The organism is Stutzerimonas stutzeri (assembly GCF_002909485.1).
GTDB classification, from domain to species: Bacteria; Pseudomonadota; Gammaproteobacteria; order Pseudomonadales; family Pseudomonadaceae; genus Stutzerimonas; species Stutzerimonas stutzeri_AH.
On the sequence record NZ_PPXG01000008.1, the window covers coordinates 1 to 227499 of the forward strand.

Sequence of the window (227499 nt, forward strand, 5' to 3'; positions counted from 1 at the left end):
ACGAGTACGGCCGCGTGCGCGTTCAATTCCACTGGGACCGCGAAGGCCAGGCCGACGACAAGACCAGCTGCTGGCTACGCGTCAGCTCGAGCTGGGCCGGCGACCGCTATGGCGGCATCGCCATCCCCCGCGTTGGGATGGAAGTGCTGGTCACCTTCCTCGAAGGCGATCCCGATCAGCCACTGGTGACCGGCTGCCTGTACCACAAGGAACACCAGGTCCCTTACGACCTTCCGGCGAACAAGAGCCGCACAGTGTTCAAGACCCTGAGCAGCCCTGGCGGTGGCGGCTACAACGAGCTACGCATCGAAGACCGCAAGGGCGCCGAGCAAATCTACATTCACGCCCAGCGCGACTGGGACGAGAACATCGAGCACGACCAGAAGATCCGCGTCGGCCACGAGCGCCACGACACCGTCGAAGCCAACAGCTACGCCGAATTCCGCGCCGAAGAGCACCGCACCACCCACGCCGACCGCAAGGCCGAAGTCCGCGCCAACGACCACCTCACCGTCGGCAACAGCCAGCACCTGAAGATCGGCACCGGGCAGTTCGTCGAAGCCGGCAACGAAATCCACTACTACGCCGGCAACAAAGTGGTCATCGACGCCGGCATGGAACTCACCGCCAACGGCGGCGGCAGCTTCCTCAAGCTCGACCCCAGCGGCGTGACCCTGAGTGGGGCGAACATCAAGATCAACTCTGGCGGCTCGGCTGGCACAGGTTCAGGCGTGAACGTCATCTCTCCTCGGATTCCTTGGGCAGCCGACCAAGACAAGGCCGGCGCCAAGCCCAAGCTCGCGCTGGCCAATACCCAACTGCAGCTGGCGCGCAAGGCCCGACAAATTGCCGCCAGCCGTTGCCCGATCTGCGAAGCGTGCCGGGCGGGGATGTGTGAAGTTGGAGGCGGCCGATGAACGACAGGGTCGAACACTGGCTCAGCGAGCAACAAATCCAGAGCCGACAGCTGCTGCTCGTTATCGACAGCCTTGCAGAACCGACTCCGCTGCTTAGCCTGTTCTCAACGGATCTGGTGCACAGCTACGCCAATCTATATCAGGGCACCGAGGTCGAGGAGATGGCTGGCGTCGGCCCCTGGCTGATATTGCTGAACGAGCGGAATCTCACGCAGCTACGTTCGCTGACCGATGCACCGGAGCAGAACTGGGGCTGGCTCGCCAGCGTCGACCCCGCCGACATGGCTGCGCTCACTCAGCACTGGCAAGCTCGCATCTTTGCCGACGAACAAGGGCAGCGTTCGCTTTATCGTTTCCAAGACAACCGCATCATCGCGCGTCACCTCGGCGAACTGAACGCGTCACAACGTCCGCTGCTGCTTGGCCCAATGACCAGCGCGCTCTGCTGGGATGGTCAGGACTGGCAATGGTTCGATAACGAGCTGCCAGGGGAGTACCGCGAGCCCTTCGAAAAACCTTGGTTGTCCATCCCAGAGCCAGAGCAGGTACAACGTGCTGTGGCACACCACAACCTCGAGTTGTGGCTATGGCAGAACCACACGGAGGCGACCACGCGGCTCGCCGAAACCCAAGTGGTAAGTGACTGGCTCGACCATCAACTCGACAAAGCGAAGGAATGGCACTGGCACAGCGAGCCGCAACTGCACTTCCTGCTCCGCTACCAGCTCGACCCCGAACTGGCCGATCACCCGGCCTGGCGACCGACCGCGAAGGAAACACCGGAAGCCCACTATTCGCGAGTCAGTTCAGCGCTGACTTCAAGCCTTTCCGCACGAGATCGAACAGATGACTGCTCACACCTTTTTCCGTAGCCGCTTCCCGCGCGCTCACGCATGGCCTGCGCTGTTGGGCCTACTGCTCAGCGGTTGCAGCACGGTTGGCTCGGTCGGCGCCGACACCTTCACATTGCAAGGCGAGCTACCTGCCGATTTCGCACTGAAGGCCCAGGCGCATTACGGCGGGTCCGAGAGTTGTAGTGGCCGCGGTCATGTGGAGACCTTCAAGGAGGACTATGAAAAGGCGCCGCATGGGTATCGGTTCGAAATTCCGGTTAATTATCGCGACGGTCTGTGTGATCTGCAGCTGGTTAGGGTCGGGCTTTTTATTCATGCAAAGTACGGAGAGGCAGATTGGCAAAAAAGTTACGACAATGGGGGGTTGGTGGTTGTTGATGAGCTTCCGCCGAACACTACACCCTATCAAGCAGATGGAACTTTATCTAAAACGGCTCGATGTTCATGGCTATTCCAAATCAGCAAGCTGGAGCTAGGAATAGCCAAAATGTTGGACTGCAAAGACGCGGGTTCTTATTTGTTACGCAGCGCTCTTTCTCAAAGCAATATAAAGCTCAGCTTTGAATTAGGCGGCGATGACAGGCCCTACATGAGGAATTATTGGACAAAAACAGCTACAGGCTGGAAGCCATGTACGGGCCGCTGGGGAACAAAATTCGAAGAGCTTTGTACAGCCCCGCCACAATTTCGTACATTCACAATGGATGGCCGTACTTGCACGGTCTATCCGAACTGCACAGAGTGACTAACGGATGAGTAACTCGACCTCGCAGACCTTATTACAATGCCCGATTCGCCAGGCATGGATAAGCTTTCGTTTGGTAGACGAGCACGGAAATGGCAAGCCCTACGCGGGACTGCCCTACAAGGTAACTGACAGTCATGGATTTGATTACACCGCAATGCTAGATGGAGACGGCTATGCACATGTTGATAATGTCCATGGCGGGCCCTTGGTTCTGTCTTTTCCAAACGATTATGTCGGCAACGACCAATGGTATACGGGTTTACTCAACAGAGAGCATTTCCCGATCCCTCTTTCGGCCCTTCAAGTTGCGGCTGAACTTTCACCAACAGGCCATCGATGCACTGATGGGGGGCTCGCCGAAAGCCAAGTGGTGAGTGACTGGCTGGCTGGCTGGCTGGACCATCAACTCGACAAAGCGAAGGAATGGTACTGCCACAGTGAGCCGCAACTGCACTTTCTGCTCCGCTACCAGCTCGACCCTACACTTGCCAAGCATCCTGCCTGGCTGCCAACCGACCAGGAAACACCGGAAGCTCATTATTCGCGAGTCAGCTCAGCGCTGGCTTCAAACTCTTCTGCACAGGATTGATGAGATGACGTCTCACTCCTTTTTCCGTAGCCGCTACCTACGTGCTCACCTATGGCCTGCGATGTTGGGCCTACTGCTCAGCGGCTGCAGCACGCTCGGCTCGGTCGGCGCCGACACCTTTACATTGCAAGGCGAGCTGCCGGCCGATTTCGCGTTAGAGGCTCAGGCGCACTATGGTGTCGCCAACGGCTGCAACGGCCGCGCCCGCACGCGCTCCTTTGAGAGTGACTTCGAAGACAGCCCTCACGCGTATCGATTCAGGATACCGGTCAACTACCGCGACGGTCTTTGCGAGATGCGCCTGGCTCGCGTAGGCCTGTTCATTAATGGCCGCTACGGCGACAAGGATTGGCAACGCACCTACGACAATGGAGGGCTGGAGCTGGTCGACGCGCTGCCGGAAGGCGCGCCGCGATTCGATGGCAACGGAAGATTGAGCAAGACAGCTGAATGTATATGGCTGTTTCAGCTTAGCAAAGCATATTCCCGTAAAGGTGAGGTCAGTAGGCTGCTGAGCTGTAACGGGGCTGGAGCTCACCTTGCAATTAGCGAACTAATAAATAAAACCGTAGAACTTGATATCAGTATCAGTACCGCATACAAACCATACCTACGAGGGTATTGGTTAAAAACACAACATGGTTGGAAACCTTGCACAGGGCGGTGGGGCACTGATTACGAAGAACACTGCACAGAACCACCTCAATTTCGCACCTTTAAGATGAACGGCCGCGTGTGCTCAGTTTTCCCAAATTGCACGGAGTAATAACGGATGGACTTTACGCCAAGCACCGTCAGTCTAAAATGCCCTAACCGTCAAAAAGGAATTAGTTTTCGGTTGGTAGATGAGCACGGAACTGGGAAACCATATGCTGGGCTTGCTTATCAGCTGCACGATAGCCAAGGGCAAACATACGTAGGCCACCTAGATGAGGATGGATACGCTGAAGTATCACAGCTCTATCTTGGGGTGTCGGTACTCCAGCTATCGGAGGGCTACTCAGGAAACGATGCATGGTACACGGCGATATCAAGCCGCGAAGACTTCAGGCTCCCTTTAACGGCACTGCAAATAGCGGCAGAACAGACGCCTTCCGGCCCGCGTCGCTCCGATGGGAAAACTTTCTTAGCGGAAGCTCGGGCTAAAAGGGAATGCGCTCGATTCCTCAGGGTGGAGGTCAGCGATTTTGCCGAAGCCACGGGCCATCTGCCGGAGCGCGACTTCACCTGGGAGCCTCGCCCAACGGCCCAGCTCAAGTGCAACGCCGGCATTGCACAATGCCACCCAGGGATCGCTCTGGCACCGGATACTCACCACTTGCTGGAAGTCAAAGCACTTCGCGCATACAGTCCGCTGCTCTCGAGAGACAAAACATTCTGCGCCTTGAACGCCTATCATCTGGCGGTGATGGGTGCCTTCGCTTACGCCCCGTTCAGTACGCATCAGGAACCAGGAAGACCTTACGTTTCAAACCCACCTCCTTACTCCAATCCGGGCTCGATAGGGCATGTCTTGCGCGAACAGCTGGCCCGCCTAGAAAAGTCCCAGCTCTTTGGTGAAGCGAGCTATCACCTTCTGTACGAGGAAGTACCTTATTCCAAGCGTTTGGAAGTAATGCCGTACGACCCGGAGCGTTATCAAAAAGAAGCCTCGAAGGGGTGGCGCAATCCGGAAGATGTGCACTTTCTGCATCACGAGCAATCCGACACTCAGGCTTTCATCACCCATAACGATAAGATCATGTTGATTTCCGTGCGTGGCACCCTTGGGCTAAAGGATTTTCTGCTAGACGCCGACGCACGACAGGTTCCGTTCAAAGAAGGTACTGGCCAAGCGCATCGAGGCTTCTACAACGCTTTCAGCGCAGCCAAAAAGTTCGTCGAGCGCTATATGGAAGCCTTTTACATAGGGCAGACTATTATCGTCTGCGGACACAGTCTAGGCGGTGCGGTCGCGCTGCTTCTGTCTGCATGGATAAACTCGAACTGGTCTAAAGATACACAGCTTTATACGTATGGTGCCCCCCGCGCTGCCGATCAAGCGTTCGTCCAGAGCGCCAACGAACTTACACATCATCGCCTGGTAAACCACAACGATCCAATTCCCGGGGTTCCGTTTATATGGATGGACGCAGAATGGAAGCTCGCCGCGGCAGGAGTCGTCGCGTTATTTAACTCCCCAGCGATAGGCATTTCTTTACTTCTGGGGGGCTTGCTCAACCTGCAAGGCGACCCTTATCAACATCATGGCGAACAACGCCATTTCGCGACACGAAAACCGGGCAGTGGCAGTGCAAGTGCCGTTATGTGGCAACCCAACTGCGCGCTGATCGACGAACAAGCCTGCGCCCGTTATGCAGGTGCTCTGAACCTGAAAGACGATATGCCTGAGCGCACCGCGTTCATTAGTCAGCTAGCCTCGTTTTCCGAGCACTCAAGCGACAGCGGCTATAGTCGGGCCATGCTGACCACCATGTTGCGCTGGTATAGCAGCGTTACGGAGCGCGGTGGTGCACTGTTCACGCGTGCGGAAATTACGGACATCGATGGGCTTATACGAAACGCCGAAGAGGAGCTGGCAAGCTGGCGGCCACGCAGTTTTGTCGAATTCCGACACGTGATCAGATTGCGCCACGATAGCCGCTTCTACAACAAAACAGACTCTGAGCTGATGCAACTCTACAGCGATGGAATTACTGCCGTTCGCCAGCTAAGTGCCCAGCAACGCGATGCGCTGAACCGTGCCCGACAACGGCTGTTGAACGAAGCAGATCGGAAGCTGATCGCTCAAGATATTTTTGGCGATCTCTGGCAGCGGGACGATATCTCGAGTCTGATTGAGCAGTGGCTGGCCATGGATTTAAATCGCAAGGCAGCACAGCTAGCGCAACTCCAGAGCTCGCCTAAGCCTACGTTCGCTTAAATGTCGGCTGACTCGCCGCCTTGGAGACTGATACTCGGTGAGCGTTCTGCTGCTTTAGCGTCGCACGGTAGCTGATCTAGGATCCTGTTGAAAACAAAACAGCATAAACATATATGGCCAAAATCAAGGTAGGCGACCTTATGTGGCCTGCCTGCACGCCGCTCGGCCTGCTCGGCCTTTTACGCTCGAAGGCGCATTGCCCGCCGACTTTGACAAAACCCCACAGCAGTACCGTTTCAAAATTCACCTCGCACACAGCAGCGCCTGCTTGCCCAGGCGGAGCGGGTGGTGTCACTGCGCAGCGTCTTTGGCGAACACGCAGAGCGGCCGGACCTGCCAGAGCTGGTCGCAGAATGGCGTGCCATCGAGGACAACCAGAATGCGGAACGGCTGGCGGCCAGCACACCACGAAGCGCCGGTGCCATTGCCTAACGCAAGGCACCGAGTGTGCTAACCCAGCTCTGGCTTTCCAGCCAGGCGACCAAACCGTTCGGCAGGCAAAACCGCTCGGGCGATGAACGGACAGGGATTAAGTCGCGTGAAGTGACAAAATGACATCACAGCTGAGCCCGCAGCATTCCGATGAATCAGAGTCACTTACATGTCCGCCAATCGACGCTATTCCATCATTCTCGACCACACCGGCCAGGTCCTGCTCGAGCATGCCTCACTTGAGCAGATCGAGGCGTTCTGGGACGCCAACGACGAGCTCTACTTCGGCCTGCGCATCGAAGACGCGCAAGGCGATCACGCCCGGGTGTTCGTCACCGACGTGATTCCGGAAGACGAGGAAGCGATCTTCTCCTGAGTCGGCAAAACCCGCGCCTTTCCCGCCCGACCCGCTGTGAGTTCGGCATAATCGTCGACCCGCCCGCGGAGCCAAAGCCATGCAGATCGACGAAGAACTGACCCTGAAGAAGCTGGAAGTGTTTCTGGCCTTCATGCGCAGCGGCAATCTGGGCAAGGCCGCGGTGGAGCTGAACACCAGCAACGTCAGTGTGCATCGTGCCATCCATTCGCTGGAAAGCGCCCTGCGCTGCCCGCTGTTCAAGCACGAGGGGCGCAACCTGATCCCGCTGGAAAGCGCCTACGTGCTGGAAGAGCGCGCCCAGCAGCTGGTCAAGGATGTGCTCGAGACAGTGCGCCAGACCCGCGAGGCCGCTGGCTTTTCGGCCGAGCGCTTCAAGCTCGGCGCGCTGTATTCGCTGACGGTGAAAACCGTGCCACAGCTGATCATGGGTCTGAAACTGCGCCGCAGCGAACTCAACATCGACCTCATCCTCGGCTCCAACGTCGACCTGCTCTACAAGCTGAAGAACATGGAGCTGGACGCGATCCTGGTGTCGCTCAACGAGAGCGTCGCCGACGCAGACTGTGCCCAGGTGCAGCTGTTTTCCGACGACATCTTCCTCGCCGCACCTGCCGACTCTCCCTTCGCCAATCAGCCAGAGGTGGATCTGAAGGAGCTGCGTGATGCCACCTTCATCACGCTGTCGCAAGGCTTCGCCACCCATCAGGATGGCAATCGAGTGTTTCAGCAAGCAGGCTTCGAGCCGAAGGTGGCGATGCAGGTGAACGACATCTTCACCCTGCTCAGCATGGTCAATTCCGGCGTCGGTTACGCGCTGCTGCCAGGGCGTGTGGGGATGGTTTACGAATCGCGGGTGCGGCTGATCCCACTAGAGGCGCGCTATCGCCTGCAGCAGCATATCGGCGTGGTGTTCCTCAAGGCGAAGGAGCGTGATCCCAACCTGCTAGCGCTCCTGGCCGAATGCAGGATGTATAGCCTGAAACACCCGAGCTGAAGCAGCTCAGGGCGCAAACCCCGGGAAGCGGTTTTCCATGTATCGGCATATAGCCAGTCAGAGCGGGATGCTCGTCGCAGCAGTGGTGGAAGAGGCTTCGCCGTCTTCCACCCTACGACCACTGTGTTTGGCGCAACGTAGGGTGGATAACGCGAAGCTTATCCACACAGTCTTTTTCCACGCCGCAGAATCGCGATACGCCGGAGCCTCACGCGGACACTCAACGGCACGCCGGAACACAGATGCCTGCGCCTCGCGTGAAGCCGGCCATGGCACAGCGCCGATCTGGCACGCAGCGGTGGAAGAGGCTTCGCCGTCTTCCACCCTACGGCCGACTGCGTCAAGCGACGGCTGTCTGCTCGGACGCGACCGGAGCCGCCCGGCCCAGGCTCTGCGCCACCACGTCACCGACCATGTCCGCGGTGATCGCGCTCAGCGTCCAGCCCAGGTGCCCGTGGCCGGTGTTGTAGAACACGCACGGCGAGCTGCCGCGGCCGACCTTGGGCATCATGTTCGGCATCATCGGGCGCAGACCGGCCCAGGGCACCACGCTGCGGGTGTTCACACCGGGGAAGCACTGGTTTACCCAGTCCACCAGCGGTCGGATGCGATCGGCACGGATGTCTCGGTTGTAGCCGTTGAATTCGGCGGTGCCGGCGACACGGAAGCGATCGTCGCCCAAGCGGCTGCTGACCAGCTTGGTCTCGTCGTCGAGCAGGCTGACGATGGGTGCCGAGGCGCGACTGATCTCGTCGGTCAGGTTGACCGTGATCGAGTAGCCCTTGACCGGATAGATGTTCACCCGGTCGCCGAGCTGCGCTGCCAGGGCGCGGCTAGCGGTGCCGGCGCAGATCACCAGTCCATCGAACTCCAGGCGCTCGCCACCGGCAACGCCACCTAGCGTCACGGTCGCGCGTTTGCCATCGGTGGCCACCGCCTGCACGTCCTCGCCATAGAGGCAGCGCACGCCGAGTCGCTCGATCGCGGTGGCCAGGCCATGGGTGAACTTGTGGATGTCGCCAGTGGAGTCGCACTCGGTGAAATAGCCGCCGTAGTAGGTGCCGGCCAGAGTCGGCTCAATGGCGCGCATCTCTTCTGGCGTCACGCTACGCCGCGGCAGACCGCCTTCGGCAAGCAGACGCGAGACCAGCCCGGCATGCTCGAAGCCAGCCTTGTCACGGTAGATGTGCAGGATGCCTTTCTTTTTCAGGTCGAAGTCGATGCCTTCCTCGTCAGCCCAGGCGAACAGATGCTCGCGCGCAGCCATGGCCAAGCGTGCGGTCTCAACGGTGTTCTGCCGGTAGTTGGGAATCGAGCCGATGAACTCGGCAAACCAGGACAGCTTGTGCCAGCTAGGCTTGGGATTGACCAGCAGCGGCGCGTCGCTCTTGAGCATCCACTTGATGCCCTTGACGATGGTCGACCAGTGGTTCCAGACCTCGGCATTGGAGGCCGATAGTTGGCCACCGTTGGCGAACGAGGTTTCCATCGCCGCGTAGCGATGCTTTTCCAGCAAGGTAACCGAGAAGCCGCGCTTGGCCAGGGCATAGGCGGTGGTGACGCCGGTGATGCCGCCACCGATGACTGCGATTGTTTTCATTGTTGTCGCTCCAGAACGTCAGGGGGGTTATAGCCCGTGCGCCCAACGCGCGGCGGGCGCCCCCTCTGTTCTGGACCTGAGAGATTCACGAGCGCGTGACGGCTCGCTTGCTCCTTCGGTGCGCCCGGCGACGAAAACCGGGCGGCTCTTCAGAGTGTCAGCAGTGATAGCGGTCCTTTTGCCTGAGAGTTTCCGGGGCGGTTGCTCCTTCGGCGCTGCCATGTGGCAGTCTCTCCCGCAATCACATTGATTCGCGTCGATTGCCAGCTGTGGCAAATCGTCACGCAATCGCAGAAACACCCTGCCAGAAAATTACGCCGCTGTAACCCCCGACCTTGTGCCAACGGACGAGAGGCCACGCCCGCTTTCAGCCACCCCGCAGCCGCAGGGAGAGAGAAAACCGCATGCCGCTCCATGCTGCTGAACAAGTGACCTCAGATCCGGAAGCGTCCGGCCAAGGTCTGCAATTCGTTGCCCAGCCTTGCCAACTGGACCGTCGAAGCGGCGGTCTGCTCCGCAGCGAACGCCGACTGGTCAGCCACGTCACGAACGTTGAGCACGCTGCGGTTGATATCTTCAGCCACTGAACTCTGCTCTTCCGAAGCCGTGGCGATCTGCAGATTCATCGCCTGGATGGTCGATATCATGCGGGTGATCGCCTGCAGCTCATCGCCGACATCACGCGCCAAGCTGACCGTCTCGTCGGCCAGACCACGGCTACTGTCCATCAGCGACGAGGCATGCAGCGCGCCCTTCTGCAGATTGCCGATCAACTCCTCTATCTGCGCCGTCGATTGCTGCGTGCGTTGCGCCAGGCCACGCACCTCATCGGCGACGACGGCAAAGCCACGGCCAGCTTCGCCGGCGCGGGCCGCCTCGATAGCTGCATTAAGTGCCAGCAGATTGGTCTGTTCAGCGATGCCGTTGATCACGGTAAGCACCGTACTGATACCGGCCGCTTCCCGGTTGAGCTGATCCATGGCTTCGGCAGAAAGGCCAACTTGCGAGGAAAGACGGTCGATCTGGGTCAGTGCGCGCTGCACCACGGTATTGCCCTGCGCAGCTTGGCGATCAGCCTGCTGGGCGGCGCCCGAGGCCTCATCGGCGTTGCGCGCCACCTCTTGCACGGTTGCCGCCATCTCGTGCATGGCCGTGGCGACCTGGTCGGTTTCCAGACGCTGGCTCTGGATGCCGGCACTGGCCTGCTCGGACACCGCAGAAAGCTCCTGGGCGGCAGCGGCCAGCCGGCTGGTAATGCCGCTCATTTGTCCCAGCAAGTCACGCAGGTTGCCGCGCGTAAGGTCCAGTGCATCGAGCAACTGGCCAAATTCGTCGCTACGCCGCTGGCGCGGTTGGTCGGTCATATCGCCCGCACCGATGCGCTCGGCAATCATTACCGCCTGGGCCAGCGGTTGGGTGAGCTGTCTTACGATAAGCCAGCTGATCACCAAACCGAGCATCACTGCCAGCAAGGTAATGCCTAGCAACAGCGCCTTTTTCTCGTCTGCTTCGACGCTGCGCTTGTCGGTCTGCGCCTGCACGATTTCATTCGTATTGCGGTAGATGCTGTCGAAGATGGCCTGCATCTCGGCGCGCGCCTGCACCTGGGCCGCGACGATGGGCGGCAGCTGGCCGAACTGGCGAATGTAGGTTGCCACCGACTCCCGCAATGGCTGCAGGTCCGCCCCCGGAACTCCAGCTAGTTGCGTATCAAGCCTGTCCACCGCAGCCTGCAGGGTTTCGAACTGCTGCTGCAATTGCTGCAGGGACTGCTCGGTTTCGGTCATCAGATAACCACGCACCATGAAGCGCACCATTCGGTTGTGCTTGGACACTTCACCGGCCTGCAGGCCGATGGCCGCGGTGCGCGGGCCCTCGTGCATGACCGGATTATCCGGGGTACCGGCCCAGCGCGATTCAAGCTCGGCGATCAGGGCGTCGGAGGTATTGCCGGCGTCCACCCAACTGCTACGCGTCTTCACCTTTCGTTCCCAGAGCGCAGCCAGCTCAAGAAATCGTTCGCGGTAATGCTGTGCATCACTGGCGATCGTTTCCAGACGCTGCAGGTCCTGCGGATCGCTAAACTCGGCCCTTTGCTGCTGCACGAGTTCGGTAATGCGAGCTACCGACTGCTCGACCGCTTCCACATGACGGGGATCGCCGCGTGTTTCGAAGCTGACCTGCGCATAGCGAATCCGATTGGCTTCATCGAGCAATCGGGCTGCGCTCTGCGCTTTCTCGCTGCGTGACACCAGTGCATCCATGCCGTAGATGCCAATCAGGGCAACGGCCAGGGTTAGCGCCAGCACGGCAGCAAAGCCAAGAATCAGCTTATGACTGACCTTAAGAGTGCTCATCTTTCTACCTTCCTTGTTGAACGCAAGCGCGCTCCGAAGAGCGCGTTGCGGGTGACGATGGGGTGAGTATCGGCGCGCTAGCCAAGCAACCCGCGCATGACGAAGAACAGCAGCGACGGGCCAAGCAGGCAGCCCAGTGCGGTATAGAACGCGGCCGTCAGGCAGCCGTAGGGCACCAACTTCGGGTCGGTTGCAGCCAGGCCACCGGCGACGCCGCTGGAGGTGCCGATCAGGCCGCCGAAGATCACCGCCGAGCGCGGGTTGTTCAGCCCGATGTAGGGCGCGACAAAGGGCGTCGCGACCATCACCACGATCGCCTTGACCAGGCCAGCAGCGATGGACAGCGCCATCACTTCAGAGCTGGCACCGATGGCCGCGCCGGTGACGGGGCCGACGATGTAGGTCACAGCGCCCGTGCCGATGGTGGTCAGGCTGACCGCATCGGTGTAGCCGAACGCGAACGCAACTGCCACGCCAGCGACAAAGGAGGCGAGCACACCGATGAACAGCGCCAGCACGCCGACCATGCCAGCCCGCTTGAGCTCGTCGACGCTGACGCCAAAACCGGTGGCGACGATGGCGAAGTCACGCAGCATGGCCCCGCCGAGCAGGCCGATGCCGGAGAACAGCGCGATATCCACCAAACCCTTCTGTCCACCGGTGACGACGCCACCGATGTACGACAGCAGCAGACCGATGAGGATGGCCACCGCCGAGCCATGCAGGCGGCCCTTGGTGAGCTTGTCCGACAGCCAGTAGGAGATCCACATGGTTGCGCCGATAATGGCGAAGCCGCTGATCAGGCCGTAGCCAGTGATCACTTTCATGAGAGATTCGTACATGGCCGTTACCCCCGTCCACTGCTGGTGAGCGGCTTGACTGGATCAGCCGGCAGTGTCGGGTCGGCCTCAAGCTTTTTTCGACCGATCCGATCGAGCACCGGGACCAGCATGAAGGCCAGCGCGACCGCAGCGACGCCGGCAAGAATCGCCATTGGTCCGCCGGCAAGTGCGCCGTAAACGTTCTGTTGCGCGGCCATGGCGACCACGATCGGGATGTACACGGCGCTCCAGAACTTGATGCCCTGTTCCGACTCCGGATTGAACAGGCCGCGTTTCTTCAGATAGCTGCCGATGAGGATCAGCAGCACCATGGCGATGCCCACGCCGCCGACATTGGCCGGCACGCCGATCGCCTTGCCGAGCAGCTCACCGACAAAGATGCCGGTGAGGGTACACAAGGCCAGAAAGGCCACACCAAAGATGATCATTGTTCTTGTCCTTTTGGTTGCGCTGCAGCTTGCAGAGGGCTGAGCGCGTGTTGTCGAGGTAGTTGTTTTTATCCATCGATCAGTCGGCGAGTTAAGGCTGGCTCGCGCTGAATGTGCACGCGGTCTATCGGCTCTGGCTGCCCTCCTGACGCAGCAAGGCGTCCAGTGTGTCGAGCCGGGCGCCGTCGAATGCGATCAGCGTACCCTGTTCAAAAACCCGCCGCGCCAGCCCGGTCAGTACCGAGCCGGGGGGCAGTTCGATATGCAAGCGCACGCCGCGCTCGTAGGCGGTGCGCAGGGTGCCGTGCCAGTCGACGACGCGGCACATGTTGAAGGCCAGGTCGTCGCGCAGGCGCTCGGTATCGAATATCGGGCGCGCAGACGAGCTGCTCAGATAGCGAATTTGCGGAGCGCGCAGGCTGACGTTGGCGAAGGCCTCGGCGAGCTGCGTTGCCGGCGCTTGTAGCAACGCGCAATGCGACGGCACGCTCATCGCCAGGCGCCGCGCGCAGGATGCACCGAGCGCTTTGGCCTGGGCAGCGACTGCAGTCATGGCGGCATCGCTGCCGGCGATGACGAGCTGGTTGTCGGCGTTGATATTGGCCAGGTAGGCGGGCTCCTTGGCTTCCGCCAGCAGGCCTTCGACCGCGCTCAACGATAGCCCGAGGATCGCGGTCATACCGAAGCCTTCGGGATAGGCTTGCTGCATCAGCTCGCCGCGCAGCGCGACCAGACGCAGTGCATCGGCGTAATCCAGCGACTCGGCGACCACCGCCGCGGCATAGGCGCCAATGGACAGCCCGGCGACGTAATCCGGCCGCTGGTCACCACGCATCAGCAGCCGCGCGCCGGCGACCCCGGCGATCAGCAGGCAGAGCTGCACGGCACGGGTCGAACGCAGCGCCTCGGCCGAATCGAGCAGCAGCGCATCCTCGCCGAGCACGGCACCGGCCTCGGCCAGAGTAGCGGCGACTTCCGGCGCCTCGGGCAGCCGCTGCAACATTCCGGGCTTCTGCGCGCCCTGCCCGGGAAAAGCGAATAGGCTGCTCATGCTGCCAACTCCGCTTGATCCCAAGGATCGCCGACCAGCCGCGGGCCATCTGTTGTCTTGACCAGAACCCGTGATGCGCTGCTCGCCCACTCGCGCAGCGCGATGCCACCTAATGGGGCTTCAAGCTGCAGGTCAACGCGGCAGGCGTGGCCTTCGAGCAGCTGCAGCAACATACGTGCTTCGCTACGCGGCAGCGGATGATCGGTTCTGAGCAGCAGATCGAGATCGCTGTCCGGATGCGCCGTCGGGAGTCCGGTGGCGAGCTGAAAGCCCGCCGAGCCGGTGACGCCCCAGACATACCCCAGCGCATCGAGCAACGGGCGGATCTCGGCCAGCACACGGAACACCGGCAGATCCTCGCTGGCCTGACGAGCGAGCAGTGCTTCCGGCGCGAGCCGATGACTGATCGCCTCGATCGGCATCAGCGCGGCCAGGCGTTGATCGCGCGTCGCACCCCGCAGACCGACCGCGACCAGACCGGCGGCCACACGCGCACGCCGCACCACCACCGGCTGGCCAGCCGCGAGCACGGCGACCGCCCAGACGGGCGCATCGTCCGGCAGCTGCTCGGGACGCATGCCCCAGAGCAGGTCGTGGGGGCGTGGTGTGTCGTGCATCTACAGCCTCCTCGCGATTGTTGTTGTCGAGTCGCTGACGGGTTCGGCGGATACGCCGCTCAGGTGTTCGCTACCACTGCGCGCGCAACAGCTCGCGCACCCGTGACGACGCCTCGCGATTCGGCGCGCCAAGACGGCCGCGCAGATCGCTGCTGCCGCCGATGTCCGCGACGGCCTTGGCGAGACAGTCGCGCACACGCTGCAGGTCGTCCGCCGAGGGCTGCTCGATGCTGTCCACCGAGAGGGTTTCCCAGAGCAGGCCGAGGGTCGCGTAGTTGTCGATGTCGTAGGCCATCGGCGGCACCGATTCGGCCAGGGCTTCCAGCTCCTCGACGCTGCGCAGGGTGATGCGCGCCGCGGCGGCCTTGCCCATGGCATGCACCATCACGCCCGGATCGCGCAGGGCGATGATCCGCTGGGCCTGATAGCCATGAGCGAGAAAGGCGCCGGACATGGCCTTGCCCACCAGCAGCGCGATCACCGGGTGCCCGGCCAGCCGCGCACGGGCATAGCCGTCCACCGCACCGGCCAGCGCCTGGTGAATGCCCAGCGCCTCCTCGCGGCGGCCATAGGCCTGGCTCGGCACGTCGACCACGGCGACCACCACACGCTTGTCGGCCTTGTCGCGATCGGCTTCGATGACTTCATCCAGCGCCTGGCCCAGCGCCCAGCCTTCGAGCAGGCCGACCTCGCCATTGCGCGCGCGCGGGAATGGATTCTCGGCGTCTGGCACCACGGCGATATAGCGGGCGGCGCGCTCACCCAGGGTGCCGTCGACCACCTTCACCGAGGCCGGATAGCCCGCCAGTACCTGACCGCCGGCCAGGGCTTGCAACCAGTTCAGTCCACGGCTCATTGGGCATCTCCTTCGTAGAGGGCACGCACGGCGGCGGCATCGAGCTGCGTGCGGGTGTCGACGTCGGCCAAGCGCTGGAGGAACCAGGCGTGGCGGCGGCTGCGCGGCTGCAGCGGCTTGCCGAGGGCGAACAGTTCGTGCAGTTGCGCGCGGATGGCGTCGGTGTCGTCGGCCACGTAGGCGTCCACCAGACCCGAGGCGTAGCGCTGCTCGCCGCCGGTCAGGCTCCAGATGAACGGGCGGTCACGTGAGTCGTACTCGTCGAGACCGGCTTCCTGCTCGATCACCTGCGGGCCGTTGAGGCCGACGCGCGCTTCACGGGTGACGACCAGATAGCTGCACAGCCCGGCGGCGATGGACATGCCGCCGAAGCAGCCGACGGAGCCGGCGACCACACCGATCACCGGCTGGTATTGGCGCAGCTCGACGATCGACGCCTGAATTTCGGCGATGGCGGCGAGGCCCAGGTTGGCTTCCTGCAGGCGCACGCCGCCGGTTTCCAGCAAGAGCACGGCGCGGGTCGGGATACCGTTGCGGTTGTCCTCGGCAGCGAGTTCCAGCGCGCCGGCAATCTTTGCGCCGCCGACTTCGCCCATACTGCCGCCCTGGAAGGCGCCTTCGATGGCGGCGATCACCGCCGGCTGGCCGTCAATGGTGCCCTTGGCGACCACCACGCCGTCGTCGGCCTGGGTGACGATGCCCTGCTTCGGCAGCCAGGGCGAGGTGACGCGATCGAACGGATCGAGCAATTCGCGGAAGCTGCCGTCGTCCAGCAGCGCACGTGCTCGCTGGCGGGCACCGAGTTCGACGAAGCTGCGCGACTCGAGTAAACGGGCCACGGTGTTAGCGGACACATCAGTCATGGCCGACCTCCTCCAGTCCCTGCTCCAGGCGCAGACGCACTACGCCGGGTGTGGCCCCAAAATCGTGAATATCGATGTTCAATGCCGGTGGCGTCTGCTCGCGGAACATCCGCTCGAACAGGCTCTTCCAGCGTTGCTCGGCACCATTGACCGAGGTGACTACCTGGATCGCCAGCTTGCCGGCCTGGCCGGGCTCCAGCAGCACTTCCAGATCGCCCGAGCCGACCACGCCGACCAGGGCCTTCCCACGGGCGGGTTGCCCGGCGGCGAATTCGAAAGACAGGGTTTCCATGTTCAGTTGCTCCCAGTCGGCGCCGGCGCATGCGGCGCCAGACGGTCGAGGAAAAGGGTGGCGGCCAGGAGGTCGGCGGCGCCGCCCGGCGAGGCGTTGAGGGCGAGCATGTCGCGATCGAGCAGGCGCAGCTGGCGACGACCGGCGAGGCTGGCGGCACCACCGGCTTCGAGCACGGCGCGGGCTCCGGCCTGCATGCGGGTGAGCCCTTCCAGACCGGCGCGATGCAGCACGCAGGTGTCGGTCAGGCTGCTCATGATCGCCAGCAGTGCATCGAGCCTGGCGTTCTGCTCGCCGGCGCCGGCGCGGCGACTGGCCAGCAGCTGCGGCAAGCCGTGCTCGATGACTGCGGGAAAGCCGTATTGGGCCTGTTCGCGGGCGCCGAGCACGCCGTAGCGGCGGCAGACCCGCGCGCCATGGCTGTCCGGGTTATGCGGCGCAGCCGGATCGTTCAGCCGCGCCAGGGCGGCCGCGCCGGCGGCAATCTCGCCAGCCGAAGCGCCGCTTTCCAGCATCGCCGCCGCGCTGAGCAGCCCCAGCGCCCAGATCGCGCCGCGATGGGTATTGACCCCGGCGGTGACGCGCAGCATCTCCGCTTCACCGTCGCGGCCCAGTTGGCCGAGGGTTTCACGCAGCGCCTGGCTGACCCGACCTTCGATCCGCGCCGCATCGGCCATAGCGGCGAAGGCCGGCCACAGCGACTGCGCCGAGGCGTGCATCAGCCCCAGATGCAGGTCCTGATGGGCGCCACTGCCGCGCCGGTCGACCAGCCCCGGCTTGGGCGACAGATCGGCCTCGTCGACCAGTGCCTGCACCGCCAGATCGGCCAGGCGCTCGGCCGCGGACGGCGCCTGTCGTGCAATGAGTGCGCTCATCACCAGCTCCTGAACTTGGCAGGCGGGTTGTAGAGGCCGCCGGACCAGTCGACCAGTTCGGCGATGCTCTTGGCAGCGAGCAATTCACGAGACGCGTCGTTTCGACGGATGCCGAGGTCTTCCGGCAGCGCAATCAGCCCTTCGCGGCGCATGCGCTCGGTGTCTTTCGGGTTGTGCCGCAGGCCGATGCTGGTGACGCCGGCCACCGCGGCGATCATCGCCTGGCGTTCCTCCAGCGAGCGCGCCTTGTACAGGTAGGCGATGCCTTCCTCGGTGAGCAGATGGGTGACGTCGTCGCCGTAGATCATGATCGGCGCCAGCGGCATGCCGCTCTTCTTCGCCACCTCGACCGCATCGAGCTGCTCGACGAAGGTGGGTTTGCCGCCCTCCTGGAAGGTCTCGACCATCTGCACCACGAGCTTCTTGCCGCGTTCGAGCATGGTCACCGGGGCTTCGCCGCCGGGCATGGCCATATCAAGCCAGGCCGGCGTGGGATGGCGACGACCGCGCGGATCGTGGCCCATGTTCGGCGCGCCGCCGAAACCGGCCAGGCGCCCGCGGGTGACGGTGGAGGAATGGCCGTCGCCATCCACCTGCAGGGTCGCGCCGATGAACAGGTCCACCGCGTACTGCCCGGCCAGCTGGCACATCATGCGATTCGAACGCATGGAGCCGTCGCGGCCGGTGAAGAACACGTCCGGGCGCTGGGCGATGTAATTCTCCATGCCTAGCTCCGTGCCGAAGCAGTGCACGCTCTGGACCCAGCCGGTCTCGATCGCAGGAATCAGCGTCGGGTGCGGGTTGAGCGTCCAGTTGCGGCAGATCTTGCCTTTCAGGCCGAGGGATTCGCCATAGCTCGGCAGGATCAGCTCGATGGCGGCGGTGTTGAAACCGATGCCGTGGTTGAGCGACTGCACGTTGTGTTTTTCGTAGATGCCGCGGATCGCCATCATCGCCATCAAGACGTGCACTGGCTTGATATGGCGAGGGTCGCGGGTGAACAACGGCTCGATATAGAACGGCTTGTCGGCCACCACGACGAAGTCGACCCAGCTGGCCGGGATATCTACCCGCGGCAGCTCGTCGACGATCTCGTTGACCTGGAAGATGACGATGCCGTCGCTGAAGGCGGTCGGCTCGACCAGCGCCGGGGTGTCCTCGGTGCTCGGCCCGGTGTAGATATTGCCGTGGCGGTCGGCCTGAAAGCCGGCCACCAGCGCGACATTGGGGATCAGGTCCACCAAGAGGCGCGAATAGAGTTCGATGTAGGTGTGGATGGCGCCGACTTCCAGCAGGCCGTCTTCGAGCAGCTGGCTGATGCGCAGGCTTTGCGGGCCGGCGAAGGAGAAGTCGAGCTTGCGCGCGATCTGCCGCTCGAACAGATCCAGGTGCTCGGCGCGGCTGACGCTGGGCATGATCATGTGCAGGTCGTGCAGCTTGCCGGGGTCGACCTGGGCCAGGGAGCGAGAGAGAAAATCCGCCTGCTTCTGGTTGTTGCCCTCGAGCACCACCCGATCACCGGGGGCGATCAGCGCTTCGAGCGCCGCGACGATCTTGTCGCTCGGCAACACCACGCCATTGGCGAGGTTGCGCACCTGATCGAGACGCCGGGCTTTTTCAGCGCGACGACGCGACCACTGCGGCGGTGGGGATATTGTTGTTGTCATGCTGACTCCACAGTTTTCCGCTTTGTGGAGCGCACAGTAGGGACGTGACCGAAGAGTCATCAATCAAGCAGCGGGCACAATCGTTACGCCTAGGTTAACGATGCGTCTGAACGGCCGGTTTGCGGGGATGCAGCAGGCGCGGCGCGTTGCACGCCGCGCCTCTTGGAGCCGATTACTTGTCGCGATTGATGTTGAACGGCGACCAGGCCTGACGGGTGGGCATCACTTCCAGGCGGTTGATGTTGATGTGATCCGGCAAGGTGGCGACGTAGAAGATCTGCTCGGCGATGTCCTCGGCGGTCAGCGGCGTGGTGCCGCGGTACAGCCGGTCGCTGGCGTCCTGATCGCCCTTGGTGCGGACCAGGGTGAATTCGGTTTCGGCCATACCCGGGGCGATGTCGGTGACGCGCACGCCGGTGCCGAGCAGATCGCAGCGCAGGTTGTAACCGAACTGCTCGACGAAGGCCTTGGTCGCGCCATAGACGTGGCCGCCCGGATAAGGCCAATGGCCGGCCACCGAGCCGATATTGACGATGCTGGCGCCCTTGCCCGTTTCGATCAGCGTCGGCAGCAGCGTGTGGGTGACGTTGACCAGGCCGGTAATGTTGGTATCGATCATGGTGTGCCAATCGGCGAGATCGACCTGCTGCGCAGGCTGTGGCGCCAGGGCCAGGCCGGCATTGTTGACCAGGCAATCGATCTGGCGGAATTCGGCGGGCAGCTGTTCAACCACATCCTTGACCGCGCCGGCGTGGCGCACGTCGAGGGTAGCGATGTGCACCGGCACCTTGCTCGACAGCTCGGCCTGCAGCTCTTCCAGGCGCTCGCTGCGACGGCCAGTGAGCACCAGTGCCCAGCCAGCCTCGGCGAAACGGCGGGCGGTGGCGCGGCCAAAGCCGGAGGTGGCGCCGGTGATGAATACGATCTTCTGTTTCATGCTCTTCCTCTTTCTCTTCAATGCCTGGCCGTCGTGTAGGCGACGCGGCAGCACGGGGCGCGGTAATGCCGTCAGCTTAGGGGCCCGATCCGTCGGGGCAAAGAGCCGCGTGCATGGATCGATGCTGAATGTTCCGCCATACGGGCACCCGTTACGACACCGGACATCCCAGGCTCGCCTTATACTGGCAGCCCCTCGCTACCTACCAAAACTCTGGAGCCCCCATGCAAGGCCGCTTGATCTATCTGATCGGGCCATCCGGCGCCGGCAAAGACAGCCTGCTCGACGCCGCACGCCCGGCTTTAGCCGAGCGCCGCGTCCGCGTTGCGCGACGGGTGATCACCCGTTCTGCAGAGGCCACCGGCGAAGCCGCACAGGCGGTCACGCCGGCGGAGTTCGAACGTCTCGAAGCGCAACACGCCTTTGCCCTCAGCTGGCGCGCCAACGGTCTGGCCTATGGCATACCAGTGCAGATCGACGACTGGCTGGCGGCCGGCGAGCATGTGCTGGTCAACGGCTCGCGCGGTTATCTACCACAGGCGCGGCAGCGTTACCCGGACCTGCTCGCGGTATTGCTCAGCGTCGAGCAGGACGTGCTGCGCCGGCGCCTGCAAGCGCGCGGGCGGGAAACCGACCAACAGATCGAATCGCGACTGGCGCGCAACGCACTGTTCGCTGGCGAGCTGGACGACTACATCCGCCTGGATAACTCCACACCGATCGAGGAGAGCGTGGGGCACCTGCTGGCCTTGATCGATGAACACCTGCGATCACGCTGAGCTGGCGCACATTGGTGGGCTGAAGCCCACCCTACGGGCGGAAGCGCGCAGCGCCGCCCGGCCAGCCTGGAAGACGATGGTGGGTGCGTTGTAGGGTGGGCTTCAGCCCGCCGATTTACAGTGCCAAGGACGCAATCGCCGGCAGACATCTATGTGAGGCGGCTTCAGCGTTCGATATGCAGGCCCGGAAAATGTCGGCCAACTCACCGCCCCGGCTGCGGACGGAACCCCGGCACGCTACTTGGGCGTTCGACCCGAGCGGCAGGCATGGTGCAATTGAGGTCGCGGAAGGGGCGGCCATCCAGTTGCTCCCAGCCGTCACCCGGGGAGGTCTGGCGGCAGATGATGGTGCCGTCGAGCTTGCTCTGCCACTGATAATAGGGTGCCGGCGCGGCGCTGGCCGCGATGGGCAGGAACAGGCTGAGAACGAGCAGAAAGATGCGCATGGCGGACTTCGACGTAGCGATGGCGTCACTGTAACCGTTCGGTTGGCCATGGCAAGCGCCGTCCGGCGCGCTCAGTACCAGACCTTCACCGCCTCGCGCATGAAGATTTCCACGGTCTTCGGCCCGACACCTTCGAACGATTGCAGGCGCTTTTCCACGTCGACGCGTGTCTCGCCAAGTTCACGCAGGCGGCCCAGCCTGCCGTCGTACTCCGTTTCGAGCTTCTCGCAGAGCTTGAGCAGACGCGCAGCGGTGGATTCGTCATAGCGCACGTAGCGGGCCTGGCCAAGCAGTTGTACCAGCCGGCGCTGGCCGGCACCTCCGAGCCTGCGCGGCGTATCAAGGCCATGGCGCTCGACCAGCATCCGGTAAGCCTCAGCAGCAATGTCGCGCTGGATGCGCTTGCCGAACAGAAAGCTAGCAATGAGCCACTTGAACAGCTCACCCTCGCCCCGCGCCACATCGATGCCCAAGTCCTTCGCGCTTATCGGCTCAGCCATCCAGCTCTCCTCTTTCTGCCTGCTCATTCGAAGGCTGCCATCACCCAAGGTTCGCGCCGGCATGAGCGAGATACCGCCGATTATCTTGAGGCGATAGGCGGATTATTGCCGATCAGCGTTTTCAGGACGCCATAGAGGCCTGATATAGAGCCTCCGCACGGCATGGCACGGCTTCTGCTAATGGCAATGTGCTCGATGCCATTCCAACGACAAGAAGAGCTGCCAGCGATATCCACCTGCCGGGATGCCTTTCCCGCCGTCATCGCCCCTCCGCTTGTTCGTTTGGCGCGTTCCTCGAACGCGGCATCGTCTATCGTCATCCATGCTGCGTAAGCCAATAACAACGAAACGGAGATCCACCCATGAGACTGACCAAACGCCTGGGCCTGCTTGCTGCCGCTGCGGCTTTCACCGCCAGCACTGCAGCCGTCGCTGCGCCGACCTTCATCAATATCCTCACCGGCGGCACCAGCGGTGTGTACTACCCGATCGGCGTCGCCCTGTCGCAGCAGTACAACAAGATCGACGGCGCCAAGACCTCGGTACAGGCGACCAAGGCTTCGGTGGAAAACCTCAACCTGCTGCAGGCCGGTCGTGGTGAGCTGGCCTTCTCGCTGGGTGACTCGGTGGAAGATGCCTGGAACGGTGTCGAGGACGCCGGTTTCAAAGCCCCGCTCAAGCGCCTGCGCGCCATTGCCGGCACCTACAACAACTACATTCAGATCGTCGCCAGCCAGGAATCGGGCATCAAGACCCTGGAAGACCTGAAGGGCAAGCGCATCTCCGTCGGCGCGCCGAAATCCGGCACCGAGCTGAACGCCCGCGCGATCTTCAAGGCCGCCGGTCTGGACTACAAGGACATGGGCCGCGTCGAGTTCCTGCCCTACGCCGAGTCGGTCGAGCTGATCAAGAACCGTCAGCTGGACGCCACCCTACAGTCCTCGGGCCTGGGCATGGCCGCTATCCGCGACCTGGCCAGCACCATGCCGGTGACCTTCGTCGAGATCCCGGCCGAAGTGGTCGAGAAGATCGCCAGTGACGCCTACCTGGCTGGCGTGATTCCGGCCGGCACCTACGACGGCCAGGACGCCGACGTACCGACCGTGGCCATCACCAACATCCTGGTGACCCACGAGAAGGTCTCCGATGAAGTGGCTTACCAGATGACCAAGCTGATGTTCGACAACCTGTCGGCTCTGGGCAACGCTCACTCCGCGGCCAAGGACATCAAGCTGGAAAACGCCACCCAGAACCTGCCGATTCCGCTGCACCCGGGTGCAGAGCGCTTCTACAAGGAAGCCGGGGTTATCAAGTAACCCAGCGCTGACCGACGAGCTGGATCAGGCCCTGGCGCCTGCTCCAGCCCGCTCCTTGTACAAGCAGGCTTGCCTGCGCTGCCTCGTCGGCAAGCCTGCTTCTACAGGCATCCCCTTGCAGTGAGAGAGTGATTCCCATGAGCGAAAGCCAAGGGCTGCACGCCAGCCCCAGCGAATGGCCGAGGGCGCTGTTCTACGTCGCCCTGCTGTTCTCCATCTACCAGATCGTCACCGCCGCCTTTCACCCGGTATCCAGCCAGGTGCTGCGGGCCGGTCACGTCGGCTTCCTGTTGCTGCTGGTGTTCCTCTGCTACCCGGCGCGTGGCAACGGCAAGCCGTTTCAGCCAGTGGCCTGGGTGCTCGGCCTGGCCGGTTTCGCCACCTTCTTCTACCAGTGGTATTTCGAAGCCGATCTGATCCAGCGCTCCGGCGACATGACCACTGCCGACATGGTGGTGGGCCTGACGCTGATCGTGCTGGTGTTCGAGGCGGCACGCAGGGTCATGGGCATCGCCCTGCCGATCATCTGCGGACTGTTCCTGGCCTACGGACTGTTCGGCGAGTACCTGCCGGGCGAGCTGGCGCACCGCGGCTACTACCTGGACCAGATCGTCAACCAGCTGTCGTTCGGTACCGAAGGCCTGTACGGCACGCCAACCTATGTCTCGGCGACCTACATCTTCCTGTTCATCCTGTTCGGCTCGTTCCTTGAGCAGGCGGGGATGATCAAGCTGTTCACCGACTTCGCCATGGGCCTGTTTGGCCACAAGCTCGGCGGCCCGGCCAAGGTGTCGGTGGTGTCCTCGGCATTGATGGGCACCATCACCGGCTCCGGCGTGGCCAACGTGGTCACCACCGGCCAGTTCACCATTCCGCTGATGAAGCGCTTCGGCTATCGCCCGGCCTTCGCCGGCGGCGTCGAGGCCACGTCCTCGATGGGCAGCCAGATCATGCCGCCGGTGATGGGCGCGGTGGCCTTTATCATGGCCGAGACCATCAACGTGCCCTTCGTCGAGATCGCCAAGGCCGCGCTGATTCCGGCGCTGCTCTACTTCGGCTCGGTGTTCTGGATGGTCCATCTTGAAGCCAAGCGGGCCGGTCTCAGGGGGCTGCCAAAGGACGAATGTCCGAGTGCCTGGGCCGCAGTGAAGGAGCGCTGGTACCTGCTGATCCCGCTGGTGGTGCTGGTCTGGCTGCTGTTCTCCGGGCGCACGCCAATGTTCGCCGGTACCATTGGTCTGGCGCTGACGGCAATCGTCATCCTCGGTTCGGCGATCATCCTCAAGGTCTCCAGCTTCGCCTTGCGCATAGCCTTCTGGATCGCGCTCGGACTGCTCTGCGCCGGTTTCTTCCAGCTCGGTATCGGGGTGATCTTCGCGGTCATCGCGGCGCTGGTAGCGGTGTGCTGGTTCATCAAGGGCGGGCGCGACACCCTGGTCATTTGCCTGCATGCGCTGGTCGAAGGCGCACGCCATGCGGTGCCGGTGGGTATCGCCTGCGCCCTGGTCGGCGTGATCATCGGCGTGGTCTCGCTGACCGGCGTGGCCTCAACCTTTGCCGGCTACATCCTGGCCGTCGGCGAGAACAACCTGTTCCTCTCGCTGATCCTGACCATGCTGACCTGCCTGATACTAGGCATGGGCATCCCGACCATCCCCAACTACATCATCACCAGCTCGATCGCCGCACCAGCGCTGCTGGACCTGGGCGTGCCGCTGATCGTCTCGCACATGTTCGTCTTCTACTTCGGCATCATGGCCGACCTCACGCCGCCGGTGGCGCTGGCCTGCTTTGCTGCCGCACCGATCGCCAAGGAAAAGGGCCTGAAGATCAGCATGTGGGCCATCCGTATCGCCATTGCCGGATTCATCGTGCCGTTCATGGCGGTGTACAACCCGGCGCTGATGATGCAGGGCGGCGACTGGGGCGCAACGCTGTACATGCTGTTCAAGGCAGCCTTCGCCGTCGGCCTGTGGGGCGCGGTGTTCACCGGTTATCTGCAGCGACCCATGGCCCTGTGGGAGAAGGTACTGGCCTTCGCCGCGGCCGCCTCGATGGTACTGGCGATGCCGATCAGCGATGAAATCGGCTTCGGGCTGGGCGCGCTGTTTCTTATCCAGCATTTCTGGCGCGCCCGTCGTGCCGAGCCGGCGGCGGCGTGATCGGTCTGTGCCTGGGGCTGGCCGGCGTGGTGTGGGCCGAAGTGCCCACGCCCGCCTTCACCCTGGCGTGGAACCACACCATCGAGAAGATCCGCTGGGAAGAGGATTACCGCGTGACGCCGGACGGGCTGCTGCTCGGCGAAGCGCGGGTCAAGGGTTCTGGTGCCGGGATGGAAATCCCGGATGACGCCGAACTGCGCGACGGGGCCTGGCACTACCAGCGCCAGATGCCTGCGTTGCCACTCCTGCGCCTGGGGCGAACCCCCGAAGCAGGAGATTACCAACTGTGTTTTGACCAGCGTTGCCACGCGATGAGCGAATGGCTCGGCCCGCCAAAAGCGGACCAGCCGGCGCTGGAAGTCTGGGGCTGTACCGTGCAAACGGCGAGTGTCGGCAACGATTGACCGGCTCACCGGTGTTCGTTGAAGAGGGGTGTTCGCGCAGGCGGCACCCCTTTTTCTTTGGTCCTTCGATTGGTTCGAGGAAGTAACTGCAGCGATGGCTGGACTGGATGGATGCACGCTCAGATCGCATAACTATTTCCGAGCTGCTTGGAAGCTTAGTTTCGCCCTGCTGGGCGACCCACTTTTTCCAGTCGCGGAAAAAGTAGGCAAAAACGCTTGCCCCTCCATGCGGGTCTCGCTGCGCTCGACTTCCCTCATTCCATCGCCGCTCCGGGGGCCGGCGTACAAGGGCCATCCATGGCCCTTTACGCCTCTCGCGGCATCCATGCCGCTCACTCCCCTACGCAACGATTGCACTCGGCCTCCTGAAAGGGGCGAATGGTGTCGCCTGATGACTTGTGCGCAATAAAGCAAAGCAGATGATCGTACCGACTGTGCTGTGCGGGCGCGCCGTAGGGATTTTTCATGCCCGCAATGGAGAGCGCGAGGGTAAGCCCACGCGCAGAACTTGGAGCTTTGAAGCCATCAGCAACCGCCTAAACGCCGAACATCTGTTCTGTTTGTACGATCCACCAGGCGACTCCAAACGCCCCTTCAGGAGGGTGAACGAAGCCGTCGTGGAGAGGGGCGAGCCGCAGGGATGCGGCGAGAGCCGTAAAGGGCCATGGATGGCCCTTGTACGGCGACCCTCGGAGCGGCGGCGTAGTGAACGAACCCGGAGCGAAGCGCAGGGCCGGATGCAGGGGCAAGCGTTTTTGCTTACTTTTTTCGCGACTGAAAAAAGTGAGTCGCCCAGCAGGGCGAAACCATGTTTCCAGGCGACTCGCTAAGCGCCATGAAGCAAAGCCTGCCAGTCCGCCGCCAATATATTCGCCTTCACAAGACGACGAGGTAGCCATTCCCACCCATAAAAAAGACGCACCCCCCTTTCGGAATGTGCGCCAAAGCTACCCGCTTGCACGCGATTACTTGGTCTGCATGATCAGATCCCGTCGCATCAACGTCTTGATCTTCACCAGATGGTCATCTTCCTGGGTCTTCGCCTTGACGAAGCTGTCGGCGATGTTCGGATGGCCCGCCGCCTGCGCCAGCTCGATCAGCAACTCCCAGGCGGCGTTATCCGCCAGCTCCACCGTCAACAGTGCGTTGAGGCATTGATCGACATTGGTTCGCGGATCGGTCAGTACGTTGACGATGCCCAGCGCCATGGCCCCAACCACATCGGCGCAAGGCGTCTGCGACGTCGGGTCGGCGCCGAGGGTTTCGATGGCCTGATGCACCAGCATCATGTGCTCGTGCTCCTCGTCGCGGATATGCATCAGCATGTCGATCAGCGCCGAATCCGGCGTATCGAGGCCCTTGACCTTGGCGATCATCGCCTCATACAACCGCACGCCATTACGTTCGTAGGCCAGGCGCTCGCCGAGCTTGTCGAGGAACACCTCAGGGCTCTTGCCTCGCATCATATCGAAGCCGGTCTTGAGCATGCCCTTCGCCGAACCTGGTACCGGCACCGAGCCGATACGGTCGGCCTCGGCGGCGCGCTCGGCGCGTTCGACCAACATGCCGCGCTCATCGCCCGGCACATCCGGATGAATCTCATTGACGGCATCGAGCAGGCGTTTGGTGTCCTTCGGGGACATCTGTACGCCAGTAAAATTGGTACCCACTTTCGCTGCAGTAGCCATGGTCGTCTCCTCAGGAAGCCTTGCGCATCAGTTCGCCACCCGGCGCCCACTGGTAACCCGCCGAAACGATGTCCGAGGCGAGCCCTTCCGAGGCGAGGTGGTTGCGGTAATCAAGGGAAGATTGCGGTTCCTTGGCCTTGTCCACGTAGACCGGCCCGGCCGTACGCAGGTTGACCTCGGCGGCCAGCACCTGGCGAACGAACTCACGCTGGCTCTTGAACTCGACCATTTTTGGCAGCGGCCCGGCGAGAATCTCCGCCGGGTCGCGGCCTTCAAGCTTCTTGAACCATTCGCAGGCGACGTTGAGGTGGCCCAGTTCGTAATCGAGGAAGCGCTCCCAGATCGCCTTGATCCGCGGGTTGGTTTCCTGCTCGGCGCAGCTGGCGTACATGTAGACCTCCATCGCCTCATGCACCAGCCACTTCTCGATGTGGCTCTCGCTGGGATCGGAGAGTGAGCCGTACTGGGTCACGTGCTGCTCTTCCACCGAGGCGATCTCGGCATACAGCTGACGCGCCAGCGGGTCGGCGAACAGCGGGCCGATGTTCATGTAGTAGTCATGGGTCTGGTATTCCGCGCCGGTGATCAGCGCCGCGTGGATCTTGGTGATCAGCGCAGCGCTGTCCTTTTCGTAGTTGTCGCGGATGTCGTTTTCCGGGTGCCGGTGATGCTCGGATGTCTTGCGACCCGGGACGATGTCGGTATAGCCCTGCAGGATGTTGTTGGCATCCTTGCCCTCGAGGCGGTCGAGCATCGCCGAGTAGCGGTAAAGGTGGTCGAAATCCTCCAGCAGGCCGAAACGATAAGTCTGCGCCTGATAGGGATCGGGCTCGTTCTGTGCGACGGCGGCGGTCACCTCGATAGCGACCTGCTCGTAGGCCACAGTGGTTTCCAGGGGCGAGTGGTCGGCGCCGATCAGCCAGTTGATCATGGTGGCCTGGTGCTGCTCTGTGCGACGAATCTGAGCCAGCGGCAGACGCAGGTCCTTGTTGAAACGGGCGATGCCGTGGCTCAGACGAAGGGCGTCGGTCTCGACACCGTTCATGAGGATGATGCGCACACGGGTAAACGCATCGTCATCGAGCTTGCTGATCGGCTTGCCGGCCATCTCCTTCCATGTGAACTTCTGCTTCTCCAGTGGCGTGCCTTTGTTGTCGAAAATTCCGGAAATGGTCTCCATGGAGCCTCCGTTGTTATGCGTGGGTATCAGGCATAGGGGATCGCCGCCGGTTAAATCGGCGACCTGGTAAAAATGACCGGAGAGCTCAAAAAACGATTCGCACCGTTCAGCGGACAGGCGTATCGCTGCCGATGAACGGTATATCGGTGATTTTCGGCGCAAGAGCCATAACGGCGCGTAACGCCCACGGCAACAGGGCGCGCCGTTTCGCTTGTTCAGTCAGCCAGTTTCGAAAGCCTGGCTTCCCGCTCGTCGGCAGGCAGTTCCGAGAGTGTCGCGACCGCTTGGTGAAAGCGCACCCAGTCCCCCTCGCACTGCTCGAACAGCGCGGCGAAAGCCGGCACCCAGCGGTCGTACAGGCCGAACGGCAGCAGCGTGGCGTTGTTCAGCGGCTGGGCGAACCAGCGATCAAAGCGCGCATCGCCACCCCACTGCTCGTCACGCAGCGCCCGATAGCGCTGGCGCAGCGCGGTGAGCTCAGCCTGTTTGAGTGCACGCAACTCGGGTGCTGGCCGACTCGAGCCATACAGTCTGTCCAGGCGCTCGCGCGTGTCGAGCAGCAGCTGCACCAATTGCCGGTAGCGCGTCCGGCCCTGCTCATCCTGTTCCGGCAGCCCCTGGCTGGCACGCCACTGCCGCAGCCCCTCGCGCTCGACGAAGGTGGCGTAAGACTCGTTGAAGGCCGTGTCGCCGGGCAGATAAAGCTGCTGATGGGCCAGCTCGTGGAAGATCAATGCCGCCAGCTGCTCGTCGTTGCGCCGCAACATGGAGCTGAGCAGTGGATCGGCGAACCAGCCGAGGGTGGAATAGGCCTCGACCCCGGCGACGTGGGTATCCAGCCCGGCCTTGCGCAGCCGCGCCGCCTCGCCGCGTGCTGCACCCTGGCGAAAGTAGCCGCGATAGGCGACGCAGCCGGCGATGGGGAAGCAGTGCTCCAGCGGCTTTACCGAAAACTCCTCGGTGGCGAACAGATTCCACACAACATACGGCCGACCAAGCTCGGCGTAGAACCGATAGCTGCGATTGTCCGGCAGCCCCAGCGCCTGGCTGGCGAAGCTCCGAGCGGCGAGCACTCCGACCAGCCGCTCGCGCAGCACGGCATCACGCGACTCATCGGAGAGCAGCGCCTCGATCGGCTCACGCTGGCGTAACAGCTCGAACTGGCCCGCGGCGAGTTGGCCATAGTAGCTGCACCCATTCAGACAAACGGCAAGCAGCAAGGGAACCCAGCGCAAGTAGCGGTTGTCGATCAAGGCGGCGTTGGGCTTGGGCATCGGATGAACCGGTCAGTGGTCGGAGCTGGCGTCAGCGCGCGTAGCGCACCCTACAAAGGCCGTGCTGCCGATTGCAACCTGCGGCAGCCAATGGCTTCCTGAATCGATCCCTCGCCGGGCCCTGTGGTCGCCGGCTGGAGCTTTGTACATGCGCGGTCTCCTTCTTGTCCCCCTCCTCGCCAGCCTGACCGGCTGCGCGGCCATGATGCCTAAACCCGACCCCGAGCAGGCCTGGATCGACCTCAATCCGAACGGCGAAACCGAGCTGCAGGCCGTAGCCGTCGACGGTCGGACGCTGGAGGATCCACGCTATTTCCAGGTAACGCCCGGCAGTCGCAAGCTGGAGATGCGCTACCGCTTCGACGTCGACGGCGCCAACATCGGGCCGGGCAGCAACGCCCTCGCGCGAGACTGCAAACTGACCCTGGAATACGACAAGTTCACCGCTGGCGCGCGCTACCGCCTGGTGGCCGGCGGCTATGGCTTCCGCCCGTGGGCCAAGCTCTACGACCAGCATCAGTACGTCCTGGCGCGTGCCGAGGAAAAGGGCTGCGGCGACCTCGCCGGACGCTGAACCTGCGTTGAAATGCGCCGTCATTCGGCGCACCCTCGGTTGCATCGGTGAGGCGCCAGCGTGCCTCACCCAGCCATTCGCCGAGGATTCAATCATGCTTCATCGACTCACCCTCGCCCTGTTGGTCCTGGTGCTGGCCGGCTGTGCGGGGCCACTGCCGCAACCCGACCCAGCCATGGCCTGGGTCGACATGACCGCGCAGACCAGCGACATCTTCATGTCCGATCGCTTGGACAAGAAACGTACGCCCGACGGTCGCTACTTCCAGGTGCCGCCAGGCGCCCATGAACTCGAAGCGCGCTATGAATTCGAAGTCACAGGGGGCGCCTTTGGCCTGTTCGGCGAAACCCATACCATTCGCTGCACCCTGGTGATCCGCTACGACGATTTCCAGCCCGGCCAGCGCTACCTGTTCCAGGCCCGCTCGCTGGGCTTCACACCGCAAGGCTGGCTGCGCGATGAACAGCGCCACGTAGTGGCTGAGGCCCAGGCCGAACACTGCCGCTGAGCCCGCTCGCGCATAGCCGCTTTACGCCATGAGGTAAACGATGTCCCGCATTGCAAACACCCGTTTTTCCGCCCTCGACCTGGCCCCTATCCGCGATGACGGCACGCCCGCGGAGGCGCTGCACAACGCCCTGGCCCTGGCCCGGCACGTGGAAGCGCTCGATTTCGAGCGCTTCTGGGTCGCCGAACACCACAATATGGACGGCATCGCCAGCGCCGCCACCGCCGTGCTGATCGGCTACCTGGCCGCCAACACCACGCGCATCCGCCTCGGCGCCGGCGGCGTGATGCTGCCCAATCACGCACCGCTGGTCATCGCCGAACAGTTCGGCACGCTGGAAGCGCTCTACCCCGGCCGCATCGACCTCGGTCTTGGCCGTGCACCCGGTGCCGATCAGTTCACCGCCCACGCCCTGCGCCGCGACCGCATGGGCAGCGCCGACGACTTTCCCAAAGACGTCGAAGAGCTGGAGCTGCTCCTCGGCCCGCGCCAGCCCAATCAGCGCGTCATCGCCATGCCCGGTGTCGACAGCAACCTGCCGATCTGGCTGCTCGGCTCCAGCCTGTTCAGCGCCCAGCTGGCCGCGGCCAAGGGTTTGCCTTATGCCTTCGCCTCGCATTTCGCGCCGCGCTACATGCATCAGGCGATCAAGCTCTACCGCGATAACTTCAAGCCATCGGCGGTGCTCGACAAACCCTACGTGATGCTCGGCGTACCGCTGATCGCCGCGGACAGCGACGAGCGCGCCGAACATCTGGTGACCAGCGTCTACCTGCGCATCCTCTCACTGATCCGCGGCCAGAGCCTGGTGCTACGCCCACCCGTGGAGAGCATGCAGGGCCTGTGGTTGCCGCACGAACAGCAGGCGGTGGGAGACTTCCTCGGGCTGGCGCTGATTGGCGGGCCGGAAAAAGTTCGCGCACGCCTCGACGTGCTGCTGGAACAGACCCAAGCCGACGAGCTGATCTTCACCTGCGACCTGTACGAAACCGCCGACCGCCACCGCGCCTTCGAGATCGTCGCTGGGCTGCGTCAGTGATGCCCATGCCGCCACTCTGACCGGTGGCGGCCTTCCTCGGCCCCGGCGGCGAACCCTGCCGCCGGCTGCCGATCCAATGGCGCAACCCAAGGGTGCACCCCGCGCCTCGCCATCGGACAACCTGATGAATTTTCTCGAATGGATGGCCGTTCTCGGCGTCCTGTTGCTCATTCTCGCCCTGGCCTCGGCCTACCTGCGCTGGCTGCCGGTGACCACCTCGCTGATCTACCTCGGCTTCGGTCTGCTCATCGGTCAGCTCGGCGTGGGCCTGTGGGAGATGGAGTTCCTCCACATCGCCGGCTGGATGGAACACCTCACGGAGATCGCCGTGCTGGTGTCGCTGTTCGTCAGTGGGCTGAAACTGCGCATGCCGATGCGCCACCCGGCCTGGAAAAGCGCCTACATTCTCGCTGGCCCGGTGATGCTCGCCTGTATCGCGGGCGTGGCAGCGTTCTGTCATTACGCATTGGGGTTGCATTGGGGTATCGCCGTGTTGATCGGCGCGATCCTCGCCCCTACCGACCCGGTGCTGGCCAGCCTGGTGCAGGTCAACAACTCACGGGACAGCGATCACGTGCGCTACGGGCTGTCCGGCGAAGCCGGCTTTAACGACGGCACGGCCTTCCCTTTCGTGGTGTTCGGCCTGCTGCTGATCGAACAAGGCAGCATTACCTCCGGCTGGGTCGGCGAGTGGGCCTTACACCGTGTGCTCTGGGCCATACCGGCCGGGCTGGCACTGGGTTATCTGCTGGGACGGTTGATCGGCAAGCTGGCGATTTTCCTGCGGGCGCGGCATGCCGATACGTCCATGTCGCCCAACGACTCACTGGCGCTGGCGCTGATTGCGCTGGCCTATGTCGGCGCTGAACTGATCGGCGCCTGGGGCTTTCTTGCGGTGTTCGCCGCCGGGCTCGGCCTGCGCCATGCGGAAAAGGACGCCGCCAACGAATCGGAAACGCCCTCCGAAGAGCTGATCGCCCATGCTGTCCCGCACCTGGCCGAAGGCGGGCTGACGCCACGGGATTTGCCGCTGCAGGGGCAGAAGGTCGGCGAACCGAAAGTCGCCGCCGGCGTGATGATGGGCGACATCCTGACCTTTGGCGGCCAGCTGGAGCGCAGCCTGGAAGTGCTGCTGGTGACCATGCTCGGCGTGTTGGTCTCGGTGCACTGGGATTGGCGTGCAGTGCCATTGGCGCTGGCGCTGTTCGTGGTTATCCGGCCGCTCAGCGTATGGCTGCTGATGCCACGGCGCTATCTGGATCGCACCCAGTGCCTGACGGTGGGCTGGTTCGGCATTCGCGGCATCGGCAGCCTCTACTACCTGAGCTACGCGGTGACCCACGGCCTGCTGCCTTCCGAGACGGAAGCGCTTATTTCCCTGGTGATATCGGTGGTGGTGTTGAGCATCGTTGTGCACGGCCTAAGTACTCAGCCGCTGTTGCGACGCTACGAACGCAGCCGTGGCCATGCGCCCACCAGCCACCTTTGAAGCGGGCATCCCGGGCAGCCGACCAAACAGTCGCTGCCGGGTGACCTGAAACGCAGATCAGCTATTGGTAAGGCGGAAGCCGACCTTCATGGTGACCTGGAAATGCCCGACCTTGCCGTCTTCGACATGGCCGCGGATCTCGCCGACTTCGAACCACTCGACGTTCTGCAGTGAACTGCTGGCTTCGGCGATGCCGTTCTGAATCGCCTCGTCGACGCTGTTGCGCGAGGAACCGACGATTTCAACCTTCTTGTAGGTGTGATGATCCGACATTGAAACAATCCCCTTCTGGTCTGGAGAGCCTCCGCTCGGTGATGACGCATCCTGTTCATTGAGGCCCGCAGATCGCCCCGGAAGTTCAGCGCAACGGTCGATCCAACGATGGCGGGCAGCCGATCGCCCCGGTGGAAAATGCTGCGCAGTTTTCCACCCTACGCATCTACGTTGTGGTCCGTAGGGTGGATGTCGCTTTTTTACATCCACCGCACTCCGCTCGGTGGATGGCCCGCCCCGTGGATCGGTGGATCGGGATCCACCCTACGGCCGCAGCGGCACACGTAGGGTGGATAACGCGCAGCTTATCCACTCGGTTCCCGGCGCGATCACTCCACGCGCCGATAACGGTAATGCTGCGGCTTGAACACCTGATTGAAATGCCGGCCCAGGGAGTCGGCCTCCAGCAGGGCCTGCACCTCTTCGGGTGGCACCTGTTCATAGCGGTACAGCGCACCGCTATTGAATTCCACCTCTAGCACCTGCTGGTCCGGGTCATAGCCTAGCGAGCGCAGGCTGCGCGAATTCACCGCGGCGCGTTTCATGCTGCTGGGTCGGGTTCCTGATTGAAGCCTTCGGCCTGCATCCGCCACAGCGCGTCAAACTCACCGCCACGGCGGCGCAGTTCCTGGGGCGGGCCATCTTCGACGATGCGCCCGGCACGCAGCACGATGATGCGGTCGAAGCTCGCCAGCGTCGACAGCCGATGCGCCACCGCCACCACGGTGCGGTTATGCACCAGGTTGTTCAGCGCCGCCTGGATTTCACCTTCGGACTGGGTATCCAGCGCCGAGGTGGCCTCGTCGAGAATCAGAATCGGCGCATCCTTGAGGAACGCGCGGGCGATCCCCAGGCGCTGGCGCTGGCCGCCGGAGAGCATCACGCCACGCTCGCCGACCAGGGTGTCGTAACCCTGAGGCAGCTCGCGGATGAAACCGTCGCAGAAGGCCCTGCGCGCCGCCTCGACCACCTCCTCATCGCTGGCATCCGGGCGGCCGTAGCGAATGTTCTCGAGGATGCTGCGGTTGAACAGCGCGGTCTCCTGCGGCACCACCGCGATCTTCTCGCGCAGGCTGTCCTGGCTGACACTGCGAATGTCCTGCCCATCGACCAGAACACGGCCACTCTGCACATCATCGAGGCGTTGGATCAGGTTGATCAGCGTCGACTTGCCGGCGCCGGACGAACCCACCACACCAACCTTCTGCCCCGCCGGAATGTGCAGGTCGAGGCCCTCGAACACCGCACCACGGTCCGGGTAGCTGAAGCTGATCCGCTCGAAGGTGATGTCGCCCTCGGCGATCATCAGCCGATTGTCGGTGTCATCCAGCCCATGAGGCTGGACGATGATGCGCAGCGTGTCGTCGATGGCGCCGATCTGCTGGGTAGCATCCACCAGCGCCAGCGCCAGATCCCGTGAGCCATGCAGGATGCGGAAGGTCAGCGCGCTGACCAGCACCACGTCGCCTGCCGTTACCTCGCCGCCTACCCACAATTGGATCGCCCAGATCAGCATGCCGCCGGCCATCACCGACAGGCAGATATCGTGCATTACCCGGGCCTTTTCCAGGTACATCCAGCTGCGCCGCTGAGCGCGGGCCTCGAAGCCAATCTCGTGGGCCAGGCGCTCGGCCTCGCGGTCACGGGCCGAAAAGGCCTTGATGGTCCAGACGTTGGAGACGGCATCCACCAGTTCGCCGCCAACCCGCGCCGACTGCGCGGCGAAGCGCTGGTGCTTGTAGCGGCCGCGGATACCGAAACCGGTGATCAGCGCCGCAACGATGGCGACGAAGATGATCAGCGCTACGGCCATGCGCACGTCCACGGTGAACAGCACTATCACCGCACCAATGAAGTCGACGATGGGCGGCACGATCTTCCACGCCAAGCCGCCGTAGATGGCGCCAGCCGCCTGCCCCACGGCGGAAATCCGATTGCCCAGCGATCCGGCGAAATGCTCGGTGAAGTAGCGCATCGGGTGGCCGGTCAGATGCTTGAACAGGTCGACGCGGATGTCCACCACACTGGCCACCACCGTGCGGCAACCGAGCCAGCCGCCCAAACGCCAGAACACGTTTTCAGTGACGATCAGCCCGATGAACAGGCCTAGCGGCCACCAGACATTGGCCGAGCCGCGATCGGCGGTGTCCTCTGCCATCGCATCGACCAGCAGCTTCATGCCGTACTGCACGGCCACCGCGCAGCTGGCCGCGCCGATGATCAGCGCCAGCAGCCCACCGAAGTGCCAGGGCCGTGCGCAGATGTAATGCCAGAGAAATGCGACCGGGCGGGTCGGCAACGGCAACTCGTCCGGCTTCGCCTGGGGCGCTCCGGCCGCCTGGTTCATGACATGGCTGCAGCGAGTTGCGGCGCGGAGCTGCAATGCCCGAAGCGGGTCTGCTGCAGGCGCAACTCATCGGCCAGCCCTTCATGCACGCAGCGCTTGCCGTTTTCGTCGGGGAAGCCGAGCAACCCGACCGGGCAATGGCGCTCGTCAGCCCAGCCTGGGTAATCGAGCACCGGATACAGACAGATCCCCTCTACCGGCACCCCGGTCTGCATGGCCAGGCCCGCCTGCTCGCTGACATAACGCAGCCAGTCCCCGCGCACATCACCTTCGGCACCTGTCTCGGCGATCAGCAGTGGACGTTGGTAGCGCTGCCAGATCTCCCGGAGGATGCCCTTGAAAGGCCGGTAGTCCGGGTTGTCCCGCTCGATGGTACGGCCGTCGCCGTGGTACCACTGGTTATCGGAGTAGTAGTTGACGCCAATGATGTCGAGGAACTCCGGGGCACCACCCAGGCCCGGCCATTGCTCGCCGCAGAGCATGTCCCAGGCCTCGAATTGCGACTGACGAAAACGTTCGGCATCACGCTGTGGCCCGGGCCGATCATTGGCAGCCATTACATGAATCGCCGGATCGACCTGGACGAAGCGCGCCCGTGGCTCGACAGCGCGGATTGCCTGCATCGCGGCGATGGTGGCGCGCACCAGCTGGTGCTTGAGTTCGAAACCGCGGCCGCGTGCCATCGGATTGAAATAGGCCTCGTCGCCACCGGCCCAGGCCCAGAAGGAAATCTCGTTGAGCGGCGCATAGAACGGTACCTCGCCGGTCTCGTCCTTGATCAGCTGCGCTGCCGCCGCGGCGTAGCGGGCGAAGCGCTCGACGAACTGCGGGCGCCAGATGTCAATGTCGTCCGGCCAGCCGTAATGGCACAGATCCCAGATTACCTGGGTGCCCTGGCGCTGCGCCGCCTGCAGCATGGGCAGGAAGCTGGACCAGTCGTACTGCCCCGGCGCGCGCTCGATCAGGTGCCAGCGCAAGCCATCGCGCACGCTGTGCAGGCCGTAGCGGTGCAGCTCGGCGTAGTCGTGGGCCGCCCAGCGGTCGTGCCCCGTCGCGGCAATCAGATCGAGACGTCGGCCGTCGCTGCGCCGGTGGTTCGAACACTCGAAACCACCAAGGAAGAAACTCTTGAACAGACTGGGGTGGTGCATCGTTTACCTCATGGATGACTCGCTACGGCCGGGCAGCAACCGAGCGGCACGGGCCTGCCGCGTGGCGACAGGCTCATGCATAACGACCGTCTAGTTTCAGCCGAGTTGCTCGGGCACCGCTTGCGGCTGCGTTGCCAGCTCGGCTTCCTCGATGCGCTTGTACAGCGCCAGCGCCTGGCCGACCACCTGATCCATGTTGTAGTACTTGTAGGTGCCGAGGCGGCCGACGAAGGTCACACCCGGCGTCTCGTCCGCCAGCTGCTGGTAGCGCTTGTACAGCTCAGCGTTTTCGGGACGCGGGATCGGATAGTAGGGGTCGCCCTCGGCCGAGGGGTACTCGTAAGTGATGCTGGTTTTCGGATGGACCTGCCCGGTGAGATGCTTGTACTCGCTGATGCGCGTGTAGGGCACATCCTCGCTCGGGTAGTTGACCGTGCCCACGGCCTGGAACTGCTCCCGATCGAGCTGCTTGTGCTCGAACTTCAGCGACCGATACGGCAGCTTGCCGAAGCGATAGTCGAAGTACTCGTCGATGGGCCCGCAGAAGATCAGGTGGTCGTACTGCACCTCGTCGCAGATTTCGCGGTAATCGGTGTTGATCATCACCTTGATGTTCGGGTGCGCGAGCATCTTCTCGAACATCTTGGTGTAGCCGTACTTGGGCATCTGCTGGAAGGTATCGGTGAAGTAGCGGTCGTCGGTATTGGTGCGCGTCGGGATGCGCGAGGTCACCGACTTGTCCAGCTGCGACGGGTCCAGGCCCCACTGCTTGCGGGTGTAGCCGCGGAAGAACTTCTGGTACAGCTCGCGGCCGATGCCGTTGATCACCACGTCTTCGCTGGTCTGGATGTCTTCCACCGGCTCGGCGCGGCTGGCGAGAAAATCCGCCGTTTCCTCTTCGCTGGTCATGTTCAAACCGTAGAGCTTGTTCAGCGTGGTCATGTTGATCGGGATCGGCACTTCCTGCCCGTCTACCTGTGCCAGCACGCGATGCTCGTAAGGCCGCCACTCAGTGAACTGCGAGAGGTAGTCGACGATGCGCTGGGCATTGGTGTGGAAGATGTGCGGACCATAGCGATGGATCAGCACTCCCGCTTCATCGTAATGGTCATAGGCGTTGCCGCCGATATGCGGCCGGCGGTCGACCACCAGCACGCGCTTGTTCAAGCCGGCTGCCAGGCGCTCGGCCAGCACGCTGCCGGCAAAACCGGCGCCGACGATGAGGTAGTCGAAGCCACGCCTGCGCGCCTGCGGCTCTTCACCGGCACCACCGCCGAGACGTTCCGGGTTGCTGTCCTGCGGGGTCATATCGCGCATTGCATCTTCTCCTTCATCAGGCTCCAGGTGTGATCCCAGGACATGTCGCCAAGGATCTCGTCGGCCTTGGCCAGCAGCGCATCGCGGTCCTCGGCATCCGCCAGCGCCGCTTCGGTAGCGGCGACGAGCGCCTCGGCACTGTCGGCGATGCGCACGATGCCGGTGTCGCCATAGGTGCGCACCACATCGGTGATTGGCGTGGACACCACCGGGCAACCGCCGGCGAGGTATTCGGGGGTCTTCGTCGGGCTGATGAAACGGGTCGACTCGTTCAGCGCGAACGGCATGATCGCCACGTCCCAGCCCGACAGGTATTGCGGCAGCTCGTCGTAGGTCTTACCGCCGAGGTAATGGATGTTGTCACGCTGCGGCAGGTCGGCTGGGTCGATCTTGGCCACCGGGCCAATCAGCACGATTTGCCAGTCCGGCTTCATCCGCGCGACCTGCTCGATCAACTCGAGGTCCAGGCGCTCATCGATCACGCCGTAGAAGCCCAGGCGCGGATGCGCGATCTCAGCCTGGTCGTCCGGGTCGTGCTGCGGCCGGCGCGCAGCAGCGAAGTGCTCGACATCGACGCTGCTGGGGAACGGATGGGCGTTGTCGTGACGCTGGCGCTTGGCCTCGTAGAGGCTGTAGCCACCGGTAAAGACCAGATTGGCGCGGCACATTAGCTCCACCTCGCGCTCGATCAGCTGCGGTGGCGCGCCGCGGAATGCCGAGAGCTCGTCCATGCAGTCGTAGACGATCAGGCTCGGTGCCAGATGATCCGAAAACGTCAGGCTCATCGGCGTGTAGTACCAGAGCAGCAGATCGCTGACCCCGAGCTTGGCCAGGTAGCCATCGAGCAACTGACGCTGCACGCGGTTCGCATCCTCACCCTCGCAGCCCGCCGGCAGCCGCGGAATCAGCACCTGCACGCCGTTTTCCTCGGGGCGTACTTCCAGCCAGGGCTGGGCGTCCTCTGTGGGAATCGGCTCTTCATGAAAGAGCACGTTGTAGTCGCGGGCAAAGCGCGACATCAGGTGTTGCGGTCGCTGATAGACGAAGCTCCAGCGCAGGTGCGACAGGCACAACAGGGTTGGGACCTGATCGTCGAAGACAACCTCGGCCGGTGCCTGCTGCGCGTTGCGGGATTTACCGATGTCGTATTGGAACGGGCCGGCCCAACTCATTTAGCACCTCATTTCGGTAGCGGTGCCCAAGCGTTCCTGCTTGCTCACGTTGCCACTTCGATGCCAGCGCTGCCCTGCGTAAGGCGTGTCATCTCGCGGTAGCGGCGGGCCGTTGTCACGTCCTGCAGCCCGCGCCACCTGCCGGTAGTGGACGGCAATCAGCGGTACGGGTTCCCGCCAATCATCCGATAGCGCAGCCCGTCGACCGGCCAGCGGGTAGATGGAACTCGCTCGGACCTCGTCCCGTCCCTATCTGCAGGACGCCTGATTTAAACCGGCATCGGAACCCCCCGCGCGCAGCTTGTCGTCGCCGTCCCGTTCCGCTTCGCCGACCCCAATTACGGAGACTCATGCAGCGCCAGCTATGGCCAGCCGCAGTGTCGCGAGCGTGTCGAAAAGACAGCGAATTCGGAGGTAGACAGATGATTCTGGTGACAGGAGGAGCTGGATACATTGGCTCACACGCGGTACTCGAACTGCTACAGGCCGGCCACGACGTGCTGGTGCTCGACAACCTGTGCAACAGCTCGAAGCTGGCCCTGGACCGAGTCGAGCAATTGGCTGATCGGCCGCTGCACTTCGTCAAAGGGGACGTGCGCAACCGCTCGCTGCTCAAGGCGCTGTTCGCTGCCTATCCAATCAGTGCGGTGATGCACTTCGCCGGTCTCAAGGCGGTTGGCGAAAGCGTGCGCGAGCCGCTGCGTTACTACGAAACCAACGTTGGCGGCAGCATCGCGCTGTGCCAGGCGATGGCTGAAGCTGGCATCTTCAAGCTGGTATTCAGCTCATCGGCCACCGTCTATGGCGAGTCGCCGGTGATGCCCATCACCGAGGCCCGCCCGACTGGCGTGCCGACCAACCCCTACGGCCAGTCGAAGCTGATGGCCGAAAATGTGCTCAAGGGCCTGGCCGATTCCGATCCGCGCTGGTCGATCGGCTTGCTGCGCTACTTCAACCCTATCGGCGCGCATGAATCCGGGCTGATCGGCGAAGATCCCAACGGAGTGCCGAACAATTTGCTGCCCTATATGCTGCAGGTGGCGGTTGGTCGTCGAAAGCAGCTGAGCGTGTACGGCAACGACTACCCGACACCGGACGGCACGGGTGTTCGCGACTACATCCATGTGGTCGATCTGGCCAAAGGTCACCTGAAAGCACTGGAACGGCTGCAGCTGATTCATGGTGTTTCCACGTGGAACCTCGGCACCGGCAAGGGCCATTCGGTACGCGAGATGATCACCGCCTTCGAGGAAGTCACTGGGCGCCCCCTGGCTCACGTAATCAAGCCGCGCCGCAGCGGCGACATTGCCCAGTGCTGGTCGGACCCGACCAAGGCAGAGTTGGAACTCGGCTGGCGCGCCGAGAAAGACCTGACCACCATGCTCGCCGATGCCTGGCGCTGGCAGAGCCGCAATCCGCGCGGTTATGCGGTGGACAAGGTCGCCGCTGCGGAGTCAGTTTCGCCGCAGACCGCACTGGCCAGCTGAGGCCGCTCGCACGGGCGAGTCGGGTCCCACAACCACGGGACCAAAGGCGACCGCAGCAGGTCTGCGTTTCCTTCCGCGCGTCGACGATGCTGCGAGCCGCCAGCTGCGCCACAGCGGCGCGTGGCACAAGTGTTACTGACGGTCGATCCGATGGCCGATGCCAGAGGACGACATCGCCGGCTCGTCACCGCTCCACTTCAAGCGGTTGTCGATGCCGTCCAGGATAAGCTGCGCCGGGCCGTCGAACACCAGCTCCAGCTCATGCTCGCCACCCGACACTTCGACGATCGCCGTCTGGCCGCGACCTAGGATGGCGGTACGTACATGGTTCTTGCTGGTGTCCACGGTCAGACGATCAACGGATTTGGCCGACACGGTGTTCTCGATGCCCGACACCTCAAGCGCGGACGCCGTTTCCAGGCTGACCTCATGATCCGTCCCGTAGACCTGCACCACGCCGCATTCGCCGGTGAGGTTGATCTTGTTGGCATTGCCAGAGATGTTCACGTCCTTGCCGAGACAGGGCACGTCCCGCGACAGTTCGATGCCGTCAATTTCGATCGGTTGAGCATGGGCAGCACCCGCCAGCAGCAAGCCGGCCACGAGCACCGCAACAGAAGCGCAAGCATTCATTCGCAAAGTCCTTTCGAGGCAGAAGAAGGCATCGGAAAAGCCGCTGCGATACGCCGATCGCTCCGTTGCCGTGCGGCGTAGGACTCGATGGCCTCATGCGAGTTCAAGCCGCCACAGCGCTTACGTGAATGACTCAGCATTGCACGACGGAGAAGTCGCAGCCGGGACTCGGCGCCCCCAGCCCGCCTAAAAAGGCCTGCTTGACCGACCTTGTGCGAGTTGCGGTCGCGAACGAGCTCTGGTGGTCCAGCATTCCATTCCCCTACTGCTTCATTTCGGCGCCACCCAACTCGACACGCAGCCAGTCGGCCAGGCGCTCGGCGCGGCGATCAAGCCGCCGCGCCGGCACCCACAACGCCAGCCGGGCGCTGGTTTCGACGAAGCCCCAGGGCGCGAGCAGCCGCCCCGATTTCAGATCGTCGGCGACCAGCTGCTGCGGCGCGATGGCCACCCCAAGCCCGGCCAGCGCCGCCTCGAGCAGGAAGTACAGGTGCTCGAAACTCTGGCCCGGACGCAACTGCGCCGGGTCCAACTGTTGCTGACGCGCCCAGGTGGGCCAGGCTTGCGGGCGCGAGGCAGTGTGTAGCAGCGCTTCGTCGAGCAACGCCGCGGGAGGTGCGCTGCGCAGCTCGGCACAGCGCGGATGGTAGGGGCTGAGCACCGGGCCGATGCGCTCGGCGGCCAGCTCGAAGACCTGCATGTCCGCCGGCCATGGCGGTTCGGCGTACCAAAGCGTGGCATCCATTCCCGGCTTGCGCGGGTCTAGATCGCCTTCACTGGCGGACAGCTGCAGGCGCAGCTCCGGCAGATCACGATTGAGCCGATCCAGCCGCGGAATGAACCAGCGCGCCAGCAGACTGCCGGGGCAACCAAGGACGAACGGCGCTTCAGCAGTCTGCCGCTTCAGCTCGGCACAGGTGCTGCGCAGGCGTTCGAAGGCCTCGCTGGCAGCATCACGCAGGCGTACCCCGGCATCCGTGAGTTTTACGCCACGACCGTCCTTGACGAAGAGGCCGATGCCCAGCTGCTCCTCGAGCTGCTTGACCTGCCGGCTGACGGCCCCGTGGGTGACATGCAGCTCGCGCGCCGCTTCGCTGACGCTACCCAGACGGGCGGTCGATTCGAAGGCACGCAGGGCATTGAGAGGGGGGAGATCCTGAGCCATAAGCGTGAGTTTTCCTGACAGGTCGTGGCGATCTTATCGCTTTTAACCCGGCGCCCATAGCCGTACCCTGAATCCATCGCATCATCCGATCGCCTGCGGGAGCGGCCTTGACCGCGAATGCGCCAGCCGCGTTCAAGACAAGCACCCAGGCCCGGCAACCGTTACAGGAGCCTCACATGACTTCATACCGCACCGGTCCTGACGACCGCGGCCTGTTCGGCCGCTTCGGCGGCCAGTTCGTCGCCGAAACCCTGATGCCGCTGATCAACCAGCTGGCTGCCGAGTACGAAAAGGCCAAGACCGATCCGGCCTTCCTTGAGGAGCTGGCCTATTTCCAGCGTGACTATATCGGCCGCGCCAGCCCGCTGTACTACGCCGAGCGCCTGACCGAGCAGTTCGGCGGAGCGAAGATCTACCTCAAGCGCGAAGACCTGAACCACACCGGCGCGCACAAGATCAACAACTGCATCGGCCAGATCCTGCTGGCCAAGCGCATGGGCAAGCAGCGCATCATCGCCGAGACCGGCGCCGGCATGCACGGCGTGGCTACCGCCACCGTGGCCGCGCGCTTCGGCATGCAGTGCGTGGTCTACATGGGCACCACCGACATCGAGCGTCAGCAGGCCAACGTCTTCCGCATGAAGCTCCTGGGCGCCGAAGTGATCCCGGTCATCGCCGGCACCGGCACGCTGAAGGACGCGATGAACGAGGCCCTGCGCGACTGGGTGACCAACGTCCACAACACCTTCTACCTGATCGGCACCGCCGCCGGCCCGCACCCCTACCCGGCCATGGTGCGCGACTTCCAGTCGGTGATCGGCAACGAAGTACGCGAGCAGATCATGCAGAAGGAAGGCCGCCTGCCCGACTCGCTGGTCGCCTGCATCGGTGGCGGTTCCAACGCCATCGGCCTATTCCACCCGTTCCTCGATGATGAGGGCGTGCAGATCGTCGGCGTCGAAGCGGCCGGTCACGGTATCGATACAGGCAAGCACGCTGCCAGTATGGCCGGCGGTGCGCCGGGCGTGCTGCACGGCAACCGCACCTTCCTCTTGCAGGATGCCGACGGCCAGATCACCGATGCGCATTCCATCTCTGCCGGCCTCGACTACCCAGGCGTCGGCCCTGAGCACGCCTGGTTGCATGAGATCAAGCGCGTCGAATACGTACCTTGCACCGATGACGAAGCCCTGGCCGCGTTCCACCAGTGCTGCCGCCTGGAAGGCATCATCCCCGCGCTGGAATCGGCCCACGCCCTGGCCGAAGCCTTCAAGCGTGCGGCGAAGCTGCCCAAGGAGCACCTGATGGTGGTCAACCTCTCCGGCCGCGGCGACAAGGACATGCAAACCGTCATGCACCACTACGACGAACAGGAAGAACACATATGAGCTCGGTGAACACCCGTTTGCAGTCGCGCTTCGCACAGCTGAAGCAGGAAAACCGCGCCGCGCTGGTGACCTTCGTGACCGCCGGTGACCCGGACTACGCCACCTCGCTCGCCATCCTCAAGGGCCTGCCGGATGCCGGCGCCGACGTCATCGAGCTGGGCATGCCGTTCACCGACCCGATGGCCGACGGCCCGGCGATCCAGCTGGCCAACATCCGCGCCCTGGCGGCTAAGCAGAACCTGCCGAAGACGCTGCAGATGGTCCGCGAATTCCGCGAAACCAACAGCAGCACCCCGTTGGTATTGATGGGCTACTACAACCCGATCTTCGCCTATGGCGTCGAGCGCTTCGTCAGCGATGCGAAAGAAGCCGGGGTCGATGGCCTGATCGTCGTCGACCTGCCGCCGGAGCATAACGACGAGCTCTGCGACCCGGCTCAGAACGCTGGTATCGACTTTATCCGTCTGACCACTCCGACCACCGACGATCAGCGCCTGCCCACCGTTCTCAACGGCAGCTCGGGCTTCGTCTACTACGTCTCGGTGGCCGGCGTGACCGGTGCAGGTTCCGCCACCCTGGAACACCTCGAGGAGGCGGTGGCGCGTCTCAAGCGCCACACCGACCTGCCGGTGTGCGTTGGCTTCGGCATCCGCACGCCGGAACAGGCCGCCGCCATCGCACGACTGACCGAAGGCGTGGTGGTGGGCTCGGCACTGATCGATCAGATCGCCAGTGCCAAGAGCCCGGAAGACGCGGTGGAAGGTGTGCTCGGCCTGTGCCGCGAGCTCAGCGCCGGAGTGCGTGGCGCCCGCGGCTGAGGCCTGGTTGTTGTAACCGAAAAGCCGCTGCACCTGTGAGAGGGCAGCGGCTTTTTCGTTCGTGTACCGGCGTACGCTGCCTCAGAGTGGCGTTTCTGGTGGGCTGAAGCCCACCCTACGGAAAGCGCCGGCTCTGGGCTTTGTAGGGTGGGCTTCAGCCCACTGCCCCCTTTCCCACGACTTTCCAAAGATCACCCACTTCTTACCGACAGGAGTCACCCATGGACATAACCGACGTTCCCTTCGGCACCACCGATTGGGCAACCATCGAACCCACCCTACATCCCGGCGACACCGGCAGCGCTTACTGGCGCACCCGCCAGTTCGGCCCCATCCGCGTGCGCATGGTCGAGTACACCCCGGGTTACCTGGCCGACCATTGGTGCAGCAAGGGCCATATCCTGCTGTGCCTGGAAGGTGAACTGCACACCGAACTTCCTGATGGTCGCCGCTTCATCCTCACACCGGGTATGAGCTATCAGGTTGCAGATGGCGCCGAACCACATCGCTCATTTACCGAGATCGGGGCGAAGCTGTTCGTGGTGGATTGATTGCGTCGCCTCTGCAACCTGAGGCGCACGACGCGGGATCAGCGCCTGCGATGCAGATGCGCGGCTATGCTCACGTCGCCATCGGCAGCGGATAAGCCCCATCGCTCAGCCATCACTTCTTTTTCTTCTTTTTCAGTGCCTTCATCCGCTGCGCCGCGCGCTCTACCGTGGCCTTCTTGTCCGGGCGCTTCATGCGCTTCCATTTGCGGATCTCGTCCTTGGTGCGACCACAGCTGGTACACAGCTCGTCACTGAGCTTGCAGACGGAAATGCACGGATTCTCGACGTCCTTGCTCACAGTCAGTGCCGTGTCGTGGCGTTGCGGGCCAGGCGACGTTGCCAGTCACCGCCATCGCTGCGCGTGCAGGCTTCCTCACTGTCGAAGCGCACCGGTGCAATCAGGGCGCTCATGTCGATACCCGCCTCAGCGAGCGCCGCTTGGGTGAGCGCCTGCATGCGTGCGGCCTGCCCTTCTTCAATCGCTTGAGCCTTCTGCGCCTCTGTGACGAATATCCAGGTGACCTGCAGGCTCTCGGGGAAGCGCGCGTAATCGACCTCATGGGTGAGCCAGCTGAATCCGACGATCTCCGCCTTGGCCGCCTCGCAGGCCTCCCGCAGGCAGCTGGAAAGTTGTCGCTCCATGCGGGTCTGGTCGCGTTTGCTGAGGGGCATCGGGTCGCCTGCTGATTGATCCCGAATCGATGGGACGGTACGGCGGAGTCTAACGCGACCGAGTGGCCGGGCTGCTCCGCTTTCCGATGCGGTGCGGTGAAACCGCTAAACGGCGCTCGAAGCGCTGATTGAAACCATCGATTAAATGAGAATTATTGCTAATATCTCCGATCCGCTGTTCGGCTGGACCCTCCTTTGCCTGCCCGCCACACAAGCCAAATCCGATATTCGCTTGAAGACTTCCACCAACTGGGGCAGCGCTATGCCGTGCGCTATAGCCTGACCAGCGCGCAGCAGGACGATAACCCCTGCCTGGTGCAGGGTCGCATCGACGAGCATGAGGTCGGTCGCGGAATAACCCTGATCAGTTCCAATCTACAGACCTTTCATGGCTACCAGGCGCAGTCGCTGACCCCGCCCTGCCTGTCCATTGTGGTGCTGCTGCAGGGCCAGGCTCAGCTCAACGGCCATCGCTCGATAGCCCTGAGCAGCGGCGACAGCGCCCTGCTGCTCTGCCAGAACGGGCGCAGCCAATCAGCTTTGCATGAGGCGCAGCCCCACTTGCGTGGCGTGAACCTCTCGATCAGCGACCCCAACTGCCTGGCAGACGAACACTTGGCCGAACAGCTCCGCCAGACACTAAGCACCCAAGGTTCAAAAACGCAGCGCTGGACGGCACCCGATCACCTGCTGCATGGCCTGGAAGCGATGGTTTCCGGCGCGTGGCAAGGCAGCTTGCAGCGATTGCTATGCGAAGGCCTGGCCCTGCAGTTGCTGGCCTACGGCCTGGGTACGCTGGAGACCCCGGAGCCTCGCTCCGGCACGCTGACCCCGCGCGACCGAGCACTGCTGGCCCGCGTACGCGATCAACTGCACCAACAGCCCGGCGCCGATCACAGCCTGCAGCAACTGGCGCAACTGGCCTGCATGAGCACCAGCGCACTGCGCCATAAATTCCAGCAAACCTACGGTGTCAGCGTTATGGGCTTTCTGCGCCAGCGGCGCATGGCGGTGGCCAAGCAGTGCCTGGAGCAGGGCTGGCGCGTGCAGGACGCCGCTCACTACGTCGGCTATCGCCATGCCAGCAATTTCGCCACGGCCTACCGACAGCACTTCGGCGTATCACCGCGCGGCGACGCCTGAGCGGGTAAGACCAGAACCGGTGCGATCGCCTCGTCACCACGCATAGATTTCCCGGCATTGGGCAAAGGTCCTGCCAGCAGCAAACAGGAATAATTCTCGACTGATAATTATTCTCTGGAGCAACACCCCATGCCGCTTGCATCATCAGCATCCCTTAAACCCCTGGCCTGGATGATGCGCGCTGCGCTGATGGGCAGTGCATTGGTTCCGCTGACGGCCAGTGCCGAAGCTGAGCCTGGAGTGGCCGGCGATGCCGTCGACACCAGCCTGACGCTGCCGGTCATGGACGTGGTCGGGCAACGCGCGCCGCACTCGACCACCGAGGGCACGGGCAGCTACACCACCGGCGCGATGTCCACCGCCATCGGCCTACCGCTGTCGATTCGCGAGACACCGCAATCGGTCAGCGTAATCACCCGCCAGCAGATCGAGGACCGTGGCCTGAGCGACACCGCCGCCATTCTCAATACCGCGCCAGGCGTATCCATGACCCGCAACGACAGCAACCGCCTGTCCTTCTCCGCGCGCGGCTTCACCATCGACAACTTTCAGTTCGATGGCCTGCTGTCGCCGATCAGCACCTTCTGGAACTTCGGTGCTACCGATTTCGACTCGGCGATCTACGACCGCGTCGAAGTGGTTCGCGGCTCCACCGGCTTGCTGACCGGCGCCGGCAACCCATCGGCAGCGGTCAACTTCGTGCGCAAACGCCCCCTGCCGGAATTCGCCATCGGCGGCTCGATAGGTGCCGGGCGCTGGAACAAATACCGCGGCGACATCGACATTTCCACGCCGCTGAGCGCCGATGGCCGCGTTGCCGCCCGCGTGGTGGCGGCCTACTCCGAACGCGACAGCTTCATGGACAACCTGAGCCGCGACAGCGAAACCCTGTACGGCGTGATCAGTGCCGAACTGACCCCCAGGACACAAATGACCGTGAGCCTGGAGCACCAGAAGAACAACACCGATGGCATGGGCTCCGGCATCCCCATGTTCTACGCCGATGGCTCACGCACGGACTTCGGCCGCTCCACCTCCAACAACACCAAGTGGGCGTACTTCGGCACAGAGTCGAATACCGCCTTCGTCGATCTCGAGCACCGCCTGGATAACGACTGGAAGTTGCGCGCCGCCTACAGCCGTACCGAAGCCGACTACGCCATGCGCTACCTGTACCGCGGCGGCTATCCGGATCGTAACAATGCCGGCATGAGCGCCGGCTTTTTCAAGTACGAAGGCGAGCGCACGCGTGACGCCTGGCACCTGACCGCCAGCGGCCCGTTCCAGTTGCTGGGGCGCACCCACGAACTCGCGTTCGGCGGCATGAGTGTCGAAGATGAATTCAACGTCGATCAGTACCTGCCGATTGCCGGCACAGCCCCGACAGCCGAATCCAGGCTCGACTGGACCAACGCCGCCATCGCCGAGCCGCGTTGGTCGAGCACCCGTGCCACCGGTGACGCCGCCGATATCCGCCAGACCGGCGGCTATGCGGTAACACGCCTATCGCTGGCCGACCCGCTGCACCTGATCCTCGGCGCACGCATCAGCACCTGGGAGATGCAGCAGAACTACTACGGTACCCAGCGCGACTATCGCTATAGCGACGAGATCACCCCTTATGCCGGGCTGGTCTACGACCTCGACGACATCTACAGCCTGTATACGAGCTACACCAGCATCTTCAACAACCAGACGCAAAGGGCGCCAGACGGCAGCTTCCTCGATCCGGTGACGGGCGACAGCTACGAGGCGGGGATAAAAGCGAGCTATCTGCAAGGTCAACTCAACGCTGCGCTGGCGGTGTACCGCACCAAGCAGGAAGGCCTGGCCGAAGCGATACCTGGCGCTTCCGTCGAAGGCACACCTGACCAGCAGGCTTACAAGGCGGGTAAGGGCGCGGTGGTGGATGGCTTCGACCTCGAGCTGAGCGGCGCTTTGAGCGACGCTTGGAATCTCTCGACCAGCTATACCCACTTCATCGCCCGCAACGCACAGAATCAGGCGATCAACACAACCCACCCACGCAGCCAGTTCAAGCTGTTCACCACCTACCGTCTCAGCGGCGCGCTGAACGACCTGACCCTGGGCGGTGGCGCCACCTGGCGCAGCGGCATCTCACGCGACAACACACCAAGCCCCAACGGCCCTGTCAACGTACAGGAGGGCAGCTACACCCTGGTCGACATGATGGCCCGCTACCAGATCAGCGAAAACCTCTCGGCCACCGCCAACCTGAACAACGTTTTCGACAAGAAGTACCTGGAGCAGATCGGCTTCTACAGCCAGCTCTGGTACGGCGAACCACGCAACCTGAACCTGACCCTCACCGCCAGGTTCTGACTTGACCGCTTGCGGGACCGTTAGGGCCCACCCGACAAGGGCGGTGCGGTAGCAGGCGCATCGGCGCCTGATCTACCCTCGCTCCCGAGTAAAAACACCCCACCCAACCCCCGCACCCCAATCCAAAGGTGGGCTTCAGCCCACCGTTCAGACTCCGCAACCACCGCTCGTTTCGCGCGCGCCCGAACGAACCATGAGCGGTCGATGACCAATATCGACAGGCTTGATTTCGACAGCGCCGGCGCGGCGCGTAGCATGTCCCGCTCATCCCCAGTACCCACTCGAGGAGCCCCCATGTCTGATACCCCCTACATCCCGCCGAAGGTCTGGACCCACGACGCGCCTTCGGGCGGAAAATTCGCCAGTATCAATGCCCCCACCGCCGGTGCACGGGAGGAGAAGGCGTTGCCGGTGGGCAAGCATCCGTTGCAGCTCTATTCGCTGGCCACACCCAACGGTGTGAAGGTGAGCATCATGCTCGAAGAACTGCTCGCCGCCGGCCACGCGGGCGCCGAATACGACGCCTGGCTGATCAACATTGGTGAGGGCGACCAGTTCGGCAGCGGCTTCGTCAAAATCAACCCGAACTCCAAGATTCCTGCGCTGGCCGATCACAGCATCGCGGGCGAGCCGCTGCGGGTGTTCGAATCCGGTTCGATCCTGGTTTACCTGGCGGAGAAATTCGGCGCCTTCCTGCCCACGGAAATCCGCGCACGCGCCGAAACGCTGAACTGGTTGTTCTGGCAGATGGGCTCGGCACCCTTCCTCGGTGGCGGCTTCGGGCATTTCTATGCCTACGCGCCGGAGAAATTCGAATACCCGATCAACCGCTACGCAATGGAGGTCAAACGCCAGCTCGACGTGCTCGACCGCCAGCTGGCCGACAACCGCTTCGTCGCTGGCAACGAATACACCATCGCCGACATGGCCATTTGGCCCTGGTATGGCGGACTGGTGCTCGGCGAGCTTTACGATGCGGCGGAATTCCTTTCGGTGCAGGACTACAAACACGTGCAGCGCTGGGCCGCGGCAGTGGCCGAACGCCCCGGCGTGATTCGCGGACGCAAGGTCAACCGCACCTGGGGCGAAGAATCCGAACAGGCCCCCGAGCGCCACAGCGCGGCGGATCTGGACTGAGTCATCCGGCAGGGTGGAAAACGGCGAAGCCTTTTCCACCAACTGCCAGCATCCCTCCTGCGTTGCACTCGTCTCGCCTCAAGACCTTTTCGCCTCCCGCTGCGCCTGGGAGAACCGCGCAGTGGATGCGCTGCGTCCCGATATTCACGAGATTGCCATACCGCAGAAGCTGCAGTGCCCAGGTGGATAACGGTCGGTTTGACCGTCTCCACTCCCGTCCTTCGCGTAGGCCCAGCTCAGCAACCCGCCTTCAGCAACACCCAAGGGCTCAACTTCAAAGGCGCCGCCGACCGCTATCTCAACCACCGCACTGACCGCTGATCCTCCACGCTGAACTATGCCGGTGCGCTCCGACCCAATACTTCATGAGCGCCGCTTTATCCGCGGCAGGCGCACCCAGCGTCGGTCCCAAGAACGGCCGCCATCCGGGCATGCGCAGCGCTCGGCAACCCAGTTGTTCAACGCAACGTGAGGTGAACCATGAGACATACACTGGTAGCAGCGTTCGCAACGCTGACCGACGCCAACCGCACCCGCGGCGATCTGATGGCGCGGGGCATTCCGCGGGAACAAATTCACGCCGTGGGCGCCGAGAGCGCCGACATCCACGCCTATGACGCGCCCTACACCACCACCCCCGATACACCCGTGGACCGCACGCACCACGAGTCCAAGATCGCGCATTTCTTCAAGTCTCTGTTCGGCCATGAGACCCATGAGCAGCACCGTTCCTACGCCCACGCTTATCCGGATGCGGTACGCCGAGGTGCTCTGGTGATCGCCGTGGATGTCGACGACGAAGATCAGCTGGCCCAGGCACGCGATGCGCTTGAGTACAACGGCGCCATCGACATCGATGAGCGTGGCGGCACCGGCACCGCCGACGGTTATCCCGGCCCTACCAGCCCGTACGCCGGTGCGACCGGCGGTGATAGCCACCTCGACAAACACTTCACTGCACCGGCAACGGGCACGGCTGGGGCCGGGATGCAATCGGCTAACGAGCGTTTCGGTGAAGGCGCCGGAACCAGCGCAATACCCGGCACAGGCCATACTACCGACCCTACCGACTACAACGACCGAAGCTCGGCCGATACCGGTCGCTACGACATTGGCAGCGCGGCCAAACGGGCCGGTACCGACTACCCGGACACCACAGCCACCACCGTCCCGACCGGTGCCGGCACGACCGGCCACGGCGCCAGCACCGAAGCGCCCGAAGTGATACCTGGTGTCGAAGCCCCCGACGCGAACCCACCGCGCGACCGTATCTATGTGATCCAGCGACCGAGCTGACTTCGACCCTGCAATGACCCACGGGCCGCACAATGCGGCCCGTTTTTTTGCACAGCCGCGAACCAGGGCCAGGCTGGGACGGCACCCGCCGGGTGGACTTCAACCCAGCAAAACGCGCCGAAAACCTCTGGTGGGCTGAAGCCGACCCTACGGATACGCGCTGCACCAGAGATCCGCGGCGCAGCGCCAGCTCTGCGGCGATTGGCGCAGGACCGAAGTGGTGAGCCTTGGAGGCGCCTGGCGTATTCTGGCGTTCCGGGCGGCCTGAACGCTGCCAAGTACGCCGAGGGCCACGCCATGGCAATCCTGAGAACCGCCTCGTCCTGCCTGACGCTTTGTCTTGTTGCTTCGAACGCCTGGGCGGCACAACCCGCCATGGAGCAGACAGAGGGCGCATCGAAGAGCGCCTTCGTCCTGCATGAAGGCGGCAATATGCACACCGATCAGGCAGCGCTGCGTGAACGTCGCGCCAGGGCCTATGAAATGGAGCTACGCGAAGCCGAAGACGAACTGATGGCGACCAAATACGCGATCACCCAGAAATACCTGGCCAAGCTGCCCGCCCATGACCGCGAGGCCATGCAGGCCGAGGTCGGCGCACAACACGCGACCTTCGCCTACCGTTACCCCGAAGCCCATGCGCGGCTGCTCCTCAGTAATCCGCACAAAAGCAAAACCAACGGGCAGGGCGCAATCCCGTAAGCGCCACCAACCAGTTGGCCTGTCGGTGGGCTAAAGCCCACCCTACAGCGGCCCCACGCGAGCCCCGGGGCAGCCTGGAAGCCAAGCAAACCAGCGCGTGCTCCAAGCCACACACGTAGGGTGGGCTTCAGCCCACCATCAATCCGCGAACCGCGAGCCTTGCGCTAGCCCGCCCTAAGTCCTTACCGCCGGCCGCGATCCGAAGCCAGTGCCCGCCGCAACCCCGCTCGACCAACCGTCAATGCCAGCCCCTCCTCGACCGCACCCAGCGCCGCATTGACCATCGGCCTCGGCTGATACGGTTTGCGTAAGCTCAGCCCGATCTTGGATGCGATCAGCGCCGCCGTCGCGCCGAGTAACGCCGGCACCAGCATCGGCTCGCGCCGCACACCCGCCAGCGCCGCTGCACTCACACCGCCGGACAGGGCACGGAACATCATCGACGGCACGATGGTGCGATCCGGTGCGAAGGGCATTTTGTCGCCGATCATCTCGCTGGCCGCGAGCACGGGCAGAAAGGTCTGCGCCGTATCCGACGTCAGCAGCTGCGCCGCCTCGCCCGCGCCGTCCAGATCATTCCGTTCACTCAACGCCCGGCTGACCAGCGCCGGCGCCAGCATGCTGCGCATGCCGGTCACGGCTCCGATTGCCAGGGCAGCCCAAAACAGATTGCTCGAAGTCGTCATCGTCAAATCCCCCTGTGGTTGCTAATACCGACCGAGCTCCTGCCGTAAGCGTTCGACGCTGCCGCGCAGTCGTCGACGGCTGACACGCTTGCAGCACGGACGTGGCGTTTTGCTACGCAACCGCACGTCGGCTCTCACCAGATCACCAACAGGCGGTCATCAACCTGCCACCTGCGCTTCCTAGTTTCGGAGCGACCCCACCGCCCCCGAGGAAAACAACAATGCGTAAGCGCGCACTGGATTGGCTGATCGCTGCTGGCCTGATCGGCCTCGCCACCCCCGCCCTGGCACAGGCTCAGCAACCGCTTCAGAAGCAGCCCGAGCACGGCTCCATCGAGCAGGACTACCGGGAAGAACGGCTCGAAGGTCTGCAGGCCAGGCAGCAGGCCAGTGAACGGCGCAGCTGGCGCGCTCCGGACTGGCGCCCCGAGCCGGTGGTGTCGGTAAACATCCTCGGCATCAACGATTTCCACGGCCAGCTGTCCCCGCGCACCGTCGCCGGGCGCCCCGCAGGCGGCGCGGCAGTGCTGGCGTCTTACCTGAAGTCGGCCAGTCGCGAATACACGCTCATCGTCCATGACGGCGACCAGGTCGGCGCATCGCCGCCCAATTCCGCGCTGTTGCGCGACGAACCGGCGATCAGCCTGCTCAACCTGCTGGCCAATCAATTCTGCCGTCCGTTCAGCTGGCAGATGGAACTATCCCGTCGTGCGCAGACCCTCGCCCAGCAGCGCTGCAACGTCATCGGCACGCTCGGCAACCACGAGTTCGACTACGGCAAGCAGGAGCTGCTGCGCCAACTCACCGGTGGCAACCACGCCAACGGGCCGTACCTCGAAGACATCTGGCAAGGTGCGCGCTACCCCACCGTGTCGAGCAACGTCATCGACCAAAGCACCGGCCAATCCCTGCTGCCGCCCTACTCCATCTACAACGCCGGCGGCGTGCGCATTGGCGTGATCGGTGCGGCGCTAAAGGAAACCCCCTCCATCGTCTCGCCCAGCGGCGTCGCCGGGCTGAGCTTCATCGACGAAGCGGCGGCGATCAACCGGTCGGTAGCCGAACTGCGCAGCCAAGGCGTGCGCGCTATCGTCGTCGCGTTGCACCAGGGCGGCCAACAGACCAGCTACAACGGCCCGACCAATGCCGAGGCGGACACCGTGGTCGGCCCGGTGGTCGACATCATCGAGCATCTGGATGACGAGGTGGACGTGGTTCTCTCCGGCCATGCCCATGGCTTCACCAATGCACTGCTGCCCAATGCCAATGGCAAGCCGATCCTGGTGACCCAGGCCTTCTCGGCCGGCACCGCCTATGCCGACATCGAACTGCTGGTCAGCCGCCGTAGCCGCGACATCGTCGAGAAATCCGCGGCCATCCTCACCACCTGGGGCGACCAGGGCGCCGGGCTCACGCCGGACCCGCAAGTCGCCGCGCTGGTGGCCCAGGCAGACGCACGGGTCGAGCCGCTGGTGGCGCGGGTGGTTGGCCTGGCGCAAACCGCCCTCACCCGCAGCGAAACGCCGGCCGGCGAATCCGCGCTGGGTAATCTGATCGCCGATGCCCAGCGCGTCGCCACCGAAGCGCAGATCAGCTTCATGAACCCGGGCGGTATCCGCGCCGATCTCGACAGCGGTGAAGTGACCTGGGGCGAGCTGTTCGCCATCCAGCCGTTCGCCAACGACCTGGTGTCCATGGACCTCACCGGCGCGCAGATAAAAACCATGCTGGAACAGCAGTGGATCGGCCAGAGCTATCCGCGCCTGCTCAAGCCATCCGGCATCCAATACAGCTGGTCCGCGAGCCGCCCCGAAGGCAATCGCGTGATCGAAATGCGTGACGCCAGCGGAGCGCCGATCAACCCGGCGGCGACCTACCGCGTCACGGTCAACTCCTTCCTGGCCGGTGGTGGCGACAACTTCAGCGTTCTCACCGAAGGCCAGAACCGCGTCGTCGGCCCGGTCGATCTGGACGCGCTAGTGGGCTACATCGAAACGCTGCCGCAGCCGTTCACTGCAAACATCGAGGGGCGTATTCAACGGGCGGACTGATTGAACTAGCCGCGGACATAGGGGCCAGATAGTTCTATCTGCCCCTTTTTTGTACCCCTTTTTGCTCGCAGCGGCAGGATCAGCCGCTGCGAAGCAGACTACGCGCAGAGCCTGAAACCGGCGGGTGCACATTGGGACGTTTACAGGCCATCGCCTTGGCCGCAGCTGCAACGGCGCTGAGATGCAAGAAGGCTCTCAGGTATTGGTTACGTTGACGCGGCACCCAACCTTTTGCGGAGCAGCCTCATGCGCCTAGCGGACTTCATCCTCGACAACCTCGAGCCCATTCTCCAGTCGTGGGAAGATTTCGCCAGAACCATCCCCGGCGCCTCTCGCACGATGGACGTGGATGCCCTGCGAGATCATGCCGAGCAGATGCTGCGGACCATTGCCGATGACTTGCGCACCAGCCAGTCGACAACCGAACAGATCGATAAGTCCATCGGTAAGGCAGACGGAAGCGCTGACGAAACGGCGGCGGAAACCCACGCGATACTGCGTCATGACGCCGGCTTCAGCATCAACGAGGTGGTTTCTGAGTACCGCGCCCTGCGCTCCAGCGTGCTTCGTAAGTGGCTGCAGGAAATAAAGAGCGGCACGGATTTCGAGGTCGAGGACATGACGCGTTTCAACGAGGCCATCGACCAGGCGCTCGCCGAATCCGTCAACAGCTACTCCCGAACCGTGACCAGCACGCGCAACATCTTCCTCGGCATTCTCGGACACGATCTGCGTACCCCGTTGGGCGCCATTCAGCTCGGCGCCGAGGTGCTGCTCCTGGATGACAATCTAGCGGCCAAACCGACCATGCTCGCCTCGCGCATCTACACCAGCGCCAAACGAGCCAACAAGATCGTCACCGACCTGCTCGACTTCACGCGCTCACAGAGCGGCTCGGGTATTCCGGTGCACCGCATAGAGATCAACCTGGCGGAGGTGTGCGAGGGCATGGTGGAGGAAGTACGGGCGTACAACCCCGAACGCCAGATCATCTACGAGACCAGCGGACGGCTGATCGGCCGGTTCGACGCACCGCGCATGGAGCAGGTGTTTTCCAACATGATCAGCAACGCCGTGCAGCATGGCAGCAAGACCGCACCCGTCAGAGTAGGCATGCATGTCGACCAGGCGCATGCCGTGTTCACGGTGCACAACCAGGGGGAACCGATCGCCAAAGACGCATTGGCGGACATCTTCAACCCCATGAGCCGCCACTCCCAGTACGCCGAAGGTGAGCACGGTCCGCACTCCGGGCTGGGCCTGGGACTCTACATCGCCAGCGAGATCATATCGGCCCACAAGGGCACCATCGGCGTTAAATCAAGCGCCGAGGCGGGCACCACCTTTACCGTAAGGCTGCCACTGGCGGAGCATGCGTCGAGGCGCGCGACAGACCACGAATGACCACCGCCCGGTTACTGATACGGTCATGCGTAAGCAGTAAAAGGCCGGAGGAACTCATCCCCGGGCTATTGCAATCAACTACCGGCCGTTTGCGTTTCGACATGGCTGCCCGTTATCGCGATCGCCTGATTATTGCTGAATGGGCGGAGGTCTAGAGTGTCTCCGTATTCACGCAGAACCTGCTCGACAGCATCGGCAAATGGCGCGTTTGTGTAATGGGGAAGCGGGTAGAAATCGACCAATCCCAGGGCAGTAAAGGAATCGAGATCAGGCGCCGCCGCGGCGTCATCCAGCGCCTGTAGATACTCAATGCCAGGGGCAAGCACAGCAGATCCGGCGGATTCGCCTACATAGCACTTGCCTGCCTTAACGTGTTCAACGATCAGACTGTCGGCGCCTGTCCGCTTGAGTTCCTGCAGCAAAAAGAACGTGTTCCCGCCTGACACATAGATGTAATCGCCACATTCAAGTTTGCGGACGACCTCTTCCTGGCTTGCGGTCGAAACTTCCAGCTCGTCAATGACCAGCCCGGCTTTGACGAGCGCGTCCTTGGCCGCAATAAGATAAGAATTCACTTCCTCGGCAAGGCTCGCCGTAGGGATTAACGTAACCGTCTTACCTTTGCATTCGCCCCGGGTAAAGGAGACGAATAAATCCACGACCTCGGCAAATGATGATGTTAGGAAAATATTCATCTCTACTTCTCCGCTCAATTGGATTAGCGCTGACCAAAGCTGTTTAGGCATAGAGAACCGTGCCGGCAAGGCCGCAGCGCTACCTGCTCGTAATCAGAACCGTGTTGGCAGGCGCGCTGAGGCCGTCCGTGACATTCACGCCCTGCAGCCTGGCCAAGCAGGTCGGTTGCGCAGCGCGGCCGACGTAACCGCTGCGCCTCCTCAATCAACACCAACGAAACCGCCCGTCTGGTGCTGCCACAGCCGCGCATAGAGGCCGCCGCGCTCGATCAGCTCGGCATGGGTGCCAGTCTCGATCACCTGGCCTTCATCGATCACCACCAGCCGATCCATACGGGCGATGGTCGACAGTCGGTGGGCGATGGCGATCACCGTCTTGCCTTCCATCAGGGTATCCAGACTCTCCTGAATGGCTGCCTCGACCTCCGAATCCAGGGCCGAGGTGGCTTCATCGAGCACCAGAATCGGTGCGTCCTTGAGCAGCACTCGCGCGATGGCGATGCGCTGGCGCTGCCCGCCGGACAGCTTGACCCCACGCTCACCGACCATGGCCTCGAAGCCAAGCCCGCCCTGGCCGTCGTCCAGCGTGGCGACGAAGCCATCCGCGCGGGCCTTGCGCGCCGCAGCCCACAGTTGTTCATCGCTGGCGTCAGGCTTGCCGTAGCGCAGGTTGTCGCGAATCGAACGGTGCAGCAGCGAGGTGTCCTGCGTGACCACGCCGATATTGGCGCGCAGGCTTTCCTGGCTGACCTCGGCGACGTTCTGCCCATCGATCAGGATGCGACCGCTTTCCAGGTCATAAAGGCGCAGCAGCAGATTGACCAGTGTCGATTTGCCCGCGCCCGACGGCCCGACCAGACCAATCTTCTCGCCCGGGCGGATGTCGATGCTCAGGCCACTGATCACGCCGCCCTTCTTGCCGTAGTGGAAATGCACGTCGTCGAAGCGCACGCCGCCCTGCTCCACCTGCAGCGGCTTGGCGTCCTCGGGGTCGAGCACATCGCGGGGTCGGACGATACTTTTCATGCCGTCCTGCACGGTGCCAACGTTCTCGAAAATGCCGTTGACCACCCACATGATCCACTCGGCCATGTTGTTGATGCGGATCACCAGGCCCAGCGCCAGGGCGATGGCGCCGGTGCTTATCAGCGCTTCGCTCCACAGCCACAGCGCTAGCGCGCCGGTGCCGACGATCAACAGGCCGTTCATGCAGGTGATCAGGAAGTCCAGGCTGGTGATGACGCGCGACTGCAGGCGGAATTTATCCAGCAGCTCCTGCATCGCCTCACGGGCGTAGCTTTCCTCTTCCTTCGAATGGGCGAACAGCTTGAGCGTGGCGACGTTGCTGTAGCCGTCGACCACGCGCCCCATGACCTTGGAGCGCGCCGAAGACGCGGCCGCCGAGCGCGCCCGAATACGCGGCACGAAATACCAGAGCGCCGCGCTATAGCCAATGATCCACAGCACCAACGGCACGATCAGGCGCACATCGGCAGCGGCGAACAGGTACAGCGCGCTGCCCGCGTAAACCACCACATGCCACAGCGCATCGATCACCTGCATCGCCGAATCGCGCAACGACGGCCCGGTCTGCATCACGCGCTGGGCGATGCGCCCGGCGAAGTCGTTCTGGAAGAAGTTCAGGCTCTGCTTGAGCACGTAGCGGTGGTTCTGCCAGCGGATCAGGTTGGTCAGCCCGGGGGTGATCGCCTGGTGCGTCAGCAGGTTTTGCAGACCCCACACTAGAGGCCGGATGATCAGCGCCACCAACGCCATCCACAGCAGATCGTTGCGGTGTTCAGTGAAGAAGGTGCGCGCATCACTGGTCGCCTGCGCCATATCGATCAACTGGCCGAGAAAGCTGAACAGCGCCACTTCGATCAACGCCGCGAAAAAGCCGATCACCAGCACGGCAGTCATCAATGGCCAGACCTGCTTCAGGTAATGCACATAGAACCGCAACATGCCGGCGGGCGGCGCAACGTCGGGGCTGGGTTTGAAGACATCGATCAGGTTTTCGAAACGGCTGAACAACATGGGGAACGGTCTGCTCTGGCGAGTGGGCGGGCGTTTGGCGTGTAGCGGTCGACGGACGAAGCCCGCCGATGAAATAGCGCCCTGTGGGGCAGTTGCTGTGCTCGAAGGCGAACCCACATGCTCTGGCATGCGGGTTACAGGATGAGGTTAGCAGTATGAGAGGCACTTGGCGCCCTTAACAACCTTGCCGAACGCTGTAACCGCAAGGGCTGCAGTCGTTGAGGCCCAGGGTAAAAAGGTCTAAACAGCGCACCGATGAACCCCGTGGCGAGAGACACGGGCATGTTTAGCTTGATAGCGTATTGCCCTGTGATGATCTCTGCCGCCTGCGCCGGCGAGGCGACTGTCTCTTGTTCAGTAACCTGTTGGTCATTGTTCTTGTGAGCAAAGCTCTACCGAAAACCTCGAATTGGAATCGACGATGACCGAGGACGCTGTAAAAAGCCCAGCTACCACAGGGCTCATCCTCTCGGGCGGGGGCGCGAGAGGGGCCTATCAGGTTGGCGTGCTGGCGGCCATTGCCGATCTGCTACCCGATTCTTCAGGCAATCCGTTCCCGGTGATCGTCGGTACCTCGGCGGGCGCGATCAATGCCGTCAGCCTCGCGTGCGGCGCCCTGCATTTTCACGAGGCAGTGCAGCGGCTAAGCAACGTTTGGCGCAGCTTCCATACCGATCAGGTGTACCGCAGTGACTGGCCTGGCGTATTGCGCCAAGCCAGTCGATTTCTCGGCCACAGCGTGCTCGGTATCGGCAAGCAGCTGCCCGTTGCGCTGCTCGACAGTTCGCCGCTGGCCAAGCTGCTCGAGCGCGAGCTGGACTTTTCCGGCATCGCCGCGGCAATACGCCATCGGCGTTTACGCGCGGTAGCCGTGACGGCATTCGGCTATGAGTCGGCCCAAGCGGTGACCTTCTACCAGGGACATGCTGCCATTGACCCATGGCTGCGCCATCGTCGGGTGGGCGTGCCGACCCGCCTGGCAATACCCCATTTGCTGGCCAGCACTGCCATTCCGCTGATCTTCGAGCCGGTAAAGATCAACCGCGAGTATTTTGGCGATGGCGCGGTACGCCAGACCGCACCGATCAGCCCCGCGCTGCACCTGGGCGCCACGCGAGTGCTGGTGGTCGGGGTCAGTGGCAACCCGGTGGATGACCAGAGCAAGACCGCTCCAACACCAAGGCCGACAGGCGCTATCCCGAGCCTGGCGCAAATCTCCGGGCACATGCTCAACAGCACCTTCATCGACAACGTCGAGACAGATATCGAGCTGCTGGAGCGCCTCAACCTGCTGGGGCAACTGGTGCCTGTCGAACAGCGCAAGCGCGCCTACGGCTTGACGCCCGTCGAAGTGCTGGTGATTTCCCCCAGCCAACCGCTGGACAAGATCGCCGCCCGCCACCGGCAAGAGTTGCCTGCGGCGATGCGGCTGTTCCTGCGCGGCCCTGGCGGCACGCGCGAAGGCGGCGGTGGGCTGCTGAGCTATCTGTTGTTCGAACCCGGCTACTGCAGTGACCTGATCGAACTCGGTTACCAGGATGCCATGGCCAAGCAAGCCGAGCTCAAGGCATTCCTGAGGCTCGACTGCCCAGAACACGCGTAGCCCCGCTGTTTCCGCCAAGTGATTGCAGAGCTTTAGCGGTGAGTGAGTTGCGGATCTCACGTGGACAAACGAAGCGTTGTCCTCCCTACATAGTTGCACTGCCTGCACCTCAGCACTTGCGTAGGGTTGAAAACGGCAGAGCCTTTTCCGCGCGCCAGGCCCAGCCGTCCTAGCAGATAGATCAAGCATGGAGATGGCAATGCGGTTTCGGCGCGCCGGTCAGGCCGGGTCGACCAGGTCCTGCCACTCCTCGTGCCGCTCGATGTACTTGGCGATAAATTCGCACTGCGGCACCACCCGTTTGCTGCGCCGCCGCGCATCCTCCAACGCGCCCTTGGCCAGCACACTACCCAACCCCTGCCCGGACAGGCTGGGGTCGACCTCGGTATGGGTGAAGACCATTTGCTCGCCCTGCTCGCTGTACTCGGCAACGCCGAGCGGCTTGTCATCTACAAGCAACTCGTAGCGGTGTTGCTCAGCATCGTGGCGGACGGTGGCTTGTCTATCGGTCATGGTGACTCTCCCCTGCTGGATGGATGACTGCAGCTAGAGGTACGAGTGGGCGCGGCGTACGAGGGTTCATGTGGCCTGACGCTTGGCCCGCCGCGCGAACTACAGAATGGGCAGGACGATGCCCATTAGAGACCGGAATACGAATTCAACCTGCGCTGACGACAGGATTGAAAAGCTATTCCACGCTGCTTATGGAGCAAGGACATACACAATCGTTATGCGGAATTTTTCAATCTACAAATCATTGGCTGAGCCATGAGCGCTGAGCCCACCCTTAGGTCTTCAGGCTGCCCAGCAGCGACAAAACCGAATGATCTGTAAAAACTAACTGCCGCCTCGTTGCTTGTTGTGACCGCAAGCGCCATAAGCCCACACCCTCTGCTGATAGCCCATGCTTCAATTTCACCTAGAAGTGACTTCGCTATACCTTTTCCCCTCAGCTCGGGCGGAACCCACATCTGATAAATGTGTGCGGTTCGCAGATCTTCTTTATCTATCAAGCCCCAGGGCGACGCCTGCGGGCTGGCCATCCAGCTCTGCGACTAGTGGCAGAGCATCAATATCCCGAAGTTTAAGATCCAATCGTGACTGCCATTGGGCGTCCGATAAGCCAACTTCGTGATCGTAAGTTGAGCCAAAAGAGTCAGGTGAATCCCTAAGCGAATTCAATCTGACAAATTTATATAACCTCCATTTTTCCGGGGTTAATACTTTTATTTCGAATTCACTCATGAGCAGGGTCCCTGTAGCGTGACTCTTTAGCGGTCGCAGGGCGGACTATCGGGACTCTCATCGACCCACGGCCTGGGCGCCGCCGATGCTCGGAGCCGCGGCATGCTGACGTGGGGTCAAATCTCCCTACTGCACAGCCTTGTGGCAAACAGCTTCGATGTTGTGCCCGTCAGGACCGACGATGAAGGCTCCGTAGTAATTCGGATGATAGTGGGGCCTCAAGCCAGGAGCGCCGTTATCTTTGCCACCCGCGGCGAGCGCGGCCTTATAGAACGCATCAACCTCGGCGCGCGAGTCGGCGGCTATGGCGATATGGAGGTGGGCCGGCACGTCCTTCGTTTCATACAGCCACATTGACGGCTTACCGTTGCGTCCTAACCCAATGCCGTTTGGTCCTTCCATAGCTGCCGTTACACCGAGCGGCGCAAGCGAGCTGAGATAGAACGCCTTGCTCTCCGCGAGGTTAGTGACTCCGAAACCGACGTGGTCAAACATTATTTATCTCCGATGATGGAACGCCGCAAACAAGTGATAAGAATGGCTACGAACCTAATGCCGCCATCACCAGCTACTTACCATAGCGAAGTATAGTTTTGGCAGCAGGCAGATGAAATTATTACGATCTTTCCTTTTTCATCAACCACTTACTTAATAGCACGATGAATGCAGGCCAGAACACCGTGTTAATCAAATCATGAAAGCTTGCTGACCAGCGCATATAGCCTAACGATTTCAAATCATCTCGCAGGTCCAAAACCTCCATCCCTCCTGCGATCAGGAACACCGGAAACAAAGCCAAAATATCAATTTTCCCACGACGCCAAATGAATACCGCCAAGAAGAAGACCAGCAAACCTATATGTATATGAATCGCATCTTTGGAAAGCGTCAAAACGTCCAGAATAATTAGCTTAAAACTCTGATATCCGGAACTTTCCATAATTTTCATCTACTTGTAGGTGGCAATGGACTCTCCCTGCTCCACGTTTCTTCTATAACACCGTGGTAACTGTTCGCTTGGAGAGGTGCGATGACGCGCATAGCGGTTGATTTGGCCAAGTCCGTTTATCAGGTAGTCTGGATACGGCCAAACCACGTCAAACTCCCCTAGAAAACGTGATCTGTCCCCTATTACACCTATTACACCTATTACACCTATTACATTACAACTCGTATAGGTTGGGGCGAGGACCATTGTTAGCTGCATAGTTCTAGCCTTGTGGAGGGCTACGCCGGAGAAAGTGACAGGGGGGGAGCTATGTAGCTAGCCACCTTAAAATAAATCTGTCCGCTGTCCGATTAGCGCTAGGGAAATGTTTCCATACGAGTATTCATAATGCTATTTGCGAAAACTCTGATTAGAAGCGCTTCGACTCGATTAATCATGTCATCATGAGCTTCGTAGGCCGAAAAATAGGCCGCTAAGTCGGACAACCGAAGATGCATCCATTCAATTTTTCGTGGCGATTCATACGCAGGACTAAAACCAGTTCCAGTATATGGATGCGAGACGGTCCGAATCTTCTGAGTCTGTCGATCTCGATTGAACGCGCTTTTCATTTCATCCCACAGACTCTGGTCTTTCGCCTTTCCTACGTAAAGAGGAGTACCGCGTGAGTCATAAAAAATGTAAACGCCATTGGAGGACCGGAGTAATTCCTTTAGCTTTTCTTGCCGCCTGTTTCCTGACTGCTTCGAGTCAAAAAGCTCCCATGCTACACCCTGCTTGGATTCGCTAGCCTCGATTGGATAATACTCCACAATCGGTCTAATGGACGTGGCGTGAGCATCTCGTATTCCGGCCCGCTTAGCTTTATCCAACAAATTGCAAACCTGCTTAGCTGTTAACTCTACAGGTGAGCTATGCCACTTATTTAAGGTTTCGTACGATATCCCTAAATGCTCTGACAAGAGGCGATTGTTGGGGTCACCATTGCGCCGCCTAAGCTCATTTACTAGATCCCTAGAATTCAAATCAATATCTACTCATAGCTTTTTATAACGATCATTTATATGCGGAAGCGATCGGCTATATGACTGGTAAAGGCTCGGCATCTACTCCAGCAATAGATACAGCAAAACCCCGCTGAGACAGACTCTCATACGCTTTGGATAAGTTAACCTTACTAAAAAAAGGTAAATTCTCTTTTACGGTTGTCGAGTCTTCGCCCAAGATTAAAAAAACTATTTCGATCTCATCGCTTTGAAGTTGCTAAGAGAGATTGACTTCTCTAAGCCTAATTTTACTTTTTTTAATACTGCACGAGCTTTTTTTCTAAAATCCCCATCCCCTAGCAAAATTTCTGCCGCTACAGTTCCCTGAGCAAACAAATGACTTAAGCCAGCCGAACCTCCTTTTCTGTGCTTTACATGCACCAACTTATTATCATCAGTCATTAAATCGCACAGCTCTATCGGACTGGTCGTTCTATTGCTCTTTATCAATTTTTTATCAAGCAGATTGTAATTAAAAGTTTTGGATGCTCTTTCGTTATAGTCACCCTCGGCCTCAATTCTCGGCTTGCTTTTTCCATTTTTAGTTTCGAGCCAAGTGTATACCTTTGGGAACTTTAAAGAAGAAATTCTGATCCCGCTAAGAATTGTATTAATCCGAGATATAAAACTATTATCTATCTCATACCAGACTCCAGAAAATAAAATAGACGTCTTATCGTCTTCTTTATGCTCGAAATAAATACACTTATAAACGTGATACTCTGTCTCTCCCTCATATACATCATGAACAAACAACCGATCCCTTTTTAAACCTTCTATACTCGCCGAGCCAACATCAAAATTATCGAGATATTCTTTTGCATCTATAGTAGGCTTTACATTGCCTTTGGCTCTGGTAAAACTAAAACCCCAAACTTTGTCCCACTGTACAATTTCTGGAAGTGTTATCATAACCTCGGTGCTTTTAACCTTAATTTTCTCTAGTAATTTTTCATCCAAATCATCGATCTCTGACCGCTCCTTAACTTTTCTAATATTATCGACCCACGAGAAGTCCGACTTGTAAGAATCATTATCATAATACTTCGACAGCATTACTACTAAACCTGCTAGCTCCTCGACGTCGAGATAGACACCGAACGAAAAAACTGAGTCACCACCAGATATATTGTGCAATTCTACTCCGTCTTTAGGTGACCCCGTAACGGCACGCAGCACATCTTTAGATATGTCGATACCAAAAACTCCAACTCCTGAATTTCTTGATGCTTGAGACTTCTTTTGCACTGCTTGGTCATCTAAGGTAAATAGATCAACACTACGTAAACTATCGTGATCTAAAGTATTTAAAGCAGTTTTTATGCCAAAGTCCGGCACGAAATAAGCTGTATCAATCAAAAATCTGCCATATTCCAAAAGTGAATGCCATAGTTTTGTTGCTAGCTTTCAGGATAAGCACGGCAGAACTTGACCGATTAGAAAGCTCTTCCAAAGAAGAGCCTGTAAGCGTTTCAGTAAAAGCACTCCATTTTGGTTTCTTTTCGGTTGGGGTCTTAACGTATAACTTACCTTCAAGTTCGTATTTTCCTTCTAAATCATATGCCTTAACCTGCGCCGGGTTTTTGATGAACGCTATAGGCTCTTGAGTCGCATAGTGCTCTTTCGCCAAGAACGCATTCAAATAAAGATACGGTTTAGTGTTTTCCATAAGAACTCGCTTCGTCCGTTGATAAAAACTACCTGTCCTTCGCTTGCTGACGCCGAAGCTGAACCGCGATAAAGCGCGCAATTGCGGGACGTGATGGCACATTAGCCACTGCTTCCGTATGGGTAAAGCAGACGATGGATTAATCCCTGCTTCTCACGCCCGCTCCGGATGCGCGGTCATTCGCGCTGGCTGCACTTCCCCCCACCTACCCTGTCCACCCCTGCATGGCTCAGTTATGGAGGTGTGAGCGTGGAAGGCATGTTTTTCAGTAGCGGAACGACGCTGATACGCACACTGGTTGTGGGCGTGCTGGCCTATATCAGCTTGGTGCTGCTGTTGCGCCTTTCGGGGCGGCGGACGTTGTCGAAGATGAATGCCTTCGATCTGGTGGTAACGGTGGCCCTGGGCTCGACCTTCGCGACGATTCTGCTGAATCGCGATGTGTCATTGGCCGAGGGGGTGTTGGCGCTTGCGCTGTTGATCGGGCTGCAGTACGCGGTCACTTGGTCCAGCGTGCGCGCCGCCTGGATTCGCAAGCTGGTCACCGGCGAGCCGGCGTTGCTGTTCTATCGCGGACGCTTTCTCGATGACGCGCTGCGTGCAGCGCGGGTGACCGAGGATGAAGTGCGCGCCGCCGTGCGCAGCCAGGGCCTGGCCGCGCTGGATGACATCGAGGCAGTGGTGCTGGAAACCGATGGCAGTTTCAGCGTGATCACCGATGGCGCAGGCGACAGCCGTTCCACGCTGGCCGTGGTGCACGTGCCGGAGGCAGGCGAAAGCGGCGTCTGAGCGTGCCGCGCAGCGGCGCCGGTTGGCAGCGTGGCTGTGCGCGTCCGGTTGATGATTTGCGGCTTCCCCGCCAGACTCATGCGCAGCACCACCGTATCCGCCGAAGAGCAGCGCGGCTGATTTCGGGCAGGCCTGCGGCCTGCAATCGCCGCGAGGGCGCGCCTCCCACGGGTCCGGCGTGCACCTGCTTTCGTGGGCGCGCACCCACCTTTGATGCGATTCAACAATGAAAACCAACCTCGACGAAATGCTCGCCTTTGTCAGCGTGGTCGACAGTGGCTCGATCAGCGCTGCCGCCGTGCAGCTGGAACAGACGGCATCGGGCGTCAGCCGAGCGTTGAGTCGCCTGGAAGACAAGCTGGCGGTGACGCTGTTGCGGCGCACCACGCGACGCCTTGAGCTAACCGAGGAGGGAGAGGTGTTCCTGGCGCAGGCGCGGCGCATTCTGGCTAGCGTCGAGGAGGCCGAGGAGCAGATGACGCTGCGGCGCCAGACACCGGCCGGTCGCCTGCGGGTCAACACGGCCTCGCCGTTCATGCTGCACGTGATCGCCCCGCTGATCGGTGAGTTTCGCGCGCGCTACCCGCAGATCGAGCTGGAGCTGCACAGCGACGACCGCATCATCGATCTGCTGGAGCGGCGCATCGATCTGGCCATCCGCATCGGCCCGCTGCCCGACTCCAGCCTGCATGCGCGGCCGCTCTGCCACACCATGCGCCGGGTGCTGGCGAGCCCGGCTTATTTGCAACGGAATGGCGTGCCGGAGAGCGTCGAAGCGCTGGCCGGGCATAGTCTGATCGGCTTTACCGAGCCGGACCGCCTCAACGACTGGCCGCTGCGCCATGCGCTCGGTGAAAGCTGGCGGATCACCCCGGCGCTGCGTGCCTCCAGCGGTGATACGGTGCGTGAGCTGGCGCTGGCCGGCGAGGGGCTGGTGTGCCTGTCCGATTTCATGACTGACAGGGATCGCCAGCGCGGCGATCTGATGGAGGTGCTGAGCGCTCAGCGCGTCGACGTGCGCCAGCCAATCAACGCGGTGTATTACCGCAACACAGCGCTGGCCTCGCGTATCGCCTGCTTTATCGACTTTCTTAGCGAGCGGCTGAGCGTACATTGATCAAGCCAACACCTGCTCAGCCACGCTTCGTGCCGAGCATTTCCCCAACCTTCATGGCAAATGCGTCGATGGCGAACGGCTTGGTGATCACACCCATGTCCGGACCGAGAAAGTCATTGGCGGCGAAGCTCTCGGCATAGCCGGTAGCGAATAGCACCTTCAGGCCCGGACGCTGCTGGCGAGCGATGTCCGCCATCTGTCGACCGTTCATGCCCGGCAGACCGACATCGGAGATCAGCAGGTCGATTCGCCGATCGCTTTCGGTGATGGCAAGCGCTTCGCTGGCCTCACCCGCTTCCAGGGTTTCGTAACCGAGCTCGTTGAGCACTTCGACCACCAGCGAGCGAACCACTGGCTCGTCTTCGACCACCAGGATGGTTTCGCCAGCCCCAACCGGCGCGCGCTCTTGCTCATGCGCGACAACGGTATTCTCGCCTTGGTGAACCGGCAGGTAGAGACGCACACTGGTGCCGGCACCGGGTGCGGATTCGATCTGGATGTAGCCCTTGGCCTGCTTGATATAGCCATACACCATCGACAGCCCGAGCCCGGTGCCCTGGCCGATGGGTTTGGTGGTGAAGAACGGCTCGAACGCGCGCGCCATGACATTCGGCTCCATGCCGGTGCCGGTGTCGCTAACGCTGAGCAGTACGTACTCCCCTTCGGTCAAGCCGCGGCGCTTCGGATCGGGCGTCTTGCCCATGGTGAAGCTAGCCGTGGACAGGGTGATCCGCCCGCCATAGGGCATGGCATCGCGCGCATTGATGACGAGGTTGACCAGCGCGCTCTCGAGCTGGTTTACGTCCATGCAGGCGGGCAACAGCCCGGCACTGAGGCGCGTCTCGATCCGGACGTTCTCACCTGTGGTGCGATGGAACAGATCCTCCAGCGAGGCCACCAGCTGATTGACGTCGACCGGCTTGAGGTTGAGCGTTTGCCGCCGCGAGAAGGCCAGCAGGCGCTGCGTCAGCGCGGCGGCGCGTTGCGCAGAGGTGACGGCGGCGCCGATGTAGCGCTCCAGCTCCAGCGGCTCGCCACGCTGATGGCGACGCTGCATCAGGTCGAGGCTGCCGATGATGCCGGTCAGCAGGTTGTTGAAGTCATGGGCGATGCCACCGGTGAGCTGGCCCACGGCTTCCATCTTCTGCGCCTGACGCAGTGCTTCTTCGGCGCGGCTGCGTTCGGCGACCTCGGTGGCCACCCGCGCCTCGAGCGTCTCGTTGAGCTGGCGGAGACGGTTCTCGCTGATGCGCAGTGCATCTTCGGCATGCCGGCGTGCGCTGATGTCGGTGCAGGCGCCAGCGACATACGCGAGCCTGCCATTGGCATCGCGAAACGCTTTGGCCTTGCAGGCCAGCCAGCACTCCGCGCCGGCACGCACCAGGCGAAACTCCACGGTGAAATCTTCCCCCCTGGCGTAGTGATCGAAGGCCAGACGCACGTCGGCCCGGTCTTCGGGATGAACCTGCCCGACGAAGGCATCGACGCTGGTTACCTTCAGCCCGAGCGGCAGGCGGAAGATCTGCTCCAGCGCACTGTCCAGGGTGAGGCTGCCATCGCTGAAGAGCCAGGTGAAAGTGCCAATACCAGAGCCAAGCTGCGCAGCGCGAAAGCGCTCCTCGAAGTGACTGAGACTGGCGCCGTCCTGACGCAGGACGTCCTCGGTCACGTCTTCTACCTGATGGATGATGTAGAGCACCGCGCCGTGCTCATCGAGCACCGGGACATTCAGCGGCCGCCAGTAGCGCAACTCGAAACCGCCACCCGCTGCCGCAGGCCGCGGGATGTCATAGCGGGTGATCGCCATTCGATCCGGCATGCGGGTCCGCAGCACGCGCTCGAGCGAGTCGCGCAATACGCTGGTGCCAAACTCGGTCGGGTCGTCCGGGTTCTTGCGGAACACCTCGAATACCGGTCTGCCGACGCTTTCTTCCCTGCGCGTGTGGGTGGCGCACAATTGCGCATCGCTCGCGGCGAGGATGGTGAAATCCTGATCAGGCGCGAGGATTAGATGCAGGTTCGGAACGGCTTCGAATATCGCCTGATAATTAAGCGTCTGCGTCATCGGACAAACAAAACCTTTCAATGGGACTCTGGCAGGGCGGCAACCCACCCGACAGAGGCCGCATGGTGTAAATGAGCGTGTGCGTTTCCTCGGTGCGACAGGCCGGAACCAGCGACGTCCTGGTTCAACCTGACGCATTTGTCATATTCAGCAGAGACGGCGGAGACGACGATGGTTCCAGCAACCGGACGGAGCGCAGGCGAATACCGGAATAGACCGACGCGCGGGCACTGGCAGGCACAGCGAGCGGCTGTGAGAGGATCTGGGTCAGCGGCGGCGCAGCTGGCACCGGTTTGGCGGGGATGAGGCAGGTTTCGACGTAGCGAGGCGCGACCGGAAGGGCCGACACCAGCCCGAGTTGATGCGGACCTGACCAGGGTAGTACTGGCGCAGGTCCGTTATAGCGGATGCAGCGGCAGGCTGAGGGTTACTGCCCGAGCAGCCCGGCGTTCTGCACCGAGCCGAAGGCGAAGCCCATGAACTCCTGCACGCTCATTTCGCGGCCGTTGAAGGTCACCCGGTTGTCGGCGTAATGCAGCGAGCTGACCAGACGTTCACCTTCCAGGCGCGACCAGCCGGTGTCCAGCGCCATGCCGCTGAACAGCTCGGTGGCGGCTTCGGTTTCCTGCTGCAGTGCCGCCGGGTCGAGCTGACCGTCGCGCGATTCGTTCTGCGCAACCAGCCCGGCAATGTCACGCACCAGGCCCTTGTCGACAGCGGCTTCGGCTTTGAGCGAGGCGAGCATGCTGGTGATCATCGCATCCGGGGTGAAAGCCTCTGCGCTCGGGGACTGCAGGTCGAGCACGATGGACAGGCTGGCGGCGCCGTGGGCGGTTTCGAAGCCGAACTCGTCAAGGGCCAGGGTGGGTTTGTGTTCGAGCAGCTCCAAGGCATGCGCCTGCAGTTCCTGCTGCTGGGCGTCGGTCATGCCGGCGAAGGATTCCTGCGGGGTGGCGCTGCTGTCGAGGATTTCCTTGTAGCTCGCGACCAGCGCGTTGAGGCTGCTTTCCTCGAGGTTGCGCAGGCTGAAAGCGAGGGCAAGGTTGCGGAACGTCTGGCCTTTGGCGCTGACCTCGCCGATGCGGTAGGCGATGGACTGGTCAAGACCACGGCTGCCGCGGCTCAGCACTTCGTCGACGGAGGCGTTCTGGATGACCACGGCCGGATCGTCGCCAATGCGAATTTCCATGCGTTCGAGGGTGAGCGCGGAGGGACCAAAGCCGATGCCATTGGCATAGTCATGCTTGTCGGCGGTCAGGCCGATGCCGCTCAGTTTCGTGCGCACTGGCCTGCCGTCGCGTTGCAGGTCGAAATCAATTTCCGGCACCTGGCCGTCCATCCGTACGGCAGTGGCATCCTTATCCGCCTCGAAATTGACCGTGCCGGCCGCCGTCGTAGCCAATGGTGACGTCACCCACCAGCGGCGTCTCACCAGCGGCGGCATCGAACAGCTTCTGCGTCAGCGGTGTGCGTTCGAGCTCGAAGCGGCTCTGCGCGGCGACCGGCATCAATTGGCCGCGAGCCAGACGCGAGATGGGAAACGGGCCATGTTCGAGGTGATCGTTAAACAGCAGCGTGTACTGGCGGTCGTTGCCTTCGTCATCCGGCACGTTGATGTCGACTTGGTAGCGCGCAGCGCTGGACAGCAGGCCGCGCTCGAAGCTGAGCAGGGTGACGCTGGTGTCGGCACCGGCGCCGATCCCCATCTCGCGCAACTTGAGGTTGGCCTGATCGACGGCATCACGGGCGGTCGATTCGACCTGGGTGCTGGTGTAGAAGGTGGCGGCCCCGAAAATGGCCAGGGGTACGGCAACGGCGAGTGCGAGCTTTTTCATTGAAGCATCCTGTGCGGCGGCTGGGCAGACGTCCTGTCAGCCGGTGGTTGGCAAGCGGCGGCACTCTAACAGCGAGCACTGGCGGGCTCCAGTGCGCCCGGCAACGGAATAGGAAGGGTGAGAACGTGGCAACAGAATCGGGCGGGACGACGCGTGCTGCGCCTTCGCCGCCCTGCCTGCATTGTTACTGCGCGCTATTCGACTTGGGCATGGGCATGGCCACGCTGCTTTCTACGCTGCCGGCCTCGGCATTGCCTTCCTTGTAGAAAGGCTCCATTTCCTCCCGGGCCTGTTGCCAGTGTTCGGTTTCCTTGCCTTCCGGCTGGCCTTCAGCTTCCCAGATCTCATACGCGCGCTGGCGAATTCGTTCGTCGACGTTCATGTGTCAACCTCCTGGTGAGGGGCTCGCGGACGCGGGCCGCTAGGCAGTGGAAAGGGTGGCGCAGAGGAGGTTCCGGCGCGGCGACGAGTGCCCTAGGGTAAAACGTCGCAGGGTAGAAAAAGCCATCCATGGAACCGCCGCCGCTGAAGCGGTCGAAGCTCTGGATAAATGGCGCCGACTGGCGTTTCATTCGCTTCGCGCTGCGCCCGGCTGGGCCGGCGTACCGCCTTCTCGCACAGGACTGACCGATGAGTATCGCCGCCAACGCAGGACGCCTGCCCGACCCGCACACCCTGACCCACCTGCCGCGCCTGGTGGCGCGCTACTACAGCGACCGGCCGGACCCATCCGACCCGGCGCAGCAGGTGGCGTTCGGCACCTCCGGGCACCGCGGCTCCTCGCTAAAGGGCAGCTTCAACGAATGGCACATCCTCGCCACCACCCAGGCGATCTGCGATTACCGCCGCCAGGAAGGCATCGACGGCCCGCTGTTCATGGGCATGGATACCCACGCCCTGTCCGAGCCGGCATTCATCTCGGCGTTGGAAGTGCTGGCGGCCAATGGCATCGAGACGCGCATCGACGCCGGCTGCCCGGAAACCAGCGGCGAGCCGGGCTACACGCCAACCCCGGCGATCTCCAACGCGATCCTCAGCTACAACCGCGGCCGCAGTAGCGGGCTGGCCGATGGCATCGTCATCACGCCGTCGCACAACCCGCCAGGTGATGGCGGCTTCAAGTACAACCCCACCAATGGCGGCCCGGCCGATACCGGCGTGACCAAGTGGATTCAGGAACGCGCCAACGCGCTGCTGGTTGCCGGGCTCGATGGCGTCAAGCGCATGGATTACCGCCAGGCGCTGAAGGCCTCGACCACCCAGCGCTTCGATTTCATCGACGCCTATGTCGGCGGGCTGGAGCGGGTGATCGACCTCGACGCCATCCGCGGCTCGGGCCTGAAGTTCGCCGTCGACCCGCTGGGCGGCGCCGGTGTGCACTACTGGCCGCGCATCGCCGAACGCTTCGGCCTGCCGCTGGAGGTGCTGTCCACGGTGGTCGACCCAACCTTCCGCTTCATGCGCCTGGACTGGGACGGCAAGATCCGCATGGACTGCAGCTCGCCGCATGCCATGGCCGGGCTGATCGAAAACAAGGACCGCTTCGACGTGGCCATCGCCTGCGACACCGACCACGACCGCCATGGCATCGTCACCCGCTCCGGCGGACTGATGAACCCCAACCATTACCTGGCGGTGGCCATCGAATACCTGTTCACCCATCGTCCGGGCTGGAGCGCCGAGGCCGGCATCGGCAAAACGCTGGTGTCCTCCTCGATGATCGACCGCGTCGCCGCCGGCATCGACCGCCGCCTGGTGGAAGTACCGGTGGGCTTCAAGTGGTTCGTCGACGGCCTGATGGATGGCAGCCTGGGCTTCGGCGGCGAGGAATCAGCCGGCGCTTCGTTCCTCGACAAGCAGGGCGGCGCCTGGTCCACCGACAAGGACGGGCTGATCCTCGGCCTGCTCGCCGCGGAGATCACGGCGGTGACAGGCAAGGACCCGAGCGAGCGCTACAAGGCACTGACCGACCGCTTCGGCGCGCCGGTGTACCAGCGCATCGACGCCGCGGCCACCCGAGAGCAGAAGGCGCGTCTGGGCAAGCTCTCCGCGTCGCAGGTCAGCGCCAAGGAGCTGGCCGGCCAGCCGATCACGCGCATCCTCACCGAAGCACCGGGCAACGGCGCGGCCATCGGCGGACTGAAGGTGGAGACCGAAAACGGCTGGTTCGCCGCACGGCCGTCCGGCACCGAGGACGTCTACAAGATCTACGCCGAAAGCTTCGAAGGCGAGGCGCACCTGGCGCGCATCCAGGCCGAGGCGAAGGCGCTGGTGGATTCGGTGCTGGCGGGCTGAAGGCAAGCCAATCCGCGTCCGCATTATTGGTGGGCTAAAGCCCACCCTACGGGTCGGTGCGGCGCTGTAGGGTGGGCTTCAGCCCACCGCTAAAAACTCGCAAGAGGTGAAATCCGCCACTTACCACGTAAGCGCAATTCGGTACGGTTTCGTATGTGACCGTTACAACAAGGCAAGGAGGCCTTATGCCCAACTACCGACGCAGCCGGGCGGCAGGTGGTACCTGGTTTTTTACCGTGACGTTGGCCGATAGGCGCTCGACCCTGCTGGTCGATGAGATCGACCGATTGCGCGCTGTTTATCGCGAGGCGCAGGTGCGACGGCCGTTTCGTACCGTCGCCATTTGCGTGCTTCCGGATCATGTGCATGCGATCTGGACACTGCCGGACGGCGACATCGATTACGCCGGGCGCTGGAGCCTGATCAAAAGCCAATTTTCCCGCCAAATGCCAAGCAGCACTCCACGGCCGAGCCAGTCGCGCAAGCGCGAAAAAGGCATCTGGCAAAGGCGCTATTGGGAGCACCAGATCCGCGACGAGGTGGACCTGCAACGGCATGTCGATTACCTGCACTACAACCCAGTCAAACACGGCTTGAGCACCAGCGTCGCGGGCTGGCCGTATTCGAGCTTCCACCGTTTCGTTCGCGGGGGTCTGTTGCCAGTGAATTGGGAAGCGACCACCCAGATCGGCTGGGCATGCTTGCTGGCGAGCGAAACTGAGACTGGTGCTGTGCTGGTGGGCTAAAGCCCACCCTACGGGTCCCGATGCATCGCCTAGCCACGCGGGTTAGCACGACCTTGTAGGGTGGGCTTCAGCCCACCGATGACGCTACCAGGCCGGACCTCTGGAAAACGCTCTACACTCGAAGCGTCCTGTCATTCCGGAGTAAAGCCGTGACACTTGCGCCCTTTCATCTCGCCATTCCCGTTTACGATCTGGCCGCCGCCCGCGCCTTCTATGGCGAGCTGTTCGGTTGCCCTGAGGGGCGCAGCAGCGAGCATTGGGTGGATTTCGATTTCTTCGGCCATCAGCTGGTGATCCACGAAGCACCGAAGATGGCGCATCAGGAAGCGGCACACAGCAACCCGGTGGACGGCCATGACGTACCGGTACCCCATTTCGGCGTGATCCTCGGTTGGGATACCTGGGAGGCGCTGGCCGAACGGCTTAAGGCGCGCAATACGCGTTTCGTCATCGAGCCATACGTGCGCTTTCAGGGCCAGGTCGGCGAGCAGGCCACGATGTTCCTGCTCGACCCCTGCGGCAACGCGCTGGAGTTCAAGGCGTTCAAGGACATCGGCCAGCTGTTCGCCAAGTGAGCGGGATCAGCCGCGCTCGGCGATGTGCTGATCCTTGAGCTTCACGTAGTTGCCGGCGGTGTAGCTGAAGAAGCTGAGCTCCTTGTCGGTCAGTGGCCGGGCCTGCTTTACCGGGCTGCCAACGTAGAGATAGCCGCTTTCCAACGTCTTGCCCGGCGGCACCAGGCTGCCGGCGCCGATAATCACTTCATCCTCGACCACCGCGCCGTCCATCACGATCGAGCCCATGCCGACCAGGATGCGGCTGCCCAGGGTGCAGCCGTGCAGCGTGACCTTGTGCCCGACGGTGACTTCGTCGCCGATGGTCAGCGGGAAGCCGTCGGGGTTGTAAGGGCCAGCGTGGGTGATGTGCAGGACGCTGCCGTCCTGGATGCTGCTGCGCGCACCGATGCGGATGCGGTGCATGTCGCCGCGGATCACGGTGAGCGGCCACACCGAGCTGTCTTCACCAATCTCGATATCGCCAATCAGAACGGCGCTGGGATCGACGAATACGCGCTGGCCGAGCCTTGGGGTGTGGTTCTGGTAGGTACGGATGCTCATCGGGTCTCCTGACGTGGTGGTGAATGGTGGTTCGCTTTGGCCGCCCCTATGGATTGTCCATGCCTGGCGAGCCCGAGCGGAAGAACTCGCCCGGCGTTGCGCCAAACTGTTCGCGGAAGGCCGCAATAAAAGCTGAAAGTGATTCGTAACCGCAGCCCAGCGCCACGTCAGTAACGCGCTCGCCGCGCTCCAATGCCGGCAAGGCGCTGAGCAGGCGCAGGCGTTGCCGCCAGGCGCGGAAGGTCAGCCCGGTTTCGCGCATGAACAGCCGGCTCAGGGTGCGTTCGGAAAGCCCCAGCGTCTGGCTCCAGTCCACCAGTCGCTCGCGTGAATCGGGACGCGCCTGCAGCCTGCGGCACAACTGGCGCAGGCGTGGCTCGGCCGGCAATGGCAGCACCAGTTCGACCTCCGGTGCGCTGCCGAGCTGATCCAGCAGAACCTGCACCAGGCGGCCTTCCGGGCCTCTCTCCGCGTAGGCTTCGGGCAGTGTACTGAATTGCTGGATCAATTCGCGCAGCAGCGGGCTGACCTGCAGCACGCGGCAGCGCTCGGGTGCATCGCCAGCCACGCTGCGGTCGATGTACAGGCTGCGGATGCAGGTATCCGGGGCGCAGAACACCTGATGGGTAATTCCCGCGGGAATCCACACGGCGCGCAGCGGCGGCGCAATGAAACGCCCGCGGTCGGTACGCACCTCGAGTACACCTGCCACAGCGTGGGACAGCTGTATCCAGGGATGACTGTGGCGATAGCCGAGCTTGAGATTGGGCGGCGAGTCGAGCTGGCCATAGACGGGCCTTGGCAGCTGCCGGAGCTCGTTGAGGCGCGCAAGCAATACAGCTTCTTGTCCGGTTGGCGACATTTCATGCCTGCTTGGCGTTAGTCGGAAGATGCTGGTCACGATAAGGTCGCCGCCTGTTGCCCGCAAGTACAAGGATTTCCCGCCATGGCCCATCTGCGCCTGTTGTTCGATAACTTTACTCTCGCCCTGCTGGCGGTCATCGCCATTGCCACTTTCCTGCCCTGCGAAGGTCAGGGCGCGGTGATCTTCGGCTGGGCCACGACGCTGGCCATCGCCCTGCTGTTCTTCATGCACGGCGCCAAGCTGTCGCGCGAAGCCATCCTGACCGGAGCCGGCCACTGGCGCCTGCATCTGCTGGTGTTCGGCTGCACCTTCGTGATGTTTCCGCTGCTGGGGCTGGCACTCAAGCCGCTGCTGACACCCATGGTGGGTAACGAGCTTTACCTGGGCATTCTCTACCTTTGTGCCCTGCCCGCCACTGTGCAGTCGGCCATCGCCTTCACCTCGCTGGCGCGTGGCAACATCCCGGCTGCGATCTGCAGTGCGGCGGCGTCCAGCCTGCTCGGCATCTTCCTCACGCCGGTACTGGTGATGTTGCTGCTGGGTGTGGAAGGTGAAGCCGGATCGACGCTGGATTCCATCGGCAAGATCGTGCTGCAACTGCTGGTGCCCTTCATCGCCGGGCAGTTTGCGCGGCGATGGATCGGCGCCTGGGTGACGCGCAACAAGGGCTGGCTGAAATCCGTCGACCAAGGTTCCATCCTGCTGGTGGTCTATACCGCCTTCAGCGACGCGGTGGTCGAGGGGCTGTGGCAGCTCATCCCACTGTCGCGACTGGTTGCACTGACGCTGGTCTGCTGTGCCCTGCTGGCACTCGTGCTCTGGCTGACGCACTGGCTTGCCAGCCGGCTGGGCTTCAACCTCGAAGACCGCATCACCATTCTCTTCGCCGGCTCGAAGAAGAGCCTGGCCACCGGCGTGCCTATGGCCCAGGTGCTTTTCGCCAGCAGTGCCGTGGGGATGATCATCCTGCCGCTGATGATCTTCCACCAGATTCAGCTGATGGTCTGCGCGGTGCTCGCCCAGCGTTATGCACAGCGTGATGAGGAACCGAAGCAGGTTTCCGAAGCCGCTGCGTCATAGGTATAGGGAAGCGCTATCGGTCCGATTCCAAGCTGCGCGGTCAGGCATTTGTCTTTAACATGCCGGGGGTATCCATCAGAAAGGGCCAATGCCGTGACCGCCAACAATCCGCTGCTTCGCGATTTCGACCTGCCGCCCTATTCCGAGATCCGCCCGGAGCATGTCGAGCCGGCCATCGATACCATCCTCGGTGATAACCGCGTGGCGATCCAGGAGCTGCTCAGCCGCCCGGCCGAGAGCCTCGATTGGCAGACTCTGGTGGTTGGTCTGGATGAGCTGAACGATCGCCTGGGCCGCGCCTGGGGCCCGGTCGGCCATCTGAACTCGGTGTGCAACAGCCCGGAGCTGCGTACCGCCTATGAGGCCTGCCTGCCCAAGCTGTCGGCGTACTACACCGAACTGGGGCAGAACCGCGCGCTGTTCGAGGCCTATCAAGCGCTGGCCAATAACCCGCAGGCAGGCACCTACGAGGTCGCGCAGAAGACCATCCTCGAGCATTCGCTGCGTGACTTCCGCCTGTCCGGCATCGACTTGCCGCCGGTCGAGCAGCAGCGCTTCGGTGCCATCCAGATGAAGCTCGCCGAACTCGGCAGCAAGTTCTCCAACCAGCTGCTGGATGCCACCCAGGGCTGGACCCGTCACGTCACTGACGAAGCGGTATTGGCCGGCATCACCGATTCAGCCAAGGCCCAGATGGCTGAGGCGGCCAAGGCCAAAGGCCTCGACGGTTGGCTGATCACCCTGGAATTCCCCAGCTACTACGCAGTGATGACCTATGCCGACAACCGCGACCTGCGCGAGGATGTCTACACCGCCTACTGCACCCGCGCGTCGGACCAGGGCCCGAATGCCGGACAGTTCGACAACGGCCCGGTGATGGCCGAGATCCTCGATCTGCGCCACGAGCTGGCCGCGCTGCTCGGCTACGGCAACTTCGCCGAGCTGTCGCTGGCGACCAAGATGGCCGAATCCACCGAGCAGGTGCTGAGCTTCCTGCGCGACCTGGCCGTGCGCAGCAAACCGTTCGCCGAGCGCGATCTGGCCGAGCTGCGCGCGTTCGCTGCGGAGCAGGGCCTGAACGATCTGCAGAGCTGGGACCTCGGCTACTACGCCGAGAAGCTACGCCAGCAGCGCTACAGCCTGAACCAGGAAGAGCTGCGCGCCTACTTCCCGATCGACAAGGTGCTGTCCGGGCTGTTCAGCATCGTCCAGCGCCTGTACGGCATCGAGATTCACGAGCTGGAAGGCTTCGATGGCTGGCATCCTGAGGTACGCCTGTTCGAGATCACCGAGAACGGTCAGCACGTCGGGCGCTTCTTCTTCGATCTCTATGCGCGGCCGAACAAGCGTGGCGGCGCGTGGATGGACGGCGCCCGCGACAAGCGCCGCACTGCCCTCGGCACGCTGCAGACGCCGGTGGCCAACCTGGTCTGCAACTTCACCCCGCCGGTGGGCGAGCGCCCGGCACTGCTGACTCACGATGAAGTCACCACGCTGTTCCACGAGTTCGGCCATGGCCTGCATCACCTGCTGACCCAGGTCGAGCACGCCGGTGCCTCGGGCATCAATGGCGTGGCCTGGGACGCGGTGGAGCTGCCGAGCCAGTTCATGGAAAACTGGTGCTGGGACCCCGAGGGCCTGGCGCTGATCTCCGGCCACTACCAGACCGGCGAGCGCCTGCCGCAGGACAAGCTGGACATGATGCTGGCGGCGAAGAACTTCCAGTCCGGCATGGTGATGGCGCGCCAACTGGAGTTCTCGCTGTTCGACTTCGAACTGCACGCCACCCACGGCGATGGCCGCGGCGTACTGGAAGTACTCGAACACATTCGCGACGAGGTTTCGGTTATGCGGCCGCCGGCCTACAACCGCTTCCCCAACAGTTTTGCGCACATCTTCTCTGGCGGGTACGCAGCCGGTTACTACAGCTACAAGTGGGCCGAGGTGCTGTCGTCCGACGCCTTCTCGCGCTTCGAGGAAGAAGGCGTGTTCAACTCCGAGACCGGTCGTGCCTTCCGCAACGCCATCCTGGCCCGTGGCGGCTCCCAGGAGCCGATGGTACTGTTTGTCGATTTTCGAGGCCGCGAGCCGTCCATTGACGCCCTGCTGCGCCACCTCGGACTGGTAGCGGAGGCCGCGGCATGAACGACGAAGTAACCCCTGTCATCACCAAACGCTTCATTGCCGGGGCCGTGTGCCCCGCGTGCAGTGGCACGGACTGCATCAAGATGTGGGACGTCGACGGCGTGCCGCATCGCGAGTGCATCGACTGCGGCTACGCCGACACCCTCAATGCTCAGGGCCAGTCGGTGCCGATGGAGTTGGGCACGCGGGTCAACAAGGTCCAGCCCAAACCGGCCAATCCACAGGTGCAGTCGGTGCAATTCTTCCCCAACCCCAAGCTGAAAAAGCCGGAGTAACCGCCGTGCTGCACCTGACCTGCGGCGACCTGGCTGGCGACAGTGTCCGAGCGCTGCTGGCCGAGCATGAGCACCATGCGCAGGTGCGGGTGTTACGCGATGACCTGGCCGTGGGACTGCTGATTGACGTGGACCATGCGCCTTGCGCTGCTCGCGCAGCGTTCTGGGCGCAGGTCTGGCCGGACGAGGTGACGCCGCGCCCGGCGTTCGCCAGTGATCTGGCGGCTGATGCACTCTGGCTGGCCGAGCTATCCAACCACGTCCAGGCCGTGACCGTCTGGCACGGCGACAGCGCATCCGAGCAGCTACTGCTGGCACGGCTTGCGGCAGCGCTGCAGGGCTCAAGCTGCACGTTATACGAAGTTGTCTGCGGTACCGGTGATAGTAGCGTACGGCGGCGCAAGGCGGTGTCCATGCATTCGCCTGAAGCGTTGGCCGCGCTGTACAGGCCGCAGGACGTTTCAGCATCGCGCCAAACCGAGCTCACCGCGGCCTGGCATCAGCAATGCGCCGACCCACATGTCATTCGCCGCTGGCACGATGGGATCTTTCAGGGTGAAGACTATCGGAAAATTGATGCGGCGCTCGTCGCTGCCAGCCCCGCCGATTTCGGTCCGCTGGCGCGTGCAATGGCCGAGGTCATGCGCCATTGCGATGGTTTCTTCGCCACCGATTTCTTTCTCTACTGGCGCGCTCGCGAGCTGGCCGTTGCCGGGCAGCTGGATTTACAGGGCGATCCCGTAGCCGGCTATCGTGACCTGCAGGCGCGCCGCCTCGGCTAGAGGCGCTTGCTGTTAGAGAGAGCAGGCATGCGGCCCGCATCGCCGCGAGGGCGCGCCTCCCACAGATTGTGGTGTGCACACGCTGCTTTGGTGGGAAGAGTGATCCGCAGGCGCGCCGCCTCGGCTAAAAGCTTGCTGTTCGAGGAGTGGGCAGGCCTACGGCCCGCTTCGTCGCAAGAGCGCGCCTCCCACAGGTTGTGGTGCACACACGCTGCTTTGGTGGGAGGCCCGCCCCCGGGGCGATGCTTTTGAGCTTCTCGCTGCTGCGGCGCCGATACGGCCTTTCAGCCCTCTACCTTCGGCGTCGCCCGTCCCGGCTGCGGCGGCGAGGCGAACAGGCGCTTTAGCTTCATCGCCGGCGCTTCGATCAGATGCCAGGACATGGCGGCAAGGATCAGCGTCGGCACGAAGGCGATCAGCGTCAGGCCAAGCACGCCGACTTGCGGGCCGAACAGATAGATCGTCAGCTGCTGGAAGGGGAAGGCGTAGATATACAGGCCATAGGAGAAATCGCCGTACTTGCCGAAGCGCGATACGAAGGGCAGCGGCGCATAGGCCAGGTAGAGCACCAGATACGGCAACGCGATGAAGTACACCAACGGCCCGATCGAGGTGCGGAAAGTCGCCACCAGCGCAACGAACAGAAGCGCCGCGATCCAGCCACGCCACGGGATGTCGTCGCGATAGAGGAACAGCGCCGAGCCGCTGTAGTAGAGCAAGCCCAGCTTGAAGATGTTCTTGATGAAGTAGGACTCGATGCCGAGTTTGCCGAGCAACCAGAAATGCCCGATGGCGAGCACGGCGATCGGCAGGAAGATCAACCGGCGCTTGAAGAAACCGGTCAAGCCGAGAATCATCACCCCGATGTACATCAGCACTTCCAGCGGCAGCGTCCACAGCGAGCCGTTGACCACCTCGGGATAGACGTTACCGGTGAACACGCCGGGCAACTCGTAGCGCGTCACCAGCAGGATGTTCTGCAGGTAGGTCCAGGTACCGTCGGCCTCCAGATAACGGCTGAGGCTGAGCTGCGTCACCATCGGGCCAAGGACGAAGACCGTCAGCAGAACCGCGGCGATCAGCGCCGGGAAGATGCGTAGCGCGCGCTTGAGCAGAAAGCTGCGCGGAGTGCTGCTGGCCAGCCACGAAGAGGCGATCAGGTAGCCGCTCATGACGAAAAAGATGCCGACGGCAATCGAGCCGCCTTTCTCATAGCCGGTAAGCAAGGTCAGAGGCTCGTCTTCACGACGGCCGACCAGCGGATAGCTGTGGGCGAATAGCACCAGAGCAGCGGCGAAGAACCGCAGGAAATCGAAATTGTTTTCCCGGGTGTGGAAGGAACCGGTGGGGTGCATGGTCTGCTCCTGACTGACGGCAGTGACGTGAACGCTGGAGAGCACGGGAGCGTGCATGCCGGTACTGCCGGATCGGATGCAAATAGCGCTCCGATCATCCTTGTTATCTGCCGGCCGGCTCCATATCTGGCATCGCTGGCCAAAGCAGCGCTGCCCAATAGCCCCCTTTTGTCCGAAGTGCGGGGCAAATGTTCCCCAGCGAACCGACAGGCGGTAGTGAGTGCCACCGATCGGCTTGGCTGGCATACAGTCAAAGAGGCGTTTACTGTATATCCAAACAGTATCCGAATTGAACGCGACCATGCCCTCTCCTGTCACGCCGCGCGGCCGCGGCACTGCAATCAACCCCGATAACCGCTTCGCACCTACCCGTAGCGAGGCGTTCGACGACGGATGGGAGCAGGACGTGCCGCCAACTCGTGCCACCGAGGTGCGGCATGAGATCGTCAAATCGGTACTGACTCGCAACCAGTCACCGGATGTCGGTTTCGACCGCTCGGTAAACCCCTATCGAGGTTGCGAACATGGTTGTATCTACTGCTTTGCACGTCCGACTCACGCCTACTGGGACCTTTCCCCCGGCATCGATTTCGAAACGAAGCTGATCGCCAAGACGAACCTTGCCGAACGCCTGGAGGCCGAGTTGAGCAAACCCGGCTACGTGCCGCAGCCGATCGCACTGGGCGTGAACACCGATGCCTATCAGCCACTCGAGCGCGAGCAGCGGCTGACACGCCAGGCGCTGGAAATCCTGCTGCGCTTCAAACATCCGGTGCACATCATCACCAAAGGCTCACTGGTGCTGCGCGACCTCGATCTGCTGGTGCCGTTGGCCGAGCAGCGGCTGGTCAGCGTCTCGGTCAGCCTGACCACACTGGACGACGAGCTGAAACGGATCATGGAGCCGCGCGCTGCCTCGCCCTCGGCACGCCTGCGGGTGTTGCGCACGCTGCACGAGGCTGGCGTGCCGGTCAGCGTGATGTGCGCGCCTATGATTCCAATGATCAACGACATGGAGCTGGAGCGCCTGCTCGAAGCCGCCCGTGAAGCCGGCGCCCGTTCGGCCGGCTATGTGCTGCTGCGCCTGCCGCACGAGGTAGCGACGCTATTCGATGAGTGGCTGCAGGAGCATTTCCCGCAGCGCGCGGCCCATGTCATGAGCCTGGTCCGGCAATCGCGTGGCGGCAAGGATTACGACAGCCGCTTCGGCAGCCGCATGCGTGGCGAGGGTCAGTTTGCGCAGCTGCTGGCCCAGCGCTTCCAGCTGGCATGCAAGCGTTTGGGCTACAACCGTCGGGATCAGAACTACGGCCTGGATTGCAGCATTTTCGCGCCGCCCGGTCAGCAGCTGAGCCTGATCTGACGGTTTTACCCGGCGGGAGAAGCCGTAGGGTGGATGACGCCCTACCCATCCACCGCAATGCGCGCTGCCACGCATCGCTCTGGGAACCGCCCGGGCTGGGCGCGGGTGCTTGCAGACGCGTGGAAAACGCTTCGCGGTTTTCCACCCTACGTCACGAGCTTGTGTCGCGAGGATTCGTCGCATTCGGTGCGCGGCCCCTCGGGTGGGCTGACGCGGAGCGCAGCTCGCCCCCGCTGAGGCGACGCTAGCCTCCTGCTGTCTGCCGGGCAGGTCCGCGAGGAACTATCCCCCGCCGCCGCCGCACCAATCCCTGTATTCCCGCACCGGAGGCATCGTGGACTGGATCGACCTGCTGCAATGGCCAGCCATGGTGGTGACCGTAATCGCCGCCTGGCTGATCGGCTCGCTGCAACCCGGCCGACGCTTCGTCGGCTTCTGCTGTTTTCTGCTGAGCAACCTGCTCTGGGTGATCTGGGGCTGGCACGCCGAGGCCTGGGCACTGATCACTCTGCAGGTCTGCCTGGCGCTGATGAACCTGCGCGGGGTGAAGAAGAACGATACCCCCACACAGCCCGAGCCAGACGCACCTCGCGCTTAAATTGCCAGAGTGGAAACGCTGTCTATACTCCGATTCGTAGGCGTACCTGATGAGTTCCGACTGCGCGTGCAAGCGTCCATGTCACGACCGAGCGTTTCGGTGGTGGCGTTGGGCAGAATCGGACTGATCGAAAACGTAGCTGGCATGACGGGAATGGTTTCCCCGGCCAGCCGATTTTCGGCGGTGTGATGGCGGTCGGCGGGAAAACAAGAATCATAAGGGGAACCCGCAATGTCTCGACATCCACGCATCTGGATGGGGCTTGGGCTATCGGCATTATTTGGCCAGGCTCAGGCGGCCTGGGACGTGAACATGCGCGCCGGCGCTACCGACGTCAGCCGTTCGGTATTCGACCTGCACATGACGATCTTCTGGATCTGCGTTGTCATCGGCGTGCTGGTATTCGGCGTGATGATCTATTCGATGGTCGCTCACCGCCGCTCCAAGCGTCAGCATTCAGCCAACTTCCATGAAAACACCCGCGTCGAGGTGCTCTGGACGGTCATCCCGCTGCTGATTCTGGTGGGCATGGCGATTCCGGCGACACGCACGCTGATCCATATCTACGACTCCAGCGAATCGGACGTGGACGTGCAGATCACTGGCTACCAGTGGAAGTGGCACTACAAGTACCTGGGCGAGGATGTGGAGTTCTTCAGCAACCTCACTACGCCACGCGAGCAGATCAACAACCAGGCGCCCAAAGGCGAGAACTATTTGCTGGAAGTCGATGAACCACTGGTGATTCCAGTTGGTGCCAAGGTGCGCTTTCTGATCACCGCCGCGGACGTCATCCACTCCTGGTGGGTGCCGGAACTGGCGGTCAAGAAGGATGCCATTCCCGGCTTCATCAACGAGTCATGGACTCGCGTCGAGCAGCCCGGCATCTACCGCGGCCAGTGCACCGAGCTGTGCGGCAAGGACCACGGTTTCATGCCGGTGGTGGTGGAGGTCAAGTCCGCCGAGGACTACGCCACCTGGCTTGGCGAGAAAAAAGCCCAAGCCGCCAAGGTTGCAGAGCTGACCAGCAAGGAGTGGACGCTGGCGGAGCTTTCCGAGCACGGCCAGAAGGTTTACCAAACCGCCTGCGCGTCATGCCACCAGGCGGGCGGCGAAGGCATTCCGCCAATGTTCCCGGCACTCAAGGGCTCGCCCATCGCCACCGGCGACATCGAGGCGCACATCGACATCGTCGTGAACGGCAAGCCGGGCACCTCCATGGCGGCCTTCGGCAAACAGCTGTCGGAAGTCGATCTGGCAGCGGTCATCACCTACGAGCGCAACGCCTGGGGCAACAAGACCGACGACATGGTCACGCCGAAAGACGTGCTCGACTTCAAACAGGCCGAAGAAGCCACCCAGTAAGAGGATCAGGTGATGAGTGCAGTGATCGACGACCATGGTCATGTCGGGCATGACCACCACCACGGGCCGGCGAAGGGGCTTTCGCGCTGGCTGCTGACCACCAATCACAAGGACATCGGCTCGATGTACCTGTGGTTCAGCTTCGCGGCGTTCCTGCTAGGCGGCTCGATGGCGATGGTGATCCGCGCCGAGCTGTTCCAGCCGGGTCTGCAGATCGTGCAGCCGGAATTCTTCAACCAGATGACCACCATGCACGGTCTGATCATGGTGTTCGGCGCGGTGATGCCAGCGTTTGTCGGCCTGGCCAACTGGATGATTCCGCTGATGATCGGCGCGCCGGACATGGCGCTGCCGCGGATGAACAACTTCAGCTTCTGGTTGCTGCCGGCGGCCTTCGGGCTACTGGTCTCGACGTTGTTCATGGAGGGTGGCGGGCCTAACTTCGGCTGGACCTTCTATGCGCCGCTATCGACGACCTATGCGCCGGAGTCGGTGACCTTTTTCATCTTCGCCGTACACCTGATGGGTATCAGCTCGATCATGGGCGCGATCAACGTGATCGCCACCATCCTCAACCTGCGCGCGCCGGGCATGACGCTAATGAAGATGCCGCTGTTCGTCTGGACCTGGCTGATCACCGCCTTCCTCTTGATCGCGGTGATGCCTGTGCTGGCAGGCGTGGTAACCATGATGCTGATGGACATCCACTTCGGCACCAGCTTCTTCAGCGCAGCCGGCGGCGGTGACCCGGTGCTGTTCCAGCACGTGTTCTGGTTCTTCGGCCACCCCGAGGTGTACATCATGATCCTGCCGGCGTTCGGCGCGGTCAGCTCGATCATCCCGGCGTTCAGTCGCAAGCCGCTGTTCGGCTACACCTCGATGGTCTATGCCACCGGCGCCATCGCTTTCCTCTCGTTTATCGTCTGGGCGCATCACATGTTCACCGTCGGCATCCCGCTGACCGGCGAGCTGTTCTTCATGTACGCGACCATGCTCATCGCGGTGCCAACCGGGGTGAAGGTGTTCAACTGGGTGTCGACCATGTGGCGCGGCTCGCTGACCTTCGAGGCGCCGATGCTGTTCGCCGTGGCCTTCGTCATCCTCTTCACCATCGGCGGCTTCTCCGGGCTGATGCTGGCCATCGCACCCGCGGACTTCCAGTACCACGACACCTACTTCGTGGTGGCGCACTTCCACTACGTGCTGGTGCCCGGGGCGATCTTCGGCATCTTCGCCTCGGCCTACTACTGGCTGCCGAAGTGGACCGGGCACATGTACGACGAAACCCTGGCCAAGCTGCATTTCTGGATGAGCTTCGTCGGCATGAACCTGGCGTTCTTTCCGATGCACTTCGTCGGCCTGGCCGGCATGCCGCGGCGTATCCCCGACTACAACATGATGTTCGCCAACTTCAACATGGTCTCCAGCGTTGGAGCCTTCATGTTCGGCGCCACCCAGCTATTGTTCCTGTTCATCGTCATCAAGTGCATCCGCGGTGGCGTGCCGGCCCCGGCCAAGCCCTGGGACGGTGCCGAAGGCCTGGAATGGAGCGTGCCGTCGCCGGCGCCGTACCACACCTTCCAGACGCCGCCGGACATGAGCGATGTGCACGAACACCGCAAGGGCACCGGCGGGGAGCTGACGCCGTGAGCATCTGGCCTATCCGGCAAGTGCCACTCCTGAGGCTCGCACCGGTGTCAGCTGGCAGCCTGGGCCAGGCAGGATTTAGCTTGAGCCGATCAGCATGTCTGAACCTTGGTGGCGGTGGGCTGAAGCGCACCTACGGGGGGGTTGTGCCTGCTTGTAGGGTGGGCCGCGCGGCGTTCCGCTTCAGCCGACCACCAAATCGCGGTAATTGGGTACCAAACGACAGGCGCCCCGTTCGCCTGCCGAGGAGCCTGCTATGAGCACTGAGCTTCCCCTCCGCCGGCTGGTACTGCGGCTGACGCTGGTGGTATTCGCCATGTTCGGTTTCGGCTTTCTGCTGGTGCCAATCTACGATGTCATGTGCCAGGCCTTCGGCATCAACGGCAAGACCGCCGGGGCCTATACCGGCGTACAGAGCGCCGATGAAGCGCGTGCGGTAAGGGTGCAGTTTCTCGCGACCAACGCCGCAGGCATGCTCTGGGAATTCGGCCCGCAAGCCGATCAGATCAGCGTGCATCCGGGCGCCAGCCAGGAAATCCGCTTCGTCGCCTACAACCCGACGGACAAGCCGATGACTGCCCAAGCGATTCCCAGCGTCTCGCCCTCCCGAGCTGCCGCTTACTTCCACAAGACCGAGTGCTTCTGCTTTACCCAGCAGGTGTTGCAGCCGGGCGAACGCATCGAAATGCCAGTGCGCTTCATCGTCGATCGCGATCTGCCCGCCGACGTGCACAACCTGACCCTTGCCTACACGCTGTTCGACATCACGTCCCGCCAGCCCCCCGTCGCCGCCCTGCCGGCGACCGCGGCGAAGGAGAGTCTGCAATGAGCCAACAGACCACGCATCAGGAGTACTACGTTCCCGATCAAAGCAAATGGCCGATCATCGCCACCTTTGCCCTGCTGATCACTTTCTATGGCCTGGGTAGCTGGTTCAACGACCTCAAGGCCGGACGCGACGAGTCCAGTGGCCCAATGATCTTCTTTGTCGGTGCGCTACTGATCGCCTACATGATGTTCGGCTGGTTCGGTGCAGTGGTGAAGGAAAGTCGCGCCGGGCTGTACAGCCCGCAGATGGATCGCTCATTCCGCTGGGGCATGACATGGTTCATCTTCTCGGAAGTCATGTTCTTTCTCGCCTTCTTCGGCGCGCTGTTCTACATCCGCTACTGGGCCGGCCCCTGGCTCGCCGGCGAAGGCGACAAGGGCGTAAGCAACATGCTGTGGCCCGGTTTTGAGTACACCTGGCCGCTGCTGAACAACCCCGATCCAAAACTCTACCCGGCACCGGAAGGCACCATCAGCGCCTGGGGCCTGCCGCTGATCAATACCATTCTGCTGGTGACCTCCAGCTTCACCCTGACCTGGGCGCACCACGCGTTGCGCAAGAACAACCGCCAGCATTTGAAGATCGGCCTGGCGCTGACTGTACTGCTCGGCGTGGCGTTCCTGATCCTGCAGATCGAGGAGTACGTGCATGCCTACACAGAGCTAGGCCTGACACTGGGCTCGGGCATCTACGGCGCGACGTTCTTCATGCTCACGGGCTTCCACGGTGCTCACGTGACCATGGGCGCGATCATCCTTACGGTGATGCTGGTGCGCGTCCTGCGCGGACATTTCACCCCAGAGCAGCATTTTGGTTTCGAGGCCGCGGCCTGGTACTGGCATTTCGTCGACGTAGTGTGGATCGCACTCTTCGTCTTCATCTACGTGATCTAGCGAGCAGCTGAGGGGCGTTGCTAGAAACCGAACGACGGCCGCAGCTGCCCCGTATAGAAACCCCAGGCAATCAGCGCAACGGTCAGTGCGCTGAGACTGACCCGAATGAACAGGGCCGTGACGACACGGGAGGCGCGGCCCTCGTCTTTGACCAGAAAAAACATCCCACTGAACAGACTGACCAGCGTGGCCACTAACAACAGAACGATCGCCGCCTTGAGCATGAGCGATTCCACGACAGGGGTATTGGGGGTGGAGTATAGCCAGCCGTATCAACACATCAGGGCGCCGGCCATGAACGGCTTCAGGCCGGGGTGGCTGCCTACCCTGCTGGTGCTGGCGATGCTGCCGGTACTGGTCTGGCTGGGCTTCTGGCAGCTGGAGCGCGGCGAGCAGAAACGCGAGCTGCTGGCACGTCAGGAAGCACGCCTGCAGGCCGCGCCGCTATCGCCGGATCAGATCGAACGGATGGCCGATCCGGCCTTCGCCCGCGTGCACCTGCAGGGTCGCTTCGATGCCGAGCACAGTTTCCTGCTCGACAGCCGCACCCGCGACGGCCAGGTTGGCATCGAACTGTTGCAGCCTTTCCGTGACGAACTCAGTGGTCGCTGGGTGATGGTCAACCGCGGCTGGATTCCCTGGCCGGACCGCCGCGTGCCACCTGCCTTCGATACCCCGAGACAGCCGCTAAAGCTGGCGGCCTGGGTCTACGTGCCGCCCGGCAAGCCCTTCATCTTCAGCCATCGCACGGCCGAAGGCTGGCCGCGACTGATCAACCATGTCGACATCCAGGCAATGTGGCAGCAGGCCGGCCGCGAAGGCGTAATCCACGAACTGCGTGTCGAGCCCGGCCCAAGCGCCTACCGCGCCGACTGGGCGATCACCAGCATGAGCCCATCGCAGCATCTGGGTTATGCGGTGCAGTGGTTCGCCCTGGCGGCAGCGCTGCTGGCGCTGTTCATCTACTTCGGCGTGCATCAGGCACGGGAGAAGCACAGTGGAAACGATGAATCCAACCCTTGCCAGCCATGAGCCAAAACGTGGCCGCGGCCGGCTGCAGCTGCTGCTGATCATCGGCGTGGTATTGGGGCCGATGCTGTTGGCCTCGGCGATGTACCGCTTCGGCTTCTGGGTACCGCAGACCCGCAGCTATGACGGCGTACTGATCGCCAATGGCCAGGACCGTGCCGCCATCGGCGTGACTGCGGCCGATCCCGAACGGCGCTGGGAGCTGCTGGTCACCGCCCCGCAAGGCTGCGAAGCGCAATGTCAGGAACTGGTCTACCTGGCCCGCCAGATCAATATCGGCCTGGCACGGGAAGCCGCCCGCGCCAGTCACGCCCTGGCCAGCTCAACGGCCCTGGATGAGGCCTACGAGCAGCGCCTGAGTCGCGAATATCCGCAGCTGCAGCGTCATGGACTCGACGCCAGCGTGTATGCACGTAACCCCGACGCACCAGCAACGCCGCAGCTGTGGATCGTCGACCCGCACGGCAACCTGGTGCTGCGCTACGACGCCGAAGCCGACGGAAAGGCGATTCTCGATGACCTGAAATACCTGCTGAAGATCTCGCAGATCGGCTGACGCACTCTGCCGCTTCGCTGAGGTCCCAACCTGGCCGCCCAAGGAGACGCCGATGGCCAAACCCGGATACCGCCTCGCCCTGATCGCCACCGCGTTGGCCGTCGTGGTCGTGCTGCTCGGCGCTTATACACGGTTGACGCACGCCGGCCTTGGTTGCCCGGACTGGCCCGGTTGTTACGGGTTTCTCGCCGTACCGATGAGCGAGCACAAGCAGAACCTCGCCGCACTGCGCTTTCCCGAGGCACCGTTGGAAGTCGCCAAGGGCTGGAACGAAATGATCCATCGCTACTTCGCCGGCGCGCTGGGGCTGGTAATTCTGGCCATGGCAGCGCAGGCCTTGCGCCGCCGCAGCGACCCCGGCCAGCCGCTGAAACTGCCGCTGCTGCTGCTCGTGGTAGTGATCGCCCAGGCCATATTCGGCATGTGGACGGTGACCTTGCAGCTCTGGCCGCAGGTGGTCACCGCGCACCTTCTAGGCGGTTTCACGACCCTGAGCCTGCTGTTCCTGATGTGCCTGCGCCTGTCCGGCGCTTTTGCACCGCTGCCGGTTGTCGATACCAGGCTGCTCACTTTTGCTGGTTTCGCCATGCTGGCGGTAATCATCCAGATTGCCCTCGGTGGCTGGGTCAGCAGCAACTATGCGGCGGTGGCCTGCACGGATTTCCCCACCTGCCACGGCGAATGGTGGCCGCAGATGGACTTCGCCAACGCCTTCAACCTGACCCATCACGACATCGGCCCCAATTACCTCGGCGGCCTGCTCTATGGCGAGGCACGCACCGCAATCCACCTCACCCACCGAATCGGCGCGCTATGCGTAACGTTGGTGCTGCTGCTGCTCGCGGCCATGCTCTGGCGCCGCGGCCTCGGCTGGCTCGCCGGCCTGCTGCTCGCGGCACTGGCGCTGCAAGTCGGCCTCGGTATCAGCAACGTGCTGCTCAATCTGCCACTGGCGGTCGCGGTGGCGCACAACGGCGGTGGCGCCGCACTGCTACTGGTACTGGTACTGGTCAATTACCAACTACGCCTGCCCGTGCAACACGCGGCGCATTCGGCACCCATTTCGAACGAGACGGGCCGGCTCGACCTGCCCCGCGCATGACCATAAGGAGAACCCCCATGGCGACTCTACTCAGCGAACGCGGCGCCCAGGCCACTTGGCGCGACTATCTGGAGCTGACCAAGCCAAAGGTGGTGCTGCTGATGCTCATCACCTCACTGGTGGGCATGTTCCTAGCGACTCGAGCCGGCGTGCCCTGGACGGTGCTGCTGTTCGGCAACCTGGGCATCGCGCTGTGCGCCGGCGGCGCGGCGGCAGTGAATCATGTAGTCGATCGGCAGATCGATTCGGTGATGGCCCGTACCCACAAACGGCCATTGGCAGAAGGCCGCGTCTCGCCGGCGGCGGCACTGACCTTCGCGTTCATCCTCGGCGTCAGCGGGCTGGCTCTGCTGCTGGCGTTCACCAATGCCCTCGCCGCCTGGCTGACCCTGGCCTCGCTGATCGGCTATGCGGTGATCTACACCGGCTTTCTCAAGCGAGCCACGCCACAGAACATCGTCATTGGCGGCCTCGCCGGCGCCGCACCGCCGCTACTGGGCTGGGTTGCGGTGACCGGACAGGTGACAGCCGAACCACTGCTGCTGGTGCTGATCATCTTCGCCTGGACGCCGCCGCACTTCTGGGCGCTGGCCATCCATCGCAAGGACGAGTACGCCAAGGTCAACGTGCCGATGCTGCCGGTGACCCACGGAGTGCACTACACCAAGGTGCACATCCTGCTGTACACGGTGATGCTGCTGGCGGTCAGCTTCATGCCGTTCGCCATTCACATGAGCGGGCCGCTGTACCTCGCCGCCGCGGCGTTGCTGGGTGCGCGCTTCCTCTACTGGGCTATCGCGCTGTACCGCGACAGCCGGCCACATGCGGCAATCAAGACGTTCAAATTCAGCATCTGGTACCTGTTCGCGCTGTTCATCGCGCTGCTGGTTGATCATTATCTGCTGCTCGATTTCTAAGCAGCTGCACTAAGGACATCCATGACCCGCATCCAGAAAACCGTCTTCATCCTCGTTGCGCTGATCGCGCTGGTCGTCGGACTGACGGTTTCCAAGGTGCTCAACAGCCAGCGCCAGCTTGACCCCACCCAATTGCTGGATGCCGGGATCGTCCTGCTGCCGCAGAGCCGCACGGTGCCTGCGCTGAGCCTGACCAATCAGGATGGCGAAACGGTGAAGCTGGATGAACTCCAAGGGCAGTGGACGCTGCTGTTCTTCGGCTACACCTTCTGCCCGGACATCTGCCCCACCACCCTGGCCGAACTGCGCCAGCTCAATGGCATGTTGCCGGACGCGGCACGCGAACAGCTGCGCATCATCCTGGTCAGCGTCGATCCGAACCGCGACACGCCGCAGCAGCTCAAGGAATATCTCGGCTACTTCAACGCAGGCTTCCAGGGCCTGACCGGTCCGCTGGACGATATTCAGACCCTGGCCAACGGCGTCGGCATTCCCTTCATCCCCGGCGACACCAGCAAGGAGAACTACACCGTCGACCACAGCGGCAATCTGGTCCTCATCGGTCCGGACGGTCGTCAGCGAGGATTTATCCGCTCGCCGCTGCGGGTGCAGAAGCTGGCGGAACAGGTGCCGGAGCTGATCAATCGGGCACCCTAGGTGCGTTCGGCGGCAGTGATCGTTACCGAAGCCGGGTGCAGGCCGCTCAGCGTCACACGATCGGCGATGACAGCGAAAGCTTCGCCCCGAGGGCGGGCCTCCCACGAACAGCGGATCGTGCACACTGAGCCGGGTGGAGCACCCTCAGCACCGCAATCACCACACCCAGCGCCCGCACCTAACCAGTGGGAGGCCCGCCCTCGCGGCGAAGGGCCTGCCAGTTACCACAGCCTTGATACAACCTCTCAGCCCGCCTCTGCTACTGCACCTCGTCTAGCCGCCGCCTGCCGCCGCGCCGACAGCTTGCGCCACCAGATCACCACCCCAGTGACTGACAGCACTGCAATTGCCACACCCAACACTGCAATCAGAATTCCTACTGGCAACCCTGGCATGCTGTGCCCGCACCTAACCGGTGGGAGGCGCGCCCTCGCGGCGAATGCAGGCCACAGGCCTGCCAGTTACCACAGCCTTGATACAACCTCTCAGCCCGCCTCTGCTACTGCACCTCGTCTAGCCGCCGTCTGCCGACGCGCCGACAGCTTGCGCCACCAGATCACCACCCCAGTGACTGATAGCACGGCAATCGCCACACCCAACACTGCAATCAGGATGCGCCCTGGCAAGCCGAGGATGCGGCCGCCATGGATCGCCGGTTGCAGCAGGTGGAACTGCTGGCCCAGCGTTCCCTGACCGGGTATTTCCTGCCCAAGCAAACGTCCATCAGTGCCGTGGAAGAACAGCCATGCATTGCCCTGATTGCTGTCGTGCTCGCCGAAACCGGCGCCGTAGAAGTTGTACTCAAAGCTGTAGTACAGCTCGGTAATCGTTTCGGTCAGGCCCAGATCGGCAGCGTGCTGCATGGCGTAGTCATAGGCCTGGTGGAAGTCATAGGCGGTGGTCCCCAGCTGCTCGGCCGGCATACGCCCGCGGGCTTCATAGACGCTTGGCTCAACCGGTGAAAACAGTGAAACCACAGGCTTGAACACCTGCTCCGGTAGATTCATCGCCACACTGCTGACCGCCACCGGCACCAGCAGCAACCATAACCACAGGCCGCCGGCACGGTGCACATCGTGATTCATCCGCTGGCGCTTGATCTTCCAGGCCGTCCACCACTTGGAAAGGAACGGCCGGCCGCGGGGGAAGGTCAGCAGCAGCGAGACGAAGCAATCGATCACCCAGGCGATAGCCACGATGCCCATTAACCACAGCCCCCAGTTGCCCGGGAGCGACAGGTTGTAGTGGAACTCGAGAATGAAGGGCACGAAGTTCTTGCGCGAGAAGCAGCATTCGCCCCAGTACCGCGTACCCACCGGCTCGCCGGTCACCGCGTCGAGGTAATGCACCACGGGCCGTTCGTCATAGGGCTTGCCGGTCGCCGGATCGTTGCGGGGCACCAGCGCCATCAGCGCGGCATGACCCGGCTCGCTGGGGAACTCCATGTACCAGACCTGCATGCGCGGGTTGGCTTGTTCAAGACGATCGACCAACGTCCCAGGCGCCAGCACCGGACCCTCACTGGTCGTGTGGTAGAACTCCGGGTTGAGCCATTCGTCCAGCTCGTGGTGGAAGGCCAGGATGCTGCCGGTAATGCCGGCGAGGAACAGGAATACCGCGGTGGCCAGGCCGATGTAGCGGTGCACAAGCACGAGAATTGAACGCATCGTCGGTTGTCCGTATTTCAGAAAGCACAAAGCCGCCGGCCTGTCGGGGCCGGCGGCTGGTTTATCGATGAACAGAAGTCGTAGGTCACGGTAGCCATGACATTGCGCGACTCGCCGTAATAGCACTGGCTCAGGCTGTTGCACGCCGCAACGTACTTCTCGTCAGTGAGGTTGTTGAGGTTCAAACGCACGCCTACCCCTTCCAAGCCTACGCGCGACAGGTCATAGCCGAGCATGGCGTCGTACAGCGTGTAGGACGGAATGCGCTGGGTATTCTCCGCATCAGCCCAGCTCTTGCCGAAGTAGCGCGCGCCACCTCCCACCTGCAAACCGGCCAACGGCCCTAGGTCGAAGGTGTAATCGGTCCACAGCGAGGCCATGTTGCGCGCCACCGCGTTGGGCGTGTTGCCGCGATTGTTGACGCCGGCAGCACCGGTGAAGTCCTTGGAATACTCGACGTCCATGTAGGTATAGCTGGCGATGACATTGACCTGTTCCAGCGGCCGCAGACGAGCTTCGACTTCCACGCCTTTGGAGGTAAGTTCGCCCACCGCGCGATAGAAGTTCTCGTTGGAATCCTTGTTCGCCAGGTTCGATTGCTTCAAGTCGAAGTAGGAGATGGTGTAGAGATCGTCGGTGCCCAGCGGCTGATACTTCAGGCCCACCTCGTACTGTTCGCCTTCAGTCGGATCAAGCAGTGTGATGTCGAAGCCGCCGCTGCCATTCGCGTTGTAGGCCGCAGTGGCGTTGGGGTTGAATGATTCGGAATAGCTGACGTAGGGCGACAGGCCGTTATCGAAGGCGTAAAGCACACCTACTCGTCCGGTGAACTGCTCCAGCTTGGCACTATCGGATTGATCGCCGTAGCTCGCATCGTTGGTATGGTCGAACGAGACGTCCACCCAATCCTGGCGAACGCCCAGCGAGAAGCGCCAGTTGCCGAGGCTGATCAGGTCTTGCACATAGAGGCCTGTCTGCTCCAGCTCACGGGTTTCGTCGTACTGGTAATAGAACACCGGATTCCCAGCGCTAACGGCACCGGTGTAGGGATTGATCGATGGCAAACCAGCGCCGGCGTCGTAATTGACCCTTGCCTTGCGCCTTTGGTAATCGAGCCCGGTCACAAGGGTGTGGCTGAGCGCACCGGTATCGAAGAGAAACTGCAGCTGGTTGTCGATGGTCCAGGCGTGCAACGCTTCGTCGGCGCCGGTGTAGTAACGCACGAGCTCGTCGGAACCTGGGGCCACATAGCCGTACTGGTAGACCTGTCCCGACTCCACGGTCGAGTCGAGATACTGGAAGTTCTGCCGTGCAGAAACGACTTCGTTGAAGCGATGTTCCAGCTGATAGCCAACCATCTGCTGATCACGCTCGAACTTCTCGTAGTCCCTGTCACCTTCGAAGAAGCTACGCGAGATGCGCTGGCCATTACGTGAGGTCACCGTGCCGTCTGCTGGCAAGCCGCCGTGGTATCCGCTTTCCGGGTCACGCTGCAGCATCGCCAGCAGTGTCAGCCGAGTGTCTTCGGTGAAGTCGATGCTCACCGACGGCATCACTGCATAGCGCTGCTCCTCGATGCCATCGACCTGGGTATCGGCATCCTTGGCCACACCCACCAGCCGGTAGCTGATGCGTTCGTCATCCAGCGGGCCGGTGAAGTCGAATGCGGCCTGTTTGTAGTCATTGTTGCCGTAGGAGAACTGCAGCTGACGGCTAGCCTCCTTCTGTGGCTTTTTGCTGGTCATCGCAACCAGTCCGCCAGGCAGACTGCGGCCGTAGAGCACCGAGGACGGCCCTTTGAGAATATCGATGCGCTCGATGAAGTAAGGGTCGACCTGAAGGCTACTGTAAGTACCGCTATCGCCGAGCAGCTTCTGCCCGTCGAGGTAGAGGTTGTCCACCGAGCCATCGGTAATGCCGCGCATGGCGACGTAGTCGTAACGCGTGGTAGCACCGTAGGGCGTACTCATCAGGCCGGGCGTATAGCGCACCGCCTGGGCAATCGAGCGTGAGCCCTGATCCTCGATCTGCTGGCGAGTGACCACTGAAACGGTCTGCGAAGTTTCCACCAGCGGCATACTCGTCTTAGTCGCCACGCTGCTATGGGTCGCATTGTAGCCCTCCATCGAGCCCAGCGCGTTGCCGAGGGCGAAGCCTTCGACCGTCATCGGCTGCAGCTCGACGGCATCGCTCTGTGCGGTGCGGCGCGCCAGCGAGTAGTTGCCCTGGCCATCGCGCACGACCTGCAGGCCACTTCCCTGCAATAGAGCAGCGAAACCTTCGTCTACGCCGTACTGCCCCTGTAACCCGTTCGATTGCAGGCCTTGCAGCAGGCTGCCGTCCACCGAGAGCAACACCCCCGCCTCGCCGGCGAAACGGCTAAGCGTGCTGGACAGTGGGCCAGCGGGAATGTCGTAGCTGCGTACCGTCTGCTGGGTCGCAGACTGAGCCAGAGCAATGCCGGGCACGACGCTAGCCATCGGCAAACACAGCAGCGCGGCACGAATGCCGAGCGCCAGGGCACGAGAGCGATTGGGAATGAACGGCAAGACGGTCGAGCGCATGGGAATTCCTGTTCAGAGGTGACGGGGTTCGTCCTATGCCCAACCAGATTCGAAAAGGGGAACTGCGGATGCGAATATTTTTTATTCGCGTCCGTATTTGGTTATGCGCCCGCGTGCTTTGCTGCGGGTTCGAGGCTGACCCACCAGGCCATGCGCCGCTCAACGCGCACCGGCAGCGTGGCCGCAAGGGCATCCAGAACACGCTCGGTGTCGCCCAGAGGAAAGGCGCCGACGACACGCAGATCGGCAATCCGTGGGTCACAGCCGAGGTAGCCGTGGCGATAACGCGAAAGCTCGGCGAGAAAATCCTCCAAGCGCTGGTTGTCAGCCAGCAAGATGCCGGTTGCCCAGGCTTGATGCTCGGCACGCGCAGGCGCCAGCGGCGCTATGTGACGGCGGTCGAACTCGGTTTGCTGGCCTGCCTCCACGCTGGTGGTGGCGAAGCCATCAAGCTGAATATCCACAACGCCTGCAAACACGCTCAACCGTGTACGCCCGTCTTCCTGGCGGATGGAAAAACGCGCTGCCTGCTCGCTGCGCACGCGCCCTTCCTGACTGGTCAGCAACAACGGTCGCCCACGTCGGCTGGTCGGAGCATCGATTAGCAATTCGCCACGGTAGAGCGCCAACGATCGGGCGTTCGCGTCAAAGGCAATATCAACTGCCGTATCCGTGTTGAGCCAAAGCTGCGAGCCATCGGCCAGACGCAGGTCGCGTACTTCACCAACAGCGGTGCGTTCATCGGCAGCCCACTGCCGCCATGGCAGCGAGCCACCTGCCAGACTCAGCGCGGCACCGCCACAAAGCACGGATAGCACCTTCAGCGCATGGCGCCGGTTCGGCTGGCGGTTGTGCAGCATCGCCCCGGCGGTGCGCCCGACCGCATCCTCGGCCAGCGGTTGGAACTGACCACTGATGCGCTCGACCCTGGCCCAGGCCTGGGCATGTTCCGGCCGCTCCAGCCATGCCGCCCAGGCCTGACGCTCGCCAGCACTGGCCGAGCCGGACTGCAAAACAGCAAACCATTTCGCCGCTTCCTGCAGCACGCGGTAATCGATGCCCATTAGTCCTCCGCCACCAGCATCAGGCAATGCAGCATGGCCTGGGCCATGTACTTCTTCACCATCCGCTCGGAAACGTCGAGCTCGATGGCGATTGCGGCGTAGGTCATACCCTGCAGCTGAGACATGAGAAACGCGCTGCGGACCTTTGCCGGCAGCTGAGTCAGCATGGCGTCGATCTGCAGCAGGGTTTCGATGATCAACGTCTGCGATTCGGGCGATGGCGCCACGGCCTCGGGTTGCAGTGCCAGCGCATCAAGATAGGCCTGCTCGATCTGTCGGCGCCGCCAGTGGTTGATCAACAGACCCTTGGCGATGGTATGCAAGTACGCTCTGGGCTCACGAATCGCGCTCATGTCGCCGTCCTTGGTCATCACCCGCACGAAGGTATCCTGCGCAAGGTCGGCGGCCCGCTGATTGCAGCCCAGCTGACGTCGCAGCCAGCCGTTTAGCCAACCGTGATGATCGGCGTAGAGCCGATGCAGCATCTGCTGTCGAACCATACCTTCAGTTGCCATGCGGCCTCCCATGAGCGCTGCAGGCGTTAATGCTAACGCTTCTCAACAACATAAATCCATGGCTAATCGCTGCACCTGATGAATCAGCGGGCAATTCCCATCCGCGCGTTCTGGACTAGGCTAAAGAAACACTCGAACTCGGGAGCCCGACCATGACTAACCTGCTGCCACCGCTGGCCGCTTTCGCCATCTTGTCGCTGCCGCTGTTGCCGGCCCATGCGCAACAGATCCTGCCTGGCCTGTGGGAGTTCAGCAGTGGCGATATCCAGGTGGATGGCCAGCAGATGCCGGGCATGGACGAGATGCTGTCGCAGATGCAGAACCTGCCGGCCGAGCAGCGACGGATGATGGAGGAGATGCTGGCTGCGCAGGGCGTGAAGCTTGGTGGCAAGGGTGTGCAGATCTGTCTGAGCAAGGCCCAGGTCGAGTCAGGCGAGCTGCCGTTTCAGGATGACCCGGCCTGTACCCAGGAAGTCACTGAGCGCAGCGACAAGCTTTGGAAATTTCGCTTCGAATGCCCCGACGCCAAAGGTAAGGGCGAAACGCGTTTTCTAAGCGACAAGGAATTCGTCAGCACCGTCGACAGTGAGTATCGCCAGGGCGCCGAAACCGGCACGTCGCGAATCGAGTCGCACGCGCAATGGATAGGCGAAGATTGCGGCACCCTGAAGCCGACGCGCTAGCCGAGTCACAAGCCGAGGTTCCACGTGAAACCCCCATGGCTGCTGAGCCTCGGCTATTCTTTGTCCCAGGCACCCTGGCTGTTCTGCTCGCAGGCAGGCTGAAGAAAGCGCGCGTCGCTGGCGACGCCGTAATAGTGAATATCCTGTCGGTAAGGCATGTTGGACACCTGAGCATTCCGACAGATGCCGAACGCACCATCCGGACACTGCTCGACGAACTCCACTTCGACCTCATGATCCTTCAATTGCGGCTGACAGAAGCCACTACGAAACAGCTCCGCTGGAATATTGATGTTCGCCTGGCAAAGAGTCACGGCTACTCGGTCGTCATGGCTGTGAATGACACAGGCCTCGGCCATGGCGTCGCCCACAAAGAGCGCGCCCCATAGAACAGTCAGCAAGAACGGTAACCGCACGATTTCACCTCACTCCGGAACGCCGGCGACTTTAGCATGCGCCACTATTTCCCTTTCAGACCCAGCGCAAAATGCGCACCATAGCCGCCATGCTCGAACATATCCCGACCCATCTCATCGGTGGCCCGCTCGGTGCCGGTAAAACCAGCTTGATCCGCCATCTGCTCGAACAAAAGCCTGCCCACGAACGCTGGGCCGTGCTGATCAATGAGTTCGGCCAGATCGGCCTGGATGCCGCGCTGCTGAGTACCGGCGAAGACGGCGTTACGCTGGCCGAAATCCCCGGTGGCTGCCTGTGCTGCGTCAACGGCGTGCCGTTCCAGGTTGGTCTTGGCCGGCTGCTGCGCCAGGCAAAACCGGATCGATTACTGATCGAACCCTCCGGCCTGGGGCATCCGGCCGAGCTGCTGCGCCAGCTTGCGCAGGCCCCATGGTCCACGGTGCTGGCCGTTCAGCCGACCGTGCTGGTGCTGGATGCCGCTGCCCTGAGCCGCGGCCAGGCGCTACCGGATAGCCAAAAACATGCATTGGCTGACGCCGGTCTGTTGCTGATGAACAAGAGCGAATCACTCGACGGTACATCGCGCAAAGAACTGGCCGAAAAACTGCCGCAACGCCCGCTGTTCTGGACCAGCCAAGGCCGGCTGCCTATCGACAGGCTGCCGGGAGTCGACGCGCGAGCCAGCGAGCAATCGCAGGTAGTCACGCTGCCGGCGGGCCCAGTAACGCTGCCGCAGGTCTGGCTCGACCACACCAAGCCAATCTGTCAGGTTCAGGCTGCACCGGAAGGCTGGAGCATTGGCTGGCGTTGGCACCCCAGCCAGCGCTTCGATGTCGACAAGCTAGGGCAATGGTTGGGTCAATGGCCGTGGCGACGCGCCAAGCTGGTCGTCCATAGCGACGCAGGCTGGCGGTCAGCCAATGCGCTGGACGGGCAGCCGCTGGTCTTCAGCCCCAGCGAGTGGCGACGCGATTCGCGACTGGAGCTGATCTTCAGCGAAGCTCAGCCGCAGGCCGAGCTGGATCAGGGTATGCAAGGCTGCCTCATTGCAGATTGACGATCAGTCGCGCGGACTGCGCCAGTCGTCCAGCTGGATCACCCGTCCCGGCTCCTCCGTGGGCTGGAATGGATGGGCGGCCAGTTCGATACGACCGACCTGAGCGCCGTACATGACGATGGTGCCAGGGTGACGCTGTTCACCGGTAACGGTGAACTCGAATCCATAGATACGCGCCAATCTGCGCCGGCCACGGGCATCGTGCAGCACCGTCAGCTTGCGAAAGGCGACGTTGCCGTCGAGCAGCTCGACGTCCAGCTTCTTGCAGTGGCGCCGCACCGCCAGCAAGGCGCGCTCGCGAATGCCGTGGGAATGCCAGACCCAGGCTCCCGCGGCAGCCAGCAGCATGAACAGAAATAGATTACTCAGCGTCAGCATGAGTCATCGGAACCTTGCCGGCGGACGCACTGCTCAGCGGGCAGTCGTCCGGCTACCGAGCCGTCATACATACCACTCAGCTCTCCAGCCAGACGTCGCGGGCCCAATGCCAGACCGACTCCCAGGTTTCCTCGGTAAGCTCGCACTCATCGCCGCTCCACAGGGTCACCTCGCCGTCCAGATCGACTACGTAGTAGCCGCGGCCGTCCTGGCAGATCGGGATAAGATCGCGCGGCACGCCAGCGTCCCAGGCATTCGCGGCGACCTCAGGCAGGTAGGTATGCGACTGCGGGTCGGTGGCGGTGACAGGCTCCAGACGCCCATAAATCACATCGCTGACCTCAAGCAGGAACTCACGCAAGCCGAACGGCAGATTGATCAACAGCTGCTCTTCGATCTCCACCAGCAAATCGTCGGTTGGCAGCTCCAGCGGCACCGGCACCGGCTCGTTAAGTTCACGCAGCTGTTCAATGACTTCTTCCACACTCACCTCCTGTCGTATGCCCCCAGGCAAGGCCCCGTTTATACAGCCCACCGGATTGGCGAGCCAGTTCTGTCGCGTTAAAGTGCATGGCCAAGCGAAACACTCGGTTAAGACATTCACGGCAATACGCCCGACACAACCTGCGCAATCGCAGACATTAGGTAGCAACTTGCATTGGTGCCTGCCAGTCACCTCCGGTCCGCTCGGACCTGAACCAAGGACACACAATGACCACTACCGAATCCCAGGAATTGCTCCAGGCCATCGACCGATGCGCCGACGAGCCAATTCATATACCCGGTAGCATCCAGCCCCACGGTTTCCTGCTGGTGGTCAGCGAACCCGATCTACGCGTCCAGCAGGCCAGCGAGAACGTCCAGCACTGGCTCGGAATCAACGCCCAGGCGCTGCTCGATCAGCCACTCTCGACTCTGCTGCCCACAACGCGTATCGAGGCGGGTCTGGCGTCGCTGACTGAAGGCGACCAGAACCCCTTTCACCTGAGCGATGTGAGCATCGGGCTGCAAGGTGCGCCTGAGCGAACCTTCGCCTTGTTGGGGCATCGCCATCGCGGCCAGCTGATTCTCGAATTCGAGCGCGCTGCGAACTCGGGCCAAGCCTACGACACGCTGTACCCACTGATGCGCACCTTCGTCGCTCAGCTGCAGGACAGCCGCGACCTCGAAGCGCTCTGTCAGCTAGCGGTTCGAGAGGTCAAACGCATTACCGGGTTTGGCCGGGTCAAAGCCTACCGCTTCGATACCGAGGATAACGGCCTGGTGCTGGCCGAAGTGGCGGACCCTGGCTATCCGAGCTATCTGGGTCTTTGCTTTCCTGCAGCCGACATCCCGCAACAGGCGCGGAGGCTGTATCGCGAGAACCTGATTCGGGTGATTCAGGATGCCAACTATCAACCCTCGCCACTGGTGCCGGCGCTCAATCCGGTCTCCGGCACGCCGTTGGACCTGAGCTTCGCCGCATTGCGCAGCGTTTCCCCGGTACACCTGCAGTACATGCGCAACATGGGCACGCTGGCGTCGATGTCGATCTCCATCGTCATTCGTGACCGGCTCTGGGGGCTGATCTCCTGCCATAACGCCGAACCACACCCCGTCAGCTACCAGACCCGCACCGCCTGCGAACTGCTCGGCCGTATCCTCTCGTTGCAGATCGAGGCGCGGGAAAGCGAGACCCTGGCCCAACGCAAGCTAGAGCTACGCCACCAGATCGTGCATCTGCTTTCGGCCATGGCCGATCGCGACAGCGTGGTCGAGGGCTTTCGCCACCTTCCCGAAGTCGTCCTCGGCTTCGCCGGTGCCGATGGCGCGGCGATCATTTCCGCAGACAAGTGCGAGACCGTCGGACATACGCCCGGCCATGAACAGATCCTGCAGCTGGCTCGGTGGCTAGGCGAGCGGCGCGACGAGCTGGTGTTTCATAGCGACTGCATCAGCCGGGATACACCGGACATGCCGAGGCTTGCCGAGCACTGTGCCGGGGTCATGGCCATCTCAATATCTCGTCTGCATGCGCACTACCTGATCTGGTTCCGCCACGAGCAGATCAAGACCGTCAACTGGGCCGGCCAGCCGGAGAAGCGCATAGACAGTGAAAGCGGTGCACTCAGCCCGCGCCACAGCTTCGAACAATGGCAGGAAACCCTGCGCGGTTTCGCCCAGCCCTGGGACACCGTGGTGATCGAGGGCGCTCTGGAACTGCGCAACGCGGTGCTCGGTATCGTCTTGCGCAAGGCCGAAGAAATGGCTCAGCTGGCTGGCGAACTGCGCGCCAGTAACAAAGAGCTGGAGGCCTTCTCCTATAGCGTGTCCCACGACCTGCGTGCACCGTTGCGACATATCGCCGGATACACCGAACTGCTCAGCGAGATGGAAAGCAGCCAGCTGAGCGAACGCGGAATGCGCTTTCTCGACAACATCGCCGATGCCGCACGCTTCGCCGGTACGTTGGTGGACAACCTGCTGAGCTTTTCGCAAATGGGCCGTTCGGCGTTGCGCCTGTCTGATGTCGATCTCGCTGCGCTGGTCGCCTCGATCCGCGAAGAGCTGGCGCCCGATTGCGAAGGCCGAAAGATCGAATGGCACTTGCTGCCGATGCCGATCGTCGTCGCCGACGCCGCCTTCATCCACATGGTGTTGCGCAACCTCATTGACAATTCGGTCAAGTACAGCCGCACCCGTGAGGTGGCCGTGATCGAAGTGGGCGCCGAAGAGCGCGCGGGCGAGGTGGTGGTATACGTGCGCGACAACGGCGTGGGCTTCGACATGCAGTACTCGGACAAGCTGTTCGGCGTGTTCCAGCGCTTGCACCGCATGGAAGAATTCGAAGGCACCGGCATCGGCCTTGCGAGCGTGCGGCGCATCATCGAGCGCCACGACGGCCAGGTGTGGGCCGAGGGCCAGCTGGACAAGGGCGCCACGTTCTACTTTTCACTCCCCAAATTGACCTATACATCGCCCCTTCCGGACCGAGACATCTGATGCTGAAACCGATACTGCTGGTCGAAGATAATCCCCACGACCTAGAACTCACGCTGATCGCCCTGGAACGCAGCCAGCTGGCCAACGAAGTGGTGATCATGCGTGACGGCGCCGAGGCGCTGAACTATCTGCAGCGCACCGGCACCTATGCCGAGCGTGCCGATGGCAACCCGGCAGTGCTGTTGCTGGACCTCAAGCTGCCCAAGGTCGACGGCCTGGAAGTGCTCAAGACCGTGCGTGAAACCGCCGAGCTGCGCAGTATTCCGGTGGTCATGCTGACCTCTTCGCGGGAAGAACCCGACCTGATGAAAGCCTATGAGCTCGGGGTGAACGCTTACGTCGTCAAACCGGTCGAATTCAAAGATTTTGTCGCCGCAATCTCCGACCTCGGCATCTTCTGGGCCGTGCTCAACGAGCCGCCACCAGGCTCGCTGCGACTCAAGCGCGTGCGCAACAAAGACGAAAAAAACTGAACGACCCCTGCCGGCCCGTCTGGCGGGTCGTTTCGATGATTCCTGCTTCCTCGACAGGTTGGATATGCCAGCGTCAAAGAACATCAGCGTCCTGTTCATCGAGGACAGCTCGCACGACGCCGAACTGGCCCAATTGGCGCTGGAGCGCAGTGGCTACACCCTGCACACCGAACTGGTTTACAGCCATGCGGGCGTCCTGGAAGCGCTCCAGCGACGCACCTTCGATCTGATTCTCGCGGACTTCATCCTGCCGGGATTCTCCGGTAGCCAGGCGTTGCAGGAAGCGCAGCGACTGGCGCCGCAGACGCCCTTCATCTTTCTCTCCGGGGTATTCGGCGAGGAGCATGCGGTCAATATGATGCGCTCTGGCGCCGTCGACTACGTGCTCAAGCAGAACCTCGGTTTTCTACCCAAGGCGGTGGAACGGGCCCTGGCCGAAGTCAACGAGCGGCGCAGGCGCCTGCAGGCCGAGCAGGCATTGCGCGAGGTCGAAGTGCGTGCACGGCTTGCGATCGATGCGGCGCGGCTGGGTATGTGGGATTACGAGCCGCAGAACGGCACGCTGATCTGGGACCAACGCTGCCGCGCCATGCTCGGCGTCGGGGAACAGGACCCGGTGGACATGCCGCTGTTCGAACGGCTCTGCCACCCGGAAGACCGCGAGCGGATACGCGAGGAAATCGCCCGAGCCATCGGCGGCGAAGACGGCGGCGAATTCTGCACAACCTATCGCGTGCTTTTCGATGACGGCAGCCTGCGCTGGATGGAAACCCGCGGCCAGGCATTCTTCGAAGGCAGTCAGTGCACGCGCTTCGTTGGCGTAGTGATGGACATCACCGAGCAGCAGCTGGCGACTCAGACCCTCAAGCGGATGAACGAAACCCTGGGCGAGCGGGTGCAGGAGCGCACCCGAGAACGCGACCGCACCTGGGAGCTATCCCGCGACCTCCTGGCCGTTACTCATCTGGACATGATGCCGGTAGCGCTCAATCCGATCTGGGAGCAAGCCTTCGGCTGGCCGCTCGAGCAGCTCATGCAGCACCCGCTGACCTGGCTGGTGCATCCGGCCGACCTGCAAGCAACTCTCGAAGAAAACGCCCGCGTGGGCCAAGGCAAGATCACCAACCGCTTCGTCAATCGTATGCGTCATCGCGATGGCAGCTATCGTTGGCTATCGTGGTCGGTGGTCGCCGATGACGGGCGCATCTATTGTGCAGCGCGGGACATCACCAGCGAGATCGCTGCGGTCGATAAGCTGGCCGAAGCCAACCGCGAGCTACGTGCCCAGATCCAGGAGCGAGAGCGCGTCGAGGCCACACTGCAGCAGATGCAGCGCCTCGAAGCCGTCGGCCAGCTGACCGCTGGCGTTGCGCACGACTTCAACAATCTGCTGACGGTCATCCTAACCAGCGCCAGCTTTCTGCAGAACGATCTGGAGCAAGGTGCTCCGGCAGAGCGCAGCTTGCGGCGCCTGCAGTACATCCGCGAATCCGGCGAGCGCGGCGCGACGCTGACCAGCCAGTTGCTCGCCTTCGCCCGGCGCCAGCAGCTCACGCCAGCAGCGATCGATCTCAACGACACGCTGGTCAACCTGCTTAGCCTGCTCAAAAGCACCCTGGGCGGCAGTGTTAGCATCGAGACCGACACCCAGGCCAATATCTGGCACGCGCTGGTAGACCCTACCCAGATCGAGATGATCATTCTCAACTTGGCGATCAACGCCCGTGACGCCATGGGCGATAGCGGCCGCCTGACTCTGGGTACGCGCAACGTGGTGGTCACCGAACCGGCACTGCGCGCCGAAGATCCGGGTCCAGGCGAGTACGTCGTGCTATCGGTGGCCGATACAGGTACCGGGATGAGCGAGGAGGTGCTGAGCAAGGCGTTCGAGCCCTTTTTCACCACAAAGGAAGTCGGCAAGGGCTCCGGGCTGGGCCTGGCGCAGGTTTTCGGTTTCGCCAAACAATCCGGTGGCGGCGCCCGAATCGAAAGCCGCGAGGGCGTCGGTACGACGGTCAAGGTGTTCCTGCCGCGTACCTCGGCACCGCAGCAGGCGGAACCAACCTTGGTGGTGAGCGCTGGCACGCGGGAAGAAAACGCGCAGCACAGTATCCTGCTGGTGGATGACGATCCAAGTGTGCGGGAGGTTACCGCGCTGATGCTGCAGGATCTCGGCTTCGCGGTGATTGAAGCAGACAGCGGCGCCGATGCCTTGCAGCTGCTGGCGACCGATATCAAGGTCGATCTTCTGCTGGCCGATTTCGCCATGCCAGGCATGAACGGCGGTGAACTGGCCCGCGCCGTGCGCGGGCGCCATCCCCGGTTGCCAGTGATCTTCGTGACTGGCTACGCCGAGTTGTGCGAACTGGGATTGGCTGGCTATTCGATCATCCAGAAGCCCTTTCGCGAAGAGCAGCTGGCAAGCAAGATTCATCTGGCGCTCAGAGAAAGCAGCCTGACCGATGGCTGAATTGCGCGCACGGCTGAGGCAGGCCACGGCGCCGCTGCACGAGCAAGTCGATGCCGCGTTCTCAGGGTTTACCCTTGAGCGCCCGGATGACTACCTGCACTTCCTGCGTGCTCACAGCAGGGTACTGAGCGCCGCGGAAATCGCGCTGGAGCGAGCGGGTATCGCCGACCTGCTCGACGACTGGCCAATGCGAGTGCGCCGCCATGCCTTAACGGCAGATCTGGCCGAGCTGCATTGCCCTCCCCCTGCAGCGCTGCCTATACGGCCGTTGAACGATATCGCCAGCTGCTGGGGTGTCGCCTATGTGCTGGAAGGATCGCGCCTGGGCGGACGCGTACTCGCACGGCGAATACGTGAGATCAACCCGACATCTCCTGTTCGCTACCTCAAGCATGGAGACGTCGCCAGGCTCTGGCCAACCTTCCTCGCCCGCCTCGAACACGCTGCTGCGTCCGGCTGTGCCTGGGAGCCGATGCTGGAGGCAGCTGAAGCCACCTTCAGCCTTTTCGCCGATGCCGCTGCAATGGAGCGCGACGACGAGTGCAGCTGAATGCAGAAAGGCCCCGAAGGGCCTTTCCATCACCAACGCAGTTTCTTCTTTTTTGGCGCAATCGCCGGTCATTCCACCGTTACGGATTTAGCCAAATTGCGTGGCTGGTCGACGTCCGTCCCGCGCAGTACGGCAACGTAGTACGACAGCAGCTGCAGCGGCAGCGTGTAGAGGATCGGGGCCAGCACATCGTGAATATGCGGCATGCTGACGATAAAGGTGCCCTCGCCATTTTCGATGCCTGCCTCGCGATCGGCAAAGACGATCAACTCACCGCCTCGGGCGCGCACTTCCTGCAGGTTGGACTTGAGCTTTTCGAGCAGCTCGTTGTTCGGCGCCACTGTGACCACCGGCATATCCGCATCCACAAGCGCCAGCGGGCCATGCTTGAGTTCACCAGCCGGATAAGCCTCGGCATGGATATAGGATATCTCCTTGAGCTTGAGCGCTCCCTCCATCGCCACCGGGTACTGCGCGCCGCGGCCGAGGAACAGGGTGTGATGCTTTTCGGCGAAGTGCTCGGCGATCTTTTCTACCGTGGTGTCCATCGCCAGCGCCTCGCCCAGGCGCGTCGGCAAGCGACGCAGTTCGTCTACCAGCTCCGCTTCCAGCGCAGGGGACAAGGTGCCGCGCACCTGCCCCAGCGACAGCGTAAGCAGCAGCAGACCTACCAGCTGTGTGGTGAACGCCTTGGTCGATGCCACGCCGATTTCCGGCCCAGCCTGGGTCAGCAACGTCAGGTCAGATTCACGTACCAGAGAGCTGATGCCGACGTTGCAGATCGCCAGGCTGGCCAGATAGCGCCCTTCCTGCTCGGTACGCGCCTTCGCATTTCGCAGCGCAGCGAGCGAATCAGCAGTTTCTCCGGACTGGGAGATGGTGACGAACAGGGTATCGGGCTGCACCACAACCTTGCGGTAGCGAAACTCGCTGGCGACCTCGACCTGGCAGGGAATGCCGGCCAGCTCTTCCAACCAGTAACGCGCCACCATACCGGCGTGATAGCTGGTACCACAGGCGACGATTTGCACATTGCGAACCCTGGCGAACAGTTCAGCTGCCTGCGGTCCGAATGCCTGTACCAATACCTGATGATCCCCAAGGCGGCCCTCCAGGGTGCGCTGCACGACCTTGGGCTGCTCGTGGATCTCCTTGAGCATGAAGTGACGATACTCGCCCTTGTCGGCGGCTTCAGCGCCCTCGTGGTACTGCACGCTTTCACGCTGAACAGCCCGGCCGGTGACATCCCATATCTGAACGTTGTCGCGACGGATCTCGGCAATGTCGCCTTCTTCCAGATACATGAAACGATCAGTCACCTGACGCAGCGCCAGCTGGTCCGAAGCGAGGAAGTTCTCGCCCAGACCAAGGCCGATCACCAGCGGGCTTCCGCTACGTGCAGCCAGCAGGCGATCCGGTTGCTTGGCGCTGATCACCGCCAAACCGTAAGCACCGTGCAGCTCTTTTACAGCCTCCTTGAGCGCCAGCGCGAGGTCGCCGAGGGAATCTAGCTTGTGATGCAACAGGTGCACGATGACTTCGGTGTCGGTATCGGACAGGAACACGTAGCCCAGGCCCTTGAGCTGCGCTCGCAGCGCCTCGTGATTCTCGATGATGCCGTTGTGCACGACGGCCAGATCATCACCGGAAAAGTGCGGGTGAGCGTTACGCTCGCACGGTGCGCCATGGGTCGCCCATCGCGTGTGCGCGATACCCAGGCGGCCGGTCATCTGAGCCTGCTGCTGCGCCTGCTCCAGTTCGGCGACCTTGCCGTTGCGACGTAGGCGTTCCAGAGTACCGCTGTCATCCAGCACAGCGAAGCCAGCGCTGTCATAGCCACGGTATTCGAGGCGTTTGAGGCCCTCAAGAAGGATCGCGGTGATGTTGCGTTCGGCGACAGCGCCAACAATGCCACACATGCTCAAGTCTCCAGATTGGTTTCGACTGCCACGCAGATCAGCTTGACGCCGCGGGCCAGAATGCAGCTACGCGCCTCGTCGCTGAGGCGCTCATCGGTAATCAGGGTATGCACGCTGCCCCATGGCAGCTCGAGATTGGGGATGCGACGTCCGATCTTGTCGGCTTCGACCAGCACGATGACTTCACGGGCAACGTCGGCCATCACCCGGGACAACCCTAGCAGTTCGTTGAAAGTGGTGGTTCCACGTTCGAGATCGATGCCGTCGGCACCGATGAACAGCTGATCGAAGTCATAGGAGCGCAACACCTGCTCGGCGACCTGCCCCTGAAAGGACTCGGAATGCGGATCCCAGGTGCCGCCGGTCATCAATAGAACCGGTTCATGCTCCAGTTCGCGCAGGGCGTTAACTACGCTCAGCGAATTGGTCATCACCACCAGCCCATGCTTGTGACCCAACTGCGGAATCATTGCGGCCGTAGTCGTGCCGCTATCGATGATGATTCGCGCGTGCTCTCGAATGCAGCCAACCGCTGCGCCGGCGATCGCCTGCTTCCAGGGTGAAACAGGTTGCACGTTGTCGCCAATGAGCTCTTGCGGCAACGGCACCGCACCGCCGTAGCGGCGCAGCAGCAGACCGTTCTTTTCCAGGGCAGTGAGGTCTTTGCGAATGGTGACTTCGGACGTCTCGAAGCGCCGCGACAGCTCGTCCACGCTCACCTCCCCACGCTCGGTGAGCAGGGCGAGAATGGCGTGACGACGCTGCGGCGTGTTGCGCTTCGACATTTATATGTTTCGATCCGAAAGATAATGGCGCGAATCAAAACATATGTCGGTGGTGGGTGCAAGCCGAGAACGGTGGGCAACGACTGCCGTACTACTGCGCCGCGTTCGGTCTGTCTATGGACTAAAGACCACCCTACGGCGCTGGAGCCTCTTTGCGCCTATGACTTCTTCACCGGCCGCTGCCAACCCTCGATATTGCGCTGACGACCGCGACCCAAACCAAGGGTATTCGCCGGCACATCATCGGTTATGGTCGAACCAGCCCCGGTCGTAGCGCCATCACCCAGATTCAGCGGTGCAACCAGCGAGCTGTTGGAGCCAATGAAGACATCTTCGCCCATCACCGTCTTGAACTTGTTGGCGCCATCGTAGTTGCAGGTGATGGTGCCGGCGCCGATGTTGGTCCGTGCGCCGATCTCGGCGTCACCCAGATAGCTGAGGTGGCCGGCCTTTGCGCCATCGCCCAGCGTTGCGTTCTTCAACTCGACGAAGTTACCCACATGCGCCTTGGCACCGAGCACGCTACCGGGACGCAGGCGGGCAAACGGACCGCAATCGGCGCACTCGCCGACCAGCGCTCCCTCGAGGTGAGAGTTAGCCTTGACGATCGCGCCGCGGCGTAGCGTGCTGTCCTTGATCACGCAGTTCGGTCCGATCTGCACATCATCTTCGATGACCACACTGCCTTCGAGCACCACGTTGATGTCGATCAGCACGTCCCGCCCGATACACACCTCGCCGCGTAGATCGAAACGAGCCGGATCGCGCAGTGTTACTCCCTGTGACATCAGCCTGCGGGCGGCGCGCTGCTGGTAATGACGCTCAAGCTCGGCAAGCTGAATACGGTCGTTGGCGCCCTGCACTTCCATGGCGTGCAGCGGCTGCTCTGTGGCCACGCGCAGACCATCGGATACGGCCATGGCAATCACGTCGGTCAGGTAATACTCACCCTGCGCATTGCTGTTGGACAGACGCCCCAGCCATTCGCCGATACGGCTTCCCGGCACAGCCAGAATTCCGGTGTTGCCTTCACGAATCGCGCGCTGCTCATCGCTGGCATCCTTGTGCTCGACGATTGCCTGCACCTCACCGCTGTGGTCCCGAACGATCCGCCCATAGCCACTGGGGTCATCCAGCACCACGGTCAGCAAAGCCAACTGTTCAGGCCCGACCTTCTGCAACAGACGCTGCAGGGTGTCGGCTTCGATTAGCGGAACATCGCCATAGAGAATCAGCACGCGCTCGGCCGACAAATTTGGCAGGGCCTGAGCCACAGCATGTCCGGTGCCCAATTGCTCGGCCTGAACCACGTAGCTGAGGTCATCACCAGCCAAACGCTGACGGACCTGTTCGGCGCCATGCCCGATCACGACCTGAATGCTTCGCGGCTGCAACGCGCGGGCGGTATCGATGACATGGCCGAGCATGGATTTGCCGGCAACGGGATGCAGCACCTTGGGCAGCGCCGAGCGCATACGTGTGCCCTGGCCTGCCGCGAGAATGACGATATCGAGAGACATGAAACGATTCCTGAACGGTATCGGCCCGACAGTCCCCCACGCGGTACGCCCTGGGTTTCTGTTCGTCGGCACCGGCAAATGGCAGAAAAAGAAAAAGGGTAGCCAAGGCTACCCTTTTACTCGTGCGCGATGAAGTCGCTGATCGATCAGTGCCGACCGTACTTCTTGCGCAGCTGCTCGACGGTACGCAGCTGTGCTGCGGCCTCGGCCAGACGAGCGGCCGCGGAGCCGTAGTCGAAATCCGCGCCCTTCTCGTGCAACGCTTTTTCAGCAGCCTTGACGGCAGCCTGAGCAGCAGCCTCGTCGATGTCCTTGGCGCGCGTAGCGGTATCGGCGAGAACCTTCACCATGTCCGGCTGAACTTCGATGAAGCCACCGGAAATGTAAAAGATTTCTTCTCCGCCACCCTGCTTGATCACCCGCACCGGACCGGGCTTGAGATCAGTCAGCAAAGGCGCGTGACCCGGCAGGATACCGATGTCACCAAGGTTCCCGTGGGCGATGACCATTTCCACCAGCCCCGAGAACAGCTCCCCTTCCGCACTGACGATGTCGCAATGGACTGTCATAGCCATGTTCATGCCTCGGTAATCAGCCCGGCCGGCAATCGCCGGTCAGGCTGGATTGGCGCCCGCAAGCGGGCGCGCCAGTTACAGTTTCTTGGCTTTCTCGATGGCTTCGTCGATGCTGCCGACCATGTAGAACGCCTGTTCCGGCAGATGGTCGTAGTCGCCATTGAGGATGCCGGAGAAACCACGGATGGTCTCTTTCAGCGGAACGTACTTGCCTGGCGAGCCAGTGAAGACTTCGGCCACGAAGAACGGCTGGGACAGGAAGCGCTGGATCTTACGAGCGCGGGATACCAGCTGCTTGTCGGTCTCGGACAGTTCGTCCATACCGAGGATCGCAATGATGTCCTTCAGCTCTTTGTAACGCTGCAGCACGTACTGGACGCCGCGAGCGGTGTCGTAGTGTTCCTGACCGATCACCAGCGGATCCAGCTGACGCGAAGTCGAGTCGAGCGGATCGACCGCCGGGTAGATACCCAGGGAGGCGATGTCACGCGACAGTACGACGGTGGCGTCGAGGTGGGCGAAGGTGGTCGCCGGGCTCGGGTCAGTCAAGTCATCCGCAGGTACGTATACGGCCTGTACCGAGGTGATCGAACCGTTCTTGGTGGAAGTGATGCGCTCCTGCAAAACGCCCATCTCTTCGGCCAGAGTCGGCTGATAACCTACCGCGGACGGCATACGACCCAGCAGCGCGGACACTTCGGTACCGGCCAGGGTGTAACGGTAGATGTTGTCGACGAACAACAGAACGTCGCGGCCTTCGTCACGGAACTTCTCGGCCATGGTCAGACCGGTCAGAGCAACGCGCAGACGGTTTCCCGGCGGCTCGTTCATCTGGCCATAAACCAGGGCAACCTTGTCCAGAACGTTGGAGTCCTTCATCTCGTGATAGAAGTCGTTACCTTCACGAGTACGCTCACCCACACCAGCGAACACGGAGTAACCGCTGTGCTCCATGGCGATGTTACGGATCAGCTCCATCATGTTTACGGTCTTGCCTACACCGGCACCACCGAACAGACCGACCTTACCGCCCTTGGCGAACGGGCAAACCAGGTCGATGACCTTGATGCCGGTTTCCAGCAGCTCGTTGCCACCCGCCTGGTCCGCGTAGGACGGAGCGGCACGGTGGATGGTCCAACGCTCTTCTTCGCCGATCGGGCCAGCTTCGTCGATGGGGTTGCCCAGGACGTCCATGATGCGGCCCAGGGTCTGCTTGCCAACTGGTACGGAGATGCCGGTACCAGTGTTGAGTACGTCCAGGCCACGCTTGAGGCCTTCGGTCGAACCCATGGCAATGGTACGGACAATGCCGTCACCCAGCTGCTGCTGGACTTCCAGGGTGGTCTCGGCGCCTTGAACTTTCAGGGCGTCATAGACGTTCGGTACCAGATCGCGCGGAAATTCCACGTCGATAACGGCGCCGATGATTTGAACGATACGTCCGCTACTCATGTTTGGTTCCTCTGAATATTTGAACCGTTCTTAAACCGCGGCAGCGCCGCCGACGATTTCCGAAATTTCCTGAGTGATCGCAGCCTGACGGGCCTTGTTGTAGACCAGTTGCAGGTCGCCAATCAGCTCACCGGCGTTGTCGGTTGCGTTCTTCATGGCAATCATCCGCGCGGCCTGTTCGGCTGCGCCGTTCTCAACCACTGCCTGATAGGCTTGGGACTCGATATAACGCACCAGCAGGGCATCCAGCAGCTGCTGGGCATCCGGCTCGTAGAGGTAGTCCCACTGACCTTTCTTGACCTGCTCGGCGTTCTCTTCTGCGGCCAGTGGCAGCAGCTGATCGACCGTAGGTTTCTGGGTCATGGTGTTGATGAACTTGTTGGATACCAGGTACAAGCGATCAATACGGCCCTCGTGGAAACCGTCCAGCATGACCTTGACGCTACCAATCAGATCAGTGATCGATGGCTCTTCGCCGAGGTTGCCGATCGCCGCGACGACGTTACCGCCGAAGCTGCGGAAAAAGCTCGCGCCCTTGTTGCCGATCACGCAGAGGTCGACTTCGACCTTCTGATCGTGCCATTCCTTCATGTTCTTGATCAGCGCCTTGAACAGGTTGGTGTTCAAACCACCACAAAGACCACGATCAGTAGACACGATGATGTAGCCGACACGCTTGACCGGACGCTCCACCATGAACGGATGACGGTATTCCGGGTTGGCACCGGCCAGATGGCCGATGACCTGCCGGATGCGCTCCGCATATGGGCGGCTGGCAGCCATGCGCATTTGTGCCCTGCGCATCTTGCTGACCGCCACCTTTTCCATGGCGCTGGTGATCTTCTGCGTGCTTTTGATGCTCGCAATCTTGCTGCGAATCTCTTTTGCGCCTGCCATTTGACACCTATCGGGTTAGCAGGCGGGAGCCTTTCGGCCCCCGCTGCGGCTTACCAGCTTTGAGTGGCCTTGAACTTCTCGATACCAGCCTTGAGGCCAGCGTCGATTTCGTCATTGAAGTCACCCTTCACGTTGATCTTCGCCATCAGATCGGCGAACTCGCGGTTGAAGAAGGCGATCAGGGCCTGCTCGAAGGCGCCAACCTTGGCCACTTCCACGTCCGTCAGGAAACCACGCTCGGCGGCGTACAGGGAAAGGGACATGTCGGCGATGGACATCGGCGCGTACTGCTTCTGCTTCATCAGCTCGGTGACGCGCTGACCATGCTCCAGCTGCTTACGGGTCGCTTCGTCTAGGTCGGAAGCAAACTGCGCGAACGCAGCCAGTTCACGGTACTGAGCCAGAGCGGTACGAATACCACCGGACAGCTTCTTGACGATCTTGGTCTGAGCGGCGCCACCCACACGGGATACCGAGATACCGGCGTTAACGGCCGGACGGATACCAGCGTTGAACATGGCCGATTCCAGGAAGATCTGACCATCGGTGATGGAAATCACGTTGGTCGGAACGAACGCAGAAACGTCGCCAGCCTGGGTTTCGATGATTGGCAGAGCGGTCAGGGAACCGGTCTTGCCAGTCACCGCACCCTTGGTGAACTTCTCGACATACTCTTCGGACACGCGCGATGCACGCTCCAGCAGACGGCTGTGGAGATAGAACACGTCGCCCGGGTAGGCTTCACGTCCCGGCGGACGACGCAGCAGCAGGGAGATCTGGCGATAAGCCACAGCCTGCTTGGACAGATCGTCATAAACGATCAGTGCATCTTCACCGCGATCACGGAAGTACTCGCCCATGGTGCAACCGGCATACGGAGCCAGGAATTGCAGCGCAGCGGATTCGGAGGCCGACGCAGCCACAACGATGGTGTTGTGCATGGCGCCATGCTCTTCCAGCTTGCGAACAACGTTGGCGATGGTCGACTGCTTCTGACCGATGGCAACGTAGACGCAGCGGATGCCGCTGTTCTTCTGGTTGATGATGGCGTCGATGGCCAGGGCGGTCTTGCCGATCTGACGGTCACCGATGATCAGCTCACGCTGGCCACGGCCTACCGGGATCATGGCGTCGACTGACTTGTAACCGGTCTGAACCGGCTGGTCTACCGACTTACGCCAGATGACGCCCGGCGCGACCTTCTCGACCGCATCAGTTGCCTGAGCGTTGATCGGGCCCTTGCCATCGATCGGGTTGCCCAGTGCGTCGACCACGCGGCCCAGCAGTTCCGGACCAACCGGAACTTCGAGGATGCGGCCGGTGCACTTGGCGCTCATGCCTTCGGTCAGGCCCAGGTAGTTACCCAGAACCACAGCACCTACGGAGTCTTGCTCCAGGTTCAGTGCCATACCGAAGACGCCGCCAGGGAACTCGATCATTTCGCCGTACATGACGTCGGCAAGACCGTAGATGCGTACGATACCGTCAGAAACGCTGACGACGGTGCCCTCATTACGGGCTTGAGCAGCGACATCCGATTTCTCGATGCGCTGCTTGATGATTTCACTTATCTCGGAAGGATTCAGTTGCTGCATGCCATGACCCTCAAATCAGGATTTCAACGATTCGGCCAACTGGCTCAGTTTGCCGCGGATCGAACCGTCGACAACCACATCACCGGCGCGAATCAACACGCCGCCGATCAGCGCAGGATTAACGGCCTGCTGGAGGTTGACGGTGCGATCTAGCCGCTTCGACAAGGCGGCAGCCAAAGTTTGGAGTTGCTCGTTGCTGAGCTCGAAAGCGGTTTCAACTTCTGCTTCAAGCGTTTTCTCGGCTTGCGCCTTGATGTCCTCGTACAGCTCCCACACGGTCGGCAGGACCGACAGGCGATTGTTCTCGCCAAGGGTCTGGACGTAGTTGCGGAAAGCTTCATCCACATCGTCACCGAGTAGACGCACCAGCCCCTGAAGCTTGCTTTCGCTAGACAGGCGGGGGTCGTTCAGCAACGCTGCGACTTCTGGGACTTCAACAGCGATGGCGGCCAGGTTCAGCATTTTGGACCAGGAGTCGGTCTTTCCTGCGGCGCTGGCGAACTCGAAAGCGGCTTTCGCGTAAGGCCGAGCAAGCGTCTGGGTATTGATCATCGCTTGCCTCGCTTAGAGTTGGGAGGCCAGTTTTTCGACCAGCTCGTTGTGCACCTTGGCGTCCACATGGGACTCCAGGATCTTCTCCGCACCAGCAACGGCAAGAGCCGCAACCTGAGTGCGCAGTTCGTCCCGGGCGCGGTTCACTTCCTGTTCGATCTCGGCGCGGGCACCGGCGATCAGGCGCTCACCCTCAGAGCGAGCCTGCTGCTTGGCTTCCTCGATAATCAGATTGGCGTGCTTATTCGCCTGCTCGAGGATCTGGGCAACCTGCTCCTTGGTTTCACGGAGCGAGTGGGAAGCTTTTTCCTGGGCCAGTTGCAGATCGCGCTGAGCGCGGCCGGCAGCATCCAGACCTTCGGCAATTTTCTTCTGGCGAGCTTGCATGGCGCTGGTGATAGGCGGCCAAACAAACTTCATGCAGAACCAGACGAAAATAGCGAAGGCAATCGTTTGACCGAACAGCGTCAGATTAATGTTCACTGATCTACCTCATGCTATCTCGTTGTTTCCCGGGTGCTGAAGCCTAACCGGCAGGGCAACGCCCTGCCGCTCGGACGGGTCAGCGAATTAAGCAGCCATACCAGGGGCAACAACGAAGATCAGGTACATCGCGATACCAACGCCGATCATCGGCACGGCGTCGAGCAGACCAGCCATGATGAAGGTCTTAGTCTGCAGCTGCGGAGCCAGTTCCGGTTGACGAGCAGTGGATTCCAGCAGCTTGCCGCCCAGCAGGGAGAAGCCAATACCGGTGGCCAGAGCGCCCAGACCAATGATGATGGCGGCAGCGATGATTACGAGTTCCATGATTACTCCTAGGTTTTCAGAGGTTAGAGTTGCAGTTCAAGTTTGCTACGGGTTTACGGTCGCTTTCGCGTCTCAATGGTCCTCGTGGGCCGCGCTCAGGTACACGATCGACAGCACCATGAAGATGAAGGCCTGCAGCGGGATCACCAGGAGGTGGAAGATCGCCCACGGCACATTCAGGGTCCACTGTACGTAGAACGGCAGCAGCGCAATGAGGATGAACACCACCTCACCGGCATACATGTTGCCGAACAGACGCAGCGCAAGGCTCAGCGGCTTGGTCAGCAGACCGAGAATCTCGAGGAACAGGTTGAAAGGCACCAGCGACCAGTGGTTGAAGGGCGTGAATGCCAGCTCCTTGCTGAAACCACTGAAGCCCTTGACCTTGACGCTATAGAAAAGAATCAGGAAGAACACGCCGATGGACACACCGAAAGTGCCATTCGGATCAGCCGTCGGGACGATCTTGAACGCCGGCAGGCCGAGCAGGTGGGCGATGCCCGGTATGTAATCGACCGGGATCCACTTCAGGCTGTTCATCAGCAGGATCCACATGAAGATGGTCAGAGCCAGCGGCGCGATCAGCGGATTGCGACCGTGGAAGGTGTCCTTGACCATGCCTTCGACGAACTCGACAACCATCTCTACCATGTTCTGCAGCTTGCCTGGCACACCCGAAGTTGCCGAGCGACCAGCCATGGCGAAGATGCCGATGAAGAGAAAGCCCGCGAACAGCGACCAGCCCAGGGTATCCAGATGGACTGCCATGAAGCCCATTGCCTGTGCTTCAGCCGAAGTTTGCGCGATGGTCCAGGTAGCCTGGTCAATCACGGTTCCGTCAACGCGTTCGTAGCCAGCCGGCAGCTTGCCGTAGGTCAGGTTTTGCAGGTGATGCTGAATATATTCCGCCGGGGTACTCGCCATATGCGCGCCTCAATGCTCAATGCTTCGGATTATTTTTCATCAGCAGGAGCGCGCTCGCGGAGGTGCCTAGTACCAGCACGTAACCGACGAACAGGGCAACCGGCTCCAGCGGTCGCACTCCCACGAACACCAGCGCAAAAAGCGCTGCTGCCAGAATTTGTTTCCCCATCTGCCCAGACCATAAGGACTGAATGATCGCCCTGGCCGAGCGTGCGCCAAAGTAACGAAAAGCCTTGTACGCGAAATACACGTTCGCCGACAGCGCAATCAGACCGCCGAGCAGCGCGGAGTAGCCGGCGACAATACCAAAAACCAACCCACATGAGACAGCGGTCACTACTACGACCATTGCCTGAATCAGCAAAACGCGAAAAGCCGGGAGACGATGGAAGGGTGTTCTGTTGTGTATGTTCACCTGAATTCCATCGTCGCAGCAGGCTGCGTAAATAATTGTCCGCAGTCAAAAAAGCGCGGCGAGTATAGGAGCAGGCCAGCCAGGGTTCAACACTCAGGTAGTAATTTCCGACTGGCACTACAAAAATTTTGTATCAACGAATGTGAGCCAGTACACCCTGCAGTTCATCCAGCGAACTGTAGCGGATCACCAGCTGCCCTTTGCCCTTCTGGCCGTGCTTGATCTGTACCGGCGAGCCCAGGCGTTCGGCCAGACGCTGTTCCAGACGGCTGATGTCAGGATCCACCTTGACCTCGGCCTTGGGCGCTTCTTTGCTAGTCAGCCACTGGCGCACGAAGGCCTCGGTCTGCCGAACGGTGAGTCCACGTGCGACAACATGCCGCGCACCCTCTACCTGCTGGTCCGCCGGCAAACCAAGCAGGGCACGCGCGTGGCCCATCTCCAGGTCACCATGGGACAGCAGCGTTTTAATCTCTTCGGGCAGGGCGATCAGGCGCAGCAAGTTGCTCACGGAAACCCGCGACTTGCCAACGGCGTCGGCCACCTGCTGCTGGGTAAGCTGGAATTCCTGCTGCAGACGCTGAAGCGCCACAGCCTCTTCGATCGGATTGAGATCTTCGCGCTGGATGTTCTCGATCAACGCCATGGCGATGGCGGTTTCGTCCGGCACCTCACGGACCAGTGACGGTACGCGTTCCAGTCCAGCCTGCTGGCAGGCGCGCCAGCGGCGTTCGCCGGCGATGATCTCGTAACGGCCACCGCTGATCGGGCGCACGACGATAGGCTGCATCACACCGTGATTCTTGATCGACTGGGCCAGCTCTTCCAGGGCTTGGGGATCCATATCGCGGCGCGGCTGATATTTACCGCGCTGGATCAGCTCCAGCGGCAGATGCTGGAGTTCACGAGTATCGACCTTCGCAGCCTCTTCCTGCATCGCCGTAACACTGGCGCCGCCGAGCAGGGCGTCGAGTCCCCGTCCTAGACCTCTTTTCTTGGTCGCCATGAATAGTCCTTATGCGGGGGCACCACGGGCCGACCGCCGCTGGCGTCGCGACAGTTCGCCCGCCAGGGCCAGATAGGCCAGAGCGCCCTTGGATTGCTTGTCGTAGACCAGCGCCGGCATACCGTGGCTCGGGGCCTCGGCGAGCCGGACGTTGCGCGGAATGACGGTGTCGTAGAGTTTGTCGCCGAAATGCGCTTTGAGCTGTTCGGAAACGTCGTTGGTCAGGCTGCTGCGCGGGTCGTACATGGTGCGCAACAGACCCTCGATCTTCAGGCTCGGATTGAGCGCCTGTGCGATGCGCTGGATCGAATTGACCAGATCGGTAAGCCCCTCGAGGGCGTAGTACTCGCACTGCATGGGAATGATCACGCTATCGGCAGCAGTCAATGCGTTGATAGTCAGCATTGACAGCGATGGCGGGCAATCGATGAGGATGTAGTCGTAGTTCTCACGTACCGGAGCCAGCGCTTCGCGCAAGCGCTTTTCCTTGGCCGGCAGATTCAGCAACGCCACCTCGGCCGCGGTTAGATCGCGGTTCGCCGGCAGCAATTGGTAGCCGCCATGCTCGGAAAACTGCATGGCATCCACCAGGCTGCATGCACCGATCAGCACGTCGTAGATCGAATATTCGAGGCCGAGCTTGTCTACACCACTACCCGTGGTGGCATTGCCCTGAGGATCGAGGTCGATCAGCAGCACGCGCCGGCGGGTAGCAACCAGAGAAGCCGCCAGGTTGATGCAGGTGGTGGTCTTGGCGACACCGCCTTTCTGGTTGGCAATGGCGAAAACTTTAGCCATGGTCAGTGTCTGTCCGGGTCATGAAGTGCGGCGCAGTATCAACAGATGGCGCTGGCCTTGGCAACCGGGAACCTTGAGTACGTGACAGGCATCGAGGCGAAAATCAGCGGGCAGCCGTTGCAGCTCGTCGTCCGGCTGTACGCCCTTCATGGCCAACCAGCGAGTGCTGACATTGCCAAGGTGGCGCGTCCAATTGGCGAAGTCCTCTAGCGAGCTGAAGGCGCGCGAGGTGATGCCGTCAAAGGCCGCCAGTGGCTGGAATTGCTCGACTCGGCTGTGCACGACCTCAAGGTTGGTCAGTTTCAGTTCCAGCTTGACCTGTGTCAGAAAGCGCGTCTTCTTGCCGTTGGAGTCCAGCAGCGTGAAGTCCCGGTCAGGAAAGAGGATCGCCAGTGGTACGCCAGGCATGCCGCCACCGCTGCCGACGTCCAGCCAGGTCCGGCCCGCCTCGGCGACGAAGGGCACCACACTCAGGCTGTCGAGCAGGTGACGTGACACCATTTCGTCAGGGTCACGTACCGCAGTGAGGTTGTAGGCCTTGTTCCACTTGATCAGCAGAGCCAGATAGGCAAGCAGCTGCTGCTGTTGTCCTTCACTCAACTCGATGCCGAGTTCCCCGGCGCCACGAACGAGCTCGGCAGCATGGGCGTCACTGACCAGATTCATCAGGCGCTTTGCTCCAGCTGCTGACCGGCGCTGCGCTTCTTCAGGTGAATCATCAACAACGACACCGCCGCTGGTGTGACGCCTGGAATACGCGAGGCTTGTCCAAGCGTCTCGGGCCGAGCCAGACCGAGCTTGTGCTGAATCTCCTTGGACAGCCCGGGAATGGTCGTGTAGTCGAGATTTTCTGGCAGCACGACGTTTTCGCTGGCCCGCAGCCGCTGGATATCTTCCTGCTGGCGTTCGATGTAGCCGGCGTACTTGGTCTTGATCTCCACCTGCTCGGCGACCTGGGGATCCTGAGCGCCGGAGCCGGTCAGTTCGATCAGGCTCTGGTAGTCGATTTCCGGCCGCGCCAGCAGATTGAGCAGGTTGTACTCACGGGTCAGAGGACTGCCGAAGCGTTCAGCAATAGCATCGCCCTGTACCGTGCCTGGACGTACCCAACTGCTCTTCAACCGTTGCTCCTCGAGTTCGATCCCCTCGCGCTTGGCACAGAACGCTGCCCAACGGGCGTCGTCAACCAGCCCGAGCTCGCGGCCCTTTTCGGTAAGGCGCAGGTCGGCATTGTCTTCGCGCAGAATCAGCCGGTACTCCGCACGCGAGGTGAACATGCGATAGGGCTCTTGAGTGCCTAGGGTGATCAGGTCATCGACCAGCACGCCGAGGTAGGCCTCATCGCGTCGTGGGCACCAACTGTCCTTGCCCTGGGCGCGCAATGCGGCATTGGCGCCGGCGAGGAGTCCTTGCGCACCTGCCTCCTCGTAGCCGGTAGTGCCATTGATCTGGCCAGCGAAGAACAAGCCAGCGATCACTTTGGTTTCAAGGCTGTACTTGAGGTCGCGCGGGTCGAAATAGTCGTACTCGATGGCATAGCCCGGACGCACGATATGCGCATTTTCCATCCCGCGAATGCTCTGCACGATCTGCAGCTGCACATCGAAAGGCAGCGAAGTAGAAATGCCGTTGGGGTACAGCTCGTTGGTGGTCAGGCCTTCCGGCTCAAGGAACACCTGATGGCTGTCCTTATCGGCAAAACGATGGATCTTGTCTTCGATAGACGGGCAATAGCGCGGACCCACACCTTCGATCACGCCGGAATACATCGGCGAACGGTCGAGGTTGGCAGCAATGATCTCGTGGGTATGCGCGTTGGTGTGGGTAATCCAGCAGCTGACCTGACGCGGATGCTGCTCGCGGTTTCCCATGAATGACATTACCGGCAACGGCATATCGCCTGGCTGCTCGGTCATCAGTGAGAAATCCACCGAACGTCCGTCGATACGTGGAGGTGTACCGGTTTTCAGACGGCCCACCCGGAGCGGCAGCTCACGCAGGCGCTTGGCCAAGGCGATTGAGGGCGGATCGCCCGCTCGACCGCCGGAATAGTTTTGCAGACCAATGTGGATAAGTCCGCCGAGGAAGGTTCCGGTGGTCAGTACTACGGAGCTGGCAAGGAAGCGCAATCCCATCTGCGTGACTACACCACGTACCTGATCCTGTTCGACGATCAGGTCATCCGCGGCCTGCTGAAATATCCACAGGTTGGGCTGATTTTCCAAGACTTCACGAATAGCGGCCTTGTAGAGCACTCGGTCGGCCTGCGCTCGGGTAGCTCGAACCGCTGGGCCTTTGCGGCTGTTGAGCACCCGAAACTGGATACCGCCTTTGTCGGTAGCGGTAGCCATGGCGCCGCCTAACGCATCGATTTCCTTGACCAGGTGGCTCTTGCCAATGCCGCCAATAGCAGGATTGCAGCTCATCTGCCCTAGGGTTTCGACATTGTGGCTGAGCAGCAGGGTCTTCACGCCCATGCGTGCCGCTGCAAGCGCAGCTTCGGTGCCGGCATGGCCGCCGCCGATAACGATCACGTCAAAACGGGAAGGGAAGTCCACCACGCACCTCGTGCCTGTTTCAGATGGGAATTCGGGAAGCCGCGAAGTATAGGGGCTTAGGCGGCGCTAAAGAAGGGCTTTGAGCAAAAAATGACCAACCATCGAGCTGTTGATCCCACGTCCGCATAAATAAAAATAAAGAAGAAATATATAAAGAGCTTGTTTATATGATTATTAATGGTGAGCGACATATCTGTGGATAAGTCGCTAGAGGCCTTGCATCACTAAGCGCGCAGGATTTAGAAAGGCTGTGCTGCGCCTGGTAGGTACCGGTGCGGTTCTAGTGGAAGGCCTGTTGATAAAAACGATTGTTATGCACAGGGGAGTTATCCAGAGGGTTTAGCTCCATGTTATCTACCTAGCTGGAGGGTGGTTATCAACAGGCCTTATTTCGGTTGTTTGACAATGCTTGGGCGTGAGGAGAAGCACATAGGCGAGGTTAACGGTGGTCCGTTGGGTGTTGCTGGTCGTTGTGCTCCAGACATTCGTCGAGGGTCAGCGGGCTACGCTCGAGGACCCCTTCAAGGGCATCCTCGCCATGCAGGCCGTCGAGTCGAGCACCGGATACGTAGGCGGCACGGCCAAGCAGGTGGCCGGCAATAGGGATGGTCAGCATCAGAAAGATCACTGTTGCTGTGCCAATGAAGGTGGCTTGGCCATCACCCATATGGATCATCACCCCCACCAGAATCAGCCCCGCGCCGACCGTACCGGACTTGGTAGTGGCATGTATTCGCTGCAGCGGATCGGCGAAGCGCAGCAGGCCAAAAATGGCGGCGAACAGAAAGACCACCCCAGCCAGCATGAAGACCACAGCCAGAAAATCGATCATTGCTGACTCCTCCCTTTGCGCATGATGAAGACAGCGAACGCACAGGTGCCAACAAAGCCGATCAGCCCGAGACCGAAGCCCACGTCGAGGAACTCTCTACGCCCCGTCATGGCGGCGACTAGCGCGGCTATGGCCACACCTACGCCGGTCAGCATGTCCAGCGCCACCACTCGATCGACCAGCGTACGTGCGACGATCATTCGCCAGAGGGTTAGGCCCAACGGAACCATGACCAAGGTAAGCAGTATTCCAATCATGCTCACCACCTCTCGATGCGCGCGATACGGCGTTCGAATACATGGCGGATCGACGCGATGATCTGCTCTGGCGCCCTACCGTCCAGCGCGTGAACGTAAAGAAGACGACGATCGGCGCTGGCATGCAGCGCGCAGTTGCCGGGCGTCAGCGAGACCAGACTGGCCAGTACCGCAACGCCCAAGTCGGTACGCAACTCGATCGGCACGGCGATGATCGAGCTTTGCATGTTGGGGCTGCGTGCGAAGGCTGCACGGGCCACTACAACGGAGGAGACGATTAGCTCGTAAAGATAGATGCCAAGCAGTTCGATCACATCGCGCACTCGGCGCAGCAGGCCTGTCTTCATGGGAGAGCCTCTTGGATCGGATTGGGCGGCAATACCGCCGAAAGGTATGCGCTGGGGTCCAGCAGCGCGGCGGCCGCGGTCTGAGAAAACAGGATCAGTGCTTGCGGCATGAGGCCGATTGCCAGGGTGAGCGCACCAAGCGACGCGATCGCCAGCAACATCGGCAGCGGTACCCGGCGTGCCTCGGCGCGGGGCAATACCGGCTTTTTCCAGAAGGCTTCCATCCAGATCTTGGTCATCGAATAGAGGGTCAACAGGCCGACGAACAGTGCCAGGCCCGCCAGCCAGTGTTCGCCCTCGCGGAAGCTGGCGTCGATGACCAGGAACTTCGCCCAGAAACCGGACAAGGGTGGAAGCCCGGCCAGTGACAGCGCCGGAATCAGAAACAGCGCCGCCAGCAGAGGATTGCGGTACATCAAACCGCCGCTCTTGCGCAGGTCGAAGGTGCCTGAAGCTCTGTGGATGGCCCCAGCGAGGAGAAACAGATTCGCCTTCACGATGATGTGGTGAATGATGTAGAAGATCGCGCCGGCCAGCGCCGCCTGGGTGGAAATCGCCAGGCCGAGCAGCATGTAACCGATCTGGCTGACGATGTGGAACGAAAGGATCCGCCGAACATCCCACTGAACCGCCGCGCCGAATACTCCGAACAGCATGGTGCCAGCGGCCAACACCGCGACGATTTCGCGAATGCCGCTGTCTTCAACGCTGAAGATCAGGGTGAAGACCCGGAAGCAGGCATACACGCCGACTTTGGTAAGCAGGCCAGCGAAAATTGCCGAGACGGTGATTGATGCCGTGTGATACGACGCGGGCAGCCAGAAAAAAAGTGGGAAATAACCGGCCTTGATACCGAAGCCGCAGAGCAGCAGCAGTGCCGAAAGGGTCAGATTGATCGACGGCTCAGTCTCGGGCAGTACTCTTGCGAGGTCCGCCATGTTCAGCGTTCCAGTTGCCCCGTAGAGCAGCGCTACCCCGGTCAGAAAGAGTAAGGTGGAGAACAGATTAAGCACCGCATAGCGGATCGTTGCATCGAGCCGCGCACGGTTGCGACCGATCGACAGCAAGCCCATTGCGGTGATCAGCATCACCTCGAACCAGACATACAGGTTGAAGATGTCGCCGGTGAGAAAGGCGCCGTTGACACCGGCCAGCATGCCCAGCAGCAACGGGTAAAAGCCCGCCTGTTCCTCGCGGCGACGGATGTCGGCCATACCAAACGTCATTACTGCCGCGGCGAGGATGCCGGTGATCGCCACCATCGCTGCGGCCAGTGGATCAGCGACGAAGACCACACCGAAGGGAGCCTCCCACCCGCCAAAGCGGATGGCTAGCACGCCCTGCTGGTAAACCGCAGCAAGAAGCAGCACCGAGGCGACCAGTAGCAAAGTTATGCACAGACCGGTTACAAAGCGCTGGGCGCGACGTTGTTTCCACAGGCAAGTCGCCAGGCCGGCGCCGAGAATCGGCAGCAGAACCGGCCAGAGGGGCGCATGAAGGGTAAAGAATCCGCTCACGGACGATCCTTAGTTGCGTGGAACGGCGAACCCAAGCGCTCGGCTGCGCCGATTTGGCGCGTATCGACGCTGCCGAAGCTGCGATAAGTCTGCAAAGCCAGCGCAGCAAAAAAAGCGGTCAGCGAAAATCCGATGACGATTGCAGTGAGTACCAGGGCCTGGGGTAACGGATTGGCGGCGTCGGTCTGCAAGCTGGTCTCTCCGGCGCGGATCACCGCCGGTACGTTCGAGACAATCCGACCCGACAGGAATATCACCAGGTTAATCGCCGCTGACAGCATCGTTACGCCCAGGAGGATCCGTACGATGTGTCGCGACAGGATCAGGTAGAGGCTGCAACCGGCGATCACGGCAATGGCAAATGCGAAGAGCAGATACATGTCAGAGGCCCTCGTAGAAACGCAGGATCAGGGAAAGGATGCCGCCCAACACCACCAGGTAGACGCCGATATCGAACAGCAACGTCGTGCCGATGTGAAAGCTGCCGAGGATCGCCCACTGGTGGGCCAGGAAAGAATCATCCAGCCACAGGCCAGGCAACCCGCCGAGCAGAGCGGCGAGGATGCCAAATCCGATTACCGTCATTGGCTCGAAGCGCAATGTAGCGCGTGCGACTTCTACACCCCGAGCCAGTGCCAGCGTGGCGAACCCAGCCGCTGCGATCAGTCCGCCGACGAAACCGCCGCCGGGCTCGTTGTGCCCGCGGTAGAGCACGTACAACGAAACGATCAGCATCAGTCCGAAGAGAATCCGCGAGAAGGCGGCAAAGATGAGTGAGTTCATGGAGCGCTCCTCCTGCGCGACGCCGCGCCTCTCAGAAGCCCCCACACGCTCATCGCGGCGAAGGCAACCACTATGACCTCGCCAAGGGTATCGATGGCCCGGAAGTCCACCAGCACCACGTTGACCACATTGCGGCCGTGGGCCTCCAGATAGCTGGTCGCGGCATAGAAATCAGAGATCCGTCCGTCCAGCGGCAATGCCACCGTGGCGGCCAGTGCAATGAATATGACTAGGGCAAAACCTACAGAGAGCAGGATATCCAGGCGTTTTTCCCGTGGTTGGCGGGTCGAGGCTGCGCGCTCCGGGATGCGCAGCAGCAGTGCTACCAGAATCAGCACCATCAGCACCTCAACCGAGAACTGGGTGAGCGCCACGTCTGGTGCTCCGTTGAGCAGGAAAATAAGTGCCGAGCCAAAACCCACCACGCCGACCGCGATCATCGCGCGCAGCAGTGAGGGGGTACGGGTGGCAGCGAAGGCGCCTAGGCACATCAGCAGCAAGACGATGACCGAGGGTAGGTCGAAACGTCCGCCAGTCAGGGTGAACACCGGGCGGGTACCGCTGGCCAGTACGCCGTAGCCGATAATCAACAGCACCGCCGCAGCGACGGTGGACGTGTAGCGATGCTGGTCTCCGTTCTGCAAGAACCTCGTGCAGCGCTCAGCCAGCCGCAGGGTGCCGGCAAACAGCGCATTGAAGCCGAAATCGCCGAGCACCCGCGCCAGCGCTTTCTTCAGCGACAGCGCGTAGTGAATGCGGTGCCAGTAGGCGATCAGCCCGCCGGCAAATGCGACCACGGTGGCGCTCAGTGCGAGCATCGGCGTGAAACCATGCCAAAGCGAAAAGGACAGGTCCACGGTATGCCCGACCAGCACATCGTTGGCCGGCTGTATCAGCCCGCGCACGAGGAAATCCGGGGCCAGGCCGAATAGGAAGCCCAGACCGCCCAGAACCAGCGGCCCAAGGTACAGGCCCAGCGTCTCCGGATGCTTCACCTCGCTGCGGGTCTTGCCGAGGTAGTAGGGACGGATTGCCGCGACCCCGGCGATTGCCGCAAATACCGCGTTGACGAGCACCGCCACGGCCACCACGACCCAACCCGAAGACGCATTGAGCTGGCTCTCGAACAGGTATTCCTTGGTGATGAAGCCCAATGTCGGCGGCAATCCGGCCATCGAGATCGCTGCCATTCCGGCTGCCAGCGTTGTCATCGGCAGGCGTCTGGCAAGCCCGCCGATCTTGCTCAGGCGCCCCTCGCCTACTGCATGGATGGTGGTACCGGCGCAGAAGAACAGCGCCGCCTTGTACAGCGCATGGGCAATGATGAAGGCGATCAGCGCGGTGACCGAATAATCGCCGTCCAGCCCTATCAGCATCACCAGCACCCCCAGTGAACCCACCGTGGAATGCGCCAGGACTTCCTTGAACCCATCGGTGGACAGCGCCCGAACCGCCGCCACCAACATGGTCAGACTACCGACGATGACCAGGGTTGAGCCGAAAGCCGGGATGCCCTCGAATATGAGGTCGAAGCGGGCCAGCAGGTACACGCCCAACTTGACCATGGTTGCCGAATGCAGGTACGCCGATGCCGGAGCCGGAGCCTCCATTGCCTGCGGCAGCCAGAAATGAAAAGGCAGCTGTGCGGATTTGGTGAAGGCTCCGAGCATGATCAGGATCATCGCTGGCACCGCCAGAGGGCTGGCCAGCAGCTCAGGTGCACGCTGCGCAACCTCGGACAGCGAAAAAGTGCCCAGCGCGATGCCGATCAGCAAGATGCCGCCGAACAAAGCCAATCCGCCGCCGCCGGTCACAATCAGCGATTGCAGGGCGGCCTTGCGCGCTTGAGCGCGGTGGGAGTTGAAGCCGATCAGCAAGAACGACAACAGGCTGGTCGCCTCCCAGAACACGAACATCACAATGAGGTTATCCGATAGGACGGTTCCCAGCATTGCGGTCATGAACAGCAGTATCAGGGTCAGAAAGCGCGCGCCCTCTTCCCTTGGTGAATGCGAGAAATAAGCGCCTGCGTAGATCGTCACCAGCGTGCCTATGCCGGTAATCAGAAGGACGAACAGCAGTGCAAAGCCGTCGAGACGAAAGCTCAGCGAAATGCCCAGCGCCGGTACCCACTCCAGCGTTTCGATGATGACCCCGGTTTCCGGGAGGCTGGCGCCCTTCGCCAGAAAGAACACGAATAGCCCGGCGGGCAATAGCGAAGCCACCCAACCCCCATGGGGAAAGGTACGGCCTACGATGAACCTGGCGAGGATCGCGCCCAGGAATGAAATAAGCACTGCAGCAAGCACTGCGCCATCCTTCTGTAGTGGATTGCTGGAAACGGCTGAACTGTTAGCGTCTGGTTTGATATCAAAAGTAGTTCAAAAGATGCGCCAACGGCTGTTACCAGCTATGTCAGCTACTGCTGGCGGCCAGGTTGCAAAGGCCTGGCGGACGCCGGCAAGGAAGGGGATAAATACGAGTCGAGTTCGGCGAGATCGCCGTATGCAGCGGGTTTCAGCGGACGGGGCTAGTCGGGAGGAAAGCGTTCGGGTGTCCGTCCGGACAGAGCAGTCCGGACGGCAGCGCAATTGTTACTTGCCTATGCAAAAGCTCGAGAAAATGCGCCCGAGCAGATCGTCCGAGCTGAACGCCCCAGTAATTTCACCAAGCGCCTGTTGAGCCAGGCGCAGGTCTTCCGCTAGCAGCTCACCTGCTCCGGCTAGGGTCAACTGTGCATGTCCGTGCTGCAGGTATTGATCAGCCAGGCGCAGCGCATCCAGATGACGACGACGAGCGCTAAAGCTGCTTTCGGCTGTCTGCTCGTAACCCATGCACTGCTTGAGGTGCTCACGCAGCAAGTCGACACCTTCACCCGAACGCGCGCAAAGGCTGAGCGTTACCTGCCCATCGGCAGCAACCCGCAGTGCAACGGCCTCTCCGCTGAGATCCGCTTTGTTGCGGATCAGGGTCACCCTACCGGGTTCCGGGCTGAAATCGAGAAATTCTGGCCAGAGTGCCGAAGGGTCGCTAGCTTCCGGCGAACTGGCGTCGACCATCAGCAGGATTCGATCAGCTTCGCCGATTGCGCTCAGGGCGCGCTGCACGCCTATGCGCTCGACCTGATCTTCGGTGTCGCGCAGACCGGCAGTATCGACCACATGCAGCGGCATGCCATCGATAAGAATGTGTTCGCGCAGTACATCACGTGTGGTTCCGGCGATATCCGTAACGATGGCCGCTTCACGACCAGCCAGAGCATTGAGCAAACTGGACTTGCCCGCGTTGGGGCGGCCGGCGATCACCACCGTCATGCCATCACGCAGCAGCGCGCCCTGACTGGCCCCGCGCAGGACTGTGGATAACTCAGCACGGACGTCTTGCAACTGCGCCAGAACGTGTCCATCGGCAAGGAAGTCGATTTCCTCTTCGGGAAAATCGATAGCCGCTTCGACATAGATACGCAGTTGAATCAGCTTCTCGGTCAACTGATGCACGTGCCGGGAAAACTCACCCTGCAATGATCGCACTGCGTTGCGCGCAGCCTGGGCGGAACTGGCTTCGATTAGATCGGCGATGGCTTCGGCTTGAGCCAGGTCGAGCTTGTCATTGAGGAAAGCCCGCTCGCTGAATTCGCCCGGCCGTGCCAAACGAACGCCCAGCTCGACGCAACGCTGCAGCAGCATGTCCAATACCACTGGGCCGCCATGCCCTTGAAGCTCAAGCACATCCTCGCCGGTAAACGAGTGGGGGCCGGGGAAGAACAGCAGCAGACCTTCATCGATCACCTCACCATCATCGGCGTGAAACGCGCAGTAATGGGCGTGGCGTGGCGTCGGCTCGCGACCAGTCAAGGTAATTGCGATGGCCCTGGCGCGTGGGCCCGAAACGCGAACGATACCTACGCCTCCACGTCCGGGAGCGGTGGCGACGGCGGCAATGGTGTCCCCAGTTGGGCTCATGGGGCCTCCTGTCTGGTTGGCAGATAGCAAAACGCCCCAATCAAGGGGCGTTCTGTATTGGCGTTGGAGGCGTCAGGCTAGCTTCGCCGCGGCCTCAATCTTGCGGGTAATGTACCACTGCTGAGCGATGGACAGGACGTTGTTGACGACCCAGTACAGCACCAGACCAGCCGGGAACCACAAGAAGAAGAAGGTGAAGATGATCGGCAACAGCTTCATCACCCGCGCCTGCATGGGATCCGGCGGCGTCGGGTTCAACTGCTGCTGGATGAACATGGTTATGCCCATGATGATCGGCAGGATGAAGAACGGATCCTTGATCGACAGATCGGTTATCCAGAACATCCACGGCGCCTGGCGCATCTCAACGCTTTCCAGAAGCACCCAGTACAGCGCCAGGAACACTGGCATCTGAACCAGGATCGGCAGACAGCCGCCCAACGGATTGATCTTCTCCTTCTTGTACAGCTCCATCATCGCCTGGGACATCTTCTGGCGATCATCCCCGAACTGTTCCTTCAACGCCTGCATCTTCGGCGAGACGGCGCGCATGCGCGCCATGGACCGGTAGCTGGCTGCCGAAAGTGGGAAGAAAGCCAGCTTGATGACGATGGTCAGAACGATGATCGACCAACCCCAGTTGCCGAGCAGCGCATGAATGTTCCCCAGCAGCCAGAAGATCGGCTGGGCAATAAACCAGAGAATGCCGTAGTCGACCGTCAGACGCAGACCTGGCGACAGTTCTTCCAGCTTGTCCTGACTTTTCGGACCGGCATAGAGCGTGGCGCCGGTTTCGCCTTGACCACCGGCTGGCACAGTGACTGCCGGGCCGGTGAAGCCGATGATGTAGTTGCCCTGGCTATCCTTACGGGTTTGCACCTGATTGGTGTCACCAGCCTGGGGGACCCAGGCAGTGACGAAATAGTGCTGCAGCCAGGCGATCCAGCCGCCCTGTACGGTCTCGCGCACATTCTTGTCATCCATGTCGCCCATGGAGACTTTGCGATACGGCTCATCCTTGGTCCACAACGCAGCACCGAGGTAGGTTGCGGTGCCGGTGGCGGTGCTCGATGAAGGATCGCCGCTCTTGTCACGTTTGAGTTGACCGAACAGGTATCCGGTCCACGGTTGCTCGCTCTGATTATCGATCAGGTAATTCACCTTCAGCGCGTAGTTGCCACGCTCGAGGGTGAAACGCTTGATGTAGTTGACGCCGTCGGCACTGTAAGTCAGGTCGACGACCACCTGATCCTGCCCCTCGGGCAGCTGGTACTCGGTCTTCTCGCTGCTGTACTGAGGACGACCGCTGGCCTTGTCCGGACCGTCGCCGATCAGGCCGCTTTGCGCCTCATAGGTACGCTCGCTGCTACGTTCGAATAGCTGAAACGGCACATCTGGGCGGTCCTGACGGCGGGGATACTGTGGCAGACGCAGCTCGACGATGTCGCCACCACGAGGATCGATGGCCAGATCAAGCACGTCACTGCGCACGCGTATCAGCTGGCTGCTCGGCGCCGTGGTGGACGGCACTGCACTGGCCTGCTGCTGCCCGGCTACTGCCGGCACATCCTCGACATTGGCGTCGCTAGTGGTGCTAGGGGCATCCGGCAGGGTCGGAACGCCAGGCTGGCTTTGTGCTGTTTCGGTGGGCAGGGCTGCCTGACCGTAGTCCTGATTCCATTGAAGAACCATCAGGTAGGCAACGACTGCTAGTGCTACGAGCAGTATCGAGCGTTTGATATCCATGGTTACTCGGCCATCGGAGATGAATTGGAAGTGTTTTGGGAAGGCACGGGGTCATAGCCACCGGGATTCCAAGGGTGGCAGCGCCCCAGCCTGCGCAGACTCAGCCAGCCGCCACGCAACAGGCCATGGGTTTCGATGGCCTCGAGTGCGTAGCAAGAGCAGCTTGGATAGAAACGACAGTGACTAGCCATCATTGGGCTGATGGCGTACTGGTAGACCTTGATCGAAGCAACGGCCAATTTACGCATGGGTGCTGTTGGCTGCTCCAGGTTCGACGGCGGTCTTGGATGGGCTGCGAGACAGTCGTTTCCAGAGCTTGGCAAATTGCTTTGCCAGTTCCGGGTTGTCCAGATCAGCCAATCCCTTGCGGGCGATGATCACGATGTCCCAGCCCGTCAGTTCCAGCTGGTGATGGCGGAAGGTCTCGCGTATCTGCCGCTTGATGCGGTTGCGTTCGACCGAAAGCTTGACGCTTTTCTTACCGATTACCAGCCCGAGACGGGGGTGTTGCAGATCGTTCTCACGTGCCAACAGCAAGACATTCCTGCCAGGCACCTTACCGGAAGGGGAGTCGAAGACTGCCTTGAATTGGCTGGGAGTAAGCAGTCGCTTTTCCCGACCGAAGCCCCGACTCACTACCTGTTCCGATGTCAGACGGTCAGACGCTTACGGCCTTTGGCACGGCGACGCGAAATGACTTGGCGGCCGTTCTTGGTAGCCATACGGGCACGAAAGCCATGGGTACGAGCGCGCTTGATGGTGCTGGGTTGGAAAGTGCGTTTCATGGTGCGTTTACCTGGTGATCCATTGCGGGCCGGAATGGCCCCCTTTTAAGAGACCGGCGATTGTAGAGAAGCTACCGGGCCAGGTCAATTTCCAACCAACCTCATCTGCTTGAAATAAATATAAGGAAAAGAAATATAAGCTCTTAAGATGTAATGCTTATGTATGTAGGCGCTATTTTCTGTGGATAAACCTCTAGGCGCCCCTGACACCAAGGCATTCAGAGAAGCTAAGGTCGGTGAGCAAACGGTGCTCTCACGGTGCAAAGCATCTGCGCAACCTGGGGATTAAATGCATAGATATCCACAGGCAAGGTTGACTAACGCTTGTTCACAGGCTTTCCCACCGGGCTTAAAGGCGCTTATCAACAGGGCTCAGTAGACGGGATTCGTGTCTAACATGAACTTTTTCGCGCAATGAGTTAGCCGCGGCGTAGGTCGGGTTGTTGTGGATAACCGCTGGATGCCCGGCTACAATGCCCGCCGTCTTACCTCGACAGAGTCGATAGGAGTTTCCGTGTCGGTGGAACTTTGGCAGCAGTGTGTTGAGCTTTTGCGCGATGAACTGCCTGCTCAGCAATTCAACACATGGATTCGTCCGCTTCAGGTGGAAGCCAACGGTGATGAACTGCGCGTCTATGCGCCTAATCGGTTCGTGCTCGACTGGGTCAATGAAAAGTATCTGTCGCGCTTGTTGGAGCTGCTGTCCGAGCGCTCCTCCGGGCATGCCCCCGCGCTTTCCCTGCTTATAGGTAGTAAGCGGACCTCTGCAGCCGCGCTGCCTTCTGCCGCTGCAGCCGCTCGCGCTCAGCCACAATCGCAGCCCGCCGCCAGTGCTCCTGCTCCCGCTCAGTCGACGCAGCAGCAAGCCGCGCGTTTCGAGCCATTGTCTGCGGACACCAGCGAGCCGGTCCAGCCACGGGTGGAGCGCAATGTGCAGGTTGAGGGTGGCCTCAAGCACACCAGCTATCTGAACCGCACCTTTACCTTTGAGAATTTTGTCGAAGGTAAGTCCAACCAGCTAGCGCGCGCGGCAGCCTGGCAGGTGGCCGATAACCCCAAGCATGGCTATAACCCGCTCTTCCTTTACGGAGGGGTCGGTCTCGGTAAGACTCACCTGATGCATGCAGTGGGTAATCACCTGCTGAAGAAGAATCCGAACGCCAAAGTGGTTTACCTGCACTCCGAGCGTTTCGTAGCCGACATGGTCAAGGCGCTGCAGCTCAACGCCATCAATGAGTTCAAGCGCTTCTATCGTTCCGTTGACGCGCTGCTAATCGACGATATCCAGTTTTTCGCCAAGAAAGAGCGGTCGCAGGAGGAGTTCTTCCACACCTTTAACGCGCTGCTCGAAGGTGGACAGCAGGTCATTCTCACCAGTGACCGTTATCCCAAGGAAATCGACGGGCTCGAAGAACGGCTGAAGTCGCGTTTTGGCTGGGGACTTACGGTCGCGGTCGAACCCCCCGAGCTGGAAACCCGTGTCGCGATTCTGATGAAGAAGGCCGATCAAGCTAAGGTGGACCTTCCCCACGACGCGGCGTTCTTCATTGCTCAGCGCATCCGGTCCAACGTTCGTGAGCTCGAAGGCGCTCTGAAGCGAGTGATTGCCCATGCGCACTTCATGGGACGTGACATCACTATTGAGTTGATTCGCGAATCGCTGAAGGATCTGCTGGCGTTGCAGGATAAGCTCGTGAGCGTTGACAATATCCAGCGCACTGTTGCCGAGTACTACAAGATCAAGATTTCTGATCTGCTTTCGAAACGGCGTTCGCGTTCCGTCGCTCGCCCACGACAAGTAGCGATGGCGCTGTCGAAGGAGCTGACTAACCACAGCCTGCCGGAAATTGGCGACGCGTTCGGAGGTCGGGATCACACCACGGTTTTGCATGCGTGTCGTAAGATCGCCGAACTGCGGGAAATAGACGCGGATATCCGCGAAGATTACAAGAATTTGCTGCGAACTTTGACAACCTGAGTGCGACCTAATCTATAGGCAAGGGACCAGACCATGCATTTCTCCATTCAGCGCGAAGCCCTGTTGAAACCCCTGCAGCTGGTTGCTGGCGTCGTCGAGCGCCGTCAGACCTTGCCGGTGCTTTCCAACGTACTTCTAGTGGTTCAGGAACAGCAGCTTTCGCTGACCGGTACTGATCTTGAGGTCGAGCTGGTCGGCCGCGTTGCGCTCGAAGACGCGGCCGAGCCAGGTGAGATCACCGTACCGGCGCGCAAGCTGATGGATATCTGCAAAAGCTTGCCGAGCGACGCTCTGATCAATATCCGTCTGGATGATCAGAAGGTGATAATCAAGTCCGGGCGTAGCCGCTTCACACTGTCCACTCTGCCGGCCAACGACTTTCCTACCGTGGAGGAAGGCCCGGGCTCGCTGTCCTTCAGCGTTCCCCAGGGGAAACTGCGTAAGTTGATTGAGCGCAGTAGTTTCGCAATGGCGCAGCAGGACGTCCGCTATTACCTCAACGGCATGCTCATCGAGGTGTCCAGCGGCATGTTGCGCGCGGTAGCCACCGACGGTCATCGCCTTGCGATGTGCTCGATGCAGGCTGGCATCGAGCAACCTGATCGTCATCAGGTCATCGTGCCCCGCAAGGGTATTCTGGAGCTCGCACGCCTGCTTAACGATCAGGATGCGGAAGTCAGCATCGTCCTTGGCCAGCATCATATTCGTGCTAACACCGGGGAATTCACCTTTACCTCCAAGCTGGTCGACGGCAAATTTCCTGACTACGAGCGCGTTCTGCCGCGTGGTGGAGACAAGCTAGTGGTCGGTGATCGACAGTTGTTGCGCGAGGCCTTTAGCCGCACGGCGATTTTGTCGAACGAGAAATACCGTGGTATTCGACTGCAGCTGGAAAGTGGTTTGCTAAAGATTCAAGCCAACAACCCTGAGCAGGAAGAGGCTGAAGAGGAAGTCGCGGTCGACTATAACGGCGGCTCGCTGGAAATTGGCTTCAACGTCAGCTATCTACTTGATGTGCTTGGAGTAATGACTACCGATCAAGTGCGTCTAATTCTGTCCGATGCGAACAGCAGCGCATTGGTCCAGGAGTTCGATAACGACGATTCTGCGTACGTCGTGATGCCGATGCGTCTGTAAACCAGCTTAATGTCCCTCAGCCGTCTCTCCGTCACCGGGGTCCGCAATCTGCACCCGGTGGCGATGTCTCCCTCCCCCCGTATCAACATTCTCTTTGGCGACAATGGCAGCGGAAAGACCAGCCTGCTGGAAGCCATTCACTTGCTGGGGCTCGCTCGCTCATTTCGCAGCGTTCGCTTGAATCCCGTGATCACATACGAACAATCAGCTTGCACGGTGTTTGGTCAGGTCCAGCTGCCTGATCAGCACAGCCGTGCGCTTGGCGTTTCGCGTGATCGAAGCGGTGAGGTGAAAATTCGAATCGACGGGAAAAGTGTCAGATCGGCTGCGGAGCTCGCTGACACGTTGCCTTTGCAGCTTATAAATCCCGATAGCTTTCGCCTGCTCGAGGGTGCACCAAAGCTCAGAAGACAGTTTCTCGACTGGGGTGTGTTCCACGTGGAACGTCGTTTTTTGCCTGCCTGGCAGCGCCTCCAGCAGGCCCTCAGGCAACGGAACTCCTGGCTGCGGCATGGTACACTGGACGGCGCTTCGGACGCAGCCTGGAGCCGTGAGCTGACGCTGGCCAGCGACGAGATTGATGGTTATCGCAGAGCCTATATTCAAGCACTCAAGCCAGTGTTCGAGACGACGCTACAAGCGCTTGTCGATTTGGATGGGTTGAAGCTGAGTTACTACCGAGGGTGGGATAAAGATAGGCCCTTGGCTGAGGTACTCGCATCATCCCTGGAGCGCGACAGGTCGCTGGGGCACACCCAGTCTGGTCCTCAGCGTGCTGATTTGCGGCTCAAAGTTGGACACCATAATGCGGCCGAGGTGTTGTCTCGTGGCCAGCAGAAGTTGGTGGTGTGTGCATTGCGTATAGCTCAAGGCCATTTGGTTAGCGAGGCCAAGCGTGGGCAGTGCATTTATCTGGTCGACGATCTGCCATCCGAGTTGGATGCGCAGCACCGACTAGCGTTGTGCAAGTTGCTTGAGCAACTGAACTGTCAGGTGTTTATCACCTGCGTTGATTCAACCGTTTTGCAAGAAGGCTGGTGTGAGCAAACGCCAGTCTCAATGTTTCACGTGGAACATGGGCAAATCACCCATGTCCACGGCCCCTCGGGAGTGAAGGCATGAGCGAAAACCATACGTACGATTCGTCGAGCATCAAGGTTCTTAAAGGTCTCGATGCAGTACGCAAGCGCCCCGGCATGTATATCGGCGATACCGATGACGGCACCGGTCTGCACCACATGGTCTTCGAGGTCGTCGACAACTCGATCGACGAAGCGCTGGCTGGCCACTGTAGTGACATTTCCATCACCATTCATACCGATGAGTCCATCAGCGTTCGCGACAATGGCCGCGGCATTCCGGTGGATATTCATGAGGAGGGCGTTTCTGCAGCCGAGGTCATCATGACCGTGTTGCACGCCGGCGGTAAGTTTGATGACAATTCCTACAAGGTATCCGGTGGTCTGCACGGCGTAGGTGTTTCGGTGGTCAACGCATTGTCTGAAGAGCTGATGCTGACCATTCGCCGCGAAGGCAAGGTCTGGGAACAGCTTTATCGTCATGGCGTGCCACAGGCACCCCTCTCCCCGGTCGGTGAAACCGATACTTCGGGCACGCAGATCCATTTCAAGCCTTCGGCCCAGACCTTCCAGAATATCCACTTCAGCTGGGACATCCTGGCCAAGCGCTTGCGCGAACTGTCATTCCTGAACTCCGGCGTCGGTATCGTGCTGCGCGACGAGCGCACCGCGAAGGAAGAGTTGTTCAAATATGAGGGCGGCCTCAGTGCCTTCGTTGCTTATCTGAACACCAACAAGACACCGGTCAACCAGGTGTTTCACTTCGATATGCAGCGAGAAGATGGCGTTGGTGTTGAGGTGGCGTTGCAGTGGAACGACAGCTTCAATGAGAACATTCTCTGTTTCACCAACAACATTCCGCAGCGCGACGGCGGCACCCATTTGGCTGGCTTCCGTTCGGCGCTGACGCGCAACCTGAATTCCTACATAGAGCAGGAAGGTCTGGCCAAGAAGCACAAGATCGCCACCACCGGCGACGACGCCCGCGAAGGTCTGACCGCGATCATTTCGGTGAAAGTTCCGGATCCCAAGTTCAGCTCGCAGACCAAGGACAAGCTGGTCTCCTCCGAGGTAAAAACCGCGGTTGAACAGGAAATGGGCAAGCACTTCTCCGATTTCCTTCTGGAAAATCCGGGTGAAGCCAGGGCAGTGGTCGGCAAGATGATCGACGCTGCACGGGCTCGTGAGGCTGCTCGCAAGGCTCGGGAAATGACCCGTCGCAAGGGCGCTCTGGATATCGCCGGCCTGCCTGGAAAGCTTGCTGACTGCCAGGAGAAAGATCCCGCGCTTTCCGAACTCTACATAGTGGAGGGTGATTCCGCAGGCGGATCGGCCAAGCAGGGCCGTAACCGCAAGACCCAGGCTATCCTGCCGCTCAAGGGCAAGATCCTCAACGTCGAAAAAGCACGTTTCGACAAGATGATCTCCTCGCAAGAAGTAGGCACTCTGATTACCGCTCTGGGCTGTGGTATCGGCCGCGATGAGTACAACATCGACAAGCTGCGTTACCACAACATCATCATCATGACCGACGCCGACGTCGACGGTTCGCACATCCGGACTCTGTTGCTGACCTTCTTCTTCCGCCAGCTGCCTGAACTGATCGAGCGCGGTTACGTGTATATCGCTCAGCCGCCGCTATATAAGGTCAAACGCGGTAAGCAGGAGCAGTACATCAAGGACGATGAGGCGATGGAGGAATACCTCACTCAGTCGGCTCTGGAAGACGCCAGCCTGCACGTTAACGAACACGCCCCGGGGCTCTCTGGTGGAGCGCTGGAAAAGCTGGTCAACGATTACCGTACGGTGATGAAGACTTTGCAGCGCCTGTCGCGCCTTTACCCGCTGGAGCTGACCGAACACTTCATCTACTTGCCGCGTGTACCGGTAGAACAATTGGCCGATCACTCTGCGATGCAGGCTTGGCTCGATCAGTACAGCGCGCAGCTCAAGGTCGGTGAGCGCTCCGGTCTGATCTACAACGTCAGCCTGCGTGAAGATAAGGAACGCCATCTGTGGCTGCCTGAGGTGGAAATCAGCTCCCACGGTCTGGCTAGCTACATTACGTTCAACCGTGATTTCTTCGGCAGCAACGATTACCGAACCGTAACGGCTCTGGGTGAGAAGCTGAATAGCCTGCTCGAAGAGGGTGCCTATGTTCAGCGGGGCGAGCGCAAGAAGCAGGTATCAACCTTCAAGCAAGCGCTTGAGTGGTTGATGACCGAGGGCACCCGCCGCCATAGCGTGCAGCGATACAAGGGGTTGGGTGAAATGAACCCGGATCAGCTGTGGGAGACCACGATGGACCCGAACGTGCGACGCATGCTCAAGGTTACTATCGAGGACGCGATAGGTGCGGATCAGATCTTCAATACGCTGATGGGTGACGCCGTCGAGCCGCGCCGCGACTTCATTGAGACAAACGCGTTGGCTGTGTCGAACCTGGACTTCTGATTGCCGCCTGTACCCCTTGGTGATCAGAACCAAAAACAAAACCCCGGCCCGAAGGTCGGGGTTTTGTTTTTCAGGAATAGGCAAAGTGAATCGTGGCGACTGGTTTAATCAATTTCGGATGCAGCCCTGCTCGGCGTATGGTTACTCCATCAAGTTACTCACCTTAATGCGTTTAAGCGCCAAACCTATTTGATGGGGTAAATGACTCATGTTGGACACCAATCTCAAAACCCAGTTGAAAGCCTACCTGGAGAAGGTCACCCAGCCCTTCGAGATCGTCGCGTCCCTCGATGACGGCGAGAAATCCCAGGAGATGCTGAGCCTGCTGCAGGACATTGCCAGCCTCAGCGACAAGATCACCCTGAAGACTGACGGCGGCGACGCGCGCAAACCTTCGTTCTCGCTCAACCGCATCGGCGGCAACATCAGCCTGCGCTTTGCCGGTATCCCCATGGGCCACGAATTCACCTCGCTGGTGCTGGCCCTGCTGCAGGTCGGTGGCCACCCGTCGAAGACCGCCCCCGAGGTAATCGAGCAGATCAAGGCCCTCGACGGCGACTACTGCTTCGAAACCTACTTCTCGCTGTCGTGCCAGAACTGCCCGGACGTGGTCCAGGCACTGAACCTGATGGCCGTGCTCAACCCGAACATCAAGCACGTCGCCATCGACGGCGCGCTGTTCCAGGATGAAGTCGAAGCACGCCAGATAATGTCGGTGCCGAGCATCTACCTCAATGGCGAACTGTTCACCCAGGGCCGCATGAGCGAAGAAGAGATCCTCGCCAAGCTTGATACCGGCTCCAGCGCCCGTGATGCCGAGAAGCTCAAGGCCAAGGACGCCTTCGACGTGCTGGTGGTCGGCGGTGGTCCCGCTGGCGCCGCAGCGGCCATCTACGCCGCGCGCAAGGGCATCCGCACCGGTGTCGCAGCCGAGCGCTTCGGCGGTCAGGTGCTGGACACCATGGCCATCGAGAACTTCATCTCGGTGAAGGAAACCGAAGGTCCGAAGCTGGCCCGTGCGCTGGAAGAACACGTGCGTGAATACGACGTCGACATCATGAACCTGCAGCGCGCCAGCCAGCTGATCCCGGCCGGCGAAGATGGTCTGCACCGCGTGCAGTTCGAGAACGGCGGCGAGCTCAAGGCCAAGACCCTGATCCTCGCCACCGGCGCCCGCTGGCGCGAAATGAACGTGCCCGGCGAGCAGGAATACCGCGGTCGTGGCGTCGCCTACTGCCCGCACTGCGACGGCCCGCTGTTCAAGGGCAAGCGCGTGGCGGTGATCGGCGGTGGTAACTCCGGTGTGGAAGCGGCCATCGACCTGGCCGGCATCGTCGCCCACGTGACCCTGCTGGAATTCGGCGAAGAGCTGCGGGCCGACGCCGTGCTGCAGCGCAAGCTCAACAGCCTGCCCAACGTCCGCGTGCTGAAGATGGCGCAGACCACCGAGGTCAAGGGCGACGGCCAGAAGGTCACTGGTCTGGTCTACAAGGACCGCACCAACGACGAGGTGCACAACGTCGAGCTGGAAGGCATCTTCGTGCAGATCGGCCTGCTGCCCAACAGCGAATGGCTCAAGGGCACCCTGGAGCTGTCGCGTTTCGGTGAGATCATCGTCGATGCCAAGGGCCAGACCAGCATCCCCGGCGTGTTCGCTGCTGGTGACGTGACCACGGTGCCGTACAAGCAGATCGTGATCGCCGTGGGTGAAGGCGCCAAGGCCTCGCTGAGCGCTTTCGATCACCTGATTCGGTCATCCGCGCCAGCCTGATCAGGGCGCTAAAAAAGAAAAGGGGAGCAACCGCGAGGTGCTCCCCTTTTTCTTTGTCGCGACAGCGTGTTCCGATCAGACCTGATGCAGCACGCAGCGATTGCGCCCTTCGTGCTTTGCCTGATACAGCGCCTGATCGGCCTGTTGCAGCAGACGTTCGTAATCCGGGTGCCCGTCGTGCACAGCCATGCCGATACTGACCGTGACCTGCAGAACTGCCCCACTGGACAGGCGGAATTGTTCACGGGCGATACGCTCGCGCAGCTTCTCTGCCGCAGCAAACGCCTTGGTGGTATCAATGTCCACCAGCACCAGAAGAAACTCCTCGCCGCCTAAGCGAAAGGCATAGTCGCCCCCGCGGGTATTGCTGGCCAGCAGTGCGCCAACCTGCTGCAACACCTGGTCACCGCCGTCATGTCCATGGGTGTCGTTGATGCGTTTGAAGTGGTCGACATCAATGGCAAGTACACCGAAGGTGTTATTCGACTGACGCGCGTAGAGCACCTCCTTGGCCATCACCACCGGTAGGAATTTGCGGTTGAGCAGTCGGGTCAGAACATCGCGACCAGCTTCCAGATCGTTGGCCTGTTCGAACAGACTGTCGAGCAGGAACTTGATCGAGCGGGTCTGCTCGCGGATCTGATGCAGCTTCGCCAGCCGCCCGCTGGCATCCTGCAGTGCCGCGATGAATTTGAGCTCCTGATCGATGCCGTCGATGTAATCAAGGATGCTTGCGCTCTCCGGCGAGCCTTGAAAAGCGTGGGATGCCTTGTGGCGGAACCACAGACCGAACTCGGAGCCCGCCAGCTGTGGCAGAGTGCCGGTCAGGTTGCCGATAGCCAGGTCGAACATCAGTTGGTTCTCCCAATCCAGCAGCGCGGCACGCTGACGTTCCTTTTCGACACCAATGTTCTGAGAGACCGAGAACAGCCGGTAGGCTTCCTCCGCGCGGGAATTGCGGTCGTGCGACTGGGAATAGGCGAAGCAGATGATCTCCACGGCCAGGTCGATCAGATCGGCGCCCATGCGTGCCGCCTTGCGCCGCACCGGCTCGTCGAGATCCCTGAGTTCAAGCAGCTGACGCAGGCGCCCCTTGAGCGATCGAGCCCCGCGCAACACCAGACTTACCGGAATCTCGATACGCGCATGCACGTCGCCGACCTTGCGTTGCAGGTCGACTACCGCGTCGAGGTCGCTGCGGGATGTCGAGCAACAGACCGTGACAATCCACTTCTGCATGGATTTGCCGAGGCGGTTTTTCACCTGATCGTGGGACAAAAAACTGGCCGAGTGCGGATCGGCGAGCATCTGTGAATAGAAATGCTCGGCTAACTCAGCGCTTTTCTGTTCGGCAACGGACTGCAGCGCGGCAGCTGCTTCGGCAGGATAGCCGTCCAGCAGGCGCAGCCATTCGGCGACCAGCTGATGGTTGGGTATGTGCTGCATAGGGAGGGGACTCGCAAAGATGGGCGGACGTCCCTGCCCTGCCCCGGCATGTTGATCAGAGGGTCGGACGACCCTGTGCTTCGAGTTGGGCGACCTGGGTGTTGATCCAGTCTTCGGCGCGTTGATTGAGTTCTGCAATGGCCCGTGGACTTTCGCTATCAGCGAACATGGCTGGGCCAATGACTACCTGGATGGTGCCCGGCCGCTTACCCCAGCCTGCTTTTGGCCAGAACATGCCAGCGTTGTGGGCAATGGGCAGCACCGGTAGCCCGGCGTTGACCGCCAACGCTGCACCACTGCGTGAGAACTTGCCCTGCTCGCCAACCGGCACGCGCGTGCCTTCCGGGAAGATCAGCACCCAGGCGCCCTGCTCCAGCCGCTCGTGGCCCTGCTTGGCGACCTGGCGCAGCGCTGCCTTGGGATTGTCGCGATCGATGGCGATGGGCTTGAGCAGCATGATCGCCCAGCCGAAGAACGGCACCCGCAGCAACTCGCGCTTGAGCACCTGGGTCAGGGGCTCGAAGTAGGCCGAGAGGAAGAAGGTTTCCCAAGTGCTCTGGTGCTTGGCCAGGATCACGCAGGGACGCGCCGGGACATTCTCCGCGCCGTGAACCTCGTAGCGCAGGCCGATCAGTGCCTTGGCCAGCCAGACGGCGCAGCGGCACCAGTTCTGCACCACGAAGCGATAGCGCGTGCGAAACGCCATGAACGGTGCACAGACCAGGCTGACCAGGCACCAGGCGAACGCGGTGAAGGCCAGCAGGAAATAGAACAGGACGATGCGCAGGGGTAGCAGCAGGCTCATCGAGACGTCTCGAGTAGATGGTTGGCAACGGCAGCGAGGTCGTCGAAGACCTGCGTACCCGGCGGCAAGGTCCCTTCCAGGGTGCGCAACCCCTTGCCGGTCCTGACCAGGTAGGGAACGCCACCGAGCAGCAGGCCGGCATGCAGGTCGCGATGACTGTCGCCGACCACTGGCACCCCCTTGAGATCCGCCAGGCCGAAATGCTCGGCGATGGTGCGGAACAGTCCAGCTTTGGGCTTGCGGCATTCGCAGCCATCGTCCGGGCCGTGCGGGCAGTGCACGATCAGGTCGATACGCCCGCCCTGCTCCATCGCCAGTTGCTGCATCTTGAAATGCATGTCGCCGAGGGTGCTCAGATCGAACTTGCCGCGTGCGACACCGGACTGGTTGGTGGCCACCGCCACCGTCCAGCCGGCCTTGCACAGGCGGGCGATGGCTTCCAGCGAGCCGGGAATGGGGATCCACTCCTCCGGCGACTTCACGTACTCGTCGGAGTCCTCGTTGATCACGCCATCGCGGTCCAGCACGATCAGCTTCACGGGCTTAGCCAAGTGCGGAAATATCGGCAACGCCAAGGAACAGTCCTCTCAGCCGGGCCAGCAGGGCGTAGCGGTTGGCGCGTACCGAAGCATCTTCGGCATTCACCAGCACCGCTTCGAAGAAGGCATCCACCGGGCCACGCAGGTGCGCCAGGCGTTCCAGCGCTTCGCGATACTGGCGCGCCGCGGCCAGCGGTTGTACCGCCTGTTCGGCTTGCTGGATCGCCGAGTACAGCGAGAACTCGGTGGCATTGTCGAACCAGCGCGGCTCGACCGCTTCCGGCAGCTTCGCATCGAACTTGCTCAGCAGGTTGGAGACGCGCTTGTTCGCCGCGGCCAGTGCCTCGGCTTCCGGCAGTGTGCGGAACGCCTGCACCGCCTGCACGCGCTGGTCGAAGTCCAGCGCCGAAGCGGGCTGCACGGCACGCACCGAGAGGTAGGCGGCGACGTCGACGCCCTCGTCCTCGTAGCGCGCCCGCAGGCGATCGAAGATGAATTCCAGCACCTGATCGGCGAGTCCGGCCGTCTTGACCTGCGTACCGAACTGGCCGATGGCGAAGTTCACCGCCTCGACCAGATTTAGATCCAGTTGCTTCTCGATGAGGATGCGCAGCACCCCGAGTGCGGCACGGCGCAGGGCGTAGGGGTCCTTGCTGCCGGTGGGCAGCATGCCGATGCCGAAGATGCCGACCAGGGTGTCGAGCTTGTCCGCCACCGCCACGGCCGCACCGGTGAGGGTACTCGGCAGCTCGCCGCCGGCGCCGCGCGGCATGTACTGCTCGTTCAGCGCCAGCGCCACATCCTCTGGCTCGCCATCGTTGAGCGCGTAGTAGTAGCCGGCGATGCCCTGCATTTCCGGGAACTCGCCAACCATCTCGGTGGCCAGGTCGCACTTGCACAGCAGGCCGGCGCGCGCGGCGCGCTGCGCGTCGCCACCGGTGCGTTCGGCGATCAGCCCGGCCAGGCGCGACACCCGTTCGGCCTTGTCGAATACGGTGCCGAGCTGGGCCTGGAAGACCACGTTCTTCAGGCGCTCGTTGAAGCTGTCGAGCTTCTGCTTCTTGTCCTGCTTGAAGAAGAACTCGGCGTCGGTCAGGCGCGGGCGCACCACCTTCTCGTTGCCGGCGACGATCTGTGCCGGGTCCTTGGACTCGATGTTGGCCACGGTGATGAAGCGCGGCAGCAGCTTGCCGTTGGCATCCAGCAGGCAGAAGTACTTCTGGTTGTCCTGCATGGTGGTGATCAGTGCTTCCTGCGGCACCTCGAGGAAGCGTTCCTCGAAGGAGCAGACCAGCGGCACCGGCCACTCGACCAGCGCGGTCACCTCATCGAGCAGCGCCGGCGGCACGATGGCCGTGCCGTTCTGCTCGCTGGCCAGCTGCTCGACGCGCCGGGCGATCAGCTCGCGGCGCTCGGCGAAGTCGGCGATCACATAAGCGCTGCGCAGATCCTCCAGGTAGCTGGAGGGCTTGGAAATGCGCACCTGGCCCGGGCTGTGGAAACGGTGGCCGCGGGATTCGCGACCGGCACGCTGGGCGAGGATCTCGCAGTCGATCACCTGCTCACCGAAGAGCATCACCAGCCACTGGGTCGGACGCACGAACTCTTCCTTGCGCGCGGCCCAGCGCATGCGCTTGGGGATCGGCAGGTCGTTCAGCGAGGCCTCGACGATGCCCGGCAGCAACTGGGCGGCGGGCTGGCCTTCGATGGTACGGCTGAACTTCAGTTTCGGGCCGCTGCGATCGATCTCGGCCAGATCCACCCCACACTTGCGGGCGAAGCCCAGGGCGGCCTGGGTCGGCTCGCCTTCGGCGTCGAAGGCGGCCTGCATCGGCGGGCCGTCGAGGTTGATGCTGCGATCGGGCTGCTGGGTCGCCAGCTGCTCGACCAGCACCGCCAGGCGGCGCGGCGCGGCGTAGGCCTGCGCCTTGGCGAAGCCCAGGCCGGCATCCTTCAGGCCCTTCTCGATACCGGCGCAGAAGGCTTCGGCCAGTTTGCCCAGCGCCTTGGGTGGCAGCTCTTCGGTACCCAGTTCGACGAGGAAATCCAGTGCACTCATTCTGCAGCCTCCAGCTTGGCCAGCACTTCGTCACGCAGTTCGGGGGTGGCCATCGGGAAGCCGAGGCGGGCGCGGGCCAGCAGGTAGCTCTGGGCGATCGAGCGCGCCAGGCTGCGCACGCGCAGGATGTACTGCTGGCGCGCGGTGACCGAGATGGCGCGGCGGGCATCGAGCAGGTTGAAGGTGTGCGAGGCCTTGACCACCATTTCGTAGGCCGGCAGCGGCAGCTCGGCGGCCATCAGGCGGTTGGCTTCGCTCTCATAGAAATCGAAGAGTTCGAACAGCTTCGGTACGTTGGCGTGCTCGAAGTTGTAGGTCGACTGCTCCACCTCGTTCTGGTGGAACACGTCGCCGTAGGTCACGGTGCCGAACGGGCCGTCGGCCCAGATCAGGTCGTACACCGAGTCGACGCCCTGCAGGTACATGGCCAGGCGCTCGAGACCGTAGGTGATCTCGCCGGTGACCGGGTAGCACTCGACGCCGCCGACCTGCTGGAAGTAGGTGAACTGGGTGACTTCCATGCCGTTGAGCCAGACTTCCCAGCCCAGACCCCAGGCGCCGAGGGTCGGCGATTCCCAGTTGTCCTCGACGAAGCGCACGTCGTGCACCGAGGTGTCGACGCCAATGCGGCGCAGCGACTCCAGGTACAGATCCTGGATGTTGTCCGGGTTGGGCTTGAGGACCACCTGGAACTGGTAGTAATGCTGCAGGCGGTTGGGGTTCTCGCCATAGCGGCCGTCGGCCGGGCGGCGCGAGGGCTGGACGTAGGCGGCGTTCCAGGTCTCGGGACCGATGGCGCGCAGGAAGGTGGCGGTGTGGAAGGTACCGGCGCCCATTTCCATGTCATAGGGCTGCAGGACCACGCAGCCCTGCTCGGCCCAGTAGCTTTGCAGGGCGAGGATCAGGTCTTGGAAGGTGCGCACGGCAGGCGTAGTCTGGCTCAAAATTTCACCTGTGCTGGGCTTCGACAGAAAGCCTCGAAGTATACCCCCCGCACGGCTGCGGTTGCGATGCTTTCGGGCCCGCGGCGGCGCGGCGGACGGCACGCAAGAGCGAGGATGGATATGCCACGTTGTACCTGGTGCGGCACGGATCCGCTGTACATCGACTACCACGATCGCGAATGGGGCGTGCCGGCCCGCGATCCGCAGGTGCTGTTCGAATTTCTCCTGCTCGAAGCCTTCCAGGCCGGGCTGTCGTGGATCACTGTGCTGAAGAAGCGCGAGCGTTATCGCCAGGTGCTGCACGGCTTCGATCCGGAACGTCTGGCCCGCTTGAGCGACGAGGAAATCGAGGTGCTGATGCAGGATGCCGGGATCATCCGCAACCGTCTCAAGCTCAAGGCGGCACGGCAGAACGCCCGCGCCTGGCTACAGCTGGAAGATCCGGTGGGCTTCGTCTGGTCCTTCGTCGGAGGCGAGCCGAAGATCAACCGCTTCGAGCGCATCGATCAAGTGCCTGCCGTTTCGCCCGAGGCGGAGGCCATGAGCAAGGGGTTGAAGAAAGCGGGTTTCAGCTTTGTCGGGCCAACCATCTGTTACGCCTACATGCAGGCCTGCGGCATGGTCATGGACCACCTTACCGACTGCGAGCGTTATGCCGAGCTGGCCGGCGCCGATTGATCCGGCAGCAGCGCTGCACTGCCAGGATGCAATCCATGGCGACGGCTGCGCCTGAAAGCTGAGCGCAGTTGCAGGTAGACTAGGCGACCTGAATATTTCGGAGTTCGGCGTGGAAAAGTTCAAAGGTGCGGTGGTAGTCGGCTCCCTGCGACTCTTCGCTCGGCTGCCCTGGCGCACGGTCCAGGGTCTGGGTTCGATGATTGGCTGGTTGATGTGGAAGCTGCCGAACCGCTCGCGTGACGTGGCGCGAATCAATTTGCAAAAGTGCTTTCCCGATCTGAGCTCCGCCGAACTCGATTCATTGCTTGGTCGCACGCTGCGTCAGACCGGCATGACGTTCACCGAAAGTGCCTGTGCCTGGATCTGGCCGGCGGAGAAAACACTGGCCCTGGTCAGGCAGGTCGAAGGGCTCGAGGTACTCCAAGAAGCGCTGGCTTCCGGCAAGGGCGTGGTTGGCATCACCAGCCACCTCGGCAACTGGGAAGTGTTGAATCACTTCTATTGCGATCAATGCAAGCCGATCATCTTCTATCGGCCGCCGAAGCTGAAGGCGGTGGACGAGTTACTGCAGCGCCAGCGTGTGCAACTGGGCAATCGCGTCGCGCCGTCGACCCGTGAAGGCATTCTCAGCGTCATCAAGGAAGTGCGCCGCGGCGGTGCCGTGGGCATCCCGGCCGATCCCGAGCCCAGTGAAGGCAGCGGCATCTTCGTGCCCTTTTTCGCCACCCAGGCGCTGACCAGCAAGTTCGTGCCCGGCATGCTGGCTGGAGGCAAAGCCGTTGGCGTATTCCTTCATGCGTTGCGCCTGGAGGATGGATCCGGCTACAAAGTGATCCTTGAGGCCGCGCCGGATGGGATGTACAGCGAAGATACCGAAACCGGCGTAGCGGCAATGAGCGCAATGATCGAGAAGTACGTTCGCGCCTACCCCAGCCAATACATGTGGACCATGAAGCGCTTCAAGAAACGCCCGCCGGGCGAGAAGCGCTGGTACTGATCAGACTCAGAACAAGAACGATAAAGGGACAAGGACGATCGCATGCGTAATCAGAGACAGCATCCACGTACCAATATGAAGTGCCGTATCCGAATCGCGCATCCGGCCTTTGGCGAGGTATTCGCCCACACTCGGGACCTTTCTGATGGAGGAGTCTATGTCCGCCATCCGGAGCTGGTAGTACTACATCCCGGTGACAAGGTGACGGGCCAGGTGCAGGACCTTCCCATTCCAGCACCAGAGTTGCAGATGGTGGTGATGCGGGTCGATGCCGAAGGCGTTGGCCTGCGGTTCTTGCGCGAGGAGTGACTGAACCCGTTGCCGTGCAGGCTCAGTCGGGCGTCAGGCGGTCGAGTCGGCGCAGAAATACGCTCATTTCCTTTTCCGCCTGCTTGTCGCCTTGGGCGCTTGCCGCTGCAATGCCGCGTTCCCAGGCTTGATGGGCGCCCGGCTTGTCGCCATTAGCCTGCAGGGCTTTGCCCAACAGCTTCCAGGCGGCCGAATACTTAGGGTCGAGTTCGACACAGCGGCGCAGGTGTTCAGCCGCCCTACCCGGCTGTCCGGCATCCAGATAGCCTTTGCCGAGACCCAGACGCAGCATCGGATTGTCCATTCCCTGGGAAAGCATCTTTTCCAACGATTCAAGCATCTTCGGACCTTTTTGGTGCAGGGTGCCCGGTAACTCTCCTCACTTTAGTGCAAAGCACCGGCCGGGCAATACCTGCAGCATACGCCTTTGGTCTTAGGTTCGGCGGCCGTTTGTGGTCTTTGCCGGGGCGGTCGGGCGTGCTTAATGGGCCTCGTTGACTGCGCTGAGAAACTCGCGGGTGCGCTCTTCCCTGGGATCGTTGAACAGCTCGTCCGGGCTGCCCTGCTCGTGTATTCGGCCCTGATGGAAAAAACACACGCGATCGGCGAATTCGCGGGCAAAACCCATCTGATGGGTAACCATCAGCATGGTCAGGTTATGCGCTTCGCCGAGGCGGCGGATGACGTTCAATACTTCACCGCAGAGTTCCGGGTCCAGTGCCGAGGTCACTTCGTCGAACAGCATTACCTTCGGCCGCATCGCCAGCGCGCGGGCAATCGCCACGCGCTGTTGCTGGCCGCCGGACAGTTGCGCCGGGAAGTGCTCAAGCTTGTCCTCCAGGCCGACCATGGCCAACAACTCTTCCGCCCGCTCCCGCGCTTCGACCTTGCTCAGCCCGAGCACTTGCACCGGTGCTTCCATGACGTTCTGCAGGGCATTCATGTGCGGAAACAGGTTGAAGCTCTGGAACACCATGCCGACCTTGCCGCGCACTCGTCGCAAGTGACGGGCATTGGCTGGGACCAACTGGCCACTGGCGTCGGGCATGTGCGTCAGCGGCTCGCCGTCGACCTCGATCACGCCCTCGTCGATTCCTTCCAGGGTCATCAGCACCCGCAGCAGTGTGGATTTGCCCGAGCCGCTGGGGCCGATGATCGCGACTTTTTCGCCTTCCTCTATTTGCAGATCGAGCCCGTCGAGCACGGTCAGTTCACCGTAGCGCTTGGTCACGCCGGCGAAGCGCACCAAAGGTTGCGCGTGCTCTGGCTGTTGCGGCGTCGGGTTCAGGGTGTCCGTGGACTGCATCGGCGTATTCATCGGGCCAGCTCCATGCGGTTTTCCAGGCGGCGCACGCACCAGGCGAGGCCGAGGCTGAGAATGAGGAAGAAGACACCGACCATGGTGATCGGCTCCAGGTAGCGGAAACTCTCCGAGCCGATGTTCTTGGCCCGCTGCATGATTTCCACCACGGTGATCGCCGACAGCACCGGCGTGTCCTTGAGAATGGAGATCAGGTAGTTGCCCAGCGCCGGCAGCACCGGACGCAGCGCCTGCGGCAGAATCACATCGCGGTAGGCGGTCCAGGGCTTCATGTTCAACGCGGTGACGGCTTCCCACTGCGAACGCGGCACCGCATCCAGACCGGCGCGGTAGACCTCGGCGGTGTAGCAGGCGTAGTGCAGGGCGATACCGATGATGCCCGCCTGCATAGCGCTGAGGTTGAGGCCGTAGTTGGGGAACACATAGAACAGGAAGTAGACCTGGATCAGTAGCGGTGTGCTGCGGATGAACTCGATCAGCCCGGTGATCGGCCAAGACAGCCAGCGCAGGCGGCTGCGACGGCCGATGGCGAGGAACAGGCCGAGCACCACGGCAATGGCGAAACCGGCCAGGGCGATGCCGATGGTGGTCAGCGAGGCATCCAGCAGGCGCGGCAGGATTTCACGAGCGAACTGCCAGTCAAAGAAACTCATGACAGGCCTCCGCGCATCCGTCCGCGGGCCAGCCGGCGTTCCAGCTGGCGCATGCCGAAGTTGATTGCCTGGGCCAGGACGAAATAGATGATCAGCGCAAGGCCGAAGATCTCCATGGTCATCAGTGTCGCCTGATCCAGCTGACGGGCGCGGAAGGCCAGATCCGAAAGCGTGATCAGCGACACCAGCGAGGTGTTCTTCAGCAACTCGATCAGCAGGTTGGTGCCCGGCGGAATCGCCGCCAGCAGCGCCTGCGGCAGAATGATCCGCCGCATGCGGGTTGCGGCTGTCATGTTCAGTGCCTGGCAGGCCTCATGCTGGCCCTGGTGCACCGAGCGGATCGCGCCGCGTAGCACCTCGGCCCCATAGGCGCCGATGTTCAGACCCAGACCGACCACGGCCACGGAAAAGGCGCTCATTTCGATATTGAACGGCGGCATCGGCAGCACGAAGTACAGCCAGAACAGCTGAACCAGCAGCGACGAGCCGCGGAAGACTTCGATATAGGTAATGGCCAGCCAGCGCAATGGCGCCACTGGCGAAAGCCGGGCCAGCGCGGCGATCAGAGCGCAGGCGATGGCCAGCAGGGAGCCGAAGAACGTCACCTTCACGGTGACCCAGGCACCCTGTAGGAGCAGAGGAAGCAGTTCGATCATGATGGCGCTATCCGGATTTCCGGAGCGCTGACCGAGGCTGCGCAGCGGGCCACGAAGCCTTGGTCAGCGTTCACAGCCGGGACAGCGGGTCGGCCGTACCGACCCGCCGCCCGACGGGGTTCAGGCGCCGCAGAGCTCCGCGGCCGTCTTGTCGGTGATGTTGGAGCGATCGAAGCCAAACGGCTCGATGGTCTTCAGATGCTCCTCGCTACCCAGCCACTGCTTGAGTTCGGCATTGACCGCATCGCGCAACGCCTTGTCCTGCGGACGGAAGGCCAGCGCGCCATAACCGGCACGGGCTGGATCGTCCTTGAAGTCGGCGATGGCCTCGACATCGTCACCGGCCTTGTCCGCCAGCCCTTTCATGGTCAGCTGGGTGCCGATGGCGGCATCGGCGCGACCACTGCGCACGGCCTGCAGCTGCGAGGTGGTATCCGGGACTTGCAGAATCTGCGAATCCTTGATGCCCGCCTTACGCGCGTAACCAAGGTTAACCGTGCCGGACATGATGGCGATCTTTACGTCGGGGTTGCCGGCTATGTCCTCGTAGCTGCGCAGATTCTTCGGGTTGCCTTCGGCCACCAGCAGGGTGTCGAGCAGGCGGTAGTGCGGATCGGTGAACAGCACTTGCTTGCAGCGTTCGGGGGTGATGTACATGCCGGCCGCGATGAGATCGAAGCGCCCGGCGCGCAGGCCAGGGATCAGCGAGCCCCACTCGGTCAGGACCGGTTTGATGGTGTCGATTTCCATGCGCTCGAAAACTTTGCGCACGATCTCTGGCGACTCGCCGGTGACGCTGCCGTCGAGGGCGGTATAGGCGAAGGGAGTCTCATTGGCGTAGCCGATGCGGACGCTACTGCTGTCCTTGATCTTTTCCAGGGTATCGGCCTGGGTAATGCTGGCGAAACCTATGCTGGCCAGGGCGGCGCAGCTGATCAGCAGCCGGCGGGAGCGTGTCGGGATGGTGCTGTTCCTCATGGGAGTTTCTCCTGTTCCTTGTAGAGACCCGAGGAATCGGATCGTTATTTGTCTAGGAGGGGCAATAGCGTTGAGCCGTACCGCGAACGCCTTAGAACGAAGCAACGGCCTGCCGGAAAACTGGGGTCGATAGCTTGGCTCAATCGATCACGCAAGCGGACGGCAAGCCAGGAGGGTACAAAAGCTGACCATAAAATGGAAATCGGAGGGCATCTGGATCGAATGGATGCGATCAGAATGGATGAACAGATCAGTGCTGGATTGACCGAACGGCCGAGATCGATTGATAAAACAAAACGGCCCGCCAAATGGGCGGGCCGTTCACAAGCGTGCAGCGACTCAGAAAAAGGTCAGACCGGCCTGAAACAGACGCTCCACATCGCGGATGTGTCGCTTATCGACCAGAAACAGAATCACGTGATCACCAGACTCGATCACCGTGATGTCGTGGGCAATTAGCACCTGATCGTCACGTATCACCGCTCCGATGGTGGTGCCTGGTGGCAGGGAGATTTGCGCAATGGCGCGCCCGACGACCTTGCTCGAACGCGAATCGCCGTGGGCGATCACCTCGATCGCTTCTGCAGCACCGCGGCGCAGCGAATGGGCGCTGACGATGTCGCCGCGGCGCACATGGGTCAGCAGGGTGCCGATGGTGGCGAGCTGCGGGCTGATGGCAATGTCGATCTCGCCACCCTGAACCAGGTCGACATAGGCCGGGTTGTTGATGATGCACATTACCTTGCGCGCGCCCAGCCGCTTGGCCAGGAGCGAGGACATGATGTTGGCTTCGTCGTCATTGGTCAGCGCCAGGAACACGTCCGCCTCGTTGATGTTTTCCTCTACCAGCAGGTCGCGGTCCGAAGCGCTGCCCTGGAGGATGATGGTGCTGTCCAGCGTATCGGACAGGTAGCGGCAGCGCGCCGGATTCATCTCGATGATCTTGACCTGATAACGGCTTTCGATGGCCTCGGCCAGCCGCTCGCCAATATGGCCGCCACCAGCGATGACGATGCGCTTGTAGTTCTCGTCGAGCCGGCGCATCTCGCTCATCACCGCGCGAATATGGCCCTTGGCAGCGATGAAGAACACCTCGTCATCGGCCTCGATCACTGTATCGCCCTGGGGCAGGATCGCCTGGTTGCGGCGGAAGATAGCGGCTACGCGGGTGTCGACATTGGGCATGTGACGCCGCAACTGGCGCAGCTCCTGGCCAACCAGTGGCCCGCCGTAATAGGCGCGCACCGCCACGAGCTGGGCCTTGCCCTCGGCAAAATCGATCACCTGCAGAGAGCCTGGATGCTCGATCAGGCGTTTGATGTAGTTGGTGACCACCTGCTCCGGGCTGATCAGGACGTCGACCGGAATCGCTTCGTTGTTGAACAGGCCCGAACGGGTCAGATAGACCGACTCACGCACCCGGGCGATCTTGGTAGGCGTATGGAACAGGGTGTAGGCGACCTGGCAGGCGACCATGTTGGTCTCGTCGCTGTTGGTCACCGCCACCAGCATGTCGGCATCGTCTGCGCCGGCCTGGCGCAGCACCGTGGGAAAGGAGCCGCGTCCCTGGACGGTGCGGATGTCCAGGCGATCGCCGAGATCGCGCAGGCGGTCGCCGTCGGTGTCCACTACGGTGATGTCGTTGGCTTCGCTGGCGAGGTGTTCGGCAAGGGTGCCACCGACCTGGCCGGCACCGAGAATGATGATCTTCACGCGATCACTCCTGAGAGGCGGACTACAGCCGCCGCTTCCATGTTGGGCCCAAGCGCGGGGCGCTAGGGATCGGCTTACGCATTAAAGATCACGTGGTTGCGCCGCGATCTTGATCAGCTTGGCATAGTAAAAGCCATCGTGGCCGTTCTCCTGCGGAAGCAGCTGCCGGCCATGCGGCTGCGTCAGGCCGAAGCTGCCTGGTAGGGCCAGTTCGCGGGCTCCTAACGTACGTTCGAGGAAGGCAGCGATCACCTCGCGGTTCTCGGTCGGCAGCACCGAACAGGTGGCATAGAGCAGCACCCCACCGACCTCCAGCGTCGGCCACAGCGCGTCGAGCATTTCGCCCTGCAGCACGGCAAGGGGAGCGATGTCATCGGCCTGGCGGGTCAGCTTGATGTCCGGATGCCGGCGGATCACGCCCGTAGCGGAGCAGGGCGCATCAAGCAGGATGCGCTGGAACGGCTTGCCGTCCCACCAGCGCTCGGTGGCGCGGGCATCGTCAGCGACCAGTTGCGCACTCAGTTGCAGGCGATCGAGGTTTTCGCGTACTCGGACCAGGCGCTTGGGCTCCAGGTCCAATGCGATCAGCTCGGCCAGCTGAGGTTCACGTTCAAGCAGGTGGCAGGTCTTGCCTCCCGGTGCGCAGCAGGCGTCCAACACACGCTGACCTGGCGCGAGGTCGAGCAGCGAGGCGGCGAGTTGGGCGGCTTCGTCCTGCACGCTGACCTGCCCGTCGGTAAAGCCTGGCAGCTGATGCACATCGCAGGGGGTAGCGAGACGGATCCCGTCTTCGCTGAACTCGCAGGGGTAGGCTTCGATGCCGGCGTTTTGCAGTTCGGCCAGATATTCGTCACGCTTGATCTGGCGACGATTGACCCGCAGCACCATCGGAGGATGCGCGTTGTTAGCCGCACAGATGGCTTCCCAATGCTCTGGCCAGTGGGACTTGAGCGCCTTCTGCAGCCAGCGCGGATGGGCAACGCGGATCACCGGGTCGTGTTCGAGTTCGGCCAGCAGGGCTTCGCCTTCGCGCTGGGCACGCCGCAGCACGGCGTTGAGCAGGCCCTTGGCCCAGGGCTTCTTCAGTTTGTCGACGCAACCGACCGTTTCGCCGATGGCCGCATGGGCCGGAATGCGGGTGTAGTACAGCTGGTACAGGCCCACCAGCAGCAGCGCTTCGACATCGCGATCGGCGGCCTTGAATGGCTTTTGTAGCAGCTTGTCGGCCAACCCTGCCAAGCGCGGATACCAGCGTGCAGTGCCGAAGGCCAGGTCCTGGGTCAGGCCGCGGTCGCGGGCGTCCACTTTGCCCAGCACTTCGGGCAGGCTGCTGCCCAGCGAGGCCTTGCCGGAGAGCACGACGCTCAGCGCCCGGGCGGCGGCCAGGCGCGGGTTCATTGACCAAGTACCAGGCCGGGCGCGAACTGCTCGCGGCGACTGTTGTACAGGTCGCCGAAGCCAAGCGGCTTGCCTCCGGGCAGCTGCAGACGATTCAGCGACAAGGCGCCTTCGCCACAGGCAACGGTCAGCCCGTCCTTGCTCGCTTCGAGGATTCGGCCCGGCTCGCCCTGTCCTTCAGCTAGACGAGCGGCATGGATCTTCAAAGCCTCGCCAGCGAGCGTGCTATGGCAGATTGGCCATGGGTTGAACGCACGGATAAGCCGCTCCAGATCGACGGCCGGGCGGGTCCAATCGACGCGCGCCTCGTCCTTGCTCAGCTTGTGCGCATAGGTGGCCAGGCTGTCGTCCTGGGCTTCGGGCACCAGCGAACTGGCAGCCAGTGCGTCGACGGCCTGCACCACCGCCTGCGCGCCGAGCTCGGCGAGACGGTCGTGCAGCGTGCCGCCGGTGTCCTCGGAGGATATTGGCGTATGTACCTTGAGTAGCATCGGTCCGGTATCCAGACCGGCTTCCATTTGCATCACGGTGACACCGGATTCGCTGTCGCCGGCTTCAATCGCACGCTGGATCGGTGCGGCACCGCGCCAGCGTGGCAACAGCGAGGCATGGCTGTTGATGCAGCCCAGGCGCGGCATGTCGAGCACCGCCTGCGGCAGGATCAACCCATAGGCGACCACGACCATCAGATCTGCCTGCAGCGCCGCCAGCTCCGTCTGTGCGGCCGGATCGCGCAGGGTCTGCGGTTGAAATATGGGAATGCCGTACTGCACGGCGAGTTGCTTGACCGGGCTGGGCATCAGCTTCTGGCCGCGTCCGGCGGGGCGATCCGGCTGGGTGTAGACGGCAACGATCGATTTGCCCGCATCGAGCAGGGCCTGCAGATGCTGAGCGGCGAATTCCGGGGTGCCGGCGAAAACGATGCGCAAGGGCTGAGTCATGGGGGCTCGCTGAGAAGAAGGCCTGCGGCACAGGCGACTGAAAACTGCTGCGCTCGGTTAATGCAGCGTTAAAACCAGGCTCGGAATGCTCATTTACAACCCGTAAACTCCGCTTCCTCGCCTGTTTTTGCGGGGACGCCTAGTCCTTGCCTAACCTTCGCTCGCGACGTTTTCACTCAGCCTGTTATAGCAAGCCTTTGAGGTTCGGAAATCAAGCCTGCTGACGGTGGATCTTTTCCAGCTTCTTCTTGATCCGGTCGCGCTTGAGGCTGGAGAGATAATCGACGAACAGCTTGCCGTTGAGGTGATCGCATTCGTGCTGGATGCACACCGCGAGCAGACCCTCGGCGACCATCTCGTAAGGCTTGCCATCACGATCCAGCGCCTTGATCCGCACTTTCTGCGGGCGATCGACGTTTTCGTAAAAGCCCGGTACCGACAGGCAGCCTTCCTGGTACTGGTCCATCTCGTCGGTCAGCGATTCGAATTCTGGGTTGATGAAAACTCGCGGCTCGGACCTGTCTTCGGACAGGTCCATCACCACCACGCGCTTGTGCACATTGACCTGTGTCGCGGCCAGGCCGATGCCTGGAGCCTCGTACATGGTCTCGAACATGTCGTCGATCAACTGACGGATACCGTCATCGACCACATCCACCGGTTTGGCGATGGTGCGCAGCCGCGGATCGGGAAATTCAAGGATGTTCAGAATGGCCATATGCGTTTGTGATGCACTTATGGAATAAAGTCAAAAGCCGCTGCTAAGATGCCGAGCAGCATGGAAAACGGCTTAATGCCGCGATCCAAAAGGGTTCCGCGGCGCTAGGGCGCTTTACGTGAAGGCACATAATAAAGGGATTCACCACATGAGGAAATCACTACTCGCCCTGCTGCTGGTGGCCGTCGGCGGGCTCGCCCAGGCCGCGGTGCAGCTCAAGGACAATCACCCGGAGCGGTATACCGTGGTGAAGGGCGACACACTCTGGGACATTTCCGGCCGCTTTCTACGTGAGCCGTGGAAATGGCCTGAGCTGTGGCATGCCAATCCGCAAATCTCCAATCCTCATCTGATCTACCCCGGTGACACCCTGAGTCTGGTCTACGTCGACGGCCAGCCGCGACTGGTACTCGACCGCGGCGCTTCGCGGGGCACCATCAAGCTGTCTCCGACCGTGCGTACCACGCCGATGGCCGAAGCCATTCCGACCATTCCGCTGGAGGCGATCAACAGCTTCCTGCTGAGCAACCGCATCATCGATAGCGCAGAGCAGTTCCAGGGCGCGCCTTATATCGTCGCCGGAAACGCCGAGCGAGTGATCAGCGGCGCCGGTGATCGCATCTACGGCCGCGGCAGTTTCGAGGCCAACATGCCGGCTTATGGCATCTTCCGCCAGGGCAAGACCTACGTCGATCCGGACAGCGGCGAGTTCCTCGGCATCAACGCCGATGACGTTGGCACCGTCGAGATCGTCGAGATCGAAGGCGATATCGCCACCATGCAGCTGACCCGTACCACCCAGGAAGCGCGCATCGGTGATCGCCTGTTCCCGGGCGAAGAGCGTGCAGTCAACTCCACCTTCATGCCCAGCGCGCCAGCCACCGATGTTGAAGGCGTGATCCTCGACGTGCCGCGCGGAGTTACCCAGATCGGCCAGTTCGATGTGGTCACGCTGAACAAGGGGGCTCGCGACGGCCTGAAGGATGGCAACGTGTTGGCGGTTTACAAGACCGGCGAGACCGTTCGTGACCGCGTGACTGGCGAAAATGTGAAGATTCCGGATGAACGCTCCGGCCTGTTGATGGTATTCCGCACCTACGACAAGCTCAGCTACGGCCTGGTACTGCAGGCGACTCGTTCTCTGGCGGTGAAGGACAAGGTTCGTAATCCCTGAAACAACTAGCCCCGCGAATGCGGGGCTTTTTCATGCTGTGATCAGCCATCGCAAGGATGCGGTGTAACGAGACAAGGAGTGCTCGCCCATGCCTGCCATTTCCCCAGCCGAACTCGATGCTCGGTTGCGTCTGCATTTGCTGCCCGATCTTGGCCCGCGCCGTCTGCGCAAGCTGGTCAGTGCCTTTCCCGATGCTGCTTCGGCGCTGAGTGCGCCAGCCAGCGCCTGGCGCTCCCTGGGGCTGCCGGCGACCTGTGCCGAGCCGCGGCGAAGTGCCGAAATCCGTGAACGTGCCAGCGCTGCTCTTGCCTGGCTCGAGCAGCCGGACCGGCACCTGCTTTGCTGGGATGATCCGAATTACCCGGCCTTGCTGGCTGAGCTGCCGGACGCCCCGCCGTTACTGTTTATCGCCGGCGACCCGTCATTGCTAGAGCGGCCGCAGCTGGCAATGGTCGGCAGCCGTCGCGCATCGCGTAACGGCCTCGACAATGCCCGGGCCTTTTCCCGCAGCCTGGCCGGCGCAGGCTTCGTCATCACCAGTGGGCTTGCCTTGGGCATTGACGGCGCCGCGCATCAGGGCGCGCTGGATGTCGGCGGCAAGACCGTCGCGGTGCTCGGTACCGGAATCGCACGGTTGTATCCGCAGCGTCATGTCGGCCTTGCCCAGCAGATCGTCGAAGGAGGTGGGGCGCTGGTGTCCGAGTTGCCATTGGACTGCCCGCCGCAGGCAAGCAACTTTCCGCGGCGCAATCGCATCATCAGTGGCCTGTCGCTGGGCGTGCTGGTGGTCGAGGCGAGCCCCTCCAGTGGTTCGCTGATCACCGCGCGACTCGCTGCCGAGCAGGGCCGCGAGGTCTATGCGATCCCCGGCTCGATCCATCATCCCGGCGCCCGAGGTTGCCATCAGCTCATTCGCCAGGGCGCGGCGCTGGTTGAATCGGTCGAGGATGTGCTCGAAGCCCTGCGTGGCTGGCAGCGCATCGAGCCGCTGGCTGGCGAAACGCCGCCGCCGTCGCAGGCGGACAATCCGCTGCTGCGTGAGCTGCTGGCGGCGTCACGCAGCAGCGAAGCATTGGCAATGGCGCTCGACCAGCCGCTCGGGCAGGTGCTGGCGCAGTTGACCGAGCTGGAAGTCGATGGGTTGGTCGCCTGCGATAACGGGCTTTGGTCGGTCATTACCTGCTAGGCGGCTTCATAGCTACGGCTCAGCGTGATCTCATCACCGTCGCCCGGCAAAACCGCTCGCCCGCTGCGTACTTCCCGTATGCGAAAAGGAATTTCCTGTTGCAGCCTGTTGCGAATCAGCCGGTCAGCCCCCCTGCTCGGCGACATATGGCTTGGGTACACTGCCGGCTTTTCATCCAGGCAGAGGTCGGCATGATCGGCGATTGGCGTGTGCAGCAGGTGGCGCGGGTGGTCCGTGCTGGCGGAGTGATCGCCTACCCGACCGAAGCAGTCTGGGGTGTGGGTTGTGACCCTTGGGACGAAGATGCGGTGATGCGACTGCTGGCGCTCAAGGAACGGCCGGTGGAGAAGGGCTTGATCCTCATTGCTGACGCCATCGAGCAGTTCGATTTCCTGCTGGATGATCTGCCCGAGCGCTGGCTCGATCGACTGGCCGGCACCTGGCCGGGGCCGAACACCTGGCTGGTGCCGCACCGCGGCCGCCTGCCGGAGTGGATCACCGGGCGCCATGATAGCGTCGCCTTGCGGGTCACGGACCACCCGCTAGTTGCGCGCTTGTGCGCGCTGACTGGGCCGCTGGTGTCAACCTCGGCCAATCCAGCGGGCCGTCCCGCAGCGCGTTCGCGGCTGCGGGTGGAGCAATACTTCCCACAGCAGCTCGACGCGGTGTTTACCGGGCCGTTGGGTGGGCGACGCAATCCCAGCGTCATCCGTGATCTGCGTAGCGGCGACGTCATTCGTCCTGCCTGACGGCCAGCTTTTCTGCACGGCTGCTCCAGTCCGCATCATAGTGGAGCAGTCGGCAACCCATCAGGGCAGCAGAATGGTCGATCCGGTGGTTTCCCCTGCCGCCAGCTTGCGCTGCGCTTCGGCGGCATCGCTGAGTGCGTAGCGCTGGCCGATCTCGACCTGGATCTTGCCGCTGCCGATCATCTCGAACAGTTCGTCGGCCATGGCCTGCAGACGCTCCGGTGTGTCGGCGTAACCGGCCAGCGTCGGCCGGGTGACGAACAGCGAGCCTTTCTGCGCCAGCACGCCCAGATTCACCCCGGTGACGGCGCCGGACGCGTTGCCGAAGCTGACCAGCAGGCCGCGCGGGGCGACGCAGTCCAGCGATGTTTCCCAGCTGTCCTTTCCCACCGAGTCATAGACCACCGGACACTTCTTGCCGTCGGTGAGCTCCAGAACGCGCTGCACCACGTCTTCACCGGTGCGATCGATCGTGGCCCAGGCACCCAGGGCCTTTGCCCGCTCGGCTTTCTCCGCGGAACCGACCACGCCGATCAGTTGAGCGCCCAGGGCTCGCGCCCACTGGCAGGCGATGGACCCGACGCCGCCTGCCGCGGCATGGAACAGCACGATCTCGCCGGTCTGCAACGGATGGACCTGGCGCAGCAGGTACTGGCAGGTCAGGCCTTTGAGCATCACCGCGGCGGCCTGCTCGAAGCTGATCGAATCCGGCAGTTTGACCAGATGCCGTGCCGGCAGCGTGTGATGCTCGCCATAGGCGCCCAGCGGGCCGGTGGCGTAGGCGACCCGGTCACCCGGCTGCAGGTTCTGCACGCCCTCGCCCACTGCTTCGACCACGCCGGCACCCTCGGTGCCCAGCCCGGATGGCAGGCTCGGCGGTTGATACAGACCGCCGCGGAAATAGGTGTCGATGAAGTTCAGGCCGATGGCATGGTTGCGCACTCGCACTTCACCCGCAGCCGGCGCGCTGAGCGGCACATCGACCTGTTCCAGAACTTCCGGACCGCCGTGCCGGCTGAATTGAATGCGCTGGGACATGTCTGGCTCCTGGTCATTGAAAGAGCGCCTATCCAACCCGTCGGGGCTGCGTTCGTCAATCGGCTGGATGCTATGCTTGCCGGCCGACCCCGTTTCAAGCACCGCTCAGCCTTGCCTCAAGGCTGCGTGCGGTCATTCGCAAGGTGATTTCGTGAACCACAGGACCGAAGCCGTCAAAGCCTATCTGCTCGATCTGCAGGACCGTATCTGCGCTGCGCTGGAGGCCGAAGACGGCGGCGCGCGCTTCGCCGAAGATGCCTGGACGCGACCCGGCGGCGGCGGTGGCCGGACCCGGGTGATCGAGAACGGTGCGCTGATCGAGAAAGGCGGGGTGAACTTCTCCCACGTGCATGGCGACAGCCTCCCGCCGTCGGCCAGCGCGCATCGGCCGGAGTTGGCCGGGCGCGGCTTCGAGGCACTCGGTGTGTCGCTGGTGATCCACCCGCACAATCCCTACGTGCCGACTTCCCACGCCAACGTGCGGTTTTTCATCGCCGAGAAGGAAGGCGAGGAACCAGTCTGGTGGTTCGGCGGCGGCTTCGACCTGACTCCGTACTACGGCGCCGAAGAAGATTGCGTGCACTGGCACCGGGTCGCGCGGGATGCCTGCGCGCCGTTCGGTGCGGATGTCTATCCGCGCTACAAGGAATGGTGCGATCGCTACTTCCACATCAAGCACCGCAACGAACCGCGTGGTGTCGGCGGCCTGTTCTTCGACGACCTGAACCAGTGGGATTTCGACACCAGTTTCGCCTTCATGCGCGCAGTCGGCGACGCCTACCTCGACGCCTACCTGCCCATCGTTCAGCGGCGTAAGGCCACGCCGTTCGGCGAGCGCGAGCGGCAGTTTCAGCTGCTGCGCCGCGGCCGCTACGTTGAGTACAACCTGGTCTACGACCGCGGCACCCTGTTCGGCCTGCAGTCGGGCGGGCGTACCGAATCCATCCTGATGTCGCTGCCGCCGCAAGTGGCCTGGGGCTACGACAAGCATCCCGAACCGGGCTCGCCGGAAGCGCGGCTGACCGAGTACTTCCTGCAGGACCGCGACTGGCTTGCCGAGCAGGCCTAGTTCGGCGCGCCTTGCCTGCCCGCAACGCCCTCAGAACAGATTGATGCAGAGGTATTGGATGGACCGCTACGGCGTCTTCGGCAACCCCATCGGCCACAGCAAGTCACCGCAGATTCACGCGTTGTTCGCGGTGCAGACCGGCCAAGTGCTCAGCTATGAGGCGCTGCTGGCGCCCCTGGATGACTTCCCTGCGTTCGCGCGTGCATTCTTTCATGACGGCCTGGGGGCCAATGTCACCGTACCGTTCAAGGAACAGGCCTACCGGATGGCCGATCAGCTGACCGAGCGCGCGCGCCGTGCCGGCGCGGTGAATACCCTGAAGAAGCTCGATGGCGGGCGCCTGCTCGGTGACAACACCGACGGTGCCGGGCTGGTGAGCGATCTACTGAATGCCGGCGTGACGTTGGCCGGTCGGCGCATTCTGCTGCTGGGCGCCGGCGGTGCGGTACGGGGCGTTCTCGAGCCGTTACTGGCGCAGAAGCCCGCCGCGCTGATCATCGCCAACCGCACACCGAGCAAGGCTGAACAGCTGGTACAGGAGTTCGCTGAACTGGGCTCGCTGTCCGCCAGTACATTCGCCGATCTCGCCGCGCCGGTGGACCTGATCATCAATGGCACCTCGGCCAGCCTCGGCGGCGAACTGCCACCGCTGGCCGACAGCCTGATCCAGCCAGGTCATACCTTCTGCTACGACATGATGTACGCGGCCAAGCCCACGGCGTTCTGCCATTGGGCCGCCGCGCTGGGTGCGACCACCCGTGATGGTCTGGGTATGCTGGTGGAGCAGGCGGCGGAAGCCTTCGAACTCTGGCGCGGCGTGCGCCCAGACACTGGGCCAGTGCTGAGTGAGCTGCGCCGTCAGTTGCGCTAGCCGCTGAAGTGGATGCGCTGACGGATGTGCTGGGGGCGTTCCAGTTCGTCGACGATGCCGGCGGCGATGCGCTGCAATTCCCGATATGGGTTGGCTTCGCCCTTGCCAGCGGCTTCGGCCAACGCTTCGACGCTCAATTGATTGCCCGCTGAAGGGGCATCCACCAACGTCCAGTGCAGCGGATGGTTAACGAGCCGCTGCAGCGCCGCTTCGACCTCTGGCTGCAGCTCGATCGCCGGAAAGTCGGCAATCAGAACCAGGCACTTTACTTTGGCGCGCTCCAGCCCGATTAACAGCGACTCTACGGCCTGGTAGAAATCCCGTCTGGGCGACTCGCCAGTAACAGCGTCGGCAGCCGGCAGACGAGGTGTCTGGAACAGGCAGATAACCGCGTCCATTCCGGCCACGCTCTCGCTGACGCGCATTGCATCGAACGGATCGCCCGGCTTGGTCCGCAGACCTGGCCGGGCCGATATCGAATTGAGATCCTCGAGCAGCGCCACGGCCTCATGCTGGCGGCTGAGTAGCTCCACCAGCAGCGCGTTCCCCAGGTCGTCATGCGCGCCATAGAGAGCGAACTTCAACCGTGACGTTTCTGCGTTGAGCATGACGGTCGCGGATTAGCGTCGAGTGATGAAATAACCGATCACGGCAAAGGCGCCGGCGGCCAAGGCCAAGGTGCCCAGCGGATGCTCCTTGGCGCATTCGCGTGCGGCGCGGCTGGCCTCACGGGTGCGCTTGGACAGGTCGGCGTAATGCTCGTCCCAGTCGTTGTCGTGCCAGAGCGACTCGGCACGCGAACGCAGTGCACTCAGGCGTTTGCGCGAATCGTGGGCGGCATCGTGCTTGAGCTCATCGAGCGCACGCATCAGGCTGTCGATCTCGTGTTGGACTTCTTCGCGGGTGGTGGATTTGCGGCTGAAACGGGACATGGTATGACCTCCCCTCGGTAAGTGTGGTTGTTTGACTCCGAAAACAGGCAGAGGTGCGGTCCGATTTTCGAGTGCGACGCCGGCCGGATCGGCGCACGGCTGCTCCGGCCCTGCTACTTCCGACGAACCGTTCATCGGGAAGAGGCGAGTCTGCGGGCGATTCCCTATACTGGCGTAACGTCTACCACGTCGCATTCAGCGCATTTCGCCCTACCATCGCGGGGAAAAACCCATCGTGAACTTTCGTCGTACCCTCGCCAGCGTGTTGTTCGCCTGCCTGGCCTCGTTGCCGGCTATCCATGCCCAGGCCGCCAAGCCGACCGTCCAGGAACTCGCTTCCGGCAGTGCGCTGCTGGTCGATCTGAATACCAATGAGATCCTTTATTCCAGCAATCCCGACATGGTCGTGCCAATCGCCTCGGTGACCAAGCTGATGACCGCTATCGTGGCTCTGGACGCCAAGCTGCCGCTGGATCAGGCGTTGCCGATTACCATCCGCGATGCCAAGGAAATGCAGGGCGTGTTCTCCCGCGTGCGCATCGGTAGCGAGATCAGCCGCCGCGAGATGCTGCTGCTGACCCTGATGTCTTCCGAGAACCGCGCAGCCGCGAGCCTCGCCCACCACTATCCGGGCGGTTACCCGGCGTTCATCCAGGCGATGAACGCCAAGGCGCGGGCGTTGGGCATGACCCGCACGCACTACGTCGAGCCGACCGGCCTCTCGGAGCGCAACGTCTCCAGCGCCAATGATCTGGTCAAGTTGATCCGCGCCAGCCGTCAGTACTCGCTGATCCAACAGTTCAGCACCACCGACGAGAAGACAGTGGCCTTCCGCAAGCCGAACTACACCCTGGGTTTTCGCAATACCAACGCGCTGGTGCGCAAGAACAACTGGGACATTCAGCTGAGCAAGACCGGCTTTACCAACGCCGCCGGTCATTGCCTGGTGATGAGCACCACCATGAAGCAACGCCCCGTGGCATTCGTGGTCCTCGACGCGTTCGGCAAATACACTCATATGGCCGACGCCAACCGCCTGAAGAAGTGGCTGGAAACCGGCACCGTGACACCGGTGCCCGCCGCTGCACTGGCCTACAAGCAACAGAAACAGACCCAGCGCCAGCTGGCCGGCCAGCCCGCCGACGCGGCCCAGGCCCTGCTCGAAGCCCGCTGATTCTGCTGCCCTCGCTGCCTGGCGTGTTGCGCCGGCAGCGAGTAGCGACGCGACTGACGAACAATCTTGAGTTTGCGCAACTCTTTTTGCTGATAGTCGTTCCTACCATGAACGCCATTCGCAACTGCGCCCTATCGGACTGCCGATGAACTGCCGCCGACTCCCCGCCTGGCTCGCCAGCCTCGCCCTGCTGATCCATCTGCTGAGCATGCCGCTGTCGGGCATGTTGCCAGCGGAGAGCAAACGCCTGCTCGGCTGGAGCGGCCATTGTCCGCTGATGCAGGCGCAGGTCCAGCAGTCACACGCGCTGCACGGGTCAGCAGCCCATGGCGAGCATGAGCCGGGCACGCATGGCGGGATGCCCCCATGCTGCTGCTGCGCCGGCTCGATTGGCCTGGCAGTGTTGCCCGGTGCATCACCGCTGTTGCCGCAAGAAATTCGCGGGCGTCTGGTGCTCGTTGTCGAAGCTCGCGCCCATCGACCGTCGCCACGGCAACAGTGGCCGGCCCTCAATCCTCGCGCCTCTCCCCTCGCCTGACGCCGCTGGCGTCACCCCTCGTTGCCACGCCTGAACTGCCTGCACCAGCCGATGGTTGCGTGTTGGCGTCTGCCTGCGGCTACGCGCCGTATGGCCATGCCTGTTGCACAAGGAACATGCGAGATGCTCGACCATTCTGCGCGCCCTCGGAGGCGCTTTGCGCTGCCCCGTCTGTTTATCGCGGCCCTGTCCGCTGTTCATCTGCCGGCAAGTCTTGCCGATAGCGCCGCCTCCGCTTTGTCGCTGGGCAGCAGCACCGTCACCGCCACCCAGTCGGGTGGCGGCCTGCCGACCAGCAGCGTGATCAGTTCGGTCGATCTGCTCGGCGGTGACATCCTCGAACAACAACCGGTGCTCTACAGCTGGGAGCTGTTTCGTCGCGCGCCGGGGGTGATGCTCACCGAATTCGGCCAGGGCACCAGCTCCGGAAAGCTGTCCTTTCGTGGCTTCAATGGCGAAGGTGAGGTCAACGCGGTCAAGCTGCTGATCGATGGCATCCCGAGCAATAGCAACGACGGCAACATGCCTTACCTGGACATGCTGTTCCCGTTGGAAATCGATGGTATCGAGGTGGTGCGTGGCACCAACGATCCGCGCTACGGCATGTACAACATCGCCGGCAATGTCGCGGTGCAGTCGCGTATTGGCGGCGACTACGGCAAGGCGCGGCTGCGCTACGGCAGCTACGACACCCAGGAGCTGCAGCTGGCCAAGGGCATCGAAATCGGCAACTGGACGCAGAACTACTTCATCGGCCAGCAGAAAAGCGACGGCTACCGCGACCACGCCGGCAGCGAGCGCACCAGCCTGTCCGGCAAATGGTTCTACACGCCGGATGCCGGTAGCTGGCGCCTCGGCCTGATCGCCAGACACTACGAGGCCGAGGCGGACGAGCCCGGCTATCTGTCCCGCGAGGATGCGCGGCATTCCCCAAGGCAGTCCTACGCGCTGTCGGCCAGCGACATGGGTGAACGGCGCATGAACCAGCTCAGCCTGCATCTGGACAGCGAGCTGACGGGCGATCTGTCGTGGGCAACCAAGGTCTGGCTCAACACCCTGGACGATGACCGCTGGGTGCGTTTTTCCCAGGCACAGCCGCAACAGCGCCGCACCACCGAGGAGAAGCACTATGGTGCGCGCACCTCGCTGACCTACCGTCCGGACGTGTCCTGGCTTTACGATCTGGCCCTCGAAGGTGGCCTGGACACCGAACAGCAGCGCAACCGCAGCGAACGCTACACCACCATCGAGCGCCAAGTCGTGACACAGACCCGCGACCAGCGCTTCGACTACAACAGCTACGGTGCCTACCTGCAGGCGGTCATCCAGCCGGTCGAATCGCTGAAGCTGATCCCGGCGTTTCGGGTCGATCGCATCCGCGGCGACTACACCGACGAGTTGAGCGGAAACGATTACGCGATCAATGACTACGGCAGCATCGAGCAGCCGAAGATCAGTCTGATCTACACCCCCATTGAGCAGCTTAGCCTTTACGGCAACTGGGGCCGGACCTTCCAGATCGGCACCGGCGCGGCTGCCTACAAGGTGCCGCCACGCACCAGCGATCTGGCGCCGTCGATCAACGATGGCTGGGAGACCGGTATCAAGTTCAGCCCGGCCCACTGGATCGACGGCCGCATCGCTTACTGGGAGCAGGTGGCCTCGGACGAGGTAAGGCGCCGGCTCAACGACCCCAGCGGCGAGTCGGAGAACCTCGGGCAAACACGCCGCTGGGGCTACGACGCCCAGCTGAACCTCTATCCCAATACCGACTTGAGCCTGTGGTTGGCCCACTCCTGGCAGTTCTCGGAAATCGAGAAGGCTGACCCTAGCCTGCCGGCCAGCCAGGGCCAGGAGATCGACCACGTGCCGCAGCGGCTTTACTCGGCCGGAGCCACCTACCAGGCAACGCCTGCGCTGCAGTTCAGCGGGTGGCTCAACGGCCAGACCGACTACTACCTGGAGCGGGAAAACACCGAGGGCAAGTACGGCGGCTACGTGCTGTTTAACCTGGGCGCCAGCTATCAGCTGACCGACCAGCTGGGGCTCGACCTGCAGCTGAAAAACCTCACCGATCGCTACTACGAGTACGTCTGGTACGACGGCGCAGAGACCTTGCATGCGCCGGGTGCCGGCCGGGCGCTATACGCAGCCGTGACTCTGGACTTCTGACCGGCATGAAACGCTATCTTTACCTGGCGCATCGCTGGCTGGGCATTGGGCTGGGCCTCTTCGTCCTGCTCTGGATCGTCAGCGGCGTGGTGATGCTCTTTGTCGCTTATCCCAAGCTGACACCAGAAGAGCATCTGTCACGCCTGAAGCCGCTGAGTGCTGGCTGCTGCATCGCACCAGGCGTGGCACTCGCGGCCAGCGATGACCCGCGTACACCGCTCAGCCTGCGCCTGACGGGCGCCGGCGGCGGGCCACGCTATCTGCTGGATTACGGCGACGGCCCGCTGCTGGCGGTCGATGCGCGCAGTGGCAAGCGCATCGAGCACATAGCCGCCGCCGAGGCACTGGCCAGTGCGCGGCAGTTCGCTGGTGGCGCCGAGGTGCGACTGCTCGATCGGGTCGAGGAAGACGCCTGGACGCGTAACCACGCTCTGGCCCGCGAGCGGCCGCTGTATCGTCTGCAGGCGGACGATAACGAAGGCCGACTGCTGTACGTCTCCAGCCATACCGGGCTGGTGGTTCGCGACGCCACTGCCCACGAGCGTACCTGGAACCTGCTGGGCGCGTGGCTGCACTGGCTCTATCCGTTGCGTGAGGCGCTACCCAAGGCGGTCTGGTCAGTGGCGCTGGTCTACGGTGCGCTGCTCGCCGCGGTGCTGGTGCTGCTGGGCATGCTGATCGGGCTGCTGCGCTGGCGCTTCGCCGGGCGTTACCGCAGCGGCTCGCGGTCGCCCTACCCGGTCGGCGCTGGCCGCGTGCACCACGTCGGCGGGCTGCTGGTCGGCGTCGTGCTGCTGGTCTGGCTGGTCAGCGGCATGCTGTCGATGGAGCCCTGGGGTCTGTTCGAGAAACGTTCGACCATCGATGCCGTCGCGCTACGGCAAGCGCCGCTAAATGCCGAAGCGCTGGATACGGATCTTGCCTCCGTACTGCCGCGATTCCGCGCGGCTGGTATCGAAGCGGTGGAGCTGCAGTGGCAGATGCTCGGCGAGCAGCCCTATCTGGTCGGCCTCGATGCCAGGGGCAAGACGCGCATTCTGCCCGCAGCATCCGCCGGGCCGGCGCAGGAACGCCTTGAGCGCGCCCTGCTGGAGCGCGAGGTCCGCCAGGCCTGGCCCAAACAGCAACTGCGCTTCGAATGGATCGAGCAGGAAGACTTCCACTACTACGCCCGCGGCGAACCCAGCCTCTACAGCCATCTGCCGCGACGGCTGCCGATGCTGCGGGTACGCTTCGACGACCCGGCTGCGACCTGGCTGCATATCGACCCCTACAGCGGCACCGTGATCGAGCGGTTGGACCAGCGTCGGCGTGCCGTGCGCTGGGTGTTCAAGCTGCTGCACAGTTGGGACTGGTTGCCCTTGCTGCAACGGCCGCTGCTGCGCGACGGCCTGCTGCTGGCGTTCAGCGGCGGCATGCTGGTGATCGCCATCAGCGGCGTGCTGCTGGGTTGGCGTCGGCTGCGGGGTCGACCACGGCGTGCCGGGGCACGAACTGCGCGTGCAGCTCAGCCACCGCGGTTGCCGTAGGCGGCTTCTTCGCTGTCCTCCCCGGCGGCGCTGGCCAGCTCATGGGCCAGATGCTGCTTCAGTCGCTGCAGCGCGGTTTCGCTCCAGCCTGTCGGGGCACTGACGATCCACCAGGCATCGACATAATCGGCCGGCGCGTACACGTGCCCATAGCCGGGCGGCGTCGGTGTGGTCACCGCCATGTCCACGGCGAGCTGCAGCATCGTCACCAGCGGAAACCAGCGCAGCGACGGCGACACGTCCGGCCCGCGCGGCTCGGCCAGCCAATCCGGCCGGCGCCAGGCATAGCGGTGGTCGAAGAAGGTGATGGGGTCGCTGGCATACTGCAGATAGAGCAGGCGCATCGGCCCCCAGGGTGCATCGGCGGGCTCTGGTGTGCCCTGCTGGTTCATGAAGCGCACGAAGCGGCCATCGCGGAACTGCGGGCGCCACTCCGGGCTGCCTTCGTTGCGACTGTCGGTGAGGCTGCGCCACAGGTCGCTGCGAAACGGCGGTCCGCTCCACAGTGCACCATGGATGGGGTCGCCGAGCAGCTCGTGCAGTTCCCACGAGCGTTGCGAATGCAGGGCGCCGAGGCTCAGCCCGTGCAGATACAGACGCGGTCGGCGCTCGGGTGGCAGCTGCGTCCAGTAGGCATAGATTTCGGCGAACAATGCGCGGGCAACATCACGGCCGTAGTCGGCCTCTACCAGCAACGCCAGTGGGCTGTTCAGGTAGGAATACTGCAACGCCACGCTGGCGATGTCGCCGTGGTGCAGATACTCGACGGCGTTCATTGCCGCGGGATCGATCCAGCCGGTACCGGTCGGTGTCACCACCACCAGCACCGAGCGCTCGAAGGCGCCGCTGCGCTGCAGTTCGCTAAGCGCCAGACGGGCGCGCTGGCGCGGCGTTTCGGCCGCACGCAGGCCGACGTAGACGCGGATCGGCTCCAGCGCGGGCTGGCCGCTGATAGCTGAGATATCTGCCGCAGAAGGACCGGAGCCGATGAATCCGCGACCGGTGCGGCCCAGCTCTTCCCAGCGCAGCGCGGAGGCGGCACTGCCGCTTTTCAGTGGCGAATCGGGCGGCGCCGTTTCCGGCTCGATCAGTGCGTCGTACTGGGCGAACGAGGCATCCAGCACCCGCAGCGTCTGTGCCACCAGAACATCGGTTGCCAGTGACCAGAACAGCGCCAGCGCCACCAGCACGCCGATGACATTGGCCACCCGGCGCGGCAGGATGCGGTCGGCATGGCGCGAAACGAAACGCGACACCAACCGATACAGACGTGCCAGCGTCAGCAGAATGAGAAAGGTCGCCAGCGCGGTGAGGACGACCTCGATCAGGTGCGCGCTGCTCACCGGAGGCATACCCATCAGAGCGCGAACCGCGTTCTGCCAGCCGGCGACCTGGCTGAGAAAGTAGCCCGCCAGAAGCACGCAGACGCCGGCAATCACCAGATTGACCCGTTCGCGCAGGTGCTCCGGCCGCTCCGGTAGGTCCAGATAGCGCCACAGCCAGCGCCAGAGCACACCGAGGCCATAGCCGACCGCCAGTGCCGCGCCGGCCAGCACGCCCTGGCTGAGGGTCGAGCGTGGCACCAGCGAAGGCGTCAGCGCCGCGCAAAAGAACAGCGTGCCCAGCAGCAGGCCGAAACCGGACAACGATCGCCACGCGGAAAGCAGGGGAAGACGCACTATCGAAACTCCACGATTGGCTGGCAGTAGGGTAGCGGATGCTATCGCCTGGGCATTTCGAGGCGCCAGCTGTGGCTCGGTTCCCAGGCAGCGGCAGTCTCGGTTCGGGCAAATTCGATGCAACGATGCCGAGACGCTCGACTCAAACGACTACATTTATTCCCTTAGCGCAGCGGGAACCGACGTCGAATGACTACTCCAGACAATAGCTATATCCAGTGGCTGGTCGACCAGTCCATGTTGCACGCGGCCCGCGAGCGGTCGCGCCTTTACGCCGGCCAGGCGCGGCTCTGGCAGCGGCCTTATGCCCAATCTCGCCCGCGTGATGCCAGCGCCATCGGCTCGGTGTGGTTCACCGCCTACCCGGCGGCGATCATCACTCCCGAGGGCTGCTCGGTGCTCGAGACGTTGGGAAATGATCGCCTGTGGAGCGCGCTTTCCGAGCTCGGCGTGCAGGGTATCCACAACGGCCCGATGAAGCGCTCCGGCGGCCTGAGCGGACGCGAGTTCACGCCAACCATCGATGGCAACTTCGACCGCATCAGTTTCGACATCGACCCGAAGCTGGGTACCGAAGAGCAAATGCTGCAGCTCAGCCGCGTCGCCGCCGCGCACAACGCCATCGTCATCGATGACATCGTTCCGGCGCATACCGGCAAGGGTGCCGACTTCCGACTCGCGGAAATGGCCTATGGCGACTACCCGGGGCTCTACCACATGGTGGAGATCCGCGAGGAGGACTGGGAAATGCTGCCCGATGTCCCGGCGGGGCGCGATTCGGTCAACCTGGAGCCGCCGGTGGTAGACCGGCTACACGAAAAGCACTACATCGTCGGCCAGCTGCAGCGGGTGATTTTCTTCGAGCCTGGCATCAAGGACACCGACTGGAGCGTCACCGGCGAGGTCACCGGGGTCGACGGCAAGGTGCGGCGCTGGGTCTACCTGCATTACTTCAAGGAAGGCCAGCCGTCGCTCAACTGGTTGGACCCGACTTTTGCTGCTCAGCAGCTGATCATCGGCGATGCCCTGCATGCCATCGACGTGGCCGGGGCGCGCATGCTGCGCCTGGACGCCAACGGCTTTCTCGGTGTCGAACGGCGCGCCGAAGGCACTGCCTGGTCCGAGGGCCATCCGCTGTCGGTCACCGGCAACCAGCTGCTCGCGGGGGCGATCCGCAAGGCCGGCGGTTTCAGCTTCCAGGAACTGAACCTGACCATCGACGATATTGCTGCCATGTCCCACGGTGGCGCCGACCTGTCCTACGATTTCATCACCCGCCCGGCCTACCACCATGCGCTGGTGACCGGCGACACCGAGTTCCTGCGCATGATGCTGCGCGAGGTGCACGCCTTCGGCATCGATCCGGCATCGCTGATCCACGCACTGCAGAACCACGATGAACTGACCCTGGAACTGGTGCATTTCTGGACGCTGCATGCCTACGACCATTACCACTACAAGGGCCAGACGCTTCCTGGCGGGCATCTGCGTGAGCTGATCCGCGAGGAGCTGTACGAACGGCTGACCGGCGAGCATGCACCCTACAACCTCAAGTTCGTCACCAATGGGGTTGCCTGCACGACTGCGAGCGTGATCACGGCGGCGCTGAACATCCGTGATCTGGACGCCATCGGGCCGGCGGAAGTGGAACAGGTCCAGCGCCTGCATATCCTGCTGGTGATGTTCAATGCCATGCAGCCCGGCGTGTTCGCTCTCTCCGGTTGGGATCTGGTCGGCGCCCTGCCGCTGGCCGCTGAAGAGGTCGAGCACCTGATGGGCGATGGCGACACCCGCTGGATCAACCGCGGCGGCTATGACCTGGCTGATCTTGCACCGGAGACGGCCGTCTCTGCAGAAGGGCTGCCGAAGGCGCGTTCGCTATACGGCAGCCTGGCCGAGCAGCTGCAGACCACGGGCTCGTTCGCCTGCCAGCTCAAGCGCATCCTCAGCGTGCGCCAGGCCTACGACATCGCCGCGAGCAAGCAGATCCTGATACCCGATGTGCAGGCGCCGGGACTGCTGATCATGGTTCACGAGCTGCCGGCCGGCAAAGGCGTGCAGATAACCGCGCTGAACTTCAGCGCCGAGACCATCAGCGAAACCGTCTGCCTGCCCGGCGTCGCGCCCGGCCCGGTGGTGGACATCATCCACGAGCGCGTCGAAGGCGACCTCACCGAGAACTGCGAGCTGACCTTCAACCTCGACCCCTATGAGGGGCTGGCTCTGCGCGTGGTGAGCGCTGCATCGCCGGTGATCTGAAGGTCCTCTTCGCGAGCTCCGGGCATACGGCTATAGTGCGCACCGGCCCGGGGCTCGCCCTCGCCTTCGAGGACTTCGCGTGTCGTGCATCCTGCTTCTTCGCCGTATGGCCATGTTGCTCGCGCTCGTGGCACTGGTCAGTACACCCGCTTCGGCACAGATCGTCTGTCCGCCGGGCCAGCAACCGATCTGCTTCAGCGGCACCTGCCTGTGCGTACCCGGTTCGGCGACCGACACCAAGGCCGTATACGACCGCATGCAGCGCATGACCACGCTGGCGCTGCAGAACTGGATCCAGCAGTCGCGGGACCGCCTGATCGCCGGCGGCGTCGAGCCGATGCCGCTGCACATCCGCTCGCAACTCGAGCCCTTCTTCGATCTGGCTGTGCTGGAAACCGCTCACTACCGCGTCGGTGACGAGATGGCGTTGAACGCCGGCAATACCTTGCTGCGTAATCCGGATGTCAACGCCGTTACGTTGATCGACGTGATCGTCTTCCGCCACGAGCGCGACGCACAGGACAACGTCGCCCTCTGGGCCCATGAGCTCAAGCACGTCGAACAGTATCTGGAATGGGGCGTCGCCGAGTTCGCGCGGCGCTACACGCTGGACTATCGCGCCGTTGAGCGCCCAGCCTATGCCCTGGAACGCGAGGTGGAAGAAGCTTTGCGGGAGGAGCAAGCGCAGCGCTGAGCCAGCCCCTGATCACTGGACCAGGGCCAGGAGCGGCTCGTGCTGCGCTTCAGATCGGCCCCGGCCCGGCAGGGCGTTTGGGCAACTTCAAAGGCCTCCAGCAGAGGGTTGAAGTTGCCAGCGGCGCGGCCTTCAGACGGAGCATCGCCGCTCGAAAGGAGCGAAACTCCGCATCAGCCCCGGCACTCGCAGGTTGCCTTACCGGGCCTGTCCCTGCCGTCAGCTATGCGCGGACGGCGGTACCAGCGCCTTGCGGCTATCGATCACCTGACGCCAGGTGGGATTGCCAGCGGTTTCATCCATCGCCTGCTGCATCGCGCGGATACGGCGCTTCTCGGCGCGACGGGTGAGGTACCAGGCGAGGAACGTCGCCAGCGACACGCTGAGCAGAATCAGGCTGGCCACCGCGTTGATCTCCGGCTTCACGCCCATGCGCACGGCGGAAAATATCTCCATCGGCAAGGTGGTCGAGCCGGGGCCGGAGACGAAGCTGGCAAGTACCAGATCATCCAGCGACAGCGCGAAGGACAGCATGCCGCCAGCGGCCAGCGAGGGTGCGATCATCGGCATGGTGATCAGGAAGAACACCTTCCACGGCCGCGCGCCGAGGTCCATCGCCGCTTCCTCGATGGACAGGTCCAGCTCACGCAGGCGAGCCATCACCACTACTGCGACGTAGGCCGAGCAGAACGTGGTATGCGCGATCCAGATGGTCATCAGGCCACGTTGTGCCGGCCAGCCGACCAATTGCGCCATAGCCACGAAGAGCAGCAGCAGCGACAGACCGGTGATTACCTCCGGCATCACCAACGGCGCGGTGACCAGGCCACCGAACAGCGTGCGGCCACGGAACACCGGGATGCGCGTGAGGACGAAGGCGGCCATGGTGCCCAGGGCAACCGCGGCAACCGCGGTATAGGCCGCGACCTCCAGCGAGCGCATCACCGCGCCCATCAGCTGGGAGTTGTCCAGCAGACCGGCGTACCACTTCAGTGACCAGCCGCCCCACACCGTCACCAGCCGCGAGGCATTGAACGAGTAGATGACCAGAATCACCATCGGCAGGTAGATGAATAGCAACCCGAGCACCAGAATCAGGTTGGAAAAGCTCCAGCGCCTCATAGCTTGCCCTCCAGTTCCTTGGCTTGGTTCCGGTTGAACAAGATGATCGGCACCAGCAGGATCGCCAGCATCACTACCGCCAGCGCCGAGGCCACCGGCCAGTCGCGGTTGTTGAAGAACTCCTGCCACAGCACCTTGCCGATCATCAGCGTCTCAGGGCCGCCGAGCAGTTCGGGAATGACGAATTCGCCCACCACCGGAATGAACACCAGCATGCAGCCGGCAATGATGCCGTTCTTTGACAGCGGCACGGTGATCTTCCAAAAGCTGGTGATATTGCGCGCGCCAAGATCCGAGGCGGCCTCGAGCAGGCTCGGGTCGTGCTTCACCAGATTGGCGTAGAGCGGCAGGATCATGAACGGCAGGTAGGAATAGACCACGCCGATGTACACGGCGATGTCCGTATTTAGAATCTGCAGCGGTCGGTCGATCAACCCCACGCCGAGCAGCAGGCTGTTGAGCAGACCATTGCTGCTGAGAATGCCCATCCAGGCGTAGACGCGGATCAGGATGGCGGTCCAGGTCGGCATCATGATCAGCAGCAGCAGGACGGTCTGCAGATCCTTGCGCGCGCGGGCGATGGCGTAGGCCATCGGATAGCCGATGAGCAGGCAGAGCAGCGTGCTGAAGAAAGCTATCTTCAGCGAGCCCAGATAAGCTGCCAGATACAGTTCGTCTTCACTTAGGAAGATGTAGTTGCCCAGGTTGATCAGCACCTGAAGCTGCTGGTCGGCATAGGCGAAGATGTCGGTATACGGCGGTATCGCGACATCGGCTTCGGCAAAGCTGATCTTCAGTACGATGGCAAACGGCAGCAGGAAAAACAGCATCAGCCAGATGAAGGGCACGCCAATGACTAGCCGGCGCCCGGTATTCAGGGGCGAGCGCCTCATGCTTGCAGCACCACGCCGCTGTCATCCCACCAGTAGACGAACACCTCTTCCTCCCAGGTCGGCAGCTTCACGTGGCGCTCGGTGTTTGCCATGAAGGCCTGCAACACGCCGCCGGACGGCAGCTTGATGTAATACACCGAGTGACCGCCGAGGTAGGCGATGTCGTGTACCACACCCTTTGCCCAGTTATAGCCGGGGCGCTCCAGCTCGGGCAGTTCAGTGCCGATCAGCAACTTTTCCGGACGGATCGCATAGGTGATCTGTTTGTCCTGGGCGCGTGTACTGATGCCGTGGCCGACATAAATCGGGTTCTCAAGGCCTGGGCTGGCGATGACGGCGTGGTCGCCCATGTCCTCGATCAGCTCGCCATCGAACAGGTTGACGTTGCCGATGAACTCGCAGACCAGGCGGCTCGCCGGCGTCTCGTAGATGTCCATCGGGCTGCCGACCTGGGCGATCCAGCCCAGATGCATGATGGCGATGCGCTCGGCCATGGTCATGGCCTCTTCCTGGTCGTGGGTGACCATTACGCAGGTCACGCCGACACGTTCGATGATCTGCACCAACTCCAGCTGCATCTGCGAGCGCAGCTTCTTGTCCAGCGCGCCCATCGGTTCGTCGAGCAGCAGCAGCTTGGGACGCTTGGCCAGCGAACGCGCCAGGGCGACACGCTGGCGCTGGCCACCGGACAGCTGGTGCGGCTTGCGCTTGGCGTACTGGGTCATCTGCACCAAGCCGAGCATTTCCTTCACCCGCGCCTCGACTTCCTCCTTCGGCAAGCCATCCTGCTTGAGGCCGAAGGCGATGTTCTGCTCCACCGACATGTGCGGGAACAGCGCGTAGGACTGGAACATCATGTTGATCGGCCGCTCGTAGGGCGGCATGTCGGTGATGTCCTGACCGTCGAGGAAGATGCGCCCCTCGGTGGGGCGTTCGAAGCCGGCGAGCATGCGCAGCAGGGTCGACTTGCCCGAACCCGAGCCACCCAGCAGTGCGAAGATTTCGCCCTGATGAATGCTCAGCGAGACATCATCGACCGCCACCGTTTCGTCGAACTTCTTGGTGACACGGTCGATCTTGAGCAGCACCTGCTTGTTCTTGCTCTGGCCACTGAGGGCCTTTTTGTAGGCGCTGGAGGCAACGGCCATGCGCGAACTCCCGAAATGAAAAAGGTTGACCGGCCTGGGCCGGGTATCTATTGGTCGTTGCAACGAACGCGCCGTCTGGCGCGTCCTCGTTCGGTCCGCTCCGATCCGCCATCGGCGATGCCATAGACGAAACGGGACGGACTTGGGGGTTCACTTACCGGACTTTACCTTGGTCCAGGAACGGGTCGTCAGCCGCTGGATCTTCGGCGGCAGCTCGGCCATGACATAAAGGCGGTCGAGCACTTCCTGCGGCGGATACACCGAAACGTCCTCGCGTACCTCCTGGTCCATCAGCTCGCCAGCCTTAAGGTTGGGGTTGGCGTAACCGACATAGTCGCTCACCGCGGCAATCACCTCGGGACGCAGCAGGTAGTCGATGAACGCATGGGCTTGCTCGACGTTGCTGGCATCGGCAGGGATGGCGAGCATGTCGAACCAGAGGTTGGCACCCTCCTTCGGAATGGCGTAGGCGATCTCGACGCCCTTGCCGGCTTCCTCGGCGCGCGCTGCAGCCTGGAACACGTCACCGGAGAATCCGGCGGCGACGCAGATATTGCCATTGGCGAGGTCGGAAATGTACTTGGACGAGTGGAAATAGCGCACATGCGGACGCACGGCCAGGAGCTTCTCCTCGGCCTTCTGGTAGTCGGCTGCGTTCTCGCTGTTGGGGTCCAGGCCCAGATAGTTGAGCATGGCCGGGACCATCTCGTCGGCCGAGTCGAGGAAAGCGATACCGCAGCTGGCCAATTTTGCGGCGTTTTCCGGCTCGAAGATCACCGACCAGGAGTCGATCTTATCGACCCCCAACGCCGCCTTGACCTTCTCGACGTTGTAGCCGATGCCGTTGGTGCCCCACAGATAGGGCGCGGCGTGCGCGTTGCCGGGGTCGTTCTTCTGCAGCTGCTTGAGCAGCGACGGGTCGAGGTTTTCCCAGTTTGGCAGCTTGCTCTTGTCCAGTGCCTGGAAAGCGCCGGCACGGATCTGCTTGCCGAGGAAATGGTTGGAAGGCACCACCACGTCATAGCCACTGCGGCCGGCCAGCAGTTTGCCTTCCAGGGTTTCATTGGAGTCGAAGACGTCGTAGACGGGCTTGATGCCGGTCTCTTTCTCGAACTCTTCCAGCGTCGTTTCGCCGATATAGTCCGACCAGTTGTAGATATGCACAGAGGCGGCCTGGGCGGTAGCCGCACCGGTAACGGCGGCGGCGACGATCAGCGACTTGAGTGTCGAACGCATGGATGAGTCCCTCTTGTTACAGGCCGCGCGTGATCCCGGCGGGAAAGGCGGGCTGTTTATTGGAAAAACCTCTGAAAATCAACAGATTTGCAGCAATTGCCGTGCAATCGCAAGGTAAAGGAATAGGTGCGAGGGCAAGGAGCCGCGGGGAAAGGTACCTGCATTATCGTCCCTCGCAGCGCAGCTCCAGTAGGTAGCTGGAGCTGCGTCAGGTAGACCGACCTCCATGGCCGGGTACGCACGGATCATGTGTCCCGGCACCGGAGCTGTTTATCAGCGGCCGGACTTGATCTTGGTCCAGCTGCGGGTCATCGCACGCTGAGTCTTCGGATCCAGATCCGGGAAGGTGTAGAGCTTTTGCAGCACAGCCTTGCTCGGATAGATGCCTTCGTCGGTACGAATCGCCTCATCCAGCAGCGGAGTGGCGGCGGCATTGCCGTTGGGGAACTGGACGTAGTCGGTGATCGACGCCATCACTTCCGGCTTCATCAGGTAATTGAGGAAGACGTGGGCGTTCGCAACGTTCTTCGCATCAGCCGGCACGGCCAGCATGTCGAAGAAGCTGCCGGCGCCCTGCTGCGGAATCTTGTAGCCGACATTTACGCCGTTGGCTGCTTCCTCGGCGCGGGATTTGCCCTGGTAGATATCGCCGGAATAACCGATCGCCACGCAAATGTTGCCGTTGGCCAAGTCCGAAATGTACTTGGAGGAGTGGAAGTAGGCGACATGCGGGCGGATCTGCATGAACAGCTCTTCGGCCTTCTTCAGCTCGTCAGCCTTGCCACTGTCCGGTGCATAACCCAGATAGTGCAGCGCAGCCGGCAGCATCTCGGTCGGCGAGTCGAGGAAGGCGACGCCACAGGACTTCAGCTTCTCGATGTTCTCGGGCTTGAACACCAGGTCCCAGGAGTCCACCGGCGCGTTGTCGCCCAGCACTGCCTTGACCTTGTCGACGTTGTAGCCGATGCCGATGGTGCCCCACATGTACGGGATCGAGTACTGGTTGCCCGGGTCGCTTGGTTCCAGCGCCTTGAGCAGGTCCTTGTCGAGGTTTTCCCAATTCGGCAGCTTGGACTTGTCCAGTTTCTGGAACACGCCGGCCTTGATCTGCTTGGCCAGGAACGGGTTGGACGGCACCACCACGTCATAACCGGAACTGCCGGCCAGCAGCTTGGCCTCCAGCACCTCGTTACTGTCGAAGACGTCATAGACGACCTTGATACCGGTTTCCTTGGTGAAGTTCTCCAGAGTGTCTTCGGCGATGTAGTCGGACCAGTTGTAGACGTGCAGTACCTTTTCCTGAGCCTGAGCAGCCCCGGCAACGGTGCCGGCCAGCGTCATGGCAAGTAGGGTCTTGGCGAAGGGTTTCATCCGTGCAGCTCCTGTTGTCATCATTAATTGTCGGGGCAGTGGAACTGGCCATGAACAGCGCCGTGGCCTGGTGGTGTGCGGGCATCGACGCACCCCTCGGCAAGTCTGGCCTCCAGCACGCGCGCAGTCTGGCAAGGTCAGGGGCTTTTTTTCAACACCGAACGCGCGTGGTGGCAATCGACAACCTTAGCTCAGCTGGCGTCGACTGCCGCATGGCTCAACCCAGCGCATCCTTGGCCGTCGCATCCAGACACAGACGCACTTTGCCGACCAACTCGTCAATCTGCTCTTCGCTGATCACCAGCGGCGGCGAGATGATCATGGTGTCGCCGACCGCGCGCATCACCAGACCATTGCGGAAGCAGTGCTCACGACAGAGCATGCCTACGCCTGGGTCGGCAAAGCGTTCGCGGGTCTTCTTGTTCTTGACCAGCTCGAGCGCACCGAGCAGGCCCACGCCACGGGCCTCGCCCACCAGCGGATGATCGAGCAGTTCCTGCCAGCGGGACTGCAAATAGGGTGCCGTTTTCGTCTTCACCCGCTCGACGATCTTCTCTTCGCGCAGGATGCGGATGTTCTCCAGCGCCACCGCCGCGGCCACCGGGTGCCCCGAGTAGGTAAAGCCGTGGTAGAACTCACCGCCTTCGTTGAGCGTCTGCACCACTTCGTCGCGCACCACCACGCCACCCATTGGGATGTAGCCGGAGGTCAGCCCCTTGGCGATGGGCATCAGATCCGGCTCGAGGCCGTAGTAATCGCTGCCGAACCACTCGCCGGTGCGGCCGAAGCCGCAGATGACCTCGTCGGCGATGAAAAGGATGTCGTAGCGCGCGAGGATCTCCTTGACCCGCGGCCAGTAGCTCTCGGGCGGGATGATCACGCCGCCGGCACCCTGGATAGGTTCGGCGATGAAGGCGGCGACCTTGTCCTCGCCGACCTCGAGAATCTTCTGCTCCAGCTGGTCGGCGATGCGAACGCCAAACTCTTCCGGGCTCATGTCGCCACCCTCGCCGAACCAGTAGGGCTGGTCGATATGTTCGATGCCGGGGATCGGGCCGTCGCCCTGATCGTGCATGGCCTTCATCCCGCCCAGGCTGGCGCCGGCAATGGTCGAGCCGTGATAGCCATTCCAGCGACCGATGACCACCTTCTTCGCCGGTTGGCCCTTGATCGCCCAGTAATGGCGCACCATACGTAGCACGGTGTCGTTGGCCTCCGAGCCCGAACCGGTGAAGAACACGTGGTTCATGCCGGCCGGCGCGATGTCGGCAATCGCCTTGGCCAGCGCCACGGCCGGTGGGTGTGCGGTCTGGAAGAACAGGTTGTAGTAAGGCAGCTCGCGCATCTGCTTGGTCGCCGCCTCGACCAGCTCTTCACGGCCGTAGCCGAGATTGACGCACCAGAGTCCGGCCATGGCGTCGAGGATCTTGTGCCCCTCGCTGTCCCACAGATAGACGCCGGAAGCCTTGGTGATAATGCGCGTGCCTTTGGCGTTCAGCGCCTTGTAATCGGTGAACGGCGGCAGATGGTGGTCGCGGCTCAGCGCTTGCCAGTGCAGGGTTTGCGAATCGCTCATCAGTCACCTCTCGATAAAGTGCGTGCATGTTTGGTGGAGGAGAAAAGCGCCATCCACCCGATGGGTGCGTGCTCTCGCTTGCAGCGGCTTTAAACCGACAGCATGAGAAACTCACGCTCCCAGGAGCTGATCACCCGGTGGTAGTTCTCCTGCTCGGCGCGTTTGACCGCTACATAGCCGGTGATGAATTTCGGGCTCAGGTATTTTTCCAGTTCGCGACAGGTCTCCATCCGCTCAAGCGCCGCTTCCAGCGTCAGCGGCAGGCGCAGGTTGCGCCGCTCGTAACCACGGCCCTTGACCGGTTGGCTTGGCGGTAGCTGTTCGGCCATGCCGATGTAGCCGCACAGCAGACTCGCCGCGATAGCCAGGTAAGGGTTGGCATCGGCGCCGGCCAGGCGGTTCTCGACGCGGCGGTTCTGCGGGTCGGAATCCGGCACGCGCAGGCCGACGGTGCGGTTTTCCTCACCCCACTCGACGTTCACCGGCGCCGAGGTATCGGGCAGGAAGCGGCGGAACGAATTGACGTTCGGCGCGAACATCGGCAGCAGCTCGGGGATGTACTTCTGCAGGCCACCGACGTGGTGCAGGAACAGCTGGCTCATGGAGCCGTCTTCATTGGAGAAGATGTTGCGCCCGGTCTTGAGGTCGATGACGCTCTGGTGCAAGTGCATGGCGCTGCCCGGCTCGCCGGTCATCGGCTTGGCCATGAAGGTGGCGGCGACGTTGTGCTTGAGCGCCGCCTCGCGCATGGTCCGCTTGAACACCAGGATCTGGTCGGCCAGATGCAGCGCCTCGCCATGACGGAAGTTGATCTCCATCTGCGCGGTGCCTTCCTCGTGGATCAGCGTATCCAGATCCAGGCCCTGCGCCTCGCACCAGTCATACATGTCTTCGAACAGCGGATCGAATTCGTTGGCCGCATCGATGGAGAACGACTGCCGGCCGGTCTCCTGACGGCCCGAGCGACCGATTGGTGGCTGGAACGGCAGGTCCGGATCTTCGCAGCGCTTGGTCAGGTAGAACTCCATCTCCGGCGCGACGATGGGTTGCCAGCCGCGGTCGGCGTACATCTTCAGCACGCGCTTCAAGATGTTGCGCGGCGACAGCTCGATGGGGTTGCCCATCTTGTCGTAGGTGTCGTGGATCACCTGGGCGGTGGGCTCGATGGCCCAGGGCACGAGGAACACGGCGTTAGGGTCAGGGCGGCAGAACATGTCGATGTCCGCCGGATCGAGCAGTTCGTAGTAGATCTCGTCCTCGACGTAATCGCCGGTCACCGTCTGCAGCAGCACGCTCTCCGGCAGGCGCATGCCTTTCTCGCCGAGGAACTTGTTGGTCGGTGAAATCTTGCCACGGGCGATCCCGGTCAGGTCGCTGATCAGGCATTCCACTTCGGTGATCTTGTGTTCTTTCAGCCAGCCTGTGAGCTGGTCGAGTTGGATACTCATGTTGACCTCGGAGTTGCTGGGGAGGGCCGCCTGGGTCGGCCGTCAGCGTTGTCGGGCGCGCGCCTGGCAGGCTTCTGCGAAGCCTTGGAACAGCGTCAGATAGTGCGGATGCTCATGAACCTGCCATTCCGGGTGCCACTGCACGCCCAGAGCGAAGCTGGGTGCCTGCTCGACGGAAAACGCTTCGATCAGCCCGTCCGGCGCCAGCGCCTCGATGCGCAAACCGCCACCGAGCCGTTCGACACCCTGGCCGTGTACCGAGTTGACCTGGATCTGCGCGGGTAGCCCCAGCCTCTCGAGCAGCCCGCCAGGTTGTACATGCAATGCGTGGCTGAGGCCGTATTGCACCTCCAGCGGATCATCCGAACGTTCACGGTGATCCTGGTAAGGTCCGGCTTCGTGAACCTTCTGGTGCAGAGTGCCGCCAAAGGCCACGTTCATTTCCTGAAAGCCCCGGCAGATGCCGAACACCGGGATGCCTGCCTCGACAGCTGCACGAATTAGCGGCAGGGTAAGGTGGTCGCGCAAGGGGTCGTGATGGGTGCCTGCCTCGCTTGGCGGGCCGCCATAATGATGGGGCTCGACATTCGACGGAGAGCCGGTGAACAACAGACCGTCGAAGCTATCTAGAAGTGTCGCCGGGTCCATCAGCTCGTCCAGCGCCGGGATCACCAGCGGCACACCGGCGATCGCCGCAGCACGCAGGTACTTGTCACCGGCGATATGAAAGCTGTGGTGTCCGATCTGCTTGGTACAGGCGGAAACGCCGATCAGGGGCTTGCGCGACATGGGATACTCGTCGTTCGAATGGGGCATACCGGAGAGTAGTCTTGTTCATTTTTATAGACAATAGCCCGAGCATTGGCCCGGCGCGCAACACCTTCAGCGCGTTCGAGATGCCCCAAAAAAGGCCCATTGTGGGCACTCATGGGGCGCTGGCGGGCTACTATTGACAGTGAACTGGCTTTTCGATTGACTCCCAGACAAGCATCTGATGATTGAAATTTTTAACAATTAAGGTAATTCATCATGGCCCCGCCGCGTGCCGTTCAGCTCAACGAAGCTAACGCATTTCTCAAGGAACATCCGGAGATCCAGTACGTCGATCTGCTGATCACCGACATGAATGGAGTCGTGCGCGGCAAGCGCATCGAGCGTGCCAGCCTGCACAAGGTCTACGAAAAAGGTATCAACCTGCCCGCTTCGCTGTTCGCCCTCGACATCAACGGCATCACTGTTGAAAGCAGCGGGCTGGGCATGGACATTGGCGACTCCGACCGCACCTGTTTCCCGATCCCCAATACCCTGTGCAAGGAGCCTTGGCAGAAGCGTCCCACCGCGCAGCTGCTGATGACGATGCACGAGCGTGACGGCGACCCCTTCTTTGCCGACCCACGGGAAGTGCTGCGTCAGGTGGTAAGCAAGTTCGACGAACTGGGCCTGACCATCTGCGCCGCCTTTGAACTCGAGTTCTATCTGATCGATCAGGAAAACATCAACGGCCGGCCGCAACCGCCGCGCTCGCCGATTTCCGGCAAGCGCCCGCACTCTACCCAGGTCTACCTGATCGATGATCTCGACGAATACGTCGACTGCCTGCAGGACATTCTCGAAGGCGCCAAGGAGCAAGGCATTCCGGCTGACGCCATCGTCAAGGAAAGCGCCCCGGCGCAGTTCGAAGTCAACCTGCATCACGTCGCAGACCCGATCAAGGCGTGCGACTACGCAGTGCTGCTCAAGCGACTGATCAAGAACATCGCCTACGACCATGAGATGGACACAACCTTCATGGCCAAACCCTACCCGGGCCAGGCCGGCAATGGGTTGCACGTGCATATCTCGCTGCTCGACAAGAATGGCAACAATATATTCGCCACCGACAACCCGCTGGAAAGCCAGACACTGCGCCATGCCATCGGCGGGTTGCAGGAGACCATGGCGGCGTCGATGGCCTTCCTCTGCCCGAACGTGAACTCCTACCGCCGCTTCGGTGCGCAGTTCTACGTACCCAATGCGCCCTGTTGGGGCATGGACAACCGTACCGTGGCGCTGCGCGTGCCGACCGACAGCCCGGATGCGGTTCGTATCGAGCACCGCGTTGCGGGCGCCGACGCCAACCCCTATCTGCTACTGGCAGGGATTCTCGCCGGGGTGCATCACGGCCTGACCAACAAGATCGAGCCGGACGCCCCCATCGAAGGCAACTCCTACGAGCAGGTCGAGCAGAGCCTGCCGACCAACCTGCGCGACGCCCTGCGCGAGCTGGACGACAGCGAGATCATGGCGCGTTACATCAGTCCCGATTACATCGACATTTTCGTCGCCTGCAAGGAGAGCGAGCTGGCCGAGTTCGAACACTCGATCTCGGACCTTGAGTACAACTGGTATCTGCATACCGTCTAGCGCTGCGGCAGCGGGCACGGCGGTTTGCATCCGCCGCCGTGCTGGCATCAAATAGGCCGATGACCAAACCCAGCCCCGCGACGCCCAGTCGCCGCCCGCGCGCCAGCAGCCAGGCGCGCATCCGCCAGATTCTTTCCAGCGCCCGCGAACTGCTCGCCGAGCAGGGCGCTGCGACGCTTTCGGTGTACGCGGTGGCCGAGCGCGCCGGCATTCCGCCTTCGTCCGTCTACCACTTCTTCTCCGGCGTGCCGGCGCTGCTCGCTGCGCTAACGGCGGATGTGCACGCGACGTTCAGAGCCAGCCTCGAGCAACCCATCGATCACCAGACACTGACCAGCTGGCGAGACCTGTCGCGGCTGATCGAACAGCGCATGCTGGCGATCTACGAGCAGGATAGCGCCGCCCGCCAGCTGATCCTCGTGCAGCACGGCCTCGGCGAGGTGACGCAGACCGATCAACGTCTGGACCTGGAACTCGGCCAGGCCATGCAGGCCGTGTTCGAACGCCATTTCGCCCTGCCGCCGCTACCGCATGACATCGATGTGTTTGCCATGGCCGTGGAACTTGGCGACCGCGTCTATGCTCGATCCATACAGCTTTACGGCAGCCTCACGCCACGCATGGCCGAAGAGGGCATGCGAGTGTTCGATGCGTATCTTGGTCTGTATCTGCCGCCGTGCCTACCGAAACGGGAATTGCCGGCGTTCTGATCGATAGTTATCGATAAACGGTTTGGTTATCTTCTTTCTAACATGGAGTTTCCACTATCAATCCGGATAACTATCGAATAAATTTGCGCTTCGATAGCCGTCGCCCTTTCCACCGCAGCCGCGAGGTTTCCATGTCCCGAGTCGTTACCGTAGCCGCCACCCAGATGGCCTGTTCCTGGGATAGCCAGGCCAACATCGCCAATGCTGACAAGCTGGTGCGCGAGGCCGCCGCCAAGGGCGCGCAGATCATCCTCATTCAGGAGCTGTTCGAGACGCCCTACTTTTGCCAGAAGCCCAATGCCGAGTACCTGCAGCTGGCGACGCCGGTCGAGGAAAACCCGGCCATCCAGTATTTCCAGAAGGTCGCCGCCGAGCTGCAGGTGGTGCTGCCGATCAGCTTCTTCGAGCTGGCCGGGCGGGCACGCTTCAACTCCATCGCCATCATCGATGCCGACGGCAAGCTGCTCGGCGTCTACCGCAAGAGCCACATCCCGGACGGCCCCGGGTATCACGAGAAGTACTACTTCAACCCGGGCGACACCGGCTTCAAGGTTTGGAATACCCGCTACGCCAAGATCGGCGTGGCCATCTGCTGGGATCAGTGGTTCCCCGAAACCGCGCGCAGCATGGCGCTGATGGGCGCGGAACTGTTGTTCTACCCGACCGCCATCGGCAGCGAGCCGCATGACCCGAACATCACTTCGCGCGACCACTGGCAGCGCGTGCAGCAGGGCCATGCCGGCGCCAACCTGATGCCGCTGATCGCCAGCAACCGCATCGGCCGCGAAGAACAGGACGGCTACGACATCACCTTCTACGGCTCCTCGTTCATCGCCGACCAGTTCGGTGCCAAGGTCGAGGAAATGGACGAAACCAGCGAAGGCGTGCTGGTGCACCAGTTCGATCTCGACCAGCTGGAACACATCCGCAGCGCCTGGGGCGTGTTCCGCGATCGCCGGCCGAATCTCTACGGCTCGATCCGGACTCTGGACGGCTCGCAGCCGTCAGAGTGAGTCGCGCGCCCGCCGCTACGAACCACGGGAAAGGCCTGCCCTTTCCCGCTTCATGAGAGATACAGATGACCACGCTGACCACCACGCCGCGTACCGATGGCTACTTCATGCCCGCGGAATGGGCACCGCACAGCCAGACCTGGATGGTCTGGCCGCAACGCCCGGACAACTGGCGTGACAACGGCGCGCCTGCGCAGGCCGCTTTCACAGCCGTCGCCAAGGCCACCGCCCGCTTCGAGCCGGTCACCGTGTGTGCCAGTGCTGAGCAATACCTGGCAGCCCGTGCGGCTCTGGATGACCCGCGCATCCGCGTGGTGGAACTGAGCACCGACGACGCCTGGGTGCGCGACACCGGGCCGACGTTCGTCATCGACGACCACGGCGGCCTGCGCGGCGTCGACTGGACCTTCAATGCCTGGGGTGGCGAAGACGGCGGGCTCTATGCCGACTGGCGGCGCGACGACGAAGTGGCGCGCAAGATCCTCGAAATCGAGTACTGCGACCGCTACCGCACCGAGGGCTTCGTGCTTGAAGGCGGCTCGATCCATGTCGACGGCGAAGGCACGCTGATCACCACCGAGGAATGCCTGCTCAATCGCAACCGCAACCCCCACTTATCGCGCGAACAGATCGAGGCGGTGCTGCGGGAACAGCTGGCGGTCGACAGCATCATCTGGCTGCCCCACGGCCTGTTCAACGACGAGACCGACGGCCACGTCGACAACTTCTGCTGTTTCGTGCGCCCAGGTGAAGTGCTGCTGGCCTGGACCGACGACCCGACCAATCCCAACTTCGAGCGCTGCCAGTCCGCCATGGCCGTGCTGGAGAACACCCGCGACGCCAAGGGCCGCGCGCTGACCGTACACAAGATGCCGATTCCCGGCCCGCTGCATGCGACTGCCGAGGAATGCGCCGGGGTGCTCGCGCTGGACGGCAGCCAGCCGCGCGACCCGTCGATCCGCCTGGCCGGCAGCTACGTGAACTTTCTCATCGTCAACGGCGGGATCATCGCGCCGGCCTTCGGCGACCCGCTGGATGCCGAAGCCGAGCGCATCCTGGCGCAGGTCTTTCCGGAGCATCAAGTCGTCATGGTGCCTGGCCGCGAGATCCTGCTCGGCGGGGGCAACATCCACTGCATCACCCAGCAGCAACCGGCGCCGCTGGCGCGCTGATCCACGCTGCATCGAAACCCGATGCCTGCTTCAGGCACGAGGAGGTCCGATGGAGTTTCTGGTAAATCTGGATGTCGACGACCTCGAGCAGGCCGTCGATTTTTACGGGTCGGTTTTCGGTCTACAGGTTGGGCGCCGCCTTGGCACGTTCGCTGTGGAGATGCTGGGCGGACCGACACCGATCTATCTTCTGCTCAAGGAAGCCGGTAGCGCAGCTACGCCGGGCGCGGTCCAATCGCGAGACTACGGGCGGCACTGGACACCGATCCATCTGGATTTCGTCGTCGAGAACATCGAGGCCGCGACGGCAAGGGCTGTAGCCCACGGCGCGCGGTTGGAGCAGCCGATAGTGGCCAAGGCTGGGCACAAGCTGGCGCTGATGGCCGATCCGTTCGGCCATGGCTTCTGCCTGCTGCAGTTCGTTGGTCAGGGTTACGACGAGTTGGCGATCTAAGGCGCAGACCGGGCAGCCTTCAGCCCGGTCTGTTCAGTCGTAGCTCAGCCGATAATTACCTGGTTCTTGCCCAAGCGTTTGGCGGTGTACATCGCCGCGTCGGCACGGGCGAATACCGAGCTCAGGTCGGCATCGCTGGCCTTGAGATAGGTCAGACCAAGACTGGCCGTGACCCGGAAGCGCTCGCCATTTTCGGCGGTGAACACCACGCGCTCGATCTCGCGCTGCAGGCGCTCGGCGATCTGCTCGGCCAGGTCCGGTTGGCAGCCTGGCAGCACGGCGGCGAATTCCTCACCGCCAATGCGCCCGAACAAGTCGCTCTGCCGCAGTACGGAGGCCCCGCAACGGGCCACTTTCTGTAGCACCTGATCGCCCATCTGGTGGCCGTGGGTGTCGTTGATGCGCTTGAAGTCATCGATGTCCAGCAGCAGGAAGCCCAGTGGTGAAGCGAACTGCCGGGCGCGCTCGAACTCGGCACGGGCGCACTCGAAGAAGTGCCGGCGGTTGCTGCTCTGGGTCAGCACATCGGTCGTTGCCAGGCGTTGCAGTTCGCCTTCGAGCTGCTTCTTCTCGGTGATGTCCTCGGCGATGCCGACGATGATCGGGCCCTGACCATGCTCGGCCTTGCGCCCGATGAAGCACTTGTCGCTCAGCCAGCGCAGTTGTCCGTCGCCACGAATGATGCGGTACTCGCGGGTTTCCACCGCGCCTTCATCGAGTACGGCGAGCATGCTCTTTTGTGCATATTCCACGTCATCGGGGTAGATCGCATTTCGCCACTCGCCGTAGTCGGCCAGCAGCAGCGCCGGTGAGCGGCCGAAGATGCGTTCGTAGGCGGGGCTGACATAGATCATCCGCTGCGCCTGCCAGTCGAAGGCCCAGAGCACTGCATTGACGCCGCCCAGCAGCGTGCTGAAGAGTTGTTCCCGCTCGCCAAGACGCGCCGCTTCTGCCCGTGCATGCATCAGCGCAAGCAGTGTCTGCGCGTCCCCGCCGCCCGGCAGCATTCTCATTCCCGAGTCACCCTGATTGGTTGCCAGCTGCATAGCCTTCTTCCTGAAACGACCGCCGCGCATGGCAGCGGTACTGCATAGAATAAAGAATGCTGTTCAGAGCGGCGCCAGGGCGCAAAGTTCCGGGCGCAGCGGCGCCCGATACTTGCGCTGATCGAAGGTCAGGCGGGGGCGACGGACGGCCGCAGGGAGTAGGTCCGCAGGTGTCCGGCAAATTCACGCAGCGACTGGATGCCGCTGGCTTCGGCCTCCTGAATCCATTGCTTGATGGCTGCCAGCATGTCGTGGCCGTTGGAGCTGGTTCGCGTCCAGATCTGCTGCAGTGCCAGGCGCTTTTCGTAGATCACCTTGAGCGCCTGGCTCTGCGCCAGCATGACGTCTATATGCGCCTGTTGCTCTTCCTGCAGCAAACTCGGCTCGCGCGACAAAAGGCGCTTGGCCCGGCGCAGTTGGTGGCGCAAGGTTTCGTCGGCACGCCCGAGCTCCTGGCGTACCAGCGGCACGATGACCAACTTGCGGTACTGCGCCATGATCTGGAAGCGGTTGTTGAGGATTGCCATGGCGCTGTCCATGTCCAGCTGCTGCTTGCCCTCGATACGATGAGCGATGGGTGCGGTGCGGTTGACCTTGGCCAGCCCGAGGAGGCTGAACAAGCGAATCCAGGCCCAGCCCATGTCGAACTCCCACTTGCGTACCGACAGCTTGGCCGAGTTCGGATAGGTATGGTGGTTGTTGTGCAGCTCTTCACCACCGATGATGATGCCCCAGGGCATCAGGTTGGTCGCCGCATCGCGACATTCGAAGTTGCGATAACCGACCGCATGGCCGAGGCCATTGACCACCCCGGCAGCCCAGAACGGAATCCAGATCATCTGCACCGCCCAGATGCTCAGGCCGACGACGCCGAACAGTGCCAGATCGATCAGCAGCATCAGCACGATGCCGGCATTGGGAAAGCGCGAATACAGGTTGCGCTCGATCCAGTCGTCCGGACAGTTCTTGCCGTAGATACGCAGCGTCTCTTCGTTCTTCGCCTCCTCCATGTACAGCTCGGCGCCTTTGCGTACGACCGTGGCAAGGCCCTTGTGCACGGGGCTATGCGGGTCATCGGGGGTTTCGCATTTGGCGTGGTGCTTGCGGTGGATGGCGGTCCACTCGCGAGTGTTCATCGCCGTGGTCAGCCACAGCCAGAAGCGGAAGAAGTGCTTGAGCGCCGGATGCAGCTCCAGCGAGCGATGCGCCGAATAACGGTGCAGGTAGACCGTGACGCTGACGATGGTGACGTGAGTCAGCAACAGCGTGGTCGCGATGAGCTGCCAGACGGACAGGTCGAGTAAACCGGTATGCCACATAGTTACGGGTGCCTCTTGAATAGATGTGCGGCAGCGAAGCTTGCGCCAGCGCCAGCCTTCTTGCAGCCTAACATTACCCTGTTGCGAGTCTAGAAAACCGGCCGACCGACCGTCGCAAAGCTGGTGATTTTTTAGCCAGCGCCCGCTGCAATCTCTACGCTATTTAGGATGGAGTCCGCTTCGAATTCATATCCTGTAAGCAGGACTCGCTACCGGCTGTGCTGGCATAGCGCTATCATTGCTTTCTTTCGTTCTGGAAAGTTGCGGCTCATGCAAATGTCGTACGTCGGGTCCCGCTCTACGCAGCTTGAATGCCGCGTAATCCCAGGCGTCGTCGAGCGCAGCATTTCCTGTCTTCGGCCGGCCCGCCGATGAGTAACGCCGGCATATCGCCCCCCCACTGGATTTTCGTACTGGGTAGCCTGCTGCTGCTGCTGCTGTTCGGTGGCCTGGCGTTCAATGACTTTCGCGCCCGCGATGCAGCCTGGCATCTGGAAATCGAAACCCATGGCGAACTGCAGAGCATGGCGCTGCAGAGTGCGCAACTCAGCCAGCGCCGGCAGGCCGATATGGTCGCTACCGCGTTGGCCGGGAATGCCGAACTTCTGCGGCAGATGCGTCGGATCGACACCGCCCTGCGCGATGGCGCACCGCTGGACGATCCGCGAGTCGACCTGCTGCGTCAGCGCCTTCGTGCGGCGTTGACGCCGGCCTGGCGTTCGATGCAGCGCCATCAGGCCCTGCAGCTTCAGGTTTTCTGGGGCAACGCGGGGGTGGCTCTGCTGCGCATGCAGCAACCCGAGCGCTTCGGGGACGCGGTCGCAGCACAGCGCCCGTTGCTGCAGCGCGCACTCAGCGATGGTGTCGGTCAGTTCGGCCTGGAGGTCGACGCCCTCGGCGCCAGTAGCCGCGCCATCATTCCGCTGCGGGCGGCGGATGATCCGTCCAGCGACGTCATAGGTGCGCTGGAGGTTGGCTACAACGTGCTGCCGGAGCTGCCCGACCTCAGCGATCAACTGGCTGCAGGGCTGGCTTTGATCGTCAATCGGGATGCCCTTCAAGCCGCCCAGCGCACGCCACCCAGTGGCGTCCAGCTGGGCGGTGACGGTCACTGGTTGCTCATCGGCCACTCGGCGACGCAGATCCTGCACTGGGCACAGACAGGCATGCTGCCCGAACCGGAAAGTGGTCTGGCCTCACGCCTGCTTAGTGCTGACGGTCGAACCTACATGCTCAACCAGATCCCGCTTCACGATGAACGCCAGGCCCAGCCGTCGCATCCATTGCTGGCGGCAGCGCTGGTCTGGCGGGATATCAGCACCATGCAGCATGAACATCATCAGGCCGAGCGTCGCCTGCTGATCAAATGGGGCCTGGCTTGGCTGATCGCCGAAGCGCTGCTGTTGATGCTGGCGTTTATGCTGCAGCGGCGGGCCAGCGTGCGGCAGCAGCATCAGTTTGCCCAGCAGCAGCAGGGTCGCCGGCGCCAGCGGTTGTTGGACCGGGCGCAGAAGATTGCCAGCCTGCTACCAGGCGTGGTGTTTCAGCTCAAACGTTTCCCCAGCGGTCGCTACGCTTTCCTCTATGCCAGCGAAGGCGCGCGCGAGCTTTATGGAATCGACCCGCAGCAGTTGCTCGAAGACGCTCCTCAGGCGCTGGCCCATGTCCATCCCGATGACCTGCCTCGCCTGAAAGCCACTTTGTTGCGCCTGGCGGCAGACCCCGGTACTGGCGCAGTCGAATTTCGCATCCAGCATCCGCAGCGTGGTTTGCTTTGGGCTGAAGGGCGTGCGACGGCCGAACGGCTTCCCGACGGAACGGTGCTGTGGCATGGCTTCGTCACCGAAATTACTGAGTTGATGGAAGCTACTCGTGCTCTGCAGAAGAGCGAAAGTCGTTTCCGCGCCATGGTCGGCAACCTGCCCGGTGTGGTTTATCGCTGTCGTAACGACGGCCACCGTCGCATGGTTTACCTCAGCGATGGGGTCGAGCGTTTGACCGGTTACCCAGCCAGCGACTTCGTCGGCACCGGCGGGCGCAGCTTCGCCAGCCTGATTCACCCCGACGACCTGCCGCTGGCCCAGCAGCACCCGCAAAAGGACACTTTCGAGAGCATCTACCGGCTCACCAACGCCGAGGGCCGCACCGTCTACGTGCGCGAGAAGGCCCGCGTGCTGCATGAGCGCGACGACCCGGTCGGCTGGTGCGACGGCTTTATCTGGGATGTCACCGACCAGGCTCTGGCCAAGGAAGAAATGCTGCAGCGCGAGCGCTACCTGAGCATGCTGATCGACAACGTGATCGACGCCATCATCATCATCGACGCCCGCGGCATCATCGAAACCTTCAACCATGCCGCCGAACAGATCTTCGGCTACAGCGCCGCGGAGGTCATCGGCCGCAACCTGTCGATGCTCATGCCCGAACCGGACCGCTCCGCCCACGACGGCTATCTGGAAACCTACGAGCGACGCGGCATTCCTCGCGCGCTGGAGCAGAACCGCGAACTCACCGCCCTGCGCCGGACCGGCGAAACCTTCACCATCGAACTGCGCGTCTCGCAGATCAACCACCACGGCGAGCGCCGATTCATCGGCCTGGTGCGCGACATCACCGAGCGCAAGCGCATCGAGCGGATGAAGAGTGAGCTGGTGTCCATCGTCAGCCACGAGCTGCGTACGCCACTGACCTCGATCTCCGGTGCCCTCGGCCTGATCGTCGGCGGTGCCTTGGGCGAACCCTCGCCAAACATGGGCCAGATGATCAGCATCGCCCACCAGAACAGCCTGCGCCTGGGGCGCCTGGTGGACGACCTGCTGGACATGGACAAGCTGGTCGCCGGCAAGATGACCCTCGACCTGCGCGCGCATGCGCTGCCGACGCAGCTGCAACAGGCAATCGCCGCCAATCAGGGCTATGCCGCCAAGCACGGTGTCACGCTGGAGCTGCTGCCCGCGCCGGACGTGCAGCTGATGACAGACGACGACCGGTTGCAGCAGGTACTGGCCAATCTCATCTCCAATGCGGTCAAATTCTCGCCGCAGGGTGGCACCGTTACGCTCGGCAGCGAGCGACGCGATGACTGGGTGCGAATCTCGGTACGCGATCAGGGACCGGGCATCGCCGCCGAATTCCACACACGAATCTTCCAGAAGTTCTCCCAGGCCGATTCCTCCGACAGCCGCCAGAAGGAAGGCACCGGCCTGGGCCTGGCCATCAGCAAGGAACTGATCGAACACATGCACGGCCGGATCGGTTTCGATTCCGAGCCCGGCGAAGGCGCCTGTTTCTGGTGCGAATTACCAGTCGCGCCGCTGGCGCAAGATCGATCCTGATGCTTCCGTTAAGCGGACGCGCACGCAAACGACCCCCGGAGGCACAATGGCCGAGCTAAGGCGCATCCTGCACGTTGAAGACGATCCGTCGATTCAGGCGGTGACCAAACTGGCCCTGGAGGCCGTTGGCGGATACGAGGTGCTGTCCTGCTCCTCTGGTGCACAGGCGCTGGAGGAAGTGGAAGCCTTCGCCCCCGACTTCATCCTGCTGGACGTGATGATGCCGGGCATGGACGGCCCGCAGACGCTGCTCAGGCTGCGCGAGCGCATCGACCTGGAACGGATTCCGGTAACATTCATGACCGCCAAGGTGCAGCCGAGCGAGATCGAGCACCTGCGCAAGCTGGGCGCGCGCGACGTGATCGTCAAGCCGTTCGACCCAATGCAGCTGGCCGAGCAGATTCGCAGCATCTGGCTGAGTGGCCGATACTAGGCAGAACTGCTTAAGCCCCGGTCGTGTCACGCTACCCGACCCGGACGCCCCTCACCGAACCAGCAAGGCGCCGACGATGGAGTCACCGCAACACAGCACGACGCCGATGCCATCCACCGTCCAGCCGCGCGAGCTGTCACGCCTGGCGGCGTTACTGCGCTACGAAATCCTCGACACCCCCGAAGACAGTGCATTCGATGACTTCACCGCGCTGGCCGCGCAGATGTGCGATACGCCCATCGCGCTGATCTCGCTGGTCGACGATCATCGTCAGTGGTTCAAGAGCCGCGTCGGCCTCGACGTCAGCGAGACTCCGCGGGAAATCTCCTTCTGCACCTACACCATCGCCGGCGAGGAGATCTTCGAGGTACCGGATACGCTGCAGGACCCGCGTTTTAGCAATAACCCGCTGGTGCTCGGCGACCCGCATATCCGCTTCTACGCCGGCACGCCACTGACCTCGCCGGATGGCTACAACCTCGGCACCCTGTGCGTGATCGACCGCCAGCCGCGGCGGCTCAGCGCGGAACAGCGCGAGACCCTGGAGCGCCTCGGCCGCCAGGTGATCCGCCTGTTCGAACAGCAGCTGCTGGCGCACCGCCACGCCGAACAGGCGGCACTGCAACAGGCCATCCTCGACAGCGCCTCCAGCGCCGTGCTGGTGACCCGCCCCGACGGTGTCGTCACCAGCGTCAACCCGACCGCCGAACGGCTGCTCGGCTACAGCGAACAGGCGCTGGTCGGCCATCCGCTGACCGCCGCGCTGTTCCGTCCGGAAGCGCTGCAGCGCCGGGCGCTGTTGCTTTCCAGCGAATTGCAGATGCCGCTCGAGGCCGATTTCTCGGTACTGACCGCGCCGCTGCACCGCGGCCGGCGCGACATGTCCGAATGGCGCCTGCGTCACCAGAACGGCAACGAGGTACCGGTGCTGCTGGGTGTGAGCGCGATCCATGACGAGCAGGAGCACCTGCGCGGCTACCTGGTCAACGCCTACGACCTGGCCTATCAGGAGCAGCTGCAACTGCGCCTGCAGCAGATCGCCGCGCAGGTCCCGGGCATGCTCTTCCAGTTCCATTGGCGCGCCGATGGACCGTCGTGCTTTCCCTACGTCAGCGAGGGCGTCGAGCAGATCTACGGGCTCAGCCCCGGGCAGCTGGCCAGCAGCTTTGCGCCGATCGTCGGCCGGGTCCACGGCCCCGACCGCAGCGCCCTGCTGCTCAGCATCCGCCAGGCGGCTCGTGAACTCACGCCCTGGCACAGCGAGCACCGTGTCGAGCACCCGCACAAGGGGCTGATCTGGGTCGAGGCGCGGGCAACCCCGCTGCAGCAGGTCGACGGCTCGGTGCTCTGGCACGGCTTCGTTACCGATATCACCGCGCGCAAGGCCGAGCAGCTGGAGCTGGACAAACAGCAGGAGATGAACCGGCGCCTGCTCGAGGCGCTGAGCGAAGCGGTGATCGCCTGCGATGCCGAGGGCAATCTGACCCTGTTCAACGAGAAGGCCAAGCAGTGGCATGGCGCCGATGTCGCCCCGTTGTCGCCGAGCGAATGGGCCAGCCACTACCGGCTGTACCGCGCCGATGGCGTCACCCCGCTGGAACCCGAAGAGATTCCGCTGCGCCGCGCCCTCAATGGCGAGCACGTCATCGACCACGAGATGGTGCTGCTGAGCAATGGCGCACCGCGGCACGTACTGTCCAACGCCGACCCGCTGTACACCTCCGATGGCCAGCGCATGGGCGCGGTCGTCGTGCTGCACGACATCACCGAACGCAAGCGCATCGAACGCCTGCAGCGCGAGTTCATCTCCACCGTCAGTCATGAGCTGCGCACGCCGCTGACGTCCATCACCGGCGCGCTGGCGCTGATCTGCTCGAACGTCATGGGCGAAGTGCCCGAGTCGATGCACGAACTGCTGGAGATCGCCCAGCAGAACAGCCAGCGCCTGAGCGCGCTGATCGACGACCTGCTGGACATGGACAAGCTGCACGCCGGCAAGATGCGCTTCGACATGCTCGAACAAGCGCTGCAACCCCAGCTGGAGCTGGCCCTGCGCAGCAACGGCAGCTACGCCGAACGGCATGGCGTGCAGCTGCACCTCGGCGCCTGCCCGGCAGTGAGCGTGACGGTCGATGCCATGCGCCTGCAGCAGGTATTGAGCAACCTGCTGTCCAATGCAGCGAAGTTTTCCCCGGCCGGTGAACGGGTCGAGCTGTCGGCGCGGGTCAGTGACGGCCGGGTACGGGTCAGCGTCCGAGACCAAGGCCCGGGCATTTCCGACGAATTTCGCGCGCGGGTATTCCAGAAGTTCGCCCAGGCAGACTCGTCCGACAGCCGCCAGCAAGGCGGAACCGGGCTGGGCCTGGCGATCAGCAAAGAGCTGATCGAGCACATGGGCGGGCAGATCGGCTTCGAATCCGAGCCCGGCCAGGGCGCCTGCTTCTGGTTCGAACTACCCGCACAAGACCAGGCCAAGGAGAGCCCGTGATGAAACAGCTCAAGCGCATCCTGCACGTCGAAGACGTACCGTCCATCCAGGTGGTGACGCGTATCGCCCTGGAAAAGCTCGGCGGCTTCGAAGTGCTCAGCTGTCAGTCCGGCCAGGCCGCGCTCGACCAGGTACAGGCCTTCGCCCCCGACCTGATCCTGCTCGATGTGATGCTGCCGCAGATGGACGGCATCGAGCTGGTTCGCCAACTGGCCGATCTGGTCGATTTGCAGCAGACGCCCGTGGTGTTTCTCACCGGCCACCTGCAGCCCGAACGGCTGCAGGAGCTGCGCCAGCTCGGCGTGCGCCAGGTGTTGGGCAAGCCCTTCGACCCGCTGCAACTTGCCACCCAGTTGCGGCAGATCTGGGAGGCCGAGCATGGATGATCGCACCCGCCTGGCGCTGCAGGCGCAACTGGCGCAGCTGGAACAGCAGTTCGGCGAGCGCCTGCAGGCCGACCTGACCGACCTCGCCACGCTCGCCCAGGATCTGCAGCAGACCCGTGCCACCGCCAGCCGCCGGCTAGTGATGCTGAGTATCCGCGAGCGCCTGCATCGGCTGGCCGGCGCCGCCGGTACCTTCGGCTTCGCCAAGCTCGGGGAGCGCGCCAGGCAGCTGGAGCAGCGGGCTGATCGCTGGCTGGATTCGGCCAAGCCGGGCAGCCGCGCCGCCGAGGCCTTCGCCCGCGCGGTGCTGCAGTTGGCCGGCGAAACCCCTGGCCAGGAACGCGACGGCGCGGCGGAACTGCCGGAGCACCACGAGGAGCCTGCACCCGGCTGTCGCATCTACCTGATGAAGGCCGATCCGGTCGCGGGCGCCAGCATGGCGGTGACCCTGCGCAACTTCGGTTATCTGGTCAGCCAGTGGCCCAACTTCGCCGCACTGCAAGCGGCCGTGGCCGATGAACTGCCCGACGCGCTGATCGTCAGCGTGCAGCAGGACAGCGATTTCGACGCGCTCGCCGCTCTGCAGCAAGGCCTCGAGCAGCCACTGCCGCTGCTGGTCATCCACGACCGGGCCGATTTCGCCAGCCAGCTGGCCGCGGTGCGTGCCGGCGCCCAGGGCTTCTTCGTCCGTCCGCTGGATATCACCCAGCTGGAGAACAGCCTGGAGCGCTGCCTCGATCGCCAGCAGGGCGAACCGTTCCGCGTGCTGATCGTCGATGACGACGCCGAGCTGGCAACACGCTACAGCCTGGTGCTGCGCAACGCGCAGATGCAGGTGCAGATCCTTACCGAACCGACCCGCGTGCTGGAGACCATGCGCAGCTTCAACCCCGAGGTGTTGCTGCTGGACGTCAACATGCCGGACTGCTCCGGGCCGGAACTGGCGCAGATGATCCGCCTGCATGACGAATGGCTGCGGGTGACCATCATCTACCTTTCCGCCGAGACCGATACCCACCGGCAGATGGCGGCGCTGCTCAAGGCCGGCGACGATTTCATCACCAAGCCGATCAGCGATACCGCGCTGGTGGCCGCGGTGTATTCCCACGCCCAGCGTGCGCGCTCGCTGAGTACGGCGCTGGCCCGCGACAGCCTGACCGGCCTGCTCAAGCACGCCGATATCAAGGAACAGCTGGCGCTGGAAGTGCAGCGCACCACCCGCACCGGCAAACCCGCCAGCATGGTGATGCTCGACCTCGATCATTTCAAGCAGATCAACGACACCTACGGGCACGCCGCCGGCGACAATGTGATCCGCGCCCTGGCCAACCTGCTGCGCCAGCGTCTGCGGCGTATCGACAGCCTCGGCCGCTACGGGGGCGAGGAGTTCGTCGCCGTGTTGCCCGAATGCTCGGCCCTGCAGGCCCGACGCATTTTCGACGAAATCCGCGTGCGCTTCGCTGCGCTGAGCTTCCATGCCGGCGACCAGGAATTCCGCGTGACCTTCAGTGCCGGCATCTGCGAGACCGACGGCCACAGCGCCTCCGGCCTGCTGCTCGAGCATGCCGACCAGGCGCTGTACGTGGCCAAGCACAATGGCCGCAACCAGGTGCAGATCGCCCAGCGCTGAGCGTCTGGCCCTTTCGGCGGCGAACCGCTGTGGTCCGTGCAGGTCTGACTACACTGAGTTCATCCCGGTGACCACGCTGAAGCGAGGCAACTGGGGATTCTGTGCAGTCGTCCCCGACGGAAGGAGTCCGGTTTGCCCGCAAGGCTCGCGATCGGTTGGCATTCAGTCGCCTTTCTCGCTGCGTTCCTGTTGCTCGCCGCGCTTGGCTGGCAAGGCAAGCGCACGCAGGAAGCGCTGCTACAGACCAATCGCTCGGTCAGTCACAGCCTGGAGATCATCACCTCGGTCCAGGCGATCTTTTCTTCCCTGCAGGACATCGAAACCGGTTCGCGCGGTTTTATCCTCACCGGCGACCCCACCTATCTCGAACCCTACGAGCGCGGTCTCAGGCAGCTGGAAGGCAACCGGCGCAGCCTGCAGCGCCAGGTCGAGGGTCGTGACTTTCCCGACCGGCGCTGGTTCCAGACCCTCGATGCGACCATCGCCGACCGCCTCGAAGTTGCCGCCCGCAACATGCAGACCCGCCGCGAGGCCGGGCTGCAGGCTGCCGTGGAGCGTCTGCGCGAGGCCGGCGGGCACCTGCTGATGGACCGCCTGCGCGCGCTGCTCAACGCCGTCGAACAGCATGAACGCAGCCAGCTGGCTGCTGCCAGCGAAGCGGTAGCACACACCACCGAACGCGCTCAGTGGCTGGCACTGATCGGCACACTGGTGGTGATCGGGCTGTTCCTGGCCGCCTTCTGGGTCTTGCAGAGGAACCTGCAGATTCGTCAGCAGCTCGCCCGCGGCGCCCAGGCCGGCGAAGCGCGCCTTGGGGCGCTGCTGCAGGCCATCCCGGACCATCTCTACGCCGTCGATGAGCGGCAGCAGGTGTCCAGCATTTCACGAGGCACCCCGCGCCGGGCGCCGTTGCCGGAAGCAATCGAGCCCCTGCTCATCGAGCTACTCAATCAGACCGACGAAGGAACGTTGCGCCAGAAGACCTGGTGCGAGCTGCAGACCCAGCGCACCTTCGAGGTCCGTCTGATGCCCACCGGGCTGGGCGATCATCTGGCCATCGCGCGCGACGTCAGCGAACTGCAGCGCAATCGCGACACCTTGCACGACCAGCAGGTCTTTCTCCGCCGCGTGGTCGACACCGACGAGAACCTGATCTTTGTTCGCGACGCCCAGGGCCGTTTCCTGCTCTGCAATTCGGCGCTCGCGGCCCTGCTGGACGTGCGCCCGCAGGACATCGAGCAGCGCCGCCCCGACGAGGTGCCGTCTGCCGTGCGGCTGCAACCGCTGCTGCTGGGTGACGAAGAGCTGGCCGAACTGGAGGGAGGCAGCGGCGATCTGCGCAGCACCGAGGTCGCGCTGACCGATGCCCATAGCGCGGAGCACTGGTTCCAGGTGGTCAAGCGCCCGCTGCGGATCTCGACACGTACCTGTCATGTGGTCACGGTGGCGGTGGACATCTCCCTGCGCCGACGCATGGAGCAGATGAAAACGGAATTCATCTCGACGGTCAGCCACGAACTGCGCACGCCGCTGACCGCCATCCGCGGGGCGCTCGGCATGCTGATCGGCGGCATCGCCGGACATGTCGGCAACGACGCCCGCCCGCTGCTGGATATCGCTCACAAGAACAGCGAACGCCTGGTGCGCCTGATCAACGACATCCTCGACATCGAAAAACTCGAAGCCGGACGCCTGGCCTTCAACTTCGGCCACCATGACGTGCGCGCGCTGGTGCAGCAGGCGCTGTCGGATATCCAGCCGTACGCCCGCGACTACGACGTCAATCTCACGCTGGTGGGCGCCGATGAGTCGCTGTCGAGCGAAGCGATGGTCGACCCCGACCGCTTCGCCCAGGTAATGGCCAACCTGCTGTCCAACGCGATCAAGCATTCCCCCGCCGGCGGCAGCGTGACGGTCGATCTACGTCATCATGACAACGTGCTGGAACTCGGCGTACAGGATCAGGGGCCGGGGATTCCCGAGGCTTTCCGTGGGCGCATCTTCGAGCGCTTCGCCCAGGCCGATTCCTCCGACGCCCGCCAGCGCGGCGGCACCGGGCTGGGACTGGCGATCACCCGCTCGCTGGTGCAGCAGATGCACGGACAGATCGGTTTCGACTCCCAGGAAGGTCACGGCTCGCGCTTCTGGCTGCAGCTGCCGCTGGCGGAGCAACCAGCGACGCCGCTGCAGCGACCCGCCGCAGCGCCAGCCAGCGCCGCTCAGCGTGACGACGCGCCATTGATCCTCATCCTCGAGCCGGATGCGCGGGCCGCCGAGCAGTTGGCCAGAGCGCTGCAACAACATGGCTACGCCACCCTGATCAGCGGGAGCGCAGCCGAGGCGCGTCAGCTGTTGCAGCGGTTCGACGTCGAGGCACTGACCCTCAGCCCGGCGCTGGATGACGAAAACAGCGCGGCCTTCCTGCAGAGCCTGCGCAGCCAGCACAACTACCGCAACCTGCCGGTGCTGATCGTCAGCCTGCAGCCGCAGCGCCGCGATGATGACGACGGCACGCTGCGCGGCGGCGCGGTAGGCGTGATCGACTGGCTGCACAAACCGATCGACCCCTCGCGGGTCATGGACGTGATCCGCGCCTGTCTGCAGCTCGGCGGGCACAAACCGCGCATCCTGCACGTCGAGGACGACGACGACCTGCGGGTGCTGCTGGCCAGGCAGATCGCCGCGCTCGATGTCGATCTTTCCGGCGCCGCGACGCTGCACGACGCGCGCGAGCTGATCGCGGCACAAACCTTCGACCTGGCGATCATCGACCTGATGCTGCCGGACGGCCAGGGCACCGAGCTGTTCGACCAGCTGGCGCAGAGCGTCCCACCGCCGCCGGTGATCATCTTTTCCGCGCTCGACACCCCGATTCAGGACAACCGCCTGGCGCTGCGCCAACTGGTGAAATCCCGTCACGACGGCGACGAGCTGGCCAGGCTGATCCAGCACCTGCTGCAACACTGGCCGCCGGGGCACACACACGAAACCGACGAGGCTCACCCATGAGCGAATCCGCCAGCAAACGCATTCTCATGGTGGAAGACGAAGAGGACATCGCCTTTCTCATCCGCTACATGCTCGAACGTCACGGCTTCGTGGTCGACCACGCCGCCGATGGCCGCCAGGCCCTGGAGCACTTCGCCCGGGCCGAACCGCCGGACCTGACGCTGATGGACATCATGCTGCCCTACCACGACGGCCTCGAGCTGATCGAACGGCTGCGGGCCCAGCCCGGCTGGGACAGCGTGCCGGTGCTGATGCTGACGGCCAAGGCCCGTGAAGTGGACATCGTCCGAGCGCTGGAACTCGGCGCCGACGACTACGTGACCAAGCCGTTCCAGCCGGAAGAACTGCTGGCGCGCATTCGACGACTGCTGAGGGGGCGTCGATGAAGCGAATGGTCATGTTGCTCGCCCTGGCGATGCCATGCGCTGCGGCAGTTGCAGATGTCGCCACCGCCGAACGGCAGGTCCGGGATCAGCAGCTGGACGCGGCTGAAATGACACTGCAAGCCCAGCTGGCGCAACAGCCAGACGACCAGGAAGCACAGTTTCTGCTAGCCCGCGTATTGAGCTGGCAGGGCCGCCCGGAACAGGCGCTACCGATCTATGAGCGTCTGCTGGAACGGCAACCGGACAACGCGGATTATCTTCTCGGACACGGCCAGGCATTGCTCTGGGCTGGCCGCCCGCAACGTGCACTGAGATCACTCGAGCGTGCAGCACAGCTGGCACCTGACTATGCCGAAGTGCAGCAGGTGATTCAGCAGGCGCGCGCGGCGCTGACCGTGCCCGCCAGCACAAGCGCTAGCGCGCCCGTGCCTGTCGCTGGTGCAGCGACCAAGCGGCGGCATGAGCTGGAAATTTCCGCACGCCAGGACTGGCTGGACAGCGGCTTCGACAACTGGCGCAGCCAGCGCCTGGACTACGCCTCGACGAAACCCGAAAGTTTCGGCTGGTATGGCGCACTGTCACGCGAGCAACGCTTCGGTGAGTGGGATGAAGGTGTCGAAGCGGGCGTGGTCGTTCCACTGGACGAGAACTGGACGCTGCAACCGGAGGTCGGCTATCAACCCTCACCTTACTTTCTGCCGGAGTGGCATGCCGACCTGCGCCTGCAGCGGCGGCTGCCTGACGGTTATCTCGGCGCGGTCAGTGTCCGTCGCACCGAGTACGAAAGCACCCGTGTCGATCGTCTCGCGCTGAGTGCCGAACGCTACTGGAACGCCTGGCGCGCCGGTTACACGCTGAACGTCACCGATGTGGCCAACGCCGGTACGCCGATTGGCCACGACCTTGCGCTGGATTACTACTATCAGGGGCTGAGCTATGCCGGTCTGCGCCTGACTGTGGGCGAGGAAGAGGCGGTGGAAGAGCAGCAGTTGATCACCAGTGATGTGCGCGCCATTAGCCTGCAGGGTCGTCACTGGTTCGACACCCGCTGGGCGCTGAGCTGGGAGATCGGCCATCAGCAGCAGGGCAGTTATTACGATCGACAATGGCTGCAGATCGGCCTGCGCCATGCTTTCTGATTGGCTGGCGCACTGTCCTCCCTGGCTGTGCGAAGCGCCGGGCCGGGCTTGGGCGAACCTCTGGCCGGAAGACCGCATGCTGCAACTGGCGCTGTACTGCGCCTTGGGCCTGGGCGCACTGACCTTGCTGGTGCTGATGCAGGTGCTCGTGCTCGGCGAAATATTCAGGCGCCGAGCCGTGCGTCGGCAGCAGTTCAATGAGCAATGGCGGCCTTTCTTCGCGCTGTGCAGCCTGAGTGACGAGATGCCGCCAACCCATGCACCGCTGCCGCGCCGTCGCCAGCTCTGGTTTCTGCTGCAGTGGAACCGCACCCAGTTGCAGCTGCGCGGTGCGGCGCGTGAACGGATGAACCGCGCCCTCATCGCCCTGGGAATGGACCACCACGCCTTGAGCCTGCTACGTGGCCAGGTGCGGGGCAAGCTGATCGGTCTGACCTGTCTGCGTCATCTGGCTGACCCGGCGCACTGGAACGCGGTGCAGTCGCTATTGCTCAGCCGCAATTCCATCGTGGCGCTGGCTGCCGCACAAACCCTCGTCGCGATGGATGCAGCCAAGGCCATGCAGCTGATTCTGCCAGCCGCAGTCGATCGTCCCGATTGGGCTCTGCCGCGGCTGACCAGTCTCTGCCAGCAGGCTGGAGAGCAGGCGGTGACCACGCCGCTGCTGATCGTTCTGTCCTCGTCGGATGACCCGCGCCGAGAGCGCCTGGTCCCGCTGCTCGTGCAGGGCGACCCCCGCCACGCCGCGCCTTGGGCCCGTGCCCGGCTGAATGAAGCTGCGTCAGCTGAGCAGCTGCAGGTGGCTTTGCGCTGCCTTAGCGAACTCGGTGACCCTCGTGGTCGACCTCGGCTGCTGCGTGCCCTGCAGCATGACCAGCCCGATGTGCGCCTGGCCGCCCTGCAGGCATTACACAAACAGGCGAGAAGTGATGATGGCGAAGTATTCCTTCCTCTCTTGTCCGACAGCAGTTGGTGGGTACGCCAGGCTGCAGCCGACAGCCTGGCAACAATGCCGGGGGCGACGCTGGACGGACTACAGCGGCTGCTCGATCAGGTGCATGACCGTTACGGAAAGGATGCGCTGCGCCGCGCCATGGCGGAGGTGCGCCGGTGACCGCTGATTGGCTGTGGTGGTTGCAGGTCGCATTCATTCTCTACTTCCTGTTGCTCAACGGCATGTACCTGCTGCTCAACGTGCTGTCCATGGCGAGCCTAATGAGCTATATCCGGCAACGGGCGGAAACCGGCGAGCTGGCACCCTATCTGGGCGTCGAGCCGCCGGTATCGGTGCTCATGCCGGCCTTCAACGAAGAGGCGACCATCCGCACCTCGGTGCGCTCGATGTTGCAGCTGCAGTATCCCGAGTTCGAAATCGTGGTGATTAACGATGGCTCGAAGGACAACACCCTTGCTGTACTGATCGAAGAATTCGACCTGGTCCCGCACCCTGAACCGCTGCGACAGGCAGTAGCGCATCAACCGGTGACGGCGATCTATCGCTCGCGTCGCTACGCCAATCTGCGTGTGGTCGACAAGGCCAACGGTGGCAAAGCCGATGCGCTGAACGCCGGCATCAATGCCGCTCGCCATGGCCTGTACTGCGGCGTTGATGCCGATTCCATCCTGCAGCGCGACAGCCTGCTGCGCGTAGTGCAGCCCTTCCTTGAGGACGAACGCACCATCGCCGCCGGCGGCACCGTGCGCATCGCCAACGGCTCGCAGGTACGCGGTGGCTTCCTCATCCAGGCCGGCCTGCCGCGCAGCTGGCTGGCGCGTTTCCAGATCGTCGAATACCTGCGCGCCTTTCTCTTTGGCCGCCTTGGATGGTCTCCGTTGAACGCCGTGCTGATCATCTCCGGCGCTTTCGGCCTGTTCGATCGTGAGCGGGTCATGGCGGTTGGAGGCTATCGCACCGATACCGTCGGCGAAGATATGGAGCTGGTGGTTCGGCTGCATCGCTATCACCGCGAGAAACGCATTCCCTACCGCATCCGTTACCTGCCCGACCCCATCTGCTGGACCGAATGCCCGGAAGATCTTGGCACCTTGGGCCGGCAGCGCAGCCGCTGGCAGCGAGGACTGGCAGAAAGCCTGGGGCGGCACGCGCGCCTGGCGTTCAGCTTGCGTGGTGGCACGCCGGGATGGCTGGCTTGGCCGTTCATGGCCCTGTTCGAATGGATCGGGCCGCTGATCGAGCTGGCGGGGTACGCCTTCATGTTCGCCGGGTTCGCCTTTGGTGCGGTCTCCTATGCGGCGCTGGCGGCCTTTCTGCTGGTGGCCATCGGCATGGGCATCCTGCTGTCAGTCAACGGCCTACTGCTGGAAACCATGTCGTTCCGCGTCTACAGCCGGCGGCGCGACATGCTTCAGCTGTTCCTGATGGCTGTACTGGAGAACTTCGGCTACCGCCAGCTGAATACCGTCTGGCGCTGTCGCGGGCTCTGGCAGTGGTTCTCGCGACGCAAGCACCACTGGGGCGCGATGCGCCGCAGCGGGCAGTGGGGGCAAAGCTAGCTGAACGCTCAAAAAACCGTAGGGTGGATCACGCTTCATCGATCCACCATGGCTGTGCAACAAGGTGGATGTAAAAAGCGACATCCACCCTACGGATGTCGTCAGAGCTTGATCCAGGTCGCCTTCAGTTCGGTGTACTTGTCGAAGGCATGCAGCGACTTGTCACGGCCATTGCCGGACTGCTTGAAGCCGCCGAACGGCGCGGTCATGTCGCCGCCGTCGTACTGGTTGACCCACACGCTGCCGGCCCGTAGCGCCCGCGCGGTGCGGTGTGCCTTGGACAGGTCGGCGGTCCACACGGCCGCGGCCAGGCCGTAGGGCGTGTCGTTGGCAATCGCGATCGCTTCCTCGGCGCTGTCGAAGGTGATCACCGAAAGCACCGGACCGAAGATCTCCTCCTGCGCGATTTTCATCGCATTGTCGACGCCATCGAAGATGGTCGGCTCGACATACAGCCCGCCGGTTTCCTCCAGCGTACGCTGGCCGCCGATCAGCACCTGCGCACCCGCTTCGCGGCCAGCATCGATGTAGCCGAGCACGGTGTTCAGCTGTTGAGTATCGACCAGCGCGCCGACGTTGGTCGCCGGGTCCAGCGGATTGCCCGGCTTCCAGCCCTTGAGCGCCTCGACCACCATTGGCAGGAAGCGCTCCCTGATCGAACGCTCTACCAGCAGGCGCGAGCCGGCGGTGCACACCTCGCCCTGGTTGAAGGCGATGGCGCCAGCAGCAGCCTGTGCCGCTGCCTCGAGATCAGGTGCGTCGGCGAAGACGATGTTCGGGCTCTTGCCGCCCGCCTCCAGCCAGACTCGCTTCATGTTCGATTCGCCGGCATAGATCATCAGCTGCTTGGCGATCCGGGTGGAGCCGGTGAAAACCAGGGTATCGACGTCCATGTGCAGTGCCAGCGCCTTGCCGACGGTATGGCCGTAGCCCGGCAGCACGTTGAGCACGCCGGCCGGGATGCCCGCCTCGATCGCCAACTGGGCGATGCGGATGGCGGTCAGCGGCGACTTCTCGGACGGCTTGAGCACCACTGAGTTGCCGGTGGCCAGCGCCGGGCCGAGCTTCCAGCAGGCCATCATCAGCGGGAAATTCCACGGCACGATGGCCGCCACCACGCCAACCGGCTCGCGGGTGACCAGGCCTAGCTGGTCATGGGGCGTGGCGGCCACCTCGTCGTAAATCTTGTCGATGGCCTCGCCGCTCCAGCGCAGTGCCCGCGCAGCGCCGGGGATGTCGACCGCCAGCGAGTCGCCTATCGGTTTGCCCATGTCGAGGGTTTCCAGCAGGGCCAGCTCTTCGCCGTTGGCTTCCAGCAGATCGGCAAATCGGATCATTACCGCCTTGCGCTTGGCCGGTGCCAGCCGCGACCAGCTGCCTCCATCGAATGCTGCACGAGCGCTGGCCACTGCACGGTCGGCATCGGCCTGGTCGCAGCTGGCGACTTGCGCCAGCACCCGCCCGTCCACCGGGCTGATGCAGTCGAAGCGATCACCGCCCTGCGCCTCGGTGTATTCACCCTGAATGAAGGCGCGACCTTCGATATGCAAGTCGCGGGCACGCTGTTGCCAGTCGGCGAGGGTCAGGGTGGGCATGGTGAATCCTCTCTCTCAGGTCTTCGGGCTGTGAACAGGCACCCTAAACCAGCGGTGCGGACCCTATCAATATTTTTTACGAACGGCCCGTTCAGCGCCTTGTTTTGTTCGTTTTATTAAACATAGACTCGATGAAAACGCTGCGGCTCGCCGTCGCAGCATAGCCGCTCGCCACCCGGAGCCAGCCCCATGTCCCAGGATTTCCATCCACATAACTCGTCCGATCACTTCTGGATGCCCTTCACCGCCAACCGCCAGTTCAAGGCCACCCCGCGCCTGCTGGAGAGTGCCGAGGGCATGTATTACACGGCGAGCGACGGGCGCAAGGTGCTCGACGGCACGGCTGGACTCTGGTGCTGTAACGCCGGCCATGGACGCCGCGAAATCAGCGAGGCGGTAAGCAAGCAGATTGCCAAGATGGACTTTGCCCCGACCTTTCAGATGGGCCACCCGTTGCCCTTCGAGCTGGCGGAAAAACTCGCCGCCATCAGCCCCGAAGGTCTGAACCGGGTGTTCTTCACCAACTCCGGGTCGGAGTCGGCGGACACCGCGCTGAAGATCGCCCTGGCCTATCAACGCGCCATCGGCCAGGGCAGCCGTACCCGACTGATCGGCCGCGAGCTGGCCTACCACGGCGTTGGCTTCGGCGGCATGTCGGTGGGCGGCATGGCCAATAACCGCCGTGCCTTCGGCCCGATGCTGCCGGGCGTCGATCATCTGCCGCACACCCTCGATCTGCAGCGCAACGCCTTCAGCAAGGGCCTGCCGCAGCATGGCGTGGAGCGGGCCGACGAACTGGAGCGGCTGGTGACATTGCATGGCGCGGAGAACATCGCCGCGGTGATCGTCGAGCCGATGTCCGGCTCTGCCGGGGTCATCCTGCCGCCGGTGGGCTATCTGCAGCGCCTGCGCGAGATCACCGCCAAGCACGGCATCCTGCTGATCTTCGACGAAGTGATCACTGGCTTCGGCCGCGTCGGCGAGGCCTTCGCCGCTCAGCGCTGGGGCGTGACGCCGGACATTCTTACCTGCGCCAAGGGCCTCACCAACGGCGCAATTCCCATGGGCGCGGTGCTGGTTGCCGACCATCTGTTCGAAGCCTTCATGAACGGCCCGGAAAGCGTCATTGAATTCTTTCACGGCTACACCTACTCCGGGCACCCGGTGGCCTGCGCAGCGGCACTGGCAACCCAGCAGATCTACCAGCAGGAGAATCTGTTCCAGAAGGCGATCGACCTGGAACCGTACTGGCAGGAGGCGCTGTTCAGCCTCAGGGACCTGCCCAACGTGATCGACATCCGCACCGTCGGTCTGGTCGCGGGAATCCAGTTCGCCGCCCATGCCGATGGCGTCGGCAAGCGTGGGTACGAGGTGTTCCGAGAGTGTTTCGAGCAAGGCCTGCTGGCGCGCGCCAGCGGCGACACCATCGCGCTGTCGCCGGCGCTGATAGTCGAGAAGGCGGAAATCGACCAGATGGTGGAGCTGCTCACCGACGGCATTCGCAAGGCGGGCTGAGCCCGCTTGTGAGGAGGCCGCCCTCCCGCAGCGATGGCCTGCTGTAGTTTGTACAAAGGCGAAAGGCGCGCGCCGGGAGCGACCTCTTCCGCACAATCAATAGCCTGCACCAACCACTCATCGTGGGGAGGCGCGCCCCCGCGGCGATGCAGGCCGCAGGCCTGCCCGTAAACCGAGGGTCAGCCGACGCGGCCGCAAATCGTCACAGCGACTCCAGGCAGCCGGCGAGGGTGTCGCCAAGGCGTTCGAGCAACCGCTCGTAGCCCTTGGCATCAGTCGGCAGGCCGACACCCAAAACGTCCAGTTCAGCCATCTTAACCGGCAACCCGGCAGTCAACGTCTCGGCCAGGCGCGGGCGCGCCGGCGGTTCGCTGAACACGCAGCTCGGCCCGGCCTGCTGCAAGCGCTCGCGCATCGCCGCCACGTGGCGCGCACCCGGCTGCGCCTCGCCGCCGGCAGTGAACACGCCGGCATGGCGCAGGCCGTAGGCGGCCTCGAAGTAGTCGTAAGCCTCGTGGAAGACGAAGAACGGCTTGTTCTGGACTCCGGCGAAACGTTGCTTCAGGTGTGCATCGACTGCCTCTATGCGTTGGGCGAAGATCGCCGTGTTGGCGTGATACTGCTGGGCGTTCGCCGGGTCGGCTGCAGCCAGATCCGCCGCCATACGCTCGGCGATCACCAGGGCATTGGCCGGTAGCAGCCACAGGTGTGCATCCAGTGAGCCGGGGCGATGGTCGTGATCGTGTTCGTCGGTGTGCGCGGTCTCAGAATGCTCGGCATGGTGCTCGTGCTCGTCGTGGTCGTGCTCCGCGTGAGCATGCCCGGCATGATCGTCGTGGTCATGATGCTCATCTTCGGCATGCGTGTGGGCATCGCCGAAGCGGCGCAGCGTCAGCTTCGGCAGGTCCTGCACCGCCACGGTCGCCCCTTCGCGGGCACTCAGCGCGCGCGGCAGAAAGCTCTCCAGGTCTGGACCGATCCAGTAGAACAGCTCGGCGTCACGAATGCGCCGTACGTCGGACGGGCGTAGGGAGTAATGGTGGGCCGAGGCGCTGGCTGGCAGCAGTACGTCCGGTTCGCCGACGCCATCCTGTACCGCTGCGGCGATCAGCTGCAGCGGCTTGATGCTGGTCAGTACACGAACTTCAGCCTGGGCGGATGCGGCGCCGGCGAGCAGCGCAGCCAGCAAAGGAACGGAGCAAAGACGATTCACGGGCATCACTCGAATGGATGGAATTGGTACATAATAACGTCTCTCCACTATCACGTCGCTGCCCATGTCCAAAACTCCGCTGGCCTGCACGCCTCACGACCACGACCATTGCGTCAGCCATGCGCTGGCCGAAGCCGACAGCCTTTGCGCGCGCCAGGGCGTGCGCCTGACCGCCTTGCGCAAGCGTGTGCTGGAACTGGTCTGGCAGAGCCACAAGCCCCTCGGCGCCTACGACATTCTCGCGTCGTTAAGCGAGCAGGACGGTCGTCGTGCCGCACCGCCCACCGTCTATCGGGCGCTGGATTTCCTGCTGGAGAACGGTCTGGTGCATCGCATCGCATCGCTCAACGCCTTCATGGGCTGCAACCGTCCCGAGCACCCGCATCAGGGCCAGTTCCTCATCTGTCGCAGCTGCCACACCGCCATCGAACTGGAGCAGCGGGCGATTGCCGAGGCCATCGATGCCGCCGCACGCACCGTAGACTTTGTCGTCGAAGGCCAGACTGTTGAAGTGGTCGGCCTCTGCGCACCATGCCGGAGCGCCGCATGAGCGAGGTGCTGCTGCGGCTGGATGACATCCACGTGCGCTTCGCCAACCAGAACGTGCTGGAAGGCGCGCAACTGCAGGTGCATCGTGGCGAAATCGTCACGCTGATCGGTCCCAACGGTGCCGGCAAGACCACGCTGGTGCGTGCGGTGCTGGGCCTGCTCAAGCCCGATCGTGGCCAGGTCTGGCGCAAGCCGAAGCTGCGCGTCGGCTACATGCCGCAGAAACTGCATGTCGACGCCACCCTACCCTTGTCGGTGCTGCGCTTTCTGCGCCTGGTGCCCGGCGTCGACCGCGCCCGCGCACTGGCGGCGCTGGGTGAGGTGGGCGCCGAACACGTCATCGACAGCCCGCTGCAGAGGATTTCCGGCGGCGAGATGCAGCGCGTGCTGCTCGCCCGCGCCCTGCTGCGCGAACCGGAACTGCTGGTGCTGGATGAACCTGTGCAAGGCGTGGACGTGGCTGGCCAGGCCGAACTGTACCGGCTGATCGGCGTGCTGCGCGACCGCTACGGCTGCGGCGTGCTGATGGTCTCTCACGATTTACACCTGGTGATGAGCGCAACCGATCAAGTGGTCTGCCTGAACCGTCACGTCTGCTGCTCGGGGCATCCGGAACAGGTCAGCAGCGACCCGGCCTTCATCGAGCTGTTCGGCCAGGACGCCCGCAGCCTGGCGATCTATCACCACCAGCACGACCATAGCCACGACCTGCACGGCAGCGTGGTGACCGGCAAACCCCACGTCCACGGCCCGAACTGCAAGCACTAGACAGAGCCTCCGATGCCCGATTTCCTACTCAACGCCCTGCTCGCCGGCCTCGCCCTGGCGCTGGTCGCCGGCCCGCTCGGCTCGTTCGTCGTCTGGCGGCGCATGGCCTATTTCGGCGACACCCTGTCCCACGCCGCGCTGTTCGGCGTCGCCCTCGGGCTGATGCTCGACGTCAACCTGACCCTGGCAGTGACAGTCGGCTGCGTGCTGCTCGCCTTGCTGCTGGTGACCCTGCAACAGCGCCAGCCGCTGGCCTCGGACACCCTGCTCGGCATCCTCGCCCACAGCACACTGTCGCTGGGGCTGGTGTCGCTGAGCTTCATGAAGGACGTGCGGGTCGATCTGATGGGCTACCTGTTCGGCGACCTGCTTGCCGTCGGGCCGTCCGATCTGGCCTGGATCGTCGGCGGCAGCGCGCTGGTGCTGCTGATGCTGATTCCGCTCTGGCGGCCTCTGCTGGCAATCACCGTGCACGAGGAACTGGCCAAGGTCGAAGGCCTGCCGGTGGCCGGCATTCGCCTGGCGCTGATGTTGCTGATCGCGGTGGTGATCGCCGTGGCGATGAAGATCGTCGGCGTGCTGCTGATCACCTCACTGCTGATCATTCCCGCCGCCGCCGCGCAACGCCATGCGCGCACCCCGGAGCAGATGGCCTTTGGCGCCAGCGTGCTGGGTATCGTCGCGGTATGCCTGGGGCTGACGCTGTCCTGGTACGAAGACACCCCGGCGGGGCCGTCCATCGTGGTCAGCGCCGCCGCACTGTTTCTGCTCAGCTTCGCCTGGCCTCGCAGGGCCTGAGCTATGACCGATCTCAAGTACCTGCGCGGCTACCCGGAGCCGCTGCTGGCGCAGGTGCGCCAGCTGATTGCCGAGAACCGTCTGGGCGGCTATCTGCAGCGGCGTTACCCGGCACGGCACGAAGTGCAGAGTGACAAGGCGCTGTACGGCTACGTGCAGAAGCTCAAGCAGGACTATCTGAAAAGCACACCGCCGATCGACAAGGTGCTCTATGACAATCGCCTGGACCTGACTCATCGCGCGCTGGGCCTGCATACCGCGGTGTCACGGGTGCAGGGCGGCAAGCTCAAGGCAAAGAAGGAGATTCGCGTCGCCGCGCTGTTTCGCGAAGCGGCGCCGGAATTCCTGCAGATGATCGTGGTGCACGAACTCGCCCATCTGCGTGAGAGCGAGCACAACCGCGCGTTCTACAAGCTGTGCGAACACATGCTGCCAGGCTACGGGCAGATCGAGTTCGACCTGCGGCTGTTCCTGCATTGGCGCGAGCTGCGGGCCCAGGATGCCGAACCCGGCGGCTACGCCTGACGCCCAATGGCGCCGGGCGTGCGGTCGCATGCCGGTAGCGTTCAGATCCAGCCCAGCCAGCGCCACCAGGTTGCCGCGAACAACAACATGGTCAAATAACCGATCAGCGTCACCAGCACGCCGACCTTGGCGAACTGCCGGGCGCTGAAGGTTTCAGTGCCCAGGCAGACCATGTTCTGCGGTGCGTTGATTGGCAGGATGAATCCGTAACTGACGACGAAACCGAGCAGCATGGTCATCCCCAGCCGGCTGAAGTCCCCTGGCAGGCTCAGCAACACCGAAATCAGGATGGGCAGCATCGCCGAGGTCAGCGCCGTGGCACTGGCAAAGCCCAGGTGGATCACGATGAGAAAGGCGCCAAGGATGGCGAAGATGCCCAGCGGCCCCACCACGCCAAGCCCGGTGTGCGCCACCACCTGCGCGCCGAGCCACTGTCCGGCCTGGGTCGTGAGCAATACCGTGCCGAGGCTAATCCCGACACCAAAGACGATCACCGTGCCCCATGGCACCCGCGTCTGGACCTCCTTCCAGTTCATCACGCCGATGCGCGGCAGCATCAGGATCACCAGGCCGGCATAGGTGGTGCTGGTGGTGTCGAAGCTGTGCAGCTTGCCCTCGGTGGCCCAGCACAGCAGTAGACCGATGGACACGGCAAGCAGGCGCTTCTGCGCCGAGGTCATCGGTCCGAGTTCGGCGAGCGACCGTGCCACGGCTTCCTTGCCGCCGGCTATCCGCTCGGTTTCCGGCGGCAGTAGCTTGAGCACGATGAACAGCAGGACGAAGGACATCAGCACGGCCCAGGGTGCGCCGGCGATGAGCCAGTCGATCCAGCTGACTCGCTCACCCAGCAGTTTGTCCATGAAGCCCACCAGCAGCAGGTTCTGTGCCGCGGCGGTCTGGATGCCGATGTTCCAGATGCTGGTGCCCTGGGCGACGATGATCATCATGCCCGCGGCAAAGTTGGAACGTTTGTCGATCCCAAAAGCGTTGATGATGCCGAGCATGATCGGCACCACGCAGGCGGCGCGCGCCGTGGCGCTGGGCACCACCAGGCTGAGCAGGACGATGACCACCAGCGTGCCGCCGAGGATATGCCGAGAACTGGTGCCGACTCTGGAGAGGGTCATCAGCGCAATGCGTCGGTCGAGCCCGGTAAGCGTCATCGCAGCAGCGATGAACAGCGCGCCTGCTACCAGCGCCAATGCCGGATTGGCGAAGCCGGAAAGGCCCATGCTGATTGCTTTGGAGGTGCCATAGACGACCTCGGGATTTTCCAGCGTAGGCGCCGTGCCGACGAGGAACGCCAGCAACGCCGTGATCATGATCGCGCTGACCTCGTAGGACACCGCCTCGGTGATCCACACCACCACTGCAAACACAAGGATTGCCAGCACCCGCTGGCCAGCCACAGGAAGATCGGCAGGCAACGGCATCAGCAGCACGCCAATCAATGCCAGTACCGCCACCAGCAGGCCGATCGGGATGCCGAACAGGCCCTGACGGCCTGCGTTTTGGGTATCGCTCATGGTAAGGCTCCATCCGCTGCCAGATATGCCTACAGCATGGGCAAGCCAGCCAGCCGCAACCATGACCTGCGTCTATTGCGGCCCTTTGCGGGCGAATTAACCAAGTAAAAAAAGCAGAACGCCGGCGAGCGCCGGCGTTTTTCGACCGTTGAATCACGCCAGGTTCGAGCGGACAGACGCCCCATACGAACCTGGCACAAGCGTCAGGCCGGGATTGCTTCCGCCGCGGCCTCACGTGCCCATACCCGATGCTGACCGAGCGCCTGGGCGAAGTTGCCGAACACTCCGTCGATATCGTCGCCTTCCAGCAGACCGGCGTCGGGCTGCAGCCCGAGGGTTGCCAGCAACGGACGCGCCGCGCCAAGCATGACGATAGGTTTCAGGTGCTTGTAGGCCTCCAGCACGTAGTGCTTGGCCTCGCCGGATTTGGCCATTGCCGCAGCCGCATCGGCGCCGCCGGGGACGAAGACGGCATCGAACATCACCGAGGGCATGCCGTCCATTGCGGCATCGACCGGCAGCATCTTGCCGTCCGCCGTTTTCACCGGAGCTGGTGACGGACCGATGATCTTGGCTAGCGCCCCTTCAGAGGCCAGTTTGGCCTTGAAGGCGTCAATCGCCGCACCATCGACGCCGTTGGTTACCAGGATGGCCACCTTGCGCGACTTGATATTGCCCGGTGCATGGTTCATCAGGCTCAGTGCCGGCGAGCTTTGCACGCTGGACGCCTTGGTGGTGACGGTCGGTGCGCTAGGCGCCGGCAGACCCAGGTTTTCGGCGACACGGCGGGCCAGCTCCAGGTCGATATTGGCGAGAATCTCGTTGACCTGGCGCTCACGGATGAAGATCCGCTCGACCTTGCCCAGCTCGAAGGTATAGGCGCCGACGATGTGTTCCTTTTCCGGCTCGCTCATGCTGTTCCAGAACAGCGTGGCCTGGGAAAAGTGATCGCCGAAGGATTCGCTGCGGTTGCGGATCTTGTGGCCTTCGACCCGCTCCGGATAGCTCTCGAAACCGCCGCCTTGAGCTGCCGGCGGGGTTTCCTTGGGCCAGCCGCTGTCGATGGAGTTGGGCTCGTAGTTGGCGCGGCCCTTGTGAATCGTCTGGCGATGGAAGGCGTCGCGCTGGTTGTTGTGGAACGGACACAGCGGACGGTTGATCGGGATCTCGTGGAAGTTCGGCCCTCCGAGACGCAGCAGCTGGGTGTCGGTGTAGGAGAACAACCGGCCCTGCAGCAGCGGATCGTTGGTGAAGTCGATGCCCGGCACGATATGGCCGATGTGGAAGGCGGCCTGCTCGGTCTCGGCGAAGAAGTTGTCCGGGTTGCGGTTGAGGGTCATCTTGCCGAGCTTCTGCACCGGCACCAGCTCCTCGGGGATAATCTTGGTCGGGTCGAGCAGGTCGAAATCGAACTTGTGCTCGTCGGCCTCCTCGACCACCTGCACGCCTAGCTCCCACTCGAAGTAGTCGCCCATCTCGATGGACTCCCACATGTCACGGCGGTTGAAGTCCGGGTCCTTGCCGGCAATCTTCAGCGTTTCGTCCCAGACCAGCGAGAAGGCGCCTGCGACCGGCTTCCAGTGGAACTTGACGAAGCGGCTGACGCCATCGGCATTGATCAGACGGAAGGTGTGTACGCCGAAGCCTTCCATCGCACGATAGCTGCGTGGCAAAGCGCGGTCGGACATGGTCCAGAGCACCATGTGGGCCGATTCGGGAGTCAGCGAGACGAAGTCCCAGAAGCTGTCGTGGGCCGACTGAGCCTGCGGGATCTCGTTGTGCGGCTCGGGTTTGACCGCATGGACGAAGTCGGGAAACTTGATCGCGTCCTGAATGAAGAACACCGGCATGTTGTTGCCGACCAGGTCGAAGTTGCCTTCGTCGGTGTAGAACTTGGTGGCGAAGCCGCGCACGTCACGCACGGTGTCCGCCGAGCCACGCGAACCCTGCACGGTGGAGAAGCGCGTGAAGACCGGGGTTTCCTTGCCTTCGGCGGAAAGGAACGAGGCCTTGGTCAGCCAGCTGTGATCGGCGTAGCTCTGGAACACACCGTGCGCCGCGGCACCGCGGGCATGCACGATGCGCTCGGGGATGCGCTCATGGTCGAAGTGGGTGATCTTCTCGCGCATGATGAAATCTTCGAGCAGCGAGGGCCCACGGTCGCCGGCCTTGAGGGTGTTCTGGTTGTCGGCGATCTTCACGCCCTGATTGGTGCGGAGCGCCTCGCCGGTGGCGTCGCTGCGAAACTCTTCCAGCTGATCGAGCTTGGCGTTGTGATTGGCGCGGTCGACGGTATCGGTGCCGGCCAGCTCGCTCTGTTTAGGGGTCTTGTCGGTCATGATGGGCCTCCATTAGCGGTGAGCTGAACCGCGAGCGATCGGGCCACAATCGAGGCCAATTACACGATCTTTTCACGGCGTACCCGGTTAATGACCCCAACATCGCCTGCATGGTTGCCCAAATATTCGATTTGCTTTGACTATCAGCGCCATGCACTTAGTCAATGGCAGCGGGTCAGGCAAGCGACCTCGCCGCCAAACGGGTAGAATGCCCGGCTTTCGCCGAATATCCCGGCAACGAACGCCGCACCCACAAGGTTCGCCCGTGATCGAATTCCATCAAGTCCACAAAACCTATCGGACCGGCGGCAGAGACGTCCCTGCCCTGCAGTCGACGCAGCTGGAGATCGCCGCCGGTGAAGTCTTCGGCCTGATCGGCCACTCTGGCGCCGGCAAGAGCACGCTGCTGCGTCTGATCAACCGCCTCGAGGAACCCTCCGGCGGGCGCATCCTGGTCAACGGTGAAGATGTCACCGCGCTCGATGCCGACGGTCTGCGGCGCTTCCGCCAGCGCGTCGGGATGATCTTCCAGCACTTCAACCTGCTGATGTCCAAGACCGTGGCCGACAACGTCGCCATGCCGCTGCGCCTGGCCGGCATCCGCTCGCGCAGCGAGATCGACGCCCGCGTCGCCGCCCTGCTTGACCGCGTCGGCCTCAAGGACCACGCACGCAAATATCCGGCGCAGCTCTCCGGTGGCCAGAAGCAGCGCGTCGGTATCGCTCGCGCGCTGGCCACCGAGCCGAGCATCCTGCTCTGCGACGAGGCCACCAGCGCCCTCGACCCGCAGACCACCGCATCGGTGCTGCAACTGCTGGCCGAGATCAACCGCGAGTTGAAGCTGACCATCGTGCTGATCACCCACGAGATGGACGTGATCCGCCGCGTCTGCGACCGGGTCGCGGTGATGGATGCCGGTGCCATCGTCGAACAGGGCCCGGTGACCGAGGTATTCCTGCACCCCAAGCATCCAACCACCCAGCGCTTCGTGCTGGAAGACGAGGCGATGGACGAAGGCGAGATGCACGATGACTTCGCCCATGTGCCGGGCCGCATCCTGCGCCTGACCTTCCAGGGCGACTCCACCTACAAGCCGCTGCTGGGCACCGTCGCCCGCGAAACCGGCGTCGACTACAGCATCCTTTCCGGGCGCATCGACCGCATCAAGGATACCCCCTACGGCCAGCTCACCCTGGCGCTGATCGGCGGTGACATGACCGCGGCAATGGCGCGACTGCAGGCCGCTGATGTGCATGTGGAGGTGCTGCGCTGATGGAAGCCCTTTTCAGCTCTTTGTTGGGGAATGTCGACTGGTACGAGATCTGGCTGGCCACGCTGGACACCCTGCTGATGCTCGGCGGCTCGCTGCTGTTCACCATCCTGCTCGGCCTGCCGCTGGGCGTGCTGCTGTTTCTCTGCGGCCCGCGCCAGCTGTTCGAGAATGGTCCGCTGTATGCCGCGCTGTCCTTCGTGGTCAACGTGCTGCGCTCGCTGCCGTTTATCATTCTCTTGATCGTGATGATTCCCTTCACCGTGCTGATTACCGGCACCTCGCTGGGTGTCGCTGGGGCGATTCCGCCGTTGGTGGTGGGCGCTGCGCCGTTCTTCGCCCGGCTGGTGGAAACCGCGCTGCGCGAAGTGGACCGCGGCATCATCGAGGCCACCCAGGCCATGGGCGCCACCACGCGGCAGATCATCTTCAGCGCATTGCTGCCGGAAGCGCGTCCGGGCATCATCGCCGCCATTACCGTCACTGCCATCACCCTGGTGTCCTACACCGCGATGGCCGGTGTGGTGGGGGCCGGCGGCCTCGGTGACCTGGCCATCCGCTTCGGCTACCAGCGTTTCCAGACCGACGTGATGGTGGTCACCGTGGTCCTGCTGCTGGTGCTGGTGCAGGTGTTGCAAAGCGTCGGCGACAGACTGGTCACCCACTTTTCACGCAAATGAACCGCAACCAGGGCGAGCGAACCTTCGCACCCCGCTCAACTTACGAAGGAACCGAACGATGAAGAAACTGATTGTCGCCCTGGCCGCCGTTGCCGCATTTTCCGCGCAGGCCGAAACCTTGAACGTGGCTGCCACCGCCGTACCGCACGCCGAGCTGCTGGAGTTCGTCAAGCCGCAACTGGCCGAGCAGGGCGTGACGCTGAACGTGAAGGTCTTCACCGACTACGTGCAGCCGAATATCCAGGTCGCCGAGAAGCGTCTGGACGCCAACTTCTTCCAGCATCAGCCGTACCTGGATGAGTTCAACAAGGGCAAGGGTACCGATCTGGTCAGCGTCGCCGGTGTGCATATCGAGCCCTTCGGCGCCTATTCCAGCAAGCACAAGTCGCTTGATGCGCTGCCCAATGGCGCCAACGTGGTGATCCCCAACGACGCCACCAACGGCGGTCGCGCGCTGCTGCTGCTGGCCAAGGCCGGCGTGATCAGCCTCAAGGATGGCGCCGGCATCACTGCCACGCCAAAGGACATTGCCGACAACCCCAAGCGCATCAAGGTGCGTGAGCTGGAAGCGGCGACCCTGCCGCGCGTGCTGACCCAGGTCGACCTGGCGCTGATCAACACCAACTATGCGCTGGAAGCCAAGCTCAACCCCACCGAAGACGCCCTGGTCATCGAAGGTAGCGACTCGCCCTACGTGAACATTCTCGTCGCCCGTCCGGACAACAAGGACAGCGACGCCATGCAGAAACTGGCCGCCGCGCTGCACAGCGAGGAAGTGCGTCAGTTCATCCAGGAAAAATACAAAGGCGCCGTCGTTCCGGCCTTCTGACCACGACAGCATTGCCCAGTGACAGAAAACCCCGCCTCGGCGGGGTTTTTTTATATCCAGCGGGTCGCCGTCGCGAAGCCGGGCTGACCGAGCCGTGGGTGCCGTGCTTGGCGGGGCAAGCCGCAACGCCAATACCAAGCTGCGTTTCGCTCCAGATCATCATGCGAGACCGGGACAAGACCGTCAGACGCGGCAGCCACCTCCTGCATCCGCTCCCACCGGCTCGTCACAACCCTGCCCACCATCAGGCCGACCTTTCAGCCAGATCGGCGCCAAGTAGCCCATGGTCAGGGCAAAGGCTGTCAGCCAACCAAGCCCGGCGAGCATGTTCAGCAGGGGGACGGGAGTGCCGGGCAGCCCGGCGAGGGCGCGCAGCAGTGCGGCGAATACCAGCAGGCAGGCCGCGATCGGTACCCAGCGCCGCTGATCCAGTGCGTAACCGCTGTGAGTACGCCCCGCGATGCACAGCACGGCCAGAATTGATACCCCCATGGCCCCCAGTGTCAGCAGATGGCGCCCGGCGCTGCTGGCATAACCCTCGGCGAGCAGCGAGACACCGAGTGCCCCATAACCCAAGGCCATCAGCCAGTAGACGCTGTAGAGCATCAGCGACCAGCGTTCCAGCAGCGCTCGGCCGATGTGCCAGTCGTTGAGCAGATTGAGCATGGCGGCGGCTGTGGCTAAGGCCAGCCAGCCGTTCAGCGGCGCCGGGAGGGCCAGCCATTCGGCGAGGGTGAACAGGCTGATGCAGAAGATCGCCAGGTTGCGTCGTGGCGGGCGGGCGCGGTAGTCCTCGACCACATCGTGCCCGGCATCCCGGCGTACCTGAATGGCGTCGTTGAGGATGCGCATGGAGATTCGGCTCATGGCCACCACGATCAGCACCATCATCACGCCGATGCCAGCATACAGCCAGCGCATCGGGTACTGGCCGGCGACGGCGTCGACATGAAAGCCCACAGTCACCAGCGCCAGCGCGCCGAGTCCACCGAAAAAGCCGTACTGCCGGCGTAGCGGGTCGCCCAGCAGGCGCGGTGCGAGCAGCACAACCAGGGCGATGGCGAAGGCACTGTTGAACAGCGCCGCCGGCCACGGCCCGATGACGCCGGAAAGCCAGAAGCTGAGCCGAGCCGCTAGCCACAGCAGTAGAAAGCCGAAACCTACCTGCCGACCGAATGCCGCGGTGGAGGTAAATTCCGGCACCGCAGTGAGGACGAAGCCGGCGACTGCCGCAAGGCCGAAGCCGAGCAGCATTTCGTGGGCATGCCAGACCAGCGGACCGCCCGGCACGCCCGGCAGCGGTACCCCGAACCCGAGAAAGCCCAGCCAGAGTGTGATGCCGGCCACGGCCAGCAGTACGGTGGCGAGAAACAGCGGACGGAAGCTGCACAGCAGCAACGGCCAGGCGGTGAGTCGCGGTGATAAGGACTTCAGCATCGTGAGCGCGCTCTGCTGGCGGTGGGTGAGGGGGCTGCCTCGCGAATGGCGAACTTGGCGCCGGTGGGCAAGGCCTGCGGCGCGCGGCTGGCCAGGCCGAAGCTCTCTCGCACCGCCGGCAACTGCAGCAGTTCGGCGGTGTGTTGGTAGATCCAGGCATCGCTGCGCTGCACGGGTGGCAGATCCAGCTCCAGGTGGCTGACGATGCGCCCCGGCTTCGCCGCCATGACCAGGATGCGGTCGGCCAGCCGCACGGCTTCCATCAGGTCGTGGGTAATCATCAGCACGCCCATGCCGCGCGCGGCCTGCTCGGCCAGCAGCAGGGCATAGAGGTCTTCCTTGAGGCCGATATCCAGTGCGGCGAAGGGTTCGTCGAGTAGCAGCAGATCCGGCTGCAGCACCAGTGCGCGCGCCAGGGACACGCGGCTCTGCATGCCGCCGGAAAGCTGGTGTGGAAATTTGCCGAGATCGCCCGCGGCTAGGCCCAGGCGCAGCGCGAGGGAACTGGCCTGCTGCAGGCGTTGCTGCCGCGCCATGCCGGCCGCCTTGAGGCCCAGGGCGATGTTGTCGACCGTGGTTTTCCACGGCAGCAGCCGCGGTTGCTGGAACATGCTGGCGGGGTTGCCGAAGCCGTTGTCGATTCGACCTTCCTGCACGTCCAGCAGTCCGGCACAGAGGTGCAGCAGGGTGGTCTTGCCGCAGCCCGAAGGGCCGACCAGGGCGACCACTTCGCCTGCCGCCAGGTTGAAGTCGATGCCGCTGAAGATTTCGTCGCGACCAAAGGCGTGGGCCAGGCCGTGGATGTGCAATTGCGTCATGAAGACACCTCGCGCCAGCGCTCGACTTCGCGCTTGATCGGTTCCAGCAGCAGGTACTCCACCGCCAGCAGCAGGCCGACCACCGCGGTGATCCAGGCCATGGTCGCGCTGGTATCCAGGTGCGAGCGCGACACCGCGAGCGCGGCGCCGACGCCGTCCTGGGTGGCGAGCAACTCGGCCATCACCACGATCTTCCAGGCCATGGCGAGTGCGGTGATCCAGGCCGGAAACAGGTAGGAGACGACATGCGGCAGATAGACATCGAGCAACAGCATCCGCCGCGGCAGGCGAAATGCCAGGGCCATGTCCTTGAGCTGGTTGTCCAGCGTACGGGTGCCTTGCAGTGCACCGACGAACACCAGCGGAAAGCTGGCGATGAACACGGTGAACACCGGAGTGCCGTCGCTGGCGCCGAACCAGAGCATCGCCAGTACCAGCCAGGCGATTGGCGGCATGCCCATGAGCACGGTAACCAGTGGCCGCGCCATCATCGAGGCGGTCATGGAGACACCGGCGGCGAGCCCGAGCACGCTGCCGACCACCACGGAAAGAGCGAAGCCGAGCAGCGCCCGGCGACTGGTGGCCAGCAGCTCCGGCCAGGCGGCCCCTTCATCGATCAGCTGGAGCAGACGGGCAAAGGTGTCCAGCGGCGTAGGCAGCACCAGTGCGCCATAGTGACTGGCCACTGCCTCCCAGCCCGCCAGCAGCAGAAACAGGCTGGCTAGCGCGCCCCAGCCGCTCCACAGATAGCCGGGCAAGCTGGTTAGCCAGCTGCGCAGGAGGCTCATGGCTGATCGCTGACCGGCGAGTAGAAGTCATCGGACGGCAGCTTGCCGCCGATCAGCGCCGGATTCCTCTGCAGCAACAGTTCGAACAGATACTCGACTTCCGCCCGCGCCTCGGCGGCGGGCACGGCGTCCATCTGCGCCACTGCCAACGAATCGGTTACCGATGCAGCGCTGAGCATCGGCAGGTGTTTGGCGACCAGCTGGCCACAGCGCTCGGCGTTGGCGCTGCACCATTGCAGCGAGTCGGCGTAGGCCTGGGCGATCCGTGCGGCGATATGCGGCCGGTCCTTCACGCTGGCCATCAGCGCGATGCCAGCCTGCGGGATGCGTGCTTCGCGTTGCAGCAGGCGGCCCCACTCCTGTTGCAGGTCGACACTGCGATACAGATCCGGCGCGATCAATCCCAACGGCCCTTCGCTGGCCTTGCGCAGGGCCATGGAGATTGCCGGCTCGGCCAGCAGCGCGTGGTCGGTACGGCGCATCAGCAACAGCTGCATCGCGTCGATTGGGGTGGCGACGTAGCGTAAACGCAGGTCCTTGCGTACATCGATGCCGGCACGCTCGGCCAGCAGGCCAAAGAGGATGTCCGGCATGTCGCCACGGAACGGCATGGTGATCTCCTTGCCGCGAAGATCGTCCAGGGTGCTCAGGCCCTGTTCGCGGGACACCAGCCAGAGCAAGCCCCAGGTCGAAACGTTGAGCATGCGCAGCTTGGCGCCGCGGTTGTACAGGTTGGCGGCGACGTTAACCGGCATGGCCAGCACGTCTGCCTGCTCGTTCAGCGCCAGCAGGCGCAGCTGGTCGGGATCGCGCCAGCTGACGAACTCCACCTTGTCCGCCAGATCGTCCAGCGCACCGGATTCGACCATGTGAATCAACGGATTCGATACCGACGAGGAAGGGCCGGCCAGGCCCAGGCGTGGCAGCTTGTCCGCCAGCGCTGGTGCTCCAGCCACCAGCAGAACAGCCATCAGCAGGTGGCGGAGCATCAGAAGCTACCGCTCAGCGCGACGGTGACGCCGCGCCCGGGTGCTTCCAGCTCGTTGCCGCTGATGCCGTCAGCCAGATGCTCATGGTAGGCCTTGTCGAACAGGTTGCTCAGGCGCGCATCGAGGTTGGCGGTCTGCAGTACACCGATCTTGCCGAAGCCCCAGCCGAGGCTGGCATCGGCGGTAACGAAGCCTGCGGTACGGTCCTCGCCACCGCGTGTGAACTCGGTCGCTACACGATCCTGTTCGGCGACCGCACGCAGCTGGGCATGCCAGTAGAGGCCGCGCTCGGCCGGCTGGCCAATGCCCAGGGTAAGCTCGTGGGCCGGCATCTGGTTCAGTGGTTCGTCGTCCTGTTTGTTCTCACCGCGCAGCCAGGTGAAGCTGCCGTCCACCACGAAGGCGCCAACGCCCTTGCTGGCGCTGCCTTCGAGGCCGTAAATCACGACTTTGTCGAGGTTCTCGGTGCGCTTGATCGGCAGCCCGTTGGGCGCGTTGGTGCCGGTCACGCGGCCGGCGATGTAGTCGTCGATGCGTGTGTGGAAGGCAGCCAGCTGATAGGTGAAATCGCCATCGTTACCCTTGAGACCGAGCTCGAAACTGGTGGAGCGCTCGGCGTCCAGCTGCGGGTTGCCGACGTGAAAATAGCCGTCGCCGCGCGGCGCATCGTCATAGCGCTCGCGCATGTCGGCGGCGCGGTAGGCCTGGCCAACGTTGGCGTAGAGGTTGAGGGTGTCAGTCAGCGGTTGCAGCGCACCCAGCGACCACGACAGGTTGTGGTCAGTGCTGTCCAGGCCGCTGGTTGTAAATGAAGGACCGGTGCCCTTGGCTTGGGCATCGGCGCTGACGCGGTCGTAACGGGCTCCGGCGGTGAGGCGCGTCTGGCCGAGGTCGAATTCGTCCTGCACGAACAGCCCGTAGGACTCGATCTCGGCATCCTTGAAGGGGTCGTTGCGCTGGTTGTTGTTGAAGGTCGGCGGGCCATCCACGTAGCGCTCCGGATCGCCGGTCATCTTCCAGCCGTCGACGCCTACCGTCAGCAGGTGATCGGCGACCGGCACCACCCAGCTCGAGCGCAGCCCGTGAGTAATGAAGCTGACGTTGTTGCGTACGTAGTCGCGGTCGAGGCGCTCGGAGTAGGCACGGATCTCCC

Annotated in this window: 213 protein-coding genes, 2 pseudogenes and 1 riboswitch (1 of these 216 only partly in view); of the genes and pseudogenes, 97 read left to right on the top strand and 118 right to left on the bottom strand. The window is 62.5% G+C overall.

All coding sequences use genetic code 11. The annotated features are described in order from the left end of the window. The 9 genes from tssI to CXK91_RS17980 form a co-directional block, all read left to right on the top strand. Nucleotides 1-917, top strand: a 917-nt coding sequence (gene tssI / locus CXK91_RS17940) for a type VI secretion system tip protein TssI/VgrG (RefSeq protein ID WP_146048135.1), incomplete at its 5' end; no start/stop codon positions are given. After that, nucleotides 914-1789, top strand: coding sequence for a DUF4123 domain-containing protein (locus CXK91_RS17945; RefSeq protein ID WP_103457442.1), 876 nt, complete (start codon nt 914-916; stop codon nt 1787-1789). The genes tssI and CXK91_RS17945, both read left to right, overlap by 4 nt. After that, a complete protein-coding gene (locus CXK91_RS17950) occupies nt 1764-2516 on the top strand; it encodes a hypothetical protein (RefSeq protein ID WP_103457443.1) in 753 nt (250 codons plus the stop codon). The genes CXK91_RS17945 and CXK91_RS17950 overlap by 26 nt, the downstream gene beginning before the upstream one ends. A 7-nt stretch (nt 2517-2523) precedes the next feature. After that, entirely contained in the window at nt 2524-3108 is a 585-nt protein-coding gene (locus CXK91_RS22945; protein WP_256055808.1) for a hypothetical protein, read from the top strand. 4 nt (nt 3109-3112) lie between these two features. Then, complete coding sequence (locus CXK91_RS17960; protein WP_256055809.1) at nt 3113-3874, top strand: hypothetical protein; 762 nt, start codon at nt 3113-3115, stop codon at nt 3872-3874. 6 nt (nt 3875-3880) lie between these two features. Further along, nucleotides 3881-6031, top strand: coding sequence for a lipase family protein (locus tag CXK91_RS17965; RefSeq protein ID WP_256055810.1), 2151 nt, complete (start codon nt 3881-3883; stop codon nt 6029-6031). 288 nt (nt 6032-6319) lie between these two features. Then, on the top strand, nt 6320-6463 hold the full coding sequence (locus CXK91_RS17970) for a hypothetical protein (protein WP_256055811.1): 144 nt from the start codon (nt 6320-6322) through the stop codon (nt 6461-6463). Between the two features lie 169 nt (nt 6464-6632). Next, entirely contained in the window at nt 6633-6839 is a 207-nt protein-coding gene (locus CXK91_RS17975) for a hypothetical protein (protein WP_103457444.1), read from the top strand. 79 nt (nt 6840-6918) lie between these two features. Then, entirely contained in the window at nt 6919-7836 is a 918-nt protein-coding gene (locus CXK91_RS17980) for a LysR family transcriptional regulator (protein ID WP_102826841.1), read from the top strand. 340 nt (nt 7837-8176) lie between these two features. Here CXK91_RS17980 and CXK91_RS17985 read toward each other — a convergent pair whose 3' ends face one another. The 12 genes from CXK91_RS17985 to CXK91_RS18040 all read right to left on the bottom strand — a co-directional run bounded on the left by CXK91_RS17985 (nt 8177) and on the right by CXK91_RS18040 (nt 20221). Continuing rightward, nucleotides 8177-9436, bottom strand: a complete 1260-nt coding sequence (locus CXK91_RS17985) for a D-amino acid dehydrogenase (RefSeq protein ID WP_103457445.1) — start codon at nt 9434-9436, stop codon at nt 8177-8179. Nucleotides 9437-9596: 160 nt separating this feature from the next. Next, nucleotides 9597-9684, bottom strand: a riboswitch (glycine riboswitch). A 186-nt stretch (nt 9685-9870) separates the two neighbouring features. After that, entirely contained in the window at nt 9871-11793 is a 1923-nt protein-coding gene (locus CXK91_RS17990) for a HAMP domain-containing methyl-accepting chemotaxis protein (protein ID WP_103457446.1), read from the bottom strand. A 77-nt stretch (nt 11794-11870) separates the two neighbouring features. Next, nucleotides 11871-12635 (bottom strand): malonate transporter subunit MadM, encoded by a 765-nt coding sequence (gene madM / locus CXK91_RS17995; protein WP_058065382.1) that lies wholly within the window; start codon nt 12633-12635, stop codon nt 11871-11873. Between the two features lie 5 nt (nt 12636-12640). Continuing rightward, nucleotides 12641-13063 (bottom strand): malonate transporter subunit MadL, encoded by a 423-nt coding sequence (madL, locus tag CXK91_RS18000; protein WP_003281894.1) that lies wholly within the window; start codon nt 13061-13063, stop codon nt 12641-12643. A gap of 124 nt (nt 13064-13187) precedes the next feature. Further along, nucleotides 13188-14114 (bottom strand): malonate decarboxylase subunit epsilon, encoded by a 927-nt coding sequence (mdcH, locus tag CXK91_RS18005; RefSeq protein WP_103457447.1) that lies wholly within the window; start codon nt 14112-14114, stop codon nt 13188-13190. Beyond that, nucleotides 14111-14731, bottom strand: a complete 621-nt coding sequence (locus CXK91_RS18010) for a malonate decarboxylase holo-ACP synthase (protein WP_103457448.1) — start codon at nt 14729-14731, stop codon at nt 14111-14113. Before CXK91_RS18010 ends, mdcH begins: the two co-directional genes overlap by 4 nt. A gap of 70 nt (nt 14732-14801) precedes the next feature. Then, on the bottom strand, nt 14802-15587 hold the full coding sequence (gene mdcE, locus CXK91_RS18015) for a biotin-independent malonate decarboxylase subunit gamma (RefSeq protein ID WP_103457449.1): 786 nt from the start codon (nt 15585-15587) through the stop codon (nt 14802-14804). Then, a complete protein-coding gene (locus CXK91_RS18020; RefSeq protein WP_103457450.1) occupies nt 15584-16450 on the bottom strand; it encodes a biotin-independent malonate decarboxylase subunit beta in 867 nt (288 codons plus the stop codon). Before CXK91_RS18020 ends, mdcE begins: the two co-directional genes overlap by 4 nt. Continuing rightward, nucleotides 16443-16742 (bottom strand): malonate decarboxylase subunit delta, encoded by a 300-nt coding sequence (locus tag CXK91_RS18025; protein WP_003281886.1) that lies wholly within the window; start codon nt 16740-16742, stop codon nt 16443-16445. The genes CXK91_RS18020 and CXK91_RS18025 overlap by 8 nt, the downstream gene beginning before the upstream one ends. A gap of 2 nt (nt 16743-16744) precedes the next feature. After that, nucleotides 16745-17617, bottom strand: a complete 873-nt coding sequence (locus CXK91_RS18030; RefSeq protein ID WP_103457451.1) for a triphosphoribosyl-dephospho-CoA synthase — start codon at nt 17615-17617, stop codon at nt 16745-16747. Then, a complete protein-coding gene (gene mdcA / locus CXK91_RS18035; protein ID WP_103457452.1) occupies nt 17617-19284 on the bottom strand; it encodes a malonate decarboxylase subunit alpha in 1668 nt (555 codons plus the stop codon). The genes CXK91_RS18030 and mdcA overlap by 1 nt, the downstream gene beginning before the upstream one ends. A gap of 172 nt (nt 19285-19456) precedes the next feature. After that, entirely contained in the window at nt 19457-20221 is a 765-nt protein-coding gene (locus tag CXK91_RS18040; RefSeq protein WP_103457453.1) for an SDR family oxidoreductase, read from the bottom strand. 224 nt (nt 20222-20445) lie between these two features. Here CXK91_RS18040 and phnN point away from each other — a divergent pair, with 224 nt between their 5' ends. After that, on the top strand, nt 20446-21000 hold the full coding sequence (gene phnN, locus CXK91_RS18045) for a phosphonate metabolism protein/1,5-bisphosphokinase (PRPP-forming) PhnN (protein WP_103457454.1): 555 nt from the start codon (nt 20446-20448) through the stop codon (nt 20998-21000). Between the two features lie 203 nt (nt 21001-21203). Here the strand turns inward: phnN and CXK91_RS18050 are convergent, their stop codons facing one another. Together CXK91_RS18050 and CXK91_RS18055 are read right to left on the bottom strand one after the other, a co-directional pair. Continuing rightward, the gene (locus CXK91_RS18050) at nt 21204-21446 is read right to left on the bottom strand and encodes a hypothetical protein (protein WP_103457455.1); all 243 of its coding nucleotides are present in this window, start codon (nt 21444-21446) and stop codon (nt 21204-21206) included. Between the two features lie 71 nt (nt 21447-21517). Beyond that, entirely contained in the window at nt 21518-21946 is a 429-nt protein-coding gene (locus CXK91_RS18055; protein ID WP_103457456.1) for a DNA methylase, read from the bottom strand. Nucleotides 21947-22308: 362 nt separating this feature from the next. Between CXK91_RS18055 and CXK91_RS18060 the strand changes: the two genes are divergently transcribed. The 3 genes from CXK91_RS18060 (at nt 22309) to CXK91_RS18070 (ending at nt 25828) form a co-directional block, all read left to right on the top strand. Next, on the top strand, nt 22309-23262 hold the full coding sequence (locus CXK91_RS18060) for a TAXI family TRAP transporter solute-binding subunit (RefSeq protein ID WP_103457457.1): 954 nt from the start codon (nt 22309-22311) through the stop codon (nt 23260-23262). Between the two features lie 137 nt (nt 23263-23399). Continuing rightward, a complete protein-coding gene (locus CXK91_RS18065; RefSeq protein ID WP_103457458.1) occupies nt 23400-25424 on the top strand; it encodes a TRAP transporter permease in 2025 nt (674 codons plus the stop codon). Further along, nucleotides 25421-25828 carry a DUF1850 domain-containing protein gene (locus CXK91_RS18070; protein ID WP_015275110.1) on the top strand — a complete coding sequence of 136 codons (408 nt, stop codon included), beginning with the start codon at nt 25421-25423 and terminating at the stop codon, nt 25826-25828. The genes CXK91_RS18065 and CXK91_RS18070 overlap by 4 nt, the downstream gene beginning before the upstream one ends. 965 nt (nt 25829-26793) lie before the next feature. Here CXK91_RS18070 and CXK91_RS18075 read toward each other — a convergent pair. From CXK91_RS18075 to CXK91_RS18085, 3 genes are all read right to left on the bottom strand, one after another. Further along, the gene (locus CXK91_RS18075) at nt 26794-27516 is read right to left on the bottom strand and encodes a ferritin-like domain-containing protein (protein WP_103457459.1); all 723 of its coding nucleotides are present in this window, start codon (nt 27514-27516) and stop codon (nt 26794-26796) included. A 10-nt stretch (nt 27517-27526) separates the two neighbouring features. Further along, entirely contained in the window at nt 27527-28696 is a 1170-nt protein-coding gene (locus tag CXK91_RS18080) for a hypothetical protein (protein ID WP_103457460.1), read from the bottom strand. 215 nt (nt 28697-28911) lie between these two features. Continuing rightward, nucleotides 28912-29970 (bottom strand): aminopeptidase, encoded by a 1059-nt coding sequence (locus CXK91_RS18085; protein ID WP_103457461.1) that lies wholly within the window; start codon nt 29968-29970, stop codon nt 28912-28914. Nucleotides 29971-30118: 148 nt separating this feature from the next. Between CXK91_RS18085 and CXK91_RS18090 the strand changes: the two genes are divergently transcribed. From CXK91_RS18090 to CXK91_RS18105, 4 genes are all read left to right on the top strand, one after another. Then, a complete protein-coding gene (locus CXK91_RS18090) occupies nt 30119-30544 on the top strand; it encodes a hypothetical protein (RefSeq protein WP_103457462.1) in 426 nt (141 codons plus the stop codon). 94 nt (nt 30545-30638) lie between these two features. Next, nucleotides 30639-31052: a hypothetical protein gene (locus tag CXK91_RS18095; protein ID WP_103457463.1), complete on the top strand. Its 414-nt coding sequence runs from the start codon at nt 30639-30641 to the stop codon at nt 31050-31052. 40 nt (nt 31053-31092) lie between these two features. Then, nucleotides 31093-32091 (top strand): LLM class flavin-dependent oxidoreductase, encoded by a 999-nt coding sequence (locus CXK91_RS18100; RefSeq protein WP_103457464.1) that lies wholly within the window; start codon nt 31093-31095, stop codon nt 32089-32091. A gap of 124 nt (nt 32092-32215) precedes the next feature. Then, the gene (locus CXK91_RS18105; protein ID WP_103457675.1) at nt 32216-33580 is read left to right on the top strand and encodes a cation:proton antiporter; all 1365 of its coding nucleotides are present in this window, start codon (nt 32216-32218) and stop codon (nt 33578-33580) included. A 57-nt stretch (nt 33581-33637) separates the two neighbouring features. On the opposite strand, the gene CXK91_RS18110 is transcribed toward CXK91_RS18105, so the two are convergent. The 6 genes from CXK91_RS18110 to CXK91_RS18135 form a co-directional block, all read right to left on the bottom strand. Next, nucleotides 33638-33853 carry a dodecin gene (locus CXK91_RS18110; protein WP_103457465.1) on the bottom strand — a complete coding sequence of 72 codons (216 nt, stop codon included), beginning with the start codon at nt 33851-33853 and terminating at the stop codon, nt 33638-33640. Nucleotides 33854-34182: 329 nt separating this feature from the next. Then, nucleotides 34183-34398, bottom strand: coding sequence for a KTSC domain-containing protein (locus CXK91_RS18115; RefSeq protein ID WP_103457466.1), 216 nt, complete (start codon nt 34396-34398; stop codon nt 34183-34185). After that, nucleotides 34395-36200: an ABC transporter ATP-binding protein gene (locus tag CXK91_RS18120; RefSeq protein ID WP_103457467.1), complete on the bottom strand. Its 1806-nt coding sequence runs from the start codon at nt 36198-36200 to the stop codon at nt 34395-34397. Before CXK91_RS18120 ends, CXK91_RS18115 begins: the two co-directional genes overlap by 4 nt. Further along, nucleotides 36197-37351: a beta-glucosidase gene (locus tag CXK91_RS18125; RefSeq protein ID WP_103457468.1), complete on the bottom strand. Its 1155-nt coding sequence runs from the start codon at nt 37349-37351 to the stop codon at nt 36197-36199. Before CXK91_RS18125 ends, CXK91_RS18120 begins: the two co-directional genes overlap by 4 nt. A gap of 96 nt (nt 37352-37447) precedes the next feature. Next, nucleotides 37448-38668 carry a UDP-galactopyranose mutase gene (glf, locus tag CXK91_RS18130; protein ID WP_181003979.1) on the bottom strand — a complete coding sequence of 407 codons (1221 nt, stop codon included), beginning with the start codon at nt 38666-38668 and terminating at the stop codon, nt 37448-37450. Next, complete coding sequence (locus CXK91_RS18135; RefSeq protein WP_103457469.1) at nt 38656-39840, bottom strand: glycosyltransferase family 1 protein; 1185 nt, start codon at nt 39838-39840, stop codon at nt 38656-38658. The genes glf and CXK91_RS18135 overlap by 13 nt, the downstream gene beginning before the upstream one ends. A gap of 422 nt (nt 39841-40262) precedes the next feature. Between CXK91_RS18135 and galE the strand changes: the two genes are divergently transcribed. Beyond that, the gene (galE, locus tag CXK91_RS18140) at nt 40263-41327 is read left to right on the top strand and encodes a UDP-glucose 4-epimerase GalE (protein ID WP_103457470.1); all 1065 of its coding nucleotides are present in this window, start codon (nt 40263-40265) and stop codon (nt 41325-41327) included. Nucleotides 41328-41459: 132 nt separating this feature from the next. On the opposite strand, the gene CXK91_RS18145 is transcribed toward galE, so the two are convergent. Together CXK91_RS18145 and CXK91_RS18150 are read right to left on the bottom strand one after the other, a co-directional pair. Continuing rightward, nucleotides 41460-41960 carry a DUF3060 domain-containing protein gene (locus CXK91_RS18145; RefSeq protein WP_103457471.1) on the bottom strand — a complete coding sequence of 167 codons (501 nt, stop codon included), beginning with the start codon at nt 41958-41960 and terminating at the stop codon, nt 41460-41462. A gap of 262 nt (nt 41961-42222) precedes the next feature. After that, the gene (locus tag CXK91_RS18150; protein WP_103457472.1) at nt 42223-43125 is read right to left on the bottom strand and encodes a LysR family transcriptional regulator; all 903 of its coding nucleotides are present in this window, start codon (nt 43123-43125) and stop codon (nt 42223-42225) included. Between the two features lie 176 nt (nt 43126-43301). Here CXK91_RS18150 and trpB point away from each other — a divergent pair, with 176 nt between their 5' ends. The 3 genes from trpB (at nt 43302) to CXK91_RS18165 (ending at nt 45882) form a co-directional block, all read left to right on the top strand. Then, nucleotides 43302-44513: a tryptophan synthase subunit beta gene (trpB, locus tag CXK91_RS18155; protein WP_103457473.1), complete on the top strand. Its 1212-nt coding sequence runs from the start codon at nt 43302-43304 to the stop codon at nt 44511-44513. After that, nucleotides 44510-45331 carry a tryptophan synthase subunit alpha gene (gene trpA, locus CXK91_RS18160; RefSeq protein WP_103457474.1) on the top strand — a complete coding sequence of 274 codons (822 nt, stop codon included), beginning with the start codon at nt 44510-44512 and terminating at the stop codon, nt 45329-45331. The genes trpB and trpA overlap by 4 nt, the downstream gene beginning before the upstream one ends. A gap of 221 nt (nt 45332-45552) precedes the next feature. Beyond that, nucleotides 45553-45882: a DHCW motif cupin fold protein gene (locus tag CXK91_RS18165; protein WP_103457475.1), complete on the top strand. Its 330-nt coding sequence runs from the start codon at nt 45553-45555 to the stop codon at nt 45880-45882. Between the two features lie 112 nt (nt 45883-45994). Here CXK91_RS18165 and CXK91_RS18170 read toward each other — a convergent pair whose 3' ends face one another. After that, nucleotides 45995-46180, bottom strand: coding sequence for a DUF1289 domain-containing protein (locus CXK91_RS18170; protein WP_103457476.1), 186 nt, complete (start codon nt 46178-46180; stop codon nt 45995-45997). 2 nt (nt 46181-46182) lie between these two features. Beyond that, nucleotides 46183-46554 (bottom strand): hypothetical protein, encoded by a 372-nt coding sequence (locus CXK91_RS18175; protein ID WP_103457477.1) that lies wholly within the window; start codon nt 46552-46554, stop codon nt 46183-46185. Between the two features lie 267 nt (nt 46555-46821). Between CXK91_RS18175 and CXK91_RS18180 the strand changes: the two genes are divergently transcribed. The 5 genes from CXK91_RS18180 to CXK91_RS18200 all read left to right on the top strand — a co-directional run bounded on the left by CXK91_RS18180 (nt 46822) and on the right by CXK91_RS18200 (nt 53175). Further along, a complete protein-coding gene (locus tag CXK91_RS18180; RefSeq protein WP_146048136.1) occupies nt 46822-47697 on the top strand; it encodes a helix-turn-helix transcriptional regulator in 876 nt (291 codons plus the stop codon). Nucleotides 47698-47826: 129 nt separating this feature from the next. Then, nucleotides 47827-50040, top strand: a complete 2214-nt coding sequence (fauA, locus tag CXK91_RS18185) for a TonB-dependent alcaligin siderophore receptor FauA (protein ID WP_103457479.1) — start codon at nt 47827-47829, stop codon at nt 50038-50040. Between the two features lie 294 nt (nt 50041-50334). Next, nucleotides 50335-51177 (top strand): glutathione-dependent disulfide-bond oxidoreductase, encoded by an 843-nt coding sequence (yghU, locus tag CXK91_RS18190; RefSeq protein ID WP_103457480.1) that lies wholly within the window; start codon nt 50335-50337, stop codon nt 51175-51177. 480 nt (nt 51178-51657) lie between these two features. Continuing rightward, complete coding sequence (locus CXK91_RS18195) at nt 51658-52473, top strand: hypothetical protein (protein WP_103457481.1); 816 nt, start codon at nt 51658-51660, stop codon at nt 52471-52473. 297 nt (nt 52474-52770) lie between these two features. Further along, nucleotides 52771-53175 carry a hypothetical protein gene (locus CXK91_RS18200; protein WP_103457482.1) on the top strand — a complete coding sequence of 135 codons (405 nt, stop codon included), beginning with the start codon at nt 52771-52773 and terminating at the stop codon, nt 53173-53175. A 182-nt stretch (nt 53176-53357) separates the two neighbouring features. Here the strand turns inward: CXK91_RS18200 and CXK91_RS18205 are convergent, their stop codons facing one another. Further along, nucleotides 53358-53861: a DUF4126 family protein gene (locus CXK91_RS18205; RefSeq protein ID WP_103457483.1), complete on the bottom strand. Its 504-nt coding sequence runs from the start codon at nt 53859-53861 to the stop codon at nt 53358-53360. 221 nt (nt 53862-54082) lie between these two features. On the opposite strand from CXK91_RS18205, the gene CXK91_RS18210 reads away from it, so the two are divergent. Further along, a complete protein-coding gene (locus tag CXK91_RS18210) occupies nt 54083-55912 on the top strand; it encodes a bifunctional metallophosphatase/5'-nucleotidase (protein ID WP_103457484.1) in 1830 nt (609 codons plus the stop codon). A 246-nt stretch (nt 55913-56158) separates the two neighbouring features. After that, the gene (locus CXK91_RS18215; RefSeq protein WP_103457485.1) at nt 56159-57316 is read left to right on the top strand and encodes a sensor histidine kinase; all 1158 of its coding nucleotides are present in this window, start codon (nt 56159-56161) and stop codon (nt 57314-57316) included. A 74-nt stretch (nt 57317-57390) separates the two neighbouring features. On the opposite strand, the gene CXK91_RS18220 is transcribed toward CXK91_RS18215, so the two are convergent. Together CXK91_RS18220 and CXK91_RS18225 are read right to left on the bottom strand one after the other, a co-directional pair. Further along, nucleotides 57391-58011 carry a Type 1 glutamine amidotransferase-like domain-containing protein gene (locus tag CXK91_RS18220; RefSeq protein ID WP_103457486.1) on the bottom strand — a complete coding sequence of 207 codons (621 nt, stop codon included), beginning with the start codon at nt 58009-58011 and terminating at the stop codon, nt 57391-57393. A gap of 201 nt (nt 58012-58212) precedes the next feature. Further along, nucleotides 58213-60048, bottom strand: coding sequence for an ABC transporter ATP-binding protein (locus CXK91_RS18225; protein WP_103457487.1), 1836 nt, complete (start codon nt 60046-60048; stop codon nt 58213-58215). Nucleotides 60049-60469: 421 nt separating this feature from the next. On the opposite strand from CXK91_RS18225, the gene CXK91_RS18230 reads away from it, so the two are divergent. Beyond that, the gene (locus tag CXK91_RS18230; protein ID WP_103457488.1) at nt 60470-61651 is read left to right on the top strand and encodes a patatin-like phospholipase family protein; all 1182 of its coding nucleotides are present in this window, start codon (nt 60470-60472) and stop codon (nt 61649-61651) included. Between the two features lie 219 nt (nt 61652-61870). On the opposite strand, the gene CXK91_RS18235 is transcribed toward CXK91_RS18230, so the two are convergent. The 8 genes from CXK91_RS18235 to CXK91_RS22950 all read right to left on the bottom strand — a co-directional run bounded on the left by CXK91_RS18235 (nt 61871) and on the right by CXK91_RS22950 (nt 66560). Further along, nucleotides 61871-62164 carry a GNAT family N-acetyltransferase gene (locus tag CXK91_RS18235; protein ID WP_103457489.1) on the bottom strand — a complete coding sequence of 98 codons (294 nt, stop codon included), beginning with the start codon at nt 62162-62164 and terminating at the stop codon, nt 61871-61873. A gap of 215 nt (nt 62165-62379) precedes the next feature. After that, nucleotides 62380-62694, bottom strand: a complete 315-nt coding sequence (locus tag CXK91_RS23065; RefSeq protein WP_103457490.1) for a GNAT family N-acetyltransferase — start codon at nt 62692-62694, stop codon at nt 62380-62382. After that, nucleotides 62654-62896, bottom strand: coding sequence for a hypothetical protein (locus tag CXK91_RS22765; protein WP_181003981.1), 243 nt, complete (start codon nt 62894-62896; stop codon nt 62654-62656). Before CXK91_RS22765 ends, CXK91_RS23065 begins: the two co-directional genes overlap by 41 nt. A gap of 126 nt (nt 62897-63022) precedes the next feature. Further along, nucleotides 63023-63391: a VOC family protein gene (locus CXK91_RS18245; RefSeq protein ID WP_103457491.1), complete on the bottom strand. Its 369-nt coding sequence runs from the start codon at nt 63389-63391 to the stop codon at nt 63023-63025. A 121-nt stretch (nt 63392-63512) separates the two neighbouring features. Further along, nucleotides 63513-63836, bottom strand: coding sequence for a hypothetical protein (locus CXK91_RS18250; protein ID WP_103457677.1), 324 nt, complete (start codon nt 63834-63836; stop codon nt 63513-63515). A 1089-nt stretch (nt 63837-64925) separates the two neighbouring features. Further along, on the bottom strand, nt 64926-65069 hold the full coding sequence (locus CXK91_RS23070; RefSeq protein WP_423834128.1) for a DUF6119 family protein: 144 nt from the start codon (nt 65067-65069) through the stop codon (nt 64926-64928). An 11-nt stretch (nt 65070-65080) separates the two neighbouring features. Beyond that, nucleotides 65081-66250, bottom strand: a complete 1170-nt coding sequence (locus CXK91_RS18255; protein ID WP_256055801.1) for a TIGR04141 family sporadically distributed protein — start codon at nt 66248-66250, stop codon at nt 65081-65083. Next, nucleotides 66243-66560 carry a TIGR04141 family sporadically distributed protein gene (locus CXK91_RS22950; RefSeq protein WP_256055800.1) on the bottom strand — a complete coding sequence of 106 codons (318 nt, stop codon included), beginning with the start codon at nt 66558-66560 and terminating at the stop codon, nt 66243-66245. Before CXK91_RS22950 ends, CXK91_RS18255 begins: the two co-directional genes overlap by 8 nt. Before the next feature lie 249 nt (nt 66561-66809). Here CXK91_RS22950 and CXK91_RS18260 point away from each other — a divergent pair, with 249 nt between their 5' ends. Together CXK91_RS18260 and CXK91_RS18265 are read left to right on the top strand one after the other, a co-directional pair. Next, nucleotides 66810-67349 (top strand): DUF421 domain-containing protein, encoded by a 540-nt coding sequence (locus CXK91_RS18260; RefSeq protein ID WP_103457492.1) that lies wholly within the window; start codon nt 66810-66812, stop codon nt 67347-67349. A 226-nt stretch (nt 67350-67575) separates the two neighbouring features. Then, the gene (locus CXK91_RS18265) at nt 67576-68466 is read left to right on the top strand and encodes a LysR substrate-binding domain-containing protein (RefSeq protein WP_103457493.1); all 891 of its coding nucleotides are present in this window, start codon (nt 67576-67578) and stop codon (nt 68464-68466) included. A 16-nt stretch (nt 68467-68482) separates the two neighbouring features. On the opposite strand, the gene CXK91_RS18270 is transcribed toward CXK91_RS18265, so the two are convergent. From CXK91_RS18270 to CXK91_RS18280, 3 genes and pseudogenes are all read right to left on the bottom strand, one after another. Continuing rightward, entirely contained in the window at nt 68483-70531 is a 2049-nt protein-coding gene (locus CXK91_RS18270; protein WP_103457494.1) for a hybrid sensor histidine kinase/response regulator, read from the bottom strand. 427 nt (nt 70532-70958) lie between these two features. After that, nucleotides 70959-72366, bottom strand: a pseudogene (locus CXK91_RS18275) (YdgA family protein). Nucleotides 72367-72550: 184 nt separating this feature from the next. Beyond that, nucleotides 72551-72748 carry a DUF2934 domain-containing protein gene (locus CXK91_RS18280; protein WP_103457495.1) on the bottom strand — a complete coding sequence of 66 codons (198 nt, stop codon included), beginning with the start codon at nt 72746-72748 and terminating at the stop codon, nt 72551-72553. A gap of 248 nt (nt 72749-72996) precedes the next feature. On the opposite strand from CXK91_RS18280, the gene pgm reads away from it, so the two are divergent. From pgm to CXK91_RS18295, 3 genes are all read left to right on the top strand, one after another. Next, nucleotides 72997-74661, top strand: a complete 1665-nt coding sequence (pgm, locus tag CXK91_RS18285; RefSeq protein ID WP_103457496.1) for a phosphoglucomutase (alpha-D-glucose-1,6-bisphosphate-dependent) — start codon at nt 72997-72999, stop codon at nt 74659-74661. A 185-nt stretch (nt 74662-74846) separates the two neighbouring features. Further along, nucleotides 74847-75407, top strand: a complete 561-nt coding sequence (locus CXK91_RS18290) for an REP-associated tyrosine transposase (RefSeq protein WP_256055799.1) — start codon at nt 74847-74849, stop codon at nt 75405-75407. A 149-nt stretch (nt 75408-75556) separates the two neighbouring features. After that, the gene (locus CXK91_RS18295) at nt 75557-75982 is read left to right on the top strand and encodes a VOC family protein (protein WP_103457497.1); all 426 of its coding nucleotides are present in this window, start codon (nt 75557-75559) and stop codon (nt 75980-75982) included. A 6-nt stretch (nt 75983-75988) separates the two neighbouring features. Here the strand turns inward: CXK91_RS18295 and CXK91_RS18300 are convergent, their stop codons facing one another. Further along, nucleotides 75989-76525: a gamma carbonic anhydrase family protein gene (locus CXK91_RS18300; protein WP_103457498.1), complete on the bottom strand. Its 537-nt coding sequence runs from the start codon at nt 76523-76525 to the stop codon at nt 75989-75991. A gap of 46 nt (nt 76526-76571) precedes the next feature. Next, entirely contained in the window at nt 76572-77387 is an 816-nt protein-coding gene (locus CXK91_RS18305) for an AraC family transcriptional regulator (RefSeq protein WP_103457499.1), read from the bottom strand. Between the two features lie 84 nt (nt 77388-77471). Between CXK91_RS18305 and CXK91_RS18310 the strand changes: the two genes are divergently transcribed. From CXK91_RS18310 to CXK91_RS18325, 4 genes are all read left to right on the top strand, one after another. After that, nucleotides 77472-78470 (top strand): bile acid:sodium symporter family protein, encoded by a 999-nt coding sequence (locus CXK91_RS18310; protein ID WP_003284344.1) that lies wholly within the window; start codon nt 77472-77474, stop codon nt 78468-78470. A 93-nt stretch (nt 78471-78563) separates the two neighbouring features. Further along, nucleotides 78564-80615 carry an oligopeptidase A gene (gene prlC, locus CXK91_RS18315; RefSeq protein ID WP_103457500.1) on the top strand — a complete coding sequence of 684 codons (2052 nt, stop codon included), beginning with the start codon at nt 78564-78566 and terminating at the stop codon, nt 80613-80615. Next, nucleotides 80612-80890: a YheV family putative zinc ribbon protein gene (locus CXK91_RS18320; RefSeq protein ID WP_058065443.1), complete on the top strand. Its 279-nt coding sequence runs from the start codon at nt 80612-80614 to the stop codon at nt 80888-80890. The genes prlC and CXK91_RS18320 overlap by 4 nt, the downstream gene beginning before the upstream one ends. A 5-nt stretch (nt 80891-80895) precedes the next feature. After that, nucleotides 80896-81672, top strand: a complete 777-nt coding sequence (locus tag CXK91_RS18325; protein WP_103457501.1) for a DUF1835 domain-containing protein — start codon at nt 80896-80898, stop codon at nt 81670-81672. Between the two features lie 284 nt (nt 81673-81956). Here the strand turns inward: CXK91_RS18325 and CXK91_RS18330 are convergent, their stop codons facing one another. Continuing rightward, complete coding sequence (locus CXK91_RS18330) at nt 81957-83027, bottom strand: acyltransferase family protein (RefSeq protein WP_103457502.1); 1071 nt, start codon at nt 83025-83027, stop codon at nt 81957-81959. A 301-nt stretch (nt 83028-83328) separates the two neighbouring features. Between CXK91_RS18330 and CXK91_RS18335 the strand changes: the two genes are divergently transcribed. From CXK91_RS18335 to CXK91_RS18360, 6 genes are all read left to right on the top strand, one after another. Next, entirely contained in the window at nt 83329-84390 is a 1062-nt protein-coding gene (locus tag CXK91_RS18335) for a PA0069 family radical SAM protein (RefSeq protein WP_103457503.1), read from the top strand. A 367-nt stretch (nt 84391-84757) separates the two neighbouring features. Continuing rightward, complete coding sequence (locus tag CXK91_RS18340; RefSeq protein WP_272887690.1) at nt 84758-84988, top strand: hypothetical protein; 231 nt, start codon at nt 84758-84760, stop codon at nt 84986-84988. Nucleotides 84989-85219: 231 nt separating this feature from the next. Then, nucleotides 85220-86353 (top strand): cytochrome c oxidase subunit II, encoded by a 1134-nt coding sequence (gene coxB / locus CXK91_RS18345; protein WP_003284443.1) that lies wholly within the window; start codon nt 85220-85222, stop codon nt 86351-86353. 12 nt (nt 86354-86365) lie between these two features. Further along, a complete protein-coding gene (gene ctaD / locus CXK91_RS18350; protein ID WP_103457505.1) occupies nt 86366-88003 on the top strand; it encodes a cytochrome c oxidase subunit I in 1638 nt (545 codons plus the stop codon). A gap of 253 nt (nt 88004-88256) precedes the next feature. Continuing rightward, complete coding sequence (locus CXK91_RS18355; protein ID WP_103457506.1) at nt 88257-88829, top strand: cytochrome c oxidase assembly protein; 573 nt, start codon at nt 88257-88259, stop codon at nt 88827-88829. Further along, nucleotides 88826-89722: a cytochrome c oxidase subunit 3 gene (locus tag CXK91_RS18360; protein ID WP_058065448.1), complete on the top strand. Its 897-nt coding sequence runs from the start codon at nt 88826-88828 to the stop codon at nt 89720-89722. The genes CXK91_RS18355 and CXK91_RS18360 overlap by 4 nt, the downstream gene beginning before the upstream one ends. A gap of 20 nt (nt 89723-89742) precedes the next feature. Here the strand turns inward: CXK91_RS18360 and CXK91_RS18365 are convergent, their stop codons facing one another. Next, on the bottom strand, nt 89743-89946 hold the full coding sequence (locus tag CXK91_RS18365; RefSeq protein WP_103457507.1) for a twin transmembrane helix small protein: 204 nt from the start codon (nt 89944-89946) through the stop codon (nt 89743-89745). A gap of 70 nt (nt 89947-90016) precedes the next feature. On the opposite strand from CXK91_RS18365, the gene CXK91_RS18370 reads away from it, so the two are divergent. Genes CXK91_RS18370 through CXK91_RS18390 form a run of 5 tightly spaced genes read left to right on the top strand, consistent with a single transcriptional unit; the run spans nt 90017 to nt 93983 of the window. Beyond that, nucleotides 90017-90754, top strand: coding sequence for an SURF1 family protein (locus CXK91_RS18370; RefSeq protein WP_058065449.1), 738 nt, complete (start codon nt 90017-90019; stop codon nt 90752-90754). Next, nucleotides 90729-91307, top strand: a complete 579-nt coding sequence (locus CXK91_RS18375) for a hypothetical protein (protein ID WP_103457508.1) — start codon at nt 90729-90731, stop codon at nt 91305-91307. Before CXK91_RS18370 ends, CXK91_RS18375 begins: the two co-directional genes overlap by 26 nt. Nucleotides 91308-91359: 52 nt before the next feature. Continuing rightward, entirely contained in the window at nt 91360-92409 is a 1050-nt protein-coding gene (locus tag CXK91_RS18380) for a COX15/CtaA family protein (RefSeq protein WP_103457509.1), read from the top strand. Between the two features lie 17 nt (nt 92410-92426). Then, nucleotides 92427-93326, top strand: coding sequence for a heme o synthase (cyoE, locus tag CXK91_RS18385; protein WP_103457510.1), 900 nt, complete (start codon nt 92427-92429; stop codon nt 93324-93326). A 21-nt stretch (nt 93327-93347) separates the two neighbouring features. Beyond that, nucleotides 93348-93983 (top strand): SCO family protein, encoded by a 636-nt coding sequence (locus CXK91_RS18390; RefSeq protein WP_103457511.1) that lies wholly within the window; start codon nt 93348-93350, stop codon nt 93981-93983. Between the two features lie 245 nt (nt 93984-94228). Here CXK91_RS18390 and CXK91_RS22955 read toward each other — a convergent pair. From CXK91_RS22955 to CXK91_RS18415, 5 genes and pseudogenes are all read right to left on the bottom strand, one after another. Then, nucleotides 94229-94405, bottom strand: a pseudogene (locus CXK91_RS22955) (PepSY-associated TM helix domain-containing protein); the annotation flags it as partial. 63 nt (nt 94406-94468) lie between these two features. Beyond that, entirely contained in the window at nt 94469-95650 is a 1182-nt protein-coding gene (locus CXK91_RS18400; RefSeq protein ID WP_103457512.1) for a PepSY-associated TM helix domain-containing protein, read from the bottom strand. Nucleotides 95651-95667: 17 nt separating this feature from the next. Further along, the gene (locus CXK91_RS18405; RefSeq protein WP_103457513.1) at nt 95668-98214 is read right to left on the bottom strand and encodes a TonB-dependent siderophore receptor; all 2547 of its coding nucleotides are present in this window, start codon (nt 98212-98214) and stop codon (nt 95668-95670) included. A gap of 101 nt (nt 98215-98315) precedes the next feature. After that, entirely contained in the window at nt 98316-99278 is a 963-nt protein-coding gene (locus tag CXK91_RS18410) for a FecR domain-containing protein (RefSeq protein WP_103457514.1), read from the bottom strand. After that, a complete protein-coding gene (locus tag CXK91_RS18415) occupies nt 99278-99793 on the bottom strand; it encodes a sigma-70 family RNA polymerase sigma factor (protein ID WP_103457515.1) in 516 nt (171 codons plus the stop codon). Before CXK91_RS18415 ends, CXK91_RS18410 begins: the two co-directional genes overlap by 1 nt. Nucleotides 99794-99945: 152 nt before the next feature. Between CXK91_RS18415 and CXK91_RS18420 the strand changes: the two genes are divergently transcribed. Continuing rightward, the gene (locus CXK91_RS18420; protein WP_103457516.1) at nt 99946-100476 is read left to right on the top strand and encodes a DUF3617 domain-containing protein; all 531 of its coding nucleotides are present in this window, start codon (nt 99946-99948) and stop codon (nt 100474-100476) included. A 53-nt stretch (nt 100477-100529) separates the two neighbouring features. On the opposite strand, the gene CXK91_RS18425 is transcribed toward CXK91_RS18420, so the two are convergent. Beyond that, a complete protein-coding gene (locus tag CXK91_RS18425) occupies nt 100530-100892 on the bottom strand; it encodes an NADH:ubiquinone oxidoreductase (RefSeq protein WP_103457517.1) in 363 nt (120 codons plus the stop codon). 71 nt (nt 100893-100963) lie between these two features. Here CXK91_RS18425 and CXK91_RS18430 point away from each other — a divergent pair, with 71 nt between their 5' ends. After that, a complete protein-coding gene (locus CXK91_RS18430) occupies nt 100964-101950 on the top strand; it encodes a CobW family GTP-binding protein (RefSeq protein ID WP_103457518.1) in 987 nt (328 codons plus the stop codon). A 3-nt stretch (nt 101951-101953) separates the two neighbouring features. Here CXK91_RS18430 and CXK91_RS18435 read toward each other — a convergent pair whose 3' ends face one another. Both CXK91_RS18435 and CXK91_RS18440 read right to left on the bottom strand, forming a co-directional pair. Next, nucleotides 101954-102328: a DUF3301 domain-containing protein gene (locus tag CXK91_RS18435; RefSeq protein ID WP_103457519.1), complete on the bottom strand. Its 375-nt coding sequence runs from the start codon at nt 102326-102328 to the stop codon at nt 101954-101956. 76 nt (nt 102329-102404) lie between these two features. Further along, nucleotides 102405-102812 (bottom strand): SMI1/KNR4 family protein, encoded by a 408-nt coding sequence (locus tag CXK91_RS18440; RefSeq protein ID WP_103457520.1) that lies wholly within the window; start codon nt 102810-102812, stop codon nt 102405-102407. A 227-nt stretch (nt 102813-103039) separates the two neighbouring features. Between CXK91_RS18440 and CXK91_RS18445 the strand changes: the two genes are divergently transcribed. The 4 genes from CXK91_RS18445 to CXK91_RS18460 all read left to right on the top strand — a co-directional run bounded on the left by CXK91_RS18445 (nt 103040) and on the right by CXK91_RS18460 (nt 108803). Further along, nucleotides 103040-105310 carry an ATP-binding protein gene (locus CXK91_RS18445; RefSeq protein ID WP_103457521.1) on the top strand — a complete coding sequence of 757 codons (2271 nt, stop codon included), beginning with the start codon at nt 103040-103042 and terminating at the stop codon, nt 105308-105310. Then, entirely contained in the window at nt 105310-105783 is a 474-nt protein-coding gene (locus tag CXK91_RS18450) for a response regulator (protein ID WP_103457522.1), read from the top strand. The genes CXK91_RS18445 and CXK91_RS18450 overlap by 1 nt, the downstream gene beginning before the upstream one ends. A gap of 64 nt (nt 105784-105847) precedes the next feature. Then, nucleotides 105848-108253: a response regulator gene (locus tag CXK91_RS18455; protein ID WP_103457523.1), complete on the top strand. Its 2406-nt coding sequence runs from the start codon at nt 105848-105850 to the stop codon at nt 108251-108253. Beyond that, nucleotides 108246-108803 (top strand): biliverdin-producing heme oxygenase, encoded by a 558-nt coding sequence (locus tag CXK91_RS18460; protein WP_103457524.1) that lies wholly within the window; start codon nt 108246-108248, stop codon nt 108801-108803. Before CXK91_RS18455 ends, CXK91_RS18460 begins: the two co-directional genes overlap by 8 nt. Before the next feature lie 68 nt (nt 108804-108871). On the opposite strand, the gene glmS is transcribed toward CXK91_RS18460, so the two are convergent. From glmS to rpmH, 28 genes are all read right to left on the bottom strand, one after another. Continuing rightward, the gene (gene glmS, locus CXK91_RS18465) at nt 108872-110722 is read right to left on the bottom strand and encodes a glutamine--fructose-6-phosphate transaminase (isomerizing) (RefSeq protein ID WP_103457525.1); all 1851 of its coding nucleotides are present in this window, start codon (nt 110720-110722) and stop codon (nt 108872-108874) included. A 2-nt stretch (nt 110723-110724) separates the two neighbouring features. Beyond that, nucleotides 110725-111507 carry a DeoR/GlpR family DNA-binding transcription regulator gene (locus tag CXK91_RS18470; RefSeq protein ID WP_103457526.1) on the bottom strand — a complete coding sequence of 261 codons (783 nt, stop codon included), beginning with the start codon at nt 111505-111507 and terminating at the stop codon, nt 110725-110727. Between the two features lie 158 nt (nt 111508-111665). Beyond that, a complete protein-coding gene (gene glmU / locus CXK91_RS18475) occupies nt 111666-113027 on the bottom strand; it encodes a bifunctional UDP-N-acetylglucosamine diphosphorylase/glucosamine-1-phosphate N-acetyltransferase GlmU (protein WP_103457527.1) in 1362 nt (453 codons plus the stop codon). 146 nt (nt 113028-113173) lie between these two features. Continuing rightward, a complete protein-coding gene (locus CXK91_RS18480; RefSeq protein ID WP_103457528.1) occupies nt 113174-113602 on the bottom strand; it encodes a F0F1 ATP synthase subunit epsilon in 429 nt (142 codons plus the stop codon). Nucleotides 113603-113677: 75 nt separating this feature from the next. Beyond that, entirely contained in the window at nt 113678-115054 is a 1377-nt protein-coding gene (gene atpD / locus CXK91_RS18485; protein WP_103457529.1) for a F0F1 ATP synthase subunit beta, read from the bottom strand. Between the two features lie 30 nt (nt 115055-115084). Continuing rightward, on the bottom strand, nt 115085-115951 hold the full coding sequence (gene atpG / locus CXK91_RS18490; protein WP_103457530.1) for a F0F1 ATP synthase subunit gamma: 867 nt from the start codon (nt 115949-115951) through the stop codon (nt 115085-115087). Nucleotides 115952-116001: 50 nt separating this feature from the next. Then, nucleotides 116002-117546 carry a F0F1 ATP synthase subunit alpha gene (atpA, locus tag CXK91_RS18495; protein WP_103457531.1) on the bottom strand — a complete coding sequence of 515 codons (1545 nt, stop codon included), beginning with the start codon at nt 117544-117546 and terminating at the stop codon, nt 116002-116004. A 15-nt stretch (nt 117547-117561) separates the two neighbouring features. Further along, complete coding sequence (locus CXK91_RS18500; RefSeq protein WP_103457532.1) at nt 117562-118098, bottom strand: F0F1 ATP synthase subunit delta; 537 nt, start codon at nt 118096-118098, stop codon at nt 117562-117564. Between the two features lie 12 nt (nt 118099-118110). After that, nucleotides 118111-118581 carry a F0F1 ATP synthase subunit B gene (locus CXK91_RS18505; protein WP_103457533.1) on the bottom strand — a complete coding sequence of 157 codons (471 nt, stop codon included), beginning with the start codon at nt 118579-118581 and terminating at the stop codon, nt 118111-118113. Between the two features lie 87 nt (nt 118582-118668). Then, entirely contained in the window at nt 118669-118908 is a 240-nt protein-coding gene (gene atpE, locus CXK91_RS18510; protein ID WP_003284846.1) for a F0F1 ATP synthase subunit C, read from the bottom strand. Nucleotides 118909-118980: 72 nt separating this feature from the next. Then, a complete protein-coding gene (atpB, locus tag CXK91_RS18515) occupies nt 118981-119832 on the bottom strand; it encodes a F0F1 ATP synthase subunit A (protein ID WP_103457534.1) in 852 nt (283 codons plus the stop codon). Between the two features lie 16 nt (nt 119833-119848). Continuing rightward, nucleotides 119849-120247, bottom strand: coding sequence for a F0F1 ATP synthase subunit I (locus tag CXK91_RS18520; protein WP_103457535.1), 399 nt, complete (start codon nt 120245-120247; stop codon nt 119849-119851). Between the two features lie 133 nt (nt 120248-120380). Continuing rightward, nucleotides 120381-121253: a ParB/RepB/Spo0J family partition protein gene (locus CXK91_RS18525; RefSeq protein WP_103457536.1), complete on the bottom strand. Its 873-nt coding sequence runs from the start codon at nt 121251-121253 to the stop codon at nt 120381-120383. A 9-nt stretch (nt 121254-121262) separates the two neighbouring features. Then, nucleotides 121263-122051, bottom strand: a complete 789-nt coding sequence (locus CXK91_RS18530) for a ParA family protein (protein WP_103457537.1) — start codon at nt 122049-122051, stop codon at nt 121263-121265. An 18-nt stretch (nt 122052-122069) separates the two neighbouring features. Further along, complete coding sequence (gene rsmG / locus CXK91_RS18535; protein ID WP_103457538.1) at nt 122070-122717, bottom strand: 16S rRNA (guanine(527)-N(7))-methyltransferase RsmG; 648 nt, start codon at nt 122715-122717, stop codon at nt 122070-122072. Continuing rightward, nucleotides 122717-124609, bottom strand: coding sequence for a tRNA uridine-5-carboxymethylaminomethyl(34) synthesis enzyme MnmG (mnmG, locus tag CXK91_RS18540; RefSeq protein ID WP_103457539.1), 1893 nt, complete (start codon nt 124607-124609; stop codon nt 122717-122719). The genes rsmG and mnmG overlap by 1 nt, the downstream gene beginning before the upstream one ends. A gap of 439 nt (nt 124610-125048) precedes the next feature. Then, nucleotides 125049-125441 (bottom strand): monovalent cation/H(+) antiporter subunit G, encoded by a 393-nt coding sequence (gene mnhG / locus CXK91_RS18545; RefSeq protein ID WP_103457540.1) that lies wholly within the window; start codon nt 125439-125441, stop codon nt 125049-125051. Next, nucleotides 125438-125698: a monovalent cation/H+ antiporter complex subunit F gene (locus CXK91_RS18550; protein ID WP_103457541.1), complete on the bottom strand. Its 261-nt coding sequence runs from the start codon at nt 125696-125698 to the stop codon at nt 125438-125440. Before CXK91_RS18550 ends, mnhG begins: the two co-directional genes overlap by 4 nt. A 2-nt stretch (nt 125699-125700) precedes the next feature. Then, the gene (locus CXK91_RS18555) at nt 125701-126045 is read right to left on the bottom strand and encodes a Na+/H+ antiporter subunit E (RefSeq protein ID WP_103457542.1); all 345 of its coding nucleotides are present in this window, start codon (nt 126043-126045) and stop codon (nt 125701-125703) included. Next, nucleotides 126042-127562, bottom strand: a complete 1521-nt coding sequence (locus tag CXK91_RS18560; RefSeq protein WP_103457543.1) for a Na+/H+ antiporter subunit D — start codon at nt 127560-127562, stop codon at nt 126042-126044. The genes CXK91_RS18555 and CXK91_RS18560 overlap by 4 nt, the downstream gene beginning before the upstream one ends. Beyond that, nucleotides 127559-127942, bottom strand: coding sequence for an NADH-quinone oxidoreductase subunit K (locus CXK91_RS18565; protein WP_103457544.1), 384 nt, complete (start codon nt 127940-127942; stop codon nt 127559-127561). The genes CXK91_RS18560 and CXK91_RS18565 overlap by 4 nt, the downstream gene beginning before the upstream one ends. 1 nt (nt 127943) lies before the next feature. Further along, a complete protein-coding gene (locus tag CXK91_RS18570) occupies nt 127944-128345 on the bottom strand; it encodes an MnhB domain-containing protein (RefSeq protein WP_103457545.1) in 402 nt (133 codons plus the stop codon). Further along, nucleotides 128342-130654 carry a hydrogen gas-evolving membrane-bound hydrogenase subunit E gene (gene mbhE, locus CXK91_RS18575; RefSeq protein WP_103457546.1) on the bottom strand — a complete coding sequence of 771 codons (2313 nt, stop codon included), beginning with the start codon at nt 130652-130654 and terminating at the stop codon, nt 128342-128344. The genes CXK91_RS18570 and mbhE overlap by 4 nt, the downstream gene beginning before the upstream one ends. A gap of 285 nt (nt 130655-130939) precedes the next feature. After that, the gene (gene mnmE, locus CXK91_RS18580) at nt 130940-132307 is read right to left on the bottom strand and encodes a tRNA uridine-5-carboxymethylaminomethyl(34) synthesis GTPase MnmE (protein ID WP_103457547.1); all 1368 of its coding nucleotides are present in this window, start codon (nt 132305-132307) and stop codon (nt 130940-130942) included. 72 nt (nt 132308-132379) lie between these two features. Beyond that, nucleotides 132380-134053 (bottom strand): membrane protein insertase YidC, encoded by a 1674-nt coding sequence (gene yidC, locus CXK91_RS18585; RefSeq protein WP_103457548.1) that lies wholly within the window; start codon nt 134051-134053, stop codon nt 132380-132382. 2 nt (nt 134054-134055) lie between these two features. Further along, complete coding sequence (yidD, locus tag CXK91_RS18590; protein ID WP_103457549.1) at nt 134056-134301, bottom strand: membrane protein insertion efficiency factor YidD; 246 nt, start codon at nt 134299-134301, stop codon at nt 134056-134058. Then, nucleotides 134294-134689: a ribonuclease P protein component gene (gene rnpA / locus CXK91_RS18595; RefSeq protein WP_103457550.1), complete on the bottom strand. Its 396-nt coding sequence runs from the start codon at nt 134687-134689 to the stop codon at nt 134294-134296. The genes yidD and rnpA overlap by 8 nt, the downstream gene beginning before the upstream one ends. 14 nt (nt 134690-134703) lie before the next feature. Then, nucleotides 134704-134838 carry a 50S ribosomal protein L34 gene (gene rpmH / locus CXK91_RS18600; protein WP_003284870.1) on the bottom strand — a complete coding sequence of 45 codons (135 nt, stop codon included), beginning with the start codon at nt 134836-134838 and terminating at the stop codon, nt 134704-134706. A 514-nt stretch (nt 134839-135352) separates the two neighbouring features. Between rpmH and dnaA the strand changes: the two genes are divergently transcribed. The 5 genes from dnaA (at nt 135353) to ahpF (ending at nt 143257) form a co-directional block, all read left to right on the top strand. Next, entirely contained in the window at nt 135353-136816 is a 1464-nt protein-coding gene (gene dnaA, locus CXK91_RS18605) for a chromosomal replication initiator protein DnaA (RefSeq protein ID WP_103457551.1), read from the top strand. A 33-nt stretch (nt 136817-136849) separates the two neighbouring features. After that, the gene (dnaN, locus tag CXK91_RS18610; RefSeq protein WP_103457552.1) at nt 136850-137953 is read left to right on the top strand and encodes a DNA polymerase III subunit beta; all 1104 of its coding nucleotides are present in this window, start codon (nt 136850-136852) and stop codon (nt 137951-137953) included. Nucleotides 137954-137962: 9 nt separating this feature from the next. Further along, nucleotides 137963-139075, top strand: a complete 1113-nt coding sequence (gene recF / locus CXK91_RS18615; protein ID WP_103457553.1) for a DNA replication/repair protein RecF — start codon at nt 137963-137965, stop codon at nt 139073-139075. After that, entirely contained in the window at nt 139072-141486 is a 2415-nt protein-coding gene (gene gyrB / locus CXK91_RS18620; RefSeq protein WP_103457554.1) for a DNA topoisomerase (ATP-hydrolyzing) subunit B, read from the top strand. The genes recF and gyrB overlap by 4 nt, the downstream gene beginning before the upstream one ends. Nucleotides 141487-141694: 208 nt before the next feature. Then, entirely contained in the window at nt 141695-143257 is a 1563-nt protein-coding gene (gene ahpF / locus CXK91_RS18625; RefSeq protein ID WP_103457555.1) for an alkyl hydroperoxide reductase subunit F, read from the top strand. A 75-nt stretch (nt 143258-143332) separates the two neighbouring features. On the opposite strand, the gene CXK91_RS18630 is transcribed toward ahpF, so the two are convergent. The 5 genes from CXK91_RS18630 to glyQ are packed head-to-tail and all read right to left on the bottom strand — an operon-like array spanning nt 143333 to nt 149050. Further along, nucleotides 143333-144703 (bottom strand): diguanylate cyclase, encoded by a 1371-nt coding sequence (locus CXK91_RS18630; RefSeq protein WP_103457556.1) that lies wholly within the window; start codon nt 144701-144703, stop codon nt 143333-143335. A gap of 55 nt (nt 144704-144758) precedes the next feature. Beyond that, nucleotides 144759-145508, bottom strand: coding sequence for a lysophospholipid acyltransferase family protein (locus tag CXK91_RS18635; RefSeq protein WP_103457557.1), 750 nt, complete (start codon nt 145506-145508; stop codon nt 144759-144761). Further along, nucleotides 145505-146047 (bottom strand): D-glycero-beta-D-manno-heptose 1,7-bisphosphate 7-phosphatase, encoded by a 543-nt coding sequence (gene gmhB, locus CXK91_RS18640; RefSeq protein WP_103457558.1) that lies wholly within the window; start codon nt 146045-146047, stop codon nt 145505-145507. Before gmhB ends, CXK91_RS18635 begins: the two co-directional genes overlap by 4 nt. Nucleotides 146048-146051: 4 nt before the next feature. Further along, nucleotides 146052-148106: a glycine--tRNA ligase subunit beta gene (glyS, locus tag CXK91_RS18645; protein WP_103457559.1), complete on the bottom strand. Its 2055-nt coding sequence runs from the start codon at nt 148104-148106 to the stop codon at nt 146052-146054. Next, complete coding sequence (glyQ, locus tag CXK91_RS18650) at nt 148103-149050, bottom strand: glycine--tRNA ligase subunit alpha (RefSeq protein WP_103457560.1); 948 nt, start codon at nt 149048-149050, stop codon at nt 148103-148105. The genes glyS and glyQ overlap by 4 nt, the downstream gene beginning before the upstream one ends. 120 nt (nt 149051-149170) lie before the next feature. On the opposite strand from glyQ, the gene CXK91_RS18655 reads away from it, so the two are divergent. From CXK91_RS18655 to CXK91_RS18665, 3 genes are all read left to right on the top strand, one after another. Next, entirely contained in the window at nt 149171-149728 is a 558-nt protein-coding gene (locus CXK91_RS18655) for a DNA-3-methyladenine glycosylase I (RefSeq protein ID WP_103457678.1), read from the top strand. A 109-nt stretch (nt 149729-149837) separates the two neighbouring features. Next, nucleotides 149838-150725 carry a lysophospholipid acyltransferase gene (locus CXK91_RS18660; RefSeq protein ID WP_103457561.1) on the top strand — a complete coding sequence of 296 codons (888 nt, stop codon included), beginning with the start codon at nt 149838-149840 and terminating at the stop codon, nt 150723-150725. Nucleotides 150726-150767: 42 nt separating this feature from the next. Then, nucleotides 150768-151034 carry a PilZ domain-containing protein gene (locus CXK91_RS18665; RefSeq protein WP_103457562.1) on the top strand — a complete coding sequence of 89 codons (267 nt, stop codon included), beginning with the start codon at nt 150768-150770 and terminating at the stop codon, nt 151032-151034. 22 nt (nt 151035-151056) lie between these two features. Here CXK91_RS18665 and CXK91_RS18670 read toward each other — a convergent pair whose 3' ends face one another. The 9 genes from CXK91_RS18670 to def form a co-directional block, all read right to left on the bottom strand. Further along, nucleotides 151057-151374, bottom strand: a complete 318-nt coding sequence (locus CXK91_RS18670) for a tetratricopeptide repeat protein (protein WP_103457563.1) — start codon at nt 151372-151374, stop codon at nt 151057-151059. Between the two features lie 141 nt (nt 151375-151515). Beyond that, nucleotides 151516-152352 (bottom strand): ectoine/hydroxyectoine ABC transporter ATP-binding protein EhuA, encoded by an 837-nt coding sequence (gene ehuA, locus CXK91_RS18675; protein WP_103457564.1) that lies wholly within the window; start codon nt 152350-152352, stop codon nt 151516-151518. Next, nucleotides 152349-153008 carry an ectoine/hydroxyectoine ABC transporter permease subunit EhuD gene (gene ehuD, locus CXK91_RS18680; RefSeq protein WP_103457565.1) on the bottom strand — a complete coding sequence of 220 codons (660 nt, stop codon included), beginning with the start codon at nt 153006-153008 and terminating at the stop codon, nt 152349-152351. Before ehuD ends, ehuA begins: the two co-directional genes overlap by 4 nt. Beyond that, a complete protein-coding gene (gene ehuC / locus CXK91_RS18685) occupies nt 153005-153664 on the bottom strand; it encodes an ectoine/hydroxyectoine ABC transporter permease subunit EhuC (protein ID WP_103457566.1) in 660 nt (219 codons plus the stop codon). The genes ehuD and ehuC overlap by 4 nt, the downstream gene beginning before the upstream one ends. Before the next feature lie 120 nt (nt 153665-153784). Next, on the bottom strand, nt 153785-154642 hold the full coding sequence (gene ehuB, locus CXK91_RS18690) for an ectoine/hydroxyectoine ABC transporter substrate-binding protein EhuB (RefSeq protein WP_103457567.1): 858 nt from the start codon (nt 154640-154642) through the stop codon (nt 153785-153787). Between the two features lie 339 nt (nt 154643-154981). After that, nucleotides 154982-156355 carry a Trk system potassium transporter TrkA gene (trkA, locus tag CXK91_RS18695; RefSeq protein ID WP_103457568.1) on the bottom strand — a complete coding sequence of 458 codons (1374 nt, stop codon included), beginning with the start codon at nt 156353-156355 and terminating at the stop codon, nt 154982-154984. 81 nt (nt 156356-156436) lie between these two features. Then, nucleotides 156437-157753, bottom strand: a complete 1317-nt coding sequence (gene rsmB / locus CXK91_RS18700; protein ID WP_103457569.1) for a 16S rRNA (cytosine(967)-C(5))-methyltransferase RsmB — start codon at nt 157751-157753, stop codon at nt 156437-156439. Beyond that, a complete protein-coding gene (fmt, locus tag CXK91_RS18705; RefSeq protein ID WP_103457570.1) occupies nt 157750-158694 on the bottom strand; it encodes a methionyl-tRNA formyltransferase in 945 nt (314 codons plus the stop codon). The genes rsmB and fmt overlap by 4 nt, the downstream gene beginning before the upstream one ends. A gap of 211 nt (nt 158695-158905) precedes the next feature. Next, nucleotides 158906-159412, bottom strand: a complete 507-nt coding sequence (def, locus tag CXK91_RS18710; protein WP_103457571.1) for a peptide deformylase — start codon at nt 159410-159412, stop codon at nt 158906-158908. A 148-nt stretch (nt 159413-159560) separates the two neighbouring features. Here def and CXK91_RS18715 point away from each other — a divergent pair, with 148 nt between their 5' ends. The 3 genes from CXK91_RS18715 (at nt 159561) to CXK91_RS18725 (ending at nt 162521) form a co-directional block, all read left to right on the top strand. Continuing rightward, complete coding sequence (locus tag CXK91_RS18715; protein ID WP_103457572.1) at nt 159561-160586, top strand: LysM peptidoglycan-binding domain-containing protein; 1026 nt, start codon at nt 159561-159563, stop codon at nt 160584-160586. Between the two features lie 88 nt (nt 160587-160674). Beyond that, on the top strand, nt 160675-161772 hold the full coding sequence (dprA, locus tag CXK91_RS18720) for a DNA-processing protein DprA (RefSeq protein ID WP_103457573.1): 1098 nt from the start codon (nt 160675-160677) through the stop codon (nt 161770-161772). 191 nt (nt 161773-161963) lie between these two features. Beyond that, the gene (locus CXK91_RS18725; protein WP_103457679.1) at nt 161964-162521 is read left to right on the top strand and encodes an L-threonylcarbamoyladenylate synthase; all 558 of its coding nucleotides are present in this window, start codon (nt 161964-161966) and stop codon (nt 162519-162521) included. Nucleotides 162522-162581: 60 nt separating this feature from the next. Here CXK91_RS18725 and CXK91_RS18730 read toward each other — a convergent pair whose 3' ends face one another. Continuing rightward, the gene (locus CXK91_RS18730; protein ID WP_103457574.1) at nt 162582-163559 is read right to left on the bottom strand and encodes a quinone oxidoreductase family protein; all 978 of its coding nucleotides are present in this window, start codon (nt 163557-163559) and stop codon (nt 162582-162584) included. A 151-nt stretch (nt 163560-163710) separates the two neighbouring features. Between CXK91_RS18730 and hemF the strand changes: the two genes are divergently transcribed. Then, complete coding sequence (hemF, locus tag CXK91_RS18735; protein ID WP_103457575.1) at nt 163711-164628, top strand: oxygen-dependent coproporphyrinogen oxidase; 918 nt, start codon at nt 163711-163713, stop codon at nt 164626-164628. A 58-nt stretch (nt 164629-164686) separates the two neighbouring features. Continuing rightward, complete coding sequence (gene aroE / locus CXK91_RS18740; protein ID WP_103457576.1) at nt 164687-165499, top strand: shikimate dehydrogenase; 813 nt, start codon at nt 164687-164689, stop codon at nt 165497-165499. Here the strand turns inward: aroE and CXK91_RS18745 are convergent. Together CXK91_RS18745 and CXK91_RS18750 are read right to left on the bottom strand one after the other, a co-directional pair. Continuing rightward, a complete protein-coding gene (locus CXK91_RS18745) occupies nt 165496-166107 on the bottom strand; it encodes an NAD(P)-dependent oxidoreductase (RefSeq protein ID WP_103457577.1) in 612 nt (203 codons plus the stop codon). The two genes, aroE and CXK91_RS18745, sit on opposite strands and share 4 nt — an antisense overlap. Nucleotides 166108-166119: 12 nt before the next feature. Continuing rightward, entirely contained in the window at nt 166120-166431 is a 312-nt protein-coding gene (locus tag CXK91_RS18750) for a DUF883 family protein (RefSeq protein WP_103457578.1), read from the bottom strand. 235 nt (nt 166432-166666) lie between these two features. On the opposite strand from CXK91_RS18750, the gene pbpG reads away from it, so the two are divergent. From pbpG to CXK91_RS18770, 4 genes are all read left to right on the top strand, one after another. Then, nucleotides 166667-167605, top strand: coding sequence for a D-alanyl-D-alanine endopeptidase (gene pbpG / locus CXK91_RS18755; RefSeq protein WP_103457579.1), 939 nt, complete (start codon nt 166667-166669; stop codon nt 167603-167605). Between the two features lie 145 nt (nt 167606-167750). Then, nucleotides 167751-168143 carry a DUF2946 family protein gene (locus CXK91_RS18760; RefSeq protein ID WP_103457580.1) on the top strand — a complete coding sequence of 131 codons (393 nt, stop codon included), beginning with the start codon at nt 167751-167753 and terminating at the stop codon, nt 168141-168143. Between the two features lie 123 nt (nt 168144-168266). Next, nucleotides 168267-170315, top strand: a complete 2049-nt coding sequence (locus CXK91_RS18765; protein WP_103457581.1) for a TonB-dependent receptor — start codon at nt 168267-168269, stop codon at nt 170313-170315. Between the two features lie 5 nt (nt 170316-170320). Continuing rightward, entirely contained in the window at nt 170321-171844 is a 1524-nt protein-coding gene (locus tag CXK91_RS18770; RefSeq protein ID WP_103457582.1) for a sodium:proline symporter, read from the top strand. On the opposite strand, the gene CXK91_RS18775 is transcribed toward CXK91_RS18770, so the two are convergent. Continuing rightward, nucleotides 171823-173526 carry an alpha/beta hydrolase gene (locus tag CXK91_RS18775; RefSeq protein WP_103457680.1) on the bottom strand — a complete coding sequence of 568 codons (1704 nt, stop codon included), beginning with the start codon at nt 173524-173526 and terminating at the stop codon, nt 171823-171825. The two genes, CXK91_RS18770 and CXK91_RS18775, sit on opposite strands and share 22 nt — an antisense overlap. A 186-nt stretch (nt 173527-173712) precedes the next feature. Here CXK91_RS18775 and treS point away from each other — a divergent pair, with 186 nt between their 5' ends. Both treS and CXK91_RS18785 read left to right on the top strand, forming a co-directional pair. After that, a complete protein-coding gene (gene treS, locus CXK91_RS18780; protein WP_103457583.1) occupies nt 173713-175782 on the top strand; it encodes a maltose alpha-D-glucosyltransferase in 2070 nt (689 codons plus the stop codon). A gap of 112 nt (nt 175783-175894) precedes the next feature. Beyond that, nucleotides 175895-176476, top strand: a complete 582-nt coding sequence (locus tag CXK91_RS18785) for a DUF4157 domain-containing protein (protein WP_256055787.1) — start codon at nt 175895-175897, stop codon at nt 176474-176476. Nucleotides 176477-176695: 219 nt separating this feature from the next. Here CXK91_RS18785 and CXK91_RS18790 read toward each other — a convergent pair whose 3' ends face one another. The 8 genes from CXK91_RS18790 to CXK91_RS18825 all read right to left on the bottom strand — a co-directional run bounded on the left by CXK91_RS18790 (nt 176696) and on the right by CXK91_RS18825 (nt 186059). Further along, nucleotides 176696-177598: an ABC transporter permease subunit gene (locus CXK91_RS18790; RefSeq protein WP_103457585.1), complete on the bottom strand. Its 903-nt coding sequence runs from the start codon at nt 177596-177598 to the stop codon at nt 176696-176698. Further along, nucleotides 177595-178476 (bottom strand): ABC transporter permease subunit, encoded by an 882-nt coding sequence (locus tag CXK91_RS18795; RefSeq protein ID WP_181003984.1) that lies wholly within the window; start codon nt 178474-178476, stop codon nt 177595-177597. The genes CXK91_RS18790 and CXK91_RS18795 overlap by 4 nt, the downstream gene beginning before the upstream one ends. A gap of 11 nt (nt 178477-178487) precedes the next feature. Beyond that, nucleotides 178488-179639: a polyamine ABC transporter ATP-binding protein gene (gene potA / locus CXK91_RS18800; protein ID WP_103457587.1), complete on the bottom strand. Its 1152-nt coding sequence runs from the start codon at nt 179637-179639 to the stop codon at nt 178488-178490. A gap of 150 nt (nt 179640-179789) precedes the next feature. Next, a complete protein-coding gene (locus CXK91_RS18805) occupies nt 179790-180875 on the bottom strand; it encodes a polyamine ABC transporter substrate-binding protein (protein WP_103457588.1) in 1086 nt (361 codons plus the stop codon). A 273-nt stretch (nt 180876-181148) separates the two neighbouring features. Continuing rightward, nucleotides 181149-182246, bottom strand: coding sequence for a polyamine ABC transporter substrate-binding protein (locus CXK91_RS18810; RefSeq protein ID WP_103457589.1), 1098 nt, complete (start codon nt 182244-182246; stop codon nt 181149-181151). Nucleotides 182247-182463: 217 nt separating this feature from the next. After that, a complete protein-coding gene (locus CXK91_RS18815) occupies nt 182464-183822 on the bottom strand; it encodes an aspartate aminotransferase family protein (RefSeq protein WP_103457590.1) in 1359 nt (452 codons plus the stop codon). Nucleotides 183823-183911: 89 nt separating this feature from the next. Then, complete coding sequence (locus CXK91_RS18820) at nt 183912-185270, bottom strand: glutamine synthetase family protein (RefSeq protein ID WP_103457591.1); 1359 nt, start codon at nt 185268-185270, stop codon at nt 183912-183914. Nucleotides 185271-185312: 42 nt separating this feature from the next. Continuing rightward, nucleotides 185313-186059, bottom strand: coding sequence for a gamma-glutamyl-gamma-aminobutyrate hydrolase family protein (locus tag CXK91_RS18825; protein WP_103457592.1), 747 nt, complete (start codon nt 186057-186059; stop codon nt 185313-185315). A 240-nt stretch (nt 186060-186299) separates the two neighbouring features. On the opposite strand from CXK91_RS18825, the gene CXK91_RS18830 reads away from it, so the two are divergent. The 5 genes from CXK91_RS18830 (at nt 186300) to CXK91_RS18850 (ending at nt 191022) form a co-directional block, all read left to right on the top strand. Next, nucleotides 186300-187673, top strand: coding sequence for a glutamine synthetase family protein (locus tag CXK91_RS18830; RefSeq protein ID WP_003282369.1), 1374 nt, complete (start codon nt 186300-186302; stop codon nt 187671-187673). A 59-nt stretch (nt 187674-187732) separates the two neighbouring features. Beyond that, nucleotides 187733-188383 carry a TetR/AcrR family transcriptional regulator gene (locus tag CXK91_RS18835; RefSeq protein WP_103457593.1) on the top strand — a complete coding sequence of 217 codons (651 nt, stop codon included), beginning with the start codon at nt 187733-187735 and terminating at the stop codon, nt 188381-188383. A gap of 131 nt (nt 188384-188514) precedes the next feature. Next, nucleotides 188515-189396: an N-carbamoylputrescine amidase gene (gene aguB / locus CXK91_RS18840; protein ID WP_103457681.1), complete on the top strand. Its 882-nt coding sequence runs from the start codon at nt 188515-188517 to the stop codon at nt 189394-189396. 65 nt (nt 189397-189461) lie between these two features. Further along, the gene (gene aguA, locus CXK91_RS18845) at nt 189462-190568 is read left to right on the top strand and encodes an agmatine deiminase (protein ID WP_103457594.1); all 1107 of its coding nucleotides are present in this window, start codon (nt 189462-189464) and stop codon (nt 190566-190568) included. 49 nt (nt 190569-190617) lie between these two features. Continuing rightward, nucleotides 190618-191022 carry a VOC family protein gene (locus CXK91_RS18850; protein WP_103457595.1) on the top strand — a complete coding sequence of 135 codons (405 nt, stop codon included), beginning with the start codon at nt 190618-190620 and terminating at the stop codon, nt 191020-191022. 44 nt (nt 191023-191066) lie between these two features. On the opposite strand, the gene CXK91_RS18855 is transcribed toward CXK91_RS18850, so the two are convergent. Both CXK91_RS18855 and desA read right to left on the bottom strand, forming a co-directional pair. Beyond that, nucleotides 191067-192068, bottom strand: a complete 1002-nt coding sequence (locus CXK91_RS18855) for a GGDEF domain-containing protein (protein ID WP_103457596.1) — start codon at nt 192066-192068, stop codon at nt 191067-191069. A gap of 128 nt (nt 192069-192196) precedes the next feature. Next, on the bottom strand, nt 192197-193387 hold the full coding sequence (gene desA / locus CXK91_RS18860) for a delta-9 fatty acid desaturase DesA (RefSeq protein WP_103457597.1): 1191 nt from the start codon (nt 193385-193387) through the stop codon (nt 192197-192199). A gap of 371 nt (nt 193388-193758) precedes the next feature. Between desA and CXK91_RS18865 the strand changes: the two genes are divergently transcribed. From CXK91_RS18865 to CXK91_RS18910, 10 genes are all read left to right on the top strand, one after another. Beyond that, nucleotides 193759-196722, top strand: a complete 2964-nt coding sequence (locus CXK91_RS18865; RefSeq protein WP_103457598.1) for a PAS domain S-box protein — start codon at nt 193759-193761, stop codon at nt 196720-196722. 46 nt (nt 196723-196768) lie between these two features. Beyond that, nucleotides 196769-197155, top strand: coding sequence for a response regulator (locus CXK91_RS18870; RefSeq protein WP_014822179.1), 387 nt, complete (start codon nt 196769-196771; stop codon nt 197153-197155). A 76-nt stretch (nt 197156-197231) separates the two neighbouring features. Continuing rightward, complete coding sequence (locus CXK91_RS18875; RefSeq protein WP_103457599.1) at nt 197232-199643, top strand: PAS domain S-box protein; 2412 nt, start codon at nt 197232-197234, stop codon at nt 199641-199643. Next, nucleotides 199643-200029, top strand: coding sequence for a response regulator (locus tag CXK91_RS18880; RefSeq protein WP_014822181.1), 387 nt, complete (start codon nt 199643-199645; stop codon nt 200027-200029). The genes CXK91_RS18875 and CXK91_RS18880 overlap by 1 nt, the downstream gene beginning before the upstream one ends. Then, nucleotides 200022-201659 (top strand): diguanylate cyclase, encoded by a 1638-nt coding sequence (locus CXK91_RS18885; protein ID WP_103457600.1) that lies wholly within the window; start codon nt 200022-200024, stop codon nt 201657-201659. Before CXK91_RS18880 ends, CXK91_RS18885 begins: the two co-directional genes overlap by 8 nt. Nucleotides 201660-201791: 132 nt before the next feature. Beyond that, nucleotides 201792-204668 (top strand): CHASE3 domain-containing protein, encoded by a 2877-nt coding sequence (locus CXK91_RS18890; RefSeq protein ID WP_103457601.1) that lies wholly within the window; start codon nt 201792-201794, stop codon nt 204666-204668. Next, entirely contained in the window at nt 204665-205054 is a 390-nt protein-coding gene (locus CXK91_RS18895; protein WP_103457602.1) for a response regulator transcription factor, read from the top strand. Before CXK91_RS18890 ends, CXK91_RS18895 begins: the two co-directional genes overlap by 4 nt. Further along, entirely contained in the window at nt 205051-206193 is a 1143-nt protein-coding gene (locus tag CXK91_RS18900) for a YaiO family outer membrane beta-barrel protein (protein ID WP_103457603.1), read from the top strand. The genes CXK91_RS18895 and CXK91_RS18900 overlap by 4 nt, the downstream gene beginning before the upstream one ends. Next, nucleotides 206183-207307: a HEAT repeat domain-containing protein gene (locus CXK91_RS18905; RefSeq protein WP_103457604.1), complete on the top strand. Its 1125-nt coding sequence runs from the start codon at nt 206183-206185 to the stop codon at nt 207305-207307. The genes CXK91_RS18900 and CXK91_RS18905 overlap by 11 nt, the downstream gene beginning before the upstream one ends. Continuing rightward, the gene (locus tag CXK91_RS18910; protein ID WP_103457605.1) at nt 207304-208707 is read left to right on the top strand and encodes a glycosyltransferase family 2 protein; all 1404 of its coding nucleotides are present in this window, start codon (nt 207304-207306) and stop codon (nt 208705-208707) included. Before CXK91_RS18905 ends, CXK91_RS18910 begins: the two co-directional genes overlap by 4 nt. A 101-nt stretch (nt 208708-208808) precedes the next feature. Here the strand turns inward: CXK91_RS18910 and CXK91_RS18915 are convergent, their stop codons facing one another. Continuing rightward, nucleotides 208809-210302: an aldehyde dehydrogenase gene (locus CXK91_RS18915; RefSeq protein WP_103457606.1), complete on the bottom strand. Its 1494-nt coding sequence runs from the start codon at nt 210300-210302 to the stop codon at nt 208809-208811. Nucleotides 210303-210491: 189 nt separating this feature from the next. Here CXK91_RS18915 and CXK91_RS18920 point away from each other — a divergent pair, with 189 nt between their 5' ends. Beyond that, a complete protein-coding gene (locus tag CXK91_RS18920) occupies nt 210492-211817 on the top strand; it encodes an aspartate aminotransferase family protein (protein ID WP_103457607.1) in 1326 nt (441 codons plus the stop codon). 202 nt (nt 211818-212019) lie between these two features. On the opposite strand, the gene znuA is transcribed toward CXK91_RS18920, so the two are convergent. Beyond that, nucleotides 212020-213030 (bottom strand): zinc ABC transporter substrate-binding protein ZnuA, encoded by a 1011-nt coding sequence (gene znuA, locus CXK91_RS18925; protein ID WP_103457682.1) that lies wholly within the window; start codon nt 213028-213030, stop codon nt 212020-212022. Between the two features lie 64 nt (nt 213031-213094). On the opposite strand from znuA, the gene zur reads away from it, so the two are divergent. From zur to CXK91_RS18945, 4 genes are read left to right on the top strand one after another with little or no spacing between them, the layout of a single operon-like run. Then, the gene (gene zur / locus CXK91_RS18930) at nt 213095-213580 is read left to right on the top strand and encodes a zinc uptake transcriptional repressor Zur (RefSeq protein WP_103457608.1); all 486 of its coding nucleotides are present in this window, start codon (nt 213095-213097) and stop codon (nt 213578-213580) included. Beyond that, nucleotides 213577-214347 (top strand): zinc ABC transporter ATP-binding protein ZnuC, encoded by a 771-nt coding sequence (znuC, locus tag CXK91_RS18935; protein WP_103457609.1) that lies wholly within the window; start codon nt 213577-213579, stop codon nt 214345-214347. Before zur ends, znuC begins: the two co-directional genes overlap by 4 nt. A 12-nt stretch (nt 214348-214359) precedes the next feature. Next, a complete protein-coding gene (gene znuB, locus CXK91_RS18940; RefSeq protein ID WP_103457610.1) occupies nt 214360-215145 on the top strand; it encodes a zinc ABC transporter permease subunit ZnuB in 786 nt (261 codons plus the stop codon). Nucleotides 215146-215148: 3 nt separating this feature from the next. Then, on the top strand, nt 215149-215670 hold the full coding sequence (locus CXK91_RS18945) for a YgjP-like metallopeptidase domain-containing protein (RefSeq protein ID WP_103457611.1): 522 nt from the start codon (nt 215149-215151) through the stop codon (nt 215668-215670). A gap of 41 nt (nt 215671-215711) precedes the next feature. Here CXK91_RS18945 and CXK91_RS18950 read toward each other — a convergent pair whose 3' ends face one another. Together CXK91_RS18950 and katE are read right to left on the bottom strand one after the other, a co-directional pair. After that, nucleotides 215712-217196 carry a DASS family sodium-coupled anion symporter gene (locus CXK91_RS18950; protein WP_103457612.1) on the bottom strand — a complete coding sequence of 495 codons (1485 nt, stop codon included), beginning with the start codon at nt 217194-217196 and terminating at the stop codon, nt 215712-215714. A gap of 203 nt (nt 217197-217399) precedes the next feature. Then, nucleotides 217400-219535: a catalase HPII gene (gene katE, locus CXK91_RS18955; protein WP_103457613.1), complete on the bottom strand. Its 2136-nt coding sequence runs from the start codon at nt 219533-219535 to the stop codon at nt 217400-217402. A 265-nt stretch (nt 219536-219800) separates the two neighbouring features. Here katE and CXK91_RS18960 point away from each other — a divergent pair, with 265 nt between their 5' ends. The 3 genes from CXK91_RS18960 to CXK91_RS18970 are packed head-to-tail and all read left to right on the top strand — an operon-like array spanning nt 219801 to nt 222314. After that, complete coding sequence (locus CXK91_RS18960; RefSeq protein ID WP_103457614.1) at nt 219801-220808, top strand: methionine ABC transporter ATP-binding protein; 1008 nt, start codon at nt 219801-219803, stop codon at nt 220806-220808. Continuing rightward, nucleotides 220808-221485 carry a methionine ABC transporter permease gene (locus CXK91_RS18965; RefSeq protein ID WP_103457615.1) on the top strand — a complete coding sequence of 226 codons (678 nt, stop codon included), beginning with the start codon at nt 220808-220810 and terminating at the stop codon, nt 221483-221485. The genes CXK91_RS18960 and CXK91_RS18965 overlap by 1 nt, the downstream gene beginning before the upstream one ends. 58 nt (nt 221486-221543) lie before the next feature. Further along, on the top strand, nt 221544-222314 hold the full coding sequence (locus CXK91_RS18970; protein ID WP_003282415.1) for a MetQ/NlpA family ABC transporter substrate-binding protein: 771 nt from the start codon (nt 221544-221546) through the stop codon (nt 222312-222314). 183 nt (nt 222315-222497) lie between these two features. On the opposite strand, the gene CXK91_RS18975 is transcribed toward CXK91_RS18970, so the two are convergent. The 5 genes in view from CXK91_RS18975 to CXK91_RS18995 are tightly spaced (each overlapping or abutting the next) and all read right to left on the bottom strand, a layout consistent with a single transcriptional unit that may run on beyond the window. Then, nucleotides 222498-223751, bottom strand: coding sequence for an NnrS family protein (locus CXK91_RS18975; RefSeq protein ID WP_103457616.1), 1254 nt, complete (start codon nt 223749-223751; stop codon nt 222498-222500). Continuing rightward, nucleotides 223745-224569 (bottom strand): ABC transporter ATP-binding protein, encoded by an 825-nt coding sequence (locus CXK91_RS18980; RefSeq protein WP_103457617.1) that lies wholly within the window; start codon nt 224567-224569, stop codon nt 223745-223747. Before CXK91_RS18980 ends, CXK91_RS18975 begins: the two co-directional genes overlap by 7 nt. Next, on the bottom strand, nt 224566-225357 hold the full coding sequence (locus CXK91_RS18985; protein ID WP_103457618.1) for an ABC transporter permease: 792 nt from the start codon (nt 225355-225357) through the stop codon (nt 224566-224568). The genes CXK91_RS18980 and CXK91_RS18985 overlap by 4 nt, the downstream gene beginning before the upstream one ends. Beyond that, nucleotides 225354-226346 carry an ABC transporter substrate-binding protein gene (locus CXK91_RS18990; RefSeq protein ID WP_103457619.1) on the bottom strand — a complete coding sequence of 331 codons (993 nt, stop codon included), beginning with the start codon at nt 226344-226346 and terminating at the stop codon, nt 225354-225356. Before CXK91_RS18990 ends, CXK91_RS18985 begins: the two co-directional genes overlap by 4 nt. Continuing rightward, nucleotides 226346-227499, bottom strand: partial view of a TonB-dependent receptor plug domain-containing protein gene (locus tag CXK91_RS18995; RefSeq protein ID WP_103457620.1) — the 3' portion only. It continues 910 nt past the right edge of the window; the window shows 1154 of its 2064 coding nt (coding positions 911-2064); the start codon falls outside the window, past its right edge; the stop codon is at nt 226346-226348. The genes CXK91_RS18990 and CXK91_RS18995 overlap by 1 nt, the downstream gene beginning before the upstream one ends.

Bases quoted from the DNA above. Each gene is read 5' to 3' on its own strand.
- CXK91_RS18945 (WP_103457611.1), top strand. From the start codon at position 215,149: ATGACCGATCTCAAGTACCTGCGCGGCTACCCGGAGCCGCTGCTGGCG.
- CXK91_RS18920 (WP_103457607.1), top strand. From the start codon at position 210,492: ATGTCCCAGGATTTCCATCCACATAACTCGTCCGATCACTTCTGGATG.
- recF (WP_103457553.1), top strand. From the start codon at position 137,963: ATGTCCCTCAGCCGTCTCTCCGTCACCGGGGTCCGCAATCTGCACCCG.
- CXK91_RS18880 (WP_014822181.1), top strand. From the start codon at position 199,643: ATGAAACAGCTCAAGCGCATCCTGCACGTCGAAGACGTACCGTCCATC.
- CXK91_RS18915 (WP_103457606.1), bottom strand. From the start codon at position 210,302: ATGCCCACCCTGACCCTCGCCGACTGGCAACAGCGTGCCCGCGACTTG.
- CXK91_RS18270 (WP_103457494.1), bottom strand. From the start codon at position 70,531: ATGACGCAGACGCTTAATTATCAGGCGATATTCGAAGCCGTTCCGAAC.
- CXK91_RS17990 (WP_103457446.1), bottom strand. From the start codon at position 11,793: ATGAGCACTCTTAAGGTCAGTCATAAGCTGATTCTTGGCTTTGCTGCC.
- CXK91_RS18470 (WP_103457526.1), bottom strand. From the start codon at position 111,507: ATGTCGAAGCGCAACACGCCGCAGCGTCGTCACGCCATTCTCGCCCTG.
- CXK91_RS18230 (WP_103457488.1), top strand. From the start codon at position 60,470: ATGACCGAGGACGCTGTAAAAAGCCCAGCTACCACAGGGCTCATCCTC.
- ehuB (WP_103457567.1), bottom strand. From the start codon at position 154,642: ATGAGGAACAGCACCATCCCGACACGCTCCCGCCGGCTGCTGATCAGC.
- CXK91_RS18980 (WP_103457617.1), bottom strand. From the start codon at position 224,569: ATGACGCAATTGCACATCCACGGCCTGGCCCACGCCTTTGGTCGCGAC.
- CXK91_RS18435 (WP_103457519.1), bottom strand. From the start codon at position 102,328: ATGCTGACGCTGAGTAATCTATTTCTGTTCATGCTGCTGGCTGCCGCG.
- gyrB (WP_103457554.1), top strand. From the start codon at position 139,072: ATGAGCGAAAACCATACGTACGATTCGTCGAGCATCAAGGTTCTTAAA.
- potA (WP_103457587.1), bottom strand. From the start codon at position 179,639: ATGGCCGTTGCCTCCAGCGCCTACAAAAAGGCCCTCAGTGGCCAGAGC.
- CXK91_RS18115 (WP_103457466.1), bottom strand. From the start codon at position 34,398: ATGAAACGCGCCGCGGTGAATTCGCGCAGCCTGCGCTCGCTAGGCTAT.
- CXK91_RS18835 (WP_103457593.1), top strand. From the start codon at position 187,733: ATGACCAAACCCAGCCCCGCGACGCCCAGTCGCCGCCCGCGCGCCAGC.
- coxB (WP_003284443.1), top strand. From the start codon at position 85,220: ATGTCTCGACATCCACGCATCTGGATGGGGCTTGGGCTATCGGCATTA.
- CXK91_RS17965 (WP_256055810.1), top strand. From the start codon at position 3,881: ATGGACTTTACGCCAAGCACCGTCAGTCTAAAATGCCCTAACCGTCAA.
- CXK91_RS18635 (WP_103457557.1), bottom strand. From the start codon at position 145,508: ATGAGCCTGCTGCTACCCCTGCGCATCGTCCTGTTCTATTTCCTGCTG.
- CXK91_RS18550 (WP_103457541.1), bottom strand. From the start codon at position 125,698: ATGATTGGAATACTGCTTACCTTGGTCATGGTTCCGTTGGGCCTAACC.
- atpD (WP_103457529.1), bottom strand. From the start codon at position 115,054: ATGAGTAGCGGACGTATCGTTCAAATCATCGGCGCCGTTATCGACGTG.
- CXK91_RS18100 (WP_103457464.1), top strand. From the start codon at position 31,093: ATGTCCCGCATTGCAAACACCCGTTTTTCCGCCCTCGACCTGGCCCCT.
- CXK91_RS18310 (WP_003284344.1), top strand. From the start codon at position 77,472: ATGGCCCATCTGCGCCTGTTGTTCGATAACTTTACTCTCGCCCTGCTG.
- CXK91_RS18335 (WP_103457503.1), top strand. From the start codon at position 83,329: ATGCCCTCTCCTGTCACGCCGCGCGGCCGCGGCACTGCAATCAACCCC.
- CXK91_RS18895 (WP_103457602.1), top strand. From the start codon at position 204,665: ATGAGCGAATCCGCCAGCAAACGCATTCTCATGGTGGAAGACGAAGAG.
- CXK91_RS18175 (WP_103457477.1), bottom strand. From the start codon at position 46,554: ATGCCCCTCAGCAAACGCGACCAGACCCGCATGGAGCGACAACTTTCC.
- ehuA (WP_103457564.1), bottom strand. From the start codon at position 152,352: ATGAATACGCCGATGCAGTCCACGGACACCCTGAACCCGACGCCGCAA.
- CXK91_RS18415 (WP_103457515.1), bottom strand. From the start codon at position 99,793: ATGGCAACTGAAGGTATGGTTCGACAGCAGATGCTGCATCGGCTCTAC.
- CXK91_RS17945 (WP_103457442.1), top strand. From the start codon at position 914: ATGAACGACAGGGTCGAACACTGGCTCAGCGAGCAACAAATCCAGAGC.
- atpB (WP_103457534.1), bottom strand. From the start codon at position 119,832: ATGGCGAGTACCCCGGCGGAATATATTCAGCATCACCTGCAAAACCTG.
- CXK91_RS18210 (WP_103457484.1), top strand. From the start codon at position 54,083: ATGCGTAAGCGCGCACTGGATTGGCTGATCGCTGCTGGCCTGATCGGC.
- CXK91_RS18340 (WP_272887690.1), top strand. From the start codon at position 84,758: ATGGTGGTGACCGTAATCGCCGCCTGGCTGATCGGCTCGCTGCAACCC.
- CXK91_RS18555 (WP_103457542.1), bottom strand. From the start codon at position 126,045: ATGAAGACAGGCCTGCTGCGCCGAGTGCGCGATGTGATCGAACTGCTT.
- CXK91_RS18125 (WP_103457468.1), bottom strand. From the start codon at position 37,351: ATGCACCACCCCAGTCTGTTCAAGAGTTTCTTCCTTGGTGGTTTCGAG.
- CXK91_RS18215 (WP_103457485.1), top strand. From the start codon at position 56,159: ATGCGCCTAGCGGACTTCATCCTCGACAACCTCGAGCCCATTCTCCAG.
- CXK91_RS18420 (WP_103457516.1), top strand. From the start codon at position 99,946: ATGACTAACCTGCTGCCACCGCTGGCCGCTTTCGCCATCTTGTCGCTG.
- CXK91_RS18330 (WP_103457502.1), bottom strand. From the start codon at position 83,027: ATGCACCCCACCGGTTCCTTCCACACCCGGGAAAACAATTTCGATTTC.
- atpA (WP_103457531.1), bottom strand. From the start codon at position 117,546: ATGCAGCAACTGAATCCTTCCGAGATAAGTGAAATCATCAAGCAGCGC.
- CXK91_RS18630 (WP_103457556.1), bottom strand. From the start codon at position 144,703: ATGCAGCACATACCCAACCATCAGCTGGTCGCCGAATGGCTGCGCCTG.
- CXK91_RS18165 (WP_103457475.1), top strand. From the start codon at position 45,553: ATGGACATAACCGACGTTCCCTTCGGCACCACCGATTGGGCAACCATC.
- CXK91_RS18450 (WP_103457522.1), top strand. From the start codon at position 105,310: ATGCTGAAACCGATACTGCTGGTCGAAGATAATCCCCACGACCTAGAA.
- CXK91_RS17975 (WP_103457444.1), top strand. From the start codon at position 6,633: ATGTCCGCCAATCGACGCTATTCCATCATTCTCGACCACACCGGCCAG.
- ahpF (WP_103457555.1), top strand. From the start codon at position 141,695: ATGTTGGACACCAATCTCAAAACCCAGTTGAAAGCCTACCTGGAGAAG.
- fmt (WP_103457570.1), bottom strand. From the start codon at position 158,694: ATGACTCAGCCCTTGCGCATCGTTTTCGCCGGCACCCCGGAATTCGCC.
- aroE (WP_103457576.1), top strand. From the start codon at position 164,687: ATGGACCGCTACGGCGTCTTCGGCAACCCCATCGGCCACAGCAAGTCA.
- CXK91_RS17960 (WP_256055809.1), top strand. From the start codon at position 3,113: ATGACGTCTCACTCCTTTTTCCGTAGCCGCTACCTACGTGCTCACCTA.
- CXK91_RS18820 (WP_103457591.1), bottom strand. From the start codon at position 185,270: ATGAGTATCCAACTCGACCAGCTCACAGGCTGGCTGAAAGAACACAAG.
- CXK91_RS18770 (WP_103457582.1), top strand. From the start codon at position 170,321: ATGAAACGCTATCTTTACCTGGCGCATCGCTGGCTGGGCATTGGGCTG.
- CXK91_RS18810 (WP_103457589.1), bottom strand. From the start codon at position 182,246: ATGAAACCCTTCGCCAAGACCCTACTTGCCATGACGCTGGCCGGCACC.
- madM (WP_058065382.1), bottom strand. From the start codon at position 12,635: ATGTACGAATCTCTCATGAAAGTGATCACTGGCTACGGCCTGATCAGC.
- yidD (WP_103457549.1), bottom strand. From the start codon at position 134,301: ATGCGTAAATTGGCCGTTGCTTCGATCAAGGTCTACCAGTACGCCATC.
- CXK91_RS18235 (WP_103457489.1), bottom strand. From the start codon at position 62,164: ATGACCGATAGACAAGCCACCGTCCGCCACGATGCTGAGCAACACCGC.
- CXK91_RS18460 (WP_103457524.1), top strand. From the start codon at position 108,246: ATGGCTGAATTGCGCGCACGGCTGAGGCAGGCCACGGCGCCGCTGCAC.
- desA (WP_103457597.1), bottom strand. From the start codon at position 193,387: ATGTGGCATACCGGTTTACTCGACCTGTCCGTCTGGCAGCTCATCGCG.
- glyS (WP_103457559.1), bottom strand. From the start codon at position 148,106: ATGAGTGCACTGGATTTCCTCGTCGAACTGGGTACCGAAGAGCTGCCA.
- treS (WP_103457583.1), top strand. From the start codon at position 173,713: ATGACTACTCCAGACAATAGCTATATCCAGTGGCTGGTCGACCAGTCC.
- CXK91_RS18250 (WP_103457677.1), bottom strand. From the start codon at position 63,836: ATGGAAAGTTCCGGATATCAGAGTTTTAAGCTAATTATTCTGGACGTT.
- CXK91_RS18765 (WP_103457581.1), top strand. From the start codon at position 168,267: ATGCTCGACCATTCTGCGCGCCCTCGGAGGCGCTTTGCGCTGCCCCGT.
- CXK91_RS18965 (WP_103457615.1), top strand. From the start codon at position 220,808: ATGGAAGCCCTTTTCAGCTCTTTGTTGGGGAATGTCGACTGGTACGAG.
- fauA (WP_103457479.1), top strand. From the start codon at position 47,827: ATGCCGCTTGCATCATCAGCATCCCTTAAACCCCTGGCCTGGATGATG.
- CXK91_RS18445 (WP_103457521.1), top strand. From the start codon at position 103,040: ATGACCACTACCGAATCCCAGGAATTGCTCCAGGCCATCGACCGATGC.
- CXK91_RS18865 (WP_103457598.1), top strand. From the start codon at position 193,759: ATGAGTAACGCCGGCATATCGCCCCCCCACTGGATTTTCGTACTGGGT.
- mnmE (WP_103457547.1), bottom strand. From the start codon at position 132,307: ATGAGCCCAACTGGGGACACCATTGCCGCCGTCGCCACCGCTCCCGGA.
- CXK91_RS18455 (WP_103457523.1), top strand. From the start codon at position 105,848: ATGCCAGCGTCAAAGAACATCAGCGTCCTGTTCATCGAGGACAGCTCG.
- phnN (WP_103457454.1), top strand. From the start codon at position 20,446: ATGCAAGGCCGCTTGATCTATCTGATCGGGCCATCCGGCGCCGGCAAA.
- cyoE (WP_103457510.1), top strand. From the start codon at position 92,427: ATGGCGACTCTACTCAGCGAACGCGGCGCCCAGGCCACTTGGCGCGAC.
- CXK91_RS18665 (WP_103457562.1), top strand. From the start codon at position 150,768: ATGCGTAATCAGAGACAGCATCCACGTACCAATATGAAGTGCCGTATC.
- CXK91_RS18745 (WP_103457577.1), bottom strand. From the start codon at position 166,107: ATGCTCAACGCAGAAACGTCACGGTTGAAGTTCGCTCTCTATGGCGCG.
- CXK91_RS18885 (WP_103457600.1), top strand. From the start codon at position 200,022: ATGGATGATCGCACCCGCCTGGCGCTGCAGGCGCAACTGGCGCAGCTG.
- ctaD (WP_103457505.1), top strand. From the start codon at position 86,366: ATGAGTGCAGTGATCGACGACCATGGTCATGTCGGGCATGACCACCAC.
- CXK91_RS18815 (WP_103457590.1), bottom strand. From the start codon at position 183,822: ATGAGCGATTCGCAAACCCTGCACTGGCAAGCGCTGAGCCGCGACCAC.
- CXK91_RS18565 (WP_103457544.1), bottom strand. From the start codon at position 127,942: ATGTATCTGCTCTTCGCATTTGCCATTGCCGTGATCGCCGGTTGCAGC.
- CXK91_RS18985 (WP_103457618.1), bottom strand. From the start codon at position 225,357: ATGAGCCTCCTGCGCAGCTGGCTAACCAGCTTGCCCGGCTATCTGTGG.
- CXK91_RS18870 (WP_014822179.1), top strand. From the start codon at position 196,769: ATGGCCGAGCTAAGGCGCATCCTGCACGTTGAAGACGATCCGTCGATT.
- CXK91_RS18265 (WP_103457493.1), top strand. From the start codon at position 67,576: ATGAAAACCAACCTCGACGAAATGCTCGCCTTTGTCAGCGTGGTCGAC.
- galE (WP_103457470.1), top strand. From the start codon at position 40,263: ATGATTCTGGTGACAGGAGGAGCTGGATACATTGGCTCACACGCGGTA.
- zur (WP_103457608.1), top strand. From the start codon at position 213,095: ATGTCCAAAACTCCGCTGGCCTGCACGCCTCACGACCACGACCATTGC.
- CXK91_RS18400 (WP_103457512.1), bottom strand. From the start codon at position 95,650: ATGCGTTCAATTCTCGTGCTTGTGCACCGCTACATCGGCCTGGCCACC.
- glmU (WP_103457527.1), bottom strand. From the start codon at position 113,027: ATGTCTCTCGATATCGTCATTCTCGCGGCAGGCCAGGGCACACGTATG.
- CXK91_RS18200 (WP_103457482.1), top strand. From the start codon at position 52,771: ATGGCAATCCTGAGAACCGCCTCGTCCTGCCTGACGCTTTGTCTTGTT.
- CXK91_RS18715 (WP_103457572.1), top strand. From the start codon at position 159,561: ATGAGGAAATCACTACTCGCCCTGCTGCTGGTGGCCGTCGGCGGGCTC.
- atpG (WP_103457530.1), bottom strand. From the start codon at position 115,951: ATGGCAGGCGCAAAAGAGATTCGCAGCAAGATTGCGAGCATCAAAAGC.
- CXK91_RS18040 (WP_103457453.1), bottom strand. From the start codon at position 20,221: ATGAAACAGAAGATCGTATTCATCACCGGCGCCACCTCCGGCTTTGGC.
- dnaN (WP_103457552.1), top strand. From the start codon at position 136,850: ATGCATTTCTCCATTCAGCGCGAAGCCCTGTTGAAACCCCTGCAGCTG.
- CXK91_RS18805 (WP_103457588.1), bottom strand. From the start codon at position 180,875: ATGCGTTCGACACTCAAGTCGCTGATCGTCGCCGCCGCCGTTACCGGT.
- CXK91_RS18375 (WP_103457508.1), top strand. From the start codon at position 90,729: ATGAATCCAACCCTTGCCAGCCATGAGCCAAAACGTGGCCGCGGCCGG.
- rsmG (WP_103457538.1), bottom strand. From the start codon at position 122,717: ATGAATCTGGTCAGTGACGCCCATGCTGCCGAGCTCGTTCGTGGCGCC.
- CXK91_RS18245 (WP_103457491.1), bottom strand. From the start codon at position 63,391: ATGTTTGACCACGTCGGTTTCGGAGTCACTAACCTCGCGGAGAGCAAG.
- glf (WP_181003979.1), bottom strand. From the start codon at position 38,668: ATGCGCGATATGACCCCGCAGGACAGCAACCCGGAACGTCTCGGCGGT.
- CXK91_RS18220 (WP_103457486.1), bottom strand. From the start codon at position 58,011: ATGAATATTTTCCTAACATCATCATTTGCCGAGGTCGTGGATTTATTC.
- CXK91_RS18410 (WP_103457514.1), bottom strand. From the start codon at position 99,278: ATGGGCATCGATTACCGCGTGCTGCAGGAAGCGGCGAAATGGTTTGCT.
- CXK91_RS18030 (WP_103457451.1), bottom strand. From the start codon at position 17,617: ATGAGCGCACTCATTGCACGACAGGCGCCGTCCGCGGCCGAGCGCCTG.
- CXK91_RS18360 (WP_058065448.1), top strand. From the start codon at position 88,826: ATGAGCCAACAGACCACGCATCAGGAGTACTACGTTCCCGATCAAAGC.
- CXK91_RS18900 (WP_103457603.1), top strand. From the start codon at position 205,051: ATGAAGCGAATGGTCATGTTGCTCGCCCTGGCGATGCCATGCGCTGCG.
- CXK91_RS18760 (WP_103457580.1), top strand. From the start codon at position 167,751: ATGAACTGCCGCCGACTCCCCGCCTGGCTCGCCAGCCTCGCCCTGCTG.
- CXK91_RS18875 (WP_103457599.1), top strand. From the start codon at position 197,232: ATGGAGTCACCGCAACACAGCACGACGCCGATGCCATCCACCGTCCAG.
- mdcA (WP_103457452.1), bottom strand. From the start codon at position 19,284: ATGACAACAACAATATCCCCACCGCCGCAGTGGTCGCGTCGTCGCGCT.
- CXK91_RS18090 (WP_103457462.1), top strand. From the start codon at position 30,119: ATGCGCGGTCTCCTTCTTGTCCCCCTCCTCGCCAGCCTGACCGGCTGC.
- CXK91_RS18305 (WP_103457499.1), bottom strand. From the start codon at position 77,387: ATGTCGCCAACCGGACAAGAAGCTGTATTGCTTGCGCGCCTCAACGAG.
- CXK91_RS18020 (WP_103457450.1), bottom strand. From the start codon at position 16,450: ATGACTGATGTGTCCGCTAACACCGTGGCCCGTTTACTCGAGTCGCGC.
- CXK91_RS22765 (WP_181003981.1), bottom strand. From the start codon at position 62,896: ATGAGTGAATTCGAAATAAAAGTATTAACCCCGGAAAAATGGAGGTTA.
- ehuD (WP_103457565.1), bottom strand. From the start codon at position 153,008: ATGAGTTTCTTTGACTGGCAGTTCGCTCGTGAAATCCTGCCGCGCCTG.
- CXK91_RS18225 (WP_103457487.1), bottom strand. From the start codon at position 60,048: ATGTTGTTCAGCCGTTTCGAAAACCTGATCGATGTCTTCAAACCCAGC.
- ehuC (WP_103457566.1), bottom strand. From the start codon at position 153,664: ATGATCGAACTGCTTCCTCTGCTCCTACAGGGTGCCTGGGTCACCGTG.
- CXK91_RS18670 (WP_103457563.1), bottom strand. From the start codon at position 151,374: ATGCTTGAATCGTTGGAAAAGATGCTTTCCCAGGGAATGGACAATCCG.
- yidC (WP_103457548.1), bottom strand. From the start codon at position 134,053: ATGGATATCAAACGCTCGATACTGCTCGTAGCACTAGCAGTCGTTGCC.
- CXK91_RS18110 (WP_103457465.1), bottom strand. From the start codon at position 33,853: ATGTCGGATCATCACACCTACAAGAAGGTTGAAATCGTCGGTTCCTCG.
- CXK91_RS18365 (WP_103457507.1), bottom strand. From the start codon at position 89,946: ATGCTCAAGGCGGCGATCGTTCTGTTGTTAGTGGCCACGCTGGTCAGT.
- CXK91_RS18825 (WP_103457592.1), bottom strand. From the start codon at position 186,059: ATGTCGCGCAAGCCCCTGATCGGCGTTTCCGCCTGTACCAAGCAGATC.
- CXK91_RS18075 (WP_103457459.1), bottom strand. From the start codon at position 27,516: ATGGCTACTGCAGCGAAAGTGGGTACCAATTTTACTGGCGTACAGATG.
- CXK91_RS17985 (WP_103457445.1), bottom strand. From the start codon at position 9,436: ATGAAAACAATCGCAGTCATCGGTGGCGGCATCACCGGCGTCACCACC.
- aguA (WP_103457594.1), top strand. From the start codon at position 189,462: ATGACCACGCTGACCACCACGCCGCGTACCGATGGCTACTTCATGCCC.
- CXK91_RS18370 (WP_058065449.1), top strand. From the start codon at position 90,017: ATGAACGGCTTCAGGCCGGGGTGGCTGCCTACCCTGCTGGTGCTGGCG.
- katE (WP_103457613.1), bottom strand. From the start codon at position 219,535: ATGACCGACAAGACCCCTAAACAGAGCGAGCTGGCCGGCACCGATACC.
- CXK91_RS18150 (WP_103457472.1), bottom strand. From the start codon at position 43,125: ATGGCTCAGGATCTCCCCCCTCTCAATGCCCTGCGTGCCTTCGAATCG.
- CXK91_RS18355 (WP_103457506.1), top strand. From the start codon at position 88,257: ATGAGCACTGAGCTTCCCCTCCGCCGGCTGGTACTGCGGCTGACGCTG.
- CXK91_RS18950 (WP_103457612.1), bottom strand. From the start codon at position 217,196: ATGAGCGATACCCAAAACGCAGGCCGTCAGGGCCTGTTCGGCATCCCG.
- dprA (WP_103457573.1), top strand. From the start codon at position 160,675: ATGCCTGCCATTTCCCCAGCCGAACTCGATGCTCGGTTGCGTCTGCAT.
- CXK91_RS17980 (WP_102826841.1), top strand. From the start codon at position 6,919: ATGCAGATCGACGAAGAACTGACCCTGAAGAAGCTGGAAGTGTTTCTG.
- CXK91_RS18970 (WP_003282415.1), top strand. From the start codon at position 221,544: ATGAAGAAACTGATTGTCGCCCTGGCCGCCGTTGCCGCATTTTCCGCG.
- madL (WP_003281894.1), bottom strand. From the start codon at position 13,063: ATGATCATCTTTGGTGTGGCCTTTCTGGCCTTGTGTACCCTCACCGGC.
- CXK91_RS18905 (WP_103457604.1), top strand. From the start codon at position 206,183: ATGCTTTCTGATTGGCTGGCGCACTGTCCTCCCTGGCTGTGCGAAGCG.
- CXK91_RS18205 (WP_103457483.1), bottom strand. From the start codon at position 53,861: ATGACGACTTCGAGCAATCTGTTTTGGGCTGCCCTGGCAATCGGAGCC.
- def (WP_103457571.1), bottom strand. From the start codon at position 159,412: ATGGCCATTCTGAACATCCTTGAATTTCCCGATCCGCGGCTGCGCACC.
- CXK91_RS23065 (WP_103457490.1), bottom strand. From the start codon at position 62,694: ATGGCCAGCCCGCAGGCGTCGCCCTGGGGCTTGATAGATAAAGAAGAT.
- znuB (WP_103457610.1), top strand. From the start codon at position 214,360: ATGCCCGATTTCCTACTCAACGCCCTGCTCGCCGGCCTCGCCCTGGCG.
- CXK91_RS18530 (WP_103457537.1), bottom strand. From the start codon at position 122,051: ATGGCTAAAGTTTTCGCCATTGCCAACCAGAAAGGCGGTGTCGCCAAG.
- CXK91_RS18025 (WP_003281886.1), bottom strand. From the start codon at position 16,742: ATGGAAACCCTGTCTTTCGAATTCGCCGCCGGGCAACCCGCCCGTGGG.
- CXK91_RS18570 (WP_103457545.1), bottom strand. From the start codon at position 128,345: ATGAACTCACTCATCTTTGCCGCCTTCTCGCGGATTCTCTTCGGACTG.
- pgm (WP_103457496.1), top strand. From the start codon at position 72,997: ATGAGTATCGCCGCCAACGCAGGACGCCTGCCCGACCCGCACACCCTG.
- CXK91_RS18195 (WP_103457481.1), top strand. From the start codon at position 51,658: ATGAGACATACACTGGTAGCAGCGTTCGCAACGCTGACCGACGCCAAC.
- mdcH (WP_103457447.1), bottom strand. From the start codon at position 14,114: ATGAGCAGCCTATTCGCTTTTCCCGGGCAGGGCGCGCAGAAGCCCGGA.
- CXK91_RS18065 (WP_103457458.1), top strand. From the start codon at position 23,400: ATGAGCGAAAGCCAAGGGCTGCACGCCAGCCCCAGCGAATGGCCGAGG.
- trpB (WP_103457473.1), top strand. From the start codon at position 43,302: ATGACTTCATACCGCACCGGTCCTGACGACCGCGGCCTGTTCGGCCGC.
- CXK91_RS18105 (WP_103457675.1), top strand. From the start codon at position 32,216: ATGAATTTTCTCGAATGGATGGCCGTTCTCGGCGTCCTGTTGCTCATT.
- aguB (WP_103457681.1), top strand. From the start codon at position 188,515: ATGTCCCGAGTCGTTACCGTAGCCGCCACCCAGATGGCCTGTTCCTGG.
- CXK91_RS18135 (WP_103457469.1), bottom strand. From the start codon at position 39,840: ATGAGTTGGGCCGGCCCGTTCCAATACGACATCGGTAAATCCCGCAAC.
- CXK91_RS18525 (WP_103457536.1), bottom strand. From the start codon at position 121,253: ATGGCGACCAAGAAAAGAGGTCTAGGACGGGGACTCGACGCCCTGCTC.
- CXK91_RS18480 (WP_103457528.1), bottom strand. From the start codon at position 113,602: ATGGCTATGACAGTCCATTGCGACATCGTCAGTGCGGAAGGGGAGCTG.
- CXK91_RS18430 (WP_103457518.1), top strand. From the start codon at position 100,964: ATGCGCACCATAGCCGCCATGCTCGAACATATCCCGACCCATCTCATC.
- CXK91_RS18405 (WP_103457513.1), bottom strand. From the start codon at position 98,214: ATGCGCTCGACCGTCTTGCCGTTCATTCCCAATCGCTCTCGTGCCCTG.
- CXK91_RS17950 (WP_103457443.1), top strand. From the start codon at position 1,764: ATGACTGCTCACACCTTTTTCCGTAGCCGCTTCCCGCGCGCTCACGCA.
- CXK91_RS18730 (WP_103457574.1), bottom strand. From the start codon at position 163,559: ATGTCCCAGCGCATTCAATTCAGCCGGCACGGCGGTCCGGAAGTTCTG.
- yghU (WP_103457480.1), top strand. From the start codon at position 50,335: ATGTCTGATACCCCCTACATCCCGCCGAAGGTCTGGACCCACGACGCG.
- CXK91_RS18725 (WP_103457679.1), top strand. From the start codon at position 161,964: ATGATCGGCGATTGGCGTGTGCAGCAGGTGGCGCGGGTGGTCCGTGCT.
- CXK91_RS22950 (WP_256055800.1), bottom strand. From the start codon at position 66,560: ATGGAAAACACTAAACCGTATCTTTATTTGAATGCGTTCTTGGCGAAA.
- CXK91_RS18050 (WP_103457455.1), bottom strand. From the start codon at position 21,446: ATGCGCATCTTTCTGCTCGTTCTCAGCCTGTTCCTGCCCATCGCGGCC.
- trpA (WP_103457474.1), top strand. From the start codon at position 44,510: ATGAGCTCGGTGAACACCCGTTTGCAGTCGCGCTTCGCACAGCTGAAG.
- CXK91_RS18990 (WP_103457619.1), bottom strand. From the start codon at position 226,346: ATGCTCCGCCACCTGCTGATGGCTGTTCTGCTGGTGGCTGGAGCACCA.
- CXK91_RS18855 (WP_103457596.1), bottom strand. From the start codon at position 192,068: ATGCAGCTGGCAACCAATCAGGGTGACTCGGGAATGAGAATGCTGCCG.
- znuC (WP_103457609.1), top strand. From the start codon at position 213,577: ATGAGCGAGGTGCTGCTGCGGCTGGATGACATCCACGTGCGCTTCGCC.
- mdcE (WP_103457449.1), bottom strand. From the start codon at position 15,587: ATGAGCCGTGGACTGAACTGGTTGCAAGCCCTGGCCGGCGGTCAGGTA.
- CXK91_RS18750 (WP_103457578.1), bottom strand. From the start codon at position 166,431: ATGTCCCGTTTCAGCCGCAAATCCACCACCCGCGAAGAAGTCCAACAC.
- atpE (WP_003284846.1), bottom strand. From the start codon at position 118,908: ATGGAACTCGTAATCATCGCTGCCGCCATCATCATTGGTCTGGGCGCT.
- CXK91_RS18830 (WP_003282369.1), top strand. From the start codon at position 186,300: ATGGCCCCGCCGCGTGCCGTTCAGCTCAACGAAGCTAACGCATTTCTC.
- CXK91_RS18790 (WP_103457585.1), bottom strand. From the start codon at position 177,598: ATGAGGCGCTGGAGCTTTTCCAACCTGATTCTGGTGCTCGGGTTGCTA.
- CXK91_RS18390 (WP_103457511.1), top strand. From the start codon at position 93,348: ATGACCCGCATCCAGAAAACCGTCTTCATCCTCGTTGCGCTGATCGCG.
- CXK91_RS18380 (WP_103457509.1), top strand. From the start codon at position 91,360: ATGGCCAAACCCGGATACCGCCTCGCCCTGATCGCCACCGCGTTGGCC.
- CXK91_RS18060 (WP_103457457.1), top strand. From the start codon at position 22,309: ATGAGACTGACCAAACGCCTGGGCCTGCTTGCTGCCGCTGCGGCTTTC.
- rpmH (WP_003284870.1), bottom strand. From the start codon at position 134,838: ATGAAACGCACTTTCCAACCCAGCACCATCAAGCGCGCTCGTACCCAT.
- CXK91_RS18300 (WP_103457498.1), bottom strand. From the start codon at position 76,525: ATGAGCATCCGTACCTACCAGAACCACACCCCAAGGCTCGGCCAGCGC.
- CXK91_RS18120 (WP_103457467.1), bottom strand. From the start codon at position 36,200: ATGAACCAGGCGGCCGGAGCGCCCCAGGCGAAGCCGGACGAGTTGCCG.
- CXK91_RS18785 (WP_256055787.1), top strand. From the start codon at position 175,895: ATGTTGCTCGCGCTCGTGGCACTGGTCAGTACACCCGCTTCGGCACAG.
- glmS (WP_103457525.1), bottom strand. From the start codon at position 110,722: ATGTGTGGCATTGTTGGCGCTGTCGCCGAACGCAACATCACCGCGATC.
- CXK91_RS18290 (WP_256055799.1), top strand. From the start codon at position 74,847: ATGCCCAACTACCGACGCAGCCGGGCGGCAGGTGGTACCTGGTTTTTT.
- CXK91_RS18080 (WP_103457460.1), bottom strand. From the start codon at position 28,696: ATGGAGACCATTTCCGGAATTTTCGACAACAAAGGCACGCCACTGGAG.
- CXK91_RS18655 (WP_103457678.1), top strand. From the start codon at position 149,171: ATGCCACGTTGTACCTGGTGCGGCACGGATCCGCTGTACATCGACTAC.
- CXK91_RS18280 (WP_103457495.1), bottom strand. From the start codon at position 72,748: ATGAACGTCGACGAACGAATTCGCCAGCGCGCGTATGAGATCTGGGAA.
- CXK91_RS18055 (WP_103457456.1), bottom strand. From the start codon at position 21,946: ATGGCTGAGCCGATAAGCGCGAAGGACTTGGGCATCGATGTGGCGCGG.
- rsmB (WP_103457569.1), bottom strand. From the start codon at position 157,753: ATGAACCCGCGCCTGGCCGCCGCCCGGGCGCTGAGCGTCGTGCTCTCC.
- CXK91_RS18145 (WP_103457471.1), bottom strand. From the start codon at position 41,960: ATGAATGCTTGCGCTTCTGTTGCGGTGCTCGTGGCCGGCTTGCTGCTG.
- CXK91_RS18320 (WP_058065443.1), top strand. From the start codon at position 80,612: ATGAACGACGAAGTAACCCCTGTCATCACCAAACGCTTCATTGCCGGG.
- CXK91_RS18975 (WP_103457616.1), bottom strand. From the start codon at position 223,751: ATGCTGAAGTCCTTATCACCGCGACTCACCGCCTGGCCGTTGCTGCTG.
- CXK91_RS18850 (WP_103457595.1), top strand. From the start codon at position 190,618: ATGGAGTTTCTGGTAAATCTGGATGTCGACGACCTCGAGCAGGCCGTC.
- CXK91_RS18085 (WP_103457461.1), bottom strand. From the start codon at position 29,970: ATGCCCAAGCCCAACGCCGCCTTGATCGACAACCGCTACTTGCGCTGG.
- CXK91_RS18095 (WP_103457463.1), top strand. From the start codon at position 30,639: ATGCTTCATCGACTCACCCTCGCCCTGTTGGTCCTGGTGCTGGCCGGC.
- CXK91_RS18010 (WP_103457448.1), bottom strand. From the start codon at position 14,731: ATGCACGACACACCACGCCCCCACGACCTGCTCTGGGGCATGCGTCCC.
- CXK91_RS18500 (WP_103457532.1), bottom strand. From the start codon at position 118,098: ATGATCAATACCCAGACGCTTGCTCGGCCTTACGCGAAAGCCGCTTTC.
- CXK91_RS22945 (WP_256055808.1), top strand. From the start codon at position 2,524: ATGAGTAACTCGACCTCGCAGACCTTATTACAATGCCCGATTCGCCAG.
- mnhG (WP_103457540.1), bottom strand. From the start codon at position 125,441: ATGATCGATTTTCTGGCTGTGGTCTTCATGCTGGCTGGGGTGGTCTTT.